Annotated in this window: 198 protein-coding genes and 3 riboswitches (2 of these 201 only partly in view); of the genes, 75 read left to right on the forward strand and 123 right to left on the reverse strand. The window is 64.9% G+C overall.

Translation table 11 applies throughout. The features are described from left to right. The 5 genes from GWG67_RS02510 to GWG67_RS02530 all read right to left on the reverse strand — a co-directional run. Nucleotides 1-1,097: the 5' portion of an aldehyde dehydrogenase gene (locus GWG67_RS02510; protein ID WP_275167562.1), read on the reverse strand. It extends 352 nt beyond the left edge of the window; 1,097 of the gene's 1,449 nt are visible here — the first part of the coding sequence; the start codon lies at nt 1,095-1,097; its stop codon lies beyond the left edge, outside the window. 34 nt (nt 1,098-1,131) lie between these two features. Further along, a complete protein-coding gene (locus GWG67_RS02515; RefSeq protein ID WP_275167563.1) occupies nt 1,132-2,460 on the reverse strand; it encodes an MFS transporter in 1,329 nt (442 codons plus the stop codon). 87 nt (nt 2,461-2,547) lie between these two features. Then, the gene (locus GWG67_RS02520) at nt 2,548-4,257 is read right to left on the reverse strand and encodes an FAD-dependent oxidoreductase (protein WP_275167564.1); all 1,710 of its coding nucleotides are present in this window, start codon (nt 4,255-4,257) and stop codon (nt 2,548-2,550) included. Nucleotides 4,258-4,278: 21 nt separating this feature from the next. Continuing rightward, nucleotides 4,279-4,746 (reverse strand): MarR family winged helix-turn-helix transcriptional regulator, encoded by a 468-nt coding sequence (locus GWG67_RS02525; RefSeq protein ID WP_275167565.1) that lies wholly within the window; start codon nt 4,744-4,746, stop codon nt 4,279-4,281. A 43-nt stretch (nt 4,747-4,789) separates the two neighbouring features. Further along, entirely contained in the window at nt 4,790-5,713 is a 924-nt protein-coding gene (locus GWG67_RS02530) for a LysR family transcriptional regulator (protein ID WP_275167566.1), read from the reverse strand. A gap of 108 nt (nt 5,714-5,821) precedes the next feature. On the opposite strand from GWG67_RS02530, the gene GWG67_RS02535 reads away from it, so the two are divergent. The 11 genes from GWG67_RS02535 (at nt 5,822) to GWG67_RS02585 (ending at nt 16,690) form a co-directional block, all read left to right on the forward strand. Continuing rightward, entirely contained in the window at nt 5,822-6,145 is a 324-nt protein-coding gene (locus GWG67_RS02535) for a Dabb family protein (RefSeq protein WP_018458706.1), read from the forward strand. Next, on the forward strand, nt 6,142-7,221 hold the full coding sequence (locus GWG67_RS02540) for a maleylacetate reductase (protein WP_275167567.1): 1,080 nt from the start codon (nt 6,142-6,144) through the stop codon (nt 7,219-7,221). Before GWG67_RS02535 ends, GWG67_RS02540 begins: the two co-directional genes overlap by 4 nt. 4 nt (nt 7,222-7,225) lie before the next feature. Next, the gene (locus tag GWG67_RS02545) at nt 7,226-8,599 is read left to right on the forward strand and encodes an amidohydrolase family protein (RefSeq protein WP_275167568.1); all 1,374 of its coding nucleotides are present in this window, start codon (nt 7,226-7,228) and stop codon (nt 8,597-8,599) included. Nucleotides 8,600-8,619: 20 nt separating this feature from the next. Beyond that, nucleotides 8,620-9,522, forward strand: coding sequence for an NAD(P)-dependent oxidoreductase (locus tag GWG67_RS02550; RefSeq protein WP_275167569.1), 903 nt, complete (start codon nt 8,620-8,622; stop codon nt 9,520-9,522). A 15-nt stretch (nt 9,523-9,537) separates the two neighbouring features. Continuing rightward, nucleotides 9,538-10,422 carry an intradiol ring-cleavage dioxygenase gene (locus GWG67_RS02555; protein WP_275167570.1) on the forward strand — a complete coding sequence of 295 codons (885 nt, stop codon included), beginning with the start codon at nt 9,538-9,540 and terminating at the stop codon, nt 10,420-10,422. Nucleotides 10,423-10,470: 48 nt separating this feature from the next. Then, nucleotides 10,471-11,865: an FAD-linked oxidase C-terminal domain-containing protein gene (locus GWG67_RS02560; protein WP_275167571.1), complete on the forward strand. Its 1,395-nt coding sequence runs from the start codon at nt 10,471-10,473 to the stop codon at nt 11,863-11,865. Next, nucleotides 11,862-13,388, forward strand: coding sequence for a sugar ABC transporter ATP-binding protein (locus tag GWG67_RS02565; protein WP_275167572.1), 1,527 nt, complete (start codon nt 11,862-11,864; stop codon nt 13,386-13,388). Before GWG67_RS02560 ends, GWG67_RS02565 begins: the two co-directional genes overlap by 4 nt. Next, the gene (locus tag GWG67_RS02570) at nt 13,381-14,331 is read left to right on the forward strand and encodes an ABC transporter permease (protein WP_275167573.1); all 951 of its coding nucleotides are present in this window, start codon (nt 13,381-13,383) and stop codon (nt 14,329-14,331) included. The genes GWG67_RS02565 and GWG67_RS02570 overlap by 8 nt, the downstream gene beginning before the upstream one ends. After that, complete coding sequence (locus GWG67_RS02575; RefSeq protein ID WP_275167574.1) at nt 14,328-15,305, forward strand: ABC transporter permease; 978 nt, start codon at nt 14,328-14,330, stop codon at nt 15,303-15,305. The genes GWG67_RS02570 and GWG67_RS02575 overlap by 4 nt, the downstream gene beginning before the upstream one ends. Nucleotides 15,306-15,347: 42 nt before the next feature. Beyond that, nucleotides 15,348-16,322 (forward strand): sugar ABC transporter substrate-binding protein, encoded by a 975-nt coding sequence (locus tag GWG67_RS02580; RefSeq protein ID WP_275167575.1) that lies wholly within the window; start codon nt 15,348-15,350, stop codon nt 16,320-16,322. An 80-nt stretch (nt 16,323-16,402) separates the two neighbouring features. Then, complete coding sequence (locus GWG67_RS02585) at nt 16,403-16,690, forward strand: YciI family protein (protein ID WP_275167576.1); 288 nt, start codon at nt 16,403-16,405, stop codon at nt 16,688-16,690. A 176-nt stretch (nt 16,691-16,866) separates the two neighbouring features. Here the strand turns inward: GWG67_RS02585 and GWG67_RS02590 are convergent, their stop codons facing one another. From GWG67_RS02590 to hydA, 13 genes are all read right to left on the reverse strand, one after another. After that, entirely contained in the window at nt 16,867-17,859 is a 993-nt protein-coding gene (locus GWG67_RS02590; RefSeq protein WP_275167577.1) for an ABC transporter ATP-binding protein, read from the reverse strand. Next, entirely contained in the window at nt 17,856-18,845 is a 990-nt protein-coding gene (locus tag GWG67_RS02595) for an ABC transporter ATP-binding protein (RefSeq protein ID WP_275167578.1), read from the reverse strand. Before GWG67_RS02595 ends, GWG67_RS02590 begins: the two co-directional genes overlap by 4 nt. Nucleotides 18,846-18,864: 19 nt before the next feature. Then, nucleotides 18,865-19,788 (reverse strand): ABC transporter permease, encoded by a 924-nt coding sequence (locus GWG67_RS02600; RefSeq protein WP_275167579.1) that lies wholly within the window; start codon nt 19,786-19,788, stop codon nt 18,865-18,867. After that, complete coding sequence (locus tag GWG67_RS02605) at nt 19,785-20,726, reverse strand: ABC transporter permease (RefSeq protein WP_106942294.1); 942 nt, start codon at nt 20,724-20,726, stop codon at nt 19,785-19,787. Before GWG67_RS02605 ends, GWG67_RS02600 begins: the two co-directional genes overlap by 4 nt. A gap of 17 nt (nt 20,727-20,743) precedes the next feature. Then, entirely contained in the window at nt 20,744-22,345 is a 1,602-nt protein-coding gene (locus tag GWG67_RS02610; RefSeq protein WP_275167580.1) for an ABC transporter substrate-binding protein, read from the reverse strand. A gap of 141 nt (nt 22,346-22,486) precedes the next feature. After that, nucleotides 22,487-24,157, reverse strand: coding sequence for an ABC transporter ATP-binding protein (nikE, locus tag GWG67_RS02615; protein ID WP_275167581.1), 1,671 nt, complete (start codon nt 24,155-24,157; stop codon nt 22,487-22,489). Continuing rightward, nucleotides 24,154-25,002 (reverse strand): ABC transporter permease, encoded by an 849-nt coding sequence (locus GWG67_RS02620; RefSeq protein WP_007608569.1) that lies wholly within the window; start codon nt 25,000-25,002, stop codon nt 24,154-24,156. The genes nikE and GWG67_RS02620 overlap by 4 nt, the downstream gene beginning before the upstream one ends. Further along, nucleotides 24,999-26,030, reverse strand: a complete 1,032-nt coding sequence (locus tag GWG67_RS02625) for an ABC transporter permease (protein ID WP_275167582.1) — start codon at nt 26,028-26,030, stop codon at nt 24,999-25,001. The genes GWG67_RS02620 and GWG67_RS02625 overlap by 4 nt, the downstream gene beginning before the upstream one ends. Nucleotides 26,031-26,059: 29 nt before the next feature. Further along, nucleotides 26,060-27,679, reverse strand: a complete 1,620-nt coding sequence (locus tag GWG67_RS02630) for an ABC transporter substrate-binding protein (protein WP_275167583.1) — start codon at nt 27,677-27,679, stop codon at nt 26,060-26,062. Between the two features lie 119 nt (nt 27,680-27,798). Further along, on the reverse strand, nt 27,799-29,235 hold the full coding sequence (locus GWG67_RS02635; RefSeq protein WP_275167584.1) for an NAD(P)-binding domain-containing protein: 1,437 nt from the start codon (nt 29,233-29,235) through the stop codon (nt 27,799-27,801). Beyond that, the gene (locus tag GWG67_RS02640) at nt 29,232-29,981 is read right to left on the reverse strand and encodes an SDR family oxidoreductase (RefSeq protein ID WP_275167585.1); all 750 of its coding nucleotides are present in this window, start codon (nt 29,979-29,981) and stop codon (nt 29,232-29,234) included. Before GWG67_RS02640 ends, GWG67_RS02635 begins: the two co-directional genes overlap by 4 nt. A gap of 1 nt (nt 29,982) precedes the next feature. After that, on the reverse strand, nt 29,983-30,957 hold the full coding sequence (locus GWG67_RS02645; RefSeq protein WP_275167586.1) for an NAD(P)-dependent oxidoreductase: 975 nt from the start codon (nt 30,955-30,957) through the stop codon (nt 29,983-29,985). Nucleotides 30,958-30,973: 16 nt separating this feature from the next. Beyond that, nucleotides 30,974-32,443 carry a dihydropyrimidinase gene (gene hydA, locus GWG67_RS02650; protein WP_275167587.1) on the reverse strand — a complete coding sequence of 490 codons (1,470 nt, stop codon included), beginning with the start codon at nt 32,441-32,443 and terminating at the stop codon, nt 30,974-30,976. Between the two features lie 56 nt (nt 32,444-32,499). Between hydA and GWG67_RS02655 the strand changes: the two genes are divergently transcribed. Beyond that, complete coding sequence (locus tag GWG67_RS02655) at nt 32,500-33,162, forward strand: aspartate/glutamate racemase family protein (protein ID WP_275167588.1); 663 nt, start codon at nt 32,500-32,502, stop codon at nt 33,160-33,162. On the opposite strand, the gene GWG67_RS02660 is transcribed toward GWG67_RS02655, so the two are convergent. From GWG67_RS02660 to GWG67_RS02690, 7 genes are all read right to left on the reverse strand, one after another. Continuing rightward, nucleotides 33,159-33,827 (reverse strand): flavin reductase family protein, encoded by a 669-nt coding sequence (locus tag GWG67_RS02660; RefSeq protein WP_275167812.1) that lies wholly within the window; start codon nt 33,825-33,827, stop codon nt 33,159-33,161. The two genes, GWG67_RS02655 and GWG67_RS02660, sit on opposite strands and share 4 nt — an antisense overlap. 5 nt (nt 33,828-33,832) lie before the next feature. Then, nucleotides 33,833-34,765, reverse strand: a complete 933-nt coding sequence (locus tag GWG67_RS02665) for an N-carbamoyl-D-amino-acid hydrolase (RefSeq protein ID WP_275167589.1) — start codon at nt 34,763-34,765, stop codon at nt 33,833-33,835. 130 nt (nt 34,766-34,895) lie between these two features. Beyond that, nucleotides 34,896-36,191 carry an aspartate aminotransferase family protein gene (locus GWG67_RS02670; RefSeq protein WP_275167590.1) on the reverse strand — a complete coding sequence of 432 codons (1,296 nt, stop codon included), beginning with the start codon at nt 36,189-36,191 and terminating at the stop codon, nt 34,896-34,898. 10 nt (nt 36,192-36,201) lie between these two features. After that, entirely contained in the window at nt 36,202-37,782 is a 1,581-nt protein-coding gene (locus GWG67_RS02675; RefSeq protein WP_275167591.1) for a hydantoinase B/oxoprolinase family protein, read from the reverse strand. Next, nucleotides 37,779-39,788 (reverse strand): hydantoinase/oxoprolinase family protein, encoded by a 2,010-nt coding sequence (locus GWG67_RS02680; RefSeq protein ID WP_275167592.1) that lies wholly within the window; start codon nt 39,786-39,788, stop codon nt 37,779-37,781. The genes GWG67_RS02675 and GWG67_RS02680 overlap by 4 nt, the downstream gene beginning before the upstream one ends. Nucleotides 39,789-40,277: 489 nt before the next feature. Then, nucleotides 40,278-41,711: a PepSY domain-containing protein gene (locus GWG67_RS02685; RefSeq protein ID WP_275167593.1), complete on the reverse strand. Its 1,434-nt coding sequence runs from the start codon at nt 41,709-41,711 to the stop codon at nt 40,278-40,280. An 11-nt stretch (nt 41,712-41,722) separates the two neighbouring features. Next, a complete protein-coding gene (locus GWG67_RS02690; protein WP_275167594.1) occupies nt 41,723-44,080 on the reverse strand; it encodes a TonB-dependent siderophore receptor in 2,358 nt (785 codons plus the stop codon). Between the two features lie 115 nt (nt 44,081-44,195). Continuing rightward, nucleotides 44,196-44,398: riboswitch (cobalamin riboswitch) on the reverse strand. Between the two features lie 72 nt (nt 44,399-44,470). Here GWG67_RS02690 and GWG67_RS02695 point away from each other — a divergent pair. Continuing rightward, nucleotides 44,471-45,043, forward strand: a complete 573-nt coding sequence (locus GWG67_RS02695) for a histidine phosphatase family protein (RefSeq protein ID WP_275167595.1) — start codon at nt 44,471-44,473, stop codon at nt 45,041-45,043. Here GWG67_RS02695 and cobT read toward each other — a convergent pair whose 3' ends face one another. The 8 genes from cobT to cbiT form a co-directional block, all read right to left on the reverse strand. Continuing rightward, the gene (gene cobT / locus GWG67_RS02700; RefSeq protein WP_275167596.1) at nt 45,044-46,096 is read right to left on the reverse strand and encodes a nicotinate-nucleotide--dimethylbenzimidazole phosphoribosyltransferase; all 1,053 of its coding nucleotides are present in this window, start codon (nt 46,094-46,096) and stop codon (nt 45,044-45,046) included. A gap of 15 nt (nt 46,097-46,111) precedes the next feature. After that, nucleotides 46,112-46,861, reverse strand: coding sequence for a precorrin-6A synthase (deacetylating) (cobF, locus tag GWG67_RS02705; RefSeq protein WP_275167597.1), 750 nt, complete (start codon nt 46,859-46,861; stop codon nt 46,112-46,114). A gap of 45 nt (nt 46,862-46,906) precedes the next feature. Continuing rightward, a complete protein-coding gene (locus GWG67_RS02710; protein WP_275167598.1) occupies nt 46,907-47,584 on the reverse strand; it encodes an energy-coupling factor ABC transporter permease in 678 nt (225 codons plus the stop codon). 36 nt (nt 47,585-47,620) lie between these two features. Further along, nucleotides 47,621-47,840, reverse strand: a riboswitch (cobalamin riboswitch). 45 nt (nt 47,841-47,885) lie between these two features. After that, nucleotides 47,886-48,617: a uroporphyrinogen-III C-methyltransferase gene (gene cobA, locus GWG67_RS02715; RefSeq protein WP_275167599.1), complete on the reverse strand. Its 732-nt coding sequence runs from the start codon at nt 48,615-48,617 to the stop codon at nt 47,886-47,888. Next, a complete protein-coding gene (locus GWG67_RS02720) occupies nt 48,614-49,924 on the reverse strand; it encodes a cobyrinate a,c-diamide synthase (protein WP_275167600.1) in 1,311 nt (436 codons plus the stop codon). Before GWG67_RS02720 ends, cobA begins: the two co-directional genes overlap by 4 nt. Next, on the reverse strand, nt 49,924-50,706 hold the full coding sequence (gene cobM / locus GWG67_RS02725; RefSeq protein ID WP_275167601.1) for a precorrin-4 C(11)-methyltransferase: 783 nt from the start codon (nt 50,704-50,706) through the stop codon (nt 49,924-49,926). Before cobM ends, GWG67_RS02720 begins: the two co-directional genes overlap by 1 nt. Then, entirely contained in the window at nt 50,703-51,071 is a 369-nt protein-coding gene (locus GWG67_RS02730; RefSeq protein WP_275167602.1) for a cobalamin biosynthesis protein, read from the reverse strand. Before GWG67_RS02730 ends, cobM begins: the two co-directional genes overlap by 4 nt. Continuing rightward, nucleotides 51,068-52,249 (reverse strand): precorrin-6Y C5,15-methyltransferase (decarboxylating) subunit CbiT, encoded by a 1,182-nt coding sequence (gene cbiT / locus GWG67_RS02735; protein ID WP_275167603.1) that lies wholly within the window; start codon nt 52,247-52,249, stop codon nt 51,068-51,070. Before cbiT ends, GWG67_RS02730 begins: the two co-directional genes overlap by 4 nt. On the opposite strand from cbiT, the gene GWG67_RS02740 reads away from it, so the two are divergent. Next, nucleotides 52,248-52,994, forward strand: a complete 747-nt coding sequence (locus GWG67_RS02740; RefSeq protein WP_275167604.1) for a cobalt-precorrin-6A reductase — start codon at nt 52,248-52,250, stop codon at nt 52,992-52,994. The genes cbiT and GWG67_RS02740 overlap by 2 nt on opposite strands. On the opposite strand, the gene cobJ is transcribed toward GWG67_RS02740, so the two are convergent. Genes cobJ through GWG67_RS02775 form a run of 7 tightly spaced genes read right to left on the reverse strand, consistent with a single transcriptional unit; the run spans nt 52,970 to nt 60,916 of the window. Continuing rightward, on the reverse strand, nt 52,970-53,704 hold the full coding sequence (gene cobJ / locus GWG67_RS02745; protein WP_275167605.1) for a precorrin-3B C(17)-methyltransferase: 735 nt from the start codon (nt 53,702-53,704) through the stop codon (nt 52,970-52,972). The two genes, GWG67_RS02740 and cobJ, sit on opposite strands and share 25 nt — an antisense overlap. Continuing rightward, nucleotides 53,701-54,432: a precorrin-2 C(20)-methyltransferase gene (locus GWG67_RS02750; protein WP_275167606.1), complete on the reverse strand. Its 732-nt coding sequence runs from the start codon at nt 54,430-54,432 to the stop codon at nt 53,701-53,703. Before GWG67_RS02750 ends, cobJ begins: the two co-directional genes overlap by 4 nt. A gap of 2 nt (nt 54,433-54,434) precedes the next feature. Continuing rightward, nucleotides 54,435-55,064: a precorrin-8X methylmutase gene (locus GWG67_RS02755; protein ID WP_275167607.1), complete on the reverse strand. Its 630-nt coding sequence runs from the start codon at nt 55,062-55,064 to the stop codon at nt 54,435-54,437. After that, on the reverse strand, nt 55,064-56,227 hold the full coding sequence (gene cobG / locus GWG67_RS02760) for a precorrin-3B synthase (protein ID WP_275167608.1): 1,164 nt from the start codon (nt 56,225-56,227) through the stop codon (nt 55,064-55,066). The genes GWG67_RS02755 and cobG overlap by 1 nt, the downstream gene beginning before the upstream one ends. Continuing rightward, nucleotides 56,224-59,472: a cobaltochelatase subunit CobN gene (cobN, locus tag GWG67_RS02765; RefSeq protein ID WP_275167609.1), complete on the reverse strand. Its 3,249-nt coding sequence runs from the start codon at nt 59,470-59,472 to the stop codon at nt 56,224-56,226. The genes cobG and cobN overlap by 4 nt, the downstream gene beginning before the upstream one ends. Beyond that, nucleotides 59,472-60,536 (reverse strand): cobalamin biosynthesis protein CobW, encoded by a 1,065-nt coding sequence (cobW, locus tag GWG67_RS02770; protein WP_275167610.1) that lies wholly within the window; start codon nt 60,534-60,536, stop codon nt 59,472-59,474. The genes cobN and cobW overlap by 1 nt, the downstream gene beginning before the upstream one ends. Beyond that, nucleotides 60,533-60,916 carry a DUF1636 domain-containing protein gene (locus tag GWG67_RS02775; protein ID WP_275167611.1) on the reverse strand — a complete coding sequence of 128 codons (384 nt, stop codon included), beginning with the start codon at nt 60,914-60,916 and terminating at the stop codon, nt 60,533-60,535. Before GWG67_RS02775 ends, cobW begins: the two co-directional genes overlap by 4 nt. Before the next feature lie 94 nt (nt 60,917-61,010). Then, nucleotides 61,011-61,229, reverse strand: a riboswitch (cobalamin riboswitch). A gap of 40 nt (nt 61,230-61,269) precedes the next feature. On the opposite strand from GWG67_RS02775, the gene cobO reads away from it, so the two are divergent. Continuing rightward, nucleotides 61,270-61,905 carry a cob(I)yrinic acid a,c-diamide adenosyltransferase gene (cobO, locus tag GWG67_RS02780; RefSeq protein WP_275167612.1) on the forward strand — a complete coding sequence of 212 codons (636 nt, stop codon included), beginning with the start codon at nt 61,270-61,272 and terminating at the stop codon, nt 61,903-61,905. 10 nt (nt 61,906-61,915) lie between these two features. Further along, nucleotides 61,916-63,364 (forward strand): cobyric acid synthase, encoded by a 1,449-nt coding sequence (locus GWG67_RS02785; protein WP_275167613.1) that lies wholly within the window; start codon nt 61,916-61,918, stop codon nt 63,362-63,364. Here the strand turns inward: GWG67_RS02785 and cobD are convergent. Together cobD and cbiB are read right to left on the reverse strand one after the other, a co-directional pair. Next, nucleotides 63,353-64,315, reverse strand: coding sequence for a threonine-phosphate decarboxylase CobD (gene cobD, locus GWG67_RS02790; protein WP_275167614.1), 963 nt, complete (start codon nt 64,313-64,315; stop codon nt 63,353-63,355). The two genes, GWG67_RS02785 and cobD, sit on opposite strands and share 12 nt — an antisense overlap. A gap of 11 nt (nt 64,316-64,326) precedes the next feature. Then, entirely contained in the window at nt 64,327-65,268 is a 942-nt protein-coding gene (gene cbiB, locus GWG67_RS02795) for an adenosylcobinamide-phosphate synthase CbiB (RefSeq protein WP_275167615.1), read from the reverse strand. Between the two features lie 122 nt (nt 65,269-65,390). On the opposite strand from cbiB, the gene cobU reads away from it, so the two are divergent. From cobU to bluB, 3 genes are read left to right on the forward strand one after another with little or no spacing between them, the layout of a single operon-like run. Next, on the forward strand, nt 65,391-65,894 hold the full coding sequence (gene cobU, locus GWG67_RS02800) for a bifunctional adenosylcobinamide kinase/adenosylcobinamide-phosphate guanylyltransferase (RefSeq protein ID WP_275167616.1): 504 nt from the start codon (nt 65,391-65,393) through the stop codon (nt 65,892-65,894). Beyond that, complete coding sequence (gene cobS, locus GWG67_RS02805; protein ID WP_275167617.1) at nt 65,891-66,673, forward strand: adenosylcobinamide-GDP ribazoletransferase; 783 nt, start codon at nt 65,891-65,893, stop codon at nt 66,671-66,673. The genes cobU and cobS overlap by 4 nt, the downstream gene beginning before the upstream one ends. Before the next feature lie 4 nt (nt 66,674-66,677). Beyond that, a complete protein-coding gene (gene bluB / locus GWG67_RS02810) occupies nt 66,678-67,310 on the forward strand; it encodes a 5,6-dimethylbenzimidazole synthase (RefSeq protein WP_275167618.1) in 633 nt (210 codons plus the stop codon). A gap of 18 nt (nt 67,311-67,328) precedes the next feature. On the opposite strand, the gene GWG67_RS02815 is transcribed toward bluB, so the two are convergent. The 3 genes from GWG67_RS02815 to GWG67_RS02825 all read right to left on the reverse strand — a co-directional run bounded on the left by GWG67_RS02815 (nt 67,329) and on the right by GWG67_RS02825 (nt 86,200). Next, nucleotides 67,329-69,023 (reverse strand): ShlB/FhaC/HecB family hemolysin secretion/activation protein, encoded by a 1,695-nt coding sequence (locus GWG67_RS02815; RefSeq protein WP_275167619.1) that lies wholly within the window; start codon nt 69,021-69,023, stop codon nt 67,329-67,331. A gap of 11 nt (nt 69,024-69,034) precedes the next feature. Beyond that, nucleotides 69,035-85,360, reverse strand: a complete 16,326-nt coding sequence (locus GWG67_RS02820) for a leukotoxin LktA family filamentous adhesin (RefSeq protein ID WP_275167620.1) — start codon at nt 85,358-85,360, stop codon at nt 69,035-69,037. Nucleotides 85,361-85,429: 69 nt separating this feature from the next. Next, nucleotides 85,430-86,200, reverse strand: coding sequence for a hypothetical protein (locus GWG67_RS02825; RefSeq protein WP_275167621.1), 771 nt, complete (start codon nt 86,198-86,200; stop codon nt 85,430-85,432). Between the two features lie 294 nt (nt 86,201-86,494). Between GWG67_RS02825 and GWG67_RS02830 the strand changes: the two genes are divergently transcribed. Genes GWG67_RS02830 through GWG67_RS02840 form a run of 3 tightly spaced genes read left to right on the forward strand, consistent with a single transcriptional unit; the run spans nt 86,495 to nt 91,155 of the window. Beyond that, nucleotides 86,495-87,526 (forward strand): ABC transporter substrate-binding protein, encoded by a 1,032-nt coding sequence (locus tag GWG67_RS02830; RefSeq protein WP_275167622.1) that lies wholly within the window; start codon nt 86,495-86,497, stop codon nt 87,524-87,526. Next, on the forward strand, nt 87,523-90,198 hold the full coding sequence (locus GWG67_RS02835; RefSeq protein ID WP_275167623.1) for a hybrid sensor histidine kinase/response regulator: 2,676 nt from the start codon (nt 87,523-87,525) through the stop codon (nt 90,196-90,198). Before GWG67_RS02830 ends, GWG67_RS02835 begins: the two co-directional genes overlap by 4 nt. A gap of 45 nt (nt 90,199-90,243) precedes the next feature. Beyond that, a complete protein-coding gene (locus tag GWG67_RS02840) occupies nt 90,244-91,155 on the forward strand; it encodes an alpha/beta fold hydrolase (RefSeq protein ID WP_275167624.1) in 912 nt (303 codons plus the stop codon). Nucleotides 91,156-91,207: 52 nt separating this feature from the next. On the opposite strand, the gene GWG67_RS02845 is transcribed toward GWG67_RS02840, so the two are convergent. Further along, nucleotides 91,208-92,119, reverse strand: coding sequence for a LysR family transcriptional regulator (locus GWG67_RS02845; RefSeq protein WP_275167625.1), 912 nt, complete (start codon nt 92,117-92,119; stop codon nt 91,208-91,210). A 129-nt stretch (nt 92,120-92,248) separates the two neighbouring features. On the opposite strand from GWG67_RS02845, the gene GWG67_RS02850 reads away from it, so the two are divergent. Continuing rightward, on the forward strand, nt 92,249-93,187 hold the full coding sequence (locus GWG67_RS02850; RefSeq protein ID WP_275167626.1) for a ring-cleaving dioxygenase: 939 nt from the start codon (nt 92,249-92,251) through the stop codon (nt 93,185-93,187). After that, the gene (locus GWG67_RS02855; protein ID WP_275167627.1) at nt 93,184-93,810 is read left to right on the forward strand and encodes an alpha/beta hydrolase; all 627 of its coding nucleotides are present in this window, start codon (nt 93,184-93,186) and stop codon (nt 93,808-93,810) included. Before GWG67_RS02850 ends, GWG67_RS02855 begins: the two co-directional genes overlap by 4 nt. A gap of 43 nt (nt 93,811-93,853) precedes the next feature. On the opposite strand, the gene GWG67_RS02860 is transcribed toward GWG67_RS02855, so the two are convergent. The 7 genes from GWG67_RS02860 to GWG67_RS02890 all read right to left on the reverse strand — a co-directional run bounded on the left by GWG67_RS02860 (nt 93,854) and on the right by GWG67_RS02890 (nt 102,283). Then, nucleotides 93,854-94,828 (reverse strand): magnesium transporter CorA family protein, encoded by a 975-nt coding sequence (locus GWG67_RS02860; protein WP_275167628.1) that lies wholly within the window; start codon nt 94,826-94,828, stop codon nt 93,854-93,856. Nucleotides 94,829-95,180: 352 nt separating this feature from the next. Continuing rightward, a complete protein-coding gene (locus tag GWG67_RS02865; protein WP_275167629.1) occupies nt 95,181-96,677 on the reverse strand; it encodes an ABC transporter substrate-binding protein in 1,497 nt (498 codons plus the stop codon). A gap of 54 nt (nt 96,678-96,731) precedes the next feature. Then, nucleotides 96,732-97,736, reverse strand: a complete 1,005-nt coding sequence (locus GWG67_RS02870) for an ABC transporter ATP-binding protein (protein ID WP_275167630.1) — start codon at nt 97,734-97,736, stop codon at nt 96,732-96,734. Continuing rightward, entirely contained in the window at nt 97,733-98,746 is a 1,014-nt protein-coding gene (locus GWG67_RS02875; RefSeq protein WP_275167631.1) for an ABC transporter ATP-binding protein, read from the reverse strand. The genes GWG67_RS02870 and GWG67_RS02875 overlap by 4 nt, the downstream gene beginning before the upstream one ends. A gap of 2 nt (nt 98,747-98,748) precedes the next feature. Next, nucleotides 98,749-99,642 carry an ABC transporter permease gene (locus GWG67_RS02880; protein ID WP_275167632.1) on the reverse strand — a complete coding sequence of 298 codons (894 nt, stop codon included), beginning with the start codon at nt 99,640-99,642 and terminating at the stop codon, nt 98,749-98,751. Further along, nucleotides 99,639-100,589: an ABC transporter permease gene (locus GWG67_RS02885; RefSeq protein WP_275167633.1), complete on the reverse strand. Its 951-nt coding sequence runs from the start codon at nt 100,587-100,589 to the stop codon at nt 99,639-99,641. The genes GWG67_RS02880 and GWG67_RS02885 overlap by 4 nt, the downstream gene beginning before the upstream one ends. A 272-nt stretch (nt 100,590-100,861) precedes the next feature. Next, nucleotides 100,862-102,283, reverse strand: a complete 1,422-nt coding sequence (locus GWG67_RS02890) for an amidase (protein ID WP_275167634.1) — start codon at nt 102,281-102,283, stop codon at nt 100,862-100,864. 120 nt (nt 102,284-102,403) lie between these two features. On the opposite strand from GWG67_RS02890, the gene GWG67_RS02895 reads away from it, so the two are divergent. Further along, nucleotides 102,404-103,291 carry a LysR family transcriptional regulator gene (locus tag GWG67_RS02895; protein WP_275167635.1) on the forward strand — a complete coding sequence of 296 codons (888 nt, stop codon included), beginning with the start codon at nt 102,404-102,406 and terminating at the stop codon, nt 103,289-103,291. A gap of 6 nt (nt 103,292-103,297) precedes the next feature. On the opposite strand, the gene GWG67_RS02900 is transcribed toward GWG67_RS02895, so the two are convergent. The 15 genes from GWG67_RS02900 to GWG67_RS02970 form a co-directional block, all read right to left on the reverse strand. Beyond that, nucleotides 103,298-104,233 carry a carbohydrate kinase gene (locus GWG67_RS02900; protein ID WP_275167636.1) on the reverse strand — a complete coding sequence of 312 codons (936 nt, stop codon included), beginning with the start codon at nt 104,231-104,233 and terminating at the stop codon, nt 103,298-103,300. Between the two features lie 5 nt (nt 104,234-104,238). Then, nucleotides 104,239-105,885 (reverse strand): FGGY-family carbohydrate kinase, encoded by a 1,647-nt coding sequence (locus tag GWG67_RS02905; RefSeq protein WP_275167637.1) that lies wholly within the window; start codon nt 105,883-105,885, stop codon nt 104,239-104,241. Nucleotides 105,886-105,923: 38 nt separating this feature from the next. Further along, a complete protein-coding gene (locus GWG67_RS02910) occupies nt 105,924-106,697 on the reverse strand; it encodes an SDR family NAD(P)-dependent oxidoreductase (protein WP_275167638.1) in 774 nt (257 codons plus the stop codon). Nucleotides 106,698-106,737: 40 nt separating this feature from the next. Beyond that, complete coding sequence (locus GWG67_RS02915) at nt 106,738-107,745, reverse strand: ABC transporter ATP-binding protein (protein ID WP_275167639.1); 1,008 nt, start codon at nt 107,743-107,745, stop codon at nt 106,738-106,740. 16 nt (nt 107,746-107,761) lie between these two features. Continuing rightward, nucleotides 107,762-108,592, reverse strand: a complete 831-nt coding sequence (locus tag GWG67_RS02920; protein ID WP_275167640.1) for a carbohydrate ABC transporter permease — start codon at nt 108,590-108,592, stop codon at nt 107,762-107,764. Between the two features lie 3 nt (nt 108,593-108,595). Beyond that, a complete protein-coding gene (locus GWG67_RS02925; RefSeq protein ID WP_275167641.1) occupies nt 108,596-109,468 on the reverse strand; it encodes a carbohydrate ABC transporter permease in 873 nt (290 codons plus the stop codon). A 90-nt stretch (nt 109,469-109,558) separates the two neighbouring features. Then, a complete protein-coding gene (locus GWG67_RS02930) occupies nt 109,559-110,872 on the reverse strand; it encodes a sugar ABC transporter substrate-binding protein (protein WP_275167642.1) in 1,314 nt (437 codons plus the stop codon). A gap of 309 nt (nt 110,873-111,181) precedes the next feature. After that, entirely contained in the window at nt 111,182-112,132 is a 951-nt protein-coding gene (locus GWG67_RS02935) for a sugar-binding transcriptional regulator (protein ID WP_275167643.1), read from the reverse strand. A gap of 8 nt (nt 112,133-112,140) precedes the next feature. Further along, nucleotides 112,141-112,806 carry an HAD family hydrolase gene (locus tag GWG67_RS02940; RefSeq protein ID WP_275167644.1) on the reverse strand — a complete coding sequence of 222 codons (666 nt, stop codon included), beginning with the start codon at nt 112,804-112,806 and terminating at the stop codon, nt 112,141-112,143. A 74-nt stretch (nt 112,807-112,880) separates the two neighbouring features. Beyond that, the gene (locus GWG67_RS02945) at nt 112,881-114,797 is read right to left on the reverse strand and encodes a nitric oxide reductase activation protein NorD (protein ID WP_275167645.1); all 1,917 of its coding nucleotides are present in this window, start codon (nt 114,795-114,797) and stop codon (nt 112,881-112,883) included. 10 nt (nt 114,798-114,807) lie between these two features. Next, complete coding sequence (locus tag GWG67_RS02950) at nt 114,808-115,620, reverse strand: CbbQ/NirQ/NorQ/GpvN family protein (protein WP_275167646.1); 813 nt, start codon at nt 115,618-115,620, stop codon at nt 114,808-114,810. Nucleotides 115,621-115,679: 59 nt separating this feature from the next. Then, the gene (locus GWG67_RS02955) at nt 115,680-117,026 is read right to left on the reverse strand and encodes a cbb3-type cytochrome c oxidase subunit I (protein ID WP_275167647.1); all 1,347 of its coding nucleotides are present in this window, start codon (nt 117,024-117,026) and stop codon (nt 115,680-115,682) included. A gap of 39 nt (nt 117,027-117,065) precedes the next feature. Next, nucleotides 117,066-117,518 carry a cytochrome c gene (locus tag GWG67_RS02960; RefSeq protein WP_007608447.1) on the reverse strand — a complete coding sequence of 151 codons (453 nt, stop codon included), beginning with the start codon at nt 117,516-117,518 and terminating at the stop codon, nt 117,066-117,068. Nucleotides 117,519-117,614: 96 nt separating this feature from the next. Next, complete coding sequence (locus GWG67_RS02965) at nt 117,615-117,875, reverse strand: cytochrome C oxidase subunit IV family protein (protein WP_275167648.1); 261 nt, start codon at nt 117,873-117,875, stop codon at nt 117,615-117,617. A gap of 2 nt (nt 117,876-117,877) precedes the next feature. Then, nucleotides 117,878-118,453 (reverse strand): cytochrome c oxidase subunit 3 family protein, encoded by a 576-nt coding sequence (locus GWG67_RS02970; protein ID WP_275167649.1) that lies wholly within the window; start codon nt 118,451-118,453, stop codon nt 117,878-117,880. A 171-nt stretch (nt 118,454-118,624) separates the two neighbouring features. On the opposite strand from GWG67_RS02970, the gene GWG67_RS02975 reads away from it, so the two are divergent. Beyond that, the gene (locus GWG67_RS02975) at nt 118,625-118,780 is read left to right on the forward strand and encodes a hypothetical protein (protein WP_275167650.1); all 156 of its coding nucleotides are present in this window, start codon (nt 118,625-118,627) and stop codon (nt 118,778-118,780) included. 72 nt (nt 118,781-118,852) lie between these two features. Here GWG67_RS02975 and mmsB read toward each other — a convergent pair whose 3' ends face one another. The 16 genes from mmsB to GWG67_RS03055 form a co-directional block, all read right to left on the reverse strand. Further along, nucleotides 118,853-120,043, reverse strand: a complete 1,191-nt coding sequence (gene mmsB / locus GWG67_RS02980; protein ID WP_275167651.1) for a multiple monosaccharide ABC transporter permease — start codon at nt 120,041-120,043, stop codon at nt 118,853-118,855. Continuing rightward, nucleotides 120,040-121,617, reverse strand: coding sequence for a multiple monosaccharide ABC transporter ATP-binding protein (mmsA, locus tag GWG67_RS02985; protein ID WP_275167652.1), 1,578 nt, complete (start codon nt 121,615-121,617; stop codon nt 120,040-120,042). Before mmsA ends, mmsB begins: the two co-directional genes overlap by 4 nt. A 105-nt stretch (nt 121,618-121,722) precedes the next feature. After that, nucleotides 121,723-122,796, reverse strand: coding sequence for a multiple monosaccharide ABC transporter substrate-binding protein (gene chvE, locus GWG67_RS02990; RefSeq protein WP_275167653.1), 1,074 nt, complete (start codon nt 122,794-122,796; stop codon nt 121,723-121,725). 73 nt (nt 122,797-122,869) lie between these two features. Then, nucleotides 122,870-123,748, reverse strand: coding sequence for an SMP-30/gluconolactonase/LRE family protein (locus GWG67_RS02995; protein WP_275167654.1), 879 nt, complete (start codon nt 123,746-123,748; stop codon nt 122,870-122,872). Next, nucleotides 123,748-124,824, reverse strand: coding sequence for an aldose epimerase family protein (locus tag GWG67_RS03000; RefSeq protein ID WP_275167655.1), 1,077 nt, complete (start codon nt 124,822-124,824; stop codon nt 123,748-123,750). Before GWG67_RS03000 ends, GWG67_RS02995 begins: the two co-directional genes overlap by 1 nt. A 2-nt stretch (nt 124,825-124,826) precedes the next feature. Next, nucleotides 124,827-125,753, reverse strand: coding sequence for a Gfo/Idh/MocA family protein (locus tag GWG67_RS03005; protein WP_275167656.1), 927 nt, complete (start codon nt 125,751-125,753; stop codon nt 124,827-124,829). Beyond that, on the reverse strand, nt 125,750-126,529 hold the full coding sequence (locus tag GWG67_RS03010) for a FadR/GntR family transcriptional regulator (protein WP_275167657.1): 780 nt from the start codon (nt 126,527-126,529) through the stop codon (nt 125,750-125,752). Before GWG67_RS03010 ends, GWG67_RS03005 begins: the two co-directional genes overlap by 4 nt. Then, entirely contained in the window at nt 126,526-127,506 is a 981-nt protein-coding gene (gene yjfF / locus GWG67_RS03015; RefSeq protein WP_275167658.1) for a galactofuranose ABC transporter, permease protein YjfF, read from the reverse strand. The genes GWG67_RS03010 and yjfF overlap by 4 nt, the downstream gene beginning before the upstream one ends. Next, nucleotides 127,503-128,495: an ABC transporter permease gene (locus GWG67_RS03020; protein ID WP_275167659.1), complete on the reverse strand. Its 993-nt coding sequence runs from the start codon at nt 128,493-128,495 to the stop codon at nt 127,503-127,505. The genes yjfF and GWG67_RS03020 overlap by 4 nt, the downstream gene beginning before the upstream one ends. After that, the gene (locus GWG67_RS03025; protein ID WP_275167660.1) at nt 128,492-130,036 is read right to left on the reverse strand and encodes a sugar ABC transporter ATP-binding protein; all 1,545 of its coding nucleotides are present in this window, start codon (nt 130,034-130,036) and stop codon (nt 128,492-128,494) included. Before GWG67_RS03025 ends, GWG67_RS03020 begins: the two co-directional genes overlap by 4 nt. A 119-nt stretch (nt 130,037-130,155) precedes the next feature. Next, the gene (ytfQ, locus tag GWG67_RS03030) at nt 130,156-131,121 is read right to left on the reverse strand and encodes a galactofuranose ABC transporter, galactofuranose-binding protein YtfQ (RefSeq protein ID WP_275167661.1); all 966 of its coding nucleotides are present in this window, start codon (nt 131,119-131,121) and stop codon (nt 130,156-130,158) included. Nucleotides 131,122-131,511: 390 nt separating this feature from the next. Further along, nucleotides 131,512-132,684, reverse strand: a complete 1,173-nt coding sequence (locus GWG67_RS03035; RefSeq protein WP_275167662.1) for a fumarylacetoacetate hydrolase family protein — start codon at nt 132,682-132,684, stop codon at nt 131,512-131,514. Nucleotides 132,685-132,796: 112 nt separating this feature from the next. Next, complete coding sequence (locus tag GWG67_RS03040) at nt 132,797-133,774, reverse strand: HEAT repeat domain-containing protein (protein ID WP_275167663.1); 978 nt, start codon at nt 133,772-133,774, stop codon at nt 132,797-132,799. A gap of 2 nt (nt 133,775-133,776) precedes the next feature. Then, nucleotides 133,777-134,010, reverse strand: coding sequence for a ferredoxin family protein (locus GWG67_RS03045; protein WP_007593252.1), 234 nt, complete (start codon nt 134,008-134,010; stop codon nt 133,777-133,779). A 29-nt stretch (nt 134,011-134,039) separates the two neighbouring features. After that, entirely contained in the window at nt 134,040-135,782 is a 1,743-nt protein-coding gene (locus GWG67_RS03050; protein WP_275167664.1) for a fumarate reductase/succinate dehydrogenase flavoprotein subunit, read from the reverse strand. Nucleotides 135,783-135,886: 104 nt separating this feature from the next. Then, nucleotides 135,887-136,660, reverse strand: a complete 774-nt coding sequence (locus tag GWG67_RS03055; RefSeq protein ID WP_275167665.1) for a ferredoxin--NADP reductase — start codon at nt 136,658-136,660, stop codon at nt 135,887-135,889. Between the two features lie 208 nt (nt 136,661-136,868). Between GWG67_RS03055 and GWG67_RS03060 the strand changes: the two genes are divergently transcribed. From GWG67_RS03060 to GWG67_RS03080, 5 genes are all read left to right on the forward strand, one after another. Beyond that, nucleotides 136,869-137,165 carry a gamma-butyrobetaine hydroxylase-like domain-containing protein gene (locus GWG67_RS03060; protein ID WP_027569172.1) on the forward strand — a complete coding sequence of 99 codons (297 nt, stop codon included), beginning with the start codon at nt 136,869-136,871 and terminating at the stop codon, nt 137,163-137,165. A 192-nt stretch (nt 137,166-137,357) separates the two neighbouring features. Next, complete coding sequence (locus tag GWG67_RS03065; RefSeq protein WP_275167666.1) at nt 137,358-138,131, forward strand: Crp/Fnr family transcriptional regulator; 774 nt, start codon at nt 137,358-137,360, stop codon at nt 138,129-138,131. Between the two features lie 165 nt (nt 138,132-138,296). Next, nucleotides 138,297-139,718, forward strand: coding sequence for an ABC transporter substrate-binding protein (locus GWG67_RS03070; protein ID WP_275167667.1), 1,422 nt, complete (start codon nt 138,297-138,299; stop codon nt 139,716-139,718). A gap of 35 nt (nt 139,719-139,753) precedes the next feature. Then, nucleotides 139,754-140,623: an ABC transporter permease gene (locus tag GWG67_RS03075; protein WP_275167668.1), complete on the forward strand. Its 870-nt coding sequence runs from the start codon at nt 139,754-139,756 to the stop codon at nt 140,621-140,623. Beyond that, a complete protein-coding gene (locus tag GWG67_RS03080; RefSeq protein ID WP_275167669.1) occupies nt 140,620-141,492 on the forward strand; it encodes an ABC transporter ATP-binding protein in 873 nt (290 codons plus the stop codon). Before GWG67_RS03075 ends, GWG67_RS03080 begins: the two co-directional genes overlap by 4 nt. Before the next feature lie 136 nt (nt 141,493-141,628). On the opposite strand, the gene GWG67_RS03085 is transcribed toward GWG67_RS03080, so the two are convergent. The 7 genes from GWG67_RS03085 to GWG67_RS03115 all read right to left on the reverse strand — a co-directional run bounded on the left by GWG67_RS03085 (nt 141,629) and on the right by GWG67_RS03115 (nt 147,949). Beyond that, nucleotides 141,629-142,687: a YeiH family protein gene (locus GWG67_RS03085; RefSeq protein ID WP_275167670.1), complete on the reverse strand. Its 1,059-nt coding sequence runs from the start codon at nt 142,685-142,687 to the stop codon at nt 141,629-141,631. Nucleotides 142,688-142,835: 148 nt separating this feature from the next. Beyond that, nucleotides 142,836-143,015: a hypothetical protein gene (locus GWG67_RS03090; RefSeq protein ID WP_275167671.1), complete on the reverse strand. Its 180-nt coding sequence runs from the start codon at nt 143,013-143,015 to the stop codon at nt 142,836-142,838. 203 nt (nt 143,016-143,218) lie between these two features. Beyond that, nucleotides 143,219-143,929 carry an ABC transporter ATP-binding protein gene (locus tag GWG67_RS03095; RefSeq protein WP_275167672.1) on the reverse strand — a complete coding sequence of 237 codons (711 nt, stop codon included), beginning with the start codon at nt 143,927-143,929 and terminating at the stop codon, nt 143,219-143,221. Next, nucleotides 143,926-144,681: an ABC transporter ATP-binding protein gene (locus GWG67_RS03100; RefSeq protein ID WP_275167673.1), complete on the reverse strand. Its 756-nt coding sequence runs from the start codon at nt 144,679-144,681 to the stop codon at nt 143,926-143,928. Before GWG67_RS03100 ends, GWG67_RS03095 begins: the two co-directional genes overlap by 4 nt. Nucleotides 144,682-144,683: 2 nt before the next feature. Next, the gene (locus tag GWG67_RS03105) at nt 144,684-145,703 is read right to left on the reverse strand and encodes a branched-chain amino acid ABC transporter permease (protein WP_275167674.1); all 1,020 of its coding nucleotides are present in this window, start codon (nt 145,701-145,703) and stop codon (nt 144,684-144,686) included. Beyond that, nucleotides 145,700-146,602 carry a branched-chain amino acid ABC transporter permease gene (locus GWG67_RS03110; RefSeq protein WP_275167675.1) on the reverse strand — a complete coding sequence of 301 codons (903 nt, stop codon included), beginning with the start codon at nt 146,600-146,602 and terminating at the stop codon, nt 145,700-145,702. Before GWG67_RS03110 ends, GWG67_RS03105 begins: the two co-directional genes overlap by 4 nt. 87 nt (nt 146,603-146,689) lie before the next feature. Then, the gene (locus GWG67_RS03115; RefSeq protein ID WP_275167676.1) at nt 146,690-147,949 is read right to left on the reverse strand and encodes an ABC transporter substrate-binding protein; all 1,260 of its coding nucleotides are present in this window, start codon (nt 147,947-147,949) and stop codon (nt 146,690-146,692) included. Between the two features lie 168 nt (nt 147,950-148,117). Between GWG67_RS03115 and GWG67_RS03120 the strand changes: the two genes are divergently transcribed. Genes GWG67_RS03120 through GWG67_RS03135 form a run of 4 tightly spaced genes read left to right on the forward strand, consistent with a single transcriptional unit; the run spans nt 148,118 to nt 152,816 of the window. Next, nucleotides 148,118-149,611 carry an AMP-binding protein gene (locus GWG67_RS03120; protein WP_275167677.1) on the forward strand — a complete coding sequence of 498 codons (1,494 nt, stop codon included), beginning with the start codon at nt 148,118-148,120 and terminating at the stop codon, nt 149,609-149,611. Continuing rightward, nucleotides 149,608-150,255 (forward strand): TetR/AcrR family transcriptional regulator, encoded by a 648-nt coding sequence (locus GWG67_RS03125; RefSeq protein ID WP_275167678.1) that lies wholly within the window; start codon nt 149,608-149,610, stop codon nt 150,253-150,255. The genes GWG67_RS03120 and GWG67_RS03125 overlap by 4 nt, the downstream gene beginning before the upstream one ends. Continuing rightward, nucleotides 150,252-152,162 carry an NAD(P)/FAD-dependent oxidoreductase gene (locus GWG67_RS03130; RefSeq protein WP_275167679.1) on the forward strand — a complete coding sequence of 637 codons (1,911 nt, stop codon included), beginning with the start codon at nt 150,252-150,254 and terminating at the stop codon, nt 152,160-152,162. Before GWG67_RS03125 ends, GWG67_RS03130 begins: the two co-directional genes overlap by 4 nt. A gap of 18 nt (nt 152,163-152,180) precedes the next feature. After that, complete coding sequence (locus GWG67_RS03135) at nt 152,181-152,816, forward strand: 2-hydroxychromene-2-carboxylate isomerase (RefSeq protein WP_275167680.1); 636 nt, start codon at nt 152,181-152,183, stop codon at nt 152,814-152,816. Between the two features lie 9 nt (nt 152,817-152,825). Here GWG67_RS03135 and ald read toward each other — a convergent pair whose 3' ends face one another. Then, nucleotides 152,826-153,941: an alanine dehydrogenase gene (gene ald, locus GWG67_RS03140; protein WP_275167681.1), complete on the reverse strand. Its 1,116-nt coding sequence runs from the start codon at nt 153,939-153,941 to the stop codon at nt 152,826-152,828. A 133-nt stretch (nt 153,942-154,074) separates the two neighbouring features. Between ald and GWG67_RS03145 the strand changes: the two genes are divergently transcribed. The 4 genes from GWG67_RS03145 (at nt 154,075) to GWG67_RS03160 (ending at nt 158,419) form a co-directional block, all read left to right on the forward strand. Next, nucleotides 154,075-154,554, forward strand: coding sequence for an Lrp/AsnC family transcriptional regulator (locus tag GWG67_RS03145; protein ID WP_275167682.1), 480 nt, complete (start codon nt 154,075-154,077; stop codon nt 154,552-154,554). A 151-nt stretch (nt 154,555-154,705) separates the two neighbouring features. Beyond that, the gene (locus tag GWG67_RS03150) at nt 154,706-155,197 is read left to right on the forward strand and encodes a (2Fe-2S)-binding protein (protein WP_275167683.1); all 492 of its coding nucleotides are present in this window, start codon (nt 154,706-154,708) and stop codon (nt 155,195-155,197) included. Continuing rightward, the gene (locus GWG67_RS03155; RefSeq protein WP_275167684.1) at nt 155,194-156,210 is read left to right on the forward strand and encodes a xanthine dehydrogenase family protein subunit M; all 1,017 of its coding nucleotides are present in this window, start codon (nt 155,194-155,196) and stop codon (nt 156,208-156,210) included. Before GWG67_RS03150 ends, GWG67_RS03155 begins: the two co-directional genes overlap by 4 nt. Nucleotides 156,211-156,217: 7 nt before the next feature. Then, complete coding sequence (locus tag GWG67_RS03160) at nt 156,218-158,419, forward strand: xanthine dehydrogenase family protein molybdopterin-binding subunit (protein ID WP_275167685.1); 2,202 nt, start codon at nt 156,218-156,220, stop codon at nt 158,417-158,419. Between the two features lie 58 nt (nt 158,420-158,477). On the opposite strand, the gene GWG67_RS03165 is transcribed toward GWG67_RS03160, so the two are convergent. Together GWG67_RS03165 and GWG67_RS03170 are read right to left on the reverse strand one after the other, a co-directional pair. Next, on the reverse strand, nt 158,478-158,690 hold the full coding sequence (locus GWG67_RS03165; protein ID WP_007608382.1) for a hypothetical protein: 213 nt from the start codon (nt 158,688-158,690) through the stop codon (nt 158,478-158,480). Nucleotides 158,691-158,874: 184 nt separating this feature from the next. Continuing rightward, nucleotides 158,875-159,924, reverse strand: coding sequence for a hydroxyacid dehydrogenase (locus tag GWG67_RS03170; RefSeq protein ID WP_275167686.1), 1,050 nt, complete (start codon nt 159,922-159,924; stop codon nt 158,875-158,877). A gap of 265 nt (nt 159,925-160,189) precedes the next feature. Here GWG67_RS03170 and GWG67_RS03175 point away from each other — a divergent pair, with 265 nt between their 5' ends. From GWG67_RS03175 to GWG67_RS03185, 3 genes are all read left to right on the forward strand, one after another. Then, nucleotides 160,190-160,756 (forward strand): thiamine pyrophosphate-binding protein, encoded by a 567-nt coding sequence (locus GWG67_RS03175; protein ID WP_275167687.1) that lies wholly within the window; start codon nt 160,190-160,192, stop codon nt 160,754-160,756. 11 nt (nt 160,757-160,767) lie between these two features. Then, nucleotides 160,768-161,370, forward strand: coding sequence for a thiamine pyrophosphate-dependent enzyme (locus tag GWG67_RS03180; protein WP_275167688.1), 603 nt, complete (start codon nt 160,768-160,770; stop codon nt 161,368-161,370). A gap of 76 nt (nt 161,371-161,446) precedes the next feature. Further along, nucleotides 161,447-161,824 (forward strand): VanZ family protein, encoded by a 378-nt coding sequence (locus GWG67_RS03185; protein ID WP_275167689.1) that lies wholly within the window; start codon nt 161,447-161,449, stop codon nt 161,822-161,824. A gap of 42 nt (nt 161,825-161,866) precedes the next feature. Here the strand turns inward: GWG67_RS03185 and GWG67_RS03190 are convergent, their stop codons facing one another. The 11 genes from GWG67_RS03190 to GWG67_RS03240 all read right to left on the reverse strand — a co-directional run bounded on the left by GWG67_RS03190 (nt 161,867) and on the right by GWG67_RS03240 (nt 174,857). Next, nucleotides 161,867-162,250 carry a DUF1236 domain-containing protein gene (locus GWG67_RS03190; RefSeq protein ID WP_275167690.1) on the reverse strand — a complete coding sequence of 128 codons (384 nt, stop codon included), beginning with the start codon at nt 162,248-162,250 and terminating at the stop codon, nt 161,867-161,869. Between the two features lie 115 nt (nt 162,251-162,365). Continuing rightward, on the reverse strand, nt 162,366-163,253 hold the full coding sequence (locus GWG67_RS03195; protein ID WP_275167692.1) for a 2-hydroxy-3-oxopropionate reductase: 888 nt from the start codon (nt 163,251-163,253) through the stop codon (nt 162,366-162,368). Between the two features lie 12 nt (nt 163,254-163,265). Next, the gene (gene hyi / locus GWG67_RS03200) at nt 163,266-164,051 is read right to left on the reverse strand and encodes a hydroxypyruvate isomerase (protein WP_275167694.1); all 786 of its coding nucleotides are present in this window, start codon (nt 164,049-164,051) and stop codon (nt 163,266-163,268) included. A gap of 11 nt (nt 164,052-164,062) precedes the next feature. Next, nucleotides 164,063-165,853 (reverse strand): glyoxylate carboligase, encoded by a 1,791-nt coding sequence (gene gcl / locus GWG67_RS03205; RefSeq protein WP_275167695.1) that lies wholly within the window; start codon nt 165,851-165,853, stop codon nt 164,063-164,065. 152 nt (nt 165,854-166,005) lie between these two features. Next, nucleotides 166,006-167,808: an adenine deaminase gene (locus GWG67_RS03210; RefSeq protein ID WP_275167696.1), complete on the reverse strand. Its 1,803-nt coding sequence runs from the start codon at nt 167,806-167,808 to the stop codon at nt 166,006-166,008. An 85-nt stretch (nt 167,809-167,893) separates the two neighbouring features. After that, on the reverse strand, nt 167,894-168,694 hold the full coding sequence (locus GWG67_RS03215; RefSeq protein WP_275167697.1) for an NYN domain-containing protein: 801 nt from the start codon (nt 168,692-168,694) through the stop codon (nt 167,894-167,896). A gap of 53 nt (nt 168,695-168,747) precedes the next feature. Then, nucleotides 168,748-170,247, reverse strand: coding sequence for a tripartite tricarboxylate transporter permease (locus GWG67_RS03220; protein ID WP_275167813.1), 1,500 nt, complete (start codon nt 170,245-170,247; stop codon nt 168,748-168,750). After that, a complete protein-coding gene (locus tag GWG67_RS03225; protein WP_275167698.1) occupies nt 170,247-170,732 on the reverse strand; it encodes a tripartite tricarboxylate transporter TctB family protein in 486 nt (161 codons plus the stop codon). The genes GWG67_RS03220 and GWG67_RS03225 overlap by 1 nt, the downstream gene beginning before the upstream one ends. After that, nucleotides 170,729-171,697, reverse strand: a complete 969-nt coding sequence (locus tag GWG67_RS03230) for a tripartite tricarboxylate transporter substrate binding protein (RefSeq protein WP_275167699.1) — start codon at nt 171,695-171,697, stop codon at nt 170,729-170,731. Before GWG67_RS03230 ends, GWG67_RS03225 begins: the two co-directional genes overlap by 4 nt. A gap of 102 nt (nt 171,698-171,799) precedes the next feature. Further along, a complete protein-coding gene (locus GWG67_RS03235; protein ID WP_275167700.1) occupies nt 171,800-172,642 on the reverse strand; it encodes an IclR family transcriptional regulator in 843 nt (280 codons plus the stop codon). A gap of 85 nt (nt 172,643-172,727) precedes the next feature. After that, nucleotides 172,728-174,857 carry an acetate--CoA ligase family protein gene (locus tag GWG67_RS03240; RefSeq protein WP_275167701.1) on the reverse strand — a complete coding sequence of 710 codons (2,130 nt, stop codon included), beginning with the start codon at nt 174,855-174,857 and terminating at the stop codon, nt 172,728-172,730. A gap of 348 nt (nt 174,858-175,205) precedes the next feature. Here GWG67_RS03240 and GWG67_RS03245 point away from each other — a divergent pair, with 348 nt between their 5' ends. The 4 genes from GWG67_RS03245 (at nt 175,206) to GWG67_RS03260 (ending at nt 179,698) form a co-directional block, all read left to right on the forward strand. Then, nucleotides 175,206-175,898, forward strand: a complete 693-nt coding sequence (locus tag GWG67_RS03245) for a GntR family transcriptional regulator (protein ID WP_275167814.1) — start codon at nt 175,206-175,208, stop codon at nt 175,896-175,898. 80 nt (nt 175,899-175,978) lie between these two features. Beyond that, nucleotides 175,979-177,712 (forward strand): oxalyl-CoA decarboxylase, encoded by a 1,734-nt coding sequence (gene oxc, locus GWG67_RS03250; RefSeq protein WP_275167702.1) that lies wholly within the window; start codon nt 175,979-175,981, stop codon nt 177,710-177,712. 153 nt (nt 177,713-177,865) lie between these two features. Continuing rightward, a complete protein-coding gene (frc, locus tag GWG67_RS03255; RefSeq protein WP_275167704.1) occupies nt 177,866-179,143 on the forward strand; it encodes a formyl-CoA transferase in 1,278 nt (425 codons plus the stop codon). Nucleotides 179,144-179,515: 372 nt separating this feature from the next. Then, nucleotides 179,516-179,698 (forward strand): hypothetical protein, encoded by a 183-nt coding sequence (locus GWG67_RS03260; RefSeq protein WP_275167705.1) that lies wholly within the window; start codon nt 179,516-179,518, stop codon nt 179,696-179,698. Between the two features lie 64 nt (nt 179,699-179,762). Here GWG67_RS03260 and GWG67_RS03265 read toward each other — a convergent pair whose 3' ends face one another. The 3 genes from GWG67_RS03265 to GWG67_RS03275 all read right to left on the reverse strand — a co-directional run bounded on the left by GWG67_RS03265 (nt 179,763) and on the right by GWG67_RS03275 (nt 180,592). Continuing rightward, nucleotides 179,763-179,987, reverse strand: coding sequence for a hypothetical protein (locus GWG67_RS03265; protein ID WP_275167706.1), 225 nt, complete (start codon nt 179,985-179,987; stop codon nt 179,763-179,765). A 54-nt stretch (nt 179,988-180,041) separates the two neighbouring features. Beyond that, nucleotides 180,042-180,284, reverse strand: coding sequence for a transcriptional regulator (locus GWG67_RS03270; protein WP_275167707.1), 243 nt, complete (start codon nt 180,282-180,284; stop codon nt 180,042-180,044). A gap of 98 nt (nt 180,285-180,382) precedes the next feature. Continuing rightward, entirely contained in the window at nt 180,383-180,592 is a 210-nt protein-coding gene (locus GWG67_RS03275) for a cold-shock protein (RefSeq protein WP_007593324.1), read from the reverse strand. Nucleotides 180,593-181,007: 415 nt separating this feature from the next. On the opposite strand from GWG67_RS03275, the gene GWG67_RS03280 reads away from it, so the two are divergent. The 4 genes from GWG67_RS03280 to GWG67_RS03295 all read left to right on the forward strand — a co-directional run bounded on the left by GWG67_RS03280 (nt 181,008) and on the right by GWG67_RS03295 (nt 184,681). Then, nucleotides 181,008-181,607 carry a glutathione S-transferase family protein gene (locus tag GWG67_RS03280; RefSeq protein ID WP_275167708.1) on the forward strand — a complete coding sequence of 200 codons (600 nt, stop codon included), beginning with the start codon at nt 181,008-181,010 and terminating at the stop codon, nt 181,605-181,607. Beyond that, entirely contained in the window at nt 181,601-182,980 is a 1,380-nt protein-coding gene (pcaB, locus tag GWG67_RS03285; protein ID WP_275167709.1) for a 3-carboxy-cis,cis-muconate cycloisomerase, read from the forward strand. The genes GWG67_RS03280 and pcaB overlap by 7 nt, the downstream gene beginning before the upstream one ends. Nucleotides 182,981-182,986: 6 nt before the next feature. Beyond that, nucleotides 182,987-183,976: a tripartite tricarboxylate transporter substrate-binding protein gene (locus GWG67_RS03290; protein ID WP_275167710.1), complete on the forward strand. Its 990-nt coding sequence runs from the start codon at nt 182,987-182,989 to the stop codon at nt 183,974-183,976. A 264-nt stretch (nt 183,977-184,240) separates the two neighbouring features. Continuing rightward, nucleotides 184,241-184,681: an SRPBCC family protein gene (locus GWG67_RS03295; RefSeq protein WP_275167711.1), complete on the forward strand. Its 441-nt coding sequence runs from the start codon at nt 184,241-184,243 to the stop codon at nt 184,679-184,681. A gap of 43 nt (nt 184,682-184,724) precedes the next feature. Here the strand turns inward: GWG67_RS03295 and GWG67_RS03300 are convergent, their stop codons facing one another. Continuing rightward, complete coding sequence (locus tag GWG67_RS03300) at nt 184,725-186,056, reverse strand: Hsp70 family protein (RefSeq protein ID WP_275167712.1); 1,332 nt, start codon at nt 186,054-186,056, stop codon at nt 184,725-184,727. A gap of 280 nt (nt 186,057-186,336) precedes the next feature. Between GWG67_RS03300 and GWG67_RS03305 the strand changes: the two genes are divergently transcribed. The 13 genes from GWG67_RS03305 (at nt 186,337) to GWG67_RS03365 (ending at nt 202,054) form a co-directional block, all read left to right on the forward strand. Then, nucleotides 186,337-186,474, forward strand: a complete 138-nt coding sequence (locus tag GWG67_RS03305; RefSeq protein WP_007608347.1) for a hypothetical protein — start codon at nt 186,337-186,339, stop codon at nt 186,472-186,474. A 246-nt stretch (nt 186,475-186,720) separates the two neighbouring features. After that, complete coding sequence (gene oxlT, locus GWG67_RS03310; RefSeq protein WP_275167713.1) at nt 186,721-188,007, forward strand: oxalate/formate MFS antiporter; 1,287 nt, start codon at nt 186,721-186,723, stop codon at nt 188,005-188,007. A 257-nt stretch (nt 188,008-188,264) separates the two neighbouring features. Beyond that, entirely contained in the window at nt 188,265-189,587 is a 1,323-nt protein-coding gene (oxlT, locus tag GWG67_RS03315; protein ID WP_275167714.1) for an oxalate/formate MFS antiporter, read from the forward strand. Between the two features lie 174 nt (nt 189,588-189,761). Further along, a complete protein-coding gene (locus tag GWG67_RS03320) occupies nt 189,762-190,187 on the forward strand; it encodes a CBS domain-containing protein (protein ID WP_275167715.1) in 426 nt (141 codons plus the stop codon). A gap of 104 nt (nt 190,188-190,291) precedes the next feature. Then, nucleotides 190,292-191,311 carry a 2-dehydropantoate 2-reductase gene (locus tag GWG67_RS03325; protein WP_275167716.1) on the forward strand — a complete coding sequence of 340 codons (1,020 nt, stop codon included), beginning with the start codon at nt 190,292-190,294 and terminating at the stop codon, nt 191,309-191,311. Beyond that, nucleotides 191,311-192,096 carry a fumarylacetoacetate hydrolase family protein gene (locus GWG67_RS03330; RefSeq protein WP_275167717.1) on the forward strand — a complete coding sequence of 262 codons (786 nt, stop codon included), beginning with the start codon at nt 191,311-191,313 and terminating at the stop codon, nt 192,094-192,096. The genes GWG67_RS03325 and GWG67_RS03330 overlap by 1 nt, the downstream gene beginning before the upstream one ends. A 303-nt stretch (nt 192,097-192,399) precedes the next feature. Then, complete coding sequence (locus GWG67_RS03335) at nt 192,400-193,806, forward strand: hypothetical protein (RefSeq protein WP_275167718.1); 1,407 nt, start codon at nt 192,400-192,402, stop codon at nt 193,804-193,806. Between the two features lie 196 nt (nt 193,807-194,002). Next, complete coding sequence (locus GWG67_RS03340) at nt 194,003-194,203, forward strand: hypothetical protein (RefSeq protein ID WP_275167719.1); 201 nt, start codon at nt 194,003-194,005, stop codon at nt 194,201-194,203. 64 nt (nt 194,204-194,267) lie between these two features. Continuing rightward, complete coding sequence (locus GWG67_RS03345; RefSeq protein WP_275167720.1) at nt 194,268-194,918, forward strand: hypothetical protein; 651 nt, start codon at nt 194,268-194,270, stop codon at nt 194,916-194,918. Nucleotides 194,919-195,909: 991 nt separating this feature from the next. After that, entirely contained in the window at nt 195,910-196,905 is a 996-nt protein-coding gene (locus GWG67_RS03350; RefSeq protein WP_275167721.1) for a nitronate monooxygenase family protein, read from the forward strand. A 25-nt stretch (nt 196,906-196,930) separates the two neighbouring features. Further along, nucleotides 196,931-197,899 (forward strand): zinc-binding dehydrogenase, encoded by a 969-nt coding sequence (locus tag GWG67_RS03355; RefSeq protein WP_275167722.1) that lies wholly within the window; start codon nt 196,931-196,933, stop codon nt 197,897-197,899. Nucleotides 197,900-198,122: 223 nt separating this feature from the next. Then, nucleotides 198,123-199,496, forward strand: a complete 1,374-nt coding sequence (locus tag GWG67_RS03360) for a cation-efflux pump (RefSeq protein WP_275167724.1) — start codon at nt 198,123-198,125, stop codon at nt 199,494-199,496. A gap of 227 nt (nt 199,497-199,723) precedes the next feature. After that, nucleotides 199,724-202,054: a PAS domain-containing sensor histidine kinase gene (locus GWG67_RS03365; protein ID WP_275167725.1), complete on the forward strand. Its 2,331-nt coding sequence runs from the start codon at nt 199,724-199,726 to the stop codon at nt 202,052-202,054. A gap of 3 nt (nt 202,055-202,057) precedes the next feature. On the opposite strand, the gene GWG67_RS03370 is transcribed toward GWG67_RS03365, so the two are convergent. Further along, nucleotides 202,058-202,951, reverse strand: coding sequence for a LysR family transcriptional regulator (locus GWG67_RS03370; protein ID WP_275167726.1), 894 nt, complete (start codon nt 202,949-202,951; stop codon nt 202,058-202,060). A 223-nt stretch (nt 202,952-203,174) separates the two neighbouring features. Between GWG67_RS03370 and GWG67_RS03375 the strand changes: the two genes are divergently transcribed. Genes GWG67_RS03375 through GWG67_RS03395 form a run of 5 tightly spaced genes read left to right on the forward strand, consistent with a single transcriptional unit; the run spans nt 203,175 to nt 209,155 of the window. Then, on the forward strand, nt 203,175-203,651 hold the full coding sequence (locus GWG67_RS03375; RefSeq protein WP_275167727.1) for a formate dehydrogenase subunit gamma: 477 nt from the start codon (nt 203,175-203,177) through the stop codon (nt 203,649-203,651). Next, nucleotides 203,648-205,204: an NADH-quinone oxidoreductase subunit NuoF gene (locus tag GWG67_RS03380; RefSeq protein WP_275167728.1), complete on the forward strand. Its 1,557-nt coding sequence runs from the start codon at nt 203,648-203,650 to the stop codon at nt 205,202-205,204. Before GWG67_RS03375 ends, GWG67_RS03380 begins: the two co-directional genes overlap by 4 nt. A gap of 10 nt (nt 205,205-205,214) precedes the next feature. After that, nucleotides 205,215-208,100 (forward strand): formate dehydrogenase subunit alpha, encoded by a 2,886-nt coding sequence (gene fdhF, locus GWG67_RS03385; RefSeq protein WP_275167729.1) that lies wholly within the window; start codon nt 205,215-205,217, stop codon nt 208,098-208,100. A gap of 4 nt (nt 208,101-208,104) precedes the next feature. Beyond that, nucleotides 208,105-208,932, forward strand: a complete 828-nt coding sequence (gene fdhD, locus GWG67_RS03390) for a formate dehydrogenase accessory sulfurtransferase FdhD (RefSeq protein ID WP_275167730.1) — start codon at nt 208,105-208,107, stop codon at nt 208,930-208,932. Next, nucleotides 208,922-209,155: a formate dehydrogenase subunit delta gene (locus GWG67_RS03395; RefSeq protein WP_275167731.1), complete on the forward strand. Its 234-nt coding sequence runs from the start codon at nt 208,922-208,924 to the stop codon at nt 209,153-209,155. The genes fdhD and GWG67_RS03395 overlap by 11 nt, the downstream gene beginning before the upstream one ends. Here GWG67_RS03395 and GWG67_RS03400 read toward each other — a convergent pair. From GWG67_RS03400 to GWG67_RS03460, 13 genes are all read right to left on the reverse strand, one after another. Beyond that, nucleotides 209,112-212,099, reverse strand: a complete 2,988-nt coding sequence (locus tag GWG67_RS03400; RefSeq protein WP_275167732.1) for a bifunctional [glutamine synthetase] adenylyltransferase/[glutamine synthetase]-adenylyl-L-tyrosine phosphorylase — start codon at nt 212,097-212,099, stop codon at nt 209,112-209,114. The genes GWG67_RS03395 and GWG67_RS03400 overlap by 44 nt on opposite strands. Continuing rightward, nucleotides 212,096-213,556: an ATP-binding protein gene (locus tag GWG67_RS03405; RefSeq protein WP_275167733.1), complete on the reverse strand. Its 1,461-nt coding sequence runs from the start codon at nt 213,554-213,556 to the stop codon at nt 212,096-212,098. Before GWG67_RS03405 ends, GWG67_RS03400 begins: the two co-directional genes overlap by 4 nt. Next, nucleotides 213,540-214,220 carry a response regulator transcription factor gene (locus GWG67_RS03410; RefSeq protein WP_035969420.1) on the reverse strand — a complete coding sequence of 227 codons (681 nt, stop codon included), beginning with the start codon at nt 214,218-214,220 and terminating at the stop codon, nt 213,540-213,542. The genes GWG67_RS03405 and GWG67_RS03410 overlap by 17 nt, the downstream gene beginning before the upstream one ends. Before the next feature lie 295 nt (nt 214,221-214,515). Beyond that, nucleotides 214,516-216,099, reverse strand: coding sequence for a Do family serine endopeptidase (locus GWG67_RS03415; protein ID WP_275167735.1), 1,584 nt, complete (start codon nt 216,097-216,099; stop codon nt 214,516-214,518). 229 nt (nt 216,100-216,328) lie between these two features. After that, nucleotides 216,329-216,811, reverse strand: coding sequence for a cytochrome c-type biogenesis protein (locus GWG67_RS03420; protein ID WP_275167736.1), 483 nt, complete (start codon nt 216,809-216,811; stop codon nt 216,329-216,331). Between the two features lie 4 nt (nt 216,812-216,815). Further along, a complete protein-coding gene (locus tag GWG67_RS03425; protein ID WP_275167737.1) occupies nt 216,816-218,798 on the reverse strand; it encodes a heme lyase CcmF/NrfE family subunit in 1,983 nt (660 codons plus the stop codon). Further along, nucleotides 218,795-219,304 carry a cytochrome c maturation protein CcmE gene (ccmE, locus tag GWG67_RS03430; RefSeq protein ID WP_211394153.1) on the reverse strand — a complete coding sequence of 170 codons (510 nt, stop codon included), beginning with the start codon at nt 219,302-219,304 and terminating at the stop codon, nt 218,795-218,797. The genes GWG67_RS03425 and ccmE overlap by 4 nt, the downstream gene beginning before the upstream one ends. Nucleotides 219,305-219,341: 37 nt before the next feature. Further along, nucleotides 219,342-220,457 carry a c-type cytochrome biogenesis protein CcmI gene (ccmI, locus tag GWG67_RS03435; RefSeq protein ID WP_275167739.1) on the reverse strand — a complete coding sequence of 372 codons (1,116 nt, stop codon included), beginning with the start codon at nt 220,455-220,457 and terminating at the stop codon, nt 219,342-219,344. A 131-nt stretch (nt 220,458-220,588) separates the two neighbouring features. Continuing rightward, the gene (locus GWG67_RS03440) at nt 220,589-220,858 is read right to left on the reverse strand and encodes a hypothetical protein (protein WP_275167815.1); all 270 of its coding nucleotides are present in this window, start codon (nt 220,856-220,858) and stop codon (nt 220,589-220,591) included. 100 nt (nt 220,859-220,958) lie between these two features. Continuing rightward, complete coding sequence (locus GWG67_RS03445; protein WP_275167740.1) at nt 220,959-222,359, reverse strand: hypothetical protein; 1,401 nt, start codon at nt 222,357-222,359, stop codon at nt 220,959-220,961. 159 nt (nt 222,360-222,518) lie between these two features. After that, a complete protein-coding gene (locus GWG67_RS03450; RefSeq protein WP_275167741.1) occupies nt 222,519-223,895 on the reverse strand; it encodes a sensor histidine kinase in 1,377 nt (458 codons plus the stop codon). Nucleotides 223,896-224,016: 121 nt separating this feature from the next. Further along, nucleotides 224,017-224,688: a response regulator transcription factor gene (locus GWG67_RS03455; RefSeq protein WP_247349962.1), complete on the reverse strand. Its 672-nt coding sequence runs from the start codon at nt 224,686-224,688 to the stop codon at nt 224,017-224,019. 230 nt (nt 224,689-224,918) lie between these two features. Further along, complete coding sequence (locus tag GWG67_RS03460) at nt 224,919-225,074, reverse strand: hypothetical protein (RefSeq protein WP_007593402.1); 156 nt, start codon at nt 225,072-225,074, stop codon at nt 224,919-224,921. Between the two features lie 234 nt (nt 225,075-225,308). On the opposite strand from GWG67_RS03460, the gene GWG67_RS03465 reads away from it, so the two are divergent. The 7 genes from GWG67_RS03465 to GWG67_RS03495 form a co-directional block, all read left to right on the forward strand. Continuing rightward, nucleotides 225,309-226,292: a Ku protein gene (locus tag GWG67_RS03465; RefSeq protein WP_275167742.1), complete on the forward strand. Its 984-nt coding sequence runs from the start codon at nt 225,309-225,311 to the stop codon at nt 226,290-226,292. Nucleotides 226,293-226,350: 58 nt separating this feature from the next. Further along, on the forward strand, nt 226,351-226,587 hold the full coding sequence (locus GWG67_RS03470; protein ID WP_275167743.1) for a hypothetical protein: 237 nt from the start codon (nt 226,351-226,353) through the stop codon (nt 226,585-226,587). Further along, on the forward strand, nt 226,565-226,942 hold the full coding sequence (locus GWG67_RS38925) for a hypothetical protein (protein WP_342761012.1): 378 nt from the start codon (nt 226,565-226,567) through the stop codon (nt 226,940-226,942). The genes GWG67_RS03470 and GWG67_RS38925 overlap by 23 nt, the downstream gene beginning before the upstream one ends. Nucleotides 226,943-227,132: 190 nt before the next feature. Further along, nucleotides 227,133-227,297, forward strand: coding sequence for a Flp family type IVb pilin (locus GWG67_RS03480; protein WP_275167744.1), 165 nt, complete (start codon nt 227,133-227,135; stop codon nt 227,295-227,297). Nucleotides 227,298-227,478: 181 nt separating this feature from the next. Further along, nucleotides 227,479-229,041, forward strand: a complete 1,563-nt coding sequence (locus GWG67_RS03485; protein ID WP_275167745.1) for a hypothetical protein — start codon at nt 227,479-227,481, stop codon at nt 229,039-229,041. Nucleotides 229,042-229,230: 189 nt separating this feature from the next. Beyond that, a complete protein-coding gene (locus GWG67_RS03490; RefSeq protein WP_275167746.1) occupies nt 229,231-230,226 on the forward strand; it encodes a glycosyltransferase family 2 protein in 996 nt (331 codons plus the stop codon). An 8-nt stretch (nt 230,227-230,234) separates the two neighbouring features. Beyond that, on the forward strand, nt 230,235-230,686 hold the 5' portion of the coding sequence (locus tag GWG67_RS03495) for a class I SAM-dependent methyltransferase (RefSeq protein ID WP_275167747.1). Its footprint extends 232 nt past the window's final position; only the first 452 of its 684 coding nucleotides appear in the window; the start codon lies at nt 230,235-230,237; its stop codon lies off the right edge, out of view.

The following is a 230,686-nucleotide window of genomic DNA, read 5'->3' on the forward strand; positions in this document are numbered from 1 at the left end:
TCGAGCACGGTGGCCGGAACGACTGTGCCAACCCGGTCGCCGCCCGCGAGCTTGACGGCGCCTTTGGCGGTCGCGTCATCGATCAGTGCAACCACATGCTTGGCCGGCGCCTCGTCGATCATCGAGCCGACCACCACCGGACCGCGGCGCGGGTCGCCGGCCGGAAGCGCAGCCGTTTTCTTCGCGAGCTTCTCGACAAAGGACGCCGCCACCGCCTCGTCGACGATCACCCGCTCGGTCGACATGCAGACCTGGCCCTGATTGATAAAGGCGCCGAACGCCACGGCCGCGACGGCGGCGTCGAGGTCGGCATCGTCGAGCACGACCAGAGGCGCCTTGCCGCCAAGCTCGAGCAGCACCGGCTTGAGGTGGCGCCCGGCGAGCTCGGCGATGACGCGACCGACGCGGGTCGAGCCGGTGAAATTGATCCGCCGCACGGCTGGATTGGCGATCAGGCGTTCGAGCAGAGCGGGCGCATCGGCCGGTGCGTTGGTCAGGACATTCACGACACCGGGCGGAAAGCCTGCGTCCTTGAAGACCTCGCCGATCAACCTGTGCGTTCCCGGGCAGATTTCGGACGCCTTGAGCACGACCGTATTGCCGCAGGCGAGCGCCGTCGCCACGGCGCGAACGCCGAGAATGATCGGCGCATTCCACGGCGCGATGCCGAGGCAGACGCCGGCCGGCTGGCGAACGGACATCGCGAGACATCCCGGCTTGTCCGACGGGATCACCTCGCCGGCGATCTGCGTGGTGAGCGACGCCGCTTCGCGCAGCATGCCGGTCGCGAGCTTGACGTTGAAGGCCGACCAGATCTCTGTCGTGCCGATCTCGGCGATCATGATCTTGACGAAGGCATCGCGCTTGGCGTCGAGGGCATCTGCGGCCTTCAGCAACAGAGCGCGCCTCGCATTCGGGCCAAGTGCCGACCATCCTGGCAATGCGGCGGAGGCCGCCGCCACCGAGGCGTCGGCATCGGAAGCGGTCGCGGCGGCCGCGCGGCTTGCGACCTCCTGCGACAGCGGATTGCGCCGCTCGAACATCTTGCCGCTGGAAGCGGCCTGTTCCTGCCCGTTGATGAGAAGACTGACGTCCATGAAAACCTCCCTGATGTTGGTAATGGCGCTCGTCCTAGCCGAGAAGCCGCGACTTGCCGGTTTCGCGCGCGAAGCCGAGCGCGATCATCGCCGCGAGCGCGAGCGCGACGTAGTATCCTGTGATCGCGTAGGTGGAGCCCGTCTGCGCAAACAGGCTGGTGGCGACCAGCGGCGCAATGCCGCCGCCCAGCACCGTCCCAAGCTGCTTTCCGATCGAGACGCCGGTGAAGCGGATGCGGGTCGGAAAAAGTTCGGGGAAATAGCTTCCTTCGCTCCCGAACATCAGCGGATGGATCACCCCCGCGGCGAGGATCACCGCGCACGTCACGAGCATCGTGTCACGGCTCGCGACCACACCGTAGAATGCAAACATCGAGATGGCTGCGAGCACCACGCCGGCCAGGAACAGACGCTTTCGTCCGATGCGGTCGGACCAGGCGCCGATGAGGGGCATCGCTACGAGCCCGACGAGATTGGCGAACAGCACGGCCTGCGTGATGACGTCCTTCTGGACGCCGAGCTGACGGGTCGCGAAGGAGATGGTGAAGATGGCCGTCAGATAGAAATAGGATGTCTGCGCCATCTCGGCGAAGAACACGATGAGGATCGGCCGCCAGTGCTCCCGCACTGCTTCGACCACAGGCGCTGCTTCAGTCGTCTTCGCCTTTCGGAACGTCGCGCTCTCCTCGATGCGCAGGCGCATGTAGACGCCGAGCGCGACCAGCACCGCGCTGATCAGGAACGGAACGCGCCAGCCCCATGACAGCAGGTCCGCTTCCGGCAGCCGCGAGATCGTGAGCGCCGCAAACGAGGCGAGCACGACGCCGACAGGTCCTGCGGCCTGGATCACCGCGGCCGAGAACCCGCGCTGGTGGCCGGGCGCCGTCTCGATCGCCATCAGGATCGCCGCGGTCGACTCGCCGCCGAGCGCAAAACCCTGGAGGAAGCGTAGCATGACGAGCGCGACCGTCGCGGCCACACCCACACTGGCGTAGGTCGGCAACAGACCGATCGACATGGTCGCAAGTCCCATCATGAGGAGCGTACACAGCAAGACGGACTTTCGGCCGAGGCGGTCGCCGAAATGACCGAACACCAGTCCGCCGAGCGGACGCGCCAAGAAACCGACTGAGAACGTCGCGAACACCGCGATAGTCGCCGTGAGTTGATCGAACTTCGGAAAGAACAGCTGATCGAACACCAGCGGCGCGACCAGGCCGTAGATGAAGAAGTCGTACCATTCGATCGCGGTGCCGATGGTGCCGGCGATCAGGATACGCCGGCGGCTGCTCGCCGTCTGCTCGGCGGTGGCGGTGGCGGTGGCGGCATGATCGTCGTAGTCCTCCAATGCTCTTGTCGTCACGGTTTCCTCCTCCGGTGTGATTTTTCGATTTGTTGTCTTGTTGTTATTGGCCGCGCAGCCGCTGATCGGATGCGGCGGCAGGATCGATCAGCTGGCCAGGCGCGCGACGTCGCTCGCGCTGTGTCCAAGTGCGCGGGCGAGGACGCCTCCGATCATCCCGGCCTGTGACGCGCTGCCGCGCCAGGCCACGATCTGGTCGGGGCGTATCAAAGCGAGATCGGCGTCGTAGAGATCGCGCAGGGATTTCGGCAGCGTGACGAGTGTCACATCGACCCCGATCGCGCGGATGGTCTCGGCAACTGACGCATGCGCGGACATGACCTCGCCGAACTGGAGCAGCGTCCACTCGAACCCGAACAGGTCGTACAGGGAGACGCCGTCGTCCAACCACGCATGCGGGGCGCGGCCGCCGGGACAGGCGCTCGGAACGTAGACGTTCGCGGCGTCCGGCGGCGGCTGGCTGCCATCGGAAACGATGATCGGCGAGCCGTCGTAACGCCCCCCGAAGGTGACGCCGGGGATGTTGAATTCGGCGCGGGCGTGCTGTTCGAGATAGACGCCCGCCGTCCGCCGCGCCTCGTCGCCGGCGTCGGTGGCATCCTCGATGTCAGGCGCGGGAGCGAACAGACCGAGCGAGTCGGCAAAGCGACGCGCATAATCGGTGTTGCGCAGCGCCACCGGACGCCGCTCGACCTCATAGCTGTCGAGCAGCCCCGCCGGGCTCACCCCCTTGACGACGCTTGCGAGCTTCCAGCCGAGATTGACCGCATCCTCGATCGCCGTGTTGTAGCCAAGCCCGCCGGTCGGCGTGAACAGATGCGCCGCGTCGCCGCCGAGGAACACCCTGCCCCGCTGCATTCCATTCGCGACCAGCGCGTGACCGGCGGTCCAGGTCAGGAACGAGAGCACCTCGCAATCGATCGGTGCGCCGCAGGCGCGCTGGAACGCTGCTTTGGCTTCATCGATCGTGATCGCAGTTTCGTCCTCATCGGACCGAAGCTGCGTATGAAACGCAAACTCGTCGCGACCGTTCACGGATGCCATGAAGGCGCGACGGTCGCCGTTGAAGCAATTGTACATCCACGCCTTGGCGTGCGGGACGCTCGCGTAGAATCGGGGCGAACGGAGATAGACCGCCAGCATGCGGCCGCCCATGAAATCACGCTGCATTCCGGTTTCACCGCCGTAGGCAATCCCGAGCGACTGCCGGACCATCGAACGCGGCCCGTCCGCTCCGACCAGGAAGTCGGCCCGGATCTGAAATCGGCTGCCATCATCGAGACATTCGACGTCGGCGACGATGCCGTCGCCGCTCTCTAAGTAGCCGATCAGCCTGTGGCCGTAGTTGAGCTTTACTCCGGGGATTCTCTCGGCATGGCGGCGCAGCACCGCCTCGACATATTTTTGCGAGACCCGATGCGGCAGTTCGGCCGCGCTCCAGGAGCCCGACATGCCCTTGACGAGCTCGCCCGCGCGTGACGATGACGGCAACTGAAATCGGGCCAGCTCGTAACCGGTGTAGCGCGTGAAGTACGCAACGTCGGTCGGATAATCCGCTGGCAGACCTTCGCGTCGGATTTCGTCGGCAAAACCCAGCCGCCGATAGTGCTCCATCGAGCGCGCCTGCGTCGCATTGGCTTGCGGATTGAATGCCGTGCCCGGCTTTTCATCGACCAGGATCGCGGACACGCCGCGCCGGCCGAGCTCGTTGGCGAGCATCAGGCCGCACGGCCCCCCGCCCACGATGAGCACCGAGGCCGTCAGACATGTTTCCAAGACGCTTCTCCCTACCAGCATTATGCTGCATGGTAAGGTAGCCTAATCCACGTCGTCGAGCGTGTCGAACGTCGCGCCATAGACCGCCAAACCTTTCAGGATCGCATCCATCGTGGCCTTGCCGAGCTCCGCGCGCATCTCCTGCTCGGCGACATCGACCGCATCGCGAAACGCATCGAGCCATTTGCGGCCGGCTGGCGTAAACATGACGATGCGCGCGCGCCGATCGGTCGGATCGGCGATGCGATCGACCAGGCCGAGCTCGGCGCATTGATCGACCAGCTCGCCCATCGCCTGCTTGCTCATGGAAGCGCGGCGGGCGAGCTCCGTCAGTCTGGTCCCCTCCACGTCGAGATTGCGTGTGAGGCCGACATGCGCGATCCGCGTTTCGCCATGCCCCTTCTCGCTCATCAGCTCGAGCACACGACTTTCGAAGCGCCGCACCGCGTTGTTGAGCAGCCGACCGATGTTGGCATGCCGCCATGCGGTACCGGATGTCCTGGCTTTCAATGGATGTGCCTTCTGCAAAGCCGCCTGAATTCGAAAATGTCGCTCACTTCGCCGCGTCGATCCAGATCCCCGGCTGCGAATGCTCGCGGATGTGGCTGACCAGGAAGTCTGAAAAGACCCTGATCTTGGCGGGCAGTCCGGCACGGTTCTGGTATGCGATGTTCATCGTCAGCAGCGGCAGCTCCCACTCCAACAGGACCGGGACGAGACGGCCCGCCGCGATATCGCTTTGCACGATGTACAGCGGCTGGATGAGAATGCCGAGCCCCGCCAGTGCGGCACCGCGGATGACCTGGCCGTCATTGCTGTCGAGCGTCGGCGTGATGCGGACAGTCTGCGCGCCGTTGCCTTTGCTTAGGCGCAGCGAATAGGGATCGTTGGCGAGATTGTAGACCAGCATGTTATGGCGCGCGAGATCGACGGGCTGTTCCGGCTCGCCGCAGCTTGCGAGATATGAGGGCGCAGCAGCGAGCACACGCCGCATCTGGCCGATGCGGCGGACGATGATGTTCGAATCCGGCTCCTGCTCGCGCGTCCTGATCGCCACGTCGATGCCGGCCTCGATGAAATCGGAGTACCGGTTGGCGGTGGTGATCTGCATGTTGAGCTTCGGATAGCGCGCGCGGAAGGCCGGCAGCATCGGCGCCAGATAGATCACCGCAAAGGACAGCGAACTCGTGACCCGCAACGTGCCCTGCGGCGACAGCGCGCGATCGCTGACGATGTCCTCTGCTTCCGCCAGTTCGCTCAAAACCCGGCTCGAGCGCTCCAGCAGCTCTTGCCCCGCCTCCGTCAACCACAGCCGACGGGTGTTGCGCTCGATCAGCCGGACCGCAAGGCGCTCCTCGAGCGCGCTGAGATGGCGGCTCGCGGCAGCATTCGACATGCGCAGGGCTTCGGCAGCTTTGGACAGGCTGCCGAGCTCGGCCGTCTTGGCGAACACTTCCAACTGGAGCAGGCGGTCCATTTTTTCGCAAATAGGAAAAGAGACTTACGATTATTGATCTTTATTTCCGCATCCCGCAAGTCAAAATAGCCTAAACACAAGCAAGATAGCAGGCGAGGAAACAGGGAAATGTCGGGCCCGATCAGGCACATCGTGATGTGGCGGCTGCGCGGGGAGACGCCAGCCGAGCGTTCCGCCGCCCGGGTCAAGGTCAAGACCCTGTTCGAGGGGCTGCGCGGCCGGATCGACGGCCTCACCCATATCGAGGTCGGCCTCGATGTCAGCGATGTCGACTACGCCTGCGACGTCGTTCTGTTCTCCGAATTCACCGACCACGCTGCGCTCGCGGCCTATGCCACCCACCCGGAACATTTGCGCGTGCGCGAGGCGCTGGGCGACTTGCGGATCGGACGCTTCCAGGTCGATTATCCCATCAAAGAGACCGGCGCATGATCGGTACGTTCACCTTTGAAAACCTGCCCTGCCGCGTCGTGTTCGGCAGCGGAACGCTTGCCTCGGCCAAGGCCGAGGTCGAGCGTCTCGGCGGCAAGCGCGCGCTGGTGCTGACGACGCCGCATCAGGAGGCGCAGGGCAAAAGCTTGGGCGCGGCGCTCGGTCCGCTTTACGCCGGCATCTTTCCGGGCGCGACCATGCACACGCCGGTCGAGGTCACGGAGCGGGCGCTCGCGGCGATGAAGGCCTGCGAGGCCGACTGCGTCATTTCCCTCGGTGGCGGATCCACGACCGGACTTGGCAAGGCGCTGGCCCTGCGCACCGGAATCAACCAGCTCTGCATTCCCACCACTTATGCCGGCTCGGAGATGACGCCGATCGTAGGCCAGACCGAGAACGGCCTGAAGACAACGGTACGCGACGCCGCCATCCTGCCGGAGACCGTGATCTACGATGTCGAGCTCACTTTGAGTCTGCCGGCGAGCCTGGCCGCGACATCAGGCATCAACGCAATCGCGCATGCGGCCGAAGCGCTCTACGCGCGCGACACCAATCCGGTCACGTCGCTGATGGCGGAAGAAGGCATTCGCGCGTTGGCACGTGCCCTGCCCGCCATCGCCGCCAAGGGTGACGATCGCGAGGCTCGCACCGAAGCGCTCTATGGCGCCTGGCTGTGCGGCGTCTGCCTCGGCACCGTCGGCATGGCGCTGCATCATAAGCTCTGCCACACGCTCGGCGGCACCTTCGACCTGCCGCATGCCGAGACCCATACCATCGTGCTGCCGCATGCGCTGGCCTACAACGCCCCGGCCGTGCCCGATGCGATGGCGCGGATCTCACGCGCAATCGGCGCCGCCGATGCATCGCAAGGACTTTTCGAGCTCGCGAAGCGGCTGGGTGCGAAGGTCGCATTGCGCGACATCGGCATGCCCGAAAGCGGTATCGACAAGGCCGCGGATCTCGCGGTCACCAACGCCTACTGGAACCCGCGCCCGCTGGAACGCAACGCCATCCGCGACCTGATCGCGCACGCCTGGGCCGGCGAGCCGCCCGACGCTATCAAAGCGGCGGTCTGATTCGATGCGGCGCACGCTGATCAAATCCGCGGTCGTCATCAGCATGGATGACGCGATCGGCGATCTGCCTGACAGCGATGTGCTGATCGAGGGGAGCCGCATCGTTGACGTGCGCCCATCGATAGATCTTGGCAGCGGCGCGACTGAGGCCGAGATCATCGACGGCACCGGGCGCATCGTCATCCCCGGCCTGATCAACGCCCATATGCACACCTGGCAGACGGGCTTACGCGGCTATGCTGCCAACTGGACGCTGCTGGAATATTTCCGCCGCATGCATGCTGGGCTCGCAACGGTCTTCCGGCCCGAGGACATCCATATCGCCACCTTGGTGGGCGCGCTGAACCAGATCAACCACGGCACCACCACGCTGGTCGACTGGTGCCACAACAATCCGACGCCCGATCATACCGACGCCGCCGTCCGCGGCCTGATCGAGAGCGGTATCCGCGCGGCCTTCTTCCACGGCTCGCCCAAGCCCGAGCCGAAACCGGGCGAACCGCACTTCTCGGAGATCCCGCATCCACGCCGTGAGGTCGAGCGACTGCTGGCGGGGCCCCTCGCCGACCGCGACGGCCTCGTCACGCTTGGGCTCGCGATCCTTGGCCCGCACTATTCGACGCTCGACGTCGCCATGCACGATTTCCGCATGGCGCGCGAGCTCAAGCTGATCGCCTCGATGCATCAGGGCGGTGGTCCCGCCAAGACGCCTGGCGGCTGGGAGAAGCTGATCGGGGCCGGCCTCGTCGGCTCCGGCGTCAACATCGTCCACGGCAATGACCTGCCTGATGATCTCCTCGAACGGATGGTCGATCTCGGCGTCTCCTTCTCGGTGACGCCGGAGAACGAAATGATCCAGGGCCACGGCTTTCCGATCACCGGACGGCTGCTCAAGCGGGGCGTGCGGCCGACCATCGGCATCGATCTGGAATCCGTGCTCGCCGGCGACCTCCTCTCCGCCGCGCGCGTTGCGCTCTCGATGCAGCGGGCACTCGACAACGCCGAGTCGCGCAAGGCCAGCGGCGCCATTCCGGCGACGACCACGATCCCCGTCCGCGAGGCGCTGCGCTGGATCACAGCGGAAGGCGCCCGCATGCTCGGTCGCGAGGGCCAGATCGGCTCGCTGACGCCGGGCAAGCTCGCCGACCTCGTCATCATCGATTGCTCCGATCTCAACCTCGTCCCGGTGCACGATCCCGTTTCCACCGTGGTGATGCAGACGAGCCTTGCCAATATCGAGGCCGTCATGATCGGCGGCGTCTGGAAGAAGCGGAATGGTTGGCTGCTGGCCGACGGTCTGGAGGCAAAAAAGCAACTGCTCGTGCAATCCGGCCGGCGGCTGGTGCAGGACATCGAACGACAGGGACACGCCGCCTGAGGGCGTCAAGGACAACAACAATGACAGCTTTTTCGAAGAACATCGCTTTCATCGGGATCGGCAAGATGGGCCTGCCGATGTCGGTGCTCGTCGCCAAGGCCGGTTATGCTGTGACCGCGTTCGACCGGAGCGCCGCACGGCTCGACGAGGCGCGCGCGCAGGGCATTTCGATTGCCGCTTCACCGGCCCAGGCCGTCGACGGCAAGGCCACGATCGTCACGTCCTTGCCCGATGACGCGGCCTTGCGCGGCGCATTGCTCGGCCCCACCGGCCTCATCGCCGCGATGGCTGCTGGATCTGTCCTGATCGAGACCAGCACCGTGAGCATCGAGGCTTCCGCAGAGGTCGACGCCGCCGCCCAGGCGCGCGGTGTCCTCTACCTGCGTGCGCCGGTCTCGGGCAATGCCAGCATCGTCCACACCGGCGCCCTGAGCTGCTTCGTCTCGGGCCCGAAGGACGCCTACGAAAACGCAAAGCCGCTGTTCGCCGCCTTCACCCGCGCCCAGACCTATCTCGGACCTGGCGAGGAAGCGCGATATGCGAAGCTTGCGGTCAATCTGATGATCGCGGTATCGGCCGCCATGATGGCGGAGAGCCTGGCGCTGGCGCGCAAGGGCGGCATCGGCTGGCAGGATATTCTGAAAGTTCTCGACGATAGCGCGGTCGCCTCACCGATGGTGAAATACAAGACCGCGCCGCTGCGCAACCGCGATTTCGAATCGACCTTCTCCTGCAGGCAGATGGCCAAGGATCTCGATCTGATCCTCGGCGCCGGCCACACCGTCGGCGTGCCGCTTCAGCTCGCAGCCCAAGTGCGGGAGACCTATGGCTCGCTGGTCGCGCAGGGCGACGGCGACGCCGATTTCATCGCGACTGTTAAGCACATCGAGCGGCTGTCCGGCCTCGGCGAGCCCAAACTCTGATTCACGGAGGCATCTATGCGTAACTTCAACGAGAACACCATCACCGACGCCGTGCTGGAGCGGATCGCGGGCGCAACCGATCAGCGGATCAAGCAGGTCAGCGAAGCGCTGGTGCGCCACCTTCATGCCTTCGTCCGCGAGGTGCGACCGACCCAGAAGGAATGGGAATACGGCATCGACTTCCTGACCCGCACCGGCCACATGTGCGACGACAAGCGCCAGGAGTTTATCCTGCTGTCGGACGCGCTCGGCGTCTCCATGCTGGTCGACGCGATCAACCATCCGGTGCCGGAAGGCGCGACCGAGACCACAGTGCTCGGTCCGTTCTTCGTGCAGGCGTCGCCCGAGAAAGACAACGGCGCTGACATCTCCGGTCCCAAGGAAGGCGATCCGATGCTCGTCACCGGATCGGTGTCGACCGTCGACGGACGGCCGCTCGCCGGCGCCGTCGTGGATGTCTGGCATTCCGACGATGATGGCTATTACGACGTGCAGCAACTCGACAAGATCGGCGATCTTGCGATGCGCGCGCGTTTCCACACCGACCAGAACGGCCGCTTCAATTTCTGGTCGATCAAGCCGGCTGCCTATCCGATCCCGCATGACGGCACGGTCGGCGACATGCTGGCGGTCCAGGGCCGCCATCCATGGCGCCCGGCGCACGTGCATTTCATGATTTCAGCGCCTGGCTTCGAGCAACTCGTGACCCATGTGTTCGTGGCCGGCGACCAGTATCTCGACAGCGATGTGGTGTTCGGCGTCAAGGACAGCTTGATTCGAGAATTTGTGCGGTGCCCGCCAGGCCGTGCGCCCGATGGTCGCATGGTGGACAGCGAATATTATCATCTCAACTATGATTTCGGCCTGAAGCAGGTCGCGAGCAACGCAAGAGCCGCATAAGCTGAACGACAAACGAGAGTCCGACGACAAGGCAGACAGGGAGCAAGGATGGGACCGCGGGTCAGCACGAGCATATTGGCCGATCGCCTCACAGGCATGATCGGCCCGCGCGCGAGCGTCGCGCGTAGCGTGCTCGATCAGCATGGGCAGAGCGAGTCGCATTATCGCAACCTGCCGCCCGACATCGTCGTCTTCCCTGAAACCACGCAGGAGGTCGCGGAGATCGTCAGGCTGTGCGCGGGCGCGAATATGCCCATCGTGCCGTTCGGCGCCGGGACCTCGCTCGAAGGCAATGCGGCCGCGGTCGCGGGCGGCGTCTGCTTCGACTTCGCACGTATGAACAAGGTGCTGACGGTGCACGACAGCGATATGGATGTCGTCGTGCAGCCCGGGATCACGCGAAAGCAGCTCAATGCGGAGCTGCGAGGCACCGGACTTTTCTTTCCGATCGATCCCGGCGCCGACGCCTCGATCGGCGGCATGACGTCCACGCGCGCCTCCGGCACCATGGCGGTGCGCTACGGCACCATGAAGGACAACGTCATGGCGCTGGAGGTGGTGCTGGCCGACGGCCGCGTGATCCGGACCGCCAGGCGCGCGCGCAAGTCAGCCGCCGGTTACGATCTGACCCGCATGTTCGTCGGCGCCGAGGGCACGCTCGGTGTCATCACCGAGATCACGCTGAAGGTGCATCCCGTCCCGCAGGCCATCTCGGCCGCGGTTTGCAGCTTCGACAGCCTGCACAACGCCGTGGACACCGCGATCTCCGTGATCCAATCCGCGATCCCCGTGGCGCGAATCGAGTTGCTCGACGACGTCATGATGCGCGGCATCAACGCCTATGCGAAGCTCGGCTATCGCGAAGCCCCGACCCTGTTCTTCGAATTCCATGGCTCCGAGAGCTCCGTCGCCGAGCAGGCCGAGGCCGCAGAGGCAATCGCCGCCGACCATGGCGGTCACGGCTTTGCCTGGGCCAAGGCACCGGAGGATCGCAGCCGGCTCTGGCACGCCCGCGACAACACGCTCTATGCGGGCCTGGGCCTCCGCCCCGGCGCGCGCGCCGTGATCACCGATGTCTGCGTGCCGATCTCGCGGCTGGCGGAATGCCTCACGGAGACCCGGCGCGACGCGGACGAGCACGGTTTTACGGCGCCTATCGTCGGCCATGTCGGCGACGGCAATTTCCACATGCTGATCCTGATCGATCCCGCCAGGCCGGAGGAAGTCGAAGGCGCCAAGGCGCTTCAGGCCCGGATGGTCGCCCGCGCCATTGCCATGGACGGCACCTGCACCGGCGAGCACGGCATCGGGCTCGGCAAGATCGACTATCTCACCGACGAGCTCGGCGAGGCCGTCGATGTGATGCGGTCGATCAAGACTGCGCTCGACCCTGACGGACTGATGAATCCCGGGAAGATCTTTGCAAGCGGAGCGCGCGCATGAGCACCGCCGCATTGGCCGTCGAGCCCGCCGTCTCCACGCCGCTGCTGGAGCTGCGCGGCATCAGCAAGGAGTTTCCCGGTGTAAAGGCGCTGGACGATGTGTCCTTTGCCGTCTTCCCCGGCGAAGTCCACATGTTGCTGGGCGAGAACGGCGCCGGCAAGTCGAGCCTGATGAAGGTGCTGTGCGGCGCCTATCGCGCCGATGCAGGCGAATTCTACTACAAGGGCGAGCCGGTCGCGATCAACTCGGCCGCGGACGCGCAGAAGCTCGGCATTGCCGTGATCTTCCAGGAATTCTCGCTCGTGCCCCATCTCGATATCGCCCAGAACATTTTCCTCGGCCGCGAGCCGAAGGGCCGCATCCCTGGCACGATCGACCGCAGCAAGATTCTCGCCGACGCCAGGCGTGTGCTTGGCATGATCGGGTTCGAGATCGATCCCTCCACCGTCGTCGACAAGCTGGGGGTGGCGCAGCAGCAGATGGTCGAGATCGCCAAAGCGATCAGCCAGAACGCCCGCATCCTCGTGATGGACGAACCGACCGCGGCGCTGTCCGATCGCGAGACTGAGCTGCTGTTCGCGCTGATCGCGCGGCTGAAGGCCGACGGCGTTTCCATCGTCTACATCTCGCACCGCATGGCGGAGGTGTTCGCGCTCGGCGACCGCATCACCGTGCTGCGCGACGGTCGTCGCATCGACGGCGTTCGCCCGGCCGACGTCACGCCGGACCAGCTCGTCCGCATGATGGTCGGTCGCAACGTCGACATGACCTATCCGCGCAATTTTGCCGACAAGCCCGGCGAAGTCCTGCTCGAGGTCAAGGGCCTGAGCGCCTCCACCGGAATCTCGGACATCAACATCGAGGTGCGCCGCGGCGAGATCGTCGGCCTGTGTGGCCTGGTCGGCTCGGGTCGTAGCGAGGTCGCGCGTGCGATCTTCGGCGCGGATCCCGTGACCTCAGGCGAGATTGTCTTCGACGGCAAGACCATCTCCGGCGAGCCTGATCTTGCCGCCCGCCGCGGCATCGCGCTGATCCCGGAGAGCCGCAAGAGCGAGGGTCTCGCGCTGTTGCGGTCGGTGGGGGACAATCTGGTGGTGTCGGCGTTGCGAAAGCTGTTCCCGAGCGGTCTGTTCGACCAGCGCCGGGCACAGCGCACTGCCGACGGCCTGATCCGGCAGTTGCGCATTGCGACGCCGGGCGCACGCCAGACCGTCGGCCTGCTTTCGGGCGGCAATCAGCAGAAGGTCGTGATCGGCAAGTGGCTCGCCGCCGGCTCAAAACTCTTTATCTTCGATGAACCGACCCGGGGCATCGACATCGGCGCCAAGGCAGAAATCTTTGCCCTCATTGATCGCCTTGTCGCGGAGGGCGCGGCGGCGCTGATGATCTCGTCCGAACAGGTCGAGATCTGCCATGTCTGCGACCGCGCCTATGTGATGCGCGAGGGGCGCATCGCCGGGCACCTCGCGCGCAACGAGCTGACAGAGGAGAACATCGTGCGACTGGGGATGCATCATGCGTGAGGCCACGGTCGTTTCACAACCGAATCCGCTGCAACGCATTCCCGGCGTTGCCATCGTGCTGGTGCTGCTGATCGCGCTGTTCAGCACGATCGCGCCCGGCTTCCTGTCGGTCGCCAACCTCTCCAACGTGCTGGTGCAGTCGACGATCCTGACCATGCTCGCGCTGCCGATGACCTTGATCATCATGACCGAGGGGCTCGACCTGTCGATGGGCGCGGTGCTGACGCTGACCTCGCTCTGCGTCGCGATTATCTCGCTCGCCACCCACTCGATGTTGCTCGGCCTCGGTGCCGGGCTCCTCGTCGGCACGGCCTTCGGCTTCGCCAACGGCTGGCTGGTTGCCATCGTGGGCATCCCGCCCTTTGTCGCCACGCTCGGCACGCTCGGCATGGCGCAGGGCCTTTCGCTGATCGTCAGCGACGGCCAGAGCGTGGTCGGCATCCCCCACAGCGTGCGCGACATCTATTCGGCGACGCTTCTTGGTGTCCCAGTGCCGATCGTGATGGCGCTGGTGACCTATGCAGCGTTTCACGGCCTGCTCTATCACACCCGATTCGGCACCTACATCTTCGCGCTCGGCGGCAACCGGGAGGCGCTGCGCTATGCCGGCCTGTCACCCAACCGGCTGCTGATCGCGGTCTATGCGATCGGTGGCGCCATGGCCGGCATCGCGGGCCTGCTGATGACGGCGCGCATGAATTCCGGGCATCCAACCGCGGGCCTCGGTCTCGAATTCGATGCGATCGCGGCCGTTGCCGTCGGCGGCACGTCGTTCGAGCGCGGCAATGGCTGGTTGCTCGGCACGGTGCTCGGCGTGCTATCCGTGGGCGTGCTGCGCAACGGACTGAACCTGATCTCGCTGCCGTCCTCGGTGCAAGTCGCAAGCGTCGGTGTCCTCGTCATCGTCGCGCTGTTCCTCGATGGTCTCAGGAGCCGCGCATGACCGACATCAGCAAAGAGGCCGTCGCGCCGCCCCGCTCGTTCCTGTCGCAGGACGCGATCCAATTGTTCTATCGGCTGCTTGCGGCGCTGCTGATCTGTGCGGTGCTCGCCGTGCTCAGCGATTCCTTCCTGAGCCTCGGCAACATCCTCAATGTGCTCAGGCAGGCGAGCCTGACCTTCTTCATCGCCTCCGGCCTGACCCTGGTGGTGCTGACCGCGGGCCTCGATCTCTCCGTCGGCGCCAATGTCGCGCTGTCGGCCTGCATCGCCGGGACCGTGATCCACAAGACCGGCTCGCCGGCGCTCGGCATCCTCACCGGACTTGCCTGCGGCGGCATCGTTGGCCTCCTCAACGGCATCATGGTCACCGCGCTTCGCATCCCCTCCTTCATCGCCACCTACGGCATGCTCTGGGTGCTGAACGGCCTCACCTATTGGTACATGGCGGGCGAAACGCTTCACGGCTTCCCGGCCGGCTTCCGCCAGATCGGCAGCGGCTATCTGTTCGGCCTGCCGATCCCGGTCTACCTGCTGCTGGTGTTCCTCGGGATCGGAACGCTGTTTGCGCAACGAACGATCTGGGGCCAGGAAATCTATGCGATCGGCGCCAATCCGGTCGCGGCACGGCTCTCCGGCATTCCAGTCGCGCGCCGCCTGCTGCTGGTCTACGCCGTCTCCGGCACCATGGCCGGGCTCGCCTCGATCATCTTCCTGTCGCGGCTCAATTCGGCCGAGGCCGACATCGGCGAAAGCCTGACGCTGCCCGCGATCGCCGCCGTGCTGATCGGCGGCACCTCGCTGTTCGGCGGCGTCGGTACTGTCTTCGGCACCTTCATCGGCGCGCTGATCCTGACGCTGGTGCTGAACGGCATGAACCTCTTGTCGGTCAGCGCCAACTGGCAGCCGCTGGTCACCGGCATCATCGTCATTCTCGCGGTCTGGCTCGACGTGAAGACCCGGCGCCGCGCGCAATGAGTTCTTGAACGACCAACAAGCAAAACGAGGGATGGAGGCAACATGAAACAGAAACTGGGTTATTTGGCGCTGCCGCTGCTGATGGCGGCCGCGCTCACCACGCAAGCGCGAGCCGACGGCGAGACTATCGCCGTCTTTACCAAGAACCAGACCAATCCGTTCTTCCAGACGGTGCGGGTCGGCGCGGACAACATGGCGAAGACGCTGAACGCGAAGACGCTGCAGTATATCCCGACCAAGCCCGACAGCATTCCCGAGCAGCTCAGCCAGATCGAGGACGTCGTGGTGAAGAAGCCGAGCGCCATCGTCTTCACGCCGGTCGACTACAAGGCGATGGTACCGGGTGTCGAGAAGATCAACGACGCCAAGATCCCCGTCGTCAACATCACTGATCGCTCCGCCGGCGGCAAGTTCCTGTCCTTCGTCGGCGCCGACGATTACAGCCTCGGGCTCGAGACCGCGCGCTTCCTGCTCAAGACGCTGGGCGGCAAGGGCAACATCGTCATCATCGAGGGCGTCAAGGGCTCGCTGACCAATGTCGACCGGGTCCGCGGCTTCAACGACGCGCTGAAGGAAAATGCCGGTGCGAAACTGCTGGCCTCGCAGCCCGGCAACTATCAACGGCTCCAGGCGCTCCAGGTGATGGAGAATCTGATGCAGTCGAACGCTCAGATCGACGGGGTGCTCGCCTCTAACGACGCCATGGCCGTCGGCGCGATCGAGGCGCTCGACGGCGCCAACCGCAAGGCGCAGGTAATCGGCATCAATGGCACCAAGGAAGCGATCGACGCGATCAAGTCCGGCAAGCTGCTCGCGAGCGGTGACTACAACGGATTTTTCCAAGGCTGCCTTGGCACCATGATGGCGATCCGCTCCTTGCGTAACCAGCCCGTCATCGCAGAGATCGTGCTGAGGCCAACCGTCATCACCAAGGACAATTACCAGCCGTTCGACGTGCCGCTGGAGCAACGCAGCTGCCCGACTTTCGAGGAAGCCAGCAAGCTTGGCGGCAAGTAACCAAGCGCACCCATCACGACAAGCCCGGACGGCCGCAGCCGCGGCCGTCCCAAGAAAACGAGACATAAACGGAGACCATCATGCTGTTCGCCATTCACGCCCTCGACCGCGCCGGCGCACTGCCGACCCGGCTCGCCAATTACGACGCCCACAAGGCTTTCCTGAGCGACACCTCGCGCTTCGGCGTCAAGATCGTGATGTCGGGGCCGTTGGTCTCCGACGACGGCGAGAGGATGATCGGCAGCCTGTTCCTGATCGAAGCCCAAAGCCGCGCTGAAGTGGAAGCCTTCAACCGAGCCGATCCGTTTGCCGCGGCCGACATCTGGGACAAGGTCACGATCACGGGCTTCCTGCGCCGCCAAGGTTGAAGGCGGCTAACAAAAACGCGAAAACAACCCCATGCACAGTAGAATGAGGTTGTTTTTACACATGAATTTTCGTCGCAAACGCTTTTGACTCGTCGGGCAAAACAGGAGCAGAGTGGCATCCTCGCCCGAGTGTCGCCCCTGCACCTCAATCCAGAGCTTTGCCGCCCGCCCAACGGCTAGCCGCTCGCCACCGCCGCAGCTTCTTCGAGATGACAGGCCACCCACTGCTCGGGTCCAGCCGCGCGCAATGTCGGCTCCTCGGTCCGGCAGCGATCGAACACGAGCGGGCAACGGGTGTGGAAGCGGCATCCGCTCGGCGGGTTAATCGGGCTCGGCACGTCGCCCTTGAGGATGATCGGATTGCGCTGGGCACCCGGCTCCGGCAGTGGCACCGCCGAAAGCAACGCCTTGGTGTAGGGATGCTTTGGCGCGGCGAAGATCTCGTAGCGCGGCGCCACCTCGACGATCTTGCCGAGATACATCACGGCGACGCGATGGGTCATGTGCTCGACGATCGCGAGGTCGTGGCTGATGAACAGCAGCGCCAGGCCGAACTCGCGCTGGAGATCCTGCAGCAGATTGACGATCTGTGCCTTGACCGAGACGTCGAGCGCCGAGACTGCCTCGTCGCAGACGATCAGCTCGGGCTCGGCCGCGAGTGCGCGTGCGATGCCGATGCGCTGGCGCTGGCCGCCGGAGAATTCGTGCGGCCTGCGATTCAGCGCCTCGCGCGGCAGGCGCACGGTGTCCATCAGCGCCGTCACGCGGGTTTCGAGGTCGATCGCGGATTTGGCGAGGCCGAAATTGCGGATCGGCTCCGCCAGGATGTCGCGCACGCGCATGCGCGGATTGAGGCTCGAGAACGGGTCCTGGAACACCACCTGCACGCGGCGGCGCATCTGGCGCATCGTGCTCGGATGGGCGTCGTCGATGCGCTGGCCGTCGAGGATGACCTGCCCTGACGTGATGTCGAACAGTCGCAGGATCGCACGGCCGACCGTCGATTTACCGCAGCCGGACTCGCCGACCAGCGACAGCGTCTCGCCGCGCGCGATTTCGAACGACACGCCGTCCACCGCATAGACCCATTCGGACTTGCGGCTGAACATGCCCTTTTTGACCGGAAAGTGTTTCTTGAGGTCGTTGACCTGGAGCAGCGGGGGGCTCATGCCGCGACCGCTCCCTTGGCCGCATAGTGGCAGGCCGCGACGTGACGTGGCCCCTTCTCTTCGAGCCCCGGCGCGTACTGCCGGCAAAGATCGGTCGCGAGCGCGCAACGTCCGGCGAAGACGCAACCGACAATGGGCTTGCGCAGATCAGGTACCTGCCCCGGGATCTCTGCAAGCCGCCTCGCGGTGCCCGTCAGCGACGAGCCGAGCCGCGGCACTGCGCCGAGCAGGCCCTGCGTATAGGGATGACGCGGCGAACGGAACAGGTCCGCCACCGGCGCTTCCTCGACTTTGCGGCCCGCGTACATGACCATGACGCGTTCGGCGATCTCGGCGACCACGCCGAGATCGTGGGTGATCAGGATGATCGCCGCGCCAACCCGGTGCTTGAGATCCAGCATCAATTTCAGGATCTGCGCCTGGATCGTCACGTCGAGCGCGGTGGTCGGCTCGTCGGCAATCAGAAGCTTTGGATTGCAGGCGAGTGCAATGGCGATCATGACGCGCTGGCGCATGCCGCCGGAGAGCTGATGCGGATATTCGCGCACACGCCGCTTCGGCTCGGGAATGCCGACCAGAATCAACATCTCGATCGCGTGCGCCTCCGCGGCCTGCTTGTCCAGGCCCTGGTGGATCATCAGCGTTTCCCGGATCTGGCGGCCGACAGTCAGGACCGGGTTGAGGCTGGTCATCGGCTCCTGAAAAATCATCGAGATGTCGTTGCCGCGGATCGCGCGCATCTCGCGATCCGACATTCGCAGCAGGTCCTTGCCCGCGAAGCGGATGCTGCCGGCGATCCTGCCCGGCGGTTCCGGGATCAGCCGCATCAGCGACATCGATGTCACCGACTTGCCGCAGCCGGACTCGCCGACGATGGCGAGCGTCTCGCCCTCGTTGACATGGAACGACACGCCGTCCACCGCGCGGTTGATGCCGCTGGGCGTGCGGAAGTGTGTTTGCAAATTCTCGACTTCGAGCAGTGCCATCGCGATCAGCCCCTCACTATCAGAGGCTCTTGGCCATGCGCGGATCGAGCGCATCGCGAAGGCCATCGCCGAGCAGGTTGACGGCGAGCACGGTGACGGACAGGAAGGCCGCCGGAAAGAACACGATGTATGGCTTGACCTGCCAAAGCGCCCGCCCCTCGGCCATGATGTTGCCCCAGGACGGAATGGTCGGTGGCGTTCCCGCGCCGATGAAGGACAGGATCGCCTCCGTGATCATCGCACTGGCACAAATGTAAGTCGCCTGCACCAGCATCGGCGCCACCGTATTGGGCAGGATGTGGCGCAGGATGATCATCGGTGTGCGCGTGCCGCAGGCCACCGCCGCATCCACGTAAGGCTGCTCGCGCAGCGACAGCACGACACTACGGACAAGACGGGAAACCCGCGGAATCTCGGCGACGGTGATCGCCAGGATGACGTTGCCGACGCTGCCGCGTGTCAACGCCATCAGCGCGATCGCCAGCAGGATCGGCGGGATCGACATCAGGCCGTCCATGAAGCGCATCAAGATGCCGTCGGCCCAACGGATGAAACCGGAGACGATGCCGATGGCAAGACCGACCGCGGAGGCGAAGATCGCAACCGAGAGCCCGACGGTGAGCGAGACGCGCGCGCCGAACAGCACGCGTGAATAGATGTCGCGGCCGAGGACGTCGGTGCCAAACCAGTAAAGGGCCGACGGTGCGCGGGTGCGCTTGGCCGGCGCAAGTGCGGTCGGATCCACCGTTCCAAGATAAGGCGCAAAGATCGCGATCAGGACGAGGATCAGCAGCAACGTGCCGCCGATGGCAACGGTGGGATGGCCGCGCAGCAGCCCGATGAAGCCGCGCCGAATCGTGACCGGCCGGAGGATCTCAGGCAGTTGCGGCGCGAGGACGAAGCCCGCCGGCAGCGCTTGCGGATTGACGGCCGTGTCGGTCAATAGCGGATCCTCGGGTCAACGAGCGTATAGGTGACGTCGATCATCAGATTGACGAGGACGTAGACGAAGCTGAACAGCAGCACGATGCCCTGGATGACGGGATAATCGCGGCGCAGGATCGCGTCGATCGTGAGCCGGCCGAGGCCGGGAATCGCGAACACGCTTTCGGTGACGACCGCGCCACCGATCAGGAGCGCGATGCCGATCCCGATCACCGTGACGATCGGCACCGCCGCGTTCTTCAGCGCGTGGACGAACAGGATGCCACCCTGCCCGAGGCCCTTGGCGCGCGCGGTGCGGATATAATCCTGCTGCAGCACTTCGAGCATGGTGGCGCGCGTGATACGCGCGATCAGCGCGATGTAGACACAGCCGAGCGCGATCGCCGGCAGGATCAGGTTTTGAAGCCAGGGCCAGAAGCCCTGGGCGAGCGGCGTATAGCCTTGCACCGGAAGCCATTCGAGCTCCAGCGCGAAGACGTAAGCGAGGACATAGCCGACGACGAAGACCGGGAGCGAGAAGCCGAACACGGCAAAGGCCATGATCGCCCGGTCGATCAGGCTTCCCGCCTTCCACGCCGCCAGCACGCCGAGCGGCACCGCGACCACGATAGTGAGCAGGAGCGTGACCATCATCAGCGACAGCGTCGGCCCGAGACGCTGCCCGATCATGGTCGAGACCGGCAGATTGGTGAAGATCGAGGTGCCGAGATCGCCGTGCAGAATGCGCCAGACCCAGCTGCCGAACTGGATCAGGAAGGGTCGATCGAGGCCGAGGCTCTGACGGATGCGCTCCACATCCTCCGGACTTGCCTGATCGCCCGCGATCACCACGGCGGGATCCCCCGGCGCGATGTAGAGCAGGCTGAACACGAACAGCGCGACGATCGCCATCACTGGCAAGGTCGAGGCGATACGCCGGAGGATGTAGGAGAGCATCTGGCTTCAGCGCAAGGTCATGCGGATTTCGACACGCCCCAGAAGAACGGCAGCGGCCCTTTCGTGATGCCGGAGACGTTCTTGCGCCAGGCCGTGTAGCTGAGGAAGAAGCCGGTCGGCGCGTAGACGACGTCCTCGAGCGCGACCTTGTTGAGGCGAGCGACCGCGGCCTTCTCCTCGTCGAGGTTCTTGGCCTCGAACCAGGACGTGACCTCCTTCTCGGTGCCGGGGCTGTTCGGCCAGCCGAACCAGGCCTTGTCGCCGTTGGCGCGAATGGCGGTATAGGGCGCCGGATTGATGCAGTCCGAACCCGCATGCCAGGTGTGGAACATGTTCCAGCCCCCCTGTCCAGGCGGCGTCTTCTGCGCGCGGCGGGAGCCGACCGTACCCCAATCGGTCGCGACGAAGTCGACATTCATACCGAGCTTCTTCAAGAGATCGGCGGTCACATCGCCGAACGCCTTGGTGATCGGCTGATCCTGCGCCACCAGACACGTCACCGGCTGGCCGGAATAACCGCTCTCGGCGAGCAGCTTCTTGGCAGCGTCGAGATCGCGCTTGCCCTTGAGGACCTCGCCGCCCGCCTCGGTGTAGAGCGGCGTATCCGGCGTGAAGAAGCCGGGGAGCGGCTTCCACAGCGAATTATCGTCGCCGACGAGCGCACGCATATAGTCTTCCTGGCTCATCGCCATCAGCACTGCGCGCCGCGCCCGCACGTCGTTGAAGGGCGGATACAGGAAGTTCATGCGGAACGAGCCGACATTGCCGAGGGGGTCGCCGATGTCGACGCTGACGTTCTTGTTCTTCTTCAGGACCGGGACGAGGTCCGCGATCGGGTTCTCCCACCAGTCGATCTCGCCGTTCTGCAACGCGGCCGCAGCGGTCGCCGGATCCGGCATCACGATCCATTCGACGCGGTCGATCAGCATCTGCTTGCCGCCAGCGAGCCACGACGACTTTTCCTGCCGCGGCAAATAGTCGGCGAACTTCTCGAACACGGCTTTCGCGCCGGGGACCCATTCGCCCTTGGCGAACTTCATCGGCCCCGAGCCGACATAATCGCCGATCTGCTTGAACGGGTCGGTCTGCGCAATGCGCTCCGGCATGATGAAGGCGCAAGGCGAGTTGTTCTTGCCAAGCGCATAGAGCATTTTCGGGAACGGCTGCTTCAGCACCCATTTGAAAGTGCGATCGTCGACAGCGGTGAGCTCCTGCTGCAGCGCCTTGAGCATCAGCCCCATCGGATCGCGCGCTGCCCAGCGGGTGAGACTCGCAACGACGTCCTTGCTCCGCACCGGCTCGCCATCATGGAATTTGAGTCCCGGCCGCAATTTGAACGTCCAGGTGGTGCCATCGTCGGTCACTTCCTCGGATTCGACCATCTGCCGCTGGGGCTGGAGCGCAGAATCGACGCCGTAGAGCGTATCCCAGACCAGCGCGGCGGCATTGCGCACGACATATTGCGTGCCCCAGATCGGGTCGAAATTGGCGAGATTTGCTTGCGGCACGAAGCGCAGGGTGCGCGCGGAGGCGCCTTGTGCGATCGCCGGGGCCGAAAGGCCGCTCAATGCCAGACCGCCCGCGCCGGCCAGTCCCTTCAATACGGTCCTGCGATCCATGTAATCCTCCCAATAGTGCCGTGATGCCGGCCATCGTTGGCCAAGAACAGGTGAAACCAGAGCTCATTGGCGTGCAAATGGTATGCCACTAACCGGGCCTTCGCCAGCGGGAGATCCGCACCATTTGGACCGGTCGAGACCTCAAAGCGCGGCCGCCAGTACCGGGCCGGTCTCGATATGCGGGATCGCCTCGACCAGCTTGCGCGTGTAATCGGTCTTGGGATTGTCGAACAGCGCCCGGCTCTCGCCTTGCTCCACGATGCCGCCATTGCGCAGCACGATGGTGCGGTCGCAGAGCATGCGCACCACGTTGAGGTCGTGGCTGACGAACAGCAGCGCGATGTCGTTCTCGCGCCGCAGGCGGTCGAGCAGTTGCAGCACCACCGCCTGCACGGAGACGTCGAGCGCGGCGGTCGGCTCGTCCAGCACCAGGAGCCGCGGCCGGCAGGCGATGGCGCGAGCGATTCCGACGCGCGCCTTCTGGCCGCCGGAGAGCTGATGCGGAAAGCGCGGCAACAGATCCAGCGGCAGCCCCACACGATCGGCGCAGTCTTCCACCCGCTTGCGCAGCGCATCGCCCCCACGCATGCCGTCGAGCCGCATCAAGGGATGGGCGATGCAATCGAAGGCGGTGAAGCGCGGGTTGAGGCTCTCGTTCGGATCCTGGAACACCATCTGGATGTCTTTGCGGAAGCGCGAGCGATGGAAGTCGCGCGACGCCACGTGGCCGATCGACTGCCCGTCGAACACGATCTCGCCTTCGCTCGGGTCGATCAGGCGGCAGATCATCCGCGACGTCGTGCTCTTGCCGGAGCCGGATTCGCCGACGAGGCCGACGCTCTCGCCGCCGGCCATCGTCATCGAGAAGTCCGCCACCGCCGCAGCGCCCTCGTCGAAGCGTTTTGCGAGCTTGCGCACTTCCAGCAGCGGCGGAGTTCCGTGGGCGAGCTCCTGCCTGGGCCTGCTGACGACAGCCGCATGGCGCTCCCGCTCCTCTTCCGTCACGAGGTCCTCGATTTGGGAGGTCGCAGTCGGCGACGCCGCCACCAGACGCCTGGTATAGGCGTGCTGCGGCGCGCCGAACAGCGTCCTGGGACTTGCCTCTTCGACGATGCGGCCGCGCTCCATCACCGCGATACCACGACAATATCGCGCCGCTAACCCGAGATCGTGCGTGATCAGGATCGTGGCCATGCCGCGCGCGGCGGCAATCTCCGCCAGGAGATCCATCACCACTTTCTGCGTGGTGACGTCGAGGCCGGTCGTCGGCTCATCGGCGATCAACAGCGCGGGATTGCAGGAAATCGCAATCGCGATCATGACGCGTTGACACATGCCGCCGGAGAGTTCGTGCGGATAGGCGTTCATCCGCGTTTCCGGATCGCGGATCTGGACGGCGCGCAACAGCTCCCGCGCCTCGGCGCGGGCGGCATCCTTCGATATCCGCTTGTGCGTGAGGATCGCGTCGGCAATCTGCAGGCCGATCGCGCGGATCGGATTGAGCGCCGCCCGCGGGTTCTGGAAGATCATCGACATCGCGGCGCCCTGGAGCTGACGGAGATCGTCGCCCCTGAGTTTTGTCACATCCTGCCCGCGAAACAGGATTCTTCCGCGAGTGACGCGCCCGGCTGAATCCAGGAGTCGCGTTGTGGCAAATCCGGTAACCGACTTGCCCGATCCGCTCTCGCCGACGAGGCCGAGCATTTCGCCGGCCTCGACCGCGAGCGTGACGCCGCGCACGGCCTCGACCAGTCCACGCCGTGTCGAGAACGAGACGTGGAGATCGTCAATCTCGAGGAGCATCTCGCTCATGTGCGCATGCGCGGATCGAGAATGTCCCGCATCCCGTCACCGAGGAGGTTGAAGCACAGCACGGCCATCATCAGCGCGAGGCCCGGAAAGGCCACCAGCCACCACCGCCCCGTCGAGATGAAGCGCGCCCCCTCCGCGACCATGATGCCCCATTCCGGCGTCGGCGGCTTGACGCCGAGGCCGATGAACGACAGGCCGGCCGCATTGAGAATGGCCCAGCCGAGGTTGAGCGAGATCTGCACCGCCATCGCCGGCAGGATGTTCGGCAGCAGGAAGCGCAGCACCACCGAGAAATGGCTCTCGCCGCAGGATCGCGCCGCCTCCACCCAGCCGACATTGCGCCGGACGTTGACCTCGGCGCGCGCGAAGCGGATGTAGAAGGGAAGATTGATGATCGCGGTCGCGATCACGATGTTCTCGATCCGGTTGCCGAGCGCCGCAACCATCGCCATGGCCAGCACGAACAGCGGAAAGGCCATCATGACGTCGACGAAACGGCCCACCGAACGGTCGAGCCTGCCGCCGGCATAGCCGCAGAAAGAGCCTACGACGGCGCCGATCACGAAGGAGATTCCGACCGCCGAGACCGCGATGGCAAGGTCGAGGCGGGCCGCAACGACGAGGCGGCTGAACACGTCGCGCCCGAGCTGGTCGGTGCCGGCTAGATGCGCCGCGCTCGGCGGCTGCAGGGCCTCCGAGACATTGGAGACGACGGGATCATAGGGCACCAGCCACGGTCCGAAGATCGCGACCAGGACAAACAGCAGGACACCCGCCGCGGCGACACCGGTCAGCGGGTTGCCGCGCAAAATCCAGACCGAATGGCGGAGGGTTGCGCTCGTCATCCGATCGACACCCTGGGATCGGCGATGCCGTAGCAGATGTCGACCACGAGATTGACCAGCACGAAGATGCCAGCCATCAGCAACACGAAACCCTGGACCGGCGCATAGTCGGACGACAGCAGCGCATCGAGCGCGTAGGAGGCGACGCCCGGCCAGGAGAACACCTTCTCCACCAGGACGTTCGCGCCAAGCATGGTCGAGAACACGATGCCGGCAATGGTGATGACGGGAAGGATCGCATTGCGCAGCGCATAGGTGACGACGACCTTCTGCCAGGATAATCCGACCGAGCGCGCGGTGCGCACGAAATCGCTGCCGAGCGAGACCAGCATCGAAGCACGCGTGATTCGCGCCAACGGCGCGATCACGAACAGGGCCATGCTCACCGCTGGCAGGATCAATTGCTTGCAGGCCGCCCACCAGCCCTCGATGTCGCCCGCGAGCAGGAAATCGATCGACAGGAACCCGGTGCGCTGCGGCGGCAGCGAGGTGAAGACGTCAATCCGCCCGGTCGGATCAGGCGCAAGACCGAGCAGATAGTAGAACACATAGATCAGCAGCAGGCCCGAGACGAAGGTCGGCACGCAGACGCCGAGCGCACAGAACAGTCGCACGCCGTGATCGACCAGCGATCCCGGCTTCAAGGCTGCGATCACGCCGAGCGGCACCGCCGCGATCAGCGCGATCAGGAGCGCCGTGAAAGTGAGTTCGAGCGAGGCCGGCAAACGCTCGCGCAAATCTTTGAGCACCGGCTGCCCCGTCATCATGGAGCGGCCCAGATTGCCGCGGCCGATGTCGGACAGATAGAACACGAGCTGCTCCGGCACCGACTTGTCGAGCCCCATCTGTTTGCGGATCTGCTCGATCTCCTCCTTGCCGGCATTGGGCCCCGAGGCGAAGAACACCGCGGGATCTCCGGGGAGGACCCGCATCAGCAGAAAGGTGAAGACCAGCACGCCGAACAACGCCGGCAGCGACGACAGAAGCCGCCTCCCCGCCCGCGCCACCGTGGCACCAAGTCCGGTCATCACCTTTCAGAGCCTCTGGCTTGCGGACATCACTTGCGGCTGACGTCGCGATAGTCGACCTGACGATGGAACTCGTAGGTATAGCCCTCGATCGACGATGCCATCACGGCGTCCTGGTTCGGCTGCCACAGCGGGATCTGCGGCATCTCGCTGAAGTGGATCGCGTTGAGCTTGCGGCCATCCTCCTCGTATTTGGCCTTGTCGGGCTCGAAGCGGGCCTCCTGCGCGATCGCGGCCAGCTCGGGATTGTTGATCGAGCTGTAATTCCAGCGCTGATTGCCGGTGTAAAAGTTGCGGTAGAAGTAATCGGTCGAGGGCAGCCAGGCGACGATGCCTTCCGTGAACAAAGGCAGCTTCTTCTCGTTGATCTGCGTCGACATCTGCGCATCCGGTAGCTTCTGGATGTCGACCTTGATCCCGATCTTGGCGAGCGATTCCTTCACGAGAGCCGCCATCGGCTCCGCGGTCGAGGCCTGACCGACGTTGAAGCTGAAGGTGGTCGAAAACCCCTCCGGGAGTCCTGCGGCTTTCAGATATTCCCTCGCCTTGTCGAGATCGGTCTTCACCGGCGCCTGGAACGGATAGATGCCGTTCAGCGGCTTGCCATCCGGCCATGTCGCACCGAACAGCGGGGCCCCGCGGCCGAACAGGGCCGCCTTGAACATGTCCTCATAGGGCAGCGCGAAGGCGATGGCTCGACGGACATTGACGTTGTCGAAAGGCGGGATCTGGTTGTTCATCGAGACGAAGGTGATCGAATTGTATTGCGGCGTCGAGACCACCTTGAGCTTGCCCTTGGCCTCGAGCGACTGCACGTCGCTGGCCTGGAGATCGACGACGAGATCGGCGTCGCCGCGCTCGACCAGATTGGCGCGGGTCGCGGGCTCCGGCACGGACTGCACGATCACGCGCTTGAAAAACGCCGGCTTGTCGGGCGAGCCGCGGTTCCAGGCCTCGTTGCGCTTGATGATCACCTGCTCGCCGGGCTTGAAGCTCTCGATCACGTAAGCGCCGCTGCCGGCAGTGTGCTCCTTCAGCCAGGCGGTGGCCCAGGGATCCTCAGGGGTCGCATGCTCCTTGGCTACCTTCGAGTTGATGATCAGCGGGTAGACCGTAGCGAGATTCGGCAGCGCGAGCTTGTCGGGTTTCGGCAGCGTCACTTCGATGGTAAGGGGATCGATCACCTTGAACTGGTCGGCGGACGTCAGCGATCCCGTCAGCAATTGTGCTTTGCCGAGGATGGGCGCGGTGACGCAACGATCGAGTGACCATTTCACATCCTCGGCGGTCACGGGCGAGCCGTCCTGGAACTTGGCATCCTTGCGCAGACGGAATGTCAGCTTCAGTCCGTCCGGGCTGACGTCGTAGGATTCGGCGAGTTCGCCGGTGATCTTGTCGAGATCGAACACCCATTTGCCGTTGAGCTGCTTGCGGCCGAACGCCACAAGGCGGTCGTAAGTGCTCATGCTCAGCGCGAAGGATTCGCGCGTCGAGCCCGGAATGTTGGGATCGAGCGCGTTGACGGATGCGCCGGTGACATAGCGCAGCGTCTCGGCCCTGGTTTGCGCTTGCGAAGGCGCGGTGGCGATGAGCAACAACGCGGTGGTGGCGAGCACGGAGGATGCCGACCTGAAAGACACAAAACGCATTTGTTTTCCCCAAAAATCTCGACAAGAACGCCAGCAAGGCAGGTTAAGAAACAAGCAAGTTGCGCGCCAGTCTTATGATGCGCGCTTGTGGACGCTTTGTCGCGGCGGCGCATGCACGATCATCGCGATTCCTCCATGTTTCGCGCTGGCCGCGTGACCACGGCCTGTGGCACGTCATAGGCGCGGAGCGAGGCCCAGTGCCGTTCGACATCGGCACGAAACAGGCCGCGAGTCAGGCCATTGATCAGCTTCGGCACCGCGGTCGTCATCGCGTTGATCGACGATCCCGACGGACCAAAACTCATGGTGGAGGCGATGGCGAAGAGATGGATGTCTGAAATCCACGGCGTCTCGCCCGCGACACGTTCGGTGAAGGCGTAATCGTCGGCGAGATAGGGAAAGCGGCCAAGCCGCGCGTTGCGCTCGCTTTCCGGGGGCTGGTAGCGGTCGGCCCAGGTTGCGATATTGCCTGCGAATGTGGCGAGCTCGGCGCGCTCGGCAAAGTTCATGTCGATGCCGGTGCCGCAGATGACGAAATCCGCCGTGATGGAGCCGCGCGGCGTCTGCAGTTCCACACCGTGATCGGTCTCGCGGGCCGCCTCGATTGGCGCGGCCTCGTGCAATGTGAAACTGGCGTGACGTGCGCAGCGATCGTAGGTTGGCTGCGGAAAGCCTTCGCGCATGTCGAGGATGGTGCGCATGAAGCGCCAGCGCCAGGCATCGTCGAGATCGCTGAGATGGCGCAGAAAGCCGCGGAAGGTCAGCCAGCGATAGGGCTGGATCAGCTGGATCTGTGCCCTCCGACACAGCAGATGCACTTCCGCCGCGCCCGCTTCCAGCGCGGTTGCAGCATTGTCGAAGGCAGATGCGCCGGCGCCGATCACGGCGACGCGCTTGCCGCGAAGCTTTTCGAAGTCAATGTCGTCGGCGACAGTTGCGACCGAGCCCACGGGCAGATGGCTCAGCGGCGCGGGGATCATCCAGTTCCCCATCCCCTCCTGCCCGGTCGACAGCACGATCTTGCGCGCATGGAGCGTCTCGACGCCATCGCCATGGTTCACGCGTGCAGCCAGTAAACCACCTGCCGCCGGTCGGATTTCCAGAAGCTCGCTCCCGTTGCGCACGGGCAAGCCGATCGTGCGCCGCAGCCAGAGCAGATACTCAGCCCAATGCTCCCTCAGGATCAGGTTCAGCGTCTGCCAGCTGTCCTTGCCGAAACGGGCCTCATGCCAGGACTGGTAGGTCAGGCTGGGGATGTCGAGGTCGGGTCCCGTATAGTCTTTCGGGCTCCGCAGCGTCGGCATGCGGGCATAGGTGAGCCATGGCCCCTCCTTCCCCTCCTCGGCCTTGTCCAGCAGCAGGATGTTGCTGACGCGGGAGCGCATCAGGCCGAAGCCGATGGCGATGCCGGATTGGCCGGCGCCGATCACGAGTACATCCAGCGCCGGCTTGCCGTCCGGCCCCGTCTTCGGTTCGAGCCAGGCGGCACCGGGATGCGCGATCCGCGCGAGATCGGCGCAAACGTTCATTTCGAGCTCTGTCAGCGCATCACTCATGCCGCGAGCCAGCCTCCGTCGACCACCATCACGGTGCCGGTCGTGAACGAGGACGCATCGCTGGCGAGATGCAGCGCCGCCTGCGCGATCTCCTCGGCCTGGCCGAACCGTTTCATGGCATGGCGATTACGGGAGGTTTCGCGCACCTCGTCCGCATTGGCGTGACGGGCAAAGCTGCGGCGAAGCATCGGCGTGTCGATCGCACCGGGCGCAATCGCGTTGACGCGAATGCCGTCGGTCGCAAAATCCACCGCCATCGTCCGCGTCAGGCTGACGATCGCGCCCTTGGCCGCGATATAGGCGCTGTTGCCCTTGCCGCCGGCAATCGCAAGCTGCGATGCCAGCGTAATGATCGAGCCGCTGTTCTGCCGCTGCATCTGCGGCACGGCCGCCCGCGCCCACAGCCAAGTGCCGCCGACATTAGTGCGGAACACCGCGTCCCAATCGGCAGGGTCCGTCGTCAACACGGTGCCGCCGCAGGAGAATCCGGCCCCGGTCATGAGAATGTCGAGCCGGCCGTGCCGTGCCACGACGTCGTTTGCAACGGCCTCGGCGAAATCGGCATCGCCGACATCGCCAACATGCGTCACGGCCTCGCCAACCAGGATCAGCGTCTCCTCAAGCCCTGCGGCATCGCGATCCACCAGAGCGAGATGCGCGCCCTCCTCCGCGAACAGCTTCGCGCTGGCACGGCCGATGCCGGAGCCGGCTCCAGTGATGATGGCCGTGCGCCCCTGCAGCCGCATGTCAGATCCACTCCTTGTGCTGCGTCAGCCAGGCGCTCATCGCGGCCGCCGACTCGGCGCAGCCGAACCGCGCCCGCCAGCCAAATTCATCCGCCATCCGCGTCACCGACAGCGGCGCGCGATAGGGTCCATGCCGCTTGATGACGGTTTTCTCCCCAGGCGCCGCGAGCCGGCATTGCAGGCCGGGATGCAACGCTGCATAGGCCTCGCCCCACTGCAGCGCAGGCCATAGCCCACCGCTGGAGATGTTGTAGAGCTGGTGGCGCGGCCGATCGGCTTCAATCAGCAGTGCCACTGCCTCGGCCGCATCCGGCGCGTAGATCCAGTCCCTCATGCCCGCTTCGGGCATGATCGCCGCCTCCCCGCGCGCGAACGCAGCCAAAATCTGGAACTGAAGGCTTGGCGTGTCGCGCACGGAGCTCGGTCGCTCCCACGGTCCGAACAGGGCGCTCAGCCGTACGCTCAGGAAATCGCCGCCAAAGAGTTCGGCATGGCGCGCGACAGATCGCTCCGACGTGAACTTGCTGATGGCATAGAACGAGACTGGATCGCAAGGCGTGTCCTCGTCCAGAATCTCGGCCCGCCCGCCCGTGGCGCCATAGGCCGATGCCGAGGAGAGATTGACGACCCGGCGCACGCCATGACGGATCGCGGCGAGCAGGATCGGGATCTGCGCCATCACGTTGATCTCGAGAACGCGCGCGGTCGATGCTCTCTCCAGTTCATCACCGGCTGTGATCGCCGCGCCGAGCACGATCGCATCAACGCCTTCGGCGATGAGGGCATCGATTGCATCTGCGTCGGTGATATCGCCCTGCACGGCTTTGAGCCGTGCGCCGTAGTCGGCAAGAGATCGCCGCGCGGAGGGCGGCAACTCTGCACGATCATACAGCGTCACGTCATGCCCGCGCGCGAGCAGCGCCTCCGCAACGTTGAGGCCGACAAAGCCGGTACCGCCGAAGATGACGATCTTCATCGCGCGCGATCCACCGTCACAGCAGCTTCGCCCCGAAATTCCGCTCCGGATCCATGTCGGCGACGAGCCGGCCGGTGGGCTTGGCCGCCTCGCCGCCGCTGCGTGCCAGGAACTGTCCGCTGCCAGCGCTCGCGAGGCGCTTGTTGCCGTCGATGATCACCCGGCCGCGCGACAGCACCGACACCGGCCATCCCTTCAACTTGCGTCCCGCAAACGGCGTATAACCGGCGAGGTCGTGCATCATCTCGTCGGCGATCACGGTCTCGCGATTGGGATCCCAGATCGCGATATCGGCATCGGCGCCGATTGCGATCGAGCCCTTGCGCGGATGCAGATTGTAGATCTTGGCCGGCGCCGTCGAAGTCAGCTCGACGAACTTTTCCAGGCCCAACCGCCCCTTCGACACCATTGCGTCGAACAGTAGCGGCAGCCGCAATTCCAATCCCGGCAGGCCATTGGCGACCTGCTTGAAGTTCGGATTGGGGCCGGCGCGCAGCTTGCCGGTCTCGTCGTAGCGATACGGCGCGTGATCCGACGAGATGGTCTGGAGATCGCCGAGCGACAGCGCCTGCCACAACGCCTCCTGATCAGAATGCGCACGGGGCGGCGGGCTGCACATCCATTTGGCGCCCTCTGCGCCGGGTTTGTCGAGATCCGCTGCGGTCAGGAACAGATATTGCGGGCAGGTCTCGGCAAAGACCTTCAGCCCCTGCCCCCGGGAATCGCGGATGACCTTGGCGCCCTCGGCGGTCGAGACATGGAAGATCATGATGGGCTGATCGATCAGCGCCGCCATGCCGATCAGCCGGGTAAAGGCCTCCGCCTCCGACACGCGGGCGTGGCTGACGGCGTGGTATTTCGGCATGGTGTAGCCGCGCGCAAGCAGGCGCTTCACCATCCAGGCAATGATGCCGTGGTTTTCGGCATGGGCACACAACATCGCGCCGGACTGGCGCGCGGCAAGAAGGATGTCGAGCAACGGCTCGTCATCGACCTTGAGCCGGTCATAGGTCATGAAAATCTTGATGGAGGCGTGGCCCTGCTTCACCAGCGCCGGAATATGCTCCTCGACCGTTTCCTTGGTCGCATCGGCGATGATCATGTGAAAGGCGTAGTCGATCACGGCGCCCTTCTTGGCGAGGGCGTGATAATCCTCCACCACCTGCGGCAGCTTCATGCCGACATGCTGGGCGGCAAACGGGATCACCGTGGTCGTACCGCCAAAAGCGGCCGAGACGGTCGCGCTCTCGAACGTGTCGGCGTTCATGATGCCGGCAGCGGACAATTGCTCGATGTGGGCGTGGCTGTCGACGCCGCCGGGCAGAACGAGCTTGCCGCGCGCGTCGATTTCGCGCTTCGCGGACGGAAGCCCGCGCCCGATAGCGGCGATGGTCTCGCCGGAGATGGCGACATCGGCTTCAAAGACGTCCGTTGTCGTCGCGACGCGCCCACCGCGAATGATCAGGTCGTAAGCGGGTTCAGTCATGAGGCACTCCATGATAGGCTCAAGCCAAGTGATCGAAATTTTGCAGGAAGACCAGCATGTCCCGACCGCGCATTCTCGTCATCAATCCAAATTCCAACCCTGCGGTGACGCAGGGGCTGGAGGACGCGCTGAAGCCGCTCGGCTTCGAGGGCGGCCCCGAACTGGTCTGCCAGACGCTGGCCGAGGGGCCGTTCGGCATTGAAAGCCAGGCCGATGTCGATGGCGTCGCCATGCCGCTGCGCCGGCTGGTCGAGGGCGACAACAGCTCGGCTGCCTTTGTCATTGCCTGTTACAGCGATCCCGGGCTTCAGGTCTGCCGCGAAGGCACCGACCGCCCCGTGTTCGGCATCGCCGAATGCGGCGTGCTGACCGCGCTGGCCCGCGCCGAGACCTTTGGCGTCATCGCGATCGCCCAGCGCTCGATCCCGCGTCACATGCGCTATCTCAGACAGATGGGACTGACCGACCGCCTTGCCGGCGAGCGGCCGCTCAACATGAGCGTCGCGGAAACCGCCTCGGGCGAAGGCACGCTGGCCAGGATGATCGACGTCGGCCGCGCGCTGCGCGACGAGGACGGCGCCCGCGCCATCGTGATGGGCTGCGCCGGCATGGCGCGCCATCGCCGTCCCCTGGAAGACGCGCTCGGCATCCCCGTGATCGACCCGACACAGGCGGCTGTCACGATGGCGCTGGGTACGGTGCAGTTCTCGAATCACTAGGCGTCCTTCAGCTCTTTGGCGTCCTGCCGCGCGAGCCATTGCGCGTGGCTCTCGCGGACAAGCGCGAACGTGTCCCGCTGCGTCGTGTAGAGATTGCCGAACATGCGACCGATCGGCCGGTAGGCGTCGAGGTCGACATACATGTTGGCCTCGTCGACGAGTCCCTCGCGGGCGTGAATCCGGAGCACCTCGCCGACCAGCAGTTCCCGATCGGGCGAGAAGGTCAGCGCGACATGGCGCCGGCATTCGAGCGCGAAGGGTGCTGCGGCGAGGCGCGGCACCTTCACGTCGATTGAGGGAAGGGTCGCGAGTCCTGCCGCAGCGACCTCGCTGTCGCCGGACGGAAAATCGACCGCGCAGTCGTTCATCGCCACCGACAGCGCCTCGTCCACCATGTGAACGACGAATTCGCCGTCGCGATGGATGTTGCGGGTGGTGTCCTTCGGGCTGTGATCCGGCTTGTGCTGGAGGCCGAGCACGATCAGCGCGGGGCTCTCCGAAAACACGTTGAAGAAACTGAAGGGCGCGGCGTTGACTGCCCCGTTCGCATCCAGCGTCGTCACCAGCGCAATCGGCCGTGGCACCACCACGCCGCAGAGCAGCTTGTAGCGATCGCGTGGATCGAGCTCGCGCAGGGGAATACCTGATGTGCCCTTGTCCGCCATCGACATCACTTCTCCGGCGGCGGCACCGCGCCGGTCTGGCTCGTGATCAGACCGTAATGCTCGATGCGGCGATGCTGCGCGAAATCAAAGATCGTGGTCTTGCCGAATGTGGTGGCATCGAGATCGCAGGGGTGGACCAGCAGCTCGTCCTCGTCCGTCTTCGCTTCGGCGACGATTTCGCCATTGGGATCGACGATCAGGCTGCCGCCAAACAGCGGGTGTCCGTCCTCATTGCCGGCCTTCGCCACTGCAACCACCCAGGTCGCGTTCTGATAGGCGCCGGCCTGCGCGGAGAGACGGTTGTGGAACAGGCGTTTCTCGACCCCCTCATCGCTCCTCTCCGCATTCACGGACGGCGTGTTGTAGCCGATCAGCACCATCTCGACGCCCTGCAAGCCCATCACGCGATAGGTCTCGGGCCAGCGCCGGTCATTGCAGATGGCCATGCCGATGATGCCGCCCAGCTCGCGCCAGACGTTGAAGCCGAGATCGCCCGGCTCGAAATAGCGCTTCTCCAGATGCTGGTGCGAACGCTTGGTGTCGTATTCCACATGGCCCGGCAGATGGATCTTGCGATACTTGCCAACGATCTTGCCCGCCTTGTCGCTGAGGATTGCAGTGTTGAAATGATGGCCGTCGGGCGTCAGCTCCGCATAACCAAAATTCATCGCCATCTGGTGCTGCGCCGCGCGCTCGAACAACGGCCGGGTCGCCGCATTCGGCATCTCGCGCTCGAACCAATTGTCGAACTCGGCCCGGTCCTCGACGTACCAGCGTGGGAAGAAGGTCGTGAGCGCCAGTTCCGGATAGACGATCAGGTCGGCGCCCTTGCTCTTGGCCTCCTCCATCAGCGCAATCATGCGCTTGACCACGGCCTCGCGGCTGTCGGCTTTCTGGATCGGGCCCATCTGGGCGGCGGCAACATTGACGATACGCATCAGCGATTTCCTGGTGATGTCTTGGGCCAAGCTAAAATTTCAATAATGTGCCGGCGCGCGGCAGCATAACGCAGCATCGCCCGGACTTTCCAGCCGGCGCCTGTACATCGGCATCGTGTGCGCTGCACCCTCATGTCTGTTCCGCATCGGCAACATCGAGACCGTGGTCCAGCGCGTCCAGAAGCTGCCCAGCCTCATGCTCGGAGATCACGAGCGGCGGCGCCAGGAACAGCGAAGTCTGCTCGCCGCTGGTCCCGATCACGGCACCGGCCTCCAGCGCCCGCTCCGCGACGCGCGAGGCGATCGGCACCTCGGTGGTGTCGGCATGCCAGGAGCGCCAGTCCGGGCCGTGCAGCTCCACGGTCCAGTGCAGCCCCTGCCCCGCCACGCGCTGCACGCTTGGATGTTTCTGCGCGACGGCGAGCAGGCGGCGGGCGAACAGCTTTTCGAGGCTCTTCACGTGCTCGAGAATTTCCTCTTCGCTGACGACCTTCAGGTAAGCGCTGACGGCGGCCATGCTGATCGGATGGCCGCGCAGCGTGCCGTAATTCTGCCAGCTCGTGCCCTTGAGCCGTTCGACGATGTCTTTCGACACCACGACCGCGGCAACCGCCGCCGCGCCGCCACCGAGCGATTTTCCCAGCGTCACGATGTCAGGACGGCTTTCGGCGCCCTGGAACGCGAACCAGCGACCGGCGCGGCCTGCGCCAGTCACCACTTCGTCGGCGATCCAGTAGGAGCCAGCCTGCCGCGCGCACCGCGCCACCTCGTCCTGATAGGCGCCGTCGTAATAGATGCCGCCCTGCGTGTAGTCGATGATCGTCGCCGCCGTGTCCGAAAGCAGGCGCGTGGCATCGGCCAGATATTCGCTGGGCCGGATGTTGTTGGCCTGCGCGCCGTAGATCGCGCCATCCGGCGCCGGCAATATCCGCACCGACGCCATCGGTGCCGGCAGCTTCGAGCCGCCCGAGTGCACCGCGAGGCCGCCATGCCATTGCGGCTGCACCGTCATGCTGCGCGACAGGCCGGTGATGCCGTGATAGGCGCGCTCGCGCGTTGCCAGCGCGGACCGCTGCGTCAGCGCCTGACAAAGCGACAGCGCCATATCGTTGGCCTCGCTGCCGCTGATGCAGAAGCGCACCGCACCGACCCAATCCTCCTCACCCTTGAACGCGATGGCCATTAAATCGTCCGCAGCCTGCTCGCGGCCGACCCAGGTCCACCCCTCGTTCACGACGGGCGTATCCGCGGCGCGGCGGATCGCCTCCACCATCGCGGGATGACGATGTCCGAGGCCGCCGCCGGTGTTGCTGCCGTCGATGAGCTTGCGACCATCCGACAGATGAAAATAGACGCCCTCGCCGCCGACCACGGCCATGGGCGCACTGTCGCCCGCGTTGAGCCCGGTTCGCAACAATCTGCTCATCGCAATCCCTTCATTGCGCGGCCTCGGCGCCGTAGCCACCGCCGCCGCAGGTCTCGATCGTGACGAGATCGCCTTGCTGCAGCACCAGGTTCGACTTGCCGTCGATCGCGACGTTGGCGCCCTGCCGGATCAGCGAGATGCGGCAGGCCTTGCCGGGCTCGCCGCCCTGCATGCCGAACGGCGCTATCACCATGCGCTCGATGCAGGTGGTCAGATGCATCGACGGCGCCAGGATGCGATAGGTGCGCACGACTCCGTCCCCACCGCGATGCGCGCCGGCGCCGCCGGACTGCCAGCGAATGGCCTGTTGCTCGACTTGGATCGCGTAATTCGCCTCGATCACCTCGACCGGCGTGTTCGATGTGTTAGACAGATGCACCCGCGTCGCGGAGATGCCGGCGCGATCGTGCCGCGCGCCCTCGCCACCTCCGTGGACCTCGTAGAGCATCTTCCATGAACCGTTCTGCCGCGGCTCGGCAAAAAACAAGACGCCGGCCGTTGTCGCCCCGCCCGCCGACAGACGTTCGGGAATAGTGTCCTGCATGGCGCGGAAGATCGCATCGACGATGCGCATGGAGGTCTCGTGATTGCCGGCCGCAACCGAGGCATTCCATCCCGGCTCCAGGATCGAGCCCGGGCGCGTGATGATGGTCAGCGGCCGCAGCGCGCCCGCGTTCTGGTGCATGTCGCGCCCGCTCATGATGCGCGCGGCATAGGCCACCGCAGAGCGCGCCATGAACGGTGTCGTGTTGCAGAAATTCGAGACGCGGTCGCAGCTACCCGAGAGGTCGAAGATTGCTTCGTCGCCCGCAATGGTGATCTTGACATGAATGCGCGCGGGCGCGTCGTCGACGCCGCCGTCGTCCAGATAATCCTCGCCCTCGTAGACACCGTCAGGCAAATCGCGCAACGCCTCGCGCATCTCGATTTCGGAGAGATCATGCAGGCGCGCCTGCGCCGCCGTGAAGACCGCCTTGCCGTGCTCGCGGCAGAGCTCGACGATGCGCTTCTCGCCGGCTTTCGTTGCGGCGATCTGGGCGAGAAGATCGCCCTCGCAGGATTCGGGATCGCGAACATTGGCCTTGAGCAGCTGCACGATCGGCGTATTGACGCCGGCTGCCGTGGCGATCAGAACCGGCGGAATTCGCATCGCCTCCTGGAAGGTGTCGATGGCTTTCGCAAAATAGCTGCCGGGCCATGTTCCCCCGATATCCGGCCAGTGCGCGAGGCTGACCGCGAACGCCACGATCTCGCCGTCGACGAAGACGGGGCGCACGACCTTGACGTCGTTGAGATGATTGCCGCCGAGCGGGCCGACATTGTAGATCAGTGCATCGCCTTCGTTCAGGCTGTCCCGCGGCACCACCTTCAGCAATTCGAGGACCGTATAGGCCATTGCGCCGAGATGAATCGGGATGTCGCGGCCCTGCCCGACCAGGTCGCCGCGGCCGTCCGTGATCGCCGACGAAAGATCGCCGGCCTCGCGCAGCAGCGGCGAACGGGCCGAGCGCGTCATCACCAGGCTCATCTCTTCGGCCGCGGCCGAGAGCCCGTGCCTGATGACCTCGACGACGAACGGATCGAGCTTCATGCGGCCCTCCGCGTCAGGAACAGATTGCCTGAAACATCCGGCCTTGCCTGCCAGCCGGGCGGGACCACCACGGTCGACCATGCGTCTTCAATGATGGCCGGGCCGCTGACGATCTCGGTCAGCGAAGCGCGATCGATGATGCTTGTCGCGACGTCGTGAAAGCCGTCGAACGAGCAGCTGCGCTCGCCGGTGGATACCGTCCTGACCGCGGTGGCCGGCCGGCTCACGACGGTGCTCGAGGGACGGCGTGCCTGCACCCGCACGGATTCGATGACGCAGCTCTCGCTCGTCGCATAGCCGAACAGCTCATGGTGCCGGGCCAGAAAATCCTTCTTCAGCCTGATAACATCGAGCGGTCGCGCGAACGGCACCGGAATAGCGTCGTTCTGCGCCGCGTAGCGCATCAAGGCCACCAGCTCGATCTGAATCTCGGTCGCGGCAACGCCGTTGGCAATCAGCGGTGCCGAGGCATCGTCGATCAGCACCCCGATCCGCTGGGACACACGGGCGACGTCGATGCCGTCGAGCGCCGCGCGCAAGGTTTGCTGCTGGAGGAAGCTGAAGTCGGCGGTGAGGCAGCCCAGCGCCGAAAACGCACTCGATGCGCTGGGAACGACGACCTCGGCAATCCCGTAGAGCTCGGCAAGGCCCGCGGCGTGCATCGGGCCGCCACCGCCAAAGGCGAGCAGCGTGCAGTCGCGACCGTCGATACCGCGCTCGACGGTGACGCGGCGGAGCGCACGGGCCATTGTCGCATTCGCGACCTTGATGATGCCGAGCGCCGTTTCGGTCAGGCTCAGCCCCAGAGTGCGCGCGATCGGCGCGATGACATCATTAGCCGCCTTGATATCGATTCCGATCCGGTCGCCGAGCCTGGTTTCGGGATTGAGATAGCCGAGCACGGCGTTGGCATCGGTGATGGTCGGCTCGGCACCACCGCGGCCGTAGCAGGCCGGTCCCGGCTCGGAGCCGGCGCTTTCCGGCCCGACGGTCAGGCCACCGGGACCATTGCGCACGATCGATCCGCCGCCCGCACCGATCGAGTGAACCGCGAGCATCGGCTGGCGCAGCGGCTTGTCGCCGAGCATGCGGCCGTCTGTCATCTCGGCCTGGCCGTCGACGATCAGACACACGTCGGTGGTGGTGCCGCCCATGTCGAACGTCAGCATCCGCGATGTGCCGAGTTGGCGTGCGATGCTGACCGATGCCGAGACGCCGGCCGCGGGGCCCGACATCGCCATCACCAGCGGCCGCCGCTTCACGGCCGAGATCGGGACCATGGCACCGGCCGAATGAAACACCTGCAGGCCGGGGCCGATCGGGAGGCGCTGCTCCAGTTCGCTGAGATATTCGACCGCGATCGGCATCGCGGCCGCGTTGAACACGGTCGCCGAAGTCCGCTCGTATTCGCGCGCCTCGGGATTGACCTCGTGCGACAGCGAGACGTAGGCGACGACGCCCTTGAGCCGCTCGCCGAGCATTTTCTCGTGCACCGGATTGGCATAGGCATGCAGCAGCGCGACCGCGACGCTCTGCACGCCGGTCCCCTTCAGCCAGGCGACCAGGCGCTCGATCTCCGCTTCATCCAGCGCCTTCAGCACCGTTCCCTCGTGGTCGAGGCGCTCGGCAAGGCCAAAACATCGTTCCGGCGGCACCAGCGGCGGCGATTTCGGCGGGACATCGAGACGATAAAGATCGCGGCGGCGATAGCGCGCGATCTCCAGCACGTCGGCAAAGCCTTCGGTCGCCACCAGCGCCACTTTCGGCAGCCGTCCCTCGACGATGGCGTTGGTCACACGCGTGGTGCCGTGGACGAAGCGCTTGACCTCGCTCTTGCGCAGGCCGACCGCCTCAATGGCCTCCAGCATCGCCTGAACCGGAGCCTGAGGTCGCGACGGCACTTTCGCGATCCGCGCCTCCGCGGGGGAGTGCCGGATTGCGATGATGTCGGTGAAGGTGCCGCCGATGTCGGTGCCGACCTCCCAGTGATTTTCGTCAGTGCTCATGTGTGGGTCAGCTGCGAACGACGTTCGAACCGGACGCCGGGTCCTTCCCGTCCATCGCCAGGTTCAATCGCAAACCGAGAGCGCTCATCATCATCCCCTGTCATGCCACCGCTTGCGAGCGTGCGACAGAGCGATGGGCTCGGGATAGGGCCAGAGTTGTCGCAACGCATTGGACCAGCCCGCGACGGGCAGGACGCGCGGAGGCACATTTTAGTGCAGCGCTGCCCGCAGGGAGTGCACGCCGGTGTGGATCGTTCCACGCGAGAAAAGTGCGGCGCACCACGCATTTTCGCGGACGAAACGCCACATCCGCTGCAGTGCAATCCACGCGCCGCGCACGGACTGTCTAATTTGCAGGCGATAGACCGGCGCTAAGGGCCCTGCGAGTGCTCATGAGCTATGCATGCCAGTCGGCTCAGCCTCTCTTTATTGTACGATCAGTAAGCGGTGGTTTTGCCCGCTCAACGCATCGCGACCTCACTCCAGGCCTCAGGCTGCAAACGAGGGACGCAGGCGGCGCCAGCCGATGACAATGCCCGTGATGGAGAACAGAAAGCCGAGGGCGCAGAGCCCGACGACCAAGCCGTCACGCAGCAACGGATGCGCGACCAGGACCGGAAAATCCAGCGTGTGCAGTGCGCCGTAGAACCAGCGATAGACCCGCCGCGACGAATCCAGCCTTTGCAGCAAATTGCCGTCCGCGCCGTCGATGTCGAACCAGAGGTCGCCGCAGCAGGAGCGGTAGACCGGGGCACCCGGGACGGTGGACTGCGCGGGATAGTTGTCGTTGTCGGCAAGCACGGACGGTACTGCGCAGCCGGCTGCGAGGCGCGTTGTCAGCCTCTCGACCTCGTGCACATCCAGAGATCCCGTTGGTCGATCGCGGGGCGCATCCCCTGCCTTGATCAAGGTCTGAGCGGCAAGGCCCGTCCGATCCCGCCGATAGAGAGTGCCGTTGAATGCAAACCATTCGGTCTCACGGGCCGACGGCGCTCCAGGCTGCCGATCGATCGATGGGGCAGCCGTCCAGTTCGGTGCGGCGTTCATCACGCTGGATTCGGCCGAGGTCAATTGCCCACGCGAGAATAGTCGCCCGTGATCCATGGAGAGCCAGCCGCTGAAAATCCAGGTCAGCACGAAGACCATCGCCGCGAGGCCGATGAGATGATGCAGCGCATGCCAGCCACGATAGGGCGAGCCGATCTGGCCACCTCGAGGTTTGATCCGCGCAAGCCCGAGCACGGCGCCCAGCAATGCTGCGATCAGGGCCAGCAGCGACAAGGTCCAGACCACGCGATCCCACAGTGGCCAGTTGCTTCGCAGCACCGTTGGATAGATCCAGTGCAGCACGCTCCCGACGAGATTCCAGGTCCGCTCGCTGCGCGTCGTATCCAGGACGATCTCGCCGGTGAGCGAGGAGACATAGACCTCCGTTCCGGCGGCGTCGCCGAGGGCAACCCGAAACAAGGGACGATGGCGGTCGAAGCCGTTCGGCACGCTCCATTGATCATAGTCCGAGCGCGCAACGATCGTGGCCCGCGCAGCATCGAGCCCACGGCTGCGGGCGTGATCTCGCGCGATGGCCAGCACGACGTCGAATGATTTGACCGACGCGTCGGCCCCATCGGAGGCGCGGACTGCACCCGCGCGCGACGGCCCCGCGACGATATAGACCGGTCCGTCGCTGCGCTGGATCAGGCGAACGCGCGTCGCATCCGCGATGCCGCTTGCGGCCACGGCATCGGCGACCGCAATCCTCGTCTCAGCGCTAGCCAGCGGTACGAGCCCGGCAAAACGTTCCGTTTCCGTCAGAGATGGGAACGGAACGAAGTGCATCACGATTCCCGTCGCGAACCACATCGCGAACAGCAGGCAGAACGCGATCCCGAGCCATCGATGCAGCAGGACGATCGCGCGCATCATCGATCAGCGTCCTACCATTTGAATGCGGCCGAGATTTCGTAGGTGCGCGGCGCGCCAAGCAGGATCTGGTCGGGATAGAACGGATCGCCCCAGATCGCGTAGCGCTTGTCGGTGATGTTGCGCACCCGGAAAGTCAGGCGGGCCTGGTCGACCGCATTGAACACCGTCTTAGGGATATCGACGAAGGCGTAGACGTCGGCGACGGTGTAGGCCTTCAGCGTTACGACATTGGCATCGGTGTTGTAGCGGTCGCCGACATGGCGGCCGGTGATGCCCAGTTCGACCGCCCAGGGCGTGAAGAACCGGTAGGACGCGCCGGCATTGGCGACGACGCGCGGCACGTTCGGCGGCGTGTTGCCGGAGAACGAGCCGCCGACAAAATCGTAGTCGGCGTAGCGCGCATCGACATAGGCGATGTTGCCCCAGAGGCGCAGGGGCTCGATCGGGCGGACCGAGGCGGCCAGCTCGACGCCCTTCGACTCCTGCCGTCCGGCGAGGTTGAGCTGCATGCCGCCGGCCGCGGCATAGACGTTCTTGCGCAGGATGTCATAGGCCGAGAACGACCACTCCGCCCGGTTGTCCCAGAACAGGTGCTTGACGCCGGTCTCGTAGGTGCGCGCGGTGGTCAGGTTGAGCGGATCGGTCGGATTGAGCAGGAAGATGTTGTTGGCCGCGATGTCGGCGCCGGTCGCATATTGGCTGAAGAAGGTCAGGCCCGGAACCGCTTCCCACGTGTAGCCGATGCGGCCCGTGGTCGGGACCCAGGATTGCGAGAACGGGAAGTTCGCCTTCTCCAGACCGAACTTGTCGGTCGAATTGCGGTCGAGCCCGATATGCTCGACACGCAGGCCGCCAACCAGCGCGAAGCTGCGCGTGAGCTTCAGCCGGTCCTCGAATGACAGCGCCTCGTTATCGATGCGCGCGGTCTGCTGCTGGATGGTGAGCAGGCCGTAATAGCCGCGTGGTGGGTCGACCAGCGGAACGGAATCGCCGGGGAAATTTGCGGCGCCTGGCCTCACGAAATCAAGGTAGCTCGAGGACAGCGTCGTGACCAGGCGATTGTCAAAGCCGGCGATATTCGCATCCCAGATCAGGTCGGTGATGTTGCCGACCAGGCGTTGGCTGTGCGCGACATAGAAGCGCTCACGGTCAACCATGTTGGTACCGGAATTGAACGCCTCGATCTCGTTGTTGAACCATATTCGCTCTGCGCCGTAACCATAGGCCTGGCTCTTCAGCGTCAGGTCGGGCGCGAGTTTCAGCTCGAAACCGCCGCGCAGCCAGACCTCCTTCGCCACGTTCTTGTTGTCGAGGACGTTGTAGTTGGTGTTGAAGGTGCGATCGTCGATCGTGACCGCACCGAGATTGGTTTTGTTGTAGTTCGAGACGTAATTGCCGGACACGATCCCCGTCGTCGCATGCGAGCCGCTGAAGGCGATCGGCACCAGCGGCGCACCCCAATAGGCTTTCGAGCGATCTTCCCGATACTCGATCGCACCCCAGACCTTGAGGCTGTCGGAGATGCGGTAGTTGAGCTGGCCCGACACGTCGAGCGTCTTGGTGTTGGTGTCGTCGGCAAAGCCGTTGAGCGAGGAACGGCTGACGTCGAAGCGGTAGTCCAGCCCCTGCACATTGGTGCTGCCGCCCGAGCCGTAATGCGCCCGGAACGAGTTCAGCGAATCCCAGGAGAAATCCGCCTCGTTCCGGATCGCTCCGGTGTGCGGCTGCTTGGTGACGAAGTTGATCGCGCCGCCGGCGGCGCCCTCGCCCGACATCAGTGACGCCGGACCCTTCAGGAATTCGACAGCCTCCAGATTGGCCGTGTCGGTGATCCGCGAGGTCATGTTCTGCGGACCGATCTTGATGCCGTTGTAGAGCGTGTTGATCTGGCTGTTGGTGAAGCCGCGCATGGAGAAAGCCGAAGGCTCGGCCGGATTGTCGCCGGATGTGACGCCCACCGCGCCCTGCGCGACGTCGGACACGGTGCGATAGCCCTGCTCGCGCATGGTTGCGGCCGAGATCACCTCCACGGTCGCGGGCGTTTCGCGCACGGTCAGGCCGAGGCGCGAGGCGCTTTCGGCGACGGCATTGGTATTGAGCGGCGTCTGTGCTGCCGCGATCGGCACGACAGGCCTGGGCGGTACAGATGCGGCCTCTGGCGGGCGCGCTGCTGCGCGGCGTGGGCCCTGCGCCTCCCGCGCGGCGGGCTTGGCCTGCTTGCGGGATTGGGCGGGCGTTACTTCGACCGGCGGCAGAGGTTCGCGAGCCTGCTGCGCCAGCGCGGCGGAGGGATCAAGAACGGCAAAGGATGTGAGTGCGGCGGATGCAAGCAGGAACGCGCGCGGTCGTACAATGCGAACAGGAGACACGGTCTCGGACCTCGGTATGACGTCAGTGGCACGTCACAGCGAACCAAGGTCCCATCTTCCGGCTCCCAACCTTCCGATGAAGCCGAATGTCTGTACTCCCCGACCGACATCTTCGCGTGTGACCACGGCTGACGGCAGGTCTCCTGGCTCGCGGGTCAGTACCTTGCGTCGCCTTCCCGGGACCGAGATACCCAGTGGCATGTGACGCAAGATTCGCCGCTTACAGTTGCGGGGGCAGCCACGGCATTGGGGACAAGGTCCCCGCACCGCATTCCCTTTTCATCCCCTCTCGGGGAAACCGTCGCAAGCATCTAGGATTACGATCCAGACAGAGTCAATGTGCCAGTTGCGGCGTTATTGCCACAACGACCAGTTTCCTTGGAGATAAGCATGGAAGGCGAGACCTTCCTCTGGCTGATACGGCACGCGCCCGTCGATGGCGTCACGGGGACGATCCATGCAGCCGAAGCGCCAGCGGATCTCGGCGCTCGCGCGCAGCTGGAGGCGCTGCGCCAGCGCCTGCCGCGGGACGCCGCGAGCTATGCGAGCCCGTCGCGGCGCACGGTCGAGACGGCCCGCGCGCTGGGTCTCGAGCCGCTGCAGCTGGACGAATTCCGCGAGCAAAATTTTGGTGACTGGACCGGCCGTCGGCATGACGAACTCGCCGCGACCGGTGGCGAGGCCTATGCACGGTTCTGGAGCGATGCGGCGCGCGGACGGCCGCCGGGCGGCGAGAGCTTTGAGGAACAGGTCGCGCGCGTCCGGCTGGGGCTGTCAAAGATCGGCGCCGGGGCCGCAACGCTCGTCGTGCATTCCGGCACGATCCGCGCGGCGCTGTGCGTCGCGCTGGATCTGACGCCACAAGCGGCCCTGCGCTTTGTGATCGATCCGCTGTCGCTGACCCGGATCGACCGGCTCGCGACCGGTTGGCGCGTCGGCTCCGTCAATCAGCCGATGATTTGATCAGGCCGGACGATCCGGCACATTGGCCTGCGCAAAGGTCGCCATGCCGTTGTGGAGCGCACACGCCGACCGCACCAGCGGCAGCGCGATGGCCGCGCCCGATCCTTCGCCGAGCCTGAGATCGAGGCTGATCAACGGCTGCACATTCAGCGCGCGAAGCACCAGCCGATGCCCCTGCTCGGCGGACTGGTGCGAGGCCAGCAGGAACGGCTGGCACGACGGGTTGAGCCGCGCCGCCGCCAGCGCCGCCACCGACACGATGAAGCCGTCGATCAGCACGGGGATGCGGGCTTGCGCGGCGGCAATGATGGCGCCGCAGATGACCGCGATCTCGAGACCGCCGACGGCGCACAGGATCTTTTCGGGCGAAGCGCCTGCAATGGCATGGCGTGCGATTGCAGCATCGATCACCCGCGCCTTGTGCGCACGGCCGGCCGCGTCGATGCCGGTGCCGCTGCCCGCGATCTCCGCGGCGCTCACGCCGAGCAAGCCGGCCGCGATCGCCGCCGATGTCGTGGTGTTGCCGATGCCCATCTCGCCGAAGATCAGAAGATCGGGCTGCCCGGCCTGTGCGCGCGTCACCGCACGTCTGCCGGCTTCGAAGGCGAATGCCAGCTCTGCGGGGGTGAGCGCAGCTTCGATGCTGAAATCGCGCGTGCCGCTGCGCGGCTTGTCGGTCACGATTCCGGCCATCTCCTGCTGCGCCAGCGTGCCGGCATCGACGACCTCCAGGCTGGACCCCAGCTCACGCGCGAGCACCGAGATCGCGGCGCCGCCGGAGGCGAAATTCGCCAGCATCGCGATGGTCACTTCTTGCGGATAGGCCGAGACGCCCTGCGCGACGATGCCGTGATCGCCGGCAAAGATGATGATCGGCACCCGCGCCGCGCGCGGCTGCTCGGTTGCTTGCAGGCCGGCAAGCTCGATCGCGAGCTGCTCGAGCCGGCCGAGCGCGCCGGTCGGTTTCGTCAGTTGCGCCTGCCGCGCCACCGCCGCCTCGCGGTGGACTGCGGAGATATCCGGGCATTGTTGGGTGACCCATTCGGGGAGCATGCTGCCTCGCTTGCCTCACGGCCTGCGCTTGAGGATGTAATTGTCCATGATCCAGCCGTGCCGTTCGCGCGCCTCTTGCCGCACCGCGACGATACGCGGGCCGATCTCGGCCAGCGCGCCGGACATGACGATCTGATCGGGCATGCCGAGATAGGCACCCCACCAGATCTGCAGGCCCGCCGGATCGAGCGACTGGAACGCCGTGCCGCCGTCGAGCATCACCACCACAGTATCGACACCTTGGGGCCAACCGCCATCGCGCAAGCGGCGGCCAGTCGTGACCAGGAAGGGCTCGCCGATGTCGTTGAGCGGCAGCGCATGCGCCGCGCACAGCGCCTGGATCGAGGTGATCCCGGGCACGACCTCGATCTTTGGCGAGGGATTGAGCCGCCGCGCAATGCGCAGCGAGGAATCATAAAGCGAGGGATCGCCCCAGATCAGCAGCGCGACCTTGCCCTCGCCTTCGAGACGATCTGCGATCGTCTGCGACCAGGCCGCGGCGACGGCATCGTGCCAATCGTCCACGCCCTTGCGATAATCCGCTTCAGCGGCGTCGCGCACGGGCAGATCGAACTCGGCAACGCGCGTCTTATCGCTAGTGAGCACATCTGCGCAGATCGTCCGCCTGAGATCGGCGAGGTCGGACTTGGCCGTCCCCTTGCGCGGGATCAGGACGAGGTCAGCCGCGTTGATGGCAGTAATCGCGGCGCGCGTGAGCTGCTCGGGATTGCCGCAACCGATGCCTATCAGGGAGAGCGTGAACATCGTGCCCGCGAAGGGCGGCCATAGCGACCGCCCATTCGCTTGTCTCTAGGCCGCGTTGTGCAAACGCGGCGTGACGAGGCCGGACGCGGTGACGCCGCGCAATGACTTCGCCAGCGCCAGCACGCCGAGATCGGCGAGCGGCTCGATCACGATGACCAGCGCATAGGACACCGCGAACGTCGCGATGTTGGCGAGGTTGGTCGCACCGAAGCCCGATCCATAAAGCGCCCAGAACGCCACCCAGGCGATGACGCCGGCCTGGTACGTCGTCGAAAGTGCCAGCGCCTGGCGGTACTTCAGATCGACATAGGCGGTGTTGCTCGAGATGATCCGCGTGGCGATCGCCTGGATCCCGAATAGCGGCACCAGCAGCGTGGTGACGTTCATGCCGTATTGCGGCAGGTCGGGCGGCTCGAAGAAGACGCCCTGGAATAGCAGGCCGAACGCGAGGCCGAAGGCCGCGGGCGCCGCGCCAAACAGCAGGAACAAGGTCGAGCCGAGGATGAAGTGCACTTCGGACACGCCGACCGGGAAGTGCGGCAGGATCTCGAAGAAGACGAATACGAGAGCCGTGGTGGCGAGCGTGCGCGCCGCGAACGACGTGATGCCCTGCTCGCGCACGGTCTCGACCGCGAGCTTCAAGGCAACGCCGCCAACGGCGATGCCGGTTGCGTAACTCAGCACGAGCTTGGCGTCCGAGACTAGTCCGGGTTCGATATGCATGGCTCAGATCCTTCTTGCCGTCACACCCGACGGCCTTGGCCTCAAAACGTACACGGCCGGTCTCCTGGCTCGCGGTTCACTGGGAATCTCCGGCCTTCCCGAACCTTGCGGCCCAGTGGCTGATCGAAGTCCCTCACCGCTTACAGTCGCGGGGGCGGCTGGGGTTTGGGCGCCGCAACTGGGTCCGCCCATCCCCATTCCCGATTATGCTCCGGCGCTTTGCGCCGCGTCGAGCACCATGCCTCTCCTGTGTGCCCCTTTCGCCAGCCGGGCGTCAAGGGGTGAAGGGCGGCCGAGAGCGTCATGACGGATAATCCCCCGCCAGCGCGCCGAACAGGATGACGGCCGCCGTGGAGGCCGCTCCGCCCCGCGCAAGCTGCTCGGCAAGTTCCGAAATGGTGGTGCGAACCAACCGCTCGTCGGGACGGCCGAGCGATTCGGCAAACAGCGCCGGCGTGGTTGGGGCGAGGCCGTGCTCGATCAATTTGGCGACCAACGCCGGAAACGTCCGCCGGCCCATATAGACCACGGTCGTCGCCTCGGGATCGGCCAGCGCTGCCCAATTGAGGTCTGGCGGCAGCTCGCCGGTGACGTCCGCGCCCGTGATGAACTGCACCCGCCGCGAGGTATGGCGCCGGGTCAGTGGAATGCCGGCCTGGGCCGCAGCGACACAGGCCGTGGTGACGCCCGGAATGATCTCATAGCCAATGCCCGCTTCACGCAGCGTCTCGAGCTCCTCCTCGAGCCGGCCAAAGATGCCGGCATCGCCCGACTTCAATCGCACCACGCGCGCGCCTGTTACGGCATAGTCGACCAGCAGGCGGTTGACATGGTGCTGCTTGGTCGAGGCCCGTCCCGCCCGCTTTCCCACTGCAACAAGATTGGCGCCCGGCCGGGCCAGATCGAGGATCGCGCCCGAAGCAAGATCGTCATAGAGCACGACGTCGGCCTCGCGCAGCCGCGCGGCACCCTTGAGCGTGAGGAGCTCGGGATCGCCGGGGCCGGCGGAGACGAAGGACACAAAACCGCTCACCGGTCCTCCGCGATCAGATGGAAGAACGTGCCAGTGGCTTGTCCCCGCCGCGAGCCGGTCTCGGCGATGACCGCGCCTGTCGCGTCGTGCACGACCGCCAGCGGCGTGTCGGGCTGCGCGAGGATCGTCGAATAGTGGAATTCGTGGCCACGCAGGCGTGCACCGGCTTGATGACCCGGCATCGGCGTGGCGAGTTCGGCTAGACGATAGCCCAGATGCATGCGGCGCTTGGCAAAGCTCGTCTCCAGGCCGAGCAGGCCCGTCATCTCGTGGCGGATGCCGTCGGCGTCGGTCAACGCGGTGCCCAGTACCATATAGCCTCCGCATTCGCCGTGCACCGGGCGCGTTTCGGCGAAGCCGCGCAATCCGCTGTGGAAGCGCGCATTGGCCGCGATCTTGCCGGCATGCAGCTCGGGATAGCCGCCCGGCAGCCAGCACACATCGGCGCCCGGATCAGGGCTCTCGTCAGCCAGCGGCGAGAATGTCGATATCTCCGCACCCGCCGCGCGCCACGCTTCCAGCATATGCGGATAAACGAAGGAGAACGCGGCGTCACGGGCGAGCGCAATGCGCTGGCCGGGCGGCGTCACGTTGACGTGGCTCGCGGCAGGTTGCGGCGACCAGGTGGCAGCCGATTGCAGCACCGCATCGAGATCGACATGTTCGGCGACGAAGCGCGCGGCCTCGTCAATCAGCTTGCCGATCTCCGCCTGCTCCTCGGCCTGGACCAGCCCGAGATGCCGCTTCGGCAGGCTGATCTCGGCATGGCGCGGCAGCGCGCCGAACACGGCGATGCCGGCATCCAGCAGCGCACGCCGCACGAGAGCTTCGTGGCGCGGGCTCGCAACGCGATTGAGCACGACGCCTGCAAGGCGGACGCCGGGACGGTAGTCGCGCAGGCCCGCGGCGATCGCCGCCGCCGTTTGTGCCTGTCCCGAGGGATCGATCACCAGCAGCACCGGCCAGTCCAGCATCTCTGCAATGTCGGCGGTCGCCCCGGTGCCGCAGACGCCTCGCGCGGCCACGCCGTCGAACAAGCCCATCGAGCCTTCGGCCAGCACGACATCGGCGTCAATGCCGCGACTGACGAGATGCGAGATTGTCCCGCGATCCATCGCCCAGCTGTCGACGTTGACCGAGGCGCGTCCGGTCGCGGCTGCATGAAACGCGGGATCGATGTAATCGGGGCCGCTCTTGAAGCACTGCACCCGCAATCCGCTGTTGCGCCAGGCGCGGGCGAGCGCCAGCGTCAGCGTGGTCTTGCCGACGCCGGAGGCCGGCGCGGAGATGACGAGCCCTGCCGCCATCACGACACCTCCGGAAAGCGCGGCTCGGCGCCGACCGGCCGATAGCGGCGGTCATAGTCGGCGGCATAGAGACGGCTCTCGGAAAAATCCGCCGCGCTCAGAGTCTTGCCGACCAGGATAAGCGCGGTGCGCTCCATCTCGGCTCCGACAGCAGCGTCGAGTGTTGCGAGCGTGGCGCGGACGATGCGCTGCTCAGGCCAGCTCGCACGCCAGACGACCGCAACCGGGCAGTCCGCGCCGTAATGCGGCGTCAGCTCGGCGACGATCTTCTCGAGCAGATGGATCGACAGATGGATCGCGAGCACCGCGCCGGTGGCAGCGAAGGCGGCGAGCTTCTCGCCTTCCGGCATCGCGCTGGCGCGGCCCGGCGTGCGCGTCAGCACCACCGTCTGGGCAAGGCCGGGCAGCGTCAGCTCGGCCTCCAGCGCAGCCGCGGCGGCCGAGAAGGAGGGAACGCCCGGCGTGACCGTGTAGGGAATGTCGAGCGCGCGCAGGCGGCGGAGCTGCTCACCCATCGCCGACCAGATCGAGAGATCGCCGGAATGCAGCCGCGCGACGTCCTTGCCGCCGGCATGCGCGGCGGCGATCTCCGCGACGATTTCGTCGAGCGACAGCGGCGCGGTGTTGACGATCCGCGCACCGGGCGGGCAATGCGCCAGCGCGCCTTCGGGGACAAGCGAGCCGGCATAGAGACAGACCGGACAGGCGGCGATCAGGTCGCGGCCGCGCAATGTCAGCAAGTCAGGGGCACCGGGCCCTGCGCCGATGAAATGCACCGTCATGCGCCGTCCCCTTCCGCAATTGCCGCGGTCGCGGTGCGATCCTGCGAGACCACCCGCGTCGCAATCAATCGCGCGCGCGATCCAGCTGCCGCGAGCGCCGCCGCTTCGGCGACCGATCCCGTCCCGAATTTTTCCGCGACGAATTTTGACTGGGTCGGCGTGTCGATGCCGGCCAGCATTTCGGCGGGGACCGCCTTGATCGGCACGCCGCATTCGCGCGCAAGCTGCTTCAGCACTTCCGCGTCCGCCTTGTCGCTGACCGTCGCCACCGCTGCAAGGCCTTCGGGACCACCGGCTGCCAGAAGCGCCTCACGCAGCGAGGCCAGCGTGACATCCTTTTTGAATCCAAGTCCGGCGACCTTCATCGGACCGCGCTCCATTGCACCACCGGCCGCGCCGCCTGCCAGGAGCGGTAGCGGCCGAGCGGAGTGGCATGTGCAATCTCGACCCGCATCAGTTCGCCGCCATGGTGCTGGTGCAGCTCGCCAAGCAGCGCTTCCGTCTCCAGCGTCACCGCATGCGCTACGAGTCGCGTTCCGGATGCGAGCCGCGACCAGATGGCGTCGAACATCGCGATGTCGAGACCGCCGCCGATGAAGACGGCGTCAGGTGCGCCCAGCGCAGCAAGGACTTCAGGCGCTTCACCTGTAATGATGGTGATCCGATGTGCCAACCCGAACGCAGCCGCGTTGCTGCGGATATTCGCGGCGCGATCCTCGCGCGCTTCGATAGCGATCGCCGTCCCGCCGCACAGCGCCCACTCAACCGAGATCGAGCCCGAGCCCGCGCCGATGTCCCACAGCCGTTCACCGGGACGCGGCCCCAGCGCCGAGAGCGCGAGCGCACGGACCGGACGCTTGGTGATCTGGCCGTCATGGACGAAGAGATCGTCTGATAGTCCCGAGCTGCGGGGAAGACCCTGCGTTCCTCTCGCCTCCACGGCCACCGCGACCAGACTTCCGGCAAGATCGCCTGCGAAGCTGTCGGCGCGATGCGCGTTGATACTCTCGCGCGGCCCGCCAAGCGCGGTGAGCGTCCAGAGTGCCGAAGCGCCCCAACCGCGCGCCGTCAGCCATTTCGCGAGATCGCCTGCCGCCTTCGCGTCGCGCACGAGGCAAATGATGCGTGCACCTTGCGCCAGATGCGGCACGAGACGCTCGAATGGCGCGGCATGGAGACCAAGACAGCTAATTGCTTCGAGGCGCCAGCCTAGTCGTGCGGCGGCAAGCGAGAAGGTCGACGGCGCGGAATGCGCAATCCACTCGCCGGCGTCCAGCTTCTCGGCGAGGCTCGCGCCGGCGCCAAACCAGAACGGATCGCCGGAGGCGAGCACCGCCGTCGGACGGCCGCGGCGGCTTAGCACGATCTCCGCATCGAACGGCACCGGCCAGGGGCGGCCGCGCCCGGTTACTCCGGCAAGTGCAAGATGCCGTTCACCGCCAAAAACAGTTTCGGCGTCGTCGAGCGCCTTTCGACTTGCTTCCGACAGGCCGGCGAGGCCATCTTCGCCGATACCGATGATGGTCAGCCAGGGATCAGCCATGACGCGCGCCCTCATTCTGGGCGGAACGGCCGACGCGAGCCTGCTCGCGGCGGAGATCGCGCGTGCCGGCATTGACGCCATCTATTCCTATGGCGGCCGCACCCGCGCGCCCGCCGGTCAGCCGTTGCCGACGCGGATCGGCGGTTTTGGCGGCGTCAGCGGCCTTGCCGATTACATCCGCCGCGAAGAGATCACCCATGTGATCGATGCGACGCATCCCTTTGCCGCCGAGATGAGCCGCAATGCGGTCGCGGCATGCGCGGAAACCGGCACGCCGCTGATCGCGCTGGAGCGCGCGCCGTGGGTGCAAGTGCTCGGCGACAACTGGATCGAAATTCCAGACGTCAACGCCGCGGTCGCCGCACTGCCCGAGGCGCCGGCAAATGTGTTCCTCGCCATCGGCCGCCAGCACGTCGCACCGTTCGCGACCAAGCCGCAGCACGCCTACACGCTGAGATTCGTCGATCCGCCGGATGCGCCCCTGCCCTTTGCCGCGGACGTCATCGTGTCGCGTGGGCCCTTCACGCTTGAGGGCGAATTGGAGATGATACGCAAACGCAGCATCACCTGGATCGTCGCCCGCAATTCGGGCGGCGACGGCGCGCGCGCCAAGATCGACGCAGCCCGCAGGCTCGGCCTGCCCGTGGTCATGATCGCGCGACCGCAACTGCCGGAACGATTGCGGGTCGAGAGCGCGGCCGAGATCATGCAGTGGCTCGGTCATCGGGCCTGCCTCGGCGCATAGACCCAGCGGCCGACGCGGCGTGTCTGCGAGTTGCCGACGATCACCAGCGTGCGCATGTCGGCCATCTCGGGCGTCGCCTCGTTCAGCCTGACGGTTTCGATCTTTTCATCAGCGGCGCTGATCGCGCGCGCGAAGATCACGAGGCGCTCGCCGCAGCCGGCCTCGTTCAGCACTGCGAGCGCACGGCCAAATCCTTCCGGCCGGCTCACTGAGCGCGGATTGTACATCGCAATGGCAAAATCGGCTTCCGCGGCGAGCCGCAGGCGCTTCTCGATCACCGCCCACGGCTTGAGATTGTCGGAGAGATTGATCGCACAGAAATCATGGCCGAGCGGCGCGCCGGCGCGCGCGGCAGCCGCCAGCATCGCAGTGACGCCGGGCAGCACGCGGATCGGCAGCTCCTGCCATTGCGGCGCCTGTTCGAGCGCCTCGAACACGGCGGAGGCCATCGCGAAGACGCCGGGGTCGCCGGAGGACACGATGACGACTTGCCCGCCTTCGGCCGCGAGCCGCAGCGCCTCGTTCGCGCGCTGCAGCTCTTCGCGATTGTCGGAGGGATGCAGCTTGAGTCCTGATCGCGGCGGCACGCGCGCGACATAGGGCGCGTAGCCCAGAATGTCGGTGGCGGCGGCAAGCGCGGCGGAGACCTCGGGCGTCACCAGCGCATCGCTGCCCGGCCCGAGGCCCGCGATGGTCAGCGTGCCCCTCATTCGGCGGCGTCCGGATGCCGGCCCTTGCCGTGCACGAGCACGATCGCGAAATAGGGACAGTCGGCGGCATCGATCTCCGCGAGCCGCACCACGCGCTCGCCAGGCATGGTGCCGCGCTCGACCAGCCATGCGTCGTCCAACCGTCCGGCGGACGCGAGCGCACGGCGCACCTTTGCGAGATTGCGCCCGGTCTTCATGATCACGAGCGCATCGGAATCGCGCATGCGGCGTTCGAGCTCTGCTTCGGCGAGCGTGCCCATGAGCACCGTCGTCACGTCATCACCGAGCGCGATCGGCTGTCCCACGCCGTTCCAGCAGCCGACCATGCCGGGAATGCCGGCGATCACCTCGATCTCGACGCGGCCCTGCAGGCGCGTGTGCAGATGCATGAAGGAGCCGTAGAAATATGGATCGCCCTCGCAGAGCACGACAACGTCGACCGCGCGCGCCAGCCGCGCCAGTCGTTCAGCCCATTCATCGTAGAAGCCGGCCAACAGCTGGACGTATTCAGGACTGTCGAAGGCGATTTCCGTGGTGACCGGATACTCCATGGGATATTCGGTGACGTCGGCTGCCAGCATGCCCTCGACGATGCGGCGTGCCTGGCCGGGCCGTCCCTTCTTGCGGAAATAGGCGACATGCCTCGCGCCGCGTACCGTGCGATCGGCGCGCACGCTCATCATATCGGGATCGCCGGGGCCGAGACCGCAGCAGATGATTCGTCCCATCGCTATTCGCTCCGGCTCGCCAGCGCGTTCACGGCGGCGACCGTGATCGCGGAACCGCCGAGGCGGCCCTCAATCGTCAGTGCCGGCACCGGGGGATTGGCCATCAGCGCAGCCTTGGATTCGGCCGCGCCGACAAAGCCGACGGGACAGCCGATGATCGCCGCGGGCCGCGGGCAGTCCCGGTCCTCCAGCATGTTGAGGAGATGAAACAACGCGGTCGGCGCATTGCCGATCGCCACGATCGCGCCGTCGAGATGCGGCCGCCATAGCTCCAAAGCCGCAGCCGAACGGGTGTTGCGCATGGACTGCGCGAGCGCGGGAACAGTCTCGTCGCCCAGCGTGCAGATGACGGCATTGGCGGCGGGAAGCCGCGCGCGCGTAATTCCTTCGGAGACCATGCGCGCGTCGCACAGGATCGGTGCGCCCTTCCGCAGGGCCGTGCGCGCGGCGACCGCCATGCCTGATGTGAAGCGGATATGCGCTTCGAGGCCGACCATGCCCGCGGCATGGATCATCCGCACCACTACCTGCTCCTCGTCCGGCGTGAAGCGCGCAAGATCGGCTTCGGCCCGGATGGTCGCAAAGGACTGCCGGTAGATCGCCGCGCCGTCGGTCTCGTAAGTGTACGGCATCAGTGCCCTCCCATCAGGATGGAGGGATCTCGGACAATGTCTTCGCGGTTCAATCCCCGCAGGATGGGCTCATCGCGTGTCGACCCACCGCGCACGAGATCGAAGCCTGCGCCGGTCGCGACCAGAGTGATGGCGGCCGCACCGGAATGGGCGCAGCCCTTGGCACAGCCGGAGACGTGGAGCCGTGCGGCCGCGCCGATGTTCGGCGCCAGGGCCGCGGCAAGGCCGCGGGTATCGGCATGCGCCTCGCGACAGCGTGGCGCACCGCTACAGGCGATGACGCGCAGCGCAGGGTCGTAGGCCTCGGTGATCAGGCCAGTCGCATTCGGCATCGCGCGCTTGCCTTCGCTCAAAACCATCCGCCATGGCGTCATGCGCAGCGCATGTCCGCAACCGGCGAACTGGTCGAGTGTCGCATGCGCCATCTGTCCGAAGGCGACCCCGACCATCGCGCCTTGCGCATAGAGGCCGGGACGTGCCGCCGCCATGATCGGCGCCGGCTCGGCCTCCCCGCGCAATGCCTCCGGCAGGATTGCACCGGCGGCAAGATGCGCCGCCATCCGCCCCCGCCCGCCCCTGGCGCCGCCTGAGATCACGAACCAGTCGGCGAATGCGAGCGCGGTGGTCACAGCCTCGCCGCGTGCGACGGAGCGGCCGAGTTTGTCGCCATCGGCCCGCACCAGCAGTCCGCCGGAACGATCGCGTTCGATCCGCACGTCCGCGGAATCGCCCGCAAGCACGCGTGAGGTGCCGTCATCGATGGCGAAGCCGAACTTGGTTGGAAGTTCGAGCGTGCTGTCGGCGAGCGCCTCCTCGAGTTCGGCAGCGAGCGATTGTGTTGCGTCTCCGGCACGCCAGAACGGCGTCACAAGGATGTTGCGACGGGATTCGGTGTCGGCGTCGGGGTCGAGCAGCGCCAGTTGCGCAAGGCCATCGAGCAACAGCCCGTGGCTGGTCTCGTTGACGCCCCTGATCTGGAGATTGGCTCTGCTGGTCACGTCGATCAGGCCGTTGCCATGGCGTTCGGCGAGATGGGCCAATCCGGAGATTTGTGCCGCTTCGAGCCGTCCGCCGAACGGACGCACGCGGACCACGAGCCCGTCGCCCGATTGCATCGGGCGCAGCGCGCCGGGACACCAGCCCTTGACCACGGAAGCGCTCATGACGCCTCCCGCAGCGCAGCCGCAATCGAATTGCGGCGCGTTCGCCAGAGCGAAGCTTCATGCAGGCGGGTGAAACAGGTCTCCATCGCGGCGAGCGCCGCCGGATTTTCGCGGGCCATGAAGTCGCGGACGTCGTCATGGCCGAGGGTGGCATCGTAGTAGAGGTCGAACAGATGCGGCGGCACGGCGCCGGCCAGATGCGCGAAGGCGGCCATGTGCTCGAGCGTCGCGGTGATCTCGGCCGCCCCGCGAAAACCGTGGCGCATCATGCCGGCGATCCAGGCCGGGTTGGCCGCGCGCGCGCGGACGACACGGGAGATTTCCTCGGTCAGCGTACGCGCATGCGGCTGCTCGGGCCGCGTCGCATCGAGATGATAGAGCGATGGTCCTGCCGCGCCGAGATGGGCTGCGGCGGCCGCAATGCCGGCCTCATGCGCGGCATAGTCGGCCGCGAGCAGAAGATCGGTTTCCGGCAAATCCTGCACGTGAACAAAAGCATCGGCGGATGCGAGCCGCTTCTCGATACCGGCACGATCGAGCGTGATCTCGCCATCGGCCGAGAACGCCCATGACGATGCCGAGAGCCACGCTTCGCCGGCGGCGTGGCGCGTCTCGGGCGTGAAGGCGTCCGGGATTGCCGAGAGGCCGACGCCGTATTGTCCGGGACGCGGCGCGAACACGCGCGATGTACGATGGCGATAAGGATTCTCGTCGCCCTCGTCCTCGCGGGCGGACAGCGCCTCGGCTGCCGCCTCGAACAATTGCGCGAGGCCTGAGAAGACGTCGCGAAACAGGCCCGAGACACGCAGCGTGACGTCGATGCGGGGCCGGCTAAGCTCGGCAGGCGCGATGATGTCGTAGCCGGTCACACGGCCGGATGCGTGATCCCAGCGCGGCGCGAGGCCGGCCAGATGCAGCGCCAAGGCAAACTCCTCGCCTGCGGTGCGCATCGTCGCCGAGCCCCAGAGGTCGACGACAAGGCCCTTCGGCCAGTCGCCGTGATCCTGCAAATGACGACGTAGCAATTCTTCCGCGAGCTTGACGCCTTGCGCATGCGCCGACGGCGTCGGCACCGCGCGCGGATCGACGGCAAAGAGATTGCGTCCCGTGGGCAGCACGTCCTGGCGGCCGCGATAGGGTGAACCTGACGGCCCCGGCGCGACGCGCTGTCCTGCGAGCGCGGTCCGCAAAGCGTCGCGTTCCGCGTCGCCGCAGGCGCCACGGCCGAACACGTGCAGGCCGTCACCGAACTGGCTTTCCTTGAGATCACAGACGAAGCGGTCGATCCGCGGGATCGCTTCGGCCGGTGCGGCCGTTGCCTCGAGGCCAAGATCGTCTTCGAGGCCTGCCGCGCGTGCCTCGTCGCGGATCGCGGCGATCAGACGCTGGCGGCGGGCGGGATCGAGGCCATCGGCCGTCGAGTACTCGTCGAGGAGCTGTTCGAGCCTGCGCAGCCCGTCCGGCACCGCTGATGCTGCGAGCTGCGGCGGCAGATGGCCGATCGTGACCGCACCCACGCGCCGCTTGGCCTGCGCGGCCTCGCCGGGATCGTTGACAATGAAGGGATAGATCACAGGCAAATCGCCGATCAGGGCTTCCGGCCAGCACGCCTGCGACAGCGCCACGGATTTTCCGGGCAGCCATTCCAGCGTGCCGTGGGCGCCCATGTGCACGACGGCATCACAGCCCTGCTCCCGGAGCCAGAGATAGAACGCGACATAGGCGTGGCGCGGCGTGCGGGCGAGATCGTGATAGTCGGCATCGCGCGTGGTCGAATCGCCACGCTCCGGCTGAACCGCGATGATCGACCGGCCGCATTGAATCGCGGCGAAATGGAGCGCGCCGTCGCGACACCCCGGATCGGTTTCCGGCGCGCCCCAGGCTTGCGCGAGGTCATCCTGCAACACTTGCGGAACGTGCGAGAGCGCAGCGCGGTAATCGGCAACGCTCCAGCTCAAGGTCCGCTTGAGCAGCGTCTCGCCAAGCGCATGGACCGGATCGACATCGAAGCCGGCCTCCGCGAGGTCGGACACCAAAGCCTCCACCGAGGCCAGCGCATCGAGACCCACCGAATGCGCGATCTGATGCGGGCGGCCCGGATAGTTGGAGAGCACGACTGCCATGCGCTTGTCGGCGGCCGGCTTCTCGGCGAGGCGACGCCAGGCCGCAACGCGCGCCACGACGGCATTCACGCGCTCCTCGTCGGGCCTGTGTGCCAGATGCGTAAATTGCAGATCGGGATCGCGCTCAGCCGCAGACTTGAAGCTCACGACGCCCGCAAACAGGCGGCCGTCGACTTCGGGCAGCACCACATGCATCGCGAGGTCGCCGGGCGACAGGCCGCGGAGCGAGCTCGCCCAGTCCTCGCGCTGTGCCGTGGAGAGCGCGACCTGGAACACCGGGCAGGATGCGGCATCGAACGGCGTCGTGCCGTCGTCGCCCATCGCCGAGAACGCCGTCGCATTGACGATCGCGGCCGGAGGATTTTGCGCAAGATACGTGCGCAACCAATCCGCAACGCCCGGGGCCTTCAGCGAGGTGACGAACACACCATGCGCGTCAAAGCCGCGCTCGCGCAGCGTCGCGATCAGCGCATCGATGGGGCCGGTATCCGCGGCGGTGAGGTAGGAGCGATAGAAGGTCACGAGCGCTCGCGGCCTGCCCTCACCCGACGCCGGCGCGGCAATGACGCCGCGCGCCGGATCATAAAAGCCCATCTCGGGGACGGTCATCTCGCCGATGACCGGGCCGGCATAAAGGCCAGAGGCCAGCGCAAGCTGCGCGATCGCGGCTTGCGCTGCGACGGGGCCGCCGGTGTCGCAGAGCACCTTGAGCCGCCGCAGGGTCGAGACCGGCAGGGTCGAGTAGGCATCCAGCCGCGTATCGTCGCGGCCATCGGCCGGCAGCACGGCCAGCACGATGCCGCGCTCCTTCGCCAGCTGCTGCAGGGCCGCGAGCCCATACGACCAATAGGACTCACCGCCGATCAGCCGTACGAGGATGCCGCGCGCCTGCGCCAGAGTGCGCTCGATATAGGTGTCGACCGAGAGCGGATGGCGGAGTTCTGCGAGATTGACAAGCCGAAGCGACGGCAGGCTGTCGCGGCCACGGCGCCAGCCGGCCGCGAACGCCGCCAGATCGGAATCCGAATACGAGAGCACCACGAGATCGGCCGGGTCCTGGCCGATGTCCCTTGGTATCGCGGTCTCCTCGAGACCGCGGCTCTCGCGGAAGACGACGTGCATCAGATTCCAGTTCCTGAAAGACCAAGTCCTGAAATACCAAGTCCTGCCCTGATCGCGGCCTCGTCGATATCGCCATGCTCGCCGATCACGACGAGCTTTGATTGCCTCGCACCTGCGCCCCAGGGCTTGTCGAACTGGTGGCGCACGCGCTCGCCGACCGCTTGCAGCAAGAGGCGCATCGGCTTGCCTTCCACCGCGATGTAACCCTTGACGCGCAGCACATTCTGCTCCCGCGCCAGACGCTGGACGGATGCAACCAGCGTGTCGATATCGGTGACCTCAGGAAGATCAATCACGACGGAGGCAAAATCGTCGTGGTCGTGATCCTCCTCGCCGTCATGATGCGAGGGACGCGCGGCGAGATCGTTCTCGGCGGCAGCACCGAGGCCGAGGATGAGGCGCGCGTCGATCGCACCGTCGGTGATCGCCAGCATCGGCACGCGGCGCGACATCTCGGCGGTGATCGCCGCCTTGGCCGCTTCGAGGCCTGCCGCGCCCGCAAGATCCGCCTTCGTCAGCAGCACGATGTCGGCGCAGGCAATCTGGTCCTCGAACACTTCCGACAGCGGGGTCTCGTGATCAAGATTTTCATCGGCCGCGCGCTGCGCCTCGACGGCGTCAGGGTCGGGCGCGAAACGGCCGGCGGCGACAGCTTCGGCGTCGGCCAGCGCGATGACGCCATCGACCGTGATGCGCGAACGGATCTCCGGCCAGTCGAACGCCTTCAGCAGCGGCTTGGGCAGCGCCAGGCCCGAGGTCTCGATCAGGATATGATCGGGCCGCACCGGCCGCGACAGCAGCTTCTCCATGGTCGGAATGAAATCGTCGGCGACGGTGCAGCAGATGCAGCCATTGGCGAGCTCGATGATGTTCTCTTCTGGGCAATTCGCATCGGCGCAGGATTTCAGAATCTCGCCATCGACGCCCTCGCTGCCGAACTCGTTGACGAGCACCGCGAGCTTCTTGCCGTTGGCATTGGCAAGCAGATGCTGGATCAGCGTGGTCTTGCCTGAGCCGAGAAAGCCGGTGACGACCGTGACCGGGACTTTTGCGAGCGAATTCATTCGGCGGCCTCCGGCACGACGGCCAAGGGGAGAATGGGGGGAATGCGGGCAAGCGACTGCTTGCGGAAGATCTCCGGGCGGCTGCGCCAGGGCACGAGGCCGTCGGACGCGGCCGCATAGGCCGCGGCGCCCGCGACCACGTCGCTCGCATTCGCATCCGACAGACGGCCATAGACATAGGACCAGCGGCCGGGCGCGCTGAGCGCGACCGAGCAACCCTGGTTGCATGCAGACAGGCATTCGACGGGAACCACGCTGACACCGTCGGGCACGCCGGCCTCGAGGATCGCACCATGCAGGCGCTTGCCGGGCGTCGTCTCGCCCTCGCCAAGCGTCTGGCCGGCGCGGCAGGTGATGCAGACATGAAGTGTGACGGTCATCGCTTCTTCCAGAATAAACAGCGGGAAGCGAAGAGGCCCACGAACCGTTCTTGCGAAGGCCCGTTTCCCCGTCGCGGAACACCCCGTCCGCCGGTCCAAAATCGTCCGCGTTGGCAGGTCTCCCGGCTTGCGGAGCAGGGTTTCCCCTTCGATCCCCGCCTTCCCGATCCCCAGGGGATCAGTGGCTTCGGGCATCTCTCCGGTCACGGTCGCGGGGGCGGCTGCATTTTGGAACCAAATCTTGCCGATTCGGACCCTATCGCATTCCCTCTTCGCCTGTCGTAGGACAGGAACCAACGCCGGGCCACCATTTGCCCCCGACCGCCTCTTGTCAAGCCGAAGGACCCCGTCCGATGACGTCAGAACCGGATACCCAGACGGCCGACGAAACCGACGCCCGCCACGCCTCCAAAATGGCGAAGAAGAAGGTCGCCCGCGACAAGATCATGGCGACCAAGAGCGGCGAAAAGGGCCTCATCATCGTCCACACCGGCGCCGGCAAGGGCAAGTCCTCCTCAGCCTTCGGCATGATCGTCCGCTGTGTCGCCCACGGCTTCCCCTGCGCCGTCGTGCAGTTCATCAAGGGTGCCTGGGATACCGGCGAGCGCCGCATGCTGACCGGCCATTTCGGCGACCTCTGCCAGTTCCACGCCATGGGCGAAGGCTTTACCTGGGAGACGCAGGACCGCGCCCGCGATATCGCCGCCGCGCGCGCCGGCTGGGAGAAGTCCAAGGAGCTGATCCTCGACCAGAATCTCCGCATGGTCGTGCTCGACGAGATCAACATCGCGCTGCGCTACGACTATCTAGACATCGCGGAGGTCGTCGAATTCCTGACGACCTCGAAGCCGCCGATGACGCATGTCGTGCTCACCGGACGCAACGCCAAGGACGAGCTGATCGAGGTCGCTGATCTCGTCACCGAGATGACGCTGGTCAAGCATCCCTTCCGCTCCGGCATCAAGGCGCAAGCCGGCGTCGAGTTCTAAGAAACTCGCGATGGCGCGCGCATTGATGATCCAGGGGGCCGGCTCGGACGTGGGCAAATCGCTCATCGTCGCCGGCCTCGCGCGCGCCTTTGTGCGTCGCGGCTTGCGCGTGCTCCCGTTCAAGCCGCAGAATATGTCGAACAACGCGGCCGTCACCGTCGACGGCGGCGAGATCGGCCGCGCCCAGGCGCTCCAGGCGCTCGCCGCGCGCGTCGAGCCGCATACCGACATGAACCCGGTGCTGCTGAAGCCGGAGACGGATGTTGGCGCGCAGGTGATCGTGCACGGAAAGCGCATTGCGACCGCGCGTGCGCGTGAATATGCGGCGATGAAGCCGTCATTGATGGCTGCGGTGCTGGAGAGCTTCGAACGGCTGAAGGCGCGTGCCGATCTCGTGCTGGTGGAAGGCGCCGGCAGCCCGGCCGAGGTGAACCTGCGCAAGGCCGACATCGCCAATATGGGGTTTGCGCGCAAAGCCGATGTGCCGGTCGTGCTGGTCGGCGACATCGACCGCGGCGGGGTCATCGCGCAACTCGTCGGCATCCAGACGGTGATCGACCCCGATGATGCCGCGATGATCCAGGGATTTGTCATCAACAAGTTCCGTGGCGATCCCACGCTGTTCGACGACGGCTACAGACTGATCGAAGAGAAGACCGCATGGCGCGGCTTTGGCGTGCTGCCCTGGTTCGGGCGCGCCGGCGAGTTGCCGGCTGAGGATGCGCTGGGCCTGAGCGATGCGCGCAAGCCCGGCCAATGCAAGATCGCCTGTCTCGCGCTGTCGCGGATCGCCAATTTCGACGATCTCGATCCACTCAAACTCGAGCCCGGCATCGATCTCGTGATGGTGCGGCCGGGCGAAGCCATTCCCGGCGACGTGCGCCTCGTCATCATCCCCGGCTCGAAATCCACCCGCGGCGATCTTGCCTTTCTGCGCGCGCAAGGCTGGGACATCGATCTCCTGGCGCATCACCGCAGAGGCGGCCATGTGCTCGGCCTCTGCGGCGGTTATCAGATGCTCGGACGCAGCGTCACGGATCCCGATGGGATCGAGGGCCTCGCGGGCGACACAGCGGGCCTCGGGCTTCTGGACGTCGAGACGGTGATGAGCCCGCAAAAGACGCTGACGCGCGTTGCGGCCGTGCATGCCGCAACAGAACAGCCGATTGAGGCCTATGAAATCCACATCGGCCGCACCGATGGGCCGGATCGCGCGCGGCCATTCGCAAGGCTGAACGGCGAACCGGAAGGCGCGATCTCGCGCGACGGGCGCGTGCAAGGCAGCTATCTGCACGGCCTCTTCACGTCGGATGATTTCCGCAAGGCGTTCTTGGCAAAGCTCGACATTCCCGCGGGCAACGAGCCCTATCACGCAAGGGTCGAGAGCGCTCTCGATGCGCTCGCCGATCACATCGAAGTCCATCTCGACGTCGAAGGCCTGCTCGCGCTAGCGCGCTAGAGCCTCGGCGAGGCGCGACCATTCGGATTCGCCGCCCGGAAGCCCGAGGCGCAGCCATGTCGGCTCTCGCGCGAACACGCGCGACCAGATATGGTGACGCGCCAGCTTCTCCTGCGCAACAAGCGCGTCGGGCGTCTCGTAGAGACGAAACAGCCGCGTCCCGCCAACGAGCGTCCAGCCTTGCGACTGCACCATGCCCTCAAGGCGACCGCAGTCTCGCACGAGCCGCGCGGACGTGGCCTCGGCCCAGGCATCGTCACCCAAAGCGCGGCAACCGATCGCGATCGCCGCTCCCGAGACCGGCCAAGGCCCCGACATCGATGCGAGCCTGGCGACGTCGGACGAATTGCCGAGCGCGAAACCGAGCCGCAGGCCGGCAAGGCCGTAAAACTTTCCGAAGGAGCGCAAAATCAGCAGACCCGGCCGGTCCTCGGATGCAAGTGAAAGCTGCGGGGCCACATCGGCAAAACTCTCGTCGATGACGAGACGGCCGACGCGTGGCAGCAGCGCCAGCAAATCCTTTGGCGTATGACATCGGCCGTCGGGATTGTTGGGATTGACGACGATGGCGAGGTCGGCGCCGACCAGCGCGTCGAGCTCCCCGACCTCCTGGACCTCCCAGCCCGCGGCCGAGAGGACCCCAGCATATTCGTTGTAGGTCGGCGCGAGGATGCGCGCGTGGCCGGACGGCGCGAGTTGCGGCAGCAGTTGGATCGCGGCTTGTGCGCCGCCGAGCGCGACAACCGCCGCGCTCGTGCGGTAAGCGTGCCGCGCCGCCTGATGCAGCGCCTCGATTTCGCCGCGCGACGGCAACGCGCTCCATGCGCGCGAGCTCACCTCGCCCACGGGAAAAGGCAGGCGGTTGATCCCGGTCGACAGATCGATCCAGTGCTCCGCGCGACCGCCGAACCGCTGCTGGGCCTGATCGAGATTTCCACCGTGCTCGCGCATGCGCTGTTCTTTCACGCGAAGGCCAGGATCGCAAGGACACCGGCGAGCAGCAGCATAGCGCGGCGGTAGACCGTCAATCCCCGATCGATGTCGGCGGCAAGCGGATCGCGCGCAGCTTCATTCAACCATGGCTCGTTGGTGGTGCTGCCGTGATAGATTCGCGGACCGCTGAGCCGCACACCAAGCGCACCCGCCATGGCGGCTTCCGGCCAGCCGGCATTGGGCGATCGATGTCGGCGTGCATCCCGCATCATGCAAGACAGCGCCTCCGATCGCCGTGGCGCCAGCAGCACGAACAGAAATCCGGTCAGCCGCGCCGGAATGAAATTGGCGACATCGTCGATGCGCGCCGCGGCCCAGCCAAAGGCTTCGTGCCGTTCGTTGCGGTGACCGATCATGGAGTCCAGCGTGTTGATCGCCTTGTAGCCGACGATACCCGGCAAGCCGAACAGCGCGCCCCAGAACACCGGTGCGACGATGCCGTCGGATGCATTCTCGGCGAGGCTCTCGATCGCCGCGCGAGCGATGCCGGCCTCCTCGAGCGCCAGGGGATCGCGGCCGACGATGCGCGAGACCGCGTCGCGTGCGGCCGCGATGTCACCGGCCCGCATGGGATTTGCGACGGCAGCAACGTGGTCGTGCAGCGAACGCAAGGCGACCAGCGGCCAGCCCAGGACGCCGACCAGTACGATCTGAATCCAGCCCAAGGGAAGCAGGGACTGCAGCGCCCAGCCGAGCGCGACGGAGAGCGCGATCACGACGAGTGCTCCGGCGAGACCAGCGGCGCGGCGAAATGCCTGCGGATCGGACGGTCGATTCCAGGCGCTATCGATGGCAGAGATCAGCCGGCCCAGCCAGGTGACGGGATGGCCGATCCGCGCGAACAACCACGACGGCCAGCCCAACAGGGCATCCACCGCCATCGCAACCGCCATCGCACCCGCAAAACCCACGCCCGCCTCCTGTCCCCGCCCCTGTTGCGCAAAGCGAAGGCCGAACGCAAGCCCCCGACTGGCGGATTTCGGCTTTGTCTTTGGCCGCGTTTGGTGATTAGTCAGGCCCACAGGAGACCTTTATGGCCGTCATCTTGATCACGGGCGGAGCGCGATCGGGCAAGAGCGCCCATGCGGAAAAACGCGCACGCAGCTTTCCGGGCCGACCCGTCTACATCGCGACGGCCGAGGCGCTCGACGCGGAAATGGAAGCACGCATCGAAAAGCATCGCAGACGGCGCTCGACCGATTGGATCGAGCGGGAGGTACCGCTCGATCTTCTGCAGGTGCTGATGGAAACCGATGGCGGCGGGCCTAGACTGGTGGACTGCCTGACCCTGTGGCTCTCCAACATGATGCATGCGCAGCGCAACTGGGATCACGAAGTCATGAAGCTCGCCGTCTTCCTGCGCGCCCAGAAGAGCCCCGTCGTCTTCGTCACCAACGAAGTCGGCCTCGGCATCGTCCCCGACAATGCGCTGGCGCGGAGCTTCCGCGACGCGGCCGGATTCATGAACCAGGCCATCGCGGCCGTTGCCGACGAGGCCGAGTTCGTCGTCGCCGGCCTGCCGATGAAGCTGAAATGATGCCGCGCGACGAATTCTTGCGGAACGTCATCGCCGATCTCAGGATGGCGGTATCGTTCGTGACGATCCTTCCCGTCGCCTCGTCGAAGCCAGCCGGCGACGGGGCCATCGCGCGCGCGGCATGGGCGCTTCCCGTTGCAGGGCTGGCGGTCGGCCTTGCCGGTGCCTTGGTCTACAAGCTCGCCAGCCGGTTCGGTCTGGCACCGAACCTTGCCGCCCTGCTCGCGCTGGCCGCGACCGCCCTCGTGACCGGCGCGCTGCACGAGGACGGCCTTGCCGATACTGCCGACGGGCTCGGCGGCGGCCGCACGCGCGAGCGCAAGCTCGAGATCATGCGCGACAGCCGGATCGGCACTTATGGCGTCTGCGCGCTGATCCTGTCGTTCGGCCTGCGCTGGAGCGCGCTCGCGGCGATCGCCAATCCGTGGGCCGTCGCGCTCGCGCTGTGCGCTGCGCATACTGCTGCCCGCGCGGGCTTGCCGGCCTTCATGTCGCAGGTTTCACCTGCGCGACCTGACGGCTTGTCGGCGAGTGCGGGATCACCGCCAGGCCGCAGCATCGTCATCGCCTTCGCTGTTGGGATCCTCGCGCTCGTGCTCGCGCTTGGGCCGGGCAAGGCGCTGGTAAGCCTGATCCTGCTCTCGCTCGCCGGCCTGATGCTGGCGCGACTTGCCATCCGCCAGATCGGCGGGCAGACCGGCGACATTCTCGGCGCGTTCGAGCAGAGCGGCGAGATCCTGATCCTGCTGGTTGCCGCAGCCTTCCAGATCGGACACTGACGTCATGGTCGAGTTCGACGAGACCTTCCGCCAACACTTGCGCGAGCTTTTCGTGTGGCGCCGTGACGTGCGCCGCTTTCGCACCGACCCGTTGCCGGACGGCGCCATCGATCGCCTGATCGAGACGGCCTGTCTCTCACCCTCGGTCGGCCTCAGCCAGCCCTGGCGCTTCGTCATCGTTGATGACGCTGCACGGCGTCGCGCCGTGATCGACGACTTCAAAGCGTGCAACGCCGACGCACTGAATGCCTATGCCGGTGAGCGCGCGGCGCGCTATGCCACGCTGAAACTGTCGGGTCTCGAACAGGCCCCCGGCCACCTCGCCGTGTTCGCCGACAAGGCCAGCGATGTCGGTCACGGCCTCGGCCGTGCGACGATGCCGGAGACGACGGAATATTCCGTGGTCGCGGCGATCACCGCGATGTGGCTCGCCGCGCGCGCCGAGGGCATCGGGCTTGGCTGGGTATCGATCCTCCATCCGGATCGCATCCACGCCATTCTCGACGTGCCGGACACCTGGAAATTCATCGCCTATCTCTGCATCGGCTATCCGGAAATCGAATGCGACCGGCCCGAGCTGGAACAGGCGAAGTGGGAGCAGCGCCGCGGCGCGGATGAGTTCACGCTGCGGCGGTAAGCGCGTGCCCCATACGTCCTACGACCTGCTCCTGCCGGCAACCGCCGCCACAGGCGCAGGAGTTTCCTGCTTCTGGAACATCAGCAACGGCCGGAAAATGACCCGGCCGTAGGCCTCGTAGTGGTGCTGGGTCGAGACCGCCATCTTCAGCGGCGTCGCGTAATTCGCCTCGAACGTCATGAACGAGGCATAGGTCCAGGAGAAGCCGACGCCGACCGAGCCCAGTTCGGTGATCCCGGGGAACGTCGAATACACCGCGCCCCAGTCAGTGAAGATGTAGGTGTCGAAACCCCTGAGCCATTGCGACCAATTGTAGTGCAGCTCGGCGTTGAAGTAGTAGCCGCTGTCACCGGACGCCGAGTTCGAGGGATAACCGCGCACGGTGGTGGGACCGCCGATCGAGAAGATCTGGTCGCCCGGCAGCAGCTTTTCTTGCGTGTACTGCCAGCTCGCCAGCACATTGGTGCTGAAATTCGCCGGGCCCGCCGCGCTGGTCGCGAACATCGAACCGGTATAGGTGTTGAACGTGCGATTATTGCCGAGCACGTGGTCTTGCCATGTGATGTAGTTCACCGCCGGCGAAACCGTGATCGAATAGGTGTTGCCGGAATTGGTCACCGAGAGGCCCGCCGTGGCCTTGTCGTAATGATCATGGGTCACGGCGACCGTGGCGAAGCGGCTGACCGTCTTGCCCTCGGTCTCCGCGGCGTTGAGCAGCACTAGCCAGTTCTGCGTGACCCAGATCGGCTGGCTGAAATTGACCGCGGCCTGGCTCGAGCGTCCGGTGACGTCGAGCGCGACGAACGGCCCCTGGATGATCTTGATCTTGCCTTCGGTATAGCTGACGCCGGCGCGGCCGCCCCAAGGATTGACCGGAATGCTGTAGGCGACGTTGCCGTTGAGATTACCGTCGGAACGGACGCCGTAGAAGGTCAGGCGGTCGTCGACACCGAACAGGCCGTGGCGCTTGTAGAAGGCCCCACCCTCCCAACGCCCGGTGTTTTCCGCGCCCTGGTTGTCGGTGAAGAGCTGCAGGGTGTCGACCGGCGGCTCGATCACGGCGAACTGGAGATCGGTCAGGCCGAAGCTCGTTCCGGGCTGCAGCAGCGCCTTGATCTGCACGTCGTTGGTTCGATTGAACCAGATCACGTCGCGATTGAGTTTTGGAACGTCGAGGACCTCGCCTTCGGGCTCCTTCACGCGCTGAAGGATGTATTCGGTGCGGGTCTGCTTGTTGCCCTCGATGGTCGTCTTCTGGAGCCGGCCTTCGGTCAGCTTGACGCGGACGATGCCGCCCTTGGCATCCTGCTCGGGCAGCGTCGCGATGCCCGTGACGATGCCGCGCTCGGTATAGATGGCGTTGATGTCGGCGACGAGCTGCAGCAGCGAGGCGATGTCGACGTTCTTGCCGATGTACTTCTTCGCGATCTCGGCGAGCTCGGCCGGCGTGATGAACTTGGAGGCGTCGAACTCGACGTTGCGCAGGCGGAACTTGGGACCGCCCGGCTTCAGGAGCTGGGACTTCTCCCGCTCGCCACCAATCACCGCCGGCCCGTTGAGCTTCGGCGGCGCGCTCTGCTGTTCGAGCTGCCTTCGTTGCCGGTCGACGTCGTTCTGGATCACGCCGGGATTGATCGACGGAATCTGCGCCCGCGCGGAAGCGATGCACGACGCTGCGAGCCCAACTCCTAATGCCGCCCCCAGAATCCGCATCCCTGATCCCGTTACCATGCCTGTGCGAGACGGCCGATAGCCGGCTTCACCGCCTCGATCGCCGCGTCCTTCCAGCCGGCGCGTCCCACGCGCTGGCCCTGCCGGCGCAGCTTGCGCATGTCGCTCAGCCCCTCGACGTTGACGGCGGGACCAGAACCGATGGTCTCGACCGGCCGCGGCATCAGCAGTGCATCGAGCCGCGCCTTGCCGGAGAGACCGAGCAGGTAGAAGGTCCCCCCGTCCTTCTTCGCGAGCCAGGTCTCTATGCTCTCGGTGCCCTCGCCATCGACAGAGATGTTGCGCACCATGCTCGCGCCGGTGAAGTCGTTGCAGCAGGTGTGGGTCGGCCCATAGTTGGTGACCGTCGCGGAGACGTTGCCGGTGTAGAACACCACATAGGCGTTGCTGACATTGGCATTCCCGACCTGGTTCATCGTGAACACGCCACCCGGCTGGTAGAGCTGGAGCGACGGCCAGTTGGACGGGGCCGGCGTACGGTTGTTGAGCAGCACCTGCTGGGTTGCCGTGGTCAGCATCAACTGGCCCGGCACATAGCCGTTCAGGATCGCAACTGCGTGCGCATCGCTCCAGAAGTTGGCGTCCACGACCCTGAACTGGTTGATGATGATGCTGTCCGGATCGATCGAGACGTTGGCCGAGGTTGCGGTGCCGCCGTTGTAGCCGGTGATGTTCATGATCAGCGGAACCGACGGGTTCGAGCGAACCTGCTCGCCCTTGACGTTGATGGTATCGGCGGCGAGGTCGAGCTCCTTGACCACGCTGACCCAATCGATGGTCAGGTCGCCCGATGAAGTCAGCTTGATCACATTGCCGCTGACCCGGTCCAGCGAGACCGATCCGGCCACATCGAAATGCGTATCGCCGCTGGCCGAGATCGATCCGCCGCGGAGCGAGCCGGTGTCGGACTTGACGTTGAGGTCGCCGGCATCGCCCGGGATGCCTGTCGTGGTGAGCTGGCTGAAGACGATGTCGTTGACGGCATGCAGGGTCTGTGTGCCGCCGCTGATCGCGGTGCCAACGGTGATCCCCCCGGCAGTCGCGGTGACGTCGAGCGTGCCGCGGGTCGTGAGATTATCCCAATGAACGACAGTGCCGCTCAAGGCCGCGGTGCCGGTCGTGGCCGTGAGGTTATGACCGGTGTTGCTGCCTGCCGCGATCAGCCTTGCCGAGCCGTTGGCGGAGACCGAGCCGAGCGTCGGCACGCCGCCCGACATCACCGTCTGCGCCAGGATGAAGCCGTTGTCGGCGGTGACGTTGATGTTGCCGACGTCGCCGCTGTAGCCGGTGGCCGCGAGGGACTTGAACGTCACGTTCTGGGTGGCGTGGACCGTCTGCGACCCGCTGCTGTCGGCGGTGCCGATGACGATGCTGCCATTGCTCGCAAGGGCGCTGAAGGTGCCGCTCGCACCCGCCGCCGTACCCGCCAGCACCTGATCGAGCGTCAGCCCACCGGTGCCGAGGATGTCCACGCTGCCCTTCACTGCCGAGAGCAGGCTCGCCTCGGTGTCGGTCAGAGACTTCAAATAGATGTCGCCGGCACTCGTGCTTGCCGACAGCCGCGCGGCGCTGAGGATGAACCGGCTCGTCGCGTTGCCGATGCCGTTGGATGCGCTCAGCGAAACTTCGGCACCCGAGCCGGACGCGACGAATTTGGTCTGGCCGTCGCCATTGTCGATGATGGCTCCGAGCGAGGCGACGCCGCCGGAGGTGACGATGATCGAAGGCGTGTTCGAGGCCGCGGTATAGGAGAGCGATGAATTCAGCTGGCCGATGCTCGCGTCGCCGGTGGTGGTCACGGAGATCGCGCCGGCCGCGTTGATGGCGGAGTAAGCTCCCATCGACAGTGTCGCGGCTACCAGCGTCACCCCGCCGACGCTGCTGGTCGCTGTCACGGGGGCCGTGCCGATGCCGACCGCGAAGGTCATGCCACGGTTGGCGAGGAGCTGCATCAAGCCGCCGCTGGCGAGGTCGGCATTGATGGTGAGCGCGCCGCGCGCAACGTTCAGCGTCTGTGCGCCGCCGGATGTCAGCGTCCCATAGGCGCCGTTGGTGCCGACCACGAGATCGCCGGTGACCGCGAGGATGCTGAGATCGCCGACCGCCGAGCCGGTCACGGCGCCGGAGATATTCACCTGCACCGGCTGGAAGGTCGAGCCGTTGAAGCCGATGCTGCCGCCGGCGCGCAGATCGAGGTCGGTGCCGAGAATATGGATCGCGGTACGGTCCGTGAAGCCGGACTCGGCGTAGATGCTGCCGGTCGCCGCGAGCTGGATTGCATTGCCGGCGGCGATGTTGCCGAGAATGAGATCGCCGGTGGTCTGCTTCACATAGATGCCCTGCGCCGACGAAACCTGGTCGAGCTGGTCGTTGGCCGGGTCGGCGAAGGCGATCTGGATCGCGTTCGCGTTGGTCGCGGGATTGCTTCCGGCAGCCCCGGGGGCGCCGACATTGCCGTGCTCGGCGATCAGGGTGAGGTTGCCGATATCGCCGGAGATCACCGGCGTACCGGTCACGCCCGCGGCGGCGGTGATGCTGGTGACGGCGTCGAGCTTGACGTCGCCGCGGCCGGTCACCTCGATGCCGTTGGCCTGCGCGGCCGCGATCGGGCCGTAATTCGCGGTGATGCCGCCGAGCGTGAGGCTGTTCTTGCTGCCGAGATAGATGTTGGTCAGCGCCTTGGCCGAGATCGCGATCGGGTTGTCGACAACGACGAGGTTCTGCTGCGACAGGCTGACCGTATACGTCACGACGTGGGTGGTCGGATCCGTGACCGCGCCGACGGTGAGCTGACCCGGACCGGCCGTCGCGAGCAATCCCCTTTGCGCCGGCGTCAGCGACGAGGAATCGACGCTGGTGAAGGTGAACGTCTGGGGCGCAGCCGAATTGCCGACCGAGCCGTGCGGCGCGTAGAGCATGATCTGGTTGGCGCTGACATTGGCCACGACGTTCTCGTCGATCGGCGGCGGTGCCGCGCCGACGGCCGACGACGAGACGGTGTAGGCGAGCTGGCTCTGCGTCCACTGCGCGCCCGCGGTGATGATGCCGTAGACCCGCTCGGTCGACGCGAGCGTATAGGCGTAGTTCGCATTGTAGGTGTTCAGTGCCGTTTGCAGCGCCGTATTGCTCGGCAGACGCTGATTGGCTGTCGTTACGCCGTCGAACAGCTTCGTGAACAGCGTCGACGACAACGAGCTGCCGAACACGGTCCCCAGCGGATCTGCCGGTGCGGTGCCGAGCAATGTCGTCAGTGAGGTCTTGAGCTCATCGGTCGTGATCTTGCCGAGCAGGAACTGGTCCCTCAGGAACCGCGTCGTGGCCTCGACCTTCATGTCCGTCGTCGAGACGTTCGCGGGATCGATGCCGAGCTTGGCCGCCACCTGCGCCCGCAGCACGGTCAATCCCACCGAAGTCGGGTTGTAGGTGCTGCCGTTCGCGAAGGCGATGTTCTTGAGCTGGAAGTAGTCGTTATAGGCCGACGTCACCATCGACTGGTAGCTGTTGACGGCGTTGGTCGCGGCGTTGCCGCTGAGCAGGTCGAGGCTGGTCCAGACATCCTGGAGATGCTGGCTCTGGGCCTGGGTGAGACCAACCGCCGCCCTTCCGTTCAGGATACTGGCCTGGTTGCCGTCGGAGCCGGCCGCCTCCAGGAACACCGGGCCGCCGCTCGACTGGACCGTGCCGAGGCGCAGATCGCCCTTGGACTGCACGATGTAGGTGCCGGTCGCCGAGGCGCTGTCGAGAACCCCGCCATCGACATTGCCGCCGGCCTGCGTCGTGCCCGTCGCCTGGATCACCAGCGGATTGATGTTGGTCAGCGTGCTCGCGCCATTGATGACGGCGCTCGTCGCCCCGATCGCGCCGGCGGTGGAGTTGATCTCGACGTTCTTGCCGATCACGACGGGGTTGGCGACGTCGTAGGGCGAGGCCGAGTTGATGTCGCCGGTCGCCGAGATAAAGACGCTGCCCTGCGGCGTGCTGCCTGCCGAATTCACCTTCACCTGATTGATCGAAAGCGAGCCGACGGCCGCGATCGCTATGTCGTGGTCGATTGAACTGGCCGTCAGGCTGCCGCCATAGACCTGCACCTGGACGGGAGCACCGTTCGCGCCGATCGTGCCGATGCCGCCATCCGCCGAGAGAATGACGCTCCGTCCCGATATCACCGGGTTGTTCGCGTTCGTGCCGCTGGTGATAGCCGAATTGGCCCCCGTGGCGCTGACCGTCGTCGTACCCGAGAGGTTGTTGATCGGACCGTTGACGACGATGCCGGAGTTGGACGTGACCAGAACCGTGCTGTTGCCGCCGCCGCTGAACGAGATGTTGATCGGGTTCGACGCCTTCACCGTATTGGTCAGCGTCAGGGTCAGGTGATCATAGATATTCTGGTACCAGTTGTATTGGTTGTCCGTGCCGCAGCACTTCTCGGGATGGGTGTTGCCGCCACCGGTGTGATAGGAACCGGTCGCGGTGACGACTTCCTGGAAGTTCGATGTCTGTGGGCCAGTGCTGCCGCCGCCGCCCTGGGCCTGTTGCACGTCCGAAACCAGGCTGATGGTGCGGGTCCAGTTCTGCCCGGTGGCCGAGTTGGGCGTATAGTGCCATCCGTAGTCGAACTGCGTCGAGCTCGTCGGACGATCCAGCGTAGCCGTATCGACCCACTGGTAGAACATGTTTGCCTTGGTCGCGTACTGGATACCTGCCGTGCCGCTGAGGCTCGTCAACATCGTGTCCGTGTACTGGCTCGCATTGACGCCGCTCGTCTGATACGTCGACACCTGCTGGCCGCCCGCAGCGGACGGATTGTAGACGTACCACGTCGTCTGCTGCTTGAGCTGATCGACGATCTCGATCACGCTCGGCGCGCTGACGCCGGTATTGATGGTGTTGGTGACGAGCTGCAGGCCGGTTGTGTTGTTGACCGTGATCGAGCCGGCGCCACCTTTGACCGCGATAGTGCCTTGGGAGACACCGTCCTGGGTCGAGGTCGAGATGATCCTGCCGTTCAGATAGACGTAGCCGCCCGAGCCCTGCACCACGCCGTTCACGAGGATCTGGTCGGTGAGAGCGTTGTACTTCACCCCGATCTTGATGTCGCCGGCGGCCTCCGTCGTCGCAGACGCCGTGATGTCGTAATAGCTGCCGTTCCGTGCGTTGACCTGGGCCTGGGCAAAGTCCGCGCCCGCATTGCGGCTCTTGAGGTCGTTGATGGCGGTCAACGTGGAGCCGCCGATGTCGACCGAGTAATCGCTGCTCGTGCCGCTCTGGATGGTGCCGTTGATGTTGATGACCCCCGCCGAGATGATGATCGCCTTGCCGAAGATGAAGGGCGCGTTAGCCGGCGGGTTGGTCCCCGTGCTCGAGTTCGCGGCTGAGTTCGAAGAAGCAGTCTTCGGCGTGATCACGTCCGGCTGGATATTGACGACTTGGAAGTAGGCAGAGCACCCCGCGCAATTGAATGGCGAGTAATACGTAGCCGTGTGGTTGGCGGTGGTGGTGTTGCCCTGTGCATCTGTCGAGGTCGTGGTGTAGTCGTAGGTCGAGTTGCTGTAGACGCCTTGGCCGGTATAGGTATTTCGCTCCCACGGCGCGGTGGAGATGGTCTGAGCCGTCGGCCCCTCCATGATCGCGAGCGTAGCAGCGTTCGGCACGCTGCCAACGTTCGGGTTACCGTTGCCGGGCGCACCCTGGCCCATCGGCAGGAAGATCGCCGAATAGAGCGACAGGCCGTCGTAATATAGATCCAGCATGCGCGCGGTGAAGATGGTGCTGTTGCTCGCCGTCTGCTGAACGCCGTTATTGCCGTCGACGCAGCAATAGTACGAATACGGGTGGCCGCCGCCCGCGCCGATGTGCGGGCTGTTCGCGTAATCGCCATAGGCGCCGAGATAGGTCGCCGCCGCCATCACCGCCGTCAGCGTGTCGTCGTCACCCGGCTTGAACTCGACACCCGACCATTGCGAGAGAACATCGTGGTTGGAGGTGTAGAAGCTGCCGATGCCGCCGAGGAAGACGAACGAGCCGTTGGGCGCCACCATCTGGACGGTCGCCGCGTTGAGCGACTGCGACGCGACGATGCTGCCGAGATTGTTGGTGATCTTGAGCAGGCCGTTCTCGTTGTTGACGACGCCATCGAAATAGATGTCGGGCGTGCGGGTCAGCTGGTTGCCGTTCTGGTCGACGCCGAGTCCGCTGGAGGGATCCAGGCGGTTGTAGGTGGCCGAAATGTCGATGATCGGCGTCGCGCTCGGCGTGGCGGTGAAGGTCACATTGGAGTGCGAATCCGGATCGACATGGTCGATCTGGCGATAGGTGATGTTTCCTCCGGTGATATTGGTGACCGTGAGGTTGGCCAGGTCCATGAAGTCGAGACCCCTGTTCTCGATCTTGATCATCGGCGAGCTGCGCGCGATGACCGCCGGCGCAATCGGATTCGTGCCGCTGTTTCCGGTCAGCTTCTGCGCCAGGATCGACACGTTGCCGGCGGACACCAGCATATCGCCGAATGCGAAGGCATTGCCGGCGGCGTCGGAGGTATACGGCGCCTGCTGGATCAGCGCGTTGATCTGGCGCTGGAAGTCGCCGGTCGGATCGGTGCCGGATGGCGACATCGTGGTGGGGGCCGCGGGCGTCGCCGCCGCGAGCTGTGTGCGGATCTGCGTCGCGGTCAGGCCGGTCAGCGCGGCGAGCTGGTTGACGACGCTCTGATAGGGATTGAAGCCGCCGACGATGGTGTACTGGACCACCTGGTGGTTCCAGCTCATCATCGTGTTGAAGTGATCGACGTCGGCGACATATTCGAGCGTGGGGGTCGACGAACCGCCGGACAGCAGTGACGAGTAAGGACTCGTCGTGCTCGCGGTCGGCGCGCCCGCACCGATGTCGATCGTAATGGTGATATCGTTGTTGATGCCCGCGACCACCAGGCCATTGAGCGCGACATCGCCGGTTCCGCTGGTGTGGCTGTGATTGTCGCTGTTCTTGGCGCTGAAGATGTCCAGATACGGATTGTAGTTGCTGCCGTTGCCGGAGGCCGTGACCTGACCCTGGGTCGCTCCCAGGGAAATGTTCTGGACGCCGAGCACGCTCGAGGTATTGGCGAGCGTCAGGCTCGTCGTGTCATCGGCATTGGCCGTGCCGCGGTAGAGCGTGGAGATCGGAATGGCGGTGTTGTTGTAGACGACCGTCGTCGCGCTTGCCTGTACGCTGCTGAAGATGATGGTGTCGCCCGACATGCCGGCATAGATGTTGATCTGGCCCCAGGCCTCGACCTTGGCGTTGTTGCCGACGGTGACGGCCTGGTTGGCGTGAACCCAGCTGTTGGTGCTGGCGCCGACGCCGGCGATCGCGCCGTAGAGACTGGCGTTGGCATTGTTGGCCGCCGCCATCTTCGCAGCCGTGCCGATATAGATCTTGCCGGCGCTGAAGAGTTCGCGGGCATTGATGTGGACCGCGAGCGTGGCGTTCGCCGTCATGTTGGATTCGGCGCCGCCGCCGGCGAAGAAGGCGGCTGTGGCCAGGCTCGCCGTGTCGTTGGTATTCAGCGTGTTGTAGGCCTCGATGTTGATCACCGCCGCCGATGTCCGCGGATCGCCGTTGAGGCTCAGCACCGTCCCGGCGCCGATGTTGGTGGTGACGGTCTGGGTGACATGCGTGTTGCTCAGTGCCGCTGCACCAGCGAACACGCCACCGGAGCCCGACCGCGCGCCGCCACCAGCCTGGTTGACGATGTCGTTGGCGATGACGACCATGTCGCCGCCGGCCGAGTTGATGATCAGATGAGGTCCAATGTCGACGGTCGTGGTCGCGTTGACGTCGTTCTGCGCGCTGCCACCGGAGACGCCGGCCGTGGACGCCTGGTAGGCGTCGCCGCTGGCGGCATAGTTCGTGGTGTGCTTGGCCTGGATGTTGAGGCCGCCAAAGAACAGCGTGTCATCCGTCGTGCCGCCGTCGAACCGCGCATTGGTCACGGCGGTCGAGCTGGTCGTTGCGACCGCGGCGGCGCCGGCATAAGTGCCGCCCGCGCCGACCGTCGCGTTGGAGACGTTGATGTCCTTGCCGTTTGCGGTGATCTGGAGGATGCCGGTGTAGCCGGTGTGATTCAGATGGGTCGCGTCCATATCGTCGGGGGCACCCAGATAAGCGTAGGTGTGCGCGCTCGAGGACGTCTGGGCGACCGTCGCACCCACTGCCAGGAAGCCGGTCGAAAGTCCGGTGGCCTGGGCGTATTGGCTGCTGTCGTTCTGGGCCGTAATGACCACGTCGGCGTTGGGAAGCGTAATCCCGGTGCCGCCATACGCACTCACCGTCGCGTTCTCGGACGCCCTGGCGTAGCTGCCTTGTGCACCGATCAGCGAACCGCCGCCGCCCGCGAGCGACCAGGCGTAGGTCGTCGTGCCGTTCGTCGGAACCAGCGCCATCGCGGTTACGGCGAGCGCACCGCCCGAGAAGCTGGTGTTGTCGCCGACATCGGCCGTGACGGTGGCCGTCACCATGGATTCCGCGACGGACACGCCGATGGCGCCGCCGCCGACCGCGACGCCGATCGCTTCGCTCGAAAGATTGGGGGTGAGCGATGCCGACACCAGCGTGCCGACGCCGCCCGCGGAGGTGGTGATCGAGGCGCTGGAACCGATCTCGGCCAGAACAGTCGAATTTTCCTTTGCGGTCGCGACTGCCCCGTCACCGGCGACGATGCCGCCGGCGACCGCGGTCGCGGAGGCCGACATTGCGCCGGCCTCGCCTGCGCCAACCGCAAGGGTTGAGCTGTTCACCGTCGCGTTCGGCAGCACCTTTGCCGCGACCGAACTGGATCGTCCCGTGGTCGCGATCGACACCCCGATGGCCGCAAGGCCGCCGGTGCCGCCACCCGCGGTCACGCTCTGGGTCGAGCTGTCCATCGCCATGACGGCGACGCCGGTGCCGCCCATGCCGGTCACGGAGCCGCCGAGCTGCGCCGTGACGGTGTTGGCGACGTTGCCGACTGCCACGGCCGCATCCGCGCCGAAGTAGAGCGCTGCACCGCCGGCGATCGCCTCGCTGTCAACGGTCTTGCCCGCATAAGGTCCGGTGTCGGCGTCCTTGACCCGCGCGGCGACGGTCACGGAAGGCGCCGCAACGATTGCACTCAGATTCGCGAGCACGCTGCTGTTGACACTGGTGTAGCCGATGCCGGCACCGATCCCGATATTCTTGCCAAAGCCGGCGCCGAGCAGGAACATCTTGGTCGCGTTGGCGCTGGTGGCGCCGACGTTGACCTGCGTGCCGGTGACATTGCCACCCGCGATCTGGGCGGTGACACCGTCATTGCCGCCGGTCAGCACGGTGCTGACGTCGTAGGTCGAGGTTGCGTTGGCGTTGCTTGGATTGCCCGATGTGCCACTCGCGACCGCGTCGCTGCCGTGCGAGGAATTGGTGCCGGCGTTCACCGACGCGATGGTGCCGTTGTTGCCCTGGTTGAGCTGGCCGGTCTGCTCGCCCTGCGTATCCGGATCGGCGGTGTTGGTGCCGATGATGATGACGCCGACGGTCGCGCCGATGCCAACGCTGCCGCCGATGCCGGCGGTGACGGCGTAGGACAGCACTTCCTTGGTGCTGAGCGCGCCGACATTGATCGCACCGGACGAATTGAGGTTGCTGTTGCGGCTTTCCGCAATGGTCTGGCTCTTGAAGACGATGACGTTCGCCGCCGCGCCGACACCGACGCCGGACCCGCTGGCTGCAATCGAAAGTGCGCCGGCGACCTCCTTGATCGCCACGTCCTCGGTGGCGTTGATGGTGACGGCTCCGGCAGCACCGCCCGTGGGGGACTGCAGCGTGGTGTCGTAAACGCCCGCGATGGTGGTGTTGTTGGCGATCTCGATGTTGGCCATGCCGGCGATCGCCGCCGTGCCGGTCGAAAGCGCGCCGCCGATCGAATAGGCATGGAAGCGGTTTTTCGTCGTTGCCGTGACGTCGAGCGCGCCGCTCAGATTGACCGCGGTCGTGTGCGCCGCGCCGTTGCCCTGGTAGTGGAACTCGTCTCCGACGTAGGCCTCGGTCCGGTTCGCCGAGACCTGAACCAGGAAGGCCGCGCCGATCGCGGCCTGGCTGCCATAGGCGCCCGAGCCGTTCGCCGACGCGATACCGGTAGCGTCGTAGGCATTGACCGTGAGCGAGGACGCCGTGAGGGAGCCGCCGTCGACATAGGCCTCGGTGGTTGCGACGAAGACGTTCAGCCCGACCGAGCCGGTGCCGAAACCGACCGCGATCGATGACGCGTCCTGCTCGGCATTGGCTTTCACGGTGACGGCGCCCACTGTTGCGCTCGCCGACTGCACACCGCCCACGGTCGCATTGGTGATGTAGGCCTCGGTGTCACGCGACATCGTCGTGCTGAGAATGGTCGCACCGCCGCCCCCGCTCCCGGTTGGCGGTACCACGCCGGCGCCGAACGCGCCGGAATAGGAGAAGCTGCTGGCGGCCACGTCGATCTGCGGGTCGAGCGTCGAACTTGCCAGCCGCGTGTCGATCGCCGCGCCGTCGATATAGGCCTTGGTGGATCCGCTCATCACATTGGTGATCGGATTGATCATGATGGAGATGCCCGAGCCTGCAGACAGCGTCGCGACGTTGGTGACGACAGCCTGGTGCGAACTGGCGACGACGGCGAGGCCGCGTACGCTCTCCTGGGTCTCGCTGAGATCGGGCGTGGTGTCGGTGGGCGCGCTGAAGCCGCCGAGATCGATCGCATGCGCGAGCGTGCCGCTGTTGACCGAAAGCACGTCGCTCGTGCTGGTTCCGAGCGCATCCACCTTCGTCGTCGTCCCGCTGATATAGGCCGCGGTGGTGCCGGTGATCTTGTTCGTGACCATCGAGCCCGCACCGCCGGCCGCGCCCTTGCTGATCGACACGGCGCCGGCGAAAACGCCCGCTTTGTCATTATTGCCGGCAATCACGGCAACGTTGTTGTTCGCGGTGACGTCGGCCCCGCCGGTGATGCTGGCGGTGACGTTGGTTCCCATCAGATTGGTGGCGACCGAACCCGCAAGGCCGATCTGCGAAGAAATCGCAATACCGACGGCAACCGTCGAGATGCCAGCGTTCGAGTTCGCGTTGACGGCGACGTTGCCCGAGGCGGTCAGCTTGGAGCCGGTGACACCGGCACTGACATTGTTGCCAATGCTGCTGTAGACGAGTGCCAGGCCCGCGGCGCTGCCTTGCGTCGAGGCGCCAGCGACTGCGGCGGCTCCGGTGATGCTCGAATTGTCGCTCGCGGTGACGGAGATGTTGGAAGCCGTGACGGTTGATTGTGTCGTGTCGGACTGGTTATTGCCGATCGCCGCCGAAACGGTATTGGCGATCGAGCTGATCGTCATGCCGCCGACGCCGGCAAACTGGCCGCTCGCCAGGCCGAACCCGATCGTGACCGATTGGATCTTCGTGATGTCGACCGCATTCACACTGACACTGCCGAGGGCCGACATCCGGACGTTGGCGATATAGGCCGAATGCGTCGTTGCGATGGTATCGTACACCATCGAGGCGCCGACATTGTTCTTGCCGGCCTGGATGGTGCCTGCAACGGAGATGATGCTGGCACCCGGACCGTTACCCGTGCCACCGTTGAGCGCCGCCGCGCTGAAATCGATGCAGTTCTGCGTGCCATTGCCGGCGGCGGCAGTGCACGTGTCGGACGCGAGATGATTGTTGTTCGACTTCCTGACGAGATTGCCGAGCGCCGTATCGAGGTCCGACACGGCGCCGCTGTCAGCAAGCACTGTCACGCGCCCGACGTTGATGTTCACCGTCGCGCTGCTGCTGATATAGGCCGTGGTCGTGGGCGTAATCTCGTCGACGACGATCGCCCCGGCAAGTCCGTTGGCGTTGCTCCCTGCCCCGCCCGAGGCCGCACCGGCCGCAATCACGCTGGCGCTGTCGGCCAGCACCAGCAGGCTGTCATAGTTCGAGATCGACGTGTTGCGGATATGCGCGTCGGTGGCGTTGCCGCCCGAGGGATCGGCAATCGACGCATAGGTCAGCGCGATGCCGACACCGGCCTTGCCGCCCGACAGATAGAGCGAACCGCCGCCGATTGCGATGTTCGTGGTCTGATAGGCATCCACCTCGATCGCGCGATTGGTCCCCGTCGCGACGCCCGTGATCGTCGAGTTCTCGATATATGCATTGGCACTGTCGGTGACGATGCCGACAGATCCCGACAGAGCGAGCGCATTGGCCGACGTTCCGCCGGCCACGCCGAGTGCGACGACGGTCTCCGACCCGCCATTGAGCGCCTGCACCGTCACAGACATCTGGTTCTGCATCGTGGTGCCGGAGATATAGGCGAGCGTGGCATTGTTGGATATCGCCGCCGCGATGGCGGCGCCGATCGCTGCTCCCTGAGACGACCCGCCGGACATATTGGCCGCGGCGGAGCCGGAGCCGTTGCTGAGGATCGTGTCGTTGAGCGCCTGCACGATCGTATTCGTGTTCACCGCGGTCGCCGTGGTGAATTTGTTGACCGACGTATTCTTTATATAAGCGCTGGTCCCGAGCGAGACGTCGCTCACGGACGAGCTGCCCGCAAGGTCCATGGTGAAACCGCTCGTGCTCGATCCCGAGCCCGAGCTGATCTTGTTTGCAGCCAGCGCGATCCCGGCCGGCCCGCCGGTCGCGGCGGCACCGGCGGCGTTCGCCTTGTCGGCGAAGCTGGACAATGACGGCTCGCTAATCGAAGCCGCGACGGCCGCAGACGTGATCCGGCCAGAGGTGGTGGCGCTGATCGTGAGGTTGTCGGCGTTGACCAAGCCGCTTCCGCCGCCGTTGCCGGCAAACGGATCGTTGCTGCTGAACGGCCCCGGCCGGATGTCGGAATGGTTGTCGCCGATATAGGCGGACGTATCCATATTCGCGCCCAGATAGGCAACGGACAATCCAACCGCCGAACCGCCGCCGACATTGACCGCGCCGGCGATCGTCACGACGGACAGATCCTGCTGCGCCAGGACGCCGAGCGTCGGAGAAAAGACGCTGGCCTGGCTGGAGATCGAGGCGTGCGTCGTGTTGTTGAGGAAGCCGAGCGAGGTGATGCCGTTCAGCGCCAGCGCGCCACCGGCCTTTCCGGACGACGGCGCGACCGCGACGAACTGGTCCGAGGTGATCGCATTGACGGCGATATCGTCCGCCGCCCGCAGCGATGCACTCTCCGAAACGCCGGCAATCGTGCTGCTGTTGAACTGGACGAAATTGAGCGAGCCGCCCACCGAGGAGCCGCCGGACGTGTTGCCGGGCAGGAAGCCGAGTGTACCGACATTGCCGGCGGCGTCGATCGACGCCGTCGTCGTCGTTGCCGCGATCTGGATGCTGGCGTCGTAAGTGTGGACGTCGCCGTTGTTCACCGTCCCGGACCAGCTGCTGCCGCAAGCCGCCGTGCATGTCGCGGTCAGGCTGGCGCTGCTGGCCACCCACGCCGTCGTATCGTTGTTCACGACAAAATGGTTCACCGAGCCGGCCACGGCGGCGGTATCGCCCGCGTCGGCGGTGGCGTTGGCATAGCTGGTCAGGATGTTGCCGCCGACGCCGAGATTGCCGTTGAGGTGGCTGAGAACCTCGGTCAATCCGTCCCACTTCAGCCAGGTATTGGTGATCGGCATCCACGTGCTGGCGTCGACGGCGATGTTGGCCGCATTGATCACGGTGCCGCCGCCGACATAGGCGTTCGAATTGTGATTGAAATTGCCCCATGCGACCGCGGCGCTGATTGCGACTCCCTCGCCGCTCGTCGGGTCCGAGGCGATCGCAGACGCTGTGGCGTTGCTGCGCACGCCCCGGTCGACGAGGGTGCTGACGACGGCGACATTGCCACTGACATAGAGGTTCGGTGCGCCGCCATTCGGATTCTGGCCGATCGACGCGGTGGCGTTTTCGGTGCTGTTGGCCAGCGACAGCGCGGCGGCAGCCTTCAGATTGAAATTCACCGGCATCAGCGGGATCATATGCTGGGCGATGATCGAACCCGGGCTGGCCGTGGAGACCATGAAATCCTGGATCGCGCCGATCACGGCCGGCGTACCGACGATGGTCGAAGCCATGGTCGAGTTGCTCGTGGTGTTCGACGTCGCCTCGACCATCACGGAGCCGTTCATCCGGGACGACGTGCTGGTGCCCAGTGACGCGCCGAGCTTTGCGGTGGCCGACGTGGTGACGTCGCTGATGGCGAGCGCCCCGCCGATGCCGCCGCTCGCGTTCGGTGTGCTCAGCGCGACCGCGGTGGCACTGGTCGAGAACGAATTGTTGTTGATCGCACGCACCGTCAGCGAATTGCCGGATGCAATCACGTTGCCGACGGAGAGGTTCGCGCCGGTCGCGACATTGGCCGTGGTCGAGACCGAGCCGGTGGAATAGGCAACGGTCGCGACGAATTGCGCGCTGGACGTCGCCGCGACCGCAGTCACGTTCAACGTGGCGTCATTGGTGGCGTGGATGTTGAGGTTGCCGCCCGCGCTGATCGTGGCGCCGGAGGCCACGTTGGTGGTGACGTTGCCGTCGAGCTTGCCGACGACGGCGGCGGCGCCGATCGGCGAGCCACCGAGCAAGGTGCTCGCCAGCGCCGGGTCCTGCGCCGTTTCCGAGCCGTGCGACTTGATGTCGACGTTGCCGACGCCGTTGATGTTGGCGTGGCCGTTGATGTTGACCGTCGCCGTGGCGCTCGCGGCCACATAGCCGCCGTTCAGGCCGAGCAGCGAGGCCGCAAGCGTGGTGCCGACCAGCGTGAAGAGGCCGGGGACCGAGCTCGTGAAGCTCGATGTCGCCGTCGAGGTCGCACCGATCGAAATGTCGCCGCCAGTGATCTGGCCATCGATTGTGATCCCCGTGGTGGCGGTGGCCTGGCCCGACAGCTTGGTGTCGCTCGCCGTCGCGGTCAGCGTGACACTGCCGCTGGCGTAGTTCGTTCCACCAACATTGATCGCCTGGGCGAGAATCTTCGCCCCGTTGACCATGCTGATGGTCGGCGCGTCGATCTCGACATTGATGGCGTTGCCGACGGAATGAGTCTTGGTGGCGTCGAGGTTGCGGGCATCGATCACCGCATGCGCGGCCAGCGTGATCGAGTTGTCGGCCTGAACCACATAGGTGCCACCAGCGCTCAGCGCCGCGATGGCGTTGGCGACGGACGTGTTGCCGAGGGTTACGCCGACGTCGCCCTGGCTGGTGTCGCCGATCACCACATCGGTCGGGTCGATCAGCAGCGTGCCGGCCCGGCCGCTGGGGGCGGCAAGGTTGATCGTAACGCCGCTGCCCACGTCGATGACGCCGTTTCCGCTCAGCTCGACCAGGCCCGCATTGGCAGTCTTCGAGCTGGCATTGATCTTCGCGCCGGTCTTCACGGTCACGTCGTTGCCGGCCTTGACGAGGACGCCGCCGGCATCCGCAGTCCGGCTCGCCGTGCTCAACCGCGCATTCTTGCCGAGTTCGGCCTGGTTGCCGGCCACGACCGTGATGTTGCTCGGCGTCGTGGTCTTGCTTCGCACGCTCAGCCGTCCGTTGACACTGACGTTGTTGACGGCGCCAATGTGGATGGAGCCGTTGCGCACGGAGATCGCGGCGGCGCTGCGCAGCCCCTTGGAATTCACCGAGGCTGCGAACTTCGCGGCGTGATCGAGATTGGCGATGTCTCGCTGGCTGGCACCGCCGACAAGAACGTTCTGCCCGGTCAGGCGCACGCCGTCGATGGCATTGACCCGGCCGTAGATCCGGATGTTGCCGTCCGGCGAGACCGGGAACGAGCCCGCCATCAGATTGGCGACGGCGGAGCCGTTGATCTGCCCCTGCGCGCCGATCAGGCTGTCCGTGAACTCGCGCGTCGGCGTCGAAACGTTGAGGCTACCGACATTGACCGTGCCGCTGCGGCCGACCACGAAGCCCTTGGGATCGGCGAAATAGACGTTACCGCCGATCGCGCCATTCATGTAGGAGTTCAGCGTGCCGTTGACGTAGACCGGTGCGTCGCGAACGATGTTGACGAGATTTTGTGTGCCGGTCGGCAGTTGCAAATTGACGGTGTTGCCCTGCCCGACGCTGAACCGTGAGAACGAGTTGAAGGCACTGTTGCCGGAGACGGTCGACGTCGTGACGTTGGTTACGCTGCCGGACGTCTGAAGGCTGGTCCCGGTGCGGCCGTCCGGCGTAATCACGTTCGCCGTCTGCGCCTGCAGACGGACGCTGAACACCGGCAGGAAGACCATCTGCATCGCGCAGAGCAGTGACATCGAACGGAAACGCGCAAGCCCCCGTAGCGTCAGCTCGTCATTCTCACGCCTTGCAGATGGTCGGCGCATTTCAGATCCTCTTCATCGGCACTGGCGCCGATCCACAACCGGGTGGGAGAATGTCGTCGAAGCGCGGCATCAGAACTGGCCGGGCGGCAGCTTGAAGATGTCGGGGCTCTTGGCGTCGGCCACGTAGAACAACAGCAGGCTGGTCGGCGTCAGCACTCGCTGGTTGTTGTCCTTGTTCTCGAACGTGCCTTGGAGCAGCAGGATGACCGAGCGATCCTTGGCGTCGCTGCCGCGGAACATCACGATGCCGCCGTTGACGGGCATGTTGACCGCGATGGAGTCGGGCTTGAAGCCTTCGCTGAGGAAATGGGCGCGCAGGATGTTGGCGTTGGAGAACAGCTTCTCCGGCGTGATCGCCGTGTCGGTGCCCTTCGACCAGACCGCGCCGATCTGGATCAGCGACTTCGACTTGTAGCCGAACACGTAGGATAGCTCCGCGGTGCCGCCGTTCGGCAGCAGCTCGGGCGCCGAATAGAGCAGGCTGTGCGTCAGCTCGGACGCATTGTCCTGCGCCCTGATAGCGTCGGGCTTTGCGCTGAAATCCTTGGCTATCGCCGCGCGCACGTCGGCCTCGTTCATCCCGAATTTGGCGGAGCGGAAGCCGTCGATCGCCTTGGAGTCGACCGCTTTGGACTTGTCGTCCGGGGCCGCTGTCTCGGCGGCGGCTGCCGACGTCGCGCCAGCGGCGACCGGCGTACCGGCTGCTGCGGGGGCAGCACCGGCGGCTCTCGGTGCCGGCGCAGCTTTCTGCTTTGGCACGGCGCCCTGGGCCGCAAGGGGCCCCGCTGCAACGGTGGTGAGCAGGCCAACGAGGGCCGGAACGAGATAGATTTTGCGCATCGAAAACCTTCGAAAAAATTTGAAACAACGCTTCAAAAATCGGCAGCTACGAAATCGGTCTCCCCGAACCGTCATCACGACCGAGACGGAAAATGTTGCAACGCCGCAGTGCGTTACAAGGCGTCACGGAGGAGGCAAGGTTCGAAACAGCGACTCTTTGGCGGCGTAGGAATACGGTATCGGGCTGCCAAACGCTGCGAATGAGCAGTCACAAACGCATTTTTTCATCAATTGTGGATGCCGGCTGTTCGCGCTAAGCATCGGGCTGGGGCAAACCATCATGCAAAGACATCCATGACCGATCGGCCTTCCGCTCTCGCGGTCGATCGCCGCGGGTTCATTCGCCTTGCGGGCACGACCGCTGCGGGATGGCTGGCGCTTGGCGCAACATCTGATCGCATGCGCGTCGTCGCATCGCTGACCGCATTGCGGCTCGACGACGAATTGACCAGAAGAAGCATGATCGACAGCCCGACCTCTCGCCTGGGTGGTCTCATCGTGGGCTTGAGGCAGCGAGGTTGGGTCGAAGGCGTCAATTTCCGATTCGAGCTCCGTTCGACCTTCGGCGCGCCGGATAGACTGAAAACCGCGGTTCAGGAATTGCTGGCGCTCAAGCCAGACGTGATCCTGACCGGCTCGACGGTCGAAACCGCGGCCGTCCTGGAAGCCACCAAAACCATCCCGATCGTGTTCGCGACCGCCAACGATCCCGTCGGCAACGGCTTCGTCGAAAGCCTTGCCCATCCCGGCGGCAACGTGACCGGCTTCACCAACAGCACCGCCGAGATGGGCGGCAAATGGCTTCAGCTCATCCGGGAGGCCGTGCCGGATCTTGCGCGCGTCGGCATCCTGTTCAACCCGGCGACCACACCTCGCGGCGGCCGCTTCTTCCTCGATTCCATCGAGCAAGAGGCAGCACTGTCCGGCGTGTCCGTGGTCCCCGCCCCGGTCAGCGCGCCAACGGACATCGACGAAGCCGTCAGGCGCTTTACCGAACCGCCCAGGGCGGCGATGATCGCGCTCGTCGACAGCTTTCTGGTGGTCAACCGGCAGGCGATCATCGCGGCGACCGCCAAATATCGCGTGCCCACGATTTACCCCTTCCATTATTTCATGGATGCGGGCGGGCTGATGAGCTACGGGCCGACGCTCGAAGTGCGCTCGGCTGACTATGTCGATCTCATCCTGCGCGGCACCAAGGCCGGCGATCTGCCGGTGCAATCGCCGCGCAAATACGAACTCCTGATCAACCGCACGGTCGCCCGCACGCTGGATTTGACGATACCATTCACGCTGCTCGCGCGCGCCGACGAGATCCGCGAGTGAACGAGACGATCGACCAGGAAGATTTGCGGCCACCTCCCGGCCGGCTGTTCCGCAAATACCTCTACTCGATCGTCGCGCTCGCTTTTGCCGCGCTAGCCATCAACACCGGCTTCGACGTCTGGTTCTCCTATCGCGAGCAGAAACAGCTACTGGCGGCGACCCAGCGCGAGCAGGCAGCAAGCGCTGCCATCCAGATCGGCCAGTTCATTGGCCAGATCGAAAGCCAGATCAGATGGCTCTCGCGCCTGCCCCCGGAGCTGTCCACGAACGAGGACCAGCGTCTGAACGCCATCCGCCTCCTGCGCCTCTCGCCTGCGATCGCCGAAATCGCCGAGCTCGACGCGCAGGGTCTCGAGCAGGTGCGCGTGTCGCGCCGTGTCGCGGACAGGATCGGCAGCAAGGCCGACCTCTCCACCTCGCAGGCCTTCCGCGGCGCCAATGAAAGCCGCGCCTATTACGGGCCGGTCTACTTCCTCGGCGACACCGAGCCGTTCATGACGCTCGCCACGCGCGGAACCGGCCTGACGCCCGATGTGATTGTCGCCGAGGTCAATCTTCGCTTCATCTGGGACCTCGTCGCCGGGATCAGGGTGGGCAACACCGGCAAGGCCTATGTGGTCGATCGGATGGGGTTGTTGATCGCGCATCCCGATTTGTGGCCGGCGTTGCGTCGCAGCGATCTCTCCGGCCATGCCGACGTCCGCGCCGCGCTCGATGGCGTCGGGCCGCCCTCCGGCGGCCTGGTCAAGGAGGATCTGTCCGGTCAACGCGTGCTGTCGACCTATGCGACGGTCCCCTCGCTGGGCTGGCTGGTGTTCGTCGAGCTGCCGCTCACCGAAGCCTATGCGCCGATCTACGCGTCGATCGGACGCTCGACTTTTCTCCTGATCATCCTGCTGGCATGTGCGGTGCTGGTCTCTCTGTTTCTAAGCCGGCGCATGACCGTGCCGATCCAGATCCTGACGCAGGGCGCCCGGCGGATCGGCAGCGGCGACCTCGGCCTGCGGCTCGCAATCAAGACCGGTGACGAGCTGGAGGCGCTCGGCGACCAGTTCAACCGGATGGCCGCTCATTTGCGCGAATCCTATGCGACGCTCGAGCGCAAGGTAATCGAACGCACCTCCGAGCTTGAAAGGACCCGCGACCAGGCCCTTGCCGAGCACGATGCCGCCGAGCGCGCGCGCAGCGCGGCGGTGGCGGCCAATGAGACCAAATCGCGCTTTCTCGCGGTCGTCAGCCACGAGCTGCGCACGCCGCTGAACGGCGTCATGGGCGTGCTGCAACTGCTCGACGACGGCAGCCTCGGCGAAGCGCAGCGGCGCCACCTCACGACCGCCGCCGCGTCGGGCGAAACGCTGATCGCGCTGGTCGACGGCATCCTCGAATATGCGCGCCTGGAGGCCAGCGCCGAGACTCTGGAGACCCGCGATTTCCGCCTCGACCAGCTCATCGAAACGGCCGCCGATCTGATGCGTCCGCAGGCCGTTGGCAAGGGCCTGACCTTCGATCTCGCCTGCGATGCGACGGTCAATATCTCCGTGCACGGCGATCCGGTGCGGCTCAATCGCATTCTGCTCAATCTGATCGGCAACGCGATCAAGTTCACCCCGCGCGGGGGCATCGGCTTGAGCGCGGCCGCCGAGGGACATGACGATCATGTCCTGCTGCGCATCACCGTTCGCGATACCGGCATCGGCATCGCGCCCGACATGCACGAGCGGATTTTCGAGGATTTCGTCCAGGCCGACGACAGCATCGCCCGGCGATTCGGCGGCACCGGCCTTGGACTGGCGATCGCGCGGCGCCTCACCCGCCTGATGCGCGGCGAGTTGACGGTGGCGAGCACGCCGGGTACGGGCAGCTCGTTCATGCTTGAGGTACCGCTTGGCCTTGCCGCGAGCGACATCGCGCAAGGCGCGGTCCAGCCGCCATCGCGGCAGCTTCGCGTGCTGCTGGTCGACGACGACCCCGTCAATTGCGAGGTCGGCGAAGCGATGTTGAAGAGGCTTGGCCACCACGCCACCATCGCCACGAACGGCGCGTCGGCTATCGCACTCGCCCGCGATCAGGCGTTCGATATCATCCTGATGGATCTGCACATGCCCGACATGGACGGGGTCGAGGCGGCATCGCGGATCCGCAAGCTCGGTCTGCCGACGATGCCGCGCATCATCGCGGTGACCGCCGACATGTCGCGCCGCGCCCGCGAACGGCTCGCGGACGCAGGCATTGCCAGGATCGTCAGCAAGCCGATCCTGATCAATGCGCTGCGCGAGGCGATCGAGGATGATGCCCAGAACCAGCCAGCCGCGGCGCAACTCGCCGCAGGCGCATTGATCGACCGGCATTTCCTCGATGACCAGAAGGAGCTGCTGGGCGCGGCGCAGATCGCAAAACTCCACCGCCTACTGGAACAGACGAGCAAAAAGCTGGTCGAGGACATCGCCAAGGCAGCAGTGATTGGCGATCCCACGCAGCTCGCACGCTGCGCGCATCAACTCGGGAGCGCCGCGAGTGCACTCGGCCTCGTCCGCCTGTTCGAATTCTGCCATGAGATCGAGCTGGCGGCAGTCACGATGTCCCCGCCCGAATCCCACAGCGCCGCCCGCGAGCTCGCCGCGCTTCGGAAGGCCTCGATGAGCGCGCTGGACGATCTGCTTCGGCCGGCCTAAGAGCCTTCGGTCACTGACTGAAATACAAGATGATCGGAGGCGCCGGTGCGCGCAAGATATCTCGCCATTGTTCTCACGCTGCTCGCCCCTGCCGCGCGCGCCGAGGTCGAACAGTTCCCGTCCGGCTTCAAGACCAGAACCATCGCGGCCAACGGCACCCAGATTCATGTTCGCATCGGCGGTCAGGGGCCTGCCGTGATCCTGATCCACGGTTTCGGTGATACCGGCGACATGTGGGTCAAGCTCGCCGCTGACCTCGTGCGCGACCACACCGTTGTCGTGCCCGATCTGCGTGGTATGGGCCTCTCGAGCAAGCCCGACAATGGCTACGACAAATGGACCCAGGCGGCCGACATGCGGGCCGTTCTCGCAGCGCTCGGCATCGAAAAGACCGCCGTCGTCGGCCACGACATCGGAACCATGGTGGCCTATGCCTACGCGGCCCGGTATCGCGACCTGACCGAGAAGCTGATCGTCATGGATGCCCCGGTGCCCGGGGTGCCGCCGTGGGACGAGGTCGTTCGCAGCCCGCAGCTTTGGCATTTTGATCTCGGAGGCCTGGACATGGAGCGGCTGGTCAAGGGTCGCGAGCGCATCTACCTCGACCGCTTCTGGAATGACTTCGCGGGCACGCCTTCCAGGATCGCGGAAGCGACACGCCGTCATTACGCAGCGCTCTATGCGCGGCCGGGCGCCATGCGTGCTGCGTTCGCCCAGTTCAGGTCGATCCGAACCGACGCCGAGGACAACAAGAAGGCGATCGCGACCAAGTTGACCATTCCCGTGCTGGCTGTCGGGGGCGAAAAATCCTTCGGTGCGACAGAGGCCGTCGTGATGCGAAACGCCGCGACTGACGTCACCGAATTGGTCATTCCGGACGCCGGTCATTGGCTGATGGAAGAGCAACCGGCGGCGACCGTGAAGGCGATACGCCAATTCCTCGATACCAAAAAATAGAGCAGCGCGCCGCGCGGAGCCGACATATCTCGGCTCGGGCCTTCCGCGCGGGTCATTTTAATCGGCCCGACGCTTCATCCTCCCGGCCAAACCGCTCCACCAGGAAATCAATGAACAGCCGCACCTTCACCGACAGATGCCGGGTCGGCGGATAGACCGCATAAAGCGCGAGCGGCGGCGCCGAATACTCGTCCAGCACAGTCCGCAGCTCGCCTTTCCTCAAGGCGTCGGCGGCGATGAACTCCGGGAGCAGCGCGAGCCCCCTGCTCTTGATCGCGACATCACGCAGCACTTCGGCATTGTTGACGCAGAGCGACCAGGCCGGCTGGATCCAGTGATCGCCGTCGGTGCCGGTGAGCTTCCACTGATTGCCCGTAAGCAGGAAGCCGTAGGTCAGCGAGGTGTGCCCGCGGAGATCCTGCGGGTGTTTTGGTGTGCCGTGACGTGCGAGATAATCGGGTGAAGCGCAGATCATGCGCGCCACCGGCATGATTTTTCGCGCGATCAAACTCGACGATTCCAATTCCGCGATGCGCAAGGTCACGTCAAAACCGTCCTGGACGGGATCGAGCAGGTCGTCGCTGAGCACGAGCTGGAGCTGCAGCTCCGGATATCGCGCCATGAAATCGGCAAGCACCGGCCCGAGCCGCAGGGTGCCGAACGACATCGGCGCGTTGACGCGCAACAGGCCGCGAGGCGCCGATTGCGCCTGCGTCACGGCCTGGTCGGCCGCCTCGATCTCCGACAGGATCACGACCGCGCGCTCGAAATAGCGCTGGCCGTTCTCGGTCGGGCTCGCATGGCGCGTGGTCCGGTTCAGGAGCTGAACGCCGAGGCTTTCTTCGAGATCGGCGATGTATTTGCTGATCGCCGAGCGTGACAGCCGCAACTGCCGGCCCGCCTCGGCAAAACTGCCGCTTTCGACCACCTTTGTGAAGGCCCGGAGACTGGCGACCTTATCCACGGACCGGCGCCGGCGATTGTTTCCAAATCGTAGACATAGACGTCATATTTGCATGGATTGTCTCCAATCCAAAGCGGAACGATATTTCCGGTCAGAGCAAGACCGCTCCCCGAGCTTTGGAGGACGACAATGTCTGGACTGCACCACGTGACCGCGATCGCCGGCGACCCGATCAGGAATTTCGGCTTCTACACCCGTGATCTCGGCCTGCGCTTCGTCAAGAAGACGGTCAATTTCGACGATCCCGGCACCTATCACTTCTACTATGGCGACCAGACCGGCCGCCCCGGCACCATCCTGACCTTCTTTCCGTGGGCCGGCGTGCCGGCTGGACGCCGCGGTGTTGGCGAGACCCACCAGACCGCCTTCCGCGTGCCGCAACGTTCGCTCGGCTATTGGACGCAGCGCTTCGTCGAGAAGGGCATCGCTTACGAGGCGCTGGAGAAGCGCTTTGGCGAGTCCGTGCTGCCGTTCACAGACCCTGATGGCATGGCGCTCGCGCTCGTCGGCATTCCCGGTGCCGAGAGCGAGCCCGGCTGGAGCAACGGCGACGTGCCGGCCGAGCATGCGATCCGCGGCTTCCATGGCGTGACCTTGCTGCTCGACAGCGCGGCAAAGACGGCTGCCGTCCTCACCGACGTGTTCGGCTTCAAGGAGATGGCGCGCGAAGGCTCGGTGATCCGCTTCAAGGCACCGGGCGATGTCGAAGGCAGCGTCGTCGACATCTACGAGGCCAAGGGCTTCCTGCGCGGGCACCAGGGTGGCGGCTCCGTGCATCACATCGCCTTCCGCGCAGCCGACGACGCCGAGCAAGGCAGGATGGCGCAGAGGCTCGTGAGCAATCACGGCCTGCACCCGACCGAACAAAGGGACCGCAACTACTTCCGCTCGATCTACTTCCGCGAGCCCGGGGGGGTGCTGTTCGAGATCGCGACCGATATCCCCGGCTTCGCCGTCGACGAGCCCGTGGCGACGCTGGGACGCGACCTCAAGCTCCCGAGCTTCCTCGAAGCGCAGCGCAAGCAGATCGAGGCTGTGTTGCCGAATTTGGCAGAGAGCGTGTCATGACCGAGAGTTCATTCGTCCATCGTTTCGAGCCCGCGACCAGCACGGGCTCTCCTCCGGTGCTGCTGCTGCACGGCACTGGTGGCGACGAGAACGATCTGCTCGGGCTTGGCAAGATGATCTCGCCTGGCTCGGCCCTGCTCTCGCCGCGCGGCCGCGTGCTCGAGCATGGCATGCCGCGTTTCTTCCGCCGCCTTGCCGAGGGCGTGTTCGACGAGGACGATGTGCGGCGGCGCGCGCGCGAGCTCGGCGACTTCGTCAGCGAGGCACGGCAGCGCTACGGCCTCGCCGCACCGGTCGCGGTCGGCTTCTCCAACGGCGCCAACATCGCGGCCGCGCTGTTGCTGCTGGAGCCGGACGTGTTGGCAGGCGCGATCCTGCTCCGCGCCATGGTGCCGCTGTCGGATCCGCCGAAGGTTGAGCTCGGCGGCAAGCCCGTCCTGCTTCTGTCAGGGCAGGCTGATCCGATCGTTCCGGCGAGCAATTCGGGGAAGCTTGCCTCGCTGTTGTCGGAAGCCGGAGCCCGGGTCGAACACAAGGTTTTGCCGGCGGGCCATCAATTGTCGCAAGCCGATTTGACGCTCGCCCGCGACTGGGTCGGCAAATTCGCCGCCGAAGTCGCCTGATCCCGAAAAGCGGCGCATCGTCTTCGAGCGGTGCGCCGCGGCTTTACTCGAACCAGCCGCGGCGCTTGAACCAGATCAGCGGCAGCACGCCGCTGGCAATGATGGCGAGCCACGCCAGCGGATAGCCGAACGTCCAGTCCAGCTCCGGCATGTGCTTGAAGTTCATGCCCCAGATGCCGACCATGATCGTGGGCGGTACGCCGACGACCGAAACGATTGTCAGGATCTTGAACAGCTCGTTCTGCTGGATGTTGATGAAGCCGAGCACGGCATCGAGCAAAAGCTGGATCTTGTCCGACAATCGCGTCTCGTAGTCGCCGAGCGAAGCGACATCCTTCGAGACGGCCTCGAGGCGCTTCTTCGACGCGGCCGTGATCCATTCACTCCCGACATCGCCGGCAAACGAGGCGACGCGGCCGACACCAAGCAGGACATCGCGCGCCTTGGCGAGCCGATCAGCCAACTCTCCGATGTTCTCCAGCGCCTCGCGCATCCGCCGGCTGGAGCGGACCGGCCGCTGGGTGCGGACGAGCCCGCCTTTGAAGACGCCCCGCGAGAGCCTGTCGACCTTCGCGCCGAGATGCTCAAGAACATCGGCCCCACGGTCGACCATGGCCTCGACCAGACTGGTGAACACGCACATGCCGTTCTCCAGGCTGTCATCGGAACCGATACGCTTGCCGATGTCGTCGAAGATCGGCAGCTGCGCGAAGCGTACCGTCACCAGCACGCGCGGGCCGATGACGAATCCCACCGGCGTGATCTCGGCCTCGTCGTCCTCGTTGAGCCGGACCGCCGGCGAGCTGAGATAGAGCGTGCCGTTGTCGACGATCAGGCGGCTCGACGCTTCGATCTCGCTGAGCGAATCCTCGGACGGAACGCGGATCCCGAGCAATCGTTCGACGAACTGCTTTTCTTCTGCGGTCGCGTCCAAAAGATCCGCCCAGATGATCTCGGACGGCATTTCCGCGCCGATCTTTTGCCAGTCGTCGGATGGCCACCTGTACAGTTTAAGCAAGAACCGAACTCCGCATACCCTCGCGCCGGATCGCACGGCCTGCGGCCATCCTGCGCCGAACTAACGCATCAGGGTTCCGAACGTTCAAAGTCGGGGAGCATCGGGCCGGCGCAATCAAACCAAGCGGGCGCGCCTCCTTCGATGAGGCCATCATGCCAGTGTTTTGCCCGACGGGTCAACGGCATCGCGCAACGCAAACCATTCAATTGCGTGACGCGCAAGTCATTGAAATGACTATCCCCGGCTACTGTGCATGGGGTTGTTTTTCAGGTTTTTGTTTGGACCGGTCTCGTGACGATCTCTTCCGTTGGGAGAGATCGTCACCGAAATCACTCAATCGACCTCCGCGACCCTACTCCCACGCCCACGTCGAGAAGTCGTTCTCGTACTGGGGCACGTCCTTCCAGACGCCCTTCAGCTTCTTGTTGGTGATGGTGATCAGCTGCGGCTGGTACAAATAGCCCGAGACCGCATCGGTTGCCAGCATGCGCTGGGCGTCGCCGAGAAGCTTGGCACGGGCAGCTTCATCCGGCGTCGACACGATCTGCTTGTAGAGCGCGTTGAACGCTTCGTTGTTGTAGCCAAGATAGTAGTCCGGCTCGGTGATCTTGACGAGATCGAACGGCTCGACATGGCTGACGATGGTGAGGTCGAAATTGTGCGGACCATTGCCGGCGAACACCTGCGACAGCCATTGCGCCCATTCGACGTTCTCGATCTTGGCGATGATGCCGACCTTGGCGAGCTGGGCCGCGAGGATCTCGCCGCCCTGCCGCGCATAAGACGGCGGCGGCAGCTTCAGCGAGAGTTCGAGCGGCGTGGTGATGCCGGCCTCGGCGAGCAGCTTTTTTGCCTTCTCGGGATCGAACGGGTTGATGCCGGTCGTGTCGACATAACCGAACGCGCTCGGCACGTAGAAGCTGCCGATCGGCGTGCCGAAACCATCGACCGCGCCGTCGATCATCGCCTTGCGATCGATCGCGGCGAGAATCGCACGGCGCACGCGAACATCGTCGAGCGGCTTCTTGCGATGGTTGATGCCGACGATGGTCTTCGCCCTGGAGCCGCCGACCATAACGTTGAAGCGCGGATCGGCCTTGAACTGCGCGATGGTGCGCTGGGCCGACACGCGGGGAAACGCGTCGACATCGCCCGACAGCAGCGCCGCAGTCTGCGCGGACGGATCGGAGATGAAGCGGATCGTCACCTTCGAGAGCTTGATCGCGGCGGCGTTGCGGTAGTTGGCCCATTTGGTCAGGGTCATCGAGGAGCCCTTGGCCCAGGCGCCCAGCTGATAGGGCCCGGTCCCGACCGGCTGCGTGATGTTCGTCGGCGCGCTCTTCGGTTCGACGATCGAGCCGCTCGCCTGCCCCAGCAGGAACGGCAGGTTCGGCTCCGAATTTTTCAGGCTGATCACGACCGTGTCGGCATCGGGCGCGTCGACCTTCTCGAAGCTCTGGAACAGGCTCTTGTCCTTGTTGGTGCTGGTGGCGACAGCATTGCGCTCGAACGAGAACTTCACGGCCGCGGAGTCGAACGGCTCGCCGTTGTGGAACTTGACGCCCTTGCGCAGCTTGAAGGTGTAGGTCTTCAGGTCGGGGGACGCTGTCCAGCTCTCGGCGAGCAGCGGCGAAGTGGTGCCGTCCTCGTTGATCTTGGTCAGGGTCTCATAGATGTTGTAGAGCGTGACCTCGGCGATCGCGGCGGCGGCGGCGTTGGTGGGATCGAGCCCCGGCGGCTCCAGCGCCATCGCCATGACGACGCTGTCCTTCTTGCTCTGCGCCAGCACCGGCAACGGTGCCGCGGCAAGCGCGGCGGCGAATGCGACGATCGATAGTTTCCTGAACATGCCTAACTCCCCGGCCTTCTCTCATCCCAGCCTACGCCAATCCCGCCTCGGACGCTAACCTTCCACGGGCAATTGCGGCAACACCATCACGGCTTCCGCCTTGTGGCAGGCGGCCAGATGCGTCTCGCCCACCTTGCGTAGCTCAGGCAGAACCTCGCGGCAATGCTGGTCGGCGAGCGCGCACCGCGAGACATAGGGACACCCGGTCGCGGCCGCCGATTGCGAGGCGATTGCCTGGGCCCCGCGCCGGCGCCGGCCGCCGCCGGCGCGCACCCGCGGCACGGCATCCAGCAGCGCTCGCGTGTAGGGATGGGCGCAGCGCTCGAACAAATCTTCCGGACGGCCCTGCTCGACGATGCGGCCGAGATACATCACCGCGACCTCGTCGCAGAGATAGTCGACGACGGCGAGATCGTGACTGATCAGGACGTAACTGAGGCCGAACTGCTCCTGGAGGTCCTGCATCAGATTCAAGACTTGCGCCTGCACGGAGACGTCGAGCGCGGAGACCGGCTCGTCGGCGACGATCAGCTTCGGTTGGGTGATCAGCGCGCGCGCGATGGCGATGCGCTGGCGCTGGCCGCCGGAAAATTCGTGCGGATATTTCTCCATGTCGGCACTACGCAGACCCACCTGCTGCAGCACCGCGGAGACGCGGGCACGAAGCGTCGTGCGATCAATCCCCTCCAGCACCGTCAGCGGCTCGGCGACGATCCGCGCGATGGTCTGGCGCGGGTCGAGCGATCCGTAGGGATCCTGGAACACCATCTGGAAATCGCGGCGGGCGCGGCGCAGCTCGTCCGCAGAGATGCGGTTGAGGTCGCGGCCGAGCAGCGCGACCTGCCCCGATGTCGGCCGCTCCAGCGCCATCACCACCCGCGCGAAAGTCGACTTGCCCGAGCCGGACTCGCCGACGATGCCGAGGCTCTTGCCGGCGTCGACCCGCACGCTCACACCGTTGAGCGCGCGCACCTGCCCCGGCGGGCGGAACACGCTTTCGCGCGGCAGCGTGTAGCGCTGCTCGAGATCCTTCACGTCGAGAAGAGGCGCCGTGCTCATACGGTCAGCGCTCCGACGCGTTCGGCCATGGAGACGTCGGTCCGGATGCAGCGCACGAAATGGCCGGGTCCAACGTCCACCATCGGTGGAAGCGCGGCCCGGCACTGCTCGATCACGAGCGGACACCGGTCGGCGAAGGTGCAACCGAAAGGCAGATCGGCGAGCTCCGGGACCGTGCCCGATATCGTCGTCAGCCGCGTCCCCTTGCGCGCGCCGAGCTTCGGCCGGGCGCGGAACAGGCCCTGCGTGTAGGGATGTCCCATCCGGCGGAACACCTCGTCGGTCGGTCCGCTCTCGATGATCGTGCCGCCGTACATCACCATCATGCGTTGCACGTTCTCGGCGATGACGCCGAGATCGTGCGAGATCAGGATCATCGACATGCCGCGCTCTTCGACGAGATCGGCGATGAGGTCTAGGATCTGGCCCTGAATGGTGACGTCGAGCGCCGTGGTCGGCTCGTCCGCGATCAGCAGGTCGGGCTCGCAGGCGAGCGCCATCGCGATCGTGACGCGCTGACGCTGGCCGCCGGAAAACTGGTGCGGATAGGCATTGACGCGTCTCGCCGGATCAGGCAGCCCGACGCGGTCGAGCAAGGCGATCGCTTCCTTGCGCGCCTGCGATGCCGAATATTTCCTGTGACGCCGCAGCGGCTCGGCGACCTGGTGGCCGATCGTGTGCATCGGGTTGAGCGCGGTCATCGGCTCCTGGAAGATCATGCTGATGCGATTGCCGCGCAACCGACAATACTCCGCGTCCGACAAACCAGCGAGTTCGCCGCCATCCAGCTTGATGCTGCCGGTGACGACCGCGCTGTCCGGCGGCAGTCCCATCAGCGACAACGCCGTCACCGACTTGCCGCAGCCGGATTCGCCGACGAGCCCGAGCGTCTCGCCGCGCTTCAGGGCAAAGCTGACGCCGCGCACGGCCTGTGCAGGCCCGCGGCTGGTATTGAGGCGCACGCCGAGATTTTCGACCTCGATCAGCGGCATGGTCGAGCGCTCGCCCATCCTCATCGCTCCCGCGCCAGTCGAGGATCGAGCAGATCGCGCAGCCCGTCGCCGAGCAGATTGAGGCCGAGCACCGCGATTGCGATCGCAGCGCCCGGATAGACCGCGAGCATCGGCGACTGGAACAGCAGCGTCTGCGCGTCGTTCAGCATCCGTCCCCAGGACGGCTGCGGCGGCTGCGTGCCGAGACCGAGATAGGACAAGGCGGCTTCGGCTAGAATCGCAAGCGCGAACTGGATGGTCGCCTGCACGATCAGGATCGAGAGGATGTTGGGCAGCACGTGCTCGATGGTGATGCGAAACTTGCCCTTCCCCGCCGCGCGCGCGGCCAGCACGAATTCGCGCGCCCAGATCGCGTTGGCCGAGCCGCGCGTCAGCCGGATCAGCGTCGGGATCTGGAAGATGCCGATGGCGACGATCGAGGTCACCATGCCCGGCCCCACGACTGCGGCGAGCATGATGGCGGAGAGCACGGCCGGAAAGGCGAAGGTGAAATCGGAGAAGCGCATGATGATCTCCTCGGTCCAACCGCGCCTGGCCGACGCGATCAGGCCGAGACAGACGCCGAAGGTGAGGCCGATGCTGACCGCGATGATGCCGACCATGATGGTGGAGCGGGCGCCGGCGAGCAGCAGCGAGACGATGTCGCGGCCGAAGACGTCGGTGCCGAGCCAGTGCGCGGCCGAGGGCGGCCGGAGCTTTGAGGCGATGTCGATCTCATAGGGCGACCAGGGCGTCCACACCAGCGACAGCAGCGCAGAGGCGAGCACCAGCAGGCTCAGCGCGCCGCCGAGCACGAAGCTGCGATGACGCAGTGCGCGGCGCCAGAAGGTCCGGGCCGGCAGAGGGCGCGCTAATGCCGGCGCATCGACGAGGGTGACGAGCGGATCACTCACAGATCGTGGACCTTGATGCGGGGATCGACGAAGGCATAGAGCACGTCGACCACGAAATTGACGATGACCACCATGGTCGCGAGCAGCATCACGCAATTGCGCACCACGATGAGGTCGCGGTTGGCGATCGACTGGAAGATTAGCCGGCCTAGGCCGGGCAGATAGAACACGTTCTCGATCACGATGGTGCCGGCCAGCAGATTGGCGAATTGCAGGCCCATCACGGTCATCACGGGGATCATGGCGTTGCGCAGCACGTGGCTCCACAGCACCTCGCGCTTGCCGAGGCCTTTTGCGCGCGCCGTGCGGACGAAGTCTTCACGCAGCACTTCCAGCACCGCGGAACGCGTGACGCGCGCGAGGATCGCGGCCTGCACCACCGCGAGCGAGATCGCCGGCAGCAGCAGCGACTTGATGCCGGGCCAGATGCCGTCCTCCCAACCGGGAAAGCCGCCCGCGGACAGCCATTGCAGCCGCACCGAGAACAACAGCACCAGCAGGATCGCGAACCAGAAATTCGGCAGCGCGATGCCCACCTGCGTCAGCGACATCACGCCGACGTCGCCGAGCTTGTTGTGGTTGGCGGCGGTGTAGATGCCGGCCGACAGCGCCAGCGTCACCGTGATCAACATGGACATCATCGCGAGCGGAATGGTCAGCACCAGCCGCTCCGCGATCAAGGCGGCAACCGGGGTGCCGTAGACATAGGAGTTGCCGAGATCGCCGACGAGCAGCCCCTTGATCCATTGCAAATAGCGAACCGCCAGCGGCTGATCGAGCCCGAGCTTGACGGTGAGCGCACGCACCGCGTCCGGCGACGCGTCAGCGCCCATCAGCATCTGCGCGGCGTTACCCGGAAGAGCATCCAGTACCAGGAAGATGATCACGGATGCGCCGACCAGCGTCGCTAGCAAGGTCAGCACACGTCGGAGGACAAATACGCTCATGCGTTCACGAGCTCCGACGTCGTCCTGGCGAAGGCCAGGACCCATAACCCCAAGCAGCAGTTTGGCGAAGACTCGTCCTTCGGTACTGGCACTGCCCGTCACCGATCAATTCCGCGGTATGGGTCCTGGCTTTCGCCAGGACGACACCGAGGGGGATGCGGGCGTCATGCCGCATGGGGACAAATACGCTCATGGGCGTTCGGATTCAGGGGGCATCCGCGGCACGATCAACATGTCCGAGGGCCGGAGGCAAGTGCTTTGCTGCATGCCCATCAATTCGGCCAACGGGACAGAAGGCCTTGCGACGCCTCGAACAGCGCGCTCACGCGCAGCAAGTCCGCATCGGCGCGGAAGCGGCCCACGAGTTGCAATCCGATCGGCAGGCCATCGCGGCCGAAGCCGCAGGGCAGACTGATCGCGGGGTGTCCGGTCATGTTGAACGGCATGGTCCAGGGGAACCAGTGCGGCCGGACGCTGTCAAAGTGCTTGCCGTCGATCTCGATGGTGCCGAACAGGTCCTGATCGATGTGCAGCGCGGTGCGGGTGATGGTCGGCATCGCCAGCAGATGCCCGCGCGCAAGCAGGGATTGCACCCGGCGGAACAGCGCCGTGCGCGCGAACATCGCCTCTTGATAGGCGACGCCGCTGACGTCGGTGGCAAGCGCAAGCTGCTTGAGGAAGGCCTCGCTCAGCGCGTCCCCATGCTCGGCTGCGAGTCTTGCAAAGCGCGTCCGCCAGACCGTGTGATTGATGGCGCGCCAGATCGGCTCGATGTCGAACCCCTCGCCCGAAAACTCCTCGAGCTCGGCACCCAGGCCCGCGAGCCGATCGAGGCTCGCCTTGAAGCCGGCCTCGACATCGGCAGAGACGGGGCGTCCGGGCGGCGAGAGGCAGTACAGGATTTTCTGCCCACGCAGATCGCCGCGCGGGGTGGCCGTGCCGACGAAGTCGGTCACAGGAATGCCGATCGACCAGGGATCGCAGGAATCCTCGCCGGCCATCGCCTGCATCATCAGCGCGGTGTCGGCGACGGTCCGCGTCATCGGCGTGACATAGGTCTGGTTGCCGAACACGTCCAGCGCCTGGCTGTGCGGGATGACGCCGTTGCTCTGCTTCAGCCCGACCACCCCGTTGCAGGCGGCGGGAATTCGCGTCGAGCCGCCGCCATCGGTCGCGATCGCAAGCGGCGCGATGCCGCTCGCCACGGCCACCGCCGCGCCGCCGCTGGAGCCGCCGGAGGAGCGCTCGGCGCTCCACGCATTGCGGGTGCGGCCGAACAGCGGCGAGTCGGTCAGGCACTTGCTGCCGAATTCGGGCGTCGTGGTCTTGCCGATCAGGATCGCGCCTTGCGCGCGGAGCCGCGCGACCGCGACGGCGTCCTCGGCCGGCACGTTGTCCTTGTAGGGAACGGCACCGAAGGTGGTCTTGACGCCCTTGGTGTTGACGATGTCCTTGACGGTGACGGGAATGCCGTGCAGCAGGCCGAGCGGCTCGCCGGCCATCACCTTGCGCTCGGCCTCGCGCGCAGCCGCAAGCGCCTCGTCGCCGCAGATCGTGATGAAGCAGTTCAGCTCGGGCTGGAGCGCCTCGGCACGGGCGAGCACCGCGAGGGTGAGCTCGACGGGCGATATCTGCTTTGTCGCGATGAGGCCGCGCAGCACGGTTGCGGATAGCTGGCAAGGATCGCCGTTCATCGTCACATCGCTCCGAAGCCGGCCGCCGGTGGCCGATAGCATTGACAGCCAGGATGACAGTTTTGTTAACTCGCCGCCAATACGATTTTGAACACCAACCCATACGTTTTCGGTATGCCAATGGATCTTCGCCGGCTCCGCTATTTCGTCGCCGTCGCCGAGGCGCGCAGTGTCGGCAAGGCTGCCGAGCGGCTGCGGATGGCGCAGCCGCCGCTCTCGGTCCAGATCCGCAAGCTGGAGGCCGAGGTCGGTGCACCGCTGTTCCGCCGCGGCACGCGCGGCATGGATTTGACCGACGCGGGCCAGGCACTGCTGGCGCGCGCCGGCGAGGCGCTGGCGCTGGCGGCGGACGGCATCGAAGCCGCACGCGCGGTCGCGGCCGGCAGCCGTGGTCGGCTGTCCGTCGGTTACATGTTCGTGCTGGCGAACGCGATGCTGCCGCGTCTCATCCCCGAACTGCGGCGATCCATTCCTGGCGTCGATCTCGATTTCGCCGAGCTCAGTGCCTCGACGCGCGAGGCCCGGCTGCTCGATCGCAGCGTCACGGTCGCGTTGTGCATGCCGGCGATCCACCATCCCGAGATCCAGGTGGCCGGGATCGGCGCGCAGCCGTTCATGCTGGCGATGCCAAACCGTTCGCCGCTTGCGCGCCTGAGCGCGGTGCCAATGATACGACTCCAGGGCCGTCCGCTGATCGCGCTGCCGCCGCCGGAGCGAGACCCCTCCTCCTCCGCGGTCGCGGCCCTGCTGCGGCGGCATCAGATCGTGATGCCGATTGCGAGCCGGGTGGAGACGGTGCATTCGGCGATGAGCCTGGTTCTCGCCGGTGAAGGCCTCGCCATCCTGCCCGCCTGCGCGCAGCTCGGGGCGCCGCGCGGGGTCGTGTTCCGGCCGCTGCGGGACGCCACCGACTCCATCGATATCGCGGTCTGTTGGCGGCGGGACTCCCAGAGTCCGCTGATCCGCACCTTCCTGAAATGCGCCGAGAAGGCGGTCGCGCGGCTGTGAGGCGGCCTACGAGCTCCAACTGATCTCGTGACTCCAGGGCGGATCGGCGCCCGGACGGGTGCAGGTTAGCCCGGCGCAATTGGCGGCAAAGGACAGTGCACGGCGAAGCTCGTCCGCGCCGATATCCTTCAGTTGCTGTCGGGCGAGCCGTCCCTGCTTGTGCAGGGCGAACAACAACGCCGCCTGAAAACTGTCACCCGCGCCGATGGTGTCGGCGACCACGACCTCGGGGGCGGCGACCTCGATCTGCCCTGCCCCCGCATGCCACGCGATCGCACCGTTGTCACCACGGGTGATGACGACGAGGCTCGCGCCGCGTGCGAGCAGCGTGCTCGCACGCTGGTGATACGGCTCGTCGGCGAACAGATAGGTAAAATCGACGTCCGACATCTTGATGAGATCGGCGCTGGCCGCAAACTCGGCCATGCGCGCGAGATAAGCCGGCTTGTCCTTCACGAGGTTGGGCCGGCAGTTCGGATCAAAGGAGATTGTCGAGGACGCCCGTGCGTCCGCGATCAGGGCCTTGGTCTCGGTCGCGCCTTGGTCGTTACCGAGTGTGGTCGAGCCGACATGGAGGGCTTCAACCGTATCGAACGCAATGGAGCCGCGCCGGTAGGTCCAGTTCCGCGTGGCGGTCTCGGCATCGTAGAAAGCATAATGCGACTCGCCGGCGACGATGCGAACGAAGGCAAGCGTGGTCTGGTGATCGCTGTTTGTGGCGAGGGCGAGCTCGACATTGGATGCAGCGGCGTGGTCGGCGATCATGCGCCCGAACATGTCCGTCGAGATGCCGCCGACAAAGCCGGTCGGCGCGCCGAGCCGCGCCATGCCGATTGCGACGTTGAGGCAGGAGCCGCCGACCGCCGGCATCACCGCTTCGCGCCCGTCGGTGTTTCGCGTCGGGACGAAATCGATCAGCGCATCGCCGCAGGAAATCAACATCCGTTTCAACCCCCGGCCATTCCACGCATCGCGGCGCGGCTGCCGCGATCGACCTCGCGCAGCAACTTGTACACGTCGCGCTTGCGGGCGTGAAAGGCGGCGATGTCAGGCGTGGTCGGCTCGCTCTTGCGTCCCAGCGCCGACATCTTTGCCATGGTCTCCCCGATCGAGGCATAGGCGCCACCAGCGACCGCGCCGAGCATGGCAGCCCCGAGCAGCACCGGCTCCCTGGTCTGCGGCAGCGCCACGGTGAGGCCAGTCGTGTCGGCCATGATCTGCCGCACCAGCGGACTGCGGCTGGCGCCGCCGCCCATAATCATGATGCTGGAGTGGACGCCATGCGCGGCAAAGGCCTCGATCACCTCGGCAAGTCCATAGGCGAGCCCGCACAGACCGGCGACGAACAGCCGTTCCATCGAGGCGATGTCGGTGTCGAGATCGAGGCCCGCGATCACCGCGCGCGTGTCAGGATCGGCGTAGGGCGAGCGGTTGCCAATGAACTCGGGCAGCACATGGACGTCGCGGGCCAGCAGCGCGACACGGCTGGCGCCGCCTGCGCGTGCGAGGATGCGGCGCTCGAGAAACTCGATAAGGTCGAGGCCCTCGTTGCGCGCGGCCGCGCTCGCTTCGGCGTGGCCGGGATGCGACTTGAGAAGATGGTCGATCGCAGCGCCCGCAGCCGACTGCCCGCCCTCGTTGAGCCAGAAATTTGGCACCATGCCGGAGTAGTACGGACCCCACACGCCCGGCACAAAGCACGGTTGTTTCGTCGTCGCCATGATGCAGGCCGACGTTCCCATGATGTAGGCAAGGCGGTCGGAGACATCTGTCGCGCCGTCCGATTCATCGCGGCCGCCGATTGCGCCGATGCCGCCGGCATGGGCATCGATGAGGGACGCTCCGACCGGCGTGCCCGGCGACAAGCCAAGATCGGCAGCGGCCGCACTGGTAAGACCGGCGCCGAGCCGCGTGCCGGGCGCGACGATCTCGGTGCCGATGCGGGCGTATTTCTCGTTGACGAAGTCCGACAGGCCGATGCGCTTGAAGAATGGCGCGCTCCACCCACCGCCGTCATGCGCGAGGTAGTTCCATTTGCAGGTGACCGTGCAGGTCGAGCGCTGCAACGAGCGGGTGGCTCGCCAGGTCAGATAATCCGCGAGATCGAAGAAGTGTCCTGCAGCGTCGAAGCTCGCGCGCAGATGCCGCTTCAACCACAGCAGTTTCGGCATCTCCATCTCGGGCGAGATCGAGCCGCCAACATAACGCAGCACGGCGTCACCGGTCTCGTTGATCAGCCGCGCCTCGGCCGTGGCGCGGTGATCCATCCAGACGATGACGTTGCGCTGCCGGTCGCCGGAAGCGCTGACGGTGAGCGGCTCGCCTTGCCGGTCGAGCACCACGAGAGAGCAAGTGGCGTCGAAACCGATACCGCCGACGCTATCGGGCGCGATTGCAGCTTCCGCCATCGCGGCCCGCACCGACGCCGTGCAAGCGTCCCAGATATCCTGGGACGACTGTTCGACGATGTCACCGGCCTCGTTCCAAATCCTGATCGGATGCCGTGCGATCGCAAGCAAAGCGCCGGCCTCGTCGAACACCCCTGCTCGCGTGCTCGTGGTCCCTACATCGACGCCGATATACGCTCGCGGCATTGTCGCCCCCGGAAGCTCTCGTCAGTTTTGACGCAAGCCTACCAGCAAGTGTAGCCGCCATCCACCACCACGACACTGCCGGTCATCAGGCTCGCGGCCTCGGACGAGAGGAACAACACCACGGAGGCGATCTCCTCGACCTGCCCCATCCGCGCCATCGGGGTTCCACCGATCCAGGCGTCGTACATTCTCGGATTGCTCTTCACGAAGGCGTTGAGCGGCGTCTCGATATAGGTCGGCGCCACCGCGTTGACGCGGATGCCGCGCGCGCCCCATTCGGCGGCCAGCGATTTCGTGAGATGGTGCACGCCGGCCTTGGAGGCATTGTAGAAGCACTGCTCCTGCGGCTTGTTGACGATGAAGCCGGACATCGATCCGACATTGACGATGGCGCCGCTCTTCGCTTTCAACATGTGCTTGCCGAATTCGCGGCAGCACCAGAAGGTGCCGTTGAGATTGACGTCGATGACGTTGAGCCAGTGCTCGTCGGTCACGGTCTCCGCCGGCGTCTCGCTGCGCGCAATGCCGGCGTTGTTGACGAGGATGTCAACCTTGCCGTGGCGCGCGACGAGGTCGTTCGCGACCTCCGCCACGCGCTTGGTGTCGGTGACGTCCATGATCGCCGTCTCGGCGTCGAAGCCCTTCGCCTTCAGGCTGGCTTTCGCACTGTCGGCGACCTTGCCGTCACGATCGCCGATGACGACCCTGGCGCCAGCTTCAGCCAGCGCTTCGGCGCAGGCGAGCCCGATGCCCTGCCCGCCGCCGGTGATGAACGCGGTCTTGCCGTTCAGCTTGAATTTTTCCAGGTACATGTTGCTGTTTCCGATTCTTGTCGTTTCTTGCCGTTTCTTGTCAGGCCCTGATGGCGTTGCCGCTTGCGTCGAAGCGATGGATGCGCGCGGGCTCCGGCACCAGCGATACATGGTCGCCGGCGTGCAGGCTCAATTCACCGATGTAGCGCGCCGTCAGCATGCCGAGCGGACCGGCATCGACATAGAGGAAGGTGTCACTGCCGAGATGCTCGGCCACCGCGATCGTTCCCTGCCAACCGCCGGAGCCGTCGCGTTCGATCTTGAGATGCTCCGGCCGTACGCCAATCGTTGCCGCGCCCTTCTGCAAGGCGTGCTCGCCGGTCACGAAATTCATCTTGGGCGAGCCGATGAAGCCGGCGACGAACAGGTTGGCCGGCTTCTCGTAGAGATCCAGCGGCGAGCCGTATTGCTCGATCTTGCCGCCGTTGAGCACGACGATCTTGTCGGCCATGGTCATGGCCTCAACCTGGTCGTGGGTGACATAGATCGCGGTGGTGCCGAGCTGCTTCTGGAGCCGCGTCACCTCGATCCGCATCTGCACGCGCAGCGCTGCGTCGAGGTTGGAGAGTGGCTCGTCGAACAGAAACGCCTTGGGCTCGCGGACAATGGCACGGCCGATCGCGACGCGCTGGCGCTGGCCGCCGGAGAGCTCGCGCGGCTTGCGATCGAGATAAGGCGTGAGGTTCAGCGTTGCGGCGGCCGCCTCGACCTTGCGGTTGGTCTCATCCTTGGAAAGGCCCGCCATCTTCAGGCCGAAGCCGATGTTGCCGCGCACGCTCATATGCGGATATAGCGCGTAGGACTGGAACACCATCGAGAGCCCGCGCTTGGCGGGCGGCGTGTCGACCACGTTCTTGCCATCGATCAGGATCTTGCCGCCGGAGACGTCCTCGAGCCCCGCGATCAGCCGCAACAGCGTGGTCTTGCCGCAGCCCGATGGCCCCACGAACACCACGAACGACCCGTCGGAAATCTCCAGGTCCGCGCCCTTGATGATGTGCACGGGGCCGAAGGATTTCTGCACGTCCTGAAGTGTGATCTGACCCATGATCCGGCAGCCCTTCTTACTTTACCGCGCCAAAGGTGAGCCCGCGAACGAGCTGCTTCTGGCTGAACCAACCGAGGACGAGAATAGGCGCGATCGCCAGCGTGGAAGCCGCCGACAGCTTTGCCCAGAACAGCCCTTCCGGGCTCGAATAGGAGGCGATGAACGTGGTGAGCGGCGCAGCGTTCGAGGTCGACAGATTGAGCGTCCAGAACGCCTCGTTCCAGGCCAGGATCAGGTTCAGCAGCATGGTCGATGCGAGCCCCGGGATCGCCATCGGCGTCAGGACATAGACCAACTCGCGGCCGATGGTGGCGCCGTCCATGCGCGCGGCTTCCAGGATGTCGCGCGGGATCTCCTTGAAATAGGTGAAGAGCATCCAGATCACGATCGGCAAGTTTCCCAGGCACAGGATGAAGACGAGGCCAATGCGGGAATCGAGCAGGCCGAAGGACTTGTAGATCAGGTAGATCGGCACCAGCACGCCGACCGGCGGCATCATCTTAGTGGAGAGCATCCAGAGCAGGATGTCCTTGGTTCGCTTGGTCGGCGAGAACGCCATCGACCAGGCTGCGGGAATGGCGATCAAAAGCGCAATGAGCGTCGAACCGCCGGCGATGATGATCGAGTTCAGCGCGTGGTGGAAATAGTCACTACGCTCCTGCACCGTTGCGTAGTTCTCGGTGGTCCAGTGGAAGAACAGGAAGGACGGTGGAATCGCGAAGGCCTCAAGTTCGGTCTTGAAACTCGCCAGCACCATCCAGAGGATCGGGAAGAAGATCAGGAAGCCGAAGAACCACGCCCCGATGGTCGAGACCACCACCCGCCGCGTCGTCGCCATCCGCGCCATGTCTCATGCCTCCAGGTTGCGGCCGACGATACGGACGAGGAAAAATGCAACAATGTTGGCGATCACGACGGCGACGAGGCCGCCCGCCGAGGCGGTGCCGACATCGTACTGGATCAGTGCCTGCGAATAGATCAGGAAGGCGATGTTGGTGGTCGACAGTCCCGGGCCGCCGCCCGTGGTAACGTAGATTTCGGCGAAGACGGTGAGCAGAAAGATCGTCTCGATCAGGATCACCACCGTGATGGGGCGCGCGAGGTGCGGCAGCGTGATGTAGATAAAGGTCGAGACCGCGCTGGCGCCGTCCACTTCGGCGGCTTCCTTCTGCTCCTCATCGAGCGACTGCATCGCAGTGAGCAAAATCAACGTCGCAAACGGCAGCCATTGCCAGGACACGATCAGGATCACGGCGAGCAGCGGGGCGTCGGTGAACCAGTCGATCGGCGTCAACCCGAACACCGACGCGATCCAGGCAAACAGCCCGGACACCGGATGCATCAACAGGTTCTTCCAGACCAGCGCGCTCACTGTCGGCATGACGAAGAACGGCGCGATCACCATCAGCCGCACGATGTTGAGGCCGATCACGGGCTGGTCGAGCAACAGCGCCAGCGGAATTCCGAGCAGGACGGTCAGCGCCAGCACCGAGCCGACCAGCACCAGCGTATTCTGGAGCGACGCGAGGAACGCGGGATCGGTGAGGAAGTAGCGGAAATTTTCCAGCCCAACGAACGCTTCCGAGCCGGGATCCAGCAGACTGTAATGCAGCGTCGAGAAATAGAGCGTCAGCGCGAGCGGGACGATCATCCAGATGAACAGCAGTCCGACGGCCGGCGTCAGGAGCGTCCGTGCGAGAAGCTGCGTCTGCCGGGTTGCCATTCTTGACTTGTCCGCTTGCGGGAAGAAGGCGGCCATCCATCTGGAGCAGTGGATGGCCGCAAGTCCGAGCTCAGGAGGGGGAGCTCGCGTTCACTTGATGTAACCCGCGCGCTTCATCTCGCGCTCGGTTGAAGATTGCGCCGCGGTGAGCGCGGCATCGACCGTCATCGATCCCGCAAGCGCGGCCGAGAACTGCTGGCCCACCTGCGTGCCGATGCCCTGGAATTCGGGGATCGCCGCATATTGCACGCCGACGTAGGGCACCGGCTTCACCGTCGGCTTGTTCGGATCGGCGGCATCGATCGAGGCCAGCGTCAGCTTCGCAAACGGGGCGACCTTCAGATATTCAGGGTTCTGGTAGAGCGAGGTTCGGGTGCCCGGCGGCACGTTGGCCCAACCCTCCTTCGCGGCGACGGTCTTGGTGTAGTCCTTGCTCGTTGCCCATGCGATGAACTTCTCGGCCGCCTCCGTCTTCTTGGAGCCGGCGGGGATCGCGAGATTCCAGGCCCACAGCCAGTTGGCGTTTTTGCCGAGCCCGGTGTTGGGCGCCAGCGCGAAGCCGACCTTGTCGGCGACCTTGGAGTCCTTCGGATTGGTGACGAAGGACGCCGCGACGGTGGCATCGATCCACATCGCGCACTTGCCGGCATTGAACAGTGCGAGGTTCTCGTTGAAGCCGTTCGAGCTCGCACCCGGAGGTCCGGCCTGCTTCATCAGGTCGACATAGGTCGTGAGCGTCGCCTTCCATTCCGGCGTGTTGAACTGCGGCTGCCACTTCTCGTCGAACCAGCGTGCGCCATAGGAGTTGGCCATGGCGGAGAGGAAGGCCATGTTCTCGCCCCAGCCGGCCTTGCCGCGCAGGCAGATGCCGTAGACGCCGGCGCTCTTGTCGGTGAGCTTCTTGGCGGCGTCGACGACGAAATCCCAGGTCGGCTTTTCCGGCATCTTGAGGCCGGCCTTGTCGAACAGGTCGGTGCGGTACATCACCATGGAGCTCTCGCCGTAGAACGGCGCGGCGTAGAGCTTGCCGTCAACGGAGACCGCATCCTTGATCTTGGGCAGGAGGTCGGCGACGTCGTAGTCGGCGCCGAGATTGGCGAGCGGCACCAGCCAGCCCTTCTTGGCCCAGATCGGCACCTCATAGGTGCCGATGGTGAGGACGTCGAACTGGCCGCCCTTGGTAGCGATGTCGGTGGTGACGCGCTGGCGCAGCACATTCTCCTCAAGCGTCACCCATTTGACCGATATATCGGGGTTCTTCTTGGTGAATTCGGCCGTCAGCCCCTGCATGCGGATCATGTCGCCGTTGTTCACGGTGGCGATCGTCAGGGTCGTTTCGGCCATCGCGGGGACGGCCAGCAACAGGCAAGACGCGCCGCAGACGGCGCCGAGGACGTGTTTCACGGTGACCTCCCTAGGATCGCGCTTTTGAGCATATGCCCACGCGTTGGGCGTATGTTCGACTGAGGGCGGGCCATTGTCAAGCAGGCGCGCGGGCGTTTCGGCAACTTATGAGTGCTGCGATGCGGGGAGCTGGTGCATCGCCCTCCCCGTCATGCCCCCGCGAAGGCGGGGCATCCAGTACTCCGTGCCGTCTGTGGGTTTGCCTCAAGCGGCGCTGCGGCGTACTGGATCGTCCGCCTTCGCGGACGATGACTGCGGCGGGGCCGGCGAAATCCCTGCCTCGCACCCGCGCAGAAACGACAAACCGCCTCAGCGCTCCAGAATCGCCCTCGCTGTCGCCTCGTCCGTGATCAGCCCGTTGATCAACCGTCCATTCAAAGCCGCCGCGATCGCCGGCACCTTGGCCGCACCGACCGCTGCGCCGATCGTCGTGGTCTTCGCCGGGACCTCCGGCGGGATGCTGGTCAGGCGCCTGTTGGTTCCGGCCTTCAGCAGACGGCCCTTGGAATCGTAGGCCCAGCCGGTGATCTCGCCAATCGCCCCTTGCCGCATCATCTCGAACAGTTCGTCGCGGGTGACGAAGCCGTCGACATGGACCTGCGCCTTCTGATCCATCTGGCCGATGCCGACGAGGCGCAAATCCGCCTTGGCCGCGACCGCCTTCACCTTTGCGATCGGCTCGATCCGGACCATCTTGTTGCGCTCGTCCTCGGACGACATCAGGAACGGCAGCGGCATCGGATAGTGCCGCGCACCGGTGCGGTCGGCGAGCCGGCCGACGGTGTCGTAGAAGCTCGCCGAACCGTCGGCGGAGATATTGCCGACCAGCGAGACGATCTGGTGGTTGGGCCGGTCGATCGGCGTGACGCGCTCGACCGCGGCACGCACCGCCCGTCCCGTGCCGAGCGCGACGATGACGGGCGTTTCTGAACGCAGGGTGGAATCGAGCAGATTGGCGCAGCGTTCGGCAATGCCCGCTGTGGCCTGCGGCGCGGCGGAATCCGCCGGCACCACCTCGCAATGGGTAAGCTCGAAACGCTCCTTCAGACGCGCCGCCAATTCCATGCATGCGGCGATGGGATGTTCGAGCCGGAAGGTGATGAGCCGTTCGGCGAGACACAGCGACACCAGCCGCTGCGCCGACGCGCGCGACACCTGGAGCATCTTCGCGATCTCATCCTGGGTGTGACCGGCAATGAAATAGAGCCAGCCGGCACGCGCGGCGTCATCGAGCCTGGACTTTTCGTTCTCAGCAGCCATGAGGGGCGTCAGGCGTCCTTCCAAAAATCGATCATGCGCGCGAAGACCCGGTCGGCACCCGCACCCGACAGTATAGCCTGCCCATCCCGTCCGCGATAATGGCTGCCGCCGACAAATCCCCAGACCGTCATGCCGGCCGCCTTCCCCGCCTGCACGCCGCTCGCACTGTCCTCGATCACCAGCGTGCGCGCAGGTTGCGCGCCCATCTGCTCGGCCGCGTGGAGAAAGAGATCGGGCGCCGGCTTGCCGTGCCTGACCATCTGCGCAGTGTAGATCCGGTCGCCGAAATGTGGCGCGAGGCCGGTCACGTCAAGGGAGAGCGCGACACGGTCGATGTCGCTGGACGAAGCCACGCAGAATGGTGCCCGCAATTCCGATATCACGACGGCAACACCGGCGATCGGCTGGAGTGATCCGGCGAACGTGCTCAACACATGCGACTTCAAGCGCGGCAGAAAGCCGTCCGGCACGACCTGTCCGAGATCCCGATAATGCTGCTCGACCGCTTTGGTGCTGCGTCCGACAAAAAGTTCGAGCGCCTGCTCCGGGCTCAGCGCGATGCCACATTCGGCCAGCGCGTCGGACAGGCACCGACAGCTCAACAGCTCACTGTCCACCAGCACGCCGTCGCAGTCGAAGATGATCAGATCGGGTTTCAGCCGGCCCTGGTTCATCCCGCCATTCGATCATATACCCACTACATGGGCAATAGCTTACCCGAGACCGGAACGCCGCACCCTTTCCTGAATCAGTGCGCCACCTGCCGGTAAATCGCCGGCAGCGCCGCGGGCAGTCGGCGGATATTGCCGACGATGGCGTAGCCGCCACGCCCGAACAGCGTCGGGAAATAGCATTGCGCGGTTGCGTCCACCGTCACGCCGAAGGCGGCAATGCCGAGCCGGCGCGCCTCCTGCACCGATTTGCGGGTGTCCTCGACCGCGAAACGGCCTTCGTAATGATCGACATCGTTCGGCTTGCCGTCGGTGAGGACGAGCAGCAGCTTCTTGCGCTGCGGTTGACGCGCGAGCTCGGCCGAGGCGTGGCGCACCGCCGCGCCGATCCGCGTGTAGTAGCCAGGCTTCAGCGCGCCGATACGACGCTCCACTGCCCCGCTCATCGGCTCGCCGAAGGCCTTGACGGTTTCGAGCCGCACCCAGGACCGCCGGCGCGACGTGAAGGTCAGGATGCTGTGGTGGTCGCCGCAGGCCGACAGGCCATGCGCGAGCGCGAGCAGCGCCTCCTTCTCGACATCGAGCACGCGATGACCGTCGACCCAGGCGTCCGTCGAGAGCGAGACGTCGACAAGCAGCGTGACGGCGAGATCGTGCCCCTGCGGACGCATCGCGACATGGATACGATCAAGACCACCTCCGCTGCCAGCGCGAAGATCGCACCGCGCGCGCACGAGCGCGTCGAGGTCGAGGTCGTGCCCGTCGGCCTGGGCGCGCATCAATTCGTGGCGCGGCCGCAAGATCTCGAAGCGCCGCCGCACCTGACGGATATGCCGGCGCATGGACTCGTCGGGCGACCAGGTCTCGCCGGTCTCGGATGCGGCGGCCGCGAGCACGCGGCAGTGATCGGGCAGGTAGGAGCTGCTGCGGTAGTCCCATTCGGGATAGGTGAGGTCTGCGTTCAGCGGCGACGCATCGAGGGCTTCCGGCGGCAGGTCGAGATCGAATTTGAGCCGGCTCGCCGGCTTGCCGCTGCGCCGGCTCAGCGTCATCTCCTCGAGATCGTCGGCGGCCTTCTGCGCATCCTCGTCCTCGCTGTCGTCAGCCGGACGGTCGACATTGACCATCTCGGCCATTGCGAGAATCTTTTCGAAGCGGTTGAGCACGAAGGGATCGCGGCGGTTGGCGTTGTCCCCGCGCTCGCGCACGGCAAAGCGCTTGCGGCTGTCCTCGGCGGCGGCCCCCGCGCCCGGCGCGCACGCGTCGTCGCCCGCATGCGCCGGCGAGAGCTCGCGCGTCCAGCAATCGCCCCAGAGCGGACACGGCAGGACCGAGCGATAGCCCGGCGGCGCCTTGTCCGGCAGCGGACCTGTCCCCATCATCGCCGGCCACAGCTGGCCTGCGGGCGCCTTTCCGGTCCCGAGCAAGGCCAGCACGATCCGCTCGATCTCCTGCTCGAGACGCGGCAAGGGACGTCGCGGCCGGGCTTCGGCAGTTGCGGCGGCGAGCTGCGCGTAATCGGCGGCGAGACCGGGAAATTGCGTGAGCACGAAGACCGCCATCTCGCTCGCCCGGCGCAAGAGCAGAAGGTCCCGCCGCAGCGGATCATCCTCCGTGATCGTCTCGATCGGCGCGACCGCGAACCACGCCGCAAGCCAGCGATAGAGGCTTGCGTTGAGGTCGCGGTCGGCAAATATCGCAATGCGGTCGGGGAGGAAGATGGTCGTAGCGTCGCGGCCCGGCTGTTCGAGACGTTCGTCTCCAAGGCCGATGCGTTGCCGCCAGCCGAGCCGATGGCCCGCCCTGCGTGCGCCTGCGCTCGCGATCTGAACGCCCGTCTCGCCCCCAAGCGCACGGAACATCACCGCCAGCCGGCCTCCCACCTCCGCAAGCGCAACCGCGTGATCATCATGAACCGGATAGCTCGCGGTGCCGCCGACCATGCGGTGCCAGGCACGGCCGACCGTCTCCTCCAGTTCGAGGAAGTCGAGCATGGAACCTGCCTCACCCAATCACGGCGCGCGCGGCATCCAGCAGCGCCGCCTTGACATCGGAATCGTCGGTCAGCGGCTCGATCATGCCGGCGAGCACCGCATCGGCGATCGAGACTCCCGCCGCAATCAAGGTCGCGCAATACACCACGAGGCGGGTCGAGACGCCCTCCTCCAGATCATGCCCCTTCAGCGCCCGCAGACGCCCGGCAAGCGCGACCAGCGGCCGTACGCGATCCGGCGGCAGCCCACTCTCGGCCGACACCACCGCAATCTCCTGCTCGGCCGGCAGGAAGCCGAACTCGATGGCGACGAAGCGCTGCCGCGTCGAGGGCTTCAGCGCCTTGAGCAGGGTCTGGTAACCGGGATTGTAGGAGACAACGAGCATGAAGCTCGCGGGAGCAACGAGCTCCTCGCCGGTTCGCTCCAGCGGCAGGATACGGCGGTCATCGGTGAGCGGATGCAGCACGACGGTGACGTCCTTGCGGGCTTCCACCACCTCGTCGAGATAGCAGATGCCGCCCTCGCGGACCGCGCGTGTCAACGGACCGTCGGTCCACACGGTGTCGCCGCCTCTCAGCAGATAGCGCCCCGTGAGATCCGCGGCGGTGAGATCGTCGTGGCAGGCGACGGTGTGCAGCGGCAAGCCCAGCCGCGCCGCCATATGCGCGACGAAACGCGTCTTGCCGCAACCGGTCGGCCCCTTCAGCAGAACCGGAAGCCGGTGCCGCCAGGCATGCTCGAACAGCGCGCATTCGTTGCCGCTTGCGACATAGGCCGGTAGCGCGGGTGCCGGCGCGGCGAAGGCGTGAAGGGCTGCTTTCATGATCTCTCTCCGTAGATTTCTGAAGCGGCGGCCGCGATGAAACGCGGCCGCCGTCACGCTTACTCGGCCGGCTGCAGCGCGGCGGGAATGGTCGCCTGCTTTTCGCGGCCGGGCACCAGCACCGCCCAGACGAACATCAGCGCCGAGATGGCGACGAACACGCCGGAGCCGAGCCGCACCCAGTAGAAGAAGGCGAGCTGGTCCTGCACGTCCATGTAGCCCTGGCCGAGCACGCGCTGGAGATGGACCTGGATCACGCCGGCAAAGGTCAGCGCGAACGTCATGGTCATCATGGCCGTGCACATGATCCAGAAGCTCGTCATGCTGAGCCACTGGTTATAGGGCGCGCGTCCCTTGATCTGCGGGATGGCGTAGGCCATCACGGCAAGATTGAGCATCACATAGGCGCCGAAGAAGGCGAGATGGCCGTGCGCAGCGGTGACCTGGGTGCCGTGGGTGTAGTAGTTCACCGAGGACAGCGTGTGCAGGAAACCCCAGACGCCGGCGCCCAGGAACGCCATCACCGAACAGCCGACCGACCACAGCAGCGCGGCGCGGTTCGGATGCTTGCGGCCGGCCTTCCAGGTCATCTGCACCGTGAAGATCACCATCGTGAAGAACGGCGCGACCTCGAGCGTCGAGAACAGCGAGCCGATCCACTGCCAGTAGCCGGGCGCGCCGATCCAGTAGAAATGGTGGCCGGTGCCGAGAATCCCCGAGAATAGCGCAAGGCCGATGATGACGTAGAGCCACTTCTCGACCACCTCGCGGTCGATGCCATTGAGCTTGATCATGAGATAGGCGAGCACGGAAGCCATGACCAGCTCCCAGACGCCCTCGACCCAGAGATGGACGACGTACCACCAGTACATCTTGTCGACGGCGAGGTTCGCCGGATTGTAGAAAGCGAACAGGAAGAAAATCGCAACGCCCCACAGGCCAAACAGCAGGATGTTGGTGACCGTGGTCTTGCGCCCTTTGAGCGCGGTCATGGTCACGTTGAACAGGAACATCAGGCAGACGACGACGATGCCGACCTTGATGATGAAGGGCTGCTCGAGGAACTCGCGACCCTCGTGGTAGTGGAAGAGATAGCCGACCACCGCTACGCCAGCTGCGCCGAAGAACATCCAGAACTGGATCTTTGCGAGCAGCGGGCTGTACAGCTCGGTCTCGGTTTCCTCAGGCAGCAGGAAGTAGGTCGCGCCCATGAAGCCGATCAACGACCACACGATCAGCGCATTGGTGTGGATCATCCTGACGATATTGAACGGCAGCAGCACCGACAGCGTGTTGGGCAGAACGTAGATTGTCCCGGCGAGGAGACCGAACAGGACCTGGGCCAGGAACAGGGTCAGCGCGCCGTAGAAATACAGCATCGCGACTTTCTGGGTTTGATATTTCATCTCGGATTCTCTCTGTCTGGAAAGAGGAAAGCGGCGGGCTCAGCCGGCCTTGTTCGGCGGCCAATCCTGGCGCTTGATCGTGCTCACCCATTGCAGGAAATCGGCGAGATCATTGAGCTCCTGGTCGGTGAGGTTGAACTGCGGCATCTGCCGCCGGCCCTCCGCGCCCGAGGGCTGCGACTGCATCCAGGCCTTCAGCGTCTCTCGCGCGCCGGCCGGATCCTCCTTGCCGCCCCATCGATCCCAGACGTTGCCGACTTCGGGCGCGAAATAGGCGCCTTCGCCGAGCAACGTGTGGCAGTTGATGCAGGAGTTCTTCTCCCAGACATGCTTGCCGCGGGCGACCGACGACGTCAGCGTCGCCGCGTCCGTCGAGGTCGTGGCCATGTAGTAGTGGCTGTGCGCCGTCAGCCCGATGAAGATGGCGAAGAAAAAGGCCGAGCCGCCGTAGAAGACATTTCGAGCGGCCGACTTGGTCAGGCGTTCAGCCATTGCCAATCCTTTCAATTGAGTCCTGTCGGCTAAATCGGTGATGCGATTTATTGCCGATTGGCCCGGCCCGTTCTTTGTCAGGGCGCAAGGAGTGAGTCAGATCAGGGCGACGACGGCGGATGTGAGCCAGGCAAACAGCACCACGACGAGGATCCAGGCGCTGACGAGGCCGCGCCAGAGCGCCGGCACGGCGCGAAGATCGAGGAAATCGAGCGCTATCCGGCGCCCCTTGACGGCGGCCAGAACCAGCAGCAGGGCGTTGCCGAGCAGCGGCCGCGGCACCAGCGGCGGCACCAGGATGGTCGCGACTGCGAGGCCGATCAGCGCGATCCAGGTGAAGTCCAGGCGATCCGGCATCGTCACCGCACCAGATAAAGAATCGGGAACATGACGATCCAGACCAGATCGACCATGTGCCAGAAGGCCGTTCCCGTCTCGACGCCGAACGACTCGGCGCGGCGGCAGACCAATGCGAGGATGATGATGCCGAGGCAGACGTGCAGGAGATGGAAGCCGGTCAGGAGGAAATAGAGTGTGAAGAACGGACTGGTTTCAAGTCCGATGCCGCGTCCGATCTCTTCGGCATATTCGCCGAGCTTGATCGCCACGAACAGGCCGCCAAGCCCCATGGCCGTGAGGAGCCAGTAACGTGTCGCCCGCCTCTCGCTGGCCCGCGCGGCCTTCGTAGCCCGGGCTGCGGCCCAACCGCTCGTCACCAGCACGACAGTGTTCAAGCCAGCGAGATCCGGATCGAGCGCCGCCTGCCCCGCCGCAAACACGGCCGGGTGGATCGCGCGGGCGACCGTAAACGTACCGAGAAACAGACCGAAGGCGGCGAGCTCGCTGAAGATCAGCACCCAGATCATGGGATCGCCGGGAAGATCGTCCAGAATTCCCCAGCCGTTTCCCTGTGGTTCGCAATCGGCTGCCGACATCTGCTCTTCCGGATCAGGACACCGGCCAGACTTAGCTCAGCCGCGCCGATCCGAGTTTGTTGCCGGACAAACTTGGGGAATGCCGATCTATTTGTTTGCGCCGTCGCAACGTCCGATCGGCCGGGTCGCGGTACGAGCACTCCAAGGTTCCATGGAGCTGCGAGCGCTGACATGAGCGATGCACAAATCGGGCTGATGACCGCGACGCCCATCATCATTGTCTTCGCCGTCGCACTCCGGCGAATGGGCGTGCTATCGACCGTGGCAACCGTCTCGGCGGTGAGCCTCTCCGTCGCGATAGCGGCGGTGCTCTTCACGACGCAGTAACGGCTGCCGTAGCCGCATGGAGCGGAGCGGAATGCGGGTAAGTGGCCCCGGATTGCGCTTCGCTACGCAGCCTCATCTCCGCTGATTATACACGTCGATGCATACCGCCCCGAGCAGGACCAGGCCCTTGATGACCTGCTGATAGTCGATGCCGATGCCGAGGATGGACATGCCGTTGTTCATCACACCCATGATCATGGCGCCGACCACGGCGCCGCCGACGCGGCCGACACCGCCATAGGCTGAGGCGCCGCCGATGAAGCAGGCGGCGATGACGTCGAGCTCGAAGCCGAGACCCGCCTTCGGCGTTGCGGTGTTGAGGCGCGCAGCGAAGACGAGGCCGGCGAGCGCAGCGAGCACGCCCATATTCACGAAGGTGAGGAAGGTCAACCGTTCCGTCTTGATGCCCGACAGGCTTGCGGCCTTGGCGTTGCCGCCGACCGCATAGATTTGCCGGCCGATCACGGTGCGGCGGGTGACGAAGCCGTAGAGTGCGATCAACGCACCCATGATCACCAGCACGTTCGGCAGGCCGCGATGCGAGGCGATCAGATAGGTGAAATAGAGCACGGCGCAGGCGAGCAGGATGCTCTTGCCGAGGAAGAACGCGTAGGGTTCGACCTCGATGCCGTGCAACTGCTCGCGCGACCTTCCCCTGGCGCTGGCGTATACGAGGCCAAGCGCGAGCACCGCACCGATCAGCATGGATGTCGGATGCAGGGTGCCGGCCTCCGGCAAGAGCTCGGGAATGAAGCCGGAGGACAGTTTCTGGAAGGTCACCGGGAACGGCCCGAGCGACTGGCCCTGCAATACCGCGAGTGCGAGGCCCTTGAACACCAGCATGCCGGCCAGCGTCACGATGAAGGACGGAATCTTGAAATAGGCCACCCAATAGCCCTGCGCGGCGCCGATCGCCGCGCCCAGCAGCAGACAGGCGATGAAGGCGAGCGTGTAGTCGACCTTGTATGTCACCATCAGCACGGCGGCCACCGCGCCGACGAAGCCCGCGACCGAGCCGACCGAGAGGTCGATATGGCCGGTGACGATGACAAGCAGCATGCCAAGCGCCATGATGACGATATAGCTGTTCTGGAGCACCAGATTGGTCAGGTTGAGCGGCTGCAGCAGTGTGCCACCGGTCATGACCTGGAAGAACAGCATGATCGCGATCAGCGACATTAGCATGCCGTAGTTGCGTAGATTGTTTTTGATGAAGCTGCCGTTCCGGCGCTCCTCGGGCAGCGAAACCGTCTTGTCGGTCATGGCTGCGATCCTCCCATCTCGGCACCCGCCAGGGCGCGGCTTCCATAATTTCTGTCGTTGCGCATGATGGCGCGCATGATCTTTTCCTGCGTCGCTTCGGTGCCGGGGAACTCGCCGACGAAGGCGCCGTCGTTCATGACACAGATGCGGTCGCAGATGCCGAGCAGCTCGGGCATCTCCGAGGAGATCACCACCACGCCGCGGCCGGCTTCCGCAAGCTCGTTGATGATACAGTAGATCTCGTATTTGGCACCGACGTCGATGCCCCGGGTCGGCTCGTCCAGGATCAAGACCTTGGGGTCGGTCATCAGCCATTTCGACAGCACGACCTTTTGCTGGTTGCCGCCGGAGAGCTGGCCGGTCTCCTGATAGACGTCGGAGCAGCGGATGCGCATCCGGTTGCGGTAGTCGCTGGCGACCTTCAGCTCGGCGATGTCGTCGATGACGCGGTTCGGCGCGACCTGGTCGAGGCTTGCGAGCGTGATGTTCTTGCGGACGTCGTCGGCGAGGATAAGTCCGAGCTGCTTGCGGTCCTCGGTGACATAGGCAAGGCCGGCGTCGATCGCGGCCGCGACGTTCGGCAGCACGACCTCATGGCCCTCGAGCCGGATGCGGCCGCTGATCGTGGTGCCCCAGGAACGGCCGAACAGGCTCATGGCGAATTCGGTGCGGCCAGCGCCCATCAATCCGGCAATGCCGACGACCTCGCCGCGTTTCACGCTGAAATCAACGTTCTTGATCACCTGCCGCTCGGGATGGATGGGATGGTACACCGACCAGTTCTCGACGGTGAGGACGGGCTCGCCGATCTTTGCGCTGCGCTCCGGAAAGCGATGGGCGAGATCGCGGTTGACCATGCTGCGGATGATGCGGTCTTCCTGGATCGGCTCGGCGTGGCAATCAATGCTGTCCACGGTGCGGCCGTCGCGCAGCACGGTGATGTGGTCGGCGACCTTGGCGACCTCGTTGAGCTTGTGCGAGATCAGGATCGAGCCGATGCCCTGCGCGCGGAAGGCCATGAGGCGCTCGAGCAGCGCGGCACTGTCGGCCTCGTTGAGGCTGGCGGTCGGCTCGTCCAGGATCAGCATCCGCACCCGCTTGGACAGCGCCTTGGCGATCTCGACCAGCTGTTGCTTGCCGACGCCGAGATCGGTGATCAGCGTATCCGGCGATTCCTTGAGGCCGACCTGCGCCAGGAGTTCCCGCGTGCGCCGATAAACCTCGTCGCGATCGATCACCCCGAGCCTGGACGGCGGATGCGACAGGAAGATGTTCTCGGCAATCGACATCAGCGGGATCAGCGCCAGCTCCTGATGGATGATGATGATACCGAGCGCCTCGGAATCGTTGATATCGCGGAAGCGGCGCTCCTCGCCATCGAAGATGATGGTGCCCTCATAGCTACCGGCGGGATAGACGCCGCTGAGCACCTTCATCAGCGTGGACTTGCCGGCACCGTTCTCGCCGACGAGGGCGTGGATCTGCCCGGCTTCAACCGAGAAGTTGACGTCGCGCAGCGCCTGCACGCCGGAAAAGCTCTTGCTGACGTTGCGCATCTCCAGCATTGCGGTCATCGGATCATTCTCCCGGACTTTTCCACGTCGTCATGGCCGGGCTTGTCCCGGCCATGACGAGTATGTGGACACGCATTTCATCCCCATCGGGAAAAGAAAGAGGCCTTACTGGAACTGCGACTTCTTGTAGTAGCCGCTCTCGACCAGGACCTTCTCCCAATTGTCCTTGTAGACCACGACCGGCTTGAGCAGATAGGACGGCACGGTCTTGGCGCCGTTCTCGTAGGTCTTGGTGTCGTTGACGGTGACCTGCTTGCCGGCAAGCGCAGCGTCGACCATGTCGGCGGTCACCTTGGCGAGATCGCGGGTGTCCTTGAAGATGGTCGAATACTGATCGCCGCGCAGCATCGCCTTGATCGAGGGCACCTCGGCATCCTGGCCCGAGATGACAGGCATCGGCTGGCCGGCGCTGCCATAACCGACGCCTTTCAGCGAGGAGATGATGCCGATCGACAGGCCGTCATAGGGCGACAGCACTGCGTTGACCTTCTTGTTGCCGTAGTAGGCGCTGAGCAGATTGTCCATGCGGGCCTGCGCGGTGGCGCCGTCCCAGCGCAAGGTCGCGACCTTGTCCATGCCCATCTGGCCGGAGACGACGACGAGCTTGCCGCTGTCGATGTACGGCTTCAGCACGCTCATCGCGCCGTTGTAGAAGAAGTAGGCATTGTTGTCGTCGGGCGAGCCGCCGAACAGCTCGATGTTGAACGGACCCTTGCCATCCTTGAGGCCGAGGCCCTGCACGATCGACTCGGCCTGGAGCACGCCGACCTGGAAATTGTCGAAGGTCGCGTAATAGTCCACGTTGGGCGTGCCGCGGATCAGGCGGTCATAGGCGATCACGGTGATGCCCTTTGCTTTCGCCTGCTTGAGCACGTCGGAGAGCGTGGTGCCGTCGATCGCGGCGATCACCAGCGCTTTCGCGCCCTTGGTCACCATGTTCTCGACCTGCGAGAGCTGGTTCGGAATGTCGTCCTCGGCATATTGCAGGTCGGTATTGTAGCCGCGCTCTTTCAGCACCTTGACCATGTTGTTGCCGTCGTCGATCCAGCGCGCCGACGATTTAGTCGGCATGGCGATGCCGACTGTTGCTTTGTCCTGGGCTGAGGCGGTGACGCCCGCGGCCATCGTCGCAGCGCCGGCCAGCGCCAGCGCGAGGAAGGTCGTCTTCAGTTTCAACATGTTTCGCTCCCTTGGATGTCAGACTGTTTTTTCGTGTCGTCGAGAAATTTGGCGGTGTGTGGCTTCGAGCCTCCTATGCGAGCTTGACGTCAGGCTCCGCGCGACCGCGCGCGGAGGCCTCCAACAGGAAGGTGCGGCCTGCTTGCGGATCGGCGGCACGTGCCGCCGCATCCATGTCCTGCCAGGCCGAGGTGACGAGAAGACGCGACAGATCGGGGCCGACAAAAGCGGGGCAGCTCGCCTGCTTTGCCGGCACGCTCATCGAGCGCAGGCGCTCGCCTTGCGGAGAGTAGACGTCGATACGGCTCGCGCCCCAGCAGGCGTTCCAGATGTTTCCGTCGGCGTCGCACACCGAACCATCGAGGCCGCCGCTACCGGTGTGGCGCAGCAGCACTTCCGGCTCGCCGCGCGGCAGGCCGGTCGTGGGATTGAGCGGCACCGCGTAGAGCACCGCGCGCGCGGTGTCGGCGAAGTAGCCGGTGGCGCCATCGGGCGAGAAGCAGATCGAGTTGGGAATGCTGATGCGCGGAAACAGGATCGATATCTCGCCGTGATGGAACGCGTAGATCGCCCCTGCCCCTGCTTCCGCCTTTCGGCCCATGGTGCCGATCCAGAACGTGCCGGAGGGATGCACGCGGGCATCGTTGGAGCGGGTCGCGTGATTGTCGGCTTCGAGCGGACAGAACAGCGTCATCGCGCCGTCGGCGATTATGCGGATATAGAGGCCGTCTTCCGCGACGATCAACTGCCGTTCGGCGTCGATCCGCCCAAGTGCGCTGGCCATCCGGCCCAGCGCATGAACGCGAATGCTGCCGGTGCCGAGCTGCGCCTCGAACAATCGCCCCTCACGGATATCGAACCACCAGGCCGTGTCCGTGGTCACATCATAGGTTGGCCCCTCGCCGAGATGGCAGGGATCGTCTGAAAGAACCGAGGTCGCCACCTGTTCCATCAGGACCTCCTCACCGCAAAGCGATAGACCGTATGATGGCGGTAGACCTCGCCGGGCGCTAGGCGCGGGCTCGGGAAATCCGGCCGGTTCGGTGCATCCGGCCAGATATGCGGCTCCAGGCACATGGCGTCCGACTGCCGGTACAGCTTGCCACCCTTGCCCGAGATCGTGCCGTCAAGATAATTACCCGAATAGACCTGCAGACCGGGCTGATCGGTGAACAGCTCCATGATGCGCCCCGAGCGCGGCGCCTCCAGTCGCGCCGCGAGCGCAAGCTTGCCGTCGCGCGCGAGACAGTAGGTATGGTCGTAGCCCCTGCCGTTGCGCAATTGCTGGTCGCTCTCGCGGATGCGCTCGCCGACGGGCCGCGGCTCGCGGAAGTCGAACGGCGTGCTGGCAACGCTGCGCGGCGGCTCGGGCAACGGAATGGCGGTGGGATCGATCGCCAGGAAATGCCCGGCCGCGACCGTCAGCTGATGATCGAGAATTGGCGTGCCTGATGTCGCGCCTTCCAGATTGAAGAAGCTGTGGTTGGTCAGGTTGACGATGGTCGGCCGGTCGGTCCGCGCCTCCATACGAAGCGACAACTCAGTCGGGCCGGTGACGCGATAGGTCAGGCGAACGTCGAGACGACCGGGATAGTTCTCTTCGCCGTGCGGGCTGACATAGGTCAGCGTGACCGCAGGTTCGGCGCCGCCGTCGATCTCCGCAATGTCCCAGAGCTTGCGATCGAAGCCGTCGAGACCACCATGCAGCGCGTTCGGACCGTTGTTGACGGGAAGCTGCACCGCCTCGCCGTCCAACGAAAATTGCCCGTTGGCGATGCGATTGGCGTAGCGGCCGACGGTGGCACCGAAGAACTTTCGCTCGGCGAGATAGCCGGCGAATGTGTCATGGCCGAGCACGATGTCCTCGTAGCTCCCCTTGGCATCCGGCGCGATCAGCGCCTGGATCACCGCGCCATGGGTGATGATGCGCGCCTCGAACCCGCCCTCTCCGCGCAGCACGATGCGCTCCACCTTGCGGCCGTCCGGCAGCGTTCCGAAGATGTCTTTTTCTGTTTTCGATCCAGCCATGATCAATCCACAAACGGTTCGACGATCGTGCGCCTGCCGAGCAGGAAGGCGTCCGCAACGAGACGAAGCGGCGCCAGATCGACGTCGCTCGCGCCCGTCGCGGCGAGCGTGACGAAGCGCCGGTAAAGCTCCCGATATTCCTCATCGGGCGCCTCGGCAACGGTCCTGCCATCGATCGCCATGATCCGGCCGCCGCGGGATAGCGTCATCCGGCCCTCGTCGGTTTCGACGAGGATATCCCAGCTCTGCGGTCCGGTCTGGCGGAAATCGAACTCGGCGGTCACAGGCAGGCCGCCAAGGTCGGTCAGCGTCAGCTTCGCGGCGATCGGCGCCTGGCGATTGGCGGGGAAGGCGAGCTCGGCCGAGGTGACGAACACGGGCTTCGGCAGGATCCTGGTCAAAATCGACAGCGCATTGATGCCGGGATCGAACACCCCGAGCCCGCCCGGCTCCCAGATCCACGCCTGCCCGGGATGCCAGACGCGGACGTCCTCCTTCCAATTGATATGGACGGAGGTGATCCGCCGCGCGGCGAGCCACTCGCGCGCCGGCTCGACCGCCGGTGCATGGCGCGAATGCCAAGTCGCGAATAACGTTCGCTTGGCCTCACCCGCCATCGCGATCAACGGATCGAGCTCGGCAACACCGGCGCCGGGCGGCTTCTCCAGCATCACATGCTTGCCGGCCCTGAGGGCTGCGACGGCCTGGGCGCGGCGCACTTGAGGCGGCGTGCAGAGCGACACCGCGTCGATCGGCGGACCTTTTTCCAGCAGCTCTTCGATGGTCGCGAAATGCGGCAGATCGGGCAGCGAGGCATTGCGGCTGGCGATGGCGGCCAGCGTCGCGCCGGGAACTGCTGCGATGGCGCCGACATGCTGGTCCCGCGCGATCTTGCCGAAGCCGACGATGGCGATGCGAAGTTCAGTCACGATCTTTCTCCAGCTTCCGCGGACGGCAGCGCTTCGGCCGGTACAGTCTCGATCACTGCCCCCTCATGGCGGCGCATGCCGTTGTGAATGACGTAGACCATCGCCTCCGACGCCGTCGCGGCATCACCGGCGGCGATGGCATCGACGATCTTCTGATGCCAGAGCAGAACGGTGTCGCGGTCTTCCGGTTCGACCGGTGCGCTGAGCAGGAATGAGGCGCGCAGCGCAGCCTCGATGACGTGCCCGATCGAGCGCATGAACAGATTTCCGGACGCCCGCGCTACACCGACATGAAGCGCTAGGTCGGCATCGGCAAAGCCGACGGAGTCGGAAGCTTCAAGTCGCATCCGCTCCATGCAGCGGTGCAACTCGGCGACATCCTGCTCCGACCGCTGCGCGGCCGCCAGCATCGCCGCGCGCGGCTCGACCGCCAGACGGATCTCGGCGAGGTCGTTGAGGAAGCGCTTGTCGATCCCGGCGTCCAGGTGCCAGGCCAGCACGTCGGCGTCGAACATGTTCCAGGCAGCGCGCTCGCGCACCACAGTGCCGACTCGCGCCTTGGTGGTGAGCAGGCCCTTGGCCACCAGTGTCTTCACGCTCTCGCGCAGCACCGGCCGCGACACGCCGAACATCGCGATCATCTCGGCATCGCCGGGCAGCCGCGTCCCCTCCGCGTAACGGCCGGCGATGATGTCAACGCCGATCGAACGGGCCACCTCCGCGTGATTGGAGTGCGCCCGGCGCGTCGGGATGACGAGGATGCGCGAGGTGGTCATGAGACTGCTCCCGCGCGCTTTGCCACGGGCCGGCGCGCGAGCGCGACCAATCCCTGCTGCAAGGCGATGAAGGCGAACAGCAGCACGCCGGTCGCGATCTTGGTCCACCAGCTCGACAGCGTCCCGTCGAAATTGATGTAGGTCTGAATCATGCCCTGGATCAGCACGCCAAGGAAGGTGCCGATCACCGAGCCCTGCCCGCCCGTGAGCAGCGTGCCGCCGATCACGACGGCCGCGATGGTGTCGAGCTCGACGCCGACGGCGGAGAGCGAGTAGCCGGCGCTGGTGTAGAAGGAGAAGACGATGCCGGCGATGCCGGCGAGCAGACTCGACAGCATATAGATCTTCACCGTCATCCTGCCGACGGCAACGCCCATCAGGCTCGCGGTCGCCCGGCTGCCGCCGAGCGCATAGACATTGGCGCCGAACCGGGTGAGCTGCAGCAGCAAAGCGCCGCCGATCACGATCGCAAGCATGATGATCGCGACCGCCGTCAGCCGTCCACCGCCGGGCAGTCGCAGTGCAAAGTCCGACACGGTCGAATAGACCGGTGCCGTGATCGGCACCGATTCCGTCGAGAGCAGGAAGCTGGCACCCCGGGCGAGGAACATGCCGGCGAGCGTCACGATGAAAGGCGGCAGATCGAAGACATGGATGACCGCGCCCATCGCCGCGCCGAAGGCTGCCGAGAGCGCGAGGATGGCGACGAAGGCGACCAGGGGCGGCATTCCCCAGCGCTCGATCGCCAGCGCGACGAACACCGTGGTAAAGCCGATCACCGAGCCGACCGAGAGATCGATGCCGCCGGAAATGATGACGAAGGTCATGCCGGTCGCGACGATGCCGAGAAAGGCGTTGTCGGTCAGGAGATTGCCGACCACGCGGGTGGACGCGATGTTGGGAAACTGCATCGCGCAGAGCGCGAATCCCGCGACGAGCACGATCGCCGTGATGAGGACGGGCGGCAGGCCTTTCATGCCTTGGTCCTCCGCAGCCGCGTCACCACGTCGGCAAAGCCGGACAGCTTCGGCGATTGCAGCAGCAGCACGGCGAGCACCACCACCGCCTTGACCAGCAAATTGAACTCCGGCGGATAGCCCGACAGCAGAATCCCGGTGTTCATGGTCTGGATGATCAGCGCGCCGAGTACGGCCAGCACGAGGCTGAAGCGGCCGCCGAACAGCGAGGTGCCGCCGATCACCACCGCGAGGATGGCATCGAGCTCGAGCCAGAGGCCGGCATTGTTGGCATCCGCGCCCATGATGTCGGCCGCAGCGATCACGCCGGCAAGCGCAGCGCAAACGCCGCACCAGACATAGACCGCCAAGATCATCGCGCGCGTACCGACGCCGGCAAGCTCGCTCGCCCGCGCATTGCCGCCGGTTGCCTCGATCAGCAATCCGAGTGCCGAGCCGCGCACCACCGCGCCGGTGAGAATCAACATGCCCAGCGCAATCGCGACCGACACCGGCAGGCCGAGAATAGAGCCATTGCCGAACCAGACCAGATCGGGCGAGGAGAAGGTCACGATGCGGCCTTCGGTAATGAGCTGGGCGATGCCGCGTCCCGCCACCATCAGGATCAGGGTCGCCACGATCGGCTGCATGCCGAGCACCGCGACCAGAAATCCGTTCCACAATCCGCAGATCAGGCCCGCGCCGAGCGCAGCCGCCAGCACCACGGCCAGACTGTGGCTGTCGGCGAGGCTCGCCGCGATCGCGCCCGAGATCGCCATCACAGCGCCGACCGACAGATCGATGCCGCGCGTCGCGATCACCAGGACCATGCCCAGCGAGAGCAGCGCCACCGGCGTGCCGCGGTTGAGCACGTCGATCAGGCTGCCGAACAGACGGCCGTCCTGGAGGCGCAGATCGAAGAATTGCGGCGACACCACGCGATCGACCGCCAGGATGACGATCAACGCGAGGATCTGGGCAAGGCCGCGGCGCGGCAACAGCGCGGTCATGCACGGCCCTCATGCGCGACACTGGCGCCATCGGCGGCGATGGCGGCGAGAATGCTGCCGACGTCGATGGCCTCGCCGGCGAGCTCCTCGACATGAGCGCGATCACGCAGCACCACCACACGATCGGAATACGTCACGATCTCGTCGAGTTCGGAGGAGATCACGAGCAGCGCAAGTCCGTCGTCGCAGAGCTCGCGTATCAGGCGGATGATCTCGGCGTGCGCGCCGACGTCGATGCCGCGGGTCGGCTCGTCCAGCACGAGCAGCCGCGGCGAGGTCGCAAGCCACCGTGCCAGCAGCACCTTCTGCTGATTGCCGCCGGACAGCAGGCCGACGGGACGGTCCGGATCGGGCGGGCGAATGTCGAGCATCTTGACGTAACGGCTTGCGATCTCGTCCTGCTCGCGTCGCGACAGCGGCCGATGCAGACCGCGCTTGGCCTGGAGCGCCAGCACGATGTTCTCGCGCACGGTGAGCTCGGCGACGATGCCGTCGGTCTTGCGCTCCTCCGGGCAATAGCCAAAGCCGTGGCGCACGCCGTCGCGCGGCGACTGAAGCCGGACAGGCGCGCCTTCCACCCTCGCCTGTCCGCGATCGGGGCGCTCGGCGCCGAACACCAGCCGCGCCGTCTCGGTCCGGCCCGAGCCGAGTAAGCCGGCGAGACCGACGACCTCGCCATGGCGCAGCTCGAGATTGAACGGCGCGACATAGCCGGCCTTGCCGTAACCCTCGAAGCTCGCACAGACTTCACGCGCCGTCTGTGCACCTGCCGATGCCCGCGCGCTGGTGGTCTCGGCCAACTCGCGGCCGAGCATCATCCGGATCAGCTCGAGCCGCGACAGCGACGCGGTCTCCCGCTCGCCGACCAGGCGACCATTTCGCAAAACGGTGATGCGATCGGATATCTCGTAGACCTGGTCGAGGAAATGGCTGACGAAGACGATGCCAATGCCGCGCTTGGCGAGCTGGCGCATGATACCGAACAGGATCTCGACCTCATGGCGATCGAGGCTCGCGGTCGGCTCGTCCAGGATCAGCACGCGCGCCGAGAGATCGACGGCGCGCGCAATCGCGGTGACGTGCTGGATCGCCACCGAATAATTGCCAAGCGGCGCTGATACGTCGATGTCGAGGCCGAAATCCGCGAGCAGCGCTTTGGCGCGGCGGCGCATCTCGCCCTCCCGCACGACGCCGAAGCGCATCGGTTGCCGGTCGAGGAACAGGTTCTGGGCCACCGAGAGATTCGGCAGCAGATTGACCTCCTGGTAGACCGTGGCGATGCCGGCCTGAAGCGCCGCCTTGGCCGAGCGCGGCGCGACCTCTTCGCCGCCGATCCTGACGATGCCGGCATCGCGCTGGAACACGCCGGTGATCACCTTGATCAGCGTGGACTTGCCGGCGCCGTTCTCACCGAGCAGCGCATGGATCTCGCCGGCGCGAAGCGTGAAGTCGACCTCCTGCAACGCACGCACAGCACCAAAGCTCTTGCTGATCCCGCGCACCTCCAGCAGGGAAGCAGCGGAATCCGGGCTGTTCTCCATGACAAATTCACTCCCAGCGGCGCCCGCTGTCGATGCGGACACGGAACCTGTTCGTACGCAGCAGTTTCGAAGGGGATCGCCGGACTGCCGAAACACGGCGGCCCGGCGACGTCCTCGCCTCAGTAACCGAGGCCCTTCTTGCTGTCGTAGATCTTCTGCGGATCATCGGTGGCGGTGTAGAGCTTGGATTCCGTCTGGATCCATTTCGGCGGAACAGTGCCCTTGGCCTTGAAGGCCGCGATGGCATCGAGCGCGGGACCCGCCATGTTCGGAGTCAGCTCGACCGTGGCATTGGCTTCGCCGGCCACCATCGCCTTGAAGATGTCGGGGACCGCGTCGATCGAGACGGTGAGGATCTCCTTGCCCGGCTTGAGGCCGGCTTCCTTCATCGCCTGGATCGCGCCGACCATCATGTCGTCGTTGTGCGCATAGACCGCGCAGATCGACTTGCCGCCGCCTTCGGCCTTGATGAAGCTTTCCATCACTTCCTTGCCCTTGGCGCGGGTGAAGTCGCCGGTCTGGCTGCGCACCACCTTCAGGTTCGCATGCTTGGCGATGGCGGCGTCAAAACCCTTCTTGCGGTTGGCGGCGACGCTCGCGCCGACCGTGCCCTGCAATTCGACGATGTTGCAGACCTTGGCTCCGACGGTCTTCGCCAGCCAGTCGCCGGCGACCTCGCCTTCGTGCACGCTGTCGGAGGTCACGGCGGTGAGATAGAGCTCCTTGCCGGACGGATCGATGTCGCGGTCGAGCAGCACGACCGGGATCTTGGCCTCCTTGGCTTCCTTCAGCACCGAGTCCCAGCCGGTCGAGACGACGGGCGCGAGGAAGATCGCATCGACATTCTGCGCGATGAAGGAGCGGATCGCCTTGATCTGGTTCTCCTGCTTCTGCTGCGCGTCGGCGATCTTGAGATTGACCTTGCGCTTGGTGGCCTCCTGCTTGGAGACCGAGGTCTCGGCCGCGCGCCAGCCGGATTCCGATCCGATCTGCGAGAAGCCGATGGTGAGCTCGGCGGCGTTCGCCGGCAGCGCGAGCAGCAACGCGGCCGTGGCGCTGGCCGCAAAGAGGGCTTTGAGGATCATCAGGCGTATCTCCCAAAATGTTATCCGGGGCGCCAGTTGGTAGCATCGCACCCGCAGGCCGACCTTTGAGGCGGCGGGAGGGACTATTTCACGGAAGTTTGGTTCCGACTAGTCATATTATCTGACTATTCGCTCGGGACATCGCAGTTGGCAGGGCGGTCATCGTATGACACGCCAAGCGCGATTTTGTTCCGCGGATGCAACGGGAAGATGAACGAGATGATGTGGCTTCGCCAGCGCCACATCGTCATGGCCGGGCTTGTCCCGGCCATCCACGGCTTTGCCATGCAGGACCAAGAACGTCGATGCCCGGGACAAGCCCGGGCATGACGACCTTCTCCTGATTTCGATGTGCAATCGCCCGCTGTCGGCGGGGCAACATGCTGGCCGCTAGATCAGCTTCCGCTGCGCCAGATTCTTCATCAGCGCACCGATGCCGAACGTCCAGGGCTCGCACTCGTCGCTGGTCCGCATGCGGTTGACGAGTTTACCGAGCTGGGGCGCCGCAATGGTGACGATGTCGTCGCGCTTGTGGGTGAACCCCTGCCCCGGCGCGTCGCGATCCTTGACCGGCGCGAACATCGTGCCAAGGAACAGCACGAAGCCGTCGGGATATTGATGCACCTTGCCGATGGTCTGCTCGACCAGATCGGTCGGATCGCGGCTGATCATGCTGATCGAGGAATGGCCGTCGAGGACGAAACCGTCCTGCCCCCTCACGTTCAGGCTGATGTCGAGCTTGCGGGCGTCGTCGAGGGTAAAGCTGTCGTCGAACAAACGCAGCAGCGGACCGATGGAGCACGAGGCGTTGTTGTCTTTGGCCTTCGACAACAGCAGCGCCGAACGGCCCTCGAAGTCGCGCAGATTGACGTCGTTGCCGAGCGCGCCGCCGACGATCTTGCCGCGGCTCGAGACGAACAGCACCAGCTCCGGCTCAGGGTTGTTCCAGGTCGACTTCGGATGCAGCCCCGCATCCATGCCGGTGCCGACCGACGACAAGGTCGGCGCCTTGGTGAAGACCTCGGCATCGGGGCCAATGCCGACCTCGAGATACTGGCTCCAGGCGTTCTGGTCGATGAGCACCTGCTTCAGGTGCATCGCCTGGTCCGAGCCGGGCTTGAGCTTCGACAGATCGTCGCCGATCAGCCGCGTCACTTCCTTACGGATCGCTTCGGCCGAGGCTGGATTGCCTTTCGCCCGCTCCTCGATCACGCGCTCCAGCATCGAGACGGCGAAGGTCACCCCGGCCGCCTTCAGCGTCTGGAGATCGACCGGCGGGAGCAACCACGGCTTCTTGGGATCGCGCTGATCGGGCGGCGTGTTGGCGACGATGGCCTCGAGATCGCCGATGCGCTCGCCCTTGGTGGCGGCAAGCGCCTTCGCCGGATCGCCCTCCTCGCAGAGTGCGCTGACGGTCGGGAATGTTGCGGTGACGTCCAACACACCATCGCCGCGCACGGCGACCACGGCCGGACCATTCGCCTGCGGCAGCCAGACGCGGCCGACAAGCGTTCCGCGCGTGCCGTCCTCGGGGAGAAGGTCCTTAACCGTCAATGTCGTCATGGGCGCATCCTCGCTCTTTTCGGATCGACCTCCGCTCGCGGAGGCCTATCACATTGGCGAAGACCAATAAACGTCTGGGACGGGAAGTCCAGCGCCGCAGCCCGCCGCGCTTCTATGCCCCCGCCCGCGCTTTTCGGGCCGCGATCTGCTGAAGCGCCCAGCGCGCGTTCTTGCGCACCTCGGGATCGGGATCGTCGGCGATGACGGCAAGGAACGCTTCGCCGTCATGGTGGGCGATCTCGCCGAGCGCAGCAGCGGCTTCCTTCCGCAAATTCGCCTGCTCATGGTTGACGCAATTGCCGATCGGGCGCACCGCGCGCTCGATCGTCATCCGGCCAAGGCTGCGGATTGCCTTCAGCCGCACCTGCCAGAACTCGTCACCGAGCGAAGCGATGAGCTGGTCGGCGGCGATCGAGCCGTTGACGTTGAGGCCCAGCGTTTCCGCGGCCATCTCCCGCACCATCCAGTCCGAATCCTTCAACGCGCGCGTGATCATCTCGGCTGCGGGCTTCATCTGCGAGAAGGCGAGCGCGCTGACGGCGGCACGGCGCACATGCGCGTCTGGATCGTTGATCAGCGCGGTCAGCGCCGGAATTGATTCCTCCAGCTTGAGGAACCCGATCACGCCGATCGCCTGCACCCGCACGGCGGCATCGGAATCCTGGAGCGCTTCCAGCGCGGGTTTCAAGGTGTCCTTGCAACGCAGTTCCTTGAGCGCACGCAACGCGCCCATGCGGACGAAGGCGTGGGCATGCTTGACCAGCGGCAGGATGATTTCGGCGCAGGCTGGATCCTTGAACTCCGCCATGCTGTCGGCCGCGGCGGCCGCAACGATTCTCTCGGGATCGACCAGCAGCTTCACCAGCGCGCTGGCGGCCTCCGGCCCGTCGAACTCGCCGAGCGCCATCGCGACCTGCTGGCGCACGCCGGCATCGGGATCGGCGACCATTTTGGCGAGATGGCCGACCGCTGCGGGATCGCCGGAATGGCCGAGCGCGATGATCGCGACGCGGCGCTCCCCTGGATCGGCGGCCTGGAGCCGCTCGTCGGCATCTTCGAGATCGTCGTAGGATTCGAACGGGCTCGACATGGCTACCTCAGCAGATAGGGAATGTTGACGGTGACGGCGCCGGTCGGGCAATCCGCCTCGCAGGGCATGCAGTACCAGCATTCGTCATAGGCCATGTAGGCCTTGTTGGTCATATCGCTGATACGCAGTACGTCGAGCGGACAGACGTCAACGCACACGGTGCAGCCCTTGTCCGCGATGCATTTGGCGTCGTCGACGACCACCGGAACCGATGTCTGATAGGAAGCGAGAGGCATCGTATGTCTCCTGTTATTTGTGCGGCGGGTCAGGCTGTCGCGCGGATGCGCTGCTTGTCGTAGAGATCCTTCTCGTCGTCGGCGATCGGCACGACATAGGGCTCCACGGCGCGCTTCTCGCTGCTCATCTTGCCGTCCCGCTTGCTCAGAAGCGTGTGGCAGAACCAGTTCTCGTTGTCCTTCTCCGGGAAATCGGTCCGCCAGTGATAGAGGCCCCAGCGGCTTTCCTCGCGGTAGAGCGAGGCATGCACCGCCATGTCCGCGCAGTCCATGATCGACTGGACTTCGAGCGCGCGGAGCAGTTCGTGCGCATTGCGCGCGATCATCCGCTCCTCCATGTCTTCCCTCGCTTCGGCGAGCCGACGCATGCCGAGCTCGTATTTGCGCGTGACTTTCGGCGGCTGCAGATAGTCATTGACGAGACGCCGGGTCTTGTACTCGATCTGGTTCGGTGGAATCCCGTCCTCGCGTTTGGTCGGCGCCATCACGCGGTCACGCTCCCTGGCGACATCGGCCGCGTCGAATTCCGCGAAATCGTGATTGTCCGCGAATTCCATCGCGTCGACGCCGGCGACCGAACCGTTGGTGAAGGCACCGAGCATGTAGTTGTGCGGAACGCTCGCCATGTCGCCGGCGGCATAGAGGCCCGGCACGGTGGTGCGCGCGTTGTCGTCGACGAACACGCCGGACGCGCTGTGACCGGAGCAGAAGCCGATCTCGGAAATATGCATCTCAATCGACTCGCTGCGGTAGTCGACCCCGCGCCCCTGCTGGAACAGGCCGCGCGTGGGACGTTCGACCTTGTGCAGCGTCGATTCGATTTCCGAGATCGTGTCGGGGTGAAGATGCTTGAGCTGGAGAAACACCGGGCCCTTGCCGGACAGCAGCTCGTTGTAGAATTCCAGCATCATCTGGCCCGACCAGTAATCGCATTCGATGAAGCGCGATCCCTCGTTGTTGGCGGTGAAGGCGCCGAAGGGACCGGCGACATAGGCGCAGGCCGGGCCGTTGTAGTCCTTGATCAACGGATTGATCTGGTAGCATTCGAGGTTCGCCAGGGCCGCACCGGCATGATAGGCCATGGAATAGCCGTCACCGGAATTGGCCGCGTTCTCGTAGGTGCCGAACATGTAGCCGGAGGTCGGCAGGCCGAGACGGCCGGCGGCGCCCATGCACAGGATGACGGCCTTGGCCTTGATCACCAGCATCTCGGCGGTCCGGGTATTAACGCTGATCGCACCGGCAATGCGTCCGTCGGCAGATTTGAGCAGCCGCGTCGCCATGTAACGGTTGGAGATCAGGATGCGGGCACGCCGCAGCTGGCGATACAGCGCCTTCTTCACGGTCTCGCCGTTCGGCATAGGCAGCACATAGGTGCCGATGTGGTGCACCTTCTTGACGGCGTAGTCGCCGTTCTCGTTCTTCAGGAAGCGGATGCCGAAACTGTCGAGTTCCTCGATGATCGAATAGCAATTTTGCGCGTATTTGTAGACCGCCTTCTGATCGACGATGCCGTCATTGGCGATGGTGATTTCCTTGGTGTACTGCTCCGGCGTCGCGTAGCCGGGAATGACGGCGTTGTTCAAGCCGTCCATGCCCATCGAGATCGCTCCGGAGCGCTTGACGTTGGCCTTTTCGAGCAGGACGACGTTGGCCTTCGGATTCTTCAGCTTCGCCTTCAACGCCGCCATCGGGCCGGCAGTGCCGCCGCCGATGACGAGCACGTCGCAGGAAACCTCCGAAAGTCCGTCGACGATCTGATCTAGTGACATCGCTTGCTCCTGGTTCGCCGGCAGGTCCGGCGCCTTTGCATCAGATTTGTTCAGCAGGCGTCCCGGCGATAGCAATTAGTTGTCGCCGAGGTGCGATTTGCGCCTCAGCGCTCGACAAAGGCCTTTTCGATCACGAAATGGCCGGGGCGGCTGTGATTGCCCTCGACAAAGCCACGCGCGGAAAGCATCGCGGGAAGTTCCTCCAGCATCGCAGGGCTCCCGCACAGCATGATGCGGTCGGTCTCGATATCGAGTCCCGACTGCCCGATATCGTCGAACAGCTGGTTCGACGCGATCAGGTCGGAGATACGACCGCGATTCCTGAACGGCTCGCGGGTAACGGTCGGGTAGTAGACGAGCTTGTCGCGGATCAGCGGCCCGAAGAACTCGTGATCGCGCAGGCCTTCGACGAGGTGCTCGCCATAGGAGAGCTCGGAGACCTGGCGGCAACCGTGGGCGAGCACGATGGTCTCGTAATTCTCGTAGACGTCGGGGTCCTTGATCAGGCTGGCGAACGGCGCGAGCCCCGTTCCGGTCGAGAGCAGCAACAGGCGTTTGCCGGGAATGAGATTGCCCGTGATCAGCGTGCCCGTGGCCTTGCGGCCGACCAGGATGATGTCCCCCTCCCTGATCTTCTGAAGGCGCGAGGTCAGCGGACCATCCTGCACCTTGATCGAGAAGAACTCGAGCGCCTCCTCGTGATTGGCGCTCGCCATGCTGTAGGCCCGCAGCAACGGCTTGCCCTCGACTTCCAGCCCGATCATCGCGAACTGGCCGTTCTGGAAGCGGAAGCCCGGATCGCGCGTCGCGGTGAAGCTGAACAGGCTATCGGTCCAGTGCCTGACCGACAGGACCGTTTCCTTCTGAAATGCGCTCATTGTCTCTCCTGACCTCGATTCCGCACAAGGTTTCGGAGAGACAGGAATCCGGCAACGCCGAACTGAAATTCCCGGTCGATTAGTTTCACATTTCGTGGACGATGATCGAAGAGCAGGCAGCGAAGATCAGCGTCGCGCACCTGTGCATGGCAATTAGTTGCTATCGCAGCAGCGCTGCGACAACGTAGACAAGGGTCGGAGACACGTCATGACCTTGGTGGCACCGACCGTGGCAGACTACGAAGCAAGCGCCGATCTCGCGACGCTCCGCGTCCGCACCGCTAAGGACGACACGCTGGACTTGCCGGCGGAAACGCTCCGCCTCTCCTGCAAATGTGCGCACTGCACCCGCGCCCGCTTTGACGGCCGCTTCCCCGAGCGGTTTCCAGGCATCGCGATCACTGAGATCGGCGATCTCGGTTACGGGCTGAACATCTCGTTTTCGGATGGGCATAACCGGGGGATTTACCCGAAGCCGTATTTGTTGAGCTTGGCCGGGCGCTAGGGATAGGATTCCTTCCTGCGTTCCGTTGTGTTTCCCCGCGCAGGCGGGAATCCAGTACGCCGCGGCCCCTCCGTATCCCATTGCTTTCCCTGGAATACTGGCTCGCCCGGTCTTCGCCGGGCGATGACAGGTGAGTGATTGGCACGGACATTGCTCCTCTTTAGAACGGTTTGAACGTTCCGGAGGCAGACGATGTTGCAGGCGGCCAATGTGGTTCGCGGGACCGGCCCCGCAACGGTCCGGCCTGCTGGCGGTTCCTCGCTGCTACTCACCGAGAACCAGCAATGGATCGGCGGACCGCCGGCATTGATGGACAAGCTCAGCCAGCGCGAGCGGGAGCTGGTGCTGAAGCAGGGCCGCCGAAAAGTGCTCAACCGTGGCCAGACGCTGTTCAGCCAGGGCGGCAAGCACGACGGTATCTGGCTGATCGAAAGCGGCCGTATCCGGGTGTTCTACACCTCCCCGCTCGGCCGCGAGATCACGCTGGCCTATTGGCATGTCGGCAATTTTGTCGGCGGGCCGGAAGTGTTTGAAGGCACTGTGCATCAATGGTCCGGCGTTGCATCCAGCAATTGCAGCGTGGTGCATCTGCCCGGAAAGGAACTGCGATCCCTTGCCGTCGAGATTCCGAACCTCGCGATCGGCCTGATTGAAGGCCTGACCTTCAAGGGCAAGTGCTATTCGGCGCTGGCCCAGATGCTGGGAACGCGCTCGATCACACAGCGCCTTGCGCATCTGTTGCTGCATCTCGTCGACCTCTATGGCGTCGATGACGCCGACGGCCGGGTGATCGCGGCCGCCTTCACCCATGCCGATATTGCCCACATGGTCGGCGCCACCAGGCAATGGGTCACGATCAGCCTGAAGCGCATGCAGGAGAAGGGAATCGTGCTGACCAAGCGCTCCCAGATCGTGGTCTGCCGGCCCGACGTGCTGGAAGAAATGCGAGGGCAAGCGTCTGACTAGGGCTGGTGCCCACGCAAGCGGCTTTATATTGCAGGACTGCCCAAGGAGTATGCAATCGACTTTTCCCGGCAACTAATCGACTGTGGCGCTCATTCCGGATTTGCCCTGCCCACGCCCTCACCCAATCATGGCAACCACAGCACATCCAACCGAATGAGGATGAGAATGGTCCGCCATCTTCCCACGCTCTCGATCGCGATGTCGGTGACGTCGCTGGCGCTTCTCCTCGCGCAGCCGGCCGCGGCGGAAACCGTCACGCTCGGCATCGGAACGCAGGACACCACCACCAACACGGTGACCGCCGGCGTCGTCATCCGCCAGCTCCATCTCCTCGAAAAATATCTGCCGAAGGAGGGCAAATACGCCAACATCAAGTTCGAGCTGGAGTGGCAGAACTTCACATCCGGTCCGCCCGTCACCAATGCGATGATGGCGAACAAGCTGCAGATCGGCATGATGGGCGACTATCCGTTGATCGTGAACGGTTTCACTTTCGACAGCAATCCGGAGAGCAAGAGCCGGCTGATCGGCATCGCCGCCTACAGCCTGTCGGGCTCCGGCAACGGCATCGTCGTGCACAAGGATTCGCCCTACTACGATCTCGCCGATCTCAAGGGCAAGCTCGTCAGCGTGCCGTTCGGCTCTGCCGCGCACGGCATGGTATTGAAGGCGATGCAGGACCGCGGCTACGCGTCGGATTTCTTCCAGCTGGTCAGCCAGAGTCCGGAGGTCGGCTCGACCAATCTCCAGGAGAAGAAGATCGACGCGCATGCCGACTTCGTTCCGTTCGCCGAGCTGCTGCCGTTCCGCGGCTTTGCCCGAAAGATCTTTGACGGCGTCGAGACCAATCTCCCGACTTTCCACGGCATCGTCGTGCGCACCGATTTCGCCGAGAAATACCCCGAAGTCGTTGTTGCCTACTTCAAGGCGCTGATCGCCGCCAATCAGTGGCTGCGCGACGATCCCAAGCTCGCCGCGGAGAAAATCCAGGAATGGACCGGCATCAACAAGGAGGTCGTCTACATCTTCCTCGGCCCCAGCGGCAACATGACCACCGATCCCTCGATCAAGCCGGCGCTGATCGACGCCGCAGCGGCCGACGTCAAGGTGCTGCAGAACCTCGGCCGGATGAAGGAGTTCGATCCCAAGAAATGGGTCGACGACAGCTACATCCGCAAGGCCTATGCCGAGATGAAGCTCGACTATGACGCGCGGCTCGCCAGCGCCAGTAACTACGAGATCTCCGGCGAAGATTCCTTCTGCAAGAAGCCGATCGCAGATCCGCGCAAGGCCGGCGAGGTCTGGGTCGACCAGGCAGGCATCATGCCCTTCTCGTCGGCGAGCTGCACGCTCGGCGCCTATGCCGACTACAAAGCCAAGGGCAAGAAGATCAACGTCACCTACGTCTTCGATACCACGCGCGGCATCAAGCTGTTCGCCGACCAGGCCTTCTTCGCGGTCGGCAATGGCGAGGTTGCGCCGTTCCTGTTGAAGAAGGACGCTGAAGCCTATGCCGCCAAGATCAGCGGCAAGGTGCTCGGCTTCGACGACGCGGTGAAGGCGGCGGTCGGCGGGGGCAAGACGTGAGCAGTCCCGCCCTCCTCAGACATTCCGAGGACAGCATGCCGGCAAGCGCAATCGCGGAGGCCAGCGCCATGCCCGCCTCCACTCCACCCGCATCACCGCCCTCTTTCAGCACGCTCACGTTACGCTGGTACCGGCTCAACCGCGGTGGGCTGCGTGCGACCGCGATCGGCATTATCTCGCTGCTCGCCTTCCTGCTGGTCTGGCACCTGCTGACGACCTATCGCGTCGTGTTCTTCGTGCGCTTCACCAACGTGCCCTCGCCGCTCGCGGTCTATGCGAGCTTCACCAAGGCGATCCACGATCCGAAATTCCTGCTGCACGTCCTCCTGAGCTGCCGGCGCATCTTCTTCGGCTTCTCGCTCGCGGCGATCGTCGCCGTGCCGCTCGGCCTGATCATGGGCCGCTTCAAGGTCGTCCACGAGATCATCTTCCCCGTGGCGGAGGTGCTGCGGCCGATCCCGGCGATCGCCTGGGTGCCGATGGCCATCATGCTGTGGCCGACCAACGAGCAGAGCATCGTCTACATCACGTTCCTCGGCTCGTTCTTCCCGATCCTGGTCAACACGCTGCACGGCATGTCGCTGGTCGATCCCGTGCTGGTGCGCGCCGCGCAATGTCTCGGCGCGCGGGAGCGCTCGATCTTCCGCGACGTGTATTTTCCAGCCTCGCTCCCGCACATCTTCACCGGCCTCACGGTCGGCATGGGCGTGGCCTGGGTGTCGTTGATCGCCGCCGAGATGATCTCGGGGCAGTACGGCATCGGCTATTTCACCTGGGAGGCCTATTCGCTGGTTCAGTATGCCGACATCGCGCTCGGCATGATCGCGATCGGCGTGCTCGGCCTCGGATCCAGCATGCTGATCCGGGGGGCCGGACAATTGGTGATGCCGTGGAGGCTGAAATGAGCGAGGTCGTTGTCAAGGCACCGCAGGGCCATATCGAGGTCAAAAACTTCTCCCTCAGCTACGACAGCATCGAGGGGCCGGTCGAAGCCGTCACCGATACGCAGATACATGTGAAGCCTGGCGAGTTCGTCTCGATCGTCGGTCCCTCCGGGTGCGGAAAGTCGACGCTGCTCAACGCGGTCGCCGGCTTCCTCAAGCCGACGACGGGCATCGTCACCGTCGACGGCGAGAAGGTGAACGGCCCCAGCGCCGAGCGCGGCATGGTGTTCCAGCAATATTCGCTGTTTCCCTGGAAGACGGTGCGGGAGAACGTCGAGTTCGGCCTGAAGATGCGCGGCATGCCGCGCTCGCAGCGCGAGCGCGCCGCGCGCACGCTGCTGGGACTCGCGGGCCTCGAAGCCTTCGAAAAGCATTATCCCGAGAAACTCTCAGGTGGCATGAAGCAGCGCGTGGGCATCGTGCGTGCGCTCGCGACGGGACCCAAAGTGTTGTTGCTGGACGAGCCCTTCGGCGCGCTCGATGCGCAGACCCGGGTCATCATGCAGCAGATCCTCACCAACATGTGGCAGCGGCTGAAGATCTCGGTGCTGTTCGTCACCCACGACATCGACGAGGCGATCTTCCTCTCCGACCGCGTCTACTGCATGACCGCACGCCCCGGCTCGATCAAGGCGGAGATTCCGATCCCGCTGGAGCGGCCGCGGCAGCAGTCGATGATGATGTCGTCGGAGTTCCTGGGGTTGCGCCGGGGACTGATGTCGCTGATCCGCGAGGAAAGCATCAAGGCGATGGGCGGCGAGCTCAACGACATGGGCATGCAGGGCCTGAACATCGAACTGCACGGGCATTCGCTCGCGGATGTGATTTGATTTCATCGCTCCCGCTTACGGGATGACGGTCTCGTAGGGTGGGCAAAGCGAAGCGTGCCCACCACTTTTGTACGCGCGACGAGATGGTGGGCACGGCGCTTCTCGCCTTTGCCCACCCTACGGCACCTAGCTTCGATCACTTGAACCAGTGCACCAGTGCGATGCTGATGCCGAGCAGCAGCAGCAGCGACAGCGTCACGGCCGCCGTCACCCGTCCGCCGACATTGGCAAGCACCTTCACATCGACGCCGAGGCCAAGCGCGGCCATCGACACCACTGTGAGAAAACCCGTGATCCGCGTGATCGGGGCAACCACCGTGGACGGCACGATCTCGAGCGAGCGCAGAGTCGCCAGCGCAAGGAAGCCGAGGATAAACCACGGGACCAGGCGAAAGAAGCCGACATTGGTCTTCTTGGCTTCGCTGTGCCAGCGCGAGGCCGTCAGCGAGAGGCCGACGACCACCGGCCCGAGCATCAGCACGCGCATCAGCTTGACCAGCGTGCCGATCTGCGTCGAGACGAGCCCAGCCGGCACCGTCGCGGCCAGCACCTGAGGCACGGCATAGACGGTGAGGCCTGCGAGGATCCCGTATTGCGTGGCCGATAGCTGCAGCAACGGAATCAGCAGCGGCAGGCCGAGCACCATCATCACGCCGAGGATCGCGGTGAAGGAGATCGAGGATGCGATCTCGTCATTGTTGGCGCCGATGATCGGCGCCACCGCCGCAATTGCCGAATTGCCGCAGATCGAGTTGCCGCAGGCGATCAGGATCGAGAGCCGCGTCGACAGACCAAGCAGGCGGCTGATGCCGAAGGAGACGCTGAGCGCGATCACGACGACCGCTGCGATCGAGGCCAACAGCGCGACGCCCGACGCCGCGATCGCGGCAAAGCTGATCGAGGCCCCCAGCAGCATGACGGCGACTTCGAGCAGTTGCTTGGCGCTGAAGGCGATGCCGGACTGCCAGCGCGGCGCGGGTTTCCAGAAGCTGCGCACGGCCATGCCAAGCAAGATAGCCATCACCAGCGCCTCGACATAGGGATGTTCGAAGACGCCCAATTCCGCCCGTTCAAGCAGGGCCGAAACGCCGGCCACGGCGATGCAGAGGAGGATGCCGGGAATCAGCGCGACGATGCGGCTGGTGGCCGTGGTCGGCTTAGCGTCGGCCGGGCTGGATGCTTGATTCTGCGACACAAATCTCTCCCAGAGGAGAAGGATTTATACGCAGCGCCAGCCGATTGGGAAATAAGTTTTCGCATATCAGAGCCGAGGGAAGTTCTATCCTCAGCCCGGAATAATCCGGCTCGGAAGGTCAGGCGCCCTTTAGAAGATCAGGCGCGCCTTAGAAGATCAAGCTCTTGGCCAGTGAGGCAACGCGGCTGAAGCCGTCATAGACGCCGGGCTCGAAGAAGGCCGCGCGCGCCAGCACGATACCGGCGACCAGCGACCAGAACAGGCCGGTGCCGAGCCGCAACAGCAGCTTCGACCCGCGCGAGCGCGGCTGCGTGTCCGTTGCGGACACCAATTGCTCGCCGAAAGGCTCAAACCTGGTGCGTTCCATAGCAGTCAATCCATCAAATTCTGAATGGAATGTCGTCGTTTCAGCCCGAAACGGCAATGGAAGCGATTGGCGTATTTGCCCCTCGACGGGGAAACTCCTTCCGTCCATTAGACCCGGGGCAACAGTTTTCTTCTTTTGGCCTATTTGGACACTGGCGGCTCCGCCTAGAGGGCCAGATAACGTCGCCGGATCGTCTCGTTGGCCTTCAGCTCGTCGATCGCGGCGGCATAGACGATCTGGCCCTTGTCGATGACAGTGGCATGGCTCGCCAGCCCCAGGCAGAAATGCATGTTCTGCTCGGCGATCAGCACGGTCGATCCGAGCTTCCGGAGTTGCCGCAACAACTCGCCGATCCGCTGCACGATGATTGGCGCGAGACCCTCGCTCGGCTCGTCCAGCAGCAGCAGTGCAGGATTGCCCATCAGCGTACGCGCGATCGCGAGCATCTGCTGCTCGCCGCCTGACAGGCGCCCGGCGATGCGGTGGCGCAGCGGCTCCAGCAGCGGGAAGACTTCGTAGATGCGCTTGATGGGCCATTCGTCCTGGCCCTCCGGTCCGCGCTTCCGGCCGATGACGAGGTTGTCCTCGACCGTATGCTCCGGAAAGATCTGGCGGTCCTCCGGCACAAAGCCGAGGCCGGCGCGCGCGATATGGTGCGGCTTGCGGCCGGAGATCACCGCGCCGCGCAGGCTGATTTGACCCCGTCGCGGCGGCGCCAAGCCCATGATCGCCTTCATGGTCGTCGACTTGCCTGCGCCGTTGCGGCCGAGCAGTGCCATGGTCTCGCCCTGCCGCACCGCGAGCGCGACGCCGAACAGGATCTGGCTTGTGCCGTAGTAGACATCGAGATCGGCGACTTCGATCACAGCGCTCATGCGGCGGCTCCCGCATGCTCGGTGCCGAGATAGGCCTCGATCACGGCACTGTCATTGCGGATCTCGTCGGGCCTACCGTTCGCGAGAATGCGGCCGTAGCAGAGCACCACGATTTTCGGTGCGATCTTGAACACGATGTCCATGTCGTGCTCGATGAAGACCACGGTGATCTTTTGCGTCTCCCAGAGCTCACGCACCTTGTCAATCATGCGCCAGCGCTCTTCCGGGCCCATGCCGGCGGTCGGCTCGTCCAGCAGCAGCACTTTCGGTTCGAGCACCAGCGCCAGCGCGATGTCGAGCAGCTTCTGGTCGCCATGCGACAGGGTCGCAGCGGTGCGATTGCGTTTGCCGGCGAGACCCAGCAGCTCCATCACGTGCTCGGCGCGATCGCGCGTCTCGGGCAACGGAAAGCGCTTGTGCAGCACCGCGGAGGTGCGCTGGTCGGCGCTGACCGCGGCGAGCATGGTCTCCTGCACCGTCAGCGATTTGAAGATGCTGGCGACCTGAAACGCCCGGCCGATGCCATGGCGGACGATCTCCGGCGGCGAGCGGCCGGCGAGATCAACGCCGTCGAGCAGCACCTCTCCGGAATCCGGCTTCAGCGCCCCGGTGATCAAATTGAAGAAGGTGCTCTTGCCCGCGCCGTTCGGGCCGATCACGGCCGTGAGCGAGCCGTCGGGAAAGTCGAGAGAGACGTCGTTGGTCGCTTTCACACCGCCAAAGGATTTTGCGAGGTTGCGGATTTCAAGCATGGCTAGCGCCCCTCGCCCGCATCGCGCCGGTGCGTGTACCATTCGGCGACGAAATCCAGCAGGCCTTTGCGCAGGCCCAGCGCGAAGAACAGGATGACGACGCCGAGCACGATGCCGTGGTATTCGGTGAATCGCGTGACTGTGTCGTTGAGCAGCAGCAGCAGTACGGTCCCGACCATCGGCCCGAGGAAGGTCGAGACGCCGCCGAGCATGTTGATGAAAATGCCCTCGCCCGAGATGGTCCAATAGGCGAATTCGGGATAGGCGCCGGAGACGAACAGCGCCATCACCATGCCGCCCATCGAGGCAAACAGCGCCGCCAGCACGAACACGGTGAGCTTTGCGCGCCAGACGTCGATGCCGAGGAAGCTGGCGCGCGCAGCGTTGTCCCGGATCATGCGCAGCGTGTAGCCGAAGGGGGATTGCGCGATCTGGCGCATTGCCAGCAGGCCGAGGACAAGGAGCGCACAGCTCACGACATAGAGATCGACATGATTGGCGAGATTGATGCCGAGGAAAGCGGGACGCGGAATGCCGCCGCGCAGGCCCTGGTCGCCGCCGGTGAAGGAGGCCCAGGACAGGATGGTCGAGTGGATCAGCATCTGGAACGCCAGCGTGACGAAGGCGAAGTAGATCTCCTTCAGCCGGACGCAGATCGCGCCGATAACAGCTGCGACGAGCGCAGTGATCGCCAGCGTCGCGACGAACGCGACCGGAATGGGTACACCGAGCTTCTGCATGATCAGGCCAAAACTGTAGGCGCCGAGGCCGAAGAACATGCCGTGACCGAACGAGGTCAGCCCGGTGTAGCCGACCAGCAGGTTGAGCGAGGTCGCGAACAGGCCATAGGCGGAGCAGCGAATGACGAAATCGAGCAGCGCCTTGCTGTCAGTCAACAGCGGCAAAGTGGCCAGCACGGCGAAGGCGATCAGCGCGATCAGGACATCGCGATAGCGTTGAAGCGCGGAGACGCTGCGCACCGGCGCCAGCCTGTCGGCGCGCCCGGCCTCCAGCTCGGTCATGCCGCCTCCTTGCCGAACAGGCCGGTGGGCTTCGAGACCAGCACGATCACCATGAACAGATACATCAGGCCTTCCGTGAACAGGGGAAAGCCGAGCGAGCCGAACGAACGGATCAGGCCGAGCAGCAACGCACCAACCAGCGCGCCCACAATCGAGCCCATGCCGCCGATCACGGTGACGATGAAGGATTCGATCAGCACCGAGAATCCCATGCCCGGGGTCAGCGAACGCACTGGTGCGGCGAGCGCGCCGGCGAGGCCGGCCAGCATCCCGCCAAGCGCGAACACGCCGCCGTAGATCAGACCGGTGTTGATTCCGAGCGCGGATACCATGCCGGGATTGTGCGCGGCGGCGCGGATCACCTTGCCGATGCGGCTGCGCGAGAGCCCAATACCGAGCACGATCGCCGCGACCAGCGCCACGCCGATCAGCAGCAGATAATAAGGCGGCACGACGCCACCCGCGATGAACAACGGCATCACCTGGAACGCCGCGGGCATGCCCATCGACCTGAATTCCGGCCCCCAGATCAGCCGCACCACATCATCGAAGATCAGCACGAAGGCGTAGCAGACGAGCAGCTGCATCAGCACATCGGCACCATAGACGCGGCTCATGAAGACGCGCTCGAAGATCAACCCAAGGACCGCGGTACCAGCTGCACCGGCAAGCATCGCGAGTGCAAAGCTGCCCGTGAGCTGATAGGCCGTCATCGCGAAATAAGCGCCGAACATGTAGAAGGCGCCGTGGCTGAAATTGACGATCTTGAGCACGCCAAAAATTAGTGTCAGCCCAACCGCGACCAGGAACAGTAGCATGCCGATGATGAGGCCGCTGGTGGTTTGCGTCACCAGGCAAGCGGAGCTGGAGAGGCAGCCGGCAAGCGCGTCGAGATCCACGGGGGCACTTTCATTGTCGTGCGCCGATCCCGGCGCGGAGAGCTAAACGGAGACGGAGGCGATCGCTCGCCTCCGTCGCGCGGGCGATCAGGTGTAGCCCTTGCTCTTCTTCCACTCGGCCTCGAGCTCGAAGATGGTCTTCCAGTCGCCGGCCTTGACCTCGGGGACATAGGGCTCCTGCGGGATCGTGGTCCCCCAGCCGATGGCGTAGCCAACGAGGGTGTGATCGTCGCCGCGCATGGTCACGGTGCCGTCGGCGCCGAACGGGCACTTGATGGTGAGGCCCTTCAAGACCTCGGCGATCTTCTTGCCATCGGTTGAATTGGCCTTCTTCGCGGCTTCGGCGAGGAACATCACCGCGGTGGCGTTCTGCCACGACCAGTTGGTCGGATATTCGTTGTACTTGGCCTTGTAGGCGTCGCCCCAAGCCGCATTTTCCGGCGTGGTCGGGAACGACTTGATGTAGCGGTTGCCGGAATGGATGCCCTTGGGCAGGTTCTTCACCACGGTGAGCGCGGTGTAGTCGGCCATGTTGACCGCGAACACCTCCATCTGGCCGAACATCGCGTAGATGTTAGCCTGGTCGATATAGGAGGTCAGATCGCCGCCCCATAGGCAGGAATACAGCGCCTGCGGCTTGGCCTGCAAAATCTTGGTCACCACTTCGGTGTAGTCGGGCTGGAACAGTTTGGGCCAGGACTCGCTGATGATCTCGACATCCGGCGCGAAGCGCTTCAGGTACAGCGTGAACTCGCCCGTGGTGTCGCGGCCATAGGCATAGTCGGGCGAGCAGGTCGCCCATTTTTTCAGGCCCTTGGCTTTCGAGATCGCAGCCGCATAGCTGCCGCCGACGATGGAATCGTGGATGCCCTGGCGCACGCAGCGGAACGCGTTCGGGACGTGCTGCTTCGGATCGGCCGTCAGCGACGACGCTTCCGAGCAGGTGTGGACACAGAGCACGCCGAGATCGCGCGCCACCTCGTGCACCGCGAACGATCCGGACGAAGCCTCGCCGTCGATCAGCCACTCGCAGCCGTCAGTGTTGACGAGTTCGCGCGCGACGCGGGCAGCTTCCTGCGGCTGGCCCTTGGAGTCGCGGATCACCATTTCGATCTGCCGCCCAGCGAGCCCGCCGGCTGCGTTGACCTTGTCGACCTCGAGCATCACCGCGTTGCGGGACGACGTGCCGAGCTGCGCGACCCGGCCCGACAAGATCGTCGGCATGCCGATCTTGATGGTCTTGGCTTGTGCGCGCGCCACCCACGGCGCGGCAACACTCATCGCACCGGCGCCCATCAGCGCCAATGTTGAACGGCGGCTGATGCCCGGCGTGCGGGTTCTCGTCATTTTTCCCTCCCTCTGTCGGGTCGGCGTGTCCTGATCCCAGCCGGAGATCTCTCGTCTCCGTGTTCCCAAGGATTTCAGAGGCAGGGGGTGACGTCAAGCCGAATATGAATTATGAGTCAGAATTCATTATACAGGAAACGGCGCCGGCATCGGCCCAAAGCCCGCAAAATGATCAACCTGTCGAGCTTCGTTGCCTTTCATGCCCGGCGCACGCCGGACCGGCCTGCGCTGAAATATCGCGGCGAGGAGATCTCCTATGCGGTCCTCGACGCGCGCGTGTGGAAGGTGGCCGGCTGGCTCGCGGCACAAGGCATCGGCGCCGGCGACGTCGTAGCCGTGCTGATGAAGAACAGTGCAGCCTTCCTGGAACTCGTCTTTGCCACAAGCCATCTCGGCGCGGTGTTTTTACCGATCAACTTCCGCCTCTCGCGCGATGAGGTCGGCTACATCACTGGCGATGCCGGTGCTCGCCTGTTGATCGCCGATGAAGAATTGGCTGTGAATGCCGCTGGAGCGCGAATTGTCATACTCGACGAGGCAGCACAGCAGAGCGTGACGTGCCTCGCCGGCGACTCTGCGGCCGCGCCGATGAACGTCCGCCAGCCGTCCGACCTGATGCGTCTGATGTACACCTCGGGCACCACCGACCGCCCTAAGGGGGTGATGCTCAGTTACGATAATTTCTACTGGAAGTCGGCGGACCAGACGATCGCACTGGGCTTGAGCGCGGAGACGCGCCTTCTCGTCGTCGGCCCGCTCTATCACGTCGGCGCGCTCGATTTGCCCGGCATCGCCGTGCTCTGGCATGGCGGCTTCATCCATATCGAGCGCTCTTTCGAACCGGAGAGCGCGCTTGCGGCAATCGCGGAAGACAAGCTCAATGCCGCATGGTTCGCGCCTGTCATGACCACGGCGATGCTCACCTGCACGACGCGTAACCGCTACGACGTGTCGAGCCTGAAATGGGCGATCGGCGGCGGCGAGAAGACGCCTGAACTGCGTATCCGCGCCTTCTCCGATTATTTTCGCAATGCGCGCTACATCGACGCCTACGGCCTAACCGAGACCGTCGGCGGCGACACCTTCATGGACGCCGGCCGCGAAATCAAGAAGATCGGGTCCACCGGGCGCGCCATTGCTCACGTCGAGATCGAGATCCGCGACGAGGACGGCAACAAGCTGCCGCCGAACGTCAATGGCGAGATCTGCCTGCGCGGGCCGAAGATCATGCGCGGCTATTGGAAGGATCCGGAGAAGACTGCGTCAGCCTTCTTCGGCGAGTGGTTTCGCAGCGGCGACGTCGGCTATCTCGACGACGACGGCTTCCTGTATTTGACCGACCGCAAGAAGGACATGATCATCTCCGGCGGCGAGAACATCGCATCCTCCGAGGTCGAGCGTGTCATCTACGATTTGCCCGAGGTGCGCGAGGTCGCGGTGATCGGCCTGCGCGATCCGCGCTGGGGTGAGCGGCCGGTCGCGATCGTCGTGCTGGCCGAAGGCGCGAGCCTCGAGCTCGCGGCCCTCATCGAGCATTGCCAGTTACGGCTGGCGAGCTTCAAGGTACCAAAACAGCTCATCATCCGCACCAGCCTGCCGCGCAATCCGTCCGGAAAAATTCTCAAGCGCGTGCTGCGCGCTGAACTGGAGACCGTGGCATGACGCGAGGCCCCGCCACCGAGAAAGTCACAAAGCTTAACCGCGTCGAGCGCAACGCCTGGACCAAGCAGAAGATCTTCGAGGCCGCCACGAAAATCGTCGGCAAGCACGGCTATGCCGAGGCCTCCGTTGCGCGCATCACCGAGGAGGCTGGCGTCGCGCAAGGTACCTTCTACAATCATTTCGAGAACCGTCAGGAGCTGCTCGACCAGCTGCTGCCGAAGATCGGCTTCGACATGGTCGAGTTCATCCGCGCCCGCACCGGCACGGCGGATGCAGCACGGCAGGAGATCGCGCGCTTCTCCGCCTTCTTCGACTTCATCCGCGAGGTCCCGGAATTTCTGCGCATCCTCAACGAGGCCGAATTCTTCGCACCCCACGGTTACCAGAAGCATCTCGACAACATCTCGGTCGCCTATGTCCGCATTTTGCGTCGCGCGCGACGTTCAGGCGCGATCGAGAATTACAGCGACGAGGAGTTCGAGGCCATCGTCCACATGCTGATGGGCTCGCGCGGCTATCTCAGCCGCCGCTACTCCTATTCCGCCGATGGTGTCACCGCTGTTCCCGACCACGTCATCTCCGCCTATCGCAAGCTGATGACGCGCGGCCTCTTCACTGCATCCGGAGATCAAGACACGCCATGAACATCGAATCTCCGCACAAGGCGATCGACCTCACCTCGGCGATTGCAGAAGGCGACATCCGCTGCCTGCTGATGGTGCTGGTGCACATGACCGGCGACGAGCGGTGGCTGGAGCCGCCCTATCTGCCCAAGCGCGACATCCGCCTCATTCCGGATCCCGAAGCCGGCGTGCCCCGGGAAATCCAGGATGAGATCCGCGCCGCGGTGGTCAAGCTCTTTGCCGACGGCACGCCCAAGCCCGTGATCACCGATCCCGGCGAGGAGCTATTGCTGAAGATGATGCGCGCCTGTCTCGGCGAGAATGTCTCGCCGGAATATGCGCCCCTGATGCGCGAGGAGATGGGTTTCGTGCCGCGCGAAACGCGCTGGACCAAGCGCCCTTCAGACCAACAACTCGCCGAGCAGCATGTGCTGATCGTGGGTGCCGGCGTCTGTGCCATCGCGCTCGCCGTCGCACTCGGCCATGTCGGCATTCCCTACACCATCGTCGAGAAGAATCAGGAGCTCGGCGGCACCTGGTGGATCAACCGCTATCCAGGTTGCGGCGTCGACACCCCAAACCACTCCTATTCCTACTCCTTCGGCCCGGGCAATGCATGGACCCGTTACTTCTGTCAGCGCGAGGAGTTGCATGGATATCTGGTCAAGGTCGCCAACGAATACGGCATCCGCAAGCATCTGCGCGTCAACACCGAGCTGACCTCGTCGCATTGGGACGAAGGCAAGCGGCGCTGGATCTCGACGCTCAGGACCGAGAATGGCGAGGAAACGTTCGAATCCGCCGCGCTGGTCTCGGCGATCGGCCAGCTCAACGATCCCTCTCGTGCCCGCTTCAGGGGCGAGGAAGATTTCAAGGGAACGATCCTGCACTCCGCGCTGTGGTCCGATGACATCAAACTCGACGGCAAGCATGTCGCCGTGATCGGCACCGGCGCGACATCGATGCAGCTCGTGCCGGCGATTGCCGACCGTATCGCCTCGGTCACGATCTATCAGCGCAGCGCGCAATGGGCGCGGCCGGTGAAAGGGTACGCCGACCCCATCAGCGAAGGCGCGCGCTGGCTGCTCGCACATCTGCCCTTCTATGTGCAATGGTATCGCTTCAACATGTTCTGGCGCTATGGCGACGGGCTATTGCCCTTCCTGCGCAAGGACCCGGCCTGGCCGCATCCGGAACGCGCCGTCAACAAGGGCAACGACCGGCATCGTCAGGAACTGACCGATTTCATTCGATCGGAATTGAAGGACCGACCGGACCTGATCGAAAAATGCGTCCCGACCTATCCGCCCTATGGCAAGCGCATTTTGCTCGACAACAACTGGTTCAAAACCCTGACGCGCCCGAATGTCGAGCTCGTCACCGAGGCGATTCATCATTTTGAACAGAGCGGCATCGTCACCGCGGACGGCAAGCATCGCTCCGCCGACACGATCGTGGTCGCCACCGGCTTCAAGGTCACGGAGATGGCCGCGCGCCTCAACATCAGCGGCCGCGACGGCAAGGATTTGCGCGAGGCCTGGGGCAACGACAATCCGACCGCGTTTCTCGGCCTTACCGTCCCCGGTTTTCCCAATTTCTTCTGCATGCTCGGCCCCAATTCCGGTCCCGCGCATGGGGGCAGCGTCATCTTCCAGTCGGAATGCCAAAGCCGCTACATCTCCGCCTGCCTCGCCGCCATGATCGAGCACGACGTCGCCGCGATCGATCTCCGCAAGGAAGTACTGGACGACTACGTCCAGAAGGTCGATGCCGAGCACGAGGCAATGATCTGGACTCATCCCGGCATGAGCACGTACTATCGCAATTCGAGCGGCCGCGTGTTTTCCGCGATGCCCTGGCGATTCGTGGATTACTGGCGCATGACGCATGATCCGGATCTGCGGCAGTACAAGCTGACGAAGGCGTGAGCTAGGGAGGGAGCTGTCATGCCGAAGCCCCACGTGCGCATCTACACTGACTACAAGAGCCCCTACGCATTCGTCGCCAATAAGCGTCTGTTCGAACTCGAGGAGACGCACGGCGTCGAGCTCGAATGGCTGCCCTATACGCTGCGCGTTGCCGAATTCATGGGGACCGTGGAAGAGCGCACGCCGCATTTCTGGCGCAAGGTCCGCTACGCCTATATGGACGCCCGGCGCTATGCCAATGCGCAAGGGCTCGTCATGAAAGGGCCCCGGCGGATCTACAACGCGTTCTATTCCAGCGTCGGCATGCTGTTCGCCCAACAGCACGGCTTCTTCCGGCCTTATCACGACACGGTGTTTCGTCGGTTCTGGAGCCATGAGCTCGAGATCGACGATCTCGCCGCAATCACCGACGTCATCACGTCCTGCGGTGGCTCAGCCGGTGAGTTCGAAGCCTACGTCCACGGCCCTGCCCGCGCCGAACACGACCGCATCATCGACGAGGCCGAAGCGCTCGGCGTGTTCGGCGTCCCGAGCATGGTGTTCAACGGCGAGCTGTTCTGGGGTGGCGACCGCATCGACATGCTGATCGAACGCATCAAACATCCCGAGACGATCGAGGCCGCGCTCGGCAGCCGCCATCGCAAGCCGGTGTGAGCAGCAACACTACGCCGCCAGCCCACTCTCGACCGGAGCAAACTCCAGCCCGAGGCTTTCGGCCACCGCCTTGTTGGCGATGCGGCCGCGATACACATTCAGCCCGTTGCGCAGATGTGGATTTTCCAACACCGCGGCAAAACCCTTGTTCGCGAGCATCAAGCCGAACGGCAGCGTCGCGTTGTTCAGCGCCTGACTCGACGTCACCGGCACCGCGCCGGGCATGTTAGCCACGCAATAATGCACGATGCCGTCAACCAGATAGGTCGGATCGGCATGCGTGGTCGGGTGCGAGGTCTCGAAGCAGCCGCCCTGATCGATCGCGACGTCGACCAGCACGGCGCCCGGTCGCATCGATGTCAACATCGCGCGCGTGACGAGCTTGGGCGCACTCGCGCCCGGCACCAGCACCGCGCCGATCACGACGTCGGCAGCGAACACCTCCTCCTCGACCGACTCGATGGTGGAGAAGCGGGTGCGCACGCGCCCGGCAAAGAGATCGTCAAGCTCCCGCAACCGAGGAATCGAACGGTCGATCACGGTGACTTCGGCGCCAAGGCCCGCGGCCATGCGGGCGGCTTGCGTTCCCACCACGCCGCCGCCGAGCACGACGACCCGCGCCGGCTGCACGCCGGGAACGCCGCCCAGCAGCAGCCCGCGGCCGCCAGCCGAGCGCTTGAGCGCGGCGCCGGCAGCCTCGATGGCAAGGCGGCCGGCGACTTCGCTCATCGGCGCAAGCAGGGGGAGGTGACCGGCCGCGTCGGTGACGGTTTCATAGGCGATCGCAGTGCAGCCGGAGGCAAGCAAACCCCGGGCCTGTTCGGGATCCGGCGCGAGATGGAGATAAGTGAACAGGATCTGGTTTTCGCGGAGCTGGGCCCACTCGCTTTTCTGGGGCTCCTTCACCTTCACGATCATGTCGGACTTCGCGAAGATGTCGCGAGCGTTTTCGGCTATGATGGCCCCTGCCCGCCGGTAGACTTCGTCGGAGGCGCCGATGCCGCCGCCCGCACCGGTCTCAACCGTTACCTCGTGCCCAGCCGCGACATATTCGCGGACCGCACCGGGGGTGAGCCCGACGCGATATTCCTGCACTTTGATCTCCTTGGGCACACCGACGCGCATCCTGGGCTCCTTTTGATTCACCTCATGATTGTAGCGGGGTGCCCGGTTTGGTTTCGTGCAAATATCCGCTAGCTTTGGCCTCACTGCGCCGGCTTCCGGCGCGCAAACGCCCTTTCACGCTGGAAACGAAACTTTGGCCCTCGACCGGAAAGATCTCGCCATCCTCGCGGAACTCACGACCAATGCGCGGGCCAGCCACACCGAGCTCGCCAACAAGGTTGGCCTGTCCAGCACCGCGCTCGGGCGGCGGCAGAAGGCGCTGGAAGACGACGGCTACATCCAGGGCTATCAGGCTACGCTCGACCTCGCGCAATTCGGCCTCACTACCACGGTGCTGGTCCGTATCGCGCTGGAAAGCCAAAGCGACGAGGCGTTAAAGGCGTTCGAGGCGGAGGTGGTGAAATGCCCGTCCGTCGTGCGCTGCTTCCTGATGTCGGGGACCGACGACTACATCCTGATCGTGCTCGCCCGCGACATCCAGGATTTCGAGCGCATCCACCGCATGGAGCTGTCGCGCCTGCCGCGCGTTGCGCGGGTACAATCGAGCTTCGCGCTCCGCGAGGTTGTCAACCGCGCCGTACCGAATGTGGTGTTTGGCGAAGCAAAGCGCTGATCGCAACCTCTCGGAAAGGCGAACTACCGGCAAGTGGACTCAAAAGGAACCAACCGGCCGGTGGTCCGTTGGGCGCTATTGGCCGGCGGAGGCGTGCCCCCGCGTCAACACGGCTGACGTCCGGCACGGTCGCCGTCGCAGGGAGCAGGACATGGGCGATGTCACGCATCAGATTTCCGAACGAATCCCGATCCATCTTGTCGTCAACGGCGTCAGTCACACGCTCGATCTCGTGCCATGGACCACGCTGCTCGACGCCTTGCGGGACCATCTTGCGCTGAGCGGCACCAAGAAGGGCTGCGACCATGGTCAGTGCGGCGCCTGCACGGTGCTGGTGGATGGCCGGCGCGTCAATTCCTGCCTCACGCTCGCCGTCATGAAGGACGGCGCCGAGATCACGACCGTCGAAGGTCTTGCCAAAGACGGCGCGCTGCATCCCCTCCAACAGGCTTTCATCGACCATGACGCCTTCCAGTGCGGCTATTGCACGCCGGGACAAATATGCTCGGCGGCCGGACTGCTCGTCGAAGGCCATGCCCACGATGCCGACGAGATCCGGGAGCTGATGAGCGGAAACCTCTGCCGCTGCGGCGCCTATCCGAACATCGTCGCCGCCATCCAGCAGGCAATGGGCCAGCCATGAACAACTTTCAGTACGCCCGAGCCACTGATGTCGCCGACGCGATCCGCCTGCTCGCCGCCGATCCCGGCGCCAAACTGATTGCCGGGGGCACCAATCTGATCGACCTGATGAAGGAGAATGTCGAGCGCCCCACCCGGCTGATCGACATTTCCCGCCTGCCGCTCCGCAAGGTCGAGGAGACCCCCGACGGGTCCTTGCGCATCGGCGCCCTGGTGCCGAACTCGGACCTCGCCTACCATCCATTGATCGAGCAGCGCTATCCCCTGCTCGCCAGCGCCATTCTGGCCGGCGCCTCGGCGCAACTGCGCAACATGGCGTCGGTCGGCGGCAATCTGATGCAGCGAACGCGCTGCGCCTATTTCTATGACACGGCCACGCCCTGCAACAAGCGACATCCCGGCAGCGGCTGCTCGGCGATGGACGGCCTCAACCGCAACCATGCGATCCTGGGTACGAGCGCCGCCTGCATCGCGACCAATCCATCCGATATGAGCGTGGCGCTTGCCGCGCTCGATGCGCTCGTGCACATCGCCGGCCCATCCGGCGAACGCACCATCGCGCTGACCGATTTCCATCGGCTGCCCGGCGACAAGCCTCATGTCGATACCAATCTCGGCACCGGTGAGATCATCACGGCGATCGAGCTGCCGCCGCGCGGCTTTGCTCAAAACTACAGCTACCTGAAAATTCGCGACCGGATGTCCTATGCTTTTGCTCTGGTCTCGGTTGCCGCCGCACTCGAATTGGAGGGCAACGCGATCGGCGGGGCACGCGTGGCGCTCGGCGGCGTGGCTCACAAGCCCTGGCGCAGCCTCGAGGCGGAAGCTGCGTTGCGCGGCCAGGCCGCGACGCCCGATCACTTCTCACACGCCGCGGATCTCTTGCTTCAGGGAGCAACGACCCGCTCGCATAACGGCTTCAAGGTCGAGCTCGCACGCCGCGCCATCGTGCGCACACTGACACAGGCGGCGAATGCCACGCCGCAATCCCAGGCTCACAAGAAGATCGCGTGAGGACCCTATGAACGCTTATGTCGGAACGCCAACGTCGCGTGTCGACGGACGGGCCAAGGTCACGGGGGCCGCCAAATACGCCGGCGAATTCCCGGCCGACAGGCTCCTCCATGGCTTCGTTGTCGAGGCCACCATTTCATGCGGGCGCATTGTCCGCCTCGACACCAATACGGCACAGCAGGTCAAGGGCGTGCTCGACGTGCTCACGCATGCGAACCGTCCGCCGCTGGCCGACAAGGACGAGGCGTGGAAGGACGAGGTTGCACCGGATGGGTCGCCCTTCCGTCCGCTTTATGATGACACGATCAGGTTCAATGGCCAACCGATCGCGCTGGTCGTGGCGGAGGACTGGGAAACCGCGAAATTTGCCGCGACGCTGGTGCGGGTCGAATATGAGCAGCATGGTTTTGCGACCGACCTCGAAGGCGAGCGCAGCAACGCTGCCGAAAAGGACAAGCCGCACAAGCCGCGGGGCGACGCCGCAGCCGCCCTTGCGGGAGCTGATGTGCGCCACGAGGCGGACTACGTGATACCGACCGAGCATCACAACCCGATGGAGCTCTATGCGACCACGGCGGTCTGGGACGACAATGGCAAGCTCACAATCTACGACAAGACCCAAGGCGTCCAGAACGTCCACAAGTTTCTATGCGGCGTGTTCGACAAGAAGCCGGATGACATTCGGGTGGCCTCGCCATACGTCGGCGGCGCCTTCGGCTCCGGCTTGCGGCCGCAATATCAGGTGGTGTTGGCAACGCTCGGCGCGCTCGCGCTGAAGCGGTCCGTGCGCGTCGTGCTGACGCGGCAGCAGATGTACGGGCTCGGCTATCGGCCGATGACCATCGAGCGCGTCGGGCTGGGCGCAAAATCCGATGGTACGCTCGACGCGATCACGCACGAGGCCATTGCCGTCACCTCGCGCTATGAGGATTTTGCACGCAACGATACCGGCTGGGCCGAACAGCTCTACAAGAGCCCGAACAGCCGCTTCTCCCATAAGCTCGTCCACCTTGACGTCTCCACGCCGTGCGACATGCGCGCACCGGGCGCGGCGTCGGGCGTCTGCGCGCTCGAATGCGCCATGGACGAGCTCGCCGTCGCGCTCAAGCTCGACCCGATCGAACTGCGGCTGAAGTGCTACTCGGACCACGACCAGAGCGAAAACCTGCCCTACACCAGCAAGCAGTTGCGCGAATGCTACGCGCGCGGCGCGGACGCCTTCGGCTGGAGCAGACGCAATCCTGCGCCGCGCTCGATGCGCGACGGCAAGGATCTGGTCGGCTGGGGCATGGCGACGGGCGTGTGGGAAGCACTGCAGATGCCGGTCGCCGTCCGTATCGTTCTGACGTCGAACGGACATGCCGAGGTGTCATGCGCCGCATCCGACATCGGCACCGGCACCTACACCATTGTGGCTCAGGTCGCAGCCGACGCACTCGGCCTGCCGATCGAGAACATCAGCGTCAGGCTCGCAGATTCCAGTCTGCCGCAGGCGCCTGTCGAGGGCGGCTCCTGGATGGCCGCTTCGAGCGCACATGCGGTGCTCGCAGCCGCCGAGGAGGTGCGCAAGGAGCTGTTAGGTCTGGCCGGAAAAATCCCTGGCTCGCCGCTCGCCGGCGCCAAGTTGGCCGATACGGTCCTGATCGACGGCAGCATTGCCGGGGCCAGCGACACCAGCCGCGCGGTCTCGATCGCCGACGCGATGCGCCATGGCGGTGTCGAACGCATCGAGAAGGAAAAGCTCAACCAGTTCGACGAGGACAAGAAGCACGCGCGCAATACCCATTCAGCCGTCTTTGCCGAGGTCAAAGTCGACGAAGAGCTGGGCGTCATTCGCGTCACGCGCGTGGTCAGCGCCGTCGCGGCCGGGCGGATTCTCAACACCAAGACCGGCCGCAGCCAGATCATGGGCAGCGTGGTCTGGGGGATCGGGATGGCCCTGCACGAGGAGACGGTGATGGATCATCGCTTCGGCCGGATCATGAACGCGAACATCGCCGAGTACCACATCCCGGTGAATGCGGATGTTCACGATATCGACGTGATCTTCGTCGACGAGCCGGACAATCGTATCAACAAGCTCGGCATCAAGGGACTGGGCGAGATCGGCATCGTCGGCGTCCCGGCGGCGATCGCAAACGCCGTCTATCACGCCACCGGCAAACGCATCCGCCGCTTCCCGATTACACTGGACAAGTTGTTGGACTGAGACGGTGCAGCGGTCCGCTCGGCGCCAGCGTCACCTCACGGGGCCCGGCCGCCAGGCCTCACGACGGAAAGTCAGCCGGTCTGACCTGGATGCGGTCGGCATGCAACGACCAGTGGTGCAGCGCCTGATCCTCGCAAAACCTCGCCTTCGCCCGCTCTCTGGCTTCGTCCTCGTCGGAGGCGTCGATCTCAAGCGTGCCCTGGCACACCTCGATCTGCCGGCCGTACTGGCCGAGCACGTCCTTCATGAACCTGACCACATAAGTTGACATGGGACCTCCTGCCTGCCCCGGCGGCGCTCACTTTAATCCCATTTAGCCGGATTGCGGGAGGGAGATTTTGACGCGGATCAAAGTCGGGCGCGGTTCCGCCCGCCAATCATTCCGTGGCGCGTAGCGCTAACCCGGAAATGGGCAACAGGAGCGTCGCACCCCGGAAGGACAAAGCGACTGCCGACTACGCCGGCGTCACACCAAACGCCTGCTTGAATCGCTCGGCATAGCGTGGCCAGACCTCCGGATTGATGATGCGCGGCGGGCGCTTGCCGTCGAGCGTATCCAGCACCTGCTCGGCCGCGATGCGGCCCATGTTCTGCCGCGCTTCGATCGTGACGCCGGCCGTATGCGGGCTCGCCAGCACGTTGTCGAGCTGGAGCAGCGGATGCTCCGGCGGCGGCGGCTCCTTGGACCAGACGTCGAGACCGGCGCCTGCAATGCGCTTGTCGCGCAACGCCTGGAGCAGCGCATCCTCATCGTGGATGAAGCCGCGCGCAGTGGTGATAAAGTACGCATGCGGCTGCATCAGCGCGAACTCGCGCACGCTGATCATGTTGCGGCTGCCCTTGTTGAGCGGGCAGGAGATCGAGATAAAATCGGCGCGGCGCAGCAGCTCGTCGAGCTCCACCTTCTCCCCGCCCCGTTCGGCCATCACCTCGGCCGTGAGGTAGGGATCATAGGCCAGCACCTTCATGCCGAACAGGCCCTTGCACAGCGCGGCGATGCGGCGACCGACATTGCCGAGGCCGATGATGCCGACGGTCTTGTGCTCGATCTCGTTGCCGACGAGTTCGTTGCGGTTAACGTTGGCCTCCCTGCGAAGCTTGCGGTCGGACTGGATGATGCGCTTGGACAGCGTCAGCATCATCGCCAGCGCATGCTCGGCGACGGAATGGGCATTGCCGCCGGACTGGTTGACGACCAGCACGCCCGCATCGGTGCACGCCTCGACGTCGACGGGATCGAAGCCTGCACCATTGCTCGAGACCAGCAACAGGTTCGGCGTGCGTTTCAGGAAGGCGGCATCGACGTGGAAATGCGGGGCGAGTTCGTCCCGGGCGGCGCCGATCTGGTAGACATGAGCGGCACCGATGATCGGCGCGTAGAAGTCTTCGGGACTCTCGTTCTCGATGCGATCGAGCCGGACGTCGGGCCGCGCCTTCAGAATGTCGATATAGATCGGATTGGCCAGATATTTGACGTAGAAGACGCGCTTGCTGTTGACGGACATAAGGACCTTTCCGGCTCTCTCCTGGAGATCCGCAGGGCCAGCGCGGCGCGCGCTCCTTTCATGCGTTCCTCCGTTCTCTTGTTATTGCCGCTTATGACACGGCGCCAGCGGCCGCGGCAGGCCGTCTGGCGCAGATCACGGTGCAGCCCGGACATGTTGACAATCCCGCTGCCTCCGTCAAGTTCGGCAGACCGCCGCGACGGCCGACACGAGCCTAAGGCAATGGCAAAGACCAAGAAGCATGCGCGGCCGAAGGGAGAACGCAATGCCGATTGCGGAGCAACAAACCTCGTCCGAGGCGGCGCAGACCTCCAGTGACACGAGCTGGCATGGCATCGTCCTGCAAACCCTGAAGCGGAACGAGATCAGCCTCGTCCCTTACGTGCCTGACCGCGTGCTGACGCCGCTGATCAAGAACCTGCACGCCGATCCGTTCTTCACCACCTTTGCCACCGCCCGCGAGGAGGAGGCCGTCGGCATCGTCTCGGGGGCCTGGATGGGCGGACGACGAGGCGCGGTGTTGATGCAGACCTCGGGCTTTGCGACGCTCGCCAACGTGCTGGCCTCGCTCGCGGTGCCCTACCAGATTCCGCTCATCATGTTCGTGTCCGAGCGCGGCACGCTCGGCGAGTTCAACTACGGCCAGTCACTGGTCTGCCGCACCATGCGTCCGGTGCTGGATTCGTTGGCACTGGAGCATCACACCATCACCCGGCTCGACGAGCTCGAATTCATTGCCGACCGTTCGATCAAGCAGGCCGTGACGACGCAGGCGCCGGTGGCACTGATCCTCAACCCGCTGCTCACCGGCGGCAAGGTGTTCAACAAGTGAGGCCGGCCCGAATGAATACCGACGCGCGCAACACCAAAGTGATGAACCGCTTCGACGTCACCTCGCGCCTGATCGCAAAACTCGAGCACGAGGAAGCCGTGATCGGCGGCATCGGCAACACCAATTTCGACCTCTGGGCCGCCGGCCACCGTCCGCAGAATTTCTACATGCTCGGCAGCATGGGGCTCGCCTTCCCGATCGCGCTGGGCGTGGCGCTGGCGCAGCCGGAGCGGCGCGTCTTTGCGCTCGAAGGCGACGGCTCGCTGCTGATGCAGCTCGGCGCACTCTCGACGATCGCAGCGTTGAAGCCGAAGAACCTCACCATGATCGTGATGGACAACGGCATCTATCAGATCACCGGCGCGCAGCCGACGCCGGCCGCGAAAGTGGCTGACATCGTCGCCATCGCGACCGGCTCCGGGCTTGCCAACAGCGCCTGGGCCGCGGACGAGGAGGATTTCGAGCGTCTGGTCGAGGAAGCCATGTCGGCGACGGAGCCGAGCCTGATCGCCGTCCGTATCGATGACAAGCCCGGCGTCGGCGCCACCCGACGCGATCCCGTACAAATCCGGGAACGCTTCATGCACGGCCTTGGTGTGCGCGAGCCGCTTTAACGTTTCGTCATTAACTACACGGCGATCTGATCCCGGCGCCTCGGCAAGCTGCTGCAATCCATGCTAAGCGGTGCGAATGTCCATTTTGGTTCGCTCCTCTGCCTGGCTGCTTGCCGCCGCCGTCGCCTTTGCCACCCTCGGCCCGCCCGGCCTGCGGCCCCATTCCGACCTTGGCCAGGACGGCGAACATGCCCTCGCCTTCGTCCTGGTGGGACTAGCCTTCGGTCTCGCCTATCCGCGCCGCCGCCTGTCGGCCACAGCCATCGCCGTGGTGCTGATCGGCCTGCTCGAACTGATGCAATTCTGGGCACCGGGACGGCATGCGCGGCTGGAGGACTTTCTGGTCGATGCCGGCACCACCTGCATCGGCTTCGCGCTCGCGGCCATCGCCGATTGGGGCATGACGCGGTTTCGCGCGAATTCGGCCCTGACGAGCCAAGGCCCCGCGGAGTGATGCTCCGCAGGGCCCGTCTCTTCAAAGCTCACGCTCGATCGATCAGTCGATGATCTTGACGACGCGGCGCGTGCGCGGCTCCACGATCACGCGGCGATCGTTCACGACCGCATAGCGATATTCGGTGTAGTTCGGCACGGGCCGCAGCACCACGGTCGGCGGCAGTGGCTCGCCGACCACGACGCGATCCTCAACGACTACGGATTCACTACGCGGGATGCCGCCCAGAATGGCATTCGGAATTTCCAGACCGGCGCCGACAGCGGCGCCGACGGTACCACCGACCATCGCTCCGACCGGGCCGCCAATGTCGCCGCCCGCGCGTGCGCCGTTCCTGGCGCCTTCTTCGGTCGTCGACTGAGCAAAGGCCGCACTCGACGCCAGCAGCGACGCGGCAGCCAACGAAATCGCAAGACGGGTTTTCATGTGCTTATGTCTCCAGTGATTGTTGTGCGCCTTCAACCGCGGGGCCGGATCATTGTTCCGGTTCCCTCGCCCGATCTAGGCAGAACCACAACGGAGACTGTTACCCGGTAACAGTTCAGGCCGCGGCGATCTCGTGCCCCGCCATCAGTTCCAGCGCGCGCACCATCGCCGAATGGTCCCAGCCCTTGCCGCCATGCGCGGCGCAGGACGAGAACAGTTGCTGCGCCACTGCGGTGCTCGGCAGCGACACGCCGAGCGCGCGGGCGCCTTCAAGCGCGAGGTTGAGATCCTTCTGGTGCAGCTCGATGCGGAAGCCGGCATCGAAATTGCGCTTCACCATGCGCTCGCCATGCACTTCGAGAATCCGCGAAGACGCAAAGCCGCCCATCAGGGCCTGCCGCACCAGCGCCGGATCCGCACCGGCTTTCGACGCGAACAGCAGCGCTTCGCTGACCGCCTCGATCGTCAACGCGACGATGATCTGGTTGGCGACCTTCGTCGTCTGGCCGTCGCCATTGGCGCCGACGCGGGTGACGTTCTTTCCCATCCGGTCGAAGATCGGCTTCATGGTGTTGAAGGCGCGCTCGGGGCCACCGACCATGATGGTGAGGCTTGCCGCCTTGGCACCGACCTCCCCGCCTGACACCGGTGCGTCGAGATAATCCGCGCCGAGCGCCTCGATCTTCTTCGCAAACTCCTTGGTCGCCAGCGGCGAGATCGAGCTCATGTCGACCACGATCTTGCCCTTGGAAATGCCGCCCGCGACGCCGTCCTTGCCAAACAGCACGGCCTCCACCTGCGGGGTATCCGGCACCATGATGATGACCGCATCCGCCTCCTCCGCAACCTCCTTGCTTGACTTGCAGACAACGCCGCCGGCGGCGATCAGCTCGGGTGCGACCGGCCCGACATCGTGCAGGAGAACGCGATGGCCTGCGGCCAGAAGATGCCCGGCCATCGGCCGTCCCATGGTGCCAAGTCCGATAAAGCCGATGTCGATCATGTCAAAGTTTCCTCAGGTCTCAAACGTTTGCGCGGCGTGCCAGAACAGGCCTTCCAGCGTCGTGGTGCGCGGCTTGTATTCGCAACCGATCCAGCCGCGATAGCCGATCGCGTCGAGATGGCGGAACAGGAAGGGATAGTTGATCTCGCCGGTGCCGGGCTCGTGACGGCCGGGATTGTCGGCGAGCTGTATATGCGCGATCTGCGGGAGATATTCCTGCATGGTACGGGCGAGATCGCCCTCCATGATCTGCATGTGATAGATGTCGTACTGGATAAACAGATTGTTGGAGCGCACCTCGGAGATCAGCTGCACGGCCTGCTCGGTGCCGTTGAGGAAGAAGCCGGGAATGTCGAGCGTGTTGATCGGCTCAACCAGAAGCTTGATGTTCTCGCGCGCCAGCGTCGAAGCGGCGAAGCGCAGATTCCCGACCAGGGTTTCGTTGAGTTCGCGCGGATCGGCATCGACAGGCGCGATGCCGACGAGACAGTTGAGCTGCTCGCAATCGAGCGCCTTGGCATAGTCGATGGCGCGAAACACGCCGTCCCTGAACTCGCTGACACGATCCGGCAGGATCGCTATGCCGCGCTCGCCTGCCGCCCAATTGCCGGCCGGCAGATTGTGCAGCACCTGCGTCAGCCCATGGCTGTCGAGTTGCTCGCGCAGCTGCGCTTTGTCGAAATCATAGGGGAAGAGGTACTCGACCCCGGAAAAGCCCGCCGCTCTAGCCGCGGCGAAGCGGTCCACGAACGGCATTTCGTTGAAGAGCATGGTGAGATTGGCAGCGAATTTCGGCATGATGCTGTTCCCTATTCGGCCGGCTGCAGCACGCCGGACTGCGCGGTCGTGACCTCGTCGAGCGGCAAATCCAGCACCTCCTCGAATTCGACGATGTTGTCGATTTCCGTGCCCATCGCGATGTTGGTGACGCGTTCGAGAATGAACTCGACCATCACGGGCACGCGGTGCTTCGCCATCAATTCGCGCGCAGTGGCGAACGCGGCCTGCGCGTCCTTGGGATCGGTGACGCGGATCGCCTTGCAGCCGAGCCCTTCGGCGACGGCGACGTGATCGACGCCGTAGCCGCCGAGTTCGGGCGCGTTGATGTTCTCGAATGAGAGCTGGACGTGATAGTCCATGTCGAAGCCGCGCTGGGCCTGTCGAATCAGGCCGAGATAGGAATTGTTCACGACGACGTGGATGTAGGGCAGATTGAATTGCGCCCCGACCGCGAGCTCTTCGATCAGGAACTGGAAATCGTAGTCGCCGGAGAGCGCGACGATGTCGCGATCCGGACACGCCGCACGCACGCCGAGCGCCGCGGGTAGCGTCCAGCCGAGCGGTCCCGCCTGCCCGGCATTGATCCAGTTGCGCGGCTTGTAGACGCCCAGGAACTGCGCGCCGGCGATCTGCGAAAGGCCGATCACGGAGACGTAGCAGGTGTCACGGCCAAAGGCCTTGGTCATCTCCTCGTAGACGCGCTGCGGCTTGATCGGGACGTTATCGAAATGGCTCTTGCGCAGCATCGTCTTCTTCCGGTCGCGGCAGGAAGCAGGCCACGCCTGGCGCTCGCGCAGCCTGCCTGACCGGCGCCACTCCCTGGAGACGACGACGAACAGTTCGAGTGCCGCCTTCGCGTCCGAGACGATGCCGAGATCGGGATTGAACACGCGCCCGATCTGGGTCGGCTCGATGTCGACATGCACGAAGGTGCGACCCTTGGTGTAGGTCTCGACCGAGCCGGTGTGGCGGTTTGCCCAGCGATTGCCGATGCCGAGGACGAAATCGGATTCGAGCATGGTGGCATTGCCGTAGCGGTGGCTGGTCTGAAGACCGACCATGCCGGCCATCAGCACGTGGTCGTCGGGGATAGCGCCCCACCCCATCAGCGTCGGCACGACCGGCACGTTGGCGATCTCGGCGAATTCCACCAGTAGATCCGAGGCGTCAGCATTGATCACGCCGCCGCCCGCGACGATCAGCGGCCGTTCGGCCGCATTGAGCATCTCCAGCGCCTTCTCGACCTGCTTGCGGGTCGCGGTCGGCTTGTAGACGGGCAATGGTTCATAGGTCTCGTCGTCGAACTCGATCTCGGCGAGCTGCACGTCGAGCGGCATGTCGATCAGCACGGGGCCGGGCCTTCCCGAGCGCATCACGTGAAAAGCCTGGCTGAACACGCGGGGCACCAGCGCCGGCTCGCGCACCGTCACCGCCCATTTGGTCACGGGCTTTGCGATAGATTCTATGTCGACGGCCTGGAAATCTTCCTTGTAGAGCCGCGCCCGCGGCGCCTGCCCGGTGATGCACAGAATCGGGATCGAATCGGCGATCGCCGAATAGAGCCCGGTGATCATGTCGGTGCCCGCCGGCCCCGAAGTTCCGATGCAGACGCCGATATTGCCCGCCTTGGCCCGCGTATAGCCCTCGGCCATGTGCGAGGCACCCTCGACGTGCCGCGCCAGGATATGGCGGATCGAGCCGCGCTTCTTCAGCGCCGAGTAAAGCGGATTGATCGCGGCCCCTGGAACGCCGAAGGCAGTCGAGATGCCCTCCTTCTCCAGAATTCGCACGGCAGCATCGATGGCTCGCATCTTCGCCATATCGGACCTCGCTCGGTTATGTTGGCTCGAGCGAGATCATCGGGCGCGCGGGATACGATCTCAACGAGATCGATTTTATTTTCCACGATGCGGCAACCGCGGAAAAATCGCGGCAGCTTCAGTCAGTTAAGTCGAGACACGCGTGAAAGCGGTCACTCGAACAGCGGCGCCAGCTGCATCTGCGGCACCAGCACGAGTCCCTTGTCGGTGATACGAATTTCCGGAATGACCGATAGCGGAATCAGATTGAAGCCCATGTAGGGAATGGTGCAGCCGGCTTCCGCCCATTCCTTCTTCAGCACCTTGACCTCTTCGGCCACCTCTGTGACGCGCTTGTCGGACAGGAGGCCGGCGATCGGCAGCGGAACCAGCGCCCTCACCTTGCCGTCGGTGACGACACAGACGGCGCCTTGATGCTCCTTGATGGCGGCGACCGCGACCTGCATGTCGGCCTCGTTGGTGCCGGCAACGATGATGTTGTGGCTGTCGTGCCCGACGCTGGAGGCGACCGCGCCGCGCTTCAGACCAAAATCCTTCAAAAGGCCGTAGGCGACGTTGCCGGCGGATTTGCCGTGACGCTCGACCACCGTGACGAAGCACAGGCCGTAGCGAGCGAACAGCGTCGGCCAATCCTTTGCGGGCTCGATCGCGATCTTCTCATGAATCAGCGTGATGCCGGGCAACGCCGTCTTGATCGCGTTGACGGTACAGGCTTTCGCCGGAAGCTCCGGCGTCAGCTTGACCTTCTCGGGCAGTTTCACGGTCGCATAGGCCGCCTTCGGGTATTGATAGCGCTGCGACAGCGCCTGATCGAGCTTCGGCGTGATCTTGCGGTTCTCGACCACGAGCTCGCCGCCATACCAGGTGCATTGCGGCTTCAGATTATCGTCCATCAGCACGAGATCGGCGCGGCGGCCGCCGCCGAGCCCGCCGATATCGCTGTCCATGCCGAAGCGCGTCGCGCCATGCAGCGAGCCCATCGACCAGGCCTGCTCCGGCGACATCCCTGCCTTCACGGCTTCGCGCACCACCCAATCGAGCCCGAACAGCAGGAGATCGTCGGCATCGCGATCGTCGGTGCACACGGCGGTGCGTTTATGCGAGGCCCCGAGCTCGGTGATGGTCCGGATCGCCTGCGGCAGCGAATGCCACGGCGTGGTCGGCGGTCCCCCGCGCAAGAACACCCAGACCCCGGCATCCAGCAAGTCGTCGGCGATGTCGCGGTCGATCGCCTCATGGGTGTCGGTGACGCCGCTAGCCGCATAGGCCGCAACGAATTCGCGGCCATAGACGTGGCCGGACACCGGCCGCCCGCGCTTCAGGGCGGCGGCGAGGATGGCATGGCTGCGCTCGTCCCCCATTGTGACAGGCACGAAATCCATCTTCTCGCCGAGCCCGACGGCTTCCGGCCAGCGGTCGAACAGGCCGGCGATCTTGTCCGGCGTGAGGTCGCCGCCCGCAGTCTCCAGTGCGGCCGAGGTCGCAGGAACCGTCGACGGCACCGTCAGGAAGATCGACAGTGGCGCCTCGCGCGCGTCCTCCAGCATCGCTTCGACGCCGGCGACGTCCATCACGTTGCCGATCTCGTGGCTGTCGCAGAAGATCGTGGTGGTGCCGTTGAGCAGAGCCGCTTCGGCATAGGCGCAGGCCGTCACCATCGAGGATTCGATGTGGATGTGCGGATCGACCAGCCCCGGCGCGATGATGCCGCCGGCCGCGTCGTAAACCGGCACGTTGCTGAAGACTTTCTTCGCAGCACCGGCCGGCTTCACCGCAGCAACGCGGCCGCCGGTGATCCAGATTTCGCGGCTCGCGTGGATGCGCTCCGAATAGGTCGAGAGCACCCGCGCGCCGGTGACGACGAGATCCGGCGCGACACGCGCCGACGCCACATCGGCAAGACGGCGGGTCATCGAATGCAGCGGTGCGACGGCGAAGCGGGTAAGTCTGGTCATCAGGACCCTCGCGTGGCGTTATGACCCTGCGATGGTTACGCCCTGCGCCGGACCGGGCAAGCGCAAATATAACGGCACGCCCTGCTTACGCCTTAGGCGGCGAAGTGCCTGCCGTCCCTGACCTCGCGGGTCTGCGCGAGTTCCGTCGTCTCGGGGCCGCTGCGGCAGCGGGCTTGACCCGAATCCGCATCGACCTCCCGTTCTGCTCGTCGATCTCGAACGCATTCGTCTTGCGCACGAGGTCACTCAGTTTGCGGAAGCCGAACGTTCTCGGATCGAAATCGGACGCGAGATTGGCGAGCTGACGGCCGACTTCCCCAAGCGTCACCCAGCCGTCCTCGCTCTCCATCTGGGTGATAACCTTCTTGATGATGGGGGTTGCGGCATCAGGTGGCTGAAGCGAGGTCGATCGCGAGGCGGCGTCCTGGGTGTTCGCCGGGGCGGGAAGCAGGTTCTCCGTGTAGACGAACCTTCGGCAGGCCTGCCGGAAGCTCTCCGGCGTCTTCTGTTCGCCAAACCCAAAGACATCGATGCCCTGCTCCCGGATCCGGGCGGCGAGACGGGTGAAATCGCTGTCCGACGACACCAGGCAAAAGCCGTCGAACCGGCCGCTGTGAAGCAGGTCCATCGCGTCGATGACCAGGGTGATGTCGGACGCATTCTTCCCTGTGGTATAGGCAAACTGCTGCTGCGGGATGATGGCGTGTTTCGACAGGATGTCGGCCCAGCCCCTCGACCTGGCATTGGAGAAGTCGCCGTAGATGCGGCGAACGCTGGCCTCGCCGATCTTGGCAATCTCCTCGAACAGTCCATCGGCGATCTTTGCCGAAGCATTGTCGGCATCGATCAGGACAGCGAGACGAGGCGAACGGAGCTCTGACGGCATGACTTTCCCTCACGAGATGGACTTAGCACGAGAAGACGCTCGCGTCGGGATGGCTAGTCCTCGTTCGCCTTGAAGCGTCCCATCCCTTTCAGCACGAAGGGTGCCAGCAGCGCGATCAACGCCAGCGCAAGCAGCGTCGCCGAGATCGGGCTCTGGAGCAGCGTCATGGGATCGCCGAGACTGATCGCGAGCGCGCGACGCAGCTGGCTCTCGGCGATCGGGCCGAGGATCAGGCCGACCACGACGGGCGCGATCGGAAAATCGAACCGCCGCATCAGAAAACCGAGCACGCCGAATCCGGCCAGCATCGACAGTTCAACCACCGACGGCTTTGCGGCGATGGTGCCCATGGTCGCGAACACGAGGATGCCGGAATAGAGCCACGGCTGCGGGATCGCCAGCAGCCGCACCCACAGGCCAACCAGCGGCAGATTGAGCACCAGCAGCATGCAATTGGCGATGAACAGGCTCGCGATCAGGCCCCACACGAGGTCGGGCCGCTCGGCGAACAGCAGCGGCCCCGGGTTGAGGCCGTATTGCTGGAAGCCCGCCAGCATCATCGCGGCGGTCGCCGAGGTCGGCAATCCCAGCGTCAGGAGCGGCACCAGCGTGCCCGCAGCCGAAGCGTTGTTGGCGGCCTCCGGTCCTGCGACGCCTTCGATCGCGCCCTTGCCGAATTCTTCGGGGTATTTGGTCAGCCGCTTCTCGCAAGAATAGGAGAGGAAGGTCGGGATCTCCGCTCCGCCGGCAGGCAGCGCACCGATCGGGAAGCCGAACATGGTGCCGCGCAGCCACGGCTTCCACGATCGCTTCCAGTCTTCCTTGGTCATCCACAGCGAGCCGCGCACCGGCTCGAGCTTCTCCTCGGTGTGGTGGCGGCGCGATGCGACGTAGAGCGCCTCGCCCACCGCGAACAGGCCGACCGCGAGCGTCGTCACCTCGACGCCGTCGAGCAGCTCGGGCACGCCGAACGCAAGCCGCGCCTGGCCGGTCAGCTTGTCGATGCCGACGAGGCCCAACGTCAGACCAATGAACAGGCTGGTCAGGCCGCGGATCGGGGAATCGCCGAAGGTCGCCGACACCGTGACGAAAGCGACGCACATCAGCGCGAAATAGTCCTCCGGGCCAAAGCGCACGGCGAAATCGACCAACCACGGCGCGAGAAATGCAAGCCCAATGGTGGCGATGGTGCCGGCGACGAAGGAGCCGATCGCGGAGGTCGCGAGCGCCGGTCCGCCGCGGCCAGCCTTGGCCATCTTGTTGCCTTCGAGCGCCGTCGCCATCGAGGCGCTCTCACCGGGCGTGTTGATCAAGATGGCCGTGGTCGATCCGCCATACATGCCACCGTAATAAATGCCGGCAAACATGATCAGCGAACCGCCGGGATCGAGCTTGTACGTCACCGGCAGCAGCAGCGCGACCGTTAACGCCGGACCGATGCCGGGCAGCACGCCCACGGCGGTGCCGAGGAACACGCCGATCAGGGCGTAGAGCAGATTCATCGGCTGGACGGCGACCGCCATGCCGTGGGCCAGCGCCGCGAAAGTTTCCATCACAGCAGTCGCTCCAGGGGGCCGGCCGGAAGGCTCAACGTCAACAGCCGGTCGAACGCGAGGTAAATGAGGGTCGACATCACCAGAGCGATGGCGGAATCGACGAGCACGGCGCGGCGCCCGAATGCTGCCGACGTCGTGACGAACAGCGCCGACGTTGCCAGGATGAACCCGCCGCCGAAGCCGATGATGCCGATCAGCAACGCCAAGCCGGCGAGGATCAGGACCACAGGCACGGGATCGGCGCTCTCGCGTGCCGGCAGACTGCCGCGCAACGCGTCAACGAGATTGCCGATCGCGAGCAGCGCGAGGCCGGAGGCGATCACGACCGGCATGGCTTCCGGCCCCATCCCGTACATCGTGGTCGATTGCAGACCGCGCGCGTCCCAGACCAGCACTGCGGCAAGTCCTGCGAGCAACGCCGCAATGACGATGCCGGCGCGATCGACGCGCCGCGGCGGCTGGGCGGGATCGCCCGGGGTCATGACTTGACCAGGCCGACTGATCTCAGCACGTCAGTCACACGTACCGTTTCCTTCTTCAGGAAATCGGCGAAGGCGTCGCCGCCGAGATAGGCATCTTCCCAGCCCTTCTGCTTGAGGATGTCCTTCCAGGCGTCCGACTTCACCATCTTCTCGACCGCGTCGCTCAGCGTCTTGCGCTGCTCCGGCGTGATTCCGGGAGGCGCGACCACCGAGCGCCAGTTGGCAATCACGAGGTCGATGCCCTGCTCCTTGAAGGTCGGGATGTCGCTCCCTGGGATGCGCTTCTCCGAGGTCACGCCGATCGCGCGCAGCTTGCCGGACTTGATCTGCCCATCGTATTCGCTGAGGCCCGAAATGCCCGCGGTGACCTTCGCGCCGAGAATGGCGGCGAGCGACTCGCCGCCGCCCGAGAACGGGATGTAGTTGATCTTCTTCGCGTCGGCGCCAACGGCGCCGGCGAACAATGCCGCCATCACATGATCGACGCCGCCGGCCGAGCCGCCGGCGAAGGTCACCTTGGCGATGTCGGCCTTCACCGCTGCGGCCAGATCCCGCGCGGTCTTGATCGGCGAATTCGCCGGCACCACGATGACCTGGATTTCCTCGGTGAGGCGCGCGATCGGCGTCACCTGTTCGAGCGTGACGGGTGATTTGTTCATGGCGAGCGCGCCCACCATGACGAAGCCGTTGACCATCAGCTGGTTGCCGTCACCCTTGGCGCCGTTGACGAACTGCGCGATCCCGACGCTACCGCCGGCGCCGGGAACGTTGGTGACCTGCACGCTGCGTGCGACGCCGGCGGCGACCAGCGCCTGCTGCATCGAGCGCGCGGTCTGGTCCCAGCCACCGCCCGGCGCCGCCGGTGCCATCAGCTTGAGCTCGAGCTGCTGGGCAAAGGCCGGCGTGGCTGCCGCAAGGGTCAGCGCGACGGCTGCGCCGACGAGGCGCGCGGGAAGTTGAAACATGGGACGTCTCCGGGCTCATGCGGACATTTGCCGCATCGTGTCGTTTGGTCGCATATCAGCCAAAACGGCCGACACTGTCCAGTGACATACCCCGGTTTCTGATTAGCGGGGCGTCGGAACTACCCCGCCGAGCGCGGCCGTCAGTTCGGCTGCAACATCCCGGACGACTTGCCCGATGTCCGGTAACCTCTGATCGGTCAGCCGGCTGGTCATGCCGGACACCGAAATCGCCGCGAGCGGCTCGGCGCAGTCGTTGTAGACCACCGCGGCAACGCAGCGCAGGCCCATGCAGGCCTCTTCATCATCCAGCGCGTAGCCTTGCTTGCGGATCTTTTCGAGTTCCTTGAACAGGTCGCTCGGTCGCACGATCGACTTCTCGGTCAGGCGTGGCATGCCGTGATGGCGGATGACGGCGCCGACGTCCTCGTCGGAATAGGTCGCGAGCACCGCCTTGCCGACACCGGAGGTCACCATGGGGACGCGGCCGCCGACCTGGGTCAGCGAGCGCATGATCTCGCGGCTCTCCATGCGGGTCAGCACGATGATGAACTCGTCGTCGACCATGGCAAGATTGGCCGTCTCGCGGGTGAGATCACGCAGCTTGCGCAAATAGGGAATAGCCTGGGCGCTGAAATTGCGCCGCCGGGCAAAGCTCGCGCCGACGGTGAAGCTGCGCACGCCGACATGCCATTTGGATTCGGCGCGGTCGAATTGCACGAAGCGGCGGCTTTCCAGCGTCGCCAGCAGGCGGTGCACGGTCGAGGCGGAGAGCCCGGTGCGGACAGCGAGATCGCTGAGGCGATAGCCCTCGTCATCCTCGGACAATGTTTCGAGGATCGACAGCGCGCGGTCGACGGATTGCACGCCGCCGTCTCGCGGGTCGTGGTCGGCCTCCGATGACGATCGAGGCTCGATCGATTTGCGCCGGATCACGTTCCTGCCCATCGCGACCTGACTGTTCTCACCTCTCCCCGCATCCGCCTTCGCCGAGCCTTCGGCGGGCAAGCGCGGGGAGAGGTGAAGTAGTAGCTCAGAGCAGCCCTGCCCCGCGCGCCCATTTGTACTTGGCGCCGAGAACCTCGACCGGCAGTTCGGTCGAATAGGCATAGGCCGGGATGCCGTTCTGGTAGAGATATTCGGCGGCTTCCTCGACCTCGACGTCGCCGGCGAGCGAGGCGACGATCGGCTTCACGAAGCCCTTGGCCTCCATCTCCTTCTTCACCTCGACCATGTTGCGGGCGAACACCATCGGCGGCGTGACGATGGTGTGCCAGTAGCCGAGGATCAGCGAATGGATGCGCTCGTCCGTCAGGCCGAGCTTCACCGTATTGACGTAGGTGATCGGCGGCTCGCCACCGGTGATGTCCACGGGATTTCCGGCCGCGCCAAACGGCGGGATGAACTTGCGGAACGCCGCATCCAGATCCGCCGGCATCGCCATCAGCGACAGGCCGTTGTCGACGCAGGAGTCCGACAGCAGCACGCCCGAGCCGCCGGCACCGGTGATGATCAGCACGTTCTCGCCCTTCGGCGTCGGCAGCACCGGCACGCCGCGCGCGAACTCGAGCAACTGCCGCAAGCTACGGGCGCGGATCACGCCGGACTGCGCCAGGACGTCCTCGTAGATCTTGTCGTTGCCGGCGAGCGCGCCGGTGTGCGACGAGGCCGCCTTCGCACCGGCCGAGGTGCGGCCGGCCTTGAGCACGATGACCGGCTTTTTCTTGGAGACGCGCTTTGCCGCTTCCGCAAAGGCGCGGCCGTCCTTGAGGTCTTCGCAATGCTGCGCGATCAGATTCGTGTTCGGATCCTGCTCGAAGAAGGCGAGCAGATCGTCCTCGTCGATATCGGACTTGTTGCCGAGGCCGACGATCGCCGACACACCCATCTTGGCCGAACGGGAGAAGCCGATGATGGCCATACCGATGCCGCCCGACTGCGAGGACAGCGCCGCGTGACCCTTGACGTCGTAGGCGGTGCAGAAGGTCGCGCAGAGATTGGCAGGCGTATAATAGAAGCCGTAGATGTTCGGTCCCATCAGGCGGATGTCGTACTTCTTGCCGACTTCGACGATCTCGGCCTGAAGCTCAGGCGCGCCGGCTTCCGCGAAGCCCGACGGGATCAGAACCGCGCCGGGAATTTTCTTCTCGCCGCATTCGGTGAGCGCCGCGGCCACGAACTTCGCAGGAATTGCGAACACGGCGGTGTCGATCACGCCGGGCACGTCCTTGACGCTCTTGTACGCCTTGTAGCCGAGGATCTCGGCGGCCTTGGGATGGATGGGGTAGATGTCGCCCTTGTAGCCGCCGTTGATGAGGTTCTTCATCACGGAATTGCCGATCTTGCCGTCTTCGGCCGAAGCGCCGACCACGGCAACCGCCTTCGGCTGCATGATGCGGCTCATGGCCGCGACGATCTCTTCGGTCGGGCGCGGCTTCGGCTTAGGCACGTAAGCGAAGTCGACGACGATGCGGACGTCGGCCGCGATCGCGTCCTTCGCCGTCGCGAACACCGGGTTGAGATCGAGCTCGACGATTTCGGGGAAATCGGTGACGAGCTGCGAAACCTTGACGATGACATCGGCGAGCGCCGTGCGGTTCACCGGCTCGCCGCCGCGAACGCCCTTCAAAATCTCATGCGCCTGGATACCGTCGAGCATCGACAGCGCGTCTTGCTTGGTCGCGGGCGCGAGGCGGAAGGTAATGTCCTTCAGGACTTCGACCAGCACACCGCCGAGGCCGAAGGCAACCAGCTTGCCGAACGAGGCGTCGGTGATCGACCCGACGATCACTTCGGTGCCGCCGGCCAGCATCTGCTGCACCTGGACACCCTCGATCTTGGCATCGGACTTGTACTTCCTGGTGTTCGAGAGGATCGTCTCGTAGGCCTTCTCGGCGTCTTCGGCCGTCTTGAGGCCGACGATGACGCCGCCGGCTTCGGTCTTGTGGAGAATGTCCGGCGAGACGATCTTCATCACCACCGGGAAGCCCATCGAGGCGGCCATCTTGCCGGCTTCGCCGGCCGATTTCGCCACACCCTCCTTCGGCACCGCAATGCCGTAGGCGTCGCAGACCAGTTTGCCTTCCGGCGCGGTCAGGCTGGTGCGCTTGTCCGCCTTGACCTGGTCAAGCACCTTGCGGACGGCATCTTTGGAATTGGACATGTGGCTCTCCCTTGACCTTGGTTCTTGCGTTCTCAAAGCGCGCGCGTGTTGCGGCTGCCCGTGATGCTTTCCATTCGCCGCGCTCTGTTCCATGTCGCGGAACGGAGTGGCATAAAGCCAAGGTTACTCCGCCGGCATGGATCAAAAATGGCTGGCGATGGCATTTGGTATGCCAGAAGCCAACTTGTCAAGCTGCCGCGCACCTTAGAACGCTGCAAAAAATAGGCAGCTTGACATCTTGGTATTTGGTATGCCAAAAACTTTCCCGTTAATAATCCTGTAAAAGACGACTCCCACTGGAGGAGATTCGTCGTGTCACTGCGGAAACCAACCAAGGCGTTGCCGAACATGGCCGAGGCAGATATCGCAATCGTTCGTATTGCCCCGGAGTCGAGCTTCAAGAACAAGGCGTACGACGCCTTGAAAGAAGCCATCCTCAAGATGGACATCTACTCGACGCCCGAGCCGGTGATGCTCGACGAGCGCGCGTTGTCCGAGCGCCTGGGTGTGAGCCGCACGCCGATCCGCGAAGCCATCGCGATGCTCGAGCAAGACGGTTTCGTGAAGACGGTTCCGCGCCGCGGCATCATGGTGGTGCGAAGGACCAAGAGCGAGATCGTGGACATGATCCGCGCCTGGGCGGCGCTGGAGAGCATGGCCGCGCGCCTCATCACCGCCACGGCGCGCAAGAAAGACATCACGGCGCTGCGCGACTACTTCAAGGATTTTGGTAAGGACCGCCTCCCCCAGGATCACGTCGAGGAATATTCGCGCGCCAACATCGCCTTCCACCAGGCGCTGATCTCGCTGTCGGAATCACCGGTGCTGGTCGATCTCACCAACGACCTGCTGCTGCACGTGCGTGGCTATCGGCAATTGACTATCGGACGCAAGGACCGCACCGCGACGTCGCTACCCGAGCATCTCGGCATGATCGAAGCCCTGGAGGCGCGCGATACCGAGCTCGCCGAGAAGCGCGCCCGCGATCACACCCTTGGCCTTGCCGCTTACGTCGAAGCGCATGGTCAGGAACTCTTCTAGCCAGCAACGTTCACCATAAGGGCGAAGGCATCGCCCCCAAAAGCCCGAAACGGCATCTTGAGACCAGGGAGACAAGGCCCATGCTGAATACCGCGACCAAGTCCGAAGCACCGGGCACCGAGCAGGAATTGACGGATGGTTTTCATCTCGTCATCGACGCGCTCAAGCTGAACGGCATCAACACCATCTATAATGTGCCGGGCATCCCGATCACGGATTTGGGCCGCATGGCGCAGGCGGCCGGTATTCGCATGATTTCGTTCCGCCACGAGCAGAACGCCGGTTATGCGGCGGGCATCGCCGGCTATCTCACCAAGAAGCCCGGCATCTGCCTCACCGTTTCCGCGCCCGGCTTCCTCAACGGTCTCACCGCGCTCGCGCACGCCACCACCAACTGCTACCCGATGATCCTGATCTCGGGCTCCTCCGAGCGCGAGATCGTCGACCTCCAGCAGGGCGACTACGAAGAGATGGACCAGCTCGCGATCGCCAAGCCGCTGTGCAAGGCAGCCTATCGCGTGCTGCACGCCCAGGACATCGGCATCGGTCTTGCCCGCGCCATCCGTGCCGCCGTCTCCGGCCGTCCGGGCGGCGTCTATCTCGACCTGCCGGCAAAACTGTTCGGCCAGGTGATGAACGCCGATGCCGGCCGGAAGTCGCTGGTCAAGGTGATCGACGCGGCTCCCGCGCAGATCCCCTCGCCCGCTTCGATCAAGCGCGCGCTTGATGTTTTGAAGAGCGCAAAACGTCCCCTCATCATCCTCGGCAAGGGCGCGGCCTACGCGCAGGCCGACGAAGAGATCAAAACCTTCGTCGAGCAGAGCGGCATCCCCTTCCTGCCGATGAGCATGGCCAAGGGCCTCCTCTCCGACACGCATCCGCAGTGCGCTGGCGCTGCCCGCTCGACGGTGCTGAAGGAATCCGACGTCGTGCTGCTGATCGGCGCCCGGCTGAACTGGCTGCTCTCGCACGGCAAGGGCAAGAACTGGGGCGAAGCGCCCAAGAAATTCATCCAGGTGGACATCGAGCCCAGGGAAATGGACTCCAACGTCGAGATCGTCGCGCCGGTCGTCGGCGACATCGGCTCGGTCGTCTCCGCCTTCAACCAGGCAATGGCTTCGGGCTGGACCGCCCCGCCGGCCGAATGGACCAAGGCGATTTCGACCAAGCGCGAAGAGAACGTCGCCAAGATGGCGCCGAAGCTCATGAACAACAAGTCGCCGATGGACTATCACGGCGCGCTCGGCGTGCTGAAGAACGTCATCAAGGATCATCCCGAGGCGATCCTCGTCAACGAGGGCGCCAACACGCTCGACCTCGCCCGCGGCGTCATCGACATGTACAAGCCGCGCAAGCGTCTCGACGTCGGCACCTGGGGCGTGATGGGCATCGGCATGGGCCAGGCGATCGCGGCGGCTCTCGAGACCGGCCATCCCGTGCTCGCAGTGGAAGGCGACTCGGCCTTCGGCTTCTCCGGCATGGAGGTCGAAACCATCTGCCGCTACAATTTGCCGATCTGCGTCGTCATCTTCAACAATGACGGGATCTATCGCGGCACCGACGTCAACGGCGCCAACGCCGATCCTGCGACGACGGTGTTCGTCAAGGGCGCCCGCTACGACAAGATGATGGAAGCCTTCGGCGGCGTCGGCGTGAACGCGACCTCGCCGGACGAGCTCAAGCGCGCGGTCAACGAAGCGATGGCTTCGGGCAAGCCGACGCTCATCAACGCCGTGATCGATCCGGCCGCCGGTTCCGAGAGCGGCCGCATCGGCAACCTCAATCCGCAGAGCGTTCTGCAGAAGAAGAAGTAACCAGCCGCCGGGTCATTCCCCGCGCAAGCGGGGATCCAGTGATCGCCAGATCATCCCTGAGGCGAGCACTGAGGCCCAACTGAACCTTCAGCGAATACTGGATGCCCGCCTTCGCGGGCATGACGGAAACAGAAGAGTAACAGGAGCAACACGATGACAAAAGCGCTCGAGGGCGTTCGCATTCTCGACTTCACCCACGTCCAGTCCGGGCCGACCTGCACGCAGTTGCTCGCATGGTTCGGCGCCGACGTGATCAAGGTGGAACGTCCGGGTGTGGGTGACATCACCCGCGGCCAGCTGCAGGACATCCCGAACGTGGACAGCCTGTATTTCACCATGCTCAACCACAACAAGCGCTCGATCACGCTCGACACCAAGAACCCCAAGGGCAAGGAAGTTCTCACCGAGCTCATCAAGAAGTGCGACGTGCTGGTCGAGAACTTCGGCCCCGGCGTGCTCGACCGCATGGGCTTCCCTTGGGAGAAGATCCAGGCCATCAACCCGAAGATGATCGTCGCCTCGATCAAGGGCTTTGGTCCCGGACCGTACGAAGACTGCAAGGTCTATGAGAACGTCGCGCAGTGCACCGGCGGCGCCGCCTCCACCACCGGCTTCCGCGACGGCCTGCCGCTGGTGACCGGCGCGCAGATCGGCGACAGCGGCACCGGCCTGCATCTGGCGCTCGGCATCGTCACCGCACTCTATCAGCGCACCCATTCCGGCAAGGGCCAGAAGGTGACGGCTGCGATGCAGGACGGCGTGCTCAACCTCGCGCGCGTCAAGCTGCGCGACCAGCAGCGCCTCGCCCATGGTCCACTCAAGGAATACAGCCAGTTCGGCGAAGGCATTCCGTTCGGCGATGCCGTGCCGCGTGCCGGCAACGATTCCGGCGGCGGCCAGCCCGGCCGCATCCTGAAGTGCAAGGGTTGGGAGACCGATCCGAACGCCTACATCTACTTCATCACCCAGGCCCCGGTCTGGGAGAAGATCTGCGACGTGATCGGTGAGCCCTCCTGGAAGACCGATCCGAACTACGCCAAGCCGGCCGTCCGCCTGCCGCGCCTCAACGAGATCTTCGGCCGCATCGAACAGTGGACGATGACGAAGACGAAGTTCGAGGCGATGGAAATCCTCAACAAGGACGACATCCCCTGCGGACCGATCCTGTCGATGAAGGAGATCGCCGAGGACCAGTCGCTGCGCGCGACCGGCACCGTGGTCGAGGTCGACCACCCCACCCGGGGCAAGTACATCTCGGTCGGCAACCCGATCAAGCTGTCGGACTCCCCGAGCGATGTGGAGCGCTCCCCGCTGCTCGGCGAGCACACCGACGAGATCCTGCGCACCGTGCTCGGCTTCTCGGACCATCAGGTCGCCGATATCCACAAGTCCGGCGCGCTTGATCCGCCGCAGAAGCAGGCCGCGGAGTAAGCGGGCTTATCTCACGACGCGAAAGGCCGCCGGCTTCGGCGGCCTTTTTGTTGATGCGGAAGAGCTGCATCGCACGATCGGCACGCTTGCCGCGCCGCGAAGGCTGGATTAAAGATTGGTCCGCGAGGAACTGATGCGGTGGCCGGCCGTTACTCCCTCGTCCGCCGTGCTCCCGGGAATGCGAGCACGCCCGGAAATGCCAGCATGTCATCTCCACAGCGAGTGCAGCACGCCTCGCAAAGATCTGCCTCACGCTGAAGAACTGGTCTCCTTCGTTTGCGAGGGTGGCAAGTCGGCCTTTCAGTTCAGGCACGGCGGCGGCGCGTCCGGCACTCGCCAGGACCACGCTCGTTGATTAAATTGAGGGCTTAAATGTCGAAAGATCAATCCTCTGATCGCGCCAAGCGTGAAGCCAACAAGGCGTTCAAGCCGGCGACAACGCAGAAGCCGATGAACGACTATGCGAAGGACCAGAATTCCTTCAACGAGAATCGCGAACGGCTGAAAGCGGAGCGATTGGCCCGGGAGGCGAAGCCGGGAAGCGGCTCTGAATAAGAGCGTCGGTCCCAGGCTCCGACCGCGGATTCCGCTGAAGGCGGGGCGCCGAAATCCGCCTGATCTACAGCATCGATAGCACGACGATTCCGTCTTCGACGGCACCAGAAGCGAGCTGCGCCCGCGCCACCCGCTCGAGCTCCGTCCGGTTCTTGCGAAGATAGCTGAAAGCCTGTTTCTGCGTCAGGAACGTCGTCGCAAGACGGCACATCTGTCGGCCCGCGCCAAGCGCGAGAAAGAAGGTGATGGTACCACCGCCATCCGACTTGATTCTAGGCACGACCCGCACTCTTGGGCATGTGGTCGGTCCTCTCCGAGTTGTCGTCGGCGCAATGGAAGGCAGCTATGGCGTCACCTTCTTCTTGCGCTTCGTTGGCGTGACCGCTGGCAACGATGCCTGAAGGGCGGCGTCTGCCGCTTCCTTGGCTTCGCGCAGCTCTCGAAGCCGCGCCATGTTCTTGCGAACATCGACGGCTTGCTTGCCAACATCAACCATCGCCCGGGCGCCTTCCTCAGCGGCCAAACGCTGACGGTTAGAACGCGCGATGCTTTCGGGTGACGGTTCGGCCGGTCTCTTGGCGCTCATTATTCACCCTGCTTTGCAACGGACAAAAACCCGCTCAATCCTGGGATCGAGCGGGTGGCATGGCCGTTTCAGTACATCCGTGAAACGGCACCAAGGCTTTAGGCCAGCGAGAGATTCTCAGCGCTGACCTTGCCCCGCATCTTGTCGGTCTTGAGCTCGAAGTTGACCTTTTGGCCTTCAGCGAGACCTGCAAGACCAGCCCGCTCGACCGCGCTGATGTGAACGAACACATCGTTGCCGCCGTCGTTCGGCTGAATGAATCCAAAGCCCTTCTGGCCGTTAAACCACTTCACAGTACCTGTCGTCATTTTCTTCTCCAAAGCGCATACGCGCAGGTTCCGCGTGATCGTCACGCAGAACAAATTCTATTCGTCGATGTCTATGGAAAAGGAGCCCGCGGGCGCATTCAACAAGGCACAGCGGCTGAACGAACAGCCTCAACGTATACCTCATCCTCGCCATTTGCAAGGCTTGACCGAATTTAACGCCTCGGGAGCCCGGCGGTAGGTCCAGGACGCCGCCACCGAGCACACTCATCATTCGCCGCCAGCTGCTCTGGGAGGGCTGCCGAGCGCCACATGCGCTCGACGGCGTTCTCCAATTCAGAACGCATGCATCGCAATAATGCATTTTTACAAAACGAGGGGGTGACCTAGGCTTGATCGAAGTCAAGCCGTACGGCTGCGCAATGAGGCGCGACGACGGAGGGATCGATACCGACCGATGCGGCTATTTTTTAATCAGACGTCGCCCTACGCCCGCAAGGTAAGAGTCGCCATTCATGAGCTCGGATTGAACGACGCGATTCAGTTTATCGAAGTCGACCCTTGGCTCGAGCTGCATCATTTCACCGACATCAACCCGCTCTCCAGAGTGCCGGCACTCGTTCTCGCCAACGGGACGCTTGTGACCGAGAGCGACACGATCGGACAGGCCCTGCACGGTCTGACCATCGACTCGCGACTGATCCCGAACGAGGAGCCTGCACGACACCTCTGTCTTGGACGCGTTGCTCTGTATCAGGGCCTGATCGATGCAACCTTCATCTGCGCTATCGAAGGGCGCAGGCCATCGGAGATGCGCTGGGCGGATTGGGTTGCGCGTCAGGAGCGAGCGATTGCGCGGACGCTGTCATCGATTGAACCTCGATTCGACCTCGACGACCGGCGCTTCGACCTCGGCGACATCGGGCTCGCCTGTGCACTTGACTATATCGATTTTCGCGCGGGGCATCTGTCATGGCGTTCCGAGAGACCAAGGCTTGCCGGCTGGTTTGAACGCGCGCGCGTTCGGTCGTCCATGATCGCGACACGGCCATGCTGAGTTTCGAGCCCGGATCGGTCTTCAGCAGCCGTCACCTCGCCGATATCTTCAGCACCGCCCCGATGCGCGCTATTTTCAGTGAGCGCAATTCACTTGAGTCCATGCTTCTGGTCGAGGTCGCGCTGGCGAAGGTTCAAGGGCAGCTCGGCGTGATCCCTGTCGAGGCTGCTGCTGCGATCGCCTCCGCTGCGCGTACTGAACTACTCGATCTCGATGAATTGGCCGCAGGCACTTTGCGCGCCGGCTTGCCGGTCGTAAATCTGGTCGAGCAGTTGATCCGGCTCACCGGCGAACCCCATGGCGAATTCGTCCATTGGGGCGCCACGAGTCAGGACATCATGGACACCGCGCTCGTGATGCAGATACGCGACGCACTCGAGCTCATCCACCGCGATCTGGAGCGCCTGATATCGACGCTTGCGGATCTGGCGCGTACCCATCGCGATACGCCCATGGTCGGCAGGACCAAGCTTCAACACGCGATCCCGATCACCTTCGGGTTCAAGGTTTCCGTCTGGCTGTCGGGCCTGCTGCGCCACAGGCAACGTCTCGCCGAACTCAAACCAAGAGTCCTCCAGGTCCAGTTCGGCGGCGCGGTCGGCACGTTCGCATCGCTCGGCGATGATGGCGCCAGCGTCCGCGCTGCACTGGCCCACGAACTCGGACTCGGCGAGCCACTGGTGGCATGGCATGCCGCGCGGGATGGTTTGGCCGAGACGGTTTGCCTGCTTGGGCTGATCTCCGCGACCCTGAGCAAGATCGCGACCGATGTCGTGTTGATGGCGCAGACCGAGGTCGGCGAAGTGCTGGAGCCAGGCGGCCAGGGCCATGGCGCCTCCAGCACCATGCCGCACAAGCGCAACCCGATCATCTGCGAGCAAATTCTCAGCACCGGACCGTCGCTGCGCCGGCTGGCAAGCGCCATGCTCGACGCTTCGGTCCACGACCACGAACGGGCGACGGGACCGTGGCAAGCCGAATGGTTGTTGCTGCCGGAAGCGTTCGTGCTGGTCTCCCGGGCCATGGACAACGCTGTTCGCCTCTGCAGCGGATTGGTCGTCAGACCCGATGCGATGCAGGCCAATCTTGGGCGGACGCAGGGGCTCATCGCCGCCGAGGCCGTCATGATGGTGCTGGCTCCGCACGTCGGGCGCCATCATGCGCACGAAATGGTGGGTGCGGCATGCACGCACGCCATCGCTTCAGGCCTGACACTAGCCCAGAGCCTTTCGCGAGATCCGGCCGTGACGGCCCACATCGCGCCCCATGAGATCGAGGCGGCTGCGGACCCGGCTCGATACATCGGCCTGTCCGGCCGTGAGGTCGATCGTGTCCTCGCGGCGGTGCAAGGCGATGCCATTGATGCGGAGTGAGGCCATATGATTCTGAAACGCAAGCACACGGCCCTCGTCGCAGTTGCGGTGCTGACACTATTGAATGCGGCACAGGCCGAGTCGCCGTTCCCGTCACGGCCGATCACGTTGGTCGTCCCGTTCGCGGCTGGCGGCCCGAATGACGTGATGAGCCGGATCGTGTCCGAACACATGGCGCGAAAACTCGGGCAGCCGATCATCGTCGAGAACGTCGCCGGGGCGGGCGGCACGACCGGCTCAACGCGCGTCGCGAAAAGCGCGCCCGACGGTTATACCCTCGTCAGCGGTCACGTCGGGACGCATGCGGCATCAGTCGCGCTGTATCCAAACCTCCGTTATGACCCGCTGGTTGATTTCACGCCGATTGGCCTGGTTGCGGAAACGCCGATCCTCGTCGTCGTTCGCCGCGATCTCGCCGCAGATAGCATGGCGTCGTTCATCGCGATCGCCAAGGCGCGTGGCCCGGACCTCACCTTGGGCCATGCGGGTGTCGGTTCGATCAGCCATATCAGCTGTCTGCTGTTCACCTCCGTGATCGGATTCAAGCCGGTGGAGGTGCCATATCGCGGATCAGCGCTGGCGATGACCGATCTGGTCGCGGGCCGCAGCGACTTCAGTTGTGGACTGTTGGGCGACGTTCTTCCCTTCCTGGGTGACAACAATCTGCGCTTTCTGACCGTTTCGGCCGCCGCACGTGTTCCGCAATTGCCGGACACACCGACGTCCCGGGAAGCAGGGCTTCCGCAGTTTGTCGCATCGAGCTGGTTCGCGTTCTACCTGCCGAAAGGCGCTCCCGACGCCATTCGCGACCGGTTCTCGGATGCGCTTCGCTCAGCGCTTGACGATGACGACGTGCGGAGACGGCTCGATCTGGTAGGCTTGATCCTGCCACCGCCGGACCAGCGAGGCCCCGAACCGCTCAAGCGGCGGATGACCGAAGAGATCGCGCGCTGGCAGGACATTGTCAAAACCGCGCAGATTCGACTCGATCAATAACTGCAACCGATGCAGTCGAGCGCGTGATCGCCGGCCAGCTTCCGCCGTCGGCGCCTCACGCAGCAGGCGGGCGGAACATTCCGACGATCCGCTGTTACAAAGCTGGCATTCACCATGACGCCGCAGGACGTGGCGGCAGTCTGCCAATCATCCATCAAAAAATTCGAGACGCGCTGTCGGATCGGCGGTATCTCGTCCGTCATCTAGACATGAAAGGGCAATAGACGCTGACGTCGAGCCCGGCGATTCATGAGGAAGATGATCATGCCCAGCACTGTTCGCCTGCACCGAGTTTTGACCACCAGCCCGGAGAAAGTCTATCGCGCCTTCCTGGAGGCGGATGCGCTGGCGAAATGGCTTCCGCCGAACGGCTTCACCTGCACCGTCCATCATTTCGAGCCGAAGGTCGGGGGCACGTTCAAGATGTCGTTCCGCAACTTCACGACGGGCAACAGCCACGCTTTCGGCGGCGAATATCTCGAACTCGTCCCCGGCGAACGTCTGCGCTACACCGACAGGTTCGACGATCCCAATCTGCCGGGCGAGATCCAGGTCACCGTGATCCTGAAGAAAGTATCCGTCGGCACCGGGGTGGATATCACGCAGGCCGGCATTCCCGACGTCATCCCGCCGGAGGCATGTTATCTCGGCTGGCAGGAATCGCTGCGCAATCTGGCGAGGCTCGTCGAGCCTGAGATCAAGTAATAGCGTCTGGAAGGACGAGGCGCGCACACAATCGCGAAATGCACTACGCCCCTGCCCGCGGCGCAATCCCGCCGCTTGCGGTCCAGCGGTCGGGGTCCGGGCTGTGTCCGATCAAAGCAAGGCCGTAGGCGATCGACTCGAACTGGTCGCCCGACATCAGTCGTTCGTTGCCGAACCGCTCGGCGAACAGTTTTCGGACAGCGGGCACGAAGGACGTGCCGCCGGTCAGAAACACCTTTTCGATCTCGCGCGCGGTGATGCCGGCTTCGCCCAGCACTTTGTCGACGGTGGCCCCGAGCCTCGCAATATCGTCGGCAATCCAGGCTTCGAAATTCTTCCGTGTGATGGTCGAGCCAATGTCGACCCCGCCGCCTTTGAAGCGGAACTCCACCTGGTCCTGCGCCGACAGCGCGACCTTGGCGTCAGACACCGCGCGGTACAACGAAAAGCCGAGGTCGAGATCGACGATGGTGATGAAATCCTCGAGCAGAGCCGGCTTCACCGCGGTGCGCGCAAGCTCCCGGAGCTCGCGCAGGTCGCCGTTGCTCTTCATCATCGCGAGCTGATGCCAGCGCGCGAGATTTGTGTAGTGGCCGGTGGGGATCGGCAGCACCTTGTCGAACGACCGGAAGCTCGAGCCCTTGCCCAGCCGCGGCGAGACGACGTGATCGACGATGCGGTAATCGAAGGTATCGCCCGCAATCCCGATGCCGGCATGGCCGAGCGGCTCGGCGCGCAAGGCGCCGCCGGCACGCGAGAACCGCATCACCGAGAAATCGCTGGTGCCGCCGCCGAAATCCGCAACCAGCACGGTCGCATCGCGCTCCAGACGGCGGGCGAAGGAGAACGCTGCACCCACGGGTTCGTAGACATAGCGCGCGTGGCCGGCGCCAAGGCGCTCGAACGCGGCCCGGTAACGTTGCATCGCTAGCGCCTCGTCGGGATTGCCGCCGGCGAAGCGGACGGGGCGGCCGACCGTGATGGTGGACGTCTCGAAGCCGAATCTGTCACCGCCATGGCGCGCCAGGGTCCGCAGGAACGCCGCCAGAATATCCTCGAACTTGTAGCGCTGCCGGAACACCTGGGTGGTGTTGAAGCTGGAGCTCGCGGCGAAGGTCTTGAACGACTGGAGGAAGCGGTAGACATGCCGTCCCTCGAGGAACGTCTCGATCGCCCACGGACCGCCTTCGGCCTGGGCGCCGGCTCCCGGCCGGTCCTCCCAGAAGCACAGCGCCGATACGAAGACACTGTGGCGCTGTCCGCCATGATCGAAGCGGATGGCCTCCACCCGGCGGTCGTCCGCCGCAAGGGCCACGACCGTGTTGCTGGTCCCAAAATCGATGCCGATCGAGACGGCGGGCGAGGCGCTCGACATGAACCACTCTGACAGATGATTGGAAGGGGGCAGACCACTAGCGGCTTCGCGCACCGCTGCCAAGGCTCCGTTTTTTGGACATCGGCGGTCAAATGATAGAGTTTCGGCGGGGTTGGGGCATATCGCGCTCAAATCGGCCGATTTAACGGATTGTTATGCTGCAATGCGAAGAGCTAAATGCTGCTATGCAATGGCATGCATAGACTTTGGCATCTGGTATACATAGATTGCCCTTCGAAATGAGACAGCACTGCTGACCGTCTCAAGAAAGGGATTTCCGATGTCCAAGACCGCTTCCGTCGCTCTCGCCCCCTCCTCCTCGCTGTTCGCCCGCCTGATGGCCACGATCGACCGCCTCCTGATGGCGAGCGCCAAGATCTCGAACCACAACGGCGACCTGCCGCGCTTCGGCCTGTAAGCCGGGCAGCCTCCCCGCCGCCGCGCTGCGGGACGGTTTTATATCGGTTTGCATACGACTTTTGATGAATGGCCCCGGATGACGGGGCCATTTCTACTTGTGCTGTCCTGAGTCACAGCCGCAGCCGGGTGCGGTCCTGCGACATTTGCGCACGGTGGCCGGACCAGCGCTTGAAGCTTGGCATAATGCATACAAGAATGCCCCTCCAGCGCTCGCAGAAAAATTAGAGGCGCCACGGGAGGCTTTATGACGGACATGGTGCAGGCAACGGCCCCAACCGCCGCGCGCGTTAGCGACACGTATCGCTGGGCGCAATTGGCGGTCGGTGTCGCGGCGATGGTGATGATCGCCAACTATCAATACGGCTGGACGTTCTTCGTCCCCGACATCCAGAAGAAGTTCGGCTGGGATCGCGCGTCGATCCAATGGGCCTTTACGCTGTTCGTGCTGTTCGAGACCTGGCTCGTGCCGATCGAAGGATGGTTCGTCGACAAATACGGCCCGCGCCTCGTCGTGCTGGTCGGCGGCGTGCTCTGCGCCATCGGCTGGGCCATCAACGCGCAGGCGACCACGCTCAACGGCTACTATCTCGGCATGATCGTCGCGGGCATCGGCGCCGGCGGCGTCTACGGCACCTGTGTCGGCAACGCGCTGAAGTGGTTTCCCGACAAGCGTGGTCTTGCGGCGGGCATCACGGCCGCGGGCTTCGGTGCAGGCTCTGCGCTGACCGTCGCGCCGATCCAGGCCATGATCAAGGACAGCGGTTTCCAGACCACCTTCCTCTATTTCGGTCTCGGACAAGGCATCATTATCTGCATTCTCGCCTTCTTCCTGTTGGCGCCGAAGGCAGGCCAGGTGCCCAGCGTGGTGGCGAACGCCAATCTGCAGCAGACCCGCCGCAACTATCAGCCGACGGAGGTGCTGCGTCAGCCGATCTTCTGGCTGATGTACTTCATGTTCGTGATCGTCGGCGCCGGCGGCCTGATGGTGACGGCCAATTTGAAGCCGATCGCGGCCGACTGGAAGATCGACAACGTGCCCGTCACGCTGATGGCGGTGACGATGACCGCGGTGACCTTCGCGGCCACGATCGACCGCGTGCTCAACGGCTTGACGCGTCCGTTCTTCGGCTGGATCTCCGACATGATCGGCCGCGAGAACACGATGTTCATCGCCTTCGGCATGGAAGGTATCGGCATCTGGATGCTCTACCTCTGGGGCCACGATCCGCTCTGGTTCGTGCTGCTCTCGGGCTTCGTGTTCTTCGCCTGGGGTGAGATCTACTCGCTGTTCCCCTCGACCTGCACCGACACGTTCGGCGCCAAGTTCGCGACCACCAATGCCGGCCTGCTCTACACCGCCAAGGGTACCGCCGCGCTGCTGGTCCCGATCGGCAACTACATGCAGCAGTCGTCGGGCAGTTGGGACAACGTGTTCATCATCGCGGCCGGCGCCAACATCCTGGCCTCGGCGCTGGCGATCGCGGTGCTCAAGCCCTGGCGCAAGGTTGTGGTCGCGCAATCGACCGTCTGACGCACTCCAAAAGCGCTTCTCGCGCAAAACGCCCGGCCTCGCGGCCGGGCGTTTTCGTTTGCGCGACGTTTTCATGAACCCGCCGTTCCCAGACGGAACTCCGCATATTTTATCTGCGGCCCGCCAAGATAGGGCTTGCAATCTGGAATATGGTATACCAAGGTCGCAGCAGCGCTTGCGACGATAAGCCACAATATTGCGACATCAGGTCATCTTGCAACCGGTGTCGAAGCAGACAGGCGCTTGGGAGGTTCTTGATGATTTCCAGCACCGATGGCGCTGTCACGGCCGCGCCTCTCCGCACAGGTTTCCGTTGGCTCCAGCTGGTCATGGGCATCGTCTGCATGGCGATGATCGCCAACCTGCAATATGGCTGGACGCTGTTCGTCGATCCGATCGACCACGCGCACCATTGGGGACGCGCCGCGATCCAGCTCGCTTTCACCATCTTCGTCGTCACCGAAACCTGGCTGGTGCCGATCGAGGCCTGGTTCGTCGACAAGTACGGCCCGCGCATCGTCATCATGTTCGGCGGCGTCATGATCGCGCTGTCGTGGATTCTCAACTCCTATGCCGATAGCCTCACTTTGCTCTACGCGGCCGCGATCATCGGCGGCATGGGCGCGGGCGCGGTGTACGGCACCTGCGTCGGCAACGCGCTGAAATGGTTTCCCGATCGTCGGGGCCTTGCCGCCGGTGCGACTGCCGCCGGCTTCGGCGCAGGCGCTGCGCTCACCGTCGTGCCGATCGCGACCATGATCGCAACGAGCGGCTATCAGCACGCGTTCCTCACCTTCGGCATCGGCCAGGGTGTAATCGTTTTCGTGCTCGCCTTCTTCATCCAGCCGCCGCGGATCTCGATCCCGCCGAAGAAGAAGCAGCTCAATCTGCCGCAGACCAAGATCGACTTCACCCCGCCGCAGGTGCTGCGCACCCCTATTTTCTGGGTGATGTATCTCGTTTTCGTCATGGTCGCCTCCGGAGGCCTGATGACTGCGGCGCAGATCGCCCCGATCGCGCACGACTTCAAGATCGCCGACACGCCGGTCACGCTCGCCGGCTTCCAAATGGCGGCACTGACGTTCGCGATCTCGCTCGACCGCATCTTCGACGGTTTCGGACGTCCCTTCTTCGGCTTCGTCTCCGACACGATCGGCCGTGAGCACACCATGTTCATCGCCTTCGGCACCGCCGCGCTGATGCTGCTGACGCTGTCGGCCTATGGCCACGTGCCCGTCGTCTTCGTGCTCGCCACCGCGGTCTATTTCGGCGTGTTCGGCGAGATCTACTCGCTGTTCCCGGCGACCTGCGGCGACACCTTCGGCTCGAAGTTCGCAACCACCAACAACGGTATGCTCTACACCGCGAAGGGGACGGCATCCCTGCTCGTTCCGCTCGCAAGCGTGATCTCGGCCACCTATGGCTGGAAGGCCGTATTCGTGGTCGCGGTGGCGCTGAACGCGACGGCGGCGCTGACGGCGCTGTTCGTGATCAAGCCGATGCGCCGCTCCTTCATCCTCGGCAAGGAAGCCGAGAGCGCCAACGCCGCGACCGGGAACGCCAAGACCGAGACGGCATAACGAACACGCACCTTGCACGGGTGAGAGAGGGGCGCAGCGATGCGCCCCTTTCTTTTTGGCTCACGGCAAACGTCAGCATGACTGCCGCAAGATTTTTCGGATAGCCAAATCGAAAGCTTGACGATTGGCATTATGTATACCACACTTGGCTCATCATTCACCCAGGAGGTTGCAATGCTGGTCGGAGACATTCTGCGCAAGAAGACACCGCGCGTTGTCACGGTGCGAATGAACGAAACGGTGGGTATCGCCGCCAAGCTGATGCGCGCCAACAATATCAGCGCACTAGTCGTGAAGGACGTGGTCCGCTCCGAGGGTAACACCGCGGTCGGCATGTTCACCGAGCGCGACGTCGTGCGCGCCGTTGCCGAGGACGGTGCCAATGCCGTCAACGTCAAGGTCTCGCAGCTCGTCTCGGTGCAACAGCTCGTGTCCTGCACGTCGAGCGACACGATCGAGCACGTCCGCCATCTGATGAACCGGAATCACATCCGGCACCTCCCCGTCATCGACGATTACAGCCTCGTCTCCGTCATCAGCATGCGCGACATCGCATCCTTCATCGACGAAGCGATCAACGGCACGCCGCAAGCAGCTTAAAGCGCCTCACTTCCCCTGCGACTACCGGACCCGGCTCGGACCCTTCCGAGCCGGACCGGATCTTTCGTCCCGAAATCCGGCTTCCGCTGCTTCGCGAGGATTCCATGAAGATCTGCATCTACGGCGCCGGCGCAATCGGCGGATATCTCGGGGTTCAGCTCGCGCGCGCGGGCGCCGACGTCAGCCTGGTCGCACGCGGCGCGCACCTTGCCGCGATGCGCCAGCGCGGCCTGACGCTGCTCGCGGGCGAGGAGAAGCACACCGTGCATCCGCGCTGCACCGACGATCCCGCCGAGCTCGGCGTGCAGGACTACATCATCATCACGTTGAAGGCGCACTCGATCACCGGCGTGATCGAGACGATGCAGCCACTGCTCGGGCCCCACACCCGCATCGTCACCGCCGTCAACGGCATCCCCTACTGGTACTTCTACAAGCATGGCGGCCAATACGAGAACGCGACGCTGGAGAGCATCGACCCCGGCGGACGGCAGTGGCGCGAAATCGGCGCCGCGCGCGCCATCGGCTGCATCGTCTATCCCGCCACCGAGATCGAGGCGCCCGGCGTGATCCGTCACGTCTACGGCAACAACTTTCCGCTCGGCGAGCCCTCCGGCGAGATCACCCCAGACGTGCAGCGCCTCGCCGATCTCTTCGTCGCAGCCGGGCTGAAAGCGCCGGTGCTCGACCGCATCCGCGACGAGATCTGGCTCAAGCTGTGGGGCAATGTCTGCTTCAACCCGATCAGCGCACTCACCCATGCAACGCTCGACGTGATCTGCACCGATCCGGCCACCCGCGCACTGTCGCGCGCGATCATGATGGAGACGCAAGGCATCGCCGAAACGTTCGGCGTCAAATTCCGCGTCGACGTCGAGCGCCGCATCGAAGGTGCCCGCAAGGTCGGCGCGCACAAGACCTCGATGCTCCAGGATCTCGAGCGCGGCCGCCCGATGGAGATCGACCCGCTCGTCACCGTCGTTCAGGAGATGGGCCGCCTCACCGGCGTCGCTACCCCCGCGCTCGATTCAGTGCTGGCGATGGTGACCCAGCGCGCCCGCATCGCCGGTCTCTACGATGGCATCTCGACGCCATCAGATCCGCGCGCATTGGCGGTGGCGTGATGGCTGGCGAGGTCAAACAATGGCTCCGCTTCCGCAAGAGCGGTGCGACCGGCTTCGGCACGCTGAATTCGTCGGGCATCAGCGTGCATGAGGGCGAGATGTTCGGCCGCCATGCAGCCACCGGCAGGACGCTGGCGCTGTCGGAGGTCGAACTGCTCGCGCCCTGCGCGCCCAGCAAGATCGTCGCGCTCTGGAATAATTTTCACGCGCTCGCGGCCAAGCTCAACCAGCCCGAGCCGCCGGAGCCGCTCTACCTCCTGAAGGCCACCACCAGCATCACGACACCCGGCGCCGTGATCCGCCGCCCCTCTCATTACGACGGCAAGACCACCTATGAAGGCGAGCTCGGCATCGTCATCGGCAAGACCTGTGCCCGGGTGTCGCCGGCGGAAGCGGACAGCTTCATCTTCGGCTACACCTGCGTCAACGACATCACCGCCAACGACATCCTGACCAGCGACCCGACCTTCCCGCAATGGGCGCGGGCCAAGGGCATCGACGATTACGGCCCGTTCGGCCCGGTCATCGCCACCGGTCTCGATCCGGCCAAGCTGGTGGTCCGTACCATCCTCAACGGCGCGGAGCGGCAGAACTATCCGATATCGGACATGATCTTCACCGCGCAGGAGCTGGTCAGCCGGATCTCCCACGACATGACCCTGCTTCCCGGCGACCTCATTGCCGTCGGCACCTCGGTCGGCGTCGGCGTGATGAAAGAGCCCGTGAACACGGTAACCGTCGCGATCGACGGCATCGGCGAGTTGACCAACGAGTTTCGGCTGTAGCGCACTCTGTCATTCCGGGGCGGCGCGCAGCGCCGAGCCCGGAATCCATCGGGCGGCAGAGACTGCAGATCAATGGATTCCGAGCTCGCGCCGCGCGCGCCCCGGAATGACGGCGGAGGACGCCAGCGCCCCACCCCGCGTCGGGAAACCCCGGCAACCCGCGCCGCCCCTCCATCGATCGGCTGACGCGGCAGGCCGTGGATCGCGCTACCGGAAACCTCCGGCAAGCCCTGCGGCCCTTGATCTCGGTTCCGCTCTCCAATAGCAACTATGGCGATAATGTGCCGGCGTGAGGAAGTCACGATGTGGCTGTTTTTCCTGGTTGCGTGGTTTGTTCTGCTCGCCGCCATCGCGATCTTCGCCCAGCAGGCGCTCGGTTACGATGTCGGCCACCTGCCTGCCTGGTTCGGAGGCCTGCCCGTCCCGCAGCGTATTGCCACCGGCGCAATCCTGGCCCTGGCGCTGGCACTGATCGCCGCCTCCGCCTGGCGGCTCTCGCGCCAGGACCGGCGCCTCGACACATTGCGCGACCGCCTCAAGAAGACCCGCGAGGACGTCGTCGTCGCCCACGCCCTGCAGAACCACATCGACGCCACCGTCCAGCACCTGATCGAGAGCGATCCCCGGGAGGCCGTCTCCGCCCTGCACGACAAGCTGGGCGAGACCGAGCAGCGGGCACTGCTCCAGCGCGGCCGCAACGAATCCACCGACATGCACGACCAGCTCGCCGAAATCCGCCGCCGCCAGCAGGAACTGCGCGACATGGTCGGCAAGGCCGCCGAGCAGCGCCGCGCGGTGGAGCCGGTTTTCACCGAGATCCGCGACCGCCAGAACCAGCTCGAACGCTCGCTGCACGACCTCGAGACCGACGACCGCAAGAACAACCTCGCCGACCGGCTCAAGGACATCGCGCGCGACGTATCGACGCTGCTGTCGCGGGTCGGTACGGTCCAGGACACCTTTGCGACCCTGAACCGGTACAAGGAAGATCTGGCGAAGTCCCACGCCGAGCTGGTGCCGCTGCGCGCGTCGGACGCCGGCCTCAATGCCTTGATCGGCGAGCTGAGCCTCGGTCATGAGCGCCTCGCCAAGAGCATCGACGAGCTCGAGTCCGGCGGCGAAGCCCCTCTCGGCGCCCGCGTCGAGACCCTGTCGAAGAACAAGATCGAGATCGAGCAGCGCCTGGCCCGCATCGACGACAGCTTCCACATCCTGAAAGGCATCGGACTCGACTTCGAAGAGCTCGGCCAGCGCCAGGCCCAGCTCGAACGCTCGCTCGCCGGTGTCGAGACCGACGCCGACGGCAAGACGCTTGCCGACCGCCAGAATGCGCTGAACGATTTTGTTCTCCAGTCGCGCCAGCGCCTCGGCGCGTTACAGGAGACGCTGGCGACGCTGAACGCCTTCAAGACGGAGCTGTCGAAGTCGCAGGCCGACCTCGTCCCGCTGAAGGCCCCCGTGTTCGGCATCGAGGCCCTGATCGCGGACGTCGGCACCACGCGCGATCTCCTCGCCAAAACCGTCGGCGAGATCGAGGCGAGCGGCGACGTCACCCTCGCCTCGCGCGTCGACGCACTGACCAGGAGCAAGCGCGAGGTCGAAGACCGCCTCGCCCGCATCTTCGACAATTTCAACGCGCTCGACGGCTTGCGAAAAGACATCGGCGGCATCTTCTCGACGATCCGGAACAGCCTGAACCGGATCGGGTGAGCCTCGTAGCAACCGTTCTTAATGGTTGCTACCAGCCGCGGGCTCCGAAACTTTCAGACACATCACATCTCCGCGCGCCCGGCATATGCCGCCAACATGTCGCCGGCGCGCCGCACTGTGGACGCATTCGGCCGCCCTTCTGTGAGCGTGTCTGGGGGCACGGCGGTGCCGTGTTTGGACCAAACCTTCTAGGGGTATGACTGTGAAGAAGATTGTATTTGTCGTGGGTGCTACGTTTGCTCTGGTGACGGCTGCGAACGCTGCGGATCTGCCGCGCCGCCAGCCCGTTCCCGTCTATTCAGAGCAGGCGCCGATCGGCAAGATGCCGATTGGCAAGAGCCCGGTTGGAAAGGCCCCGATCGGCAAGGCGCCCGGCCCGGTCGCGGCGCGCTACTGACGCCTTAGCGAATACGCGCAGAAGAGGCACTCTGCGTGAGTGGCCGACAGTCGAGGGGCATAGCGTGACGAACAAACCTGATCGATCGGGACCCTGCATCCTTGCGGGATTCGCGCTCGCTGCCATGCTCGCGTGTACGACACCCTCGGCCTCGGCCCACGAAGCGAACAAGCGCGTTGCCGATGCAAACGCGCTTGCCACGACCGACACCGTATCACGGCCGGCGCCGCAAACGACGCGGCGCGCGGTCGCGCGCGCGGAGAAAGGTCCGTACTACGTCGATTTCCGCGCCCGCACGGCCGCGAGCTGGGGCCACGCCTTCGTCTGGTACGGCAAGACCAGCGAGCGCGCCGTCGAGGTGGCAGGGCTCACGCCCGCCGGCGACACCTGGGCCTATGTGCTCGGTCACCTCACCTGGGTGCCGGCGGAGACCGGCGCGAGTTACGGCGATCTCGACCCAGACTATCTGACCGCGAACTACCGCGTCTATCTCAACGAAGCCGACGCCAAGCGCGTGTTTGCCTATATCAAGAAATTGCAAGCGAACTCGCCGGTCTGGAACGCCGAGACCACCAATTGCACCGGGTTCATCGGCGACATCGCCGAGTACATGGGATTGAAGGTCCCCAACCGCTGGCAGCGCCCGGAAAACTTCGTCAACAGCCTCAAGGAAATGAACGGCGGCCGCCAGATGGTGCGGCTGTCGACGGAGTAGCTGAAGCCTTCTTGCCCGTCGGGCAAAACACCCGCGCAAATTTCCCACCCCGCCTGTCAATCCCTGCCCGCGAAAATATTCCACTTTACCGAAATTCGGATTTGTCGTACGTACGCGATACCCTGACCCGGGACAAGGGGCGGATCGCGATCGTCACGAACCGCGGGTTGGGCAGCGATGGACGCGACGGCGTCGGGCGCGGCGAGCCTTGCAGGGCGGGAAACCGTGAGCACAGGCTTTCGTGCCTACGACACGGCGCCGACAGCGTCTTCGCATGGCTTCGGGTGCGAGCACACGCCAGCTCCCGAAGGCCCAGCGAGGACGTGCGCGGACGGTCAAGTCGTGTGGTCCTGACGCCCGGGGTCTGTGCGTCAAGTCCTGTGGTGATGCGTGCTGCCCGACCGGGCGCGCGCATCAGCGATCTGCGGGGCGACGGGGGCAATAGTGCATCGCTCCCCGGGGAGAGCACGAAGTACGCCGTAAACCATCGCGCAGGGAAGGCCGGGCGATTGGCTGACCTGTGGTCCACCCCGTGTGCATTCCTTTGGCGCACGGACTTGCGGGTGCCAGCCGGCGCCCGGCCTTCCCTGCGCCCTTGTTACCGCGAGGGTGATGCGACCAGGCAAAGCTCGGGCGGATACGCCGCGAGGATGCGAAGGCGTGTCTTGCGACGGAAATGCAAGTTGATGGTCTCCGAAAGCTCCTCATCCTCCGTCAATTGCGAGCGCAGCGAAGCAATCCAGAATCCCTCCACGGGGACAGCCGGGATTGCTTCGCTGCGCTCGCAATGACGATGTTGAAGCAGCGGCGCACAAAACCCTCGCGCCACCGGTGCTACCCACCTCAATTATCCGCCCCGCGGAATCCCCCGCTCCCCGCATGATCGACCCGCCTCCACCGCACGCTCTCCCAATAGACTTTTCCCGACCCGGGCGGCATCCTGCCGCCATCAAACGATAACAGAACGCCACACGGGCGGAGGAAACAGATCATGCTGCAGACACGGTTCACCAAGCTCGTCGGTGTCGAGCACCCGATCGTCCAGGGCGGCATGCAATGGGTCGGGCGCGCCGAGCTGGTCGCCGCCGTCGCCAATGCCGGCGCGCTCGGTTTCATCACGGCGTTGACCCAGCCGACGCCGGAGGACCTCAGGAAGGAGATCGCCCGCTGCCGCGATCTCACCGACAAGCCGTTTGGCGTCAACCTCACCATCCTGCCCGCGATCAAGCCGCCGCCTTATGCCGAATACCGCGCCGCCATCATCGAGAGCGGTATCAAGGTGGTCGAAACCGCCGGCAACAAGCCGCAGGAACATGTCGACGAGTTCAGGAAGCACGGCGTTAAGGTCGTGCACAAATGCACCAGCGTCCGTCACGGGCTCTCCGCCGAGCGCATGGGCGTCGACGCCATCTCGATCGACGGGTTCGAATGCGCAGGCCACCCCGGCGAGGACGACACCCCCGGCCTGATTTTGATCCCGGCCGCCGCCAACAAGATCAAGATCCCGATGATCGCCTCCGGCGGCTTTGCAGACGCCCGCGGCCTGGTCGCCGCACTGGCGCTGGGCGCCGAAGGCATCAACATGGGCACCCGCTTCATGGCGACCAAAGAGAGCCCCATTCATCAGCTCATCAAGGAGAAGATCGTCGCCAATGACGAGCGCGAGACCGAGCTGATCTTCCGCACCATGCGCAACACCTCCCGCGTCGCCAGGAACGAGATCTCGACCAAGGTCGTCGCGATGGAGAAGGAAGGCGCCAAGTTCGAGGACATCCGCGAGCTCGTCGCGGGCGCCCGCGGCAAGATGGTCTACGCCACTGGTAACTCGGACGAAGGCATCTGGTCGGCGGGCCAGGTCCAGGGCCTTATCCAGGACATCCCGACCTGCGCCGAACTGATCTCCCGCATCGTGCGCGAAGCGGAGGCCATCGTCCGCAGCCGGCTCGAAGGCATGATCGTTCATCCGACAGCGCAAGCTGCGGAATAATCACTGCAAGAAGCGAGAGCAATACATGAAGGCTTATGTCTACGGCCCTGGTGGCGCTACAATTTCCGACGTCGCTCAACCAAAGCCTGAAGGCACGCAGGTGCTGGTCCGGGTCCGCGCCTGTGGCCTCAATCGCGCCGACACCGGCATGCGCAAGGGCCACGCCCATGGCGCCGCCGGCGGCGCCGGCACCGTGCTCGGCATGGAATGGGCCGGCGAGGTCGCTGCGCTCGGACCGGATGCCAAGGGCGTCAATGTCGGCGACCGCATCATGGGCTCGGGCGGCGCGGCGTTTGCCGAATACACGCTCGCCGATCACGGCCGGCTGTTCCGCGCGCCCTCGAACATGAACTTCGAGGAAGCCGCCACCCTGCCCGTCGCACTCGCGACCATGCACAACGCCGTCGTCACCATCGGCGGCGTGCAGCCCGGGCAGGTCGTGCTGATCCAGGGCGCAAGCTCCGGCGTCGGCCTGATGGCGATGCAGATTGCGAAGCTGAAGGGCGCCAGGCTCGTGATCGGGTCCTCGACCGATGCTTATCGTCGCGGCCGGCTGAAGGAGTATGGCGCCGACCTCGCGGTCGATTCCTCCGACCCCACATGGGTCGACGAGGTGCTGAAGGCGACGAACGGCGAAGGTGTCGACCTCATCGTGGACCAGGTCTCGGGCCAAGTCGCCAACCAGAACCTTGCAGCGACCAGGGTCAAGGGTCGCATCGTCAATGTCGGCCGGCTCGGCGGCACCCATGCCGATTTCAACTTCGACCTGCATGCGGCGCGCCGCATCGACTATGTCGGCGTTACCTTCCGCACCCGCACCATCGCGGAAGTCCGTGAGATCTTCGACGAGGTCAAGAAGGACATCTGGGGCGCGGTCGAGTCGCGCAAGCTCCAGCTGCCGATCGACAAGGTGTTTGCCTTCGACGACATCGACAAGGCGTTCGAGCATATGGAGGCCAACAAGCACCTGGGGAAGATCGTTGTGACGCTCTAGTGACCGCGGGCAGCGGCGAGAGGCCATATGGCGCGCTCTCTCAGCTCGTCGTGGCCGGGCTCGTCCCGGCCATCCACGTCTTTCCCGCGATTTAGAAAGATCGTGGATGCCCGGGACAAGCCCGGGCATGACGGAGGTGGAGGCGCCCGCTCCTGCAACTCACTAGCGTGTACGCCTGTGGATCGTCGCTTGATGTTCGCCCCTGGGCTGCTAAATCCCCGCCATGAGCTCCCAACACGACAAGACCTCGGTCGCAGCGATCTCGATCTTCGCCAGTGGCGGCATGGCGGCGGCCAAGTTCGCGGTCGGGATCGCGATCGGCTCGCTGGCGCTGATTTCGGAGGCGCTGCATTCCTCGATCGACCTGGTCGCGACCATCATCACCTGGGCGGTGGTGCGGGTGTCCGACAAGCCGGCGGACGAGGAGCATCATTACGGCCACGGCAAGCTCGAAAGCGTCTCGGCATTGGGCGTCACCGCCCTGCTCTATGTGCTCGCCGGCGGCATTCTGGTCGAATCCTACAGCCGCCTGCGCGAGGGAACCGCGCCACCGACCATTTCGGCCGTGCCGTTCGTGGTGCTGGTGATCGACATCGTCGTCAATCTCTGGCGCGCCCGCGCCCTGCACCGTGCCGCGCGGGAGACCAGGAGCCAGGCGCTCGCCGCCGACGCGCTGCATTTCGCCTCCGACGTGATGGGCTCGTTCGCCGTGATCGTGGGCCTGATCCTCGCCGGCCTCGGCTTCTGGTGGGGCGACGCGGCTGCCGCCGCCGCGGTGGCCGTGATGATCGCCCTGCTCGGCCTGCGCATGGCCGGCTCGACCGTGCAGACGCTGGTCGACCGCGCCCCGGAAGGCGCGCATGAGACGGCCACGGCCGCGATCCGCAGCGTGCCGGGTGTGATCGACGTCGAGCGGCTCCGCGTGCGCATGGTCGGTGCCACCACGTTCATCGACACGATCGCAAAGGTGCCGCGGACTTACCCCATCGACCGGGTCGAGGACATCAAGCGCAGCGCGCAAGCAGCTGTCGAGAAGGCCTTCGGCGATACCGACCTTACCTTCACAGCAGTCCCCGTGGCGCGCGACAACGAGACCGTGCGCGACCGCATCATGGTCATCGCCCACAATTCGGGCCTCGCCATCCACCACGTCACCGTGCACGATCTCGGCGCCAAGCTGATCGTCAGCATCGACCTCGAGGTCGACGCCGGGATGCAGCTCGACGCCGCCCATGACGTCGCCAACACCCTGGAACGCAACATCCAGGAAGAATTCGGCGCGGACGTCGAGGTCGACGTCCATATCGAGCCGCTGGAACCGGAACTGCCGTTCGGGGTCGACGCCGAACCGGAACGGGTGCGGGCCATCGCCGCCGCCCTGACGGAGTATGCCGCCGGCGGCGAGATCCACGACATCCACAATGTCCGCGTCCGCAACACCGATGCCGGCGAGATCGTCAACTTCCACTGCCGCGCCGAGCCGTCGATGAGCGTGATCAGGGTGCACGAGCATGTCGACGCGATCGAGCGCGCGTTGCGGCGCGCGTTCCCCAGCGTGAAGCGCGTCATCAGTCACGCCGAACCGCCGCGCGCGTGACGGAGAATGTGCGAGGAGTCACACGTTCTGGTTTCGGACTCGCCGCGCACGTAAGTTTGCGGACGCGCGACGCACAAACTGCGCGTTGGATAAGAATAAATTCGCGTTAACGATTCGTTGACTCTCGACAGCCCGCGAAATCTGGATTCAAATCGACCATGATTCGGAAGCGATGTGGGGCTGCTTCCGAAGTCCAGTTGCAAGCAGGTTTCCAGGGGGCTTTAGGCATGTCGCGTGCAGACGCCGCGAACGCGTGCGTCCAATCCGATTCGATCAAGGGATTGGCGCAATCGATCGCGAAACCTGCCTATCATCGGCTCCTGATCGCGGAGCCTGCGCTGCGCCGTGCCGTGCCGACGCTCATCATCGCGTTCCTGATCACGATCTGCCTCGGCGCGTTCGTGCAGGTCGTCGACCAGACGCGCCAGAAGCGACTGGTGATCCGCCACGACATCTCGGCGCTCGCCGACCTGCTCGCCGAGCGCATCGACCGCCTCACCTCCGCGCGACAGGAGCGGCTGAAGAACATCGAGAGCCTGCCGGCGCTGCTGCCCGATCTCATTCCGCCCTGGGGCACCGCCTCGGGCCGCCACGTCATCGTCACCTCGGCCGGACTCGATCGCCGCATCCTCGCCCGCATCCCGGTCGACAGCGATCCCTCGGGCAACGACCGCCTGCTCGACGCGATCACGACGGCGCAACTGCTGGCGGCGCCGCCGCGCGACGGCAACATCTCCGACATGACGCTGCCGAACGGCAACGCCGCGATGGCGACCTCGCGGCAGATCAAGTCGCTGCCCGGCTTCGTGACCGTGATCCAGGAGCGCAACGAGCCGATCTGGGGCTCGGACGCCGCGCTGTCGGTGACGCTGTCGGCCACCACCGGCTTCGTGGTCCTGATCCTCGGCTTCGCCTTCCACTGGCAGTCCACCCGTGCCCGCGAGGGCGACCTGATCAACGACGCGGTGCGCGGCCGGATCGACACCGCGCTCAACCGCGGCCGCTGCGGACTGTGGGACTGGGACCTGTCGCGCGGTCGCATCTTCTGGTCGCAGTCGATGTTTTCCATGCTCGGCCTCGACGGCCGCAACGAACTCCTCACCTTCGGCGAGGTCAACGCGCTGGTGAAGTCCGACGACATCGACCTGTTCGAGATCGCCGACCAGCTCATCTCCGAGAAGATCGACCACATCGACCAGACCTTCCGCATGCAGCATGTCGACGGCCACTGGATCTGGCTCCGCGTCCGCTGCGAAAAGACCAGCGGCGCCACCGACTCCAGCGTTCACCTGATCGGGATCGCCGTCGACATCACCGAGCAGAAGAGCCTCGCCGAGCGGACCGTGGAAGCCGATCTGCGCCTGCGCGACGCGATCGAGACCATTCCCGAAGCCTTCGTGCTGTGGGACGCGAGCGACCGCCTGGTGCTCTGCAATTCGCACTTCCAGCGGCTGCACAAGCTGCCCGACAGCGCCGTCATCCCAGGCACCTCCTACGAGACCGTGCTCGAGGTCGGCCGCATGCCCGAGGTCCGCACCCGGCACAACGAGACCGCGAGCCAGGGTCCCGGCGCGCGCACCTTCGAGGCGCAGCTTGACGACGGCAGCTGGCTGCACATCAGCGAGCGCCGCACCAAGGACGGCGGCTACGTCTCGGTCGGCACCGACATCACCCGCATCAAGGAGCACGAGCAGAAGCTGGTCGACAACGATCTGCGCCTGCGCGCCACCGTCATCGACCTCAAGCGCTCGCAGGCAGCCCTGGAGCGCCAGGCCGGCGAACTCGCCGATCTCGCCGAGAAATACCAGCGCGAGAAGACCCGCGCCGAGGAGGCCAACCAGACCAAGTCGAAATTCCTCGCCAATATGAGCCACGAGCTGCGCACGCCGCTGAACGCGATCATCGGCTTCTCCGAGATCATGGGCTCGGGGATGTTCGGCGAGCTCGGCTCGGAGAAGTACCAGGAATACTGCCACGACATCCTGACCAGCGGGCATTATCTGCTCGAAGTCATCAACGACATCCTCGACATGTCCAAGATCGAAGCCGGCCGCATGAAGCTCGACATGGAAGAGCTCGACCTGGCGCAGACGCTGGCGGAATCCCTGCGGGTCGTCACCGGCCGCGCGCAGGACAAGCACCTGACGCTCGACGCCGACATCGCAAAGTCCATCTCGGTCGTCGCTGACCGCCGCGCCACCAAGCAGATCATCGTCAATTTGCTCTCCAACGCCGTGAAGTTCACGCCCGACGGCGGACGCATCGTGGTGCGCAGCCGACAGCTCGACGACAGGATCGTGCTGATGATCGCCGACACCGGGATCGGCATCGCGCCGCATTCGCTGGCGCGGCTCGGCCGCCCGTTCGAGCAGGTCGAGAGCCAGCTCACCAAGACCTATCACGGCTCGGGACTGGGGCTTGCGATCGCCCGCTCACTGGCGCAGCTTCATGGCGGCTCGATGCGGCTGCGCTCCAAACTCGAGGTCGGCACGGTCGTGCGCGTCACCCTGCCCCGCGACGCGATCAAGTCGGCGTCCGGAATATCGGCCGCGGCCTGATTGCTACGATTGCAGCGACGGCGCGACTTCCCGCGCGACGTTGACTAGCGCCGCGATCAGCGGCGTCATCGGATCACGCTGTGGGATCACCATGCCGATGCTGTAATTGACATCGGGATCGGTGATCGGGATCGAGCGCACCGTATCGGAAAGGCCGAGCGTCTCGGCGAGCTTGGCCGGCATCACGCTGGCCCAGCGCCCCGTCTTCACATGCGTGAACAGCACCAGCAGCGAATTCGAGGTCAAGGTCGGCGTCGCCTCGGCGCCGACCGAACGTAACGCGCGGTCGATGATGCGGCGGTTCTGCATGTCGGGTGTCAGCAGGCACAGCGGCACCTGCCCGACCTCCTTCCACGTCACCGTCTCGCGATCGCCGAACATTCCATCCGGCGCGGTGAGCAGACGATAGCTCTCGCTGTAGAGCGGGATGGTGCGCACCTTGCCGATCGGCTCGTTCTCGATGTAGGTCAGCCCCGCATCCACCTCGAGATTCTCGAGCAACCCCAGCACCTCGGATGAGGTGGTGGACTGGATGCGGAAACGCACCTCGGGATGCCTGGCCCGGAAAGGCGTCGTCAGCGCAGCGACCATGCCCAGCACGGTAGGGATTGCGGCAATACGGATCTCGCCGGAGAGCTGATGCTTCAGCCCGTTGATCTCATCACGCATCGCGCGGGCATCGCCGACGATCCGCCGCGCCCAATCCAGCGCCCGCTCGCCTTCCGGCGTAAAACCCTGGAAACGGGAGCCGCGCTGGACCAGCATCACGCCGAGGATCTCCTCGAGCTGCTTCAGCCCGGTCGACATCGTCGGTTGCGTCACGCCGCACATTTCGGCAGCCCGGCCGAAATGCCGTTCCTTCGCCAGCGCCAGCAGCAGTTCAAGCTTGTCGAGCAACCGTTCGTCCCCTCGGATCGTGTGGTGGCATGCAAGCTAGCATGCCCTCCCCCCTCCCAACACGTAAAAACCGGCCGGCGGACGGCTCCAATCACAATTTCAAATCGAATGATTGCCATCGCAAATCGATTGGAATCCGCAATCGCAGCATGAGACAGCTTTATTGATCTTCGAATGATTCCAAATAGTTTGCCCTGAGCAGACGCTCCGGTTGAGAACGAGAATGACAGCGGTTTACGAGCCTTGGGACGAAACGCGCGGCGCCGAGATCATTGCCGAACACAGCAAGCAGGAAGGCGCGACGCTGGTGATCCTGCACGCGCTTCAGGAGGCGTTCGGCTACGTGCCGGCGGCAGCCATTCCCATGGTGGCGCAGGCGCTCAATCTGTCCCGCGCCGAAGTGCACGGCGTGTTCACGTTCTACCATGATTTCCGCCACAGGCCGGCCGGCCGCCATGTGCTGAAGCTCTGCCGCGCGGAGGCCTGTCAGGCGGCGGGCGGTGACGCGCTGGCTGCGCGTGCGGAGGCGAAGCTTGGCGTCTCGCTCGGCCACACCACGGCCGATGACCGCGTCACGCTGGAGCCGATCTACTGCCTCGGACTGTGCGCAACCGCGCCGTCCGCGATGCTCGACGGCCGGCTGGTCGGCCGACTCGATGAAAAGCGCATCGATGCTCTCGTTGCGGAGGCGCAGCGATGAGCATCCGTCTATATGTCTCTCGCGATGCGGGTGCGCTTGCGGTCGGCGCCGACGAGGTCGCTCTGGCGCTGGAGCAGGCTGCGGCCAAGCGTGGCATTGCCGTCGAGATCGTCAGGACCGGCTCACGCGGCCTGTACTGGCTCGAGCCGCTGGTCGAAGTCGCGACGCCGCAGGGCCGGATCGCGTTCGGCCCTGTGACCGAGACCGATGTGCCCTCCCTGCTCGACGCGCTCGCGAGCAACACGCCGCATCTGCTGCGGCTTGGGGCCACCGACGAGATCCCCTGGCTCAAGCGCCAGACCCGCCTGACCTTCGCGCGCTGCGGCGTGATCGACCCGCGCTCGCTCGACGACTACCGCGCCCATGGCGGCTACAAGGGCCTGGAGCGCGCGCTGTCGCTCGGCTCGGAAGCGATCCTCAATGAAGTGACCGCGTCCGGCCTGCGCGGTCGCGGCGGCGCGGGCTTCCCGACCGGCATCAAGTGGAAGACTGTCGCGCAGGCGAAAGCGGATCGCAAGTTCATCGTCTGCAACGCCGACGAAGGCGACAGCGGCACCTTCGCCGACCGCATGATCATGGAAGGCGATCCCTTTCTCGTCATCGAGGGGATGACGACCGCCGGACTCACGGTCGGCGCGACCAAGGGTTACATCTACATCCGCAGCGAGTATCCGCACGCGGTCGAGGCGATGAATGCGGCCATCCAGGCTGCGAAGCGCGACGGCTATCTCGGCGCGAACATCGGTGGCTCCACGCACAGCTTCGATCTCGAAGTGCGGGTCGGCGCCGGGGCTTACGTTTGCGGCGAAGAGACCTCGCTGCTGGAAAGCCTCGAAGGCCGCCGTGGCCTCGTGCGCGCAAAGCCGCCACTGCCCGCGCATCGCGGCCTGTTCGGCAAGCCGACCGTCATTAACAACGTGCTGTCGTTCGCCGCCATCCCCTTCATCCTGGCCGAGGGCGCCAAGGCCTATGCCGATTTCGGCATGGGCCGCTCGCGCGGTACGATGCCGATCCAGCTCGCCGGCAACATTCGCCGCGGCGGGCTGTTCGAGACGGCGTTCGGCGTGACGCTCGGCGAGCTCGTCGACGACATCGGCGGCGGCACGTTCACGGGCCGTCCGGTCCGCGCGGTGCAGGTCGGTGGTCCCTTGGGCGCCTACTTCCCGCGCGCGCTGTTCGACACACCGTTCGACTACGAGGCCTTCGCCGCGCGCGACGGCCTGATCGGCCATGGCGGTATCGTCGTGTTCGACGATCGTGTCGACATGCGCAAGCAGGCACGTTTCGCCATGGAATTCTGCGCCATCGAATCCTGCGGCAAGTGCACGCCATGCCGGATCGGTTCGACCCGCGGCGTCGAGACGATCGAGAAGATCATCAACGGCGAGCGCGTGAGCGAGAACCTCGCACTCGTCGAAGATCTCTGCAACACCATGAAATTCGGCTCGCTCTGCGCGCTCGGCGGCTTCACGCCCTACCCCGTGCTCAGCGCATTGAAGCACTTCCGGGAGGATTTCGTCCCGGCCCCGACCACGCTTCAGGCCGCGGAATAGGAGAACGACAATGTCTCTGATCGGAGAAATCGACTTCGGTACGCCGCGCTCGAAATCGGAAACGATGGTGACGCTGACCATCGACGGCAACCAGGTCACGGTGCCTGAGGGCACGTCGATCATGCGGGCGGCGATGGACGCCGGCCACCAGATCCCGAAACTCTGCGCGACCGACATGGTCGATGCGTTCGGCTCGTGTCGCCTTTGCGTCGTCGAGATCGAGGGCCGCGCCGGAACGCCGGCCTCCTGTACCACGCCTGTCATGTCCGGCCTGATCGTGCACACCCAGAGCGAGCGGCTCAAGAAGCTGCGCAAGGGCGTGATGGAGCTCTACATCTCCGACCATCCGCTCGACTGCCTCACCTGCGGTGCCAACGGTGATTGCGAGTTGCAGGACATGGCGGGCGCCGTAGGCCTGCGCGACGTGCGTTACGGCTATGAGGGCGAGAACCACGTCTTCGCCAAGACACCCGGCAAGTCCAATGGCGAGATCAACGCCGCCTGGATGCCGAAGGACGAGTCCAACCCGTACTTCACCTACGATCCCTCCAAGTGCATCGTCTGCTCGCGCTGCGTCCGCGCCTGCGAGGAGGTGCAAGGCACCTTCGCGCTGACGATCTCCGGCCGCGGCTTCGATAGCCGCGTCTCGCCCGGCATGAGCGAGAGCTTCCTCGGCTCCGAATGCGTCTCCTGCGGCGCCTGCGTGCAGGCCTGCCCGACCGCGACGCTGACCGAGAAATCCGTGATCGAGATCGGCCAGCCCGAACACTCGGTCGTCACCACCTGCGCCTATTGCGGCGTCGGCTGCGCCTTCAAGGCCGAGATGCGCGGCGAGGAAGTCGTCCGCATGGTGCCGTACAAGGACGGCAAGGCCAATCGCGGCCATTCCTGCGTCAAGGGCCGCTTCGCCTGGGGCTACACCAACCACAAGGAGCGCATCCTCAACCCGATGATCCGCGAGCGGATCGAGGATCCCTGGCGCGAAGTGTCGTGGGACGAGGCATTCTCGTTTGCCGCCGACAGAATGCGCGGCATCCAGAAGAGATACGGCCGCGACGCCATCGGCGGCATCACCTCGTCCCGCTGCACCAATGAAGAAACCTATCTGGTGCAGAAGCTGATCCGCGCCGGCTTCGGCAACAACAATGTCGACACCTGCGCTCGCGTCTGCCACTCCCCGACCGGCTATGGCCTCTCGACCACGTTCGGTACCTCCGCCGGCACGCAGGATTTTGACTCGGTCGAGGACACCGACGTTGTCGTCGTCATTGGTGCCAACCCCGCTTCGGCCCATCCGGTGTTCGCCTCCCGCCTGAAGAAGCGACTGCGCCAGGGCGCCAAGCTGATCGTGATCGATCCGCGCCGCACCGAGATGGTCGAATCGCCGCATGTGAAGGCGCTGCGCCTGCCGCTGATGCCCGGCACCAACGTCGCGGTGATGACGGCGCTGGCGCATGTGATCGTCACCGAAGGCCTCGCCAACGAAGCCTTCGTGCGCGAGCGCTGCGACTGGAACGAGTTCGAGGAATGGGCGGCGTTCGTCGGCCAGCCGAACAACAGCCCGGAAGCCACCGCCATCCTCACCGGCGTCGATCCGAACGATCTGCGCCAAGCAGCGCGCGTCTACGCCACCGGCGGCAATGGCGCGATCTATTACGGTCTTGGTGTCACCGAGCACAGCCAGGGCTCGACCACCGTGATCGCGATCGCGAACCTCGCGATGGCCACAGGCAATATCGGTCGTCCCGGCGTCGGCGTGAACCCGCTGCGCGGCCAGAACAACGTGCAGGGCTCCTGCGACATGGGCTCGTTCCCGCACGAGCTCCCCGGCTATCGCCACATCTCGGGCGATGCCGTGCGTGACCAGTTTGAGGCGCTGTGGAACGTCAAGCTTAACCCCGAGCCCGGCCTGCGCATTCCCAACATGTTCGACGCCGCGGTCGAAGGCACGTTCATGGGGATCTACGTGCAGGGCGAGGACATCCTGCAATCTGATCCCAACACCAAGCATGTGGTGGCGGCACTGTCGGCGATGGAATGCGTTATCGTCCACGACCTCTTCCTGAACGAGACCGCGAACTACGCCCATGTGTTCCTGCCGGGCTCCAGCTTCCTCGAGAAGGACGGCACCTTTACCAACGCCGAGCGCCGCATCCAGCGCGTCCGCAAGGTGATGACGCCGAAGAACGGCCTCGCCGACTGGGAGGTCACCATCGGCCTTGCCAAGGCCATGGGCTTCGAGATGACCTACAGCCATCCTTCCGAGATCATGGACGAGATCGCGGCGCTGACCCCGACCTTCGCCGGCGTCTCCTATGCCAAGCTCGACGAGCTCGGCTCGGTGCAGTGGCCCTGCAACGAAAAGGCGCCTGAGGGCACGCCGGTGATGCATATCGACGGCTTCGTCCGTGGCAAGGGCAAGTTCGTCGTCACCGAATATGTCGCGACCGACGAACGCACCGGCCCGCGCTATCCGCTGCTGCTCACCACGGGCCGCATTCTCAGCCAGTACAATGTCGGCGCGCAGACCCGGCGCACCGAAAACGTGGTCTGGCATGCCGAGGATCGGCTGGAGATCCATCCGCACGATGCCGAACAGCGTGGCGTGCGCGACGGGGACTGGGTGCGGCTGAAGAGCCGCGCCGGCGAGACCACGCTGCGTGCGGAGATCACCGATCGCGTCGCCCCAGGCGTCGTCTACACCACGTTCCATCATCCGGACACGCAGGCCAACGTCATCACGACGGACTATTCGGACTGGGCGACCAACTGCCCCGAATACAAGGTCACGGCGGTGCAGATTTCGCCGTCGAACGGCCCGTCTGACTGGCAGAAGGCCTACGACGCGCAGGCGCGGCATTCCCGCCGCATCGCGCCGGCCGAGGCCGCGGAGTAGCGGCATGCACGTGCCGGTCCAGGCTATCGACCGTGAGATCTGGCGCGACGGTGTCGTGTCCGAAGGAGCGCGGCTGATCCCGGAGGAGACGCCGCTGGCGCTGACCTACAATGGCGGCACCTACGCCGTCATGATGGGAACGCCGCAGAACCTCGAGGATTTTGCGGTTGGCTTCAGCCTGGATGAAGGCATCATCAAATCGGTCGATGACATCAAGTCACTCGAGGTGGTCCGCCTAGACGAGGGCATCGAGCTGCGCATGTGGCTTGCGTCGGAAGATGCCGCGCGCATCAGCGAGCGTCGCCGCCACATCGCCGGCCCGACCGGCTGCGGCATTTGCGGCATCGACTCGATCGCGGAGGCCGTGCGGCCAGCGGCGGTCGTGCCGCAGGGGCAGACGTTTACGCCCGGGCAGGTGATGGCGGCGATGCAGACCATCGCACCACTGCAATCGATCAATTTGCAAACCCGCGCCGTTCACGCCGCCGCATTCTGGTCGCCTGCCGGCGGTATCGTCGCGCTGCGCGAGGATGTCGGCCGCCACAACGCGCTCGACAAGCTCGCCGGTTCGCTGGCGCGCAGCCGCACGGTTGCAAGCGGCGGCATCGTGTTGCTGACGAGCCGCGTCTCTATCGAGATGGTGCAGAAGACCGCCGCCATCGGCGCGCAGGTGATGGTCGCCGTCTCCGCGCCGACCGCACTCGCGGTGCGCACCGCGGAGGCCGCCGGCATCACGCTGATTGCCATTGCCCGCCAGGACGGGTTCGAAGTGTTTTCGCATGGCGGCCGGGTTGTCGCCCGTCATGCCACGGAGGTTGCCGATGTCGCCTGACCGCCTGATCTACATGGCTAACCAGATCGGCACGTTCTTCCGGAGTCAGGGTCACGACAAGGCCGTGCCGGGGATCGCCGACCACATCAAGAAGTTCTGGGATCCGCGGATGAAGCGCGCGATCTTCGCCCATCTCGACGCCGGCGGCGCGGGCCTCGAGCCGAACGTGCTTGAGGCACTCACTTCGCTGAAGCCGACGACGTCCCTTCCAGCAGCGCCCTGAAGACGCGGCGCACCTCGCTCTGCGTCTCCTTCACGCGCGCCTCCAGCGAGGAGAAATGCGGCGCATCGCCCGCGCGTGCCATCACGCGCAGGAGGTCGGTGCCCGCGGTTTCCGGCTTGAACCGATCGTTGACGCAGAGCCGCAGGATCTGCGTCAAATCGTGATAGAGCCGCGCTGCGGCACGCAATATCTCGGTCTCCGATTGTGCGAGCACGCCGAGCCTGCATGCATTTTCCAGCACCTGCGTCGTGGCGACGTCGAGAATCTCCGGTTTCTCGTGAGCATGCACGAGCTGGAGATATTGCGCGATGAAGTCGATGTCGACCATGCCGCCGGCGGCATATTTGAGATCCCAGCAATCAGCCTCGCCCTTCTCCTGGGCAATCGCACGCCGCATGTCGGCAACATCGTTGGCGGTGATTCCGGCGTCGCGGCGGCGGGTCAGGACATCGCGGATGACGCGCTCAATCCGCTCCCGGAATTCGAGCGAACCCGACACGACGCGCGCGCGGGTCAGCGCCATGTGCTCCCAGGTCCAGGCCTCGTTGGCCTGGTAGTCCGCGAACGAAACGAGGCTCGAGGCCACGGGGCCGGCACGCCCCGAGGGGCGCAGCCGCATGTCGATCTCGTAGAGCACCCCGTAATTGGTGCGCGTCGTGAACGCACTAATCAAGCGCTGGGTGAAGCGGGCGAAGTAATGTGCGCCTTGCAATGACTTCGCACCATCGGAGTCCGGATTGTCGCTGTCGAAATCGTAAAGCAGGATCAGGTCGAGATCGGACGACGCGGTCATCTCGCGGCTACCGAGCCGGCCCATCGCGATGATCGCGGTCTCCTGGCCCCTGATCCGGCCGTGCTGGGCGGCGAAGCGGTCGGCGACGAGACCATGTACGGTATGGACGATGCCCTCGGCGACGTCGGCAAATGCGGTGCTCGCCTGCTGCGCCGAGACCGTGCCCGAGAGAATGCGCGTACCGATCAGGAACAGGCTCTCCTGCCCGAAGAGGCGCAGGCGGTCGAGAAACTCTTCGTAAGAGCCGGCGTCCTGCACTGTACTCGCGAGCCGCCCCGACAATTCCTGCCGGTCGGGCATGGCGCCGAAGAAGCGCGGATCGATCAGGCCGTCCATGAGCTGCGGCTGCCGCGCCAGCATCTCGCCGAGCCGGGGTGCCGCGCCCAGCACCAGGGCCACGAGCGCGACGAGATCGCGGTTCTGACCGAGCAGCGTGATCAGCCGGCCGCCGCGCTGGAGTGCCCCAAGGAAATGGTCGAACGCCACGACGGCCCGATCCGGCTCCTCGGCATGAGCGAGACCGTCGATCAGGGCCGGCACGAATTCGACGAATGCGTTGCGCGTCGCCTCGACGCGGAAGACGCGGTACTCGCCGGTGATCCAGTCGCGCACGGTCTGCGCGACGGCGGCAGGCTTCTTGAAGCCGAGCGTCGCCAGATGCTGAAGCAGCCGCGGATCGTCGGGACCCGCACTGTAGTCGAGCGCCGGAAGCTTGGCCGTGCCGGTCGGATCGTCGCCCTCGAAAAGTTTTTCGTAGTGGCCCTGGACGATCTCGAGCTGGCGTAAAAGGTCGCGGGCAAAGGCCTCGCGATCCGGATAGCCGAAGAACCAGGCGAAACGCTCGACCGCCTCCTTATCCTCGGGCAGCGTGTGGGTCTGCTCGTCGGCGATCATCTGGAGGCGATGCTCGACCCGGCGCAGGAATTGGTACGCCGTGGTCAGCTCGTCACGCGCCGCAAATGTGATCCAGTTGCTGGAAGCGAGCACGCCAAGCGCGGCGAGCGTCGGCCGCACGCGCAACTCGGGATGTCGCCCCCCGGCGATCAATTGCTGGGTCTGGGCGAAGAACTCGATCTCGCGGATTCCGCCGCGCCCGACCTTCACGTTATGCCCTTCGACCGCAACCTCGCTCTGGCCGCGATAGGTCTGCATCTGTCGCTTCATGTCGTGAACGTCGGCAAGCGCGGCGAAGTCGAGATGCTTGCGCCAGACGAAGGGCGCGATCTCCGCGAGCAGCGCCTTACCCGCCTTGGGATCGCCGGCGCAGGCTCGCGCCTTGATCATCGCGGCGCGCTCCCAGGTACGCCCTTCCCGCTCATAATAGTTCAGCGCGGCGTCGCGCGAAATCGCCACCTGCGTCGAGGACGGATCGGGACGCAGGCGCAGATCGACGCGGAAGACGTAGCCGTCATAGGTGCGCTGCTGGAGAATGCGTGCCATCCCCTGCGTCACCCTCACGAAGAATGGCTGGGGTTCGATATCCGCGGCCAGCGTCGTATGGTCGGCATCGAAGAACACGATGAGATCGATGTCGCTGGAATAGTTCAGCTCGCCTGCGCCCATCTTGCCCATCGCAAGCACGATCAGCCCGCAGCCCTCCTCCGGCGCCTCGGGATTGGACGGCAAGAGCTTGCCACGTGCGGCTTCCTGCCGCAGGAGGTATTGAAGCGCCGCCCGCACCGAGGACACCGCGACATCGGTGAGCGCTGCGGTCACCCGCATCACCGGCCAGACCCCGCCGATGTCGCACAGTGCGATCAGCAGCGCGGCCTCCGCCTTCATGCGGCGAAGCAGCCGCATCACCTCGGCTTCATCGGATGCCGCGAGCACGGCGCCGTTCGCCTCCGCGACCAGCGCGGCGAGATGCGCATCCGGATCGCATTCCAGCAGCCGGATCAGGCGCTGTGGATCAGCGCGCACCAGCTCGAACAGATAAGGCGAGAATTCCGCGATGCCGGCCAGGATGTCCCGCGCGAAGGGCTGAGCCAACAGCGCTTCAAGACGGGTGAATTGCGCGGGCTCGAGCTCGGCCAGCCAGCTTTCAAAACGTCCTTGGTCGGTGACGGAAGCGGCAATATGGGGAGCCTCCGCGAAGCGTGCGGCCAGTCTCTCACCATGCTTGTCCGCGTTTCCCGGCGCGGAATGGTTCATGCCACCTTCTGTGGCACATCCTGCATTGGCGGAGCAACCCTGTCGCCGACCCCCGCTCGCGCCGGCAGCACCAGCGTGGCGACAAGCCCGGGCTGGGCGTCACTCAACCTCAACTCACCACCATGCAATGTCGCGACCGCGGAGGCGAGACTGAGGCCGAGGCCGGATCCAGGCAGCGTGCGGCTCGCTTCCAGCCGCACGAATCGTTCCACCACATGCTTGCGGTCGGCTTCGGGGATGCCGGGACCGCGATCGGTGACGCTGAGAAGCACCTGATCGCCCTCGCGCCTCGATTCGATCGTGATCTGCCTGCCCTCCATGCTGACCACAGTTCCCGCCGGCTGCGCGGCCGGCTTGCCGTATTTGATCGCATTCTCGACAAGATTCGCGAGAGCCTGGCTGATCAATTCGCGGTTGGCGTGAACCGGCGTCGGCTCGCACCTGACCTTCAAGGTCATGCCGTCGTCTTCAGCCAGCGGCTCGTAGAGCTCGTGAATACCGTTGGCGACGTCGGCGGCGTCGAAATCATCCATGTTCCCGCGCGCCTGCCCTGACTCGGCGCGCGCGATCATCAGAAGCGCGTTGAAGGTGCGGATCAGGCCGTCGGATTCCTCGATGGTCCGCTCAAGCGCGGCGCGGTAATCGGCCTCGCCGCCCGATTTCGCCAGCGCCTCCTCAGCGCGGTTGCGCAGGCGCGTCAGCGGCGTCTTGAGGTCATGAGCGATGTTGTCGGAGACCTCCTTCAGCCCCGCCATCAACGCTTCGATACGCTCCAGCATGGCGTTGAGATTTTCGGCGAGGCGGTCAAGCTCGTCACCGCTACGCCCCACCGGCAGGCGTTCGCTGAGATCGCCGGTCATGATGCGATGGGCCGTGCCACTCATCGCATCGATGCGCCTGAGCACCCTGCGCGCCACGAAGATGCCGCCGCCCAGGCCGAGCACCACGACGATCAGGATCGACCATTGCGCGGCCTTCGCCACGATGCCGAACAGCCGTCGCCGCTCGGCCAGATCGCGTCCGATCAGAAGCCGGAAGCCGTTTTCCAATTCGGTGACGCGAACGAGCGCAAGATGGTCCCGATCATCGGCATCCTCGATCCGCCGGTAGGCGGTCTCGGACCAGCCGCGCGTCGCCATCACGCCGGGCGCCAGCGAGCCGACATTGCCGGCGATCGACTGGCCCGTCGGCGTCGTCACCAGATAGAGGTTGGCGCCCGGCCGCAACGCCCGGTACTCGATCGCGAGCACGAGAGCACGCAAGCCGCGGCGGCCGTAGATCTCGTTGATCTCCGACGTCTCGGCATTGACCGTCTGCGTGATTTCCTCGGTGATCAGCCGCCGCGTATTCCAGGCGAAATAAGCCAGCAGCGAAGCTGCGAACATCGCGAACAACAGCAGATAGACCAGCGTCAGCCGGAATGCCGTGGTGCGGACGAGTTTACCGAATGCCGTCACGGATCATATATCCCGCGCCGCGAATGGTGTGCAGCAGCGGCCGCTCAAAACCCTTGTCGATCTTGGAGCGCAGCCGCGAAATGTGCACGTCGATCACGTTGGTCTGCGGATCGAAATGATAGTCCCAGACGTTCTCCAGCAGCATGGTCCGGGTCACCACCTGGCCCGCATGCTTCATCAAATATTCGAGCAGGCGAAATTCGCGCGGCTGCAGCGTCAGTTCGTCCTTGCCGCGCGCGACGCGATGGGAGAGCCGGTCGAGCTCGAGATCGCCGACGCGGTACAGCGTGTCCTCGGCCGGACCGCCGCGGCGGCGCGACAGCACCTCGACCCGGGCCAACAGCTCGGCGAAGGAATAGGGTTTCGGCAGATAGTCGTCGCCGCCGGCGCGCAAGCCCTTGATGCGGTCGTCGACCTGGCCGAGCGCGGAGAGAATCAGCACCGGCGTCGAATCGTCCTTGTCGCGGAGCGCGCCGATCACCGACAGGCCGTCGCGCTTGGGCAGCATGCGGTCGACCACCAGCACGTCGTAATCGCCGTTCTCCGCCATGGCGAGGCCTTCCTCGCCGTCGGCGGCGTGGTCGGCAATGTGCCCGACCTCGCGAAACGCCTTCACGAGGTAGTCGGCGGATTCGCGGTCGTCTTCGATGATGAGGAGGCGCATCGTGCGTTCGGCAACGGTCAAGGGAGTGAACCTTCTCTAAACATGGCGCGAGCGGCAATCGCATGCAAGCCGAGTGAGAGACTCTGGCATCGAGAAAAAGGCGGGCGGTGAAGCTGGGGGGACTTCACCGCCCTAGGCCTTCCGACGGAGGGGGGCGTATTCCACCGGAAGGTAGACAGGGGAAGCAAACGTTGCGCTGCTCCCCCGAAGGGCGCCGTCGGCGGGGGCGACTGATGCCGGCGACACCCTTCATCTCGGAGGCCTCCTGAGGCCGAGCCCTTGGGTCAGCCCTTGGTTAACCCTTGGCGATGGGCACGGCGACGAAGCGCGACTGACCGCCGCTCTTCACCCGCATCAGGACGCTGTTCTTGTTGTCGGTCCGCGCCATGTTGATGGCGTCGCGGACTTCACCGGCGGTGCTCACGCTCTTGCCGCCGACTTCGAGAATCACGTCACCTTCCTTGAAGCCGCGTTCGGCAGCCGCGCTCTTCGGATCGACTTCGGTGATCACGACGCCTTCCTTGCCGGCACCGGCCACGGAATCGGCGGGCGCGACGGTCATGCCGAGCTTAGGCACGTCGGTGCCGCGGCTCGCACCCTTGCCGCTGTCCTTGTCGATGTCGGCCTTGGCCTCGATCGTGTTCGGCAGCTGGCCGAGAGTAAGGTTCACCACCTTGTCCTGGCCCTTGTGCAGCACGTTGAGCTTCACGGTCGCGCCGGGCGCCAGGCCGCCAATGGTACGGGCGAGCTCGCGTGCGTCCTTGACCGGTTCGCCGTTGACCGACGTGATCACGTCACCGGACTCGATGCCGGCCTTGGCCGCCGGACCATTCGCCTGCGGCTCTGCAACCAGCGCACCTTCGGCCTTCTTCATGCCAAGGCTGTCGGCGATGTCGGATGTCACCGGCTGAATCTGCACGCCGATCCAGCCGCGGCTGACCGAGCCCTTGTCCTTGAGCTGCGCCACCACGCTCTTCACAGTGCTCGCGGGAATCGAGAACGCGATGCCGACGCTGCCGCCGGAAGGCGAGTAGATCGCGGTGTTGACGCCCATCACCTCACCGTTGGTGTCGAAAGCGGGACCGCCGGAATTGCCCTTGTTCACGGGCGCGTCGATCTGGATGAAATCGTCATAGGGGCCGTTGCCGATGTCGCGGCCGCTGGCCGAAACGATGCCGGCAGTCACGGTGCCGCCGAGGCCGAACGGGTTGCCGACCGCGAGCACCCAGTCGCCGATCCGCGGCTTGCCGTCGGCAAGCTTCGCGAACGGGAAGTTCGAGCTGCCCTCGACCTTGATCAGGGCGAGGTCGGTGCGCTGGTCGGTGCCGATCACCTTGGCGGTGTAGGTCTTGCCGTCGTCGGTCGTGACTTCGACCTTGTCGGCGCCGTCGACCACGTGGTTGTTGGTCACGGCAAAGCCATCAGCCGAGATGAAGAAGCCGGAGCCCTGGCCCTGCACGACGCGGCCACGACCGCCACCACCCTTCAGGCCCGGCATGCCATCCGGACCGCCGAAGCGGCGGAAGAACCGCTCCATCGGCGAGCCCGGCTGGAACGGCGACTGCGCGTCATCGCCGTCATCGTTGCTCGCGGTCTTCTCCTTCATGTTGACCTTCACCGAAATCACCGAGGGCTTCACGCGCTCGACCACATCGGCGAAACCGACGGGACGTTCGACCTTGCGGACCTCGTTGTTGACCTGTGCATGCGCCGGGCTTGAGAACAGGTCGGCCGGCGAGGTCGACGTGCCGAAGCCGTAGACGGCGGCGCCGAGGCCGGCGACGACCGAGGCCATCAGCGCGATCTTGCGGGCCGAGAAAACGGATCGGCGGGGCTGCCGGTAGGACGGAAGGTTCGAGAGGTCGGAACGGTCGGTCATGCAGAGATCTCCAGGGCCTTGAAATCCATTTGGTACCTGACGGCGGCACCTTACGGACCTGAAGATGGGGGCTGCCGCCTTACCGTGCGCTGGCGGCGGGGTTAAACTTTTGTAATGAACGCGTGTGCGGATGCGGCAGTTTATCGCGGCCGAAAATCGCGAACCTGCAGGAACTTAACGAAGTTCCAGGAATGCCCGCGCAGTGCCCCGCTTTGATGCAGCGATGTAGCTAACGCGATGTGGCCTCGTCCGACATCAATGCGGCGAGACGCGCCTCTTCCTCGGGCGTGAGCGGCGGAGCTGGGACATCTGCACCATTTCGCGAGCGCCGTCGGATTTGCAGCCACAGCGCCAAGCCACCGCCAATCAGCAGCAGCGGCGCGAGCAGCCACAGCAGCACGTTCTGGCGCTCGAACCGCGGCTTGAGCAGCACGAACTCGCCGTAGCGCGCGACCAGAAAATCGAGCACTTGCGAATTGCTGTCGCCGGCCGCGATACGCTCGCGCACCAGAAGCCGCAAATCGCGCGCCAGCGGCGCATCGGAATCGTCGATCGACTGGTTCTGGCAGACCATGCAGCGCAGCTCGCGCGACAAGTCGCGTGCACGCGACTCCTTCGCAGGGTCCGACATGATCTCGTCAGGCTGCACGGCATGCGCCGCAGGCAAAGCCAGCAGCATCAGCGCGACGAACGCGGCCATCATCCGGCGCATCGGATCACTCCGCCGGCTGCAGGCGCTGCTTGGCCCGCGCCGGTTTCGGTGCACCCACCCGCAGGCGCCGATCCGACAGCGACAGCACGCCGCCGAACGCCATCAGCACAGGTCCCCACCAGATCAGCAGCACCAGCGGCTTGTGATAGATGCGCACGGCAATGGCGCCCTCGGCAGTGGCGTCGCCGAGCGAGATGTAGAGCTGGCTGGCGCCGCGCGTCAGCAGGGCGGCCTCCGTGGTCGACGAGCCGCGGGTGGTGAAGCTGCGCTTGGACGGCGTCATCACGCTGAGCTTCTCGCCGTCACTGCTGACGTTGAATTCGGCGATCATCTCGTGGAAGTTCGGCCCTTGACGCTGAAACAAGCCGTCGAGCTTCACCTCGTAGCCGGCGACATGGGCGACGTCGCTCTGTTTCATGGTCGCGATATATTCGCTGTTCCAGGTAGTCTCGCAGACGATCCCGATCAGCGCGACGCCGAGGCCAGCATGCGCAAAAGCGGAGCCCCAGGCCGAGCGCGGCAGGCCGCGGGCCCGGTGCAGTGCCGTTGCGAAAGGTAGCCGCACGAGGCCGGTCCGCTCGACGATATCAGTGACGGCACCGGCGATGACGAAGACGCCAAGCCCGATCGCGAGCGGCGCCAGCGCACTCCCACCGAGCACCCAGCCCCAGACCATGGCGGCGGCGACAAGCCCGGCAACGCCTGCCGCGAGCAGACGCTGCGTGACGCCGAGCAGATCGCCGCGCTTCCATGCCAGCATCGGCCCGAACGGCACGGCGAGCAGCAACAGCGTGAACAGCGGAGCAAAGGTGAGATTGTAGAACGGCGCACCGACCGACATCTTGAAATCGGCGAGCATCTCCATCGCCAGCGGATAGAGCGTGCCGAACAGCACCACCGCGCAGGCGACCGTGAGCAGCAAATTGTTCAGCACCAGCGCACCCTCGCGCGAGATCGGCGCAAACAGGCCGCCCTGCTTCAACGAAGTCGCGCGCCCCGCGAACAGCGACAGGCTGCCCCCGATGAACAGGCAGAGAATCAGGAGAATGAACACGCCGCGGGTTGGATCGGTCGCGAAGGCATGCACCGAGGTGATGACCCCCGAGCGCACCAGGAAGGTGCCGAGCAGCGATAGCGAGAAGGTCAGGATCGACAAGAGGATGGTCCAGACCTTCAGCGCGTTGCGCTTCTCCATCACCAGAGCCGAATGCAGCAGCGCGGTGCCGGCAAGCCACGGCATCAGCGAGGCGTTCTCGACCGGGTCCCAGAACCACCAGCCGCCCCAACCCAGTTCGTAATAGGCCCAGTACGAGCCCATGGCGATACCGAGGGTCAGGAAGATCCAGGCGACCAGCGTCCACGGCCGCACCCAGCGCGCCCAGGCGGCGTCGATCCGCCCCTCCAGCAGCGCCGCAATCGCGAAGGAGAACGAGATCGAGAAGCCGACGTAGCCGAGATAAAGCATTGGCGGATGCACGGCGAGACCGATGTCCTGAAGCACCGGATTGAGATCGCGTCCCTCGATCGGCGGGTTTGCGATGCGCAGGAATGGGTTGGAGGTCACCAGGATGAAGAGATAGAAGGCGCTGGCGATCCACGCCTGTACGGCCAGCACATGCGCGCGCAGCGACAGCGGCAGATTGTTGCCGAAGGCCGCGACCAATCCGCCGAACAGCGCGAGGATCGACACCCACAAGAGCATCGAGCCTTCATGGTTTCCCCACACGCCGGTGATCTTGTAGAGCAGCGGCTTCGTGGAATGGGAATTCTCGTAGACGTTGGCAACCGAGAAATCCGAAGCTACGTGCAGCATCACTAGCGCGATGAACGACGCACCGACGAACAGGAGCTGCGCCAGCGCAGTGGAGCGCGCCACATTCATCAGCGCGTCATCGCGCAGCCGCGCGCCGATCAGGGGCACGATGGACTGGATCAGGGCCAGCCCGAGCGCCAGCACCAGCGCATAATGTCCCGATTCCGCGATCACCGAACTGCTCCCTGCGGATTGCCCTGTGCGGTCGTAGCCGCGGGCTTGACGCTATCTGAAGCCTTGGCGCCGTAGTCATCCTTCCAGTGCCCCTGCTTCTTCAGGGCATCCGCGACGTCCTTGGGCATGTAGGTTTCGTCGTGCTTGGCGAGCACGGTGTCGGCCTTGAACACGCCATCGGCGTCGAGCGCGCCCTCGGCGACGACGCCCTGCCCTTCCCGGAACAGATCAGGCAAAATGCCCTTGAAGGCGACCGGAAGCTTTGCGCCGCCGTCCGCGACCTCGAAGGTCACTGCGAGATTGTCGCCGCGCTGAAGCGAGCCGGGCTGCACCAGGCCGCCAAGGCGAAACCGCTTGCCTGGCGCGACGTGCTTCTCGGCGACCATGGTCGGCGTCGAGAAGAACACGATAGAGTCGCGCAGCGCGTTGAGCACCAGCGCGGCCGCGAGCGCGAGCACGGCGAGCGAGCCGCCGATGATGGTCATACGTCGCTGCTTGCGCGTCATGGCGTATCCATTCCCTGCCCGTCTCGTCCTGACATCGTCATCCGTCGAGCCCAAGTGTCTTGAGGCCTTCATCGAGCTGGCGCAACCGCGCTGCATCATTGGCAACCGCCTGGCGGGCATCGGTCGATGCCCCCACCGCCTTGTCGCGATCACCCATCACGAGATAGGCGCGCACCAGGCGCAGCCAACCCTCGACGTCGTCGCCGTTCTGCTTGAGGCGCGTGGCGAGCCGTTCGACCATGCCGCGAACCATCGCGTTTCGATCGCCCTCTTTCATGTCCTTGGAAGCTGCGAGGGTCTCATCCGACAGCGCCGGCATCGTAGCGCCACCGCCGCCGACCCGCGCGAGCGAAGTCTGCACCAGAGGGCGCCACGGCGCATCCGCCGGCGCTTTCGCCAGCAGCGCGCGCCAGATATTGGCGGCATCGTCCTTGCGGCCGTCCTGCTCGGCGGCGAGGCCGAGAAAATAATTCGCCTTGGGGTCGTCGGCGCTGAGCGCCTGCGCGCGCTCGAACTCGGCCTTGGCTTCCGCGGTCACGACGCCGCCTGCGGCGGCCGACATCGCTTCGCCGAGATCGGACCGGCGCTCCGCGCTCTCGCCATTGTAGGCGAGCGAGTTGCGATAGGCGCGCACGGCGTCGTCGAAGCGACCAAGCCGTTCCAGCACGGGCGCGATCACGTTCCAGCCGCGGCCGTCGGTCGGATTCTTTTCCAGATGTTGCTCGACCTGCACGACCAGATTCTCGAGCGACTGCGCCATGCCGGACCCGGATCCGCGCTCCCGCTGCGCCAGCGGAAAGTCCTGAAGTCTGGGCGAGCCGAGCGGCACATAGACACCGATCGCAACCAGCGGCAGGCCGGCAAGCGCCAGCACGGCCGCCGCTCGGCGCCATTTGACGCTGGATTTCGGTGTCATTGCTTGCTCGCTGCCGGCCGCGGCGAGCAACCTGCGGCTGATCTCGACGCGCGCGGCCTCGGCTTCGGGCGCTGCGATCAGCCCTGCGGCAAGATCACGCTCGATCTCGGCGAGTTGGTCCTTGTAGACCGCGACCTCGCTGCCCTGATTTTGCGCGCGTCCGCTACGGCCGAGCGGCAAAAGCACGGCGAAGATCGCCGCGACCGTCATCAGCGCGAACACGAACCATAGCGTCATCTGGCAAGCTTCCGGCGGCGCGCAAGCCGCGCCCACAGGTGGCTTTACACCACGGCCGGATGATGCGGCAATTGACAATTGTCAATTCGGCGCGACCGCGCACAGTCCCGAAGTGGTGAAAATCCAACGGCTTAGCCGATCTCGAAGTCCGCACTTTGAGCGGCGTCCTCGCCACGCCCGTTGAAGGCCTTCAGGAAGTATGTTCCCGGCTCGATTGCATCGGGCAATCTGATGCGCAACGCCCCGACGGGAACGGGCGATGCTACCCTGGTGACGGTCTCAGGAAACTGCCGACCGCTTGCCTTCTCGACCAGCACCACCTTCGCGCCGACCATCAGCCTTTGATATTTGGCAACAACGACGCGATTCTCAATTTCGATGGAACTGATAACGGATTTCATGCGCCCACAGATAGAAATATCAAGAATTTGCACGGCGACCGTAGGGCCAGCCACCGACACCGTCAACCTGAAATTGTGATCACAAAAATATGCGCCTGGATCAGCTCACGCGCGACGATTTGCGCTCGCCCGTGGCCGCGTTCTCCGCGGCGCGGCTCATCAGCGAGGCATAATCATCGCCGAACAGCACCTGGCAGAAGCGGATCGCGGCCTGCACCTGCTGCTGCCGATAGGTGCGGACCTTGTGATCGGCGCCACGCAGCGACTGCACCAGCTGCTCGGTCGAACGCTCGACATATTGCTGGAGGTCGGAATAGGTGCGCAGCGTCACCTCGTTAATCGCAAGCTCGCTCGCATAATTGCGACATGTCGCGACGAAATCGATCAGCGCCACGGCTTCCTCGACCTCGGTGCTGTCGATCCGCGCGCCCGGCGGAATGTCCTTCTCGGCGCGCTGGCGCAGGATGCGGCGGACGCGGCCGGGCACACTGTCGATCTCGGATTGCAGCGCGTTGGAGATGTCGGCCCGGATCGAGGTCAACTGCTTGCCCCAGGCGGAATCGTTGCGCAGGTCGAGCTCGGTACGCAGGCCTCGGACGCCGTCGTGCAGCGTCTTGAGATTGCCGGCGACATTGTCGAAATGGCCGCGCTTGATGTCCATGCGCAGGATGGCGGCCACGCAGGACAGATCATGCAGCGCCATCGTGACGGCGACGCCATAGGGCGTTGCCGCGACACGGATCTCGTCGTCGGACGCGGCAATCTTGATGGCGAGGCGGATGATCTGCCATGGCGCGGTCATCCGCTGCATGACGATGGAGAGCGCGAAGGGCAGCATCTGCGGCGTCTGGAGGACGGGAATGTTGAGCGCGGCAGTCACCGAGGCGATCTGGGCATCGCTGAAGGCGCGCAAAGAGCGCGGCAGCTTCTCGTTCAAGGTGGCGATGGCGTCGCGGACCGCGAGCACCGCCCCGGTCGAATAGAGATCCTCGATCACGTTGGGCGGACCGACGCGGGCGAGCGCACGCGATTTGTCACCCCCGCCCGGCCCCGTCAGCTCGAAGATGGCATCCGCGGCGACCGCCTGGAGCTTCGAGGCCAGCGCTTCGACCTGCCCTGCACTGTCGGCCGGCATGCGCGCTAGCGCCGCCTCGAATTCGCTCAGCTTGGCCGAAGCACCGTCGCGGCCGAGCCATTGCCAGATCGGAGCCAGCGAAGAGCGGCGGATCTGCCCGGCCCGGATCGGGGCGCCCGCTTCGACCAGGAATGGTTCCAGCACCTGGAACAGTAGCCGCGACAGATCGTCCGTACGCGGCGGTGGGGCCGCGTCGGCTTCCGTCTTGCGGACGATCTTGCGCAGCTGGTCGAGCACGAGGGTTGCCACGGCCGTGTCCTGGCCGCGCTCGAGCGCACGCTCGAACTCCCGCATCAGCAGTGCCTGCGCCTGCGGCGGGAGCTGCGCGAGATATTCCCTCAGCCGCTCGATCGATGTCTGGCTCATGCGCCCGGGTAATGAACGGTAAAATGGCGGACGTGGGATCCGTCCTGCCCGATCATAGGTGGGCCCACTTAAGAAGCCGTTTAGGAAGTCGCTCCGAATACCCCGGGTTTCGTCCGGATCGACGTGCCGCAGGCCAAATAGTCATGTCGGAACAAGGCATTATATTCCGGGGAGGACCAGCTCCGCCCGCAGCCCCCCGCTCGGCGCGCGGCCAAGTGAGAGGCTGCCGCCGTAGAGCGCAGCGAGCTCGGTCACGATCGACAGCCCAAGCCCAGATCCCGGCTTGGACTCGTCGAGCCGCTGGCCGCGCCGTGAGACCTGCGCGCGCTCGGCCTCCGACAGACCGCGGCCGTCGTCGTCAACGACGATATGCAGCCGCGGAGCGGCGCTCGTCTGATGGGGCGCTTCCACTAGAACTTCGATGAAGACCCGCGAGGCCGCCCATTTGCAGGCGTTGTCGACGAGATTGCCGACCATCTCCTCCAGATCCTGCCGCTCGCCGCGAAATTTCGCCGACGGATCGGCCTCGGCCTCGACCACGATGCCGCGGCCGCGGTGGATCTTCTCCATGGTCCGCCGCAGTGCCTCGATGGCCGGTGCCACCTCCGTCACCGTCGCGACGACCGAGACCCGCGCCGCGATGCGCGCGCGCTCGAGATGATGGGCGACCTGGTCACGCATCACGTCGGCCTGCTCCATCACCTTTGCCGCGAATGGATCGGTGGCATGCGCGCCGGCCTCGTTCACGATGACCGAGAGCGGCGTCTTGATGGCGTGGGCGAGATTGCCGACGTGGGTGCGTGCGCGCTCGACGATCTCGCGATTGGCGTCGATCAGCGCGTTGGTCTCGCGCGCCAGCGGCGCGATCTCGACCGGGAACTCGCCCTCGAGTCGCTCCGCGCGCCCGGACCGGATGTCGGCGATGGATTCGGAGATGCGCTTGAGCGGCGCGAGACCGAAGCGGACCTGGAACACGGTGGTCAGCAGCAGCACGATGCCGAGTGCGGTGAAGGTGCCGCCGAGGTAGTAATCGAAACTGCGCGTCTCGTCGAAAATCTCGGTGTCGTCGCCGGCGACACTGACGAGAAATTTGCCGTCCGCGCCGAGATCGACCGGCCGCTCCACCATCCGCAGGTTCTGTCCCTCGGGACCGTCGACATAAGCGATCCGGATGCCGGCGGCGGTGAGCTCGGTGCCCTGCTCTTCCAGCTTCGGCAGCTTCTTGTCCCAAAGCGAGCGCGAGGACCGCACCTCCGGCTTTTCGGTGTCGGTACGCGTGATCTGCCAGTACCAGCCGGACAACGGCAGCTCGAACAGAGGCTCGCCGAGCGACTGGAACTGGCGATCCGGCGGCTCGTCGGGGGTGGCGACCTCGGCGATCAGCGTGCGGAGATAGAGATTGAGCCGGCGGTCGAAGGCGCGCTCGGTGGCGTTCTTGTAGACCGACGACAGCACCACGCCGGTGATGGCCAGGATCACCACGAGCCACGCGGTCGCCGACAGGAACAGGCGGTTCGCGAGCGAGCTGGCGGGCATCGGAATGATCCCGGAGGCGCGGGGTGGCATGGCGTCGGAACTCATGACCCGAACAAGGCCTCTGCCGCGCCGCCCGTCAAGCCAAGATACGTCCAGACAAGATAGTTCGAGACACCGCGCTTCAAGCGCCAGGGGCCGGCGGGGTCAGGAGATAGCCGAGGCCACGGACGGTCTGGATGATGTCGACGTCGAGCTTCTTGCGGATGCGGCCGACGAAGACCTCGATGGTGTTGGAGTCGCGATCGAAGTCCTGGTCGTAGAGATGCTCGACCAGCTCGGTGCGGGACACGACGCGGCCCGAATGGTGCATCAGGTAGGCCAGAAGCCGATATTCGTGCGAGGTCATCTTGATGGGATTGCCTGATACGCTGACCCGTCCGGTCCTGGTGTCCAGCGTGACGGGGCCGCAGCTCAGCTCGCTCTGGGCGTGGCCGGTGGAGCGGCGCAGCAGCGCGCGGATGCGCGCCAGCACCTCCTCCAGGTGGAACGGCTTTGCGACATAGTCGTCGGCGCCGGCATCGAAGCCCTGGACCTTGTCGCTCCAGCGGTCGCGCGCGGTGAGGATCAGCACCGGCATGGTGCGTCCGTTGCGCCGCCAGGCCTCCAGCACCGAGATGCCGTCCTTCTTCGGCAGGCCGATGTCGAGCACCACGGCGTCGTAGGGCTCGTTGTCACCGAGATAATGCCCCTCCTCCCCGTCGAAGGCGCGATCGACGACATATCCGGCGTCGGTCAGGGCCTTCGTAAGCTGGCGATTGAGATCGGGGTCGTCCTCAACGACGAGCAGGCGCACGCTTCTCTCCAGGATTAGGCCGCATGAACACCCGCACAGATGAGCAATTCCGGCGTGAACTGAATATGAACACGGGGAACCGGCCGCGTTACTTTTTGGTCATATCCGACCTGTTCGCGGTCAACGCACTGCGCCCGCCAGGCCATCGGACGAACCGGCGGCATGGCGGGCGCAATGTGCCGCGTTGCGCGGCGAGTCGGAAGGTGCGAACCGTCCGGTCGATCTGCCGATCAGGTCCGGAAGAACACGAACCAGATGACGGCGAGGATCAGGATCGCGAGCCCGGTGGATATGGCGAGCAGCGCCGCCACCGACGGCCCGGGCTCGCCCTGGCGCGCCTCGGTTGGAGTTTCCACGATCTGACGTTGGTCTCGCGTGGTTGCCATGGTGACCTCAATTTCTGGGCGTCGCGTCTGATGGCCGCGACTCCTCGCGGCGGAATGTCCCGTGGCAACGCATGATGGGATATGATGTTCCGGCCTTTGCGGCCGGATCAGGCTGCAACCGCTCGCCGGGCGGCCGGTTAACGCAGTTGCAAGATTCAGCGAACCGCCTTGCTATGATTCGTTGTTCCCCGATGGTATCTTCGTGTTCTGTCCCCGTTGCGTTTGGAGTAGCCCATGGCCCCCCGCGCCAATTGGAAGGGTTTTCTGCGTTTGTCGCTCGTGACCTGCCCGGTCGCGCTCTATCCGGCCACTTCGGATACCGAGAAGGTCTCGTTCAACCAGATCAACCGCAAGACCGGGCACCGGATCAAGTACCTCAAGGTCGACGCCGAGACCGGTGACGAGGTGACCTCGGAGGACATCGTCAAGGGCTACAAGGTCGACACGGACACCTACATCGAGGTCACCAAGGACGAGCTCGACGACATCGCGCTGGAGTCCACCCACACGATCGAGATCGACGAGTTCGTACCGAAGACCGACATCGACAGTCGCTATCTGATCCGCCCCTATTATCTCGTGCCCGATGGCAAGGTCGGCCACGACGCCTTTGCGGTGATCCGCGAGACGATCCGGAGCATGGACAAGGTCGCGATCGGCCGCGTGGTGCTGACCAACCGCGAGCACATCATCGCGCTGGAGTCGCTCGGGAGCGGCCTGATGGGGACGCTGCTGCGCTACCCCTATGAGGTGCGCGGCGAGAAGGACTATTTCGACGACATCCAGGACGTGAAGCTGACCAAGGACATGCTCGACCTTGCAAAGCACATCGTCGAGAAGAAGTCCGGCGCGTTCGAGCCCGAGCTGTTCGAGGACCATTACGAGACCGCGCTGATCGACCTCATCAACAAGAAGCGCAGCGGCGCGCCCATCACCGCGAAAGCCGCGCCCAAGACCGGCGGCAACGTCATCAACCTCATGGACGCGCTGAAGAAGAGCATCGCGAACGAGAAGGACGCAGGTCCCGCGGCGAAGGTGGCCAGGGATGCGACCAAGGACACCGTCAAGGACAAGAAACCGAAGAAGCGCGTCGAAGGCCAGCGCGAGATGCTGCTGCCGATCGCCGGCAAGGGCGGCAAGGACGCTGCTGCGAAAGCCGCTCCCAAAAAAGCCGACAAGCCGGTGCGCGCGCAGGCGCGGGCGAAGAAGGCCGGCTAGCAGCATCGCACCAGCGGCCACGCCGTGATGCCTCCCCTCGCCGATCGGCCGACCTGACATGCCCTGGTCGACCGCGTTCGACGAACCCATATCGTTACGTGGCGGGCGCAAGCTGCGGACGCTGCAAGAAGCTGCCGATCACATCATGCGACTGCCCGAGGATACGCAGCATGCGAGCCACTGGCAGATCGCGATCGAAACCCTGATCAACGCAGCCGAGACCGGCGGCGGCTGGATGATGTTCGCCCGCATCGCGGTGTTACGGGCGCTGAATGCGGACGGTCGGCGCAAGTGAGCCCGGCGCCCCGCTCGAGAACAGGCTCAACAATCCGTTAAGCCAAGCCCGCGCTTTCAGCGTCTACCTGCGGCCGGCGGCGGCACGTAATCCTACGGAAGACAAAATTAACCGCCGGTACCCGCTCAGCGCAGCATGCTCGCCCCTGATTAGACTCGGGATTCATAGCCTCGTGCAGCAGCAGGACGCCAGAAAAAACTACATCGGCATCGTCAACGACGCGGCCGAGGAAGAAAGCCCCGCCGGCCGCTCCGCGCGGGCGCAGCCGTGGGCGATGAGCTATCTGGTCGGACGCCTGGCAGCAGTGCTGAAACGCTCCGGGAAGGCCGCGCCGGAACGCCAGATCTCGTCCTGAGAGGCGATGAAGACATCGCCAAATGCGTCCGAATTGGGTGACGAAACCTTAAGTCAATCGATGACACCATATCAAACGGCAGGTGAGGACCGTCCACCTGCGTTTTGACGCGCCCACGAAAATTAGTGAATCAATTTACCATTCCGAAAACGGCACCAGCCTAAGTTGGACGGATGAACAGGAGTTGACGATGACTTTGCTCAAGTCATTTCTTGCCGATGAAAATGGTGCCACTGCCATCGAGTATTGTCTGATTGCCACCGGGATCGCGTTTGCGATCATCGCGGCCGTGAACAATACGGGCAGCGCACTCCTGAGCGGCAAATTCAACTCGATCAGCGCGGCGGTGAAGTAGCCGGCATAGGCAGGCCGCAATCTCGTCAGCACGAGTCCGCGTGCAACGCGCCGGGTGACGGGCTCCTCTTTCCGATGCGGCGGCGACCCCTGTTTGATTCTCGCGAAGTTCGCACTATGGCGTTGTGTCGTGCGGCTGCGCCATCGTAGAGCGTAAGCTCAAACTGCAGCGGCCCGATGACATGATTCCTTGCGACAAGCCGACCTCGACAATCCGGGCTCGTCTTGGCTCGGACCGGTCGGTGGCGATCACCGTTCTTGCCGTGCTGGCGGCCGTGTCGTTTCTTCCGGTGCTGCTGACGCCTATCCCCGCGATGGTCGACTATCCCAATCACCTCGCCCGGATGTATATTCTGAGCGAGAACGGCACCCCCAACGCCAATCCGCATTACGAAGTGGCCTGGGCATTCTATCCCAACCTTGGAATGGATCTGCTGGTCCCGCAGATGGCACGGCTGATCAGCGTCGAGAATGCCACACGGCTGTTTCTGCTCCTGAGCCAATTGCTGATCGTCGGGGGCGCGCTTTTGCTCGAATGGGCCCGGAAGGGACGGGTCCATCTCGCCGGCTTTGCGGCGCTCGCTTTCCTTTACTGTCTGCCGTTTAGCTGGGGCTTCGTGAATTTCGAGTTCGGACTGGGCCTCGCTCTCTGCGGCATCGCCATCTATCTGATGCTTGCGGAACGCCCATGGCCGCTGCGTTTCGTCGTCAACATGGTGTTCGTCGCTGCGCTGTTTGCGGCGCATTTCTTCTCCCTCGGCATCTACGGCGCGACGCTCGGGGTCTACGAGCTCTCGCGCATTCGCCATGGGCGAGTATCGTACGGTGTCGCCGCCGCGCGGCTCGGCGCGCTGGCCCTACCGGCGCTTGCCCTGTTTGGGATCATGCGCATGACCGCGGGATCGATCGGAAGCGAAGGAACGAGCTGGTTCCTCGGATTCAAGCCGATCTGGCCGTTGCGCATCATGAACGGTTACAATTTGACGGTCGCGGCAGCGACCGGGCTGGCATTGATGATCTCGCTGTTCTTCGCCGCAAGACGCGGCGTCCTCAAGCTCGAGACAGCCGGGATCTGGCTCGCGATCGGCTTCGCGCTGCTCTACGTCGTCATTCCCTCGAAGCTGTTCGGAACCTCGTTCGTCGACCTGCGCGTGATTCCCGCTGCGGCTCTGATCCTGCCGGCCTTCTGCTCGCTGACGCTGCCCAGCCGGACATGGAGAATGGCAGCGCTCGCCGCGATCAGTGGCGTCATCCTGATCAATCTCGCCGTCGTGCTCGCGGTGTGGTTGCCTTACCGCACTGACTATGCGGCCATCGTCGAGTCGTTCCACAAGATCGATCGCGGCTCGCGCATCCTCGTCGCCAGCACGGACGACAATGGAGACCCGCCCTTCGCCGACCTCACCTCATATCCGATGTATTATGCGCCTACGCTCGCCGTGCACTATGCCAACGCGTTCGTGCCCAATCTATTCACGGAAGCGGGCAAGCAGCCCGTGCGGGCCCGCGAGGACGTGCGCCATCTTGCCATTCCCTACGGGGGGCCGGTGCCGCTGGGCGTGCTTACCGCGATTGCGGCAAGCCGGCCGCCGGCTGACGTTCCGCCGTTCGTCCGCACCTGGCACCAGGATTACGACTATCTCTACGTCCTCGGGCCGCGGGTCGCAAACCCGCTGCCGGATCTGCTGGAAGCGCTGGACACTTCGGAGCGATTTATTCTCTACAAGATCCGCCGCAGGTTCTAGGCCGCAAGTCCTAGGCCGCAAGTCCTGGGCCAAAGCCGCAGCCGCCCAGCGTGGTTAATCGGGCATCACCATTCGCGCCGCCTTTTGGAGGCCACCCGCGGTGCCCCATATCCTTAATGGTTGTGGCAAGGCGACCTTAACCACCGCCGGCATAGACTTCCGCTCCTGCAACGAGTTGGACTCTCTCGCATGGCGGCCAATTTCCAGTCGATCCGCTACAGCCTCGTCATCCCCGTATTCAACGAGGAAGCGGTGTTGCCGGTGCTGCTGCGCAGGCTCGACCTGGTTTTGTCCCGGCTCGACGGGCCGGCAGAAGCAATCTTCGTCGACGACGGCAGCAGTGATTCCAGCTCGATCGTGCTCCAGGCGCTCGCCACGCGCGACCCGCGCTTTCGCTATATCGGCCTGTCGCGAAATTTCGGCCATCAGATCGCCATTACCGCCGGCATGGACGCCGCGCAAGGTGAAGCGATCATCGTCATGGATGCCGACTTGCAGGATCCGCCCGAAGTGATCGAGCAATTGATCGCAAAATGGCAGGAAGGCAACGACATCGTCCACGCCCGGCGCCTGTCGCGCGACGGCGAAAGCCGATTCAAGCGCGCGACCGCGCATCTGTTCTACCGGCTTCTCGGCAGGATGTCCTCGGTCGGCATCCCCGCCGATGTCGGCGACTTCCGCCTGATCGATCGCAAGGTGCTCGACGCGCTTCGGCAGATGCCGGAGCAGGACCGCTTCGTACGCGGCATGATCGCCTGGCTCGGCTTCCGGCAGGCCGAGGTCACCTTCCACCGCCTCGAGCGAGCAGCGGGTGAGACCAAATATCCACTGTTCAAGATGGTGCGGCTCGCGATGAACGCCGCGCTCGGCTTTTCCGATCTGCCCTTGCGGCTCGCAATCTGGTGCGGATTGACCGTCTCGGGACTCGCACTGCTCTACGGCGGTTGGGTGATCCTGTTGTGGCTCAGCAACGATAGTCATCTCGTCACCGGCTGGTCCTCGACGATGGTCGTCGTGTCCCTGCTGTGTGGAATGAACATGCTGATGACGGGTATCGTGGGGCTTTACGTCGGCCGCATCCACGCCGAGGTGAAACGTCGCCCGCTCTACGTCGTGCAGACCCGCGCCGGCTTCGACCGCAACGAGGCGGCGGCCGCACCCGCGATCCACGCCGTCAACCAGTGACCCAGCGCATGACCGAACTCTTCGACGGTTATCACGACAACTACCGTGACGTGGTCCAATCCTCGATCGACTTCTCCGGCTTGCCGCATCATTTCTTCATGCGCGCCAAGGCCGATCTCCTGGGCAATCTGATCGCGCAGCGGCTCGACACGGAGAGGCCGGATATGCTGGACGTCGGCTGCGGCGTCGGCAGCCTTCATCCCCTGCTGCACGGCATGGTCGGCCGCTTGAGCGGTATCGACGTTTCTTCGGCCAGCCTGGCGCAGGCACGCGCTGACAACGGCAGGGTCGACTACCGCGAGTTTGACGGCCGCACCTTTCCTTTCGACAATGCCAGCTTCGATCTGGTCACGGCCGTCTGCGTGATGCACCACGTCGTGCCAACCGAATGGGCGCAATTCATCGCGGAGATGCGGCGCGTGACGCGCTCCGGGGGACTCGTCTGCGTCATCGAGCACAA

The sequence above is a fragment of the Bradyrhizobium sp. CSS354 genome (genome assembly GCF_029051725.1).
Lineage (GTDB): Bacteria > Pseudomonadota > Alphaproteobacteria > Rhizobiales > Xanthobacteraceae > Bradyrhizobium.

Excerpts from the sequence above, each read along its gene's own strand:
- GWG67_RS03340 (WP_275167719.1), top strand. The coding sequence starts at position 194,003 with ATGACTGTGAAGAAGATTGTATTTGTCGTGGGTGCTACGTTTGCTCTG.
- GWG67_RS03180 (WP_275167688.1), top strand. The coding sequence starts at position 160,768 with ATGAATACCGACGCGCGCAACACCAAAGTGATGAACCGCTTCGACGTC.
- GWG67_RS03235 (WP_275167700.1), bottom strand. The coding sequence starts at position 172,642 with ATGGGCAGGAACGTGATCCGGCGCAAATCGATCGAGCCTCGATCGTCA.
- GWG67_RS02670 (WP_275167590.1), bottom strand. The coding sequence starts at position 36,191 with ATGAGCAGATTGTTGCGAACCGGGCTCAACGCGGGCGACAGTGCGCCC.
- GWG67_RS03490 (WP_275167746.1), top strand. The coding sequence starts at position 229,231 with ATGGCGGCCAATTTCCAGTCGATCCGCTACAGCCTCGTCATCCCCGTA.
- GWG67_RS02520 (WP_275167564.1), bottom strand. The coding sequence starts at position 4,257 with ATGCTGGTAGGGAGAAGCGTCTTGGAAACATGTCTGACGGCCTCGGTG.
- GWG67_RS02870 (WP_275167630.1), bottom strand. The coding sequence starts at position 97,736 with ATGAGCACGGCGCCTCTTCTCGACGTGAAGGATCTCGAGCAGCGCTAC.
- GWG67_RS02910 (WP_275167638.1), bottom strand. The coding sequence starts at position 106,697 with ATGTACCTGGAAAAATTCAAGCTGAACGGCAAGACCGCGTTCATCACC.
- GWG67_RS03375 (WP_275167727.1), top strand. The coding sequence starts at position 203,175 with ATGACAGCGGTTTACGAGCCTTGGGACGAAACGCGCGGCGCCGAGATC.
- GWG67_RS03175 (WP_275167687.1), top strand. The coding sequence starts at position 160,190 with ATGCCGATTGCGGAGCAACAAACCTCGTCCGAGGCGGCGCAGACCTCC.
- GWG67_RS02830 (WP_275167622.1), top strand. The coding sequence starts at position 86,495 with ATGACCGATCGGCCTTCCGCTCTCGCGGTCGATCGCCGCGGGTTCATT.
- GWG67_RS03020 (WP_275167659.1), bottom strand. The coding sequence starts at position 128,495 with ATGACCGCGCTGTTGCCGCGCCGCGGCCTTGCCCAGATCCTCGCGTTG.
- GWG67_RS03130 (WP_275167679.1), top strand. The coding sequence starts at position 150,252 with ATGAACATCGAATCTCCGCACAAGGCGATCGACCTCACCTCGGCGATT.
- GWG67_RS02945 (WP_275167645.1), bottom strand. The coding sequence starts at position 114,797 with ATGCTCGACTTCCTCGAACTGGAGGAGACGGTCGGCCGTGCCTGGCAC.
- GWG67_RS02895 (WP_275167635.1), top strand. The coding sequence starts at position 102,404 with ATGGATCTTCGCCGGCTCCGCTATTTCGTCGCCGTCGCCGAGGCGCGC.
- GWG67_RS03240 (WP_275167701.1), bottom strand. The coding sequence starts at position 174,857 with ATGTCCAATTCCAAAGATGCCGTCCGCAAGGTGCTTGACCAGGTCAAG.
- GWG67_RS03000 (WP_275167655.1), bottom strand. The coding sequence starts at position 124,824 with ATGGCTGGATCGAAAACAGAAAAAGACATCTTCGGAACGCTGCCGGAC.
- GWG67_RS02635 (WP_275167584.1), bottom strand. The coding sequence starts at position 29,235 with ATGAGTGATGCGCTGACAGAGCTCGAAATGAACGTTTGCGCCGATCTC.
- cobO (WP_275167612.1), top strand. The coding sequence starts at position 61,270 with ATGACGTCAGAACCGGATACCCAGACGGCCGACGAAACCGACGCCCGC.
- cobM (WP_275167601.1), bottom strand. The coding sequence starts at position 50,706 with ATGACGGTGCATTTCATCGGCGCAGGGCCCGGTGCCCCTGACTTGCTG.
- GWG67_RS02610 (WP_275167580.1), bottom strand. The coding sequence starts at position 22,345 with ATGGATCGCAGGACCGTATTGAAGGGACTGGCCGGCGCGGGCGGTCTG.
- GWG67_RS02660 (WP_275167812.1), bottom strand. The coding sequence starts at position 33,827 with ATGGCGGACAAGGGCACATCAGGTATTCCCCTGCGCGAGCTCGATCCA.
- GWG67_RS03300 (WP_275167712.1), bottom strand. The coding sequence starts at position 186,056 with ATGTCGAGCGCCTCGCCCGCCGTCTCGATCGGCATCGATTTTGGGACC.
- GWG67_RS02625 (WP_275167582.1), bottom strand. The coding sequence starts at position 26,030 with ATGACCGGACTTGGTGCCACGGTGGCGCGGGCGGGGAGGCGGCTTCTG.
- GWG67_RS02940 (WP_275167644.1), bottom strand. The coding sequence starts at position 112,806 with ATGAACCAGGGCCGGCTGAAACCCGATCTGATCATCTTCGACTGCGAC.
- GWG67_RS03165 (WP_007608382.1), bottom strand. The coding sequence starts at position 158,690 with ATGTCAACTTATGTGGTCAGGTTCATGAAGGACGTGCTCGGCCAGTAC.
- GWG67_RS02540 (WP_275167567.1), top strand. The coding sequence starts at position 6,142 with ATGATCGGTACGTTCACCTTTGAAAACCTGCCCTGCCGCGTCGTGTTC.
- GWG67_RS02775 (WP_275167611.1), bottom strand. The coding sequence starts at position 60,916 with ATGACCGTCACACTTCATGTCTGCATCACCTGCCGCGCCGGCCAGACG.
- cobJ (WP_275167605.1), bottom strand. The coding sequence starts at position 53,704 with ATGAGGGGCACGCTGACCATCGCGGGCCTCGGGCCGGGCAGCGATGCG.
- GWG67_RS03220 (WP_275167813.1), bottom strand. The coding sequence starts at position 170,247 with ATGGAAACTTTCGCGGCGCTGGCCCACGGCATGGCGGTCGCCGTCCAG.
- cbiT (WP_275167603.1), bottom strand. The coding sequence starts at position 52,249 with ATGGCTGATCCCTGGCTGACCATCATCGGTATCGGCGAAGATGGCCTC.
- GWG67_RS02815 (WP_275167619.1), bottom strand. The coding sequence starts at position 69,023 with ATGCGGATTCTGGGGGCGGCATTAGGAGTTGGGCTCGCAGCGTCGTGC.
- GWG67_RS02915 (WP_275167639.1), bottom strand. The coding sequence starts at position 107,745 with ATGGGTCAGATCACACTTCAGGACGTGCAGAAATCCTTCGGCCCCGTG.
- GWG67_RS03245 (WP_275167814.1), top strand. The coding sequence starts at position 175,206 with ATGGCCGAGGCAGATATCGCAATCGTTCGTATTGCCCCGGAGTCGAGC.
- GWG67_RS03105 (WP_275167674.1), bottom strand. The coding sequence starts at position 145,703 with ATGACCGAGCTGGAGGCCGGGCGCGCCGACAGGCTGGCGCCGGTGCGC.
- GWG67_RS02730 (WP_275167602.1), bottom strand. The coding sequence starts at position 51,071 with ATGAAGGTCGCCGGACTTGGATTCAAAAAGGATGTCACGCTGGCCTCG.
- GWG67_RS03290 (WP_275167710.1), top strand. The coding sequence starts at position 182,987 with ATGATTCTGAAACGCAAGCACACGGCCCTCGTCGCAGTTGCGGTGCTG.
- GWG67_RS02875 (WP_275167631.1), bottom strand. The coding sequence starts at position 98,746 with ATGGGCGAGCGCTCGACCATGCCGCTGATCGAGGTCGAAAATCTCGGC.
- GWG67_RS03350 (WP_275167721.1), top strand. The coding sequence starts at position 195,910 with ATGCTGCAGACACGGTTCACCAAGCTCGTCGGTGTCGAGCACCCGATC.
- ccmE (WP_211394153.1), bottom strand. The coding sequence starts at position 219,304 with ATGACGCGCAAGCAGCGACGTATGACCATCATCGGCGGCTCGCTCGCC.
- GWG67_RS03040 (WP_275167663.1), bottom strand. The coding sequence starts at position 133,774 with ATGTCGAGCCCGTTCGAATCCTACGACGATCTCGAAGATGCCGACGAG.
- GWG67_RS02555 (WP_275167570.1), top strand. The coding sequence starts at position 9,538 with ATGCGTAACTTCAACGAGAACACCATCACCGACGCCGTGCTGGAGCGG.
- oxc (WP_275167702.1), top strand. The coding sequence starts at position 175,979 with ATGCTGAATACCGCGACCAAGTCCGAAGCACCGGGCACCGAGCAGGAA.
- GWG67_RS02620 (WP_007608569.1), bottom strand. The coding sequence starts at position 25,002 with ATGACGAGCGCAACCCTCCGCCATTCGGTCTGGATTTTGCGCGGCAAC.
- GWG67_RS03420 (WP_275167736.1), bottom strand. The coding sequence starts at position 216,811 with ATGCGCCGGATGATGGCCGCGTTCGTCGCGCTGATGCTGCTGGCTTTG.
- oxlT (WP_275167714.1), top strand. The coding sequence starts at position 188,265 with ATGATTTCCAGCACCGATGGCGCTGTCACGGCCGCGCCTCTCCGCACA.
- cobG (WP_275167608.1), bottom strand. The coding sequence starts at position 56,227 with ATGAGCGCTTCCGTGGTCAAGGGCTGGTGTCCCGGCGCGCTGCGCCCG.
- GWG67_RS03230 (WP_275167699.1), bottom strand. The coding sequence starts at position 171,697 with ATGTTTCAACTTCCCGCGCGCCTCGTCGGCGCAGCCGTCGCGCTGACC.
- GWG67_RS03080 (WP_275167669.1), top strand. The coding sequence starts at position 140,620 with ATGAGCGAGGTCGTTGTCAAGGCACCGCAGGGCCATATCGAGGTCAAA.
- yjfF (WP_275167658.1), bottom strand. The coding sequence starts at position 127,506 with ATGAAAGGCCTGCCGCCCGTCCTCATCACGGCGATCGTGCTCGTCGCG.
- GWG67_RS03225 (WP_275167698.1), bottom strand. The coding sequence starts at position 170,732 with ATGACCCCGGGCGATCCCGCCCAGCCGCCGCGGCGCGTCGATCGCGCC.
- GWG67_RS02955 (WP_275167647.1), bottom strand. The coding sequence starts at position 117,026 with ATGAAATATCAAACCCAGAAAGTCGCGATGCTGTATTTCTACGGCGCG.
- frc (WP_275167704.1), top strand. The coding sequence starts at position 177,866 with ATGACAAAAGCGCTCGAGGGCGTTCGCATTCTCGACTTCACCCACGTC.
- GWG67_RS03295 (WP_275167711.1), top strand. The coding sequence starts at position 184,241 with ATGCCCAGCACTGTTCGCCTGCACCGAGTTTTGACCACCAGCCCGGAG.
- GWG67_RS03320 (WP_275167715.1), top strand. The coding sequence starts at position 189,762 with ATGCTGGTCGGAGACATTCTGCGCAAGAAGACACCGCGCGTTGTCACG.
- GWG67_RS02665 (WP_275167589.1), bottom strand. The coding sequence starts at position 34,765 with ATGCGTATCGTCAATGTTGCCGCCGCCCAGATGGGCCCGATCCAGAAA.
- mmsB (WP_275167651.1), bottom strand. The coding sequence starts at position 120,043 with ATGACCGACAAGACGGTTTCGCTGCCCGAGGAGCGCCGGAACGGCAGC.
- nikE (WP_275167581.1), bottom strand. The coding sequence starts at position 24,157 with ATGAGCGAGATGCTCCTCGAGATTGACGATCTCCACGTCTCGTTCTCG.
- ytfQ (WP_275167661.1), bottom strand. The coding sequence starts at position 131,121 with ATGATCCTCAAAGCCCTCTTTGCGGCCAGCGCCACGGCCGCGTTGCTG.
- GWG67_RS02710 (WP_275167598.1), bottom strand. The coding sequence starts at position 47,584 with ATGCATATCGAACCCGGACTAGTCTCGGACGCCAAGCTCGTGCTGAGT.
- GWG67_RS03160 (WP_275167685.1), top strand. The coding sequence starts at position 156,218 with ATGAACGCTTATGTCGGAACGCCAACGTCGCGTGTCGACGGACGGGCC.
- GWG67_RS03485 (WP_275167745.1), top strand. The coding sequence starts at position 227,479 with ATGATTCCTTGCGACAAGCCGACCTCGACAATCCGGGCTCGTCTTGGC.
- GWG67_RS03415 (WP_275167735.1), bottom strand. The coding sequence starts at position 216,099 with ATGACCGACCGTTCCGACCTCTCGAACCTTCCGTCCTACCGGCAGCCC.
- bluB (WP_275167618.1), top strand. The coding sequence starts at position 66,678 with ATGGTCGAGTTCGACGAGACCTTCCGCCAACACTTGCGCGAGCTTTTC.
- GWG67_RS03360 (WP_275167724.1), top strand. The coding sequence starts at position 198,123 with ATGAGCTCCCAACACGACAAGACCTCGGTCGCAGCGATCTCGATCTTC.
- ccmI (WP_275167739.1), bottom strand. The coding sequence starts at position 220,457 with ATGACGCTATGGTTCGTGTTCGCGCTGATGACGGTCGCGGCGATCTTC.
- GWG67_RS02935 (WP_275167643.1), bottom strand. The coding sequence starts at position 112,132 with ATGGCTGCTGAGAACGAAAAGTCCAGGCTCGATGACGCCGCGCGTGCC.
- GWG67_RS38925 (WP_342761012.1), top strand. The coding sequence starts at position 226,565 with ATGCGGACGGTCGGCGCAAGTGAGCCCGGCGCCCCGCTCGAGAACAGG.
- GWG67_RS03050 (WP_275167664.1), bottom strand. The coding sequence starts at position 135,782 with ATGTCACTAGATCAGATCGTCGACGGACTTTCGGAGGTTTCCTGCGAC.
- GWG67_RS02825 (WP_275167621.1), bottom strand. The coding sequence starts at position 86,200 with ATGCGCAAAATCTATCTCGTTCCGGCCCTCGTTGGCCTGCTCACCACC.
- hydA (WP_275167587.1), bottom strand. The coding sequence starts at position 32,443 with ATGACTGAACCCGCTTACGACCTGATCATTCGCGGTGGGCGCGTCGCG.
- GWG67_RS03470 (WP_275167743.1), top strand. The coding sequence starts at position 226,351 with ATGCCCTGGTCGACCGCGTTCGACGAACCCATATCGTTACGTGGCGGG.
- GWG67_RS02785 (WP_275167613.1), top strand. The coding sequence starts at position 61,916 with ATGGCGCGCGCATTGATGATCCAGGGGGCCGGCTCGGACGTGGGCAAA.
- GWG67_RS03305 (WP_007608347.1), top strand. The coding sequence starts at position 186,337 with ATGTCCAAGACCGCTTCCGTCGCTCTCGCCCCCTCCTCCTCGCTGTTC.
- GWG67_RS02820 (WP_275167620.1), bottom strand. The coding sequence starts at position 85,360 with ATGCGCCGACCATCTGCAAGGCGTGAGAATGACGAGCTGACGCTACGG.
- GWG67_RS03400 (WP_275167732.1), bottom strand. The coding sequence starts at position 212,099 with ATGAACCATTCCGCGCCGGGAAACGCGGACAAGCATGGTGAGAGACTG.
- cobD (WP_275167614.1), bottom strand. The coding sequence starts at position 64,315 with ATGCGCGAGCACGGTGGAAATCTCGATCAGGCCCAGCAGCGGTTCGGC.
- GWG67_RS02890 (WP_275167634.1), bottom strand. The coding sequence starts at position 102,283 with ATGAACGGCGATCCTTGCCAGCTATCCGCAACCGTGCTGCGCGGCCTC.
- GWG67_RS03275 (WP_007593324.1), bottom strand. The coding sequence starts at position 180,592 with ATGACGACAGGTACTGTGAAGTGGTTTAACGGCCAGAAGGGCTTTGGA.
- pcaB (WP_275167709.1), top strand. The coding sequence starts at position 181,601 with ATGCTGAGTTTCGAGCCCGGATCGGTCTTCAGCAGCCGTCACCTCGCC.
- GWG67_RS02565 (WP_275167572.1), top strand. The coding sequence starts at position 11,862 with ATGAGCACCGCCGCATTGGCCGTCGAGCCCGCCGTCTCCACGCCGCTG.
- GWG67_RS02590 (WP_275167577.1), bottom strand. The coding sequence starts at position 17,859 with ATGAGCCCCCCGCTGCTCCAGGTCAACGACCTCAAGAAACACTTTCCG.
- GWG67_RS02675 (WP_275167591.1), bottom strand. The coding sequence starts at position 37,782 with ATGAAGCTCGATCCGTTCGTCGTCGAGGTCATCAGGCACGGGCTCTCG.
- GWG67_RS02680 (WP_275167592.1), bottom strand. The coding sequence starts at position 39,788 with ATGAGCACTGACGAAAATCACTGGGAGGTCGGCACCGACATCGGCGGC.
- GWG67_RS02685 (WP_275167593.1), bottom strand. The coding sequence starts at position 41,711 with ATGATGCGCGCGATCGTCCTGCTGCATCGATGGCTCGGGATCGCGTTC.
- GWG67_RS03025 (WP_275167660.1), bottom strand. The coding sequence starts at position 130,036 with ATGGAGAACAGCCCGGATTCCGCTGCTTCCCTGCTGGAGGTGCGCGGG.
- GWG67_RS02960 (WP_007608447.1), bottom strand. The coding sequence starts at position 117,518 with ATGGCTGAACGCCTGACCAAGTCGGCCGCTCGAAATGTCTTCTACGGC.
- GWG67_RS03445 (WP_275167740.1), bottom strand. The coding sequence starts at position 222,359 with ATGAGCCAGACATCGATCGAGCGGCTGAGGGAATATCTCGCGCAGCTC.
- GWG67_RS02970 (WP_275167649.1), bottom strand. The coding sequence starts at position 118,453 with ATGTCGGCAGCCGATTGCGAACCACAGGGAAACGGCTGGGGAATTCTG.
- GWG67_RS03095 (WP_275167672.1), bottom strand. The coding sequence starts at position 143,929 with ATGAGCGCTGTGATCGAAGTCGCCGATCTCGATGTCTACTACGGCACA.
- GWG67_RS02740 (WP_275167604.1), top strand. The coding sequence starts at position 52,248 with ATGACGCGCGCCCTCATTCTGGGCGGAACGGCCGACGCGAGCCTGCTC.
- GWG67_RS03035 (WP_275167662.1), bottom strand. The coding sequence starts at position 132,684 with ATGACGACATTGACGGTTAAGGACCTTCTCCCCGAGGACGGCACGCGC.
- GWG67_RS03460 (WP_007593402.1), bottom strand. The coding sequence starts at position 225,074 with ATGGCAACCACGCGAGACCAACGTCAGATCGTGGAAACTCCAACCGAG.
- GWG67_RS03100 (WP_275167673.1), bottom strand. The coding sequence starts at position 144,681 with ATGCTTGAAATCCGCAACCTCGCAAAATCCTTTGGCGGTGTGAAAGCG.
- cobU (WP_275167616.1), top strand. The coding sequence starts at position 65,391 with ATGGCCGTCATCTTGATCACGGGCGGAGCGCGATCGGGCAAGAGCGCC.
- GWG67_RS03155 (WP_275167684.1), top strand. The coding sequence starts at position 155,194 with ATGAACAACTTTCAGTACGCCCGAGCCACTGATGTCGCCGACGCGATC.
- GWG67_RS03075 (WP_275167668.1), top strand. The coding sequence starts at position 139,754 with ATGCCGGCAAGCGCAATCGCGGAGGCCAGCGCCATGCCCGCCTCCACT.
- GWG67_RS03365 (WP_275167725.1), top strand. The coding sequence starts at position 199,724 with ATGTCGCGTGCAGACGCCGCGAACGCGTGCGTCCAATCCGATTCGATC.
- GWG67_RS02570 (WP_275167573.1), top strand. The coding sequence starts at position 13,381 with ATGCGTGAGGCCACGGTCGTTTCACAACCGAATCCGCTGCAACGCATT.
- GWG67_RS02605 (WP_106942294.1), bottom strand. The coding sequence starts at position 20,726 with ATGCTCTCCTACATCCTCCGGCGTATCGCCTCGACCTTGCCAGTGATG.
- GWG67_RS03010 (WP_275167657.1), bottom strand. The coding sequence starts at position 126,529 with ATGACCACCTCGCGCATCCTCGTCATCCCGACGCGCCGGGCGCACTCC.
- GWG67_RS03215 (WP_275167697.1), bottom strand. The coding sequence starts at position 168,694 with ATGCCGTCAGAGCTCCGTTCGCCTCGTCTCGCTGTCCTGATCGATGCC.
- GWG67_RS03170 (WP_275167686.1), bottom strand. The coding sequence starts at position 159,924 with ATGTCCGTCAACAGCAAGCGCGTCTTCTACGTCAAATATCTGGCCAAT.
- GWG67_RS03280 (WP_275167708.1), top strand. The coding sequence starts at position 181,008 with ATGCGGCTATTTTTTAATCAGACGTCGCCCTACGCCCGCAAGGTAAGA.
- GWG67_RS03070 (WP_275167667.1), top strand. The coding sequence starts at position 138,297 with ATGGTCCGCCATCTTCCCACGCTCTCGATCGCGATGTCGGTGACGTCG.
- GWG67_RS02545 (WP_275167568.1), top strand. The coding sequence starts at position 7,226 with ATGCGGCGCACGCTGATCAAATCCGCGGTCGTCATCAGCATGGATGAC.
- GWG67_RS02720 (WP_275167600.1), bottom strand. The coding sequence starts at position 49,924 with ATGGCGGCAGGGCTCGTCATCTCCGCGCCGGCCTCCGGCGTCGGCAAG.
- GWG67_RS03440 (WP_275167815.1), bottom strand. The coding sequence starts at position 220,858 with ATGAAATCCGTTATCAGTTCCATCGAAATTGAGAATCGCGTCGTTGTT.
- GWG67_RS02750 (WP_275167606.1), bottom strand. The coding sequence starts at position 54,432 with ATGGGACGAATCATCTGCTGCGGTCTCGGCCCCGGCGATCCCGATATG.
- GWG67_RS03065 (WP_275167666.1), top strand. The coding sequence starts at position 137,358 with ATGTTGCAGGCGGCCAATGTGGTTCGCGGGACCGGCCCCGCAACGGTC.
- GWG67_RS03210 (WP_275167696.1), bottom strand. The coding sequence starts at position 167,808 with ATGACCAGACTTACCCGCTTCGCCGTCGCACCGCTGCATTCGATGACC.
- GWG67_RS02925 (WP_275167641.1), bottom strand. The coding sequence starts at position 109,468 with ATGGCAACCCGGCAGACGCAGCTTCTCGCACGGACGCTCCTGACGCCG.
- GWG67_RS03355 (WP_275167722.1), top strand. The coding sequence starts at position 196,931 with ATGAAGGCTTATGTCTACGGCCCTGGTGGCGCTACAATTTCCGACGTC.
- GWG67_RS02995 (WP_275167654.1), bottom strand. The coding sequence starts at position 123,748 with ATGGAACAGGTGGCGACCTCGGTTCTTTCAGACGATCCCTGCCATCTC.
- GWG67_RS02585 (WP_275167576.1), top strand. The coding sequence starts at position 16,403 with ATGCTGTTCGCCATTCACGCCCTCGACCGCGCCGGCGCACTGCCGACC.
- GWG67_RS03045 (WP_007593252.1), bottom strand. The coding sequence starts at position 134,010 with ATGCCTCTCGCTTCCTATCAGACATCGGTTCCGGTGGTCGTCGACGAC.
- oxlT (WP_275167713.1), top strand. The coding sequence starts at position 186,721 with ATGACGGACATGGTGCAGGCAACGGCCCCAACCGCCGCGCGCGTTAGC.
- GWG67_RS02900 (WP_275167636.1), bottom strand. The coding sequence starts at position 104,233 with ATGTTGATTTCCTGCGGCGATGCGCTGATCGATTTCGTCCCGACGCGA.
- GWG67_RS03120 (WP_275167677.1), top strand. The coding sequence starts at position 148,118 with ATGATCAACCTGTCGAGCTTCGTTGCCTTTCATGCCCGGCGCACGCCG.
- GWG67_RS02560 (WP_275167571.1), top strand. The coding sequence starts at position 10,471 with ATGGGACCGCGGGTCAGCACGAGCATATTGGCCGATCGCCTCACAGGC.
- GWG67_RS02550 (WP_275167569.1), top strand. The coding sequence starts at position 8,620 with ATGACAGCTTTTTCGAAGAACATCGCTTTCATCGGGATCGGCAAGATG.
- cobT (WP_275167596.1), bottom strand. The coding sequence starts at position 46,096 with ATGCTCCCCGAATGGGTCACCCAACAATGCCCGGATATCTCCGCAGTC.
- GWG67_RS02640 (WP_275167585.1), bottom strand. The coding sequence starts at position 29,981 with ATGCGGCTGCAGGGGCGCACGGCCATCATCACTGGAGCCGGCTCCGGC.
- GWG67_RS03270 (WP_275167707.1), bottom strand. The coding sequence starts at position 180,284 with ATGAGCGCCAAGAGACCGGCCGAACCGTCACCCGAAAGCATCGCGCGT.
- GWG67_RS03465 (WP_275167742.1), top strand. The coding sequence starts at position 225,309 with ATGGCCCCCCGCGCCAATTGGAAGGGTTTTCTGCGTTTGTCGCTCGTG.
- GWG67_RS03135 (WP_275167680.1), top strand. The coding sequence starts at position 152,181 with ATGCCGAAGCCCCACGTGCGCATCTACACTGACTACAAGAGCCCCTAC.
- GWG67_RS03060 (WP_027569172.1), top strand. The coding sequence starts at position 136,869 with ATGACCTTGGTGGCACCGACCGTGGCAGACTACGAAGCAAGCGCCGAT.
- cobN (WP_275167609.1), bottom strand. The coding sequence starts at position 59,472 with ATGCACGTCGTCTTCCGCGAGAGCCGCGGTCTCGAGGAGACCGCGATA.
- mmsA (WP_275167652.1), bottom strand. The coding sequence starts at position 121,617 with ATGACCGCAATGCTGGAGATGCGCAACGTCAGCAAGAGCTTTTCCGGC.
- GWG67_RS02755 (WP_275167607.1), bottom strand. The coding sequence starts at position 55,064 with ATGCCGTACACTTACGAGACCGACGGCGCGGCGATCTACCGGCAGTCC.
- GWG67_RS03335 (WP_275167718.1), top strand. The coding sequence starts at position 192,400 with ATGTGGCTGTTTTTCCTGGTTGCGTGGTTTGTTCTGCTCGCCGCCATC.
- GWG67_RS03410 (WP_035969420.1), bottom strand. The coding sequence starts at position 214,220 with ATGCGCCTCCTCATCATCGAAGACGACCGCGAATCCGCCGACTACCTC.
- GWG67_RS02595 (WP_275167578.1), bottom strand. The coding sequence starts at position 18,845 with ATGGCACTGCTCGAAGTCGAGAATTTGCAAACACACTTCCGCACGCCC.
- GWG67_RS02865 (WP_275167629.1), bottom strand. The coding sequence starts at position 96,677 with ATGTTCAGGAAACTATCGATCGTCGCATTCGCCGCCGCGCTTGCCGCG.
- cobW (WP_275167610.1), bottom strand. The coding sequence starts at position 60,536 with ATGAATTCGCTCGCAAAAGTCCCGGTCACGGTCGTCACCGGCTTTCTC.
- GWG67_RS02920 (WP_275167640.1), bottom strand. The coding sequence starts at position 108,592 with ATGGCGCGGATGGCGACGACGCGGCGGGTGGTGGTCTCGACCATCGGG.
- GWG67_RS03115 (WP_275167676.1), bottom strand. The coding sequence starts at position 147,949 with ATGACGAGAACCCGCACGCCGGGCATCAGCCGCCGTTCAACATTGGCG.
- GWG67_RS02965 (WP_275167648.1), bottom strand. The coding sequence starts at position 117,875 with ATGCCGGATCGCCTGGACTTCACCTGGATCGCGCTGATCGGCCTCGCA.
- GWG67_RS03195 (WP_275167692.1), bottom strand. The coding sequence starts at position 163,253 with ATGATCGACATCGGCTTTATCGGACTTGGCACCATGGGACGGCCGATG.
- GWG67_RS03325 (WP_275167716.1), top strand. The coding sequence starts at position 190,292 with ATGAAGATCTGCATCTACGGCGCCGGCGCAATCGGCGGATATCTCGGG.
- fdhF (WP_275167729.1), top strand. The coding sequence starts at position 205,215 with ATGTCTCTGATCGGAGAAATCGACTTCGGTACGCCGCGCTCGAAATCG.
- GWG67_RS02975 (WP_275167650.1), top strand. The coding sequence starts at position 118,625 with ATGAGCGATGCACAAATCGGGCTGATGACCGCGACGCCCATCATCATT.
- GWG67_RS03450 (WP_275167741.1), bottom strand. The coding sequence starts at position 223,895 with ATGCCCGCCAGCTCGCTCGCGAACCGCCTGTTCCTGTCGGCGACCGCG.
- GWG67_RS02575 (WP_275167574.1), top strand. The coding sequence starts at position 14,328 with ATGACCGACATCAGCAAAGAGGCCGTCGCGCCGCCCCGCTCGTTCCTG.
- GWG67_RS02950 (WP_275167646.1), bottom strand. The coding sequence starts at position 115,620 with ATGAAAGCAGCCCTTCACGCCTTCGCCGCGCCGGCACCCGCGCTACCG.
- GWG67_RS03480 (WP_275167744.1), top strand. The coding sequence starts at position 227,133 with ATGACTTTGCTCAAGTCATTTCTTGCCGATGAAAATGGTGCCACTGCC.
- fdhD (WP_275167730.1), top strand. The coding sequence starts at position 208,105 with ATGCACGTGCCGGTCCAGGCTATCGACCGTGAGATCTGGCGCGACGGT.
- gcl (WP_275167695.1), bottom strand. The coding sequence starts at position 165,853 with ATGGCGAAGATGCGAGCCATCGATGCTGCCGTGCGAATTCTGGAGAAG.
- GWG67_RS02655 (WP_275167588.1), top strand. The coding sequence starts at position 32,500 with ATGTCCCGACCGCGCATTCTCGTCATCAATCCAAATTCCAACCCTGCG.
- GWG67_RS02580 (WP_275167575.1), top strand. The coding sequence starts at position 15,348 with ATGAAACAGAAACTGGGTTATTTGGCGCTGCCGCTGCTGATGGCGGCC.
- GWG67_RS02530 (WP_275167566.1), bottom strand. The coding sequence starts at position 5,713 with ATGGACCGCCTGCTCCAGTTGGAAGTGTTCGCCAAGACGGCCGAGCTC.
- GWG67_RS03185 (WP_275167689.1), top strand. The coding sequence starts at position 161,447 with ATGTCCATTTTGGTTCGCTCCTCTGCCTGGCTGCTTGCCGCCGCCGTC.
- ald (WP_275167681.1), bottom strand. The coding sequence starts at position 153,941 with ATGCGCGTCGGTGTGCCCAAGGAGATCAAAGTGCAGGAATATCGCGTC.
- GWG67_RS02850 (WP_275167626.1), top strand. The coding sequence starts at position 92,249 with ATGTCTGGACTGCACCACGTGACCGCGATCGCCGGCGACCCGATCAGG.
- GWG67_RS02535 (WP_018458706.1), top strand. The coding sequence starts at position 5,822 with ATGTCGGGCCCGATCAGGCACATCGTGATGTGGCGGCTGCGCGGGGAG.
- GWG67_RS02855 (WP_275167627.1), top strand. The coding sequence starts at position 93,184 with ATGACCGAGAGTTCATTCGTCCATCGTTTCGAGCCCGCGACCAGCACG.
- GWG67_RS02905 (WP_275167637.1), bottom strand. The coding sequence starts at position 105,885 with ATGCCGCGAGCGTATATCGGCGTCGATGTAGGGACCACGAGCACGCGA.
- GWG67_RS02645 (WP_275167586.1), bottom strand. The coding sequence starts at position 30,957 with ATGAAGATCGTCATCTTCGGCGGTACCGGCTTTGTCGGCCTCAACGTT.
- GWG67_RS02885 (WP_275167633.1), bottom strand. The coding sequence starts at position 100,589 with ATGAGCGTATTTGTCCTCCGACGTGTGCTGACCTTGCTAGCGACGCTG.
- GWG67_RS02695 (WP_275167595.1), top strand. The coding sequence starts at position 44,471 with ATGGAAGGCGAGACCTTCCTCTGGCTGATACGGCACGCGCCCGTCGAT.
- cobF (WP_275167597.1), bottom strand. The coding sequence starts at position 46,861 with ATGTTCACGCTCTCCCTGATAGGCATCGGTTGCGGCAATCCCGAGCAG.
- hyi (WP_275167694.1), bottom strand. The coding sequence starts at position 164,051 with ATGCCGAAATTCGCTGCCAATCTCACCATGCTCTTCAACGAAATGCCG.
- cobS (WP_275167617.1), top strand. The coding sequence starts at position 65,891 with ATGATGCCGCGCGACGAATTCTTGCGGAACGTCATCGCCGATCTCAGG.
- GWG67_RS03395 (WP_275167731.1), top strand. The coding sequence starts at position 208,922 with ATGTCGCCTGACCGCCTGATCTACATGGCTAACCAGATCGGCACGTTC.
- GWG67_RS03190 (WP_275167690.1), bottom strand. The coding sequence starts at position 162,250 with ATGAAAACCCGTCTTGCGATTTCGTTGGCTGCCGCGTCGCTGCTGGCG.
- chvE (WP_275167653.1), bottom strand. The coding sequence starts at position 122,796 with ATGTTGAAACTGAAGACGACCTTCCTCGCGCTGGCGCTGGCCGGCGCT.
- GWG67_RS03125 (WP_275167678.1), top strand. The coding sequence starts at position 149,608 with ATGACGCGAGGCCCCGCCACCGAGAAAGTCACAAAGCTTAACCGCGTC.
- GWG67_RS03380 (WP_275167728.1), top strand. The coding sequence starts at position 203,648 with ATGAGCATCCGTCTATATGTCTCTCGCGATGCGGGTGCGCTTGCGGTC.
- GWG67_RS03330 (WP_275167717.1), top strand. The coding sequence starts at position 191,311 with ATGGCTGGCGAGGTCAAACAATGGCTCCGCTTCCGCAAGAGCGGTGCG.
- GWG67_RS03260 (WP_275167705.1), top strand. The coding sequence starts at position 179,516 with ATGTCGAAAGATCAATCCTCTGATCGCGCCAAGCGTGAAGCCAACAAG.
- GWG67_RS02630 (WP_275167583.1), bottom strand. The coding sequence starts at position 27,679 with ATGCGTTTTGTGTCTTTCAGGTCGGCATCCTCCGTGCTCGCCACCACC.
- GWG67_RS03055 (WP_275167665.1), bottom strand. The coding sequence starts at position 136,660 with ATGAGCGCATTTCAGAAGGAAACGGTCCTGTCGGTCAGGCACTGGACC.
- GWG67_RS03150 (WP_275167683.1), top strand. The coding sequence starts at position 154,706 with ATGGGCGATGTCACGCATCAGATTTCCGAACGAATCCCGATCCATCTT.